The sequence below is a fragment of the Streptomyces sp. NPDC038280 genome, from assembly GCF_055600045.1.
On sequence record NZ_JBVJYZ010000015.1, the window covers coordinates 1 to 176,333 of the forward strand.

The window sequence follows — 176,333 nt, forward strand, 5'->3', positions numbered from 1 at the left end:
ATGGTGAAGGTGAGCGTGTCGATGAGGATGTCCGACTCGCGGATGCCCCAGTTCCCGGTCAGGTCGTCGATGATCCGCTCGGCGATGGCGACCTTGTTCTCGACGGTACGGGCCTGGCCCTCCTCGTCGATGGTCAGCGCGATCAGCGCCGCGCCGTGCTCCTTGGCGAGCGCGGTGACCTTGGCGAAACGCGACTCGGGCCCGTCGCCGTCCTCGTAGTTGACCGAGTTGATGACCGCGCGGCCGCCGAGCTTCTCCAGGCCTGCCTGGATGACGGGCAGCTCGGTGGAGTCGAGCACGATGGGGAGGGTGGAGGCGGTCGCGAACCGGCCCGCCAGCTCCGCCATGTCCGCCACGCCGTCCCGGCCGACATAGTCCACGCACAGGTCGAGCATGTGCGCGCCTTCGCGGATCTGGTCGCGCGCCATCTCCACACAGTCGTCCCAGCGCCCCTCCAGCATCGCCTCCCGGAACTTCTTCGACCCGTTGGCGTTCGTCCGCTCCCCGATCGCCATGTAGGCGGTGTCCTGACGGAAGGGGACCGTCTGGTAGAGCGAGGCGGCGCCGGGCTCGGGGCGCGGGTCGCGGACGGTCGGCGTGAGGTCACGGACCCGCTCGACGACCTGGCGCAGGTGCTCGGGGGTCGTACCGCAGCAGCCGCCGACCAGGGAGAGGCCGTATTCGCGGACGAAGGTCTCCTGGGCGTCGGCCAGCTCGGGCGCGGTCAGGGGGTAGTGCGCGCCGTTCTTGCCGAGCACGGGCAGGCCGGCGTTGGGCATGCAGGACAGCGGGATCCGGGAGTGCCGGGCGAGGTAGCGCAGGTGCTCGCTCATCTCGGCGGGGCCGGTGGCGCAGTTCAGCCCGATCATGTCGATGCCGAGCGGTTCCAGCGCGGTGAGCGCGGCGCCGATCTCCGAGCCGAGCAGCATCGTGCCGGTCGTCTCGACGGTGACGGAGCAGATCAGCGGCAGATCGAGGCCGGCGGCGTCCAGGGCGCGGCGGGCACCGAGGATGGCGGCCTTCGTCTGGAGCAGGTCCTGGGTGGTCTCCACCAGGAGGGCGTCGGCGCCACCGGCGATCATGCCCTCGGCGTTGATCTGGTAGGCGTCGCGCAGGGTGGTGTACGCGGCGTGGCCGAGGGTGGGGAGCTTGGTGCCGGGGCCCATGGAGCCGAGGACCCAGCGCTGCTGTCCGGTGGAGGCGGTGAACTCGTCGGCGACCTCGCGGGCGATCCGGGCGCCGGCCTCGGACAGCTCGAAGTTGCGCTCGGGGATGTCGTACTCGTTGAGCGCGGCGAAGTTCGCGCCGAAGGTGTTGGTCTCGACACAGTCGACGCCGACGGCGAAGTACTCCTGGTGGACCGAGCGGACGATGTCCGGGCGGGTCACGTTCAGGATCTCGTTGCACCCTTCGAGGTTCTGGAAGTCCTCGAGAGTGGGGTCCTGCGCCTGGAGCATGGTGCCCATGGCTCCGTCGGCCACCACCACACGCGTGGCGAGTGCCTCACGGAGGGCTGCGGCTCGGGTCCGGCTGTCAGCGGAAGGGGTAGGCAACGAGGCCATGGATTGTGCTCCCTGGAGTGCGACGGCTGTCGGCTTTGCGTCTTCGGAGGAAGGCGCACGGGGCCAGAGTAACCGCGGGACCGCTGGGGTGGACACGTCGTCCCACGGGCCGGACGGCATGCTGTGGCGGGGCCCGTACGGGGGAGCGCGGTTGCGCGGACTCTTGACGGGCAATTTCAGTGGTGACACAAGTTCGGCATGGACCGATAGTGTTCAGCATTGTCGAACTTCATGATCCACGGATCCAAACGGCAAGGGAGAAGGCCGGGCGATGGCGAAGAACATCCAGTCGCTTGAACGGGCAGCGGCGATGCTGCGGCTGCTCGCGGGTGGCGAGCGCCGGCTCGGCCTGTCCGACATCGCGTCCTCCCTGGGCCTGGCCAAGGGGACGGCCCACGGCATTCTGCGCACGCTCCAGGCCGAGGGGTTCGTGGAGCAGGACGCGGCCTCGGGCCGCTACCAGCTGGGCGCCGAGCTGCTACGGCTGGGCAACAGCTATCTGGACGTCCACGAACTGCGGGCCCGCGCCCTGGTCTGGACGGACGACCTGGCCCGTTCCAGCGGCGAGAGCGTCCACCTGGGCGTCCTCCACCAGCACGGCGTCCTGATCGTCCACCACGTCTTCCGGCCCGACGACAGCCGTCAGGTGCTGGAGGTCGGCGCGATGCAGCCGCTGCACTCGACGGCGCTGGGCAAGGTGCTCTCGGCGTACGACCCGGTGGCACACAGCGAGGTGCTGGAGGTCGAGCGCCGGACGTTCACACCGCGCACGATCACCGGTCTCCCTGACTTCGAGGCCGTCCTGGACATGACCCGCGCGCGCGGCTGGGCCGCGGACGTCGAGGAGACCTGGGAGGGCGTGGCCTCGGTGGCGGCGCCCATCCACGACCGGCGCCGGATGCCGGTGGGCGCGGTCGCCATCACGGGCGCGGTGGAGCGGGTGTGCAACGACGGCGAGCTGCGCTCCGAGCTGGTGGCCGCGGTGCGGGACTGCGCCCGTGCGGTCTCCCGCGACCTGGGCGCCGGCCGCTTCTGACGCTCCGGCTTCGGACGGCCCCGCACGTTTCTGACGGGATTGGTGGCCAGGACCCCACTGGGGCGCCCGGCACCCCCGCCGGGCCCCTTCGGCCTTGCCCCGCCTGGGCGCTCGGCACCCACGCCGGGCTCCCCCGGACTCACTTCGCGCGGGCACCGGCCGTCCGACGCCCTCACCCCTGACCTGGACATATGAGCCTCGGGGCGCTCTCCGCAGCCCGCGCGGGACCCCTCGGTAACGAATCGACTTTCGGCCACAGAACCCTTGACTCCGTGTTAACCGGGGCGCAAAACTGCCGTTCATCGGTCGGCATTGTCGAACACCTACCGGCAATACGCGCTAGAGTGTGGCAACGCCAACGGCCGGGCAACGCCCTCACCTGAGGGCACGGACCACCGGAGGGACCCGGGGTTCGCCTTCCCCTGGACGAAGGACAAAGGAGTCGCGGGTGTCCAGCTCCGACATCTTCATCGGCGAGATCATTGGTACCGCCGTACTCATTCTGCTCGGTGGTGGCGTCGTCGCCGCCGTTGTACTCAAGCGCTCGAAGGCGCAGAACGCCGGCTGGCTCGCCATCACCTTCGGGTGGGGCTTCGCGGTCATGACCGCCGTCTACATGACGGGCACGCTGTCCGGCGCCCACCTCAATCCCGCGGTCACGCTCGGCATCGCGATCAAGGACGGCGACTGGAGCAACGTTCCGGTCTACTTCGCCGGCCAGCTGATCGGCGCCATAGTCGGTGCCGCCCTGGTCTGGGTCGCGTACTACGGACAGTTCCAGGCCCACCTCACGGACCCGGAGATCATCTCCGCGCCTCCGCACGAGGAGGGCATGGTCGACCAGAAGGCCGCCCCCAAGGCCGGCCCCGTACTCGGCGTCTTCTCGACCGGCCCCGAGGTCCGCAATGTCTGGCAGAACCTCGCCACCGAGATCATCGGCACCGTCGTGCTGGTCCTCGCGGTGCTCACCCAGGGTCTGAACGACAGCGGCAAGGGCCTCGGTGTGATCGGCGCCCTGATCACCGCCTTCGTGGTCGTCGGTATCGGCCTCTCGCTGGGCGGCCCGACCGGCTACGCGATCAACCCGGCCCGTGACCTGGGCCCGCGCATCGTGCACGCCCTGCTGCCGCTCCCGAACAAGGGCGGCTCCGACTGGAGCTACGCCTGGATCCCGGTCGTCGGACCGTTGATCGGTGGAGCCCTCGCCGCGGGTATCTACAACATCGCGTTCGCCTGAGCCGTCCTTCTTCCACACTTCCGGGAGCAACCGTGACCGACGCACACACCCCCAGCACCTCCTCCCACGGCACCGGCCCGTTCATCGCCGCGATCGACCAGGGCACGACCTCCAGCCGCTGCATCGTCTTCGACCGCGACGGACGCATCGTCTCCGTCGACCAGAAGGAGCACGAGCAGATCTTCCCGAAGCCGGGCTGGGTCGAGCACGACGCCGCCGAGATCTGGACCAACGTCCAGGAGGTCGTGGCGAGCGCCATCGAGAAGGCCGGCATCACCTCGGCCGACGTCAAGGCGATCGGCATCACCAACCAGCGCGAGACGACGCTGCTCTGGGACAAGAACACCGGTGAGCCCGTCCACAACGCCATCGTCTGGCAGGACACGCGCACCGACGCCCTGTGCAAGGAGCTCGGCCGCAACGTCGGCCAGGACCGCTTCCGCCGCGAGACCGGCCTTCCGCTGGCCTCCTACTTCGCCGGCCCGAAGGTCCGCTGGCTCCTGGACAACGTCGAGGGCCTGCGCGAGCGCGCCGAGCGCGGCGACATCCTCTTCGGGACCATGGACTCCTGGGTCATCTGGAACCTGACGGGCGGTGTGGACGGCGGTCACCACGTCACCGACGTCACCAACGCCTCGCGCACCATGCTGATGAACCTGCACACCATGGAGTGGGACGAGAAGATCCTGGAGTCCATGCAGGTCCCGGCGACCGTGCTGCCGGTGATCCGCTCCTCCGCCGAGGTGTACGGCCACGTCAAGGGCGGCGTCCTGGACGGCGTCCCGGTCGCCTCGGCACTGGGCGACCAGCAGGCCGCGCTCTTCGGGCAGACGTGTTTCGCCGAGGGCGAGGCGAAGTCGACCTACGGCACCGGCACCTTCCTGCTGCTGAACACCGGCGAGAAGGTCATCAACTCCTACAGCGGCCTGATCACCACCGTCGGCTACAAGATCGGCGACCAGGCCCCCGTCTACGCCCTCGAGGGCTCCATCGCCGTCACCGGCTCGCTCGTCCAGTGGATGCGCGACCAGATGGGCCTGATCAACTCCGCCGCCGAGATCGAGACCCTCGCCTCCTCCGTCGAGGACAACGGCGGCGCCTACTTCGTGCCGGCCTTCTCCGGACTGTTCGCCCCGTACTGGCGCTCCGACGCCCGCGGTGTGATCGCCGGCCTGACCCGGTACGTCACCAAGGCGCACATCGCGCGCGCCGTTCTCGAGGCCACCGCCTGGCAGACCCGCGAGATCACCGACGCCATGACCAAGGACTCCGGCGTCGAACTGACCGCGCTCAAGGTCGACGGCGGTATGACCTCCAACAACCTGCTGATGCAGACCCTCTCGGACTTCCTGGACGCGCCGGTGGTGCGCCCCATGGTCGCCGAGACGACCTGCCTCGGCGCCGCATACGCCGCCGGCCTGGCCGTCGGCTTCTGGCCCGACACCGACGCACTGCGCGCCAACTGGCGCAGGGCCGCCGAGTGGACCCCCCGCATGGACGCCGACAAGCGCGACAGCGAGTACAAGAGCTGGCTGAAGGCGGTCGAACGCTCCATGGGCTGGCTCGAAGAAGAGAACTGACGAGGAGTAAGCGACATGACCACCCTGCAGAGCGTCCCCGCCCTCGGGACGCACCCGGCTGCCGGTTCCCTGCCGAGCCGCGCCGAGACTCGGGAGCAGCTTTCCAAGGCGACGTACGACCTCCTGGTGATCGGCGGCGGCATCCTCGGCATCTCCACCGCCTGGCACGCCGCCCAGTCCGGGCTGCGGGTGGCCCTGGTGGACGCCGGTGACTTCGCCGGCGCCACCTCCTCCGCCTCCTCCAAGCTGCTCCACGGCGGTCTGCGCTATCTGCAGACCGGCGCGGTGAAGCTGGTGGCGGAGAACCACTTCGAGCGGCGTGCGGTGTCACGCCAGGTGGCACCGCACCTCGCCAACCCGCTCACCTTCTACCTGCCCGTCTACAAGGGCGGCCCGCATGGCGCCGCCAAGCTGGGCGCGGGCGTCTTCGCCTACTCGGCGCTGTCCGCCTTCGGTGACGGCGTCGGGCACCTGCTGAGCCCCTCCAAGGCCGCGCAGGACGTCCCTGAGCTGCGCACGGACAATCTGAAGGCCGTGGCCGTGTACGGCGACGACCAGATGAACGACTCCCGGATGGCGCTGATGACGGTCCGCGCGGCCGTCGACGCCGGCGCCGTCGTCCTCAACCACGCCGAGGTCACCGGGCTGCGGTTCACCCGCGGCCGGGTCACCGGCGCGGAGCTCAAGGACCGTACGAGCGGTGACGAGTTCGGCGTCAGCGCGCGTCTCGTCCTCAACGCCACCGGCCCGTGGGTCGACCACTTGCGCACGATGGAGGACCCGAACGCGGCTCCGTCCATCCGGCTCTCCAAGGGCGCGCACCTGGTCCTCAAGCGGACCTCCCCGTGGAAGGCCGCCCTGGCCACCCCGATCGACAAGTACCGCATCACCTTCGCCCTCCCCTGGGAGGACATGCTGCTGCTCGGTACGACCGACGAGGAGTACGAGGGCGACCCGGGCGAGGTCGCGGTCACCGAGAAGGACACCGCGCAGATCCTGGACGAGGCCGCGTTCTCCATCCGCGACCAGCAGCTGTCCCGCGATCTGATCACCTACTCCTTCGCTGGTCTGCGGGTGCTGCCGGGCGGTCCCGGCGACACCTCCAAGGCCAAGCGCGAGACGGTCGTCACCGAGGGCCGCGGCGGCATGCTGTCGGTGGCCGGCGGCAAGTGGACGACCTTCCGCCACATCGGCCGCACGGTCATGCGGAAGCTGGAGTCGCTGCCGGGCGGGCCGCTGGGCGAGGACTACGAGCCCGTGTCCGAACTGCCCAAGCGGATGCCGCTGCCCGGCATAGCCAACCCGAACGCGGTCGCGCACCGGCTGCTGGTCGACGGCCCCGCGCCCGGTCCGCGCATGGCCGCCGACACGGCCAAGCACCTGGCCACGCACTACGGTTCGCTCTCCTTCGAGATCGCCCGCATGGCGAACGAGAACCCGGAGCTCGCCGAGCGCGTCCACCCGGACGCGCCGGAGATCTGGGCGCAGGTCGCCTACGCCCGCGACCACGAGTGGGCCGAGACGGCGGACGACGTCCTGCGCCGCCGCACGACGCTGACGATCCGCGGTCTGGCGACGGACGAGATCCGCGCCAAGGTCGAGGGGATGCTCGGCAGGTAGCACGGCACGGGTAAGGGGCGGTCTCCTGGGAGGCCGCCCCTTACTCATGCCATGCGGCCGCCATGGTGCCGGCTCCGCGACGCTCGACCAGATCTCCTGGGCCGGATCGAACTCGTCGTCGGCAAGGGCGCGGAGGCCGCACTTCTCTCTGTTAGGGCTCGACGGGGGAAGGCCAGTGGGACGTGCGGAAGGGGGCTCCGAGCACCCTGTGGGACGAGTGATTCCCCACACCGCGGCGCATCACGGAGCCCGTCGTCCCCGCGTGGGCGGCGGGCTCCGCGATGCGCCGTGTGCGAACCCGTACGGATGGGTAGTCGATCAAGGCCAGGAACCCACCCGCCGGTGCACAGGGGCTGCGGGCCGGGCCCCTGAAAGCCGTAAGGTTGGTCCGTACGGCAGGAACTTCGGAAGGAGGCGCTGGGTGATCGAGCTCGAGGGGGTTCCCGAGCTGATCGACCCGGTCATGGTGGCCGCGTTCGAGGGCTGGAACGACGCCGGCGACGCCGCCTCCACCGCGGTCGCGCACTTGGATCGGGAGTGGAAGGGCGAGGTGTTCGCGGCGCTTGACGCCGAGGACTACTACGACTTCCAGGTCAACCGGCCCACGGTCTGGCTGGACGGCGGAGTACGGAAGATCACCTGGCCGACGACCCGTCTCTCCGTGGTCAGGGTCGGCGGCGAGAAGCCCCGCGATCTGGTCCTGGTGCGCGGCATCGAGCCGTCGATGCGCTGGCGTTCGTTCTGCAACGAGATTCTGGGCTTCGCCCATGAGCTGGGCGTGGAGATGGTGGTGATCCTGGGCGCGCTGCTCGGCGACACCCCGCACACCCGCCCGGTGCCGGTCAGCGGTGTCACTTCCGATCCCGATCTGGCGCGGACCATGGACCTGGAGGAGACGCGCTACGAAGGGCCGACCGGCATCGTCGGCATCCTCCAGGAGGCGTGTACGCACGCGGGGGTCCCGGCGGTGAGCCTGTGGGCGGCGGTGCCCCACTATGTGTCGCAGCCGCCCAACCCCAAGGCCACGCTGGCGCTCCTCAACCGGCTGGAAGACCTGATCGATCTCCGGATCCCGCTGGGCGAACTGCCCGAGGACGCCCGGGCCTGGCAGCTCGGGGTCGACCAACTGGCCTCCGAGGACAGTGAGGTGGCGGAGTACGTCCAGACGCTGGAGGAGGCCCGGGACACCGCGGAGCTTCCGGAGGCGTCGGGGGAGGCCATCGCCCGCGAGTTCGAGCGGTACCTGCGGCGGCGCGACGGCGGGCCCGGGACGGGGCACGCCACCGACATCGGTGACGGTTCGTATCTGCGGGACACTCCCCCCGCGCCCGGCGGGCGCGGTGGGACCCCGACCAGCGGGCGGGCGAAGCCGCCCAAGCCGCCGAAGGCGGGCCCCGAGACGGGGCAGGACGCGGGCCCGGAGGCGGGGCCGGATCAGCCTGACTCAGAGGCCGGGGGCGGGGACGCCCCCGGCTCGTCCGAGGACTGAGCCGAGAAGGACCCACCGGAGCAGGAGCGTGCGGAGGGGGCGGTGCCGAATTCGGCACCGCCCCCCTCGCGTCACACCTGATCGACCGCCACGACGTCGTACTCGACGTCCGGGGCGGGCTCCACGTCGAAGCGGGCGTTGGGCAGATAGATCCGGTCGCCCCAGGCCGCCGCCGTCGTCGGGATCCGGAACCGCTGCGGGTCGGTGATCCGCGCGACGGCGACACCCGCGCTGCCCGACCCGTTCAGCCGCACCACGTCGATCTGGTTGAGCTGCTGCTGCACGATGTAGAGCGTGCGCCCCAGGAGCAGCAGCCCGTCGCCGAAGGGGATCTTGAGCCCGTCGAGGTCGACCGCGCGGGCGGCGCCGTCACGCGGGTCGATCCGCATCAGCGTGCCGCCGTCGGCGACGGTGTTCACGACCAGGAGGGCGCGGCCGTCCGGTGTCCGCTCGATGCCGTTGGCCGTGAAGTCGGGGCCCTGGGTCCAGTCACCGCCGAGCGGGAGGGTCGTCACCTCGCGGGCGGGATCGCCCTTGCGGTCCAGGGCCAGCCGGTAGAGCTGCGGCTGGTACGAGTCGGTGAACCAGGCCGCGTCCGGTGTGAGGACGACGTCGTTCACCATGGTCGTGTCGGCGCCGAGGCCGGAGAAGGTGCGGACGAGCTCCCCCGAGTGGGCGTCGGCGACCCGGATCTCGCGGCTCCAGCCACCGGCGAGGAACAGCCGCCGCTCGGCCCGGTCGATCTTCAGTCCTACGGTGGCGCGACCGTCCCCGAGGCCCTTGCTGACGATCCGGCCCCGGCCGGTGGCCAGACTGGCCCGGTACACGTCCCCGTTGCCCAACGAGCCGAAGTAGGCGTAGGGGCTGTGGCCTATGGCGATGCCCTCCGGCCGGAATCCTGAAGGCAGCAGGAAGCGGGCCGGCCAGGCTCCCCCCGCCCCGGGCCCCGCACCCTGGCCCGTCCCGGCCGCGTGTGCCGTGCCGCCGAGCGGTGCGATGAGCGCCGCGCCGCCGAGGCCCGCGGCGGCTCCGAGGAATCTTCTTCTTGCCAGAGAGCGAGGCATCGATCGTCCTTCCGAACATGTGTCTGTGGTCGCTGATACCTCATCACATGCGGTGCCTCCGCGCATCGTTGATCGAGTACGGCGAGGGGCGCCGGGCGGGCAGGGAAGGGCCCGCCCGGCGCCCGGTTCGGTGTCAGGCGCAGTCGAACCGCGCGGAGGCCCAGTCCGCGTGGTCTCCGCTCTTGGATCCGTTGGTGTCGGTGACCTTCAGCCGGACGTGCCGCGCCCCGGTCACATCGACGTTCACGGGTACGGTCGCCGATGCTCCGGTGAGCTTGGGCGAGGTCCACAGCACCCTGCCGTCCGCCTCCACGGAGAAGGCCACCTCCCCATAGCCGTTGATCTCGTCGTCGATGCCGACGTCGGCGGTGAACGCGGTGCAACGGCCGCCGAGGTAGGCCTCGATGTCGGAATCGGCGTGGGCGCCGACGCCTTTCTCGTAGGTCTTACCGGCGAGGGTGAGGGTACGGCCGTCACTCGCGCCGGACTCGCCGTTGGAGCGGTCGCGTTCCGGCGGGCCCCAGCCGTTCGTCGCCTTCAGCCACACCAGGTCGCTCGCCCACGCGTCGGCGGCCGGCGGCTCGGGCATCACACCGACCGCGAACCGCTGGGCGGCGGTGCGTGCTTCGCCGGCCGAGCGGTAGCGGGCGGTCGCGGTTAGCGTCACCTCTCCCGGCGTGGCGTCCTTGGGCGGGGTCACGGACACCGAGACGCGCTTGGTCGTGCCCGCGGGGACGCGGTCCACCGTGGACGCGGAGACCTGCCAGCCGGCCGGGGCGGTCGGCCGCACCTCGACGCCGGTGGCGTCGCGGGTGCCGGCGGTGACGTCGACGGTGACCGTACCGGGCGCACCCGCGCCCAGCTCCTGCCCGGCGGGCACGGCGACGGTGGCGGCGGCGCCCGCGACGGCGCCGCCGACCGCGCTGGTGTCCTCCAGCTCCAGGTCGAAGGGGCGGTCGGTGCGCAGGGAGGCGGTCTTGACCTTCACCACTCCCCCGCGGTCGTCGCGGTCGTACCACCAGCCTTGGGCCGCCGCTTCGAACGCGGACCGCGAGGTGAGCCTCGGCAGGGCACGGTCGGCGACCGTCACCCTGCTCGGCGCGTCACCGGTGTGCACGGTGAAGTCGTACGGTCGCGTCGTCGGCTTGCCCTGGTAGGAGCCCTTGGCGGCGCCGATGTGCACGGTCACGTCGCCCGCGCCGCGCTGCGGCGCCTCGACGTCGGCGCGCTGGGTGGCGTACTTCCCGGTGCGGTGCTGCCGGGTGACGCCGTCGTCCTCGTACAGCTCGAAGGACGACCGCCCCTGCGGGTAGATGTCCCAGGCGAGCGGCGAGTCGGCGGTCCGGTCGGCGTACGAGCGGATGCCGCCGGGCCACATCGGGACGGTGGCACCGGCGCGGACGAACAGCGGCAGGGTGTCCAGCGGGGCGCTGTAGTCGTCGACGGTGACCGGGCCCTCGTAGGTGCGCCCGCTCCAGTAGTCGATCCACGTTCCCTTGGGGAGGTAGATCCCGTCGCGCTCGGTGGCGTCCTGGTAGACGGGGGCCACCAGGAAGTCCTCGCCGCTGAGGAACTCGTACTTCGCGGCGTCCGTGGCGGCCGTGGGGTCGCCCGGGTATTCGAGGGCCAGCGGCCGGGCCAGGCCCACTCCCGTCGTCGTCGCGCGGTGGGCGTGGGTGTAGATGTACGGCAGCAGTGACTCGTGGAGCTTGAGGTAGTCGCGGTTGACGGAGGTGTACGGCTCGCCGTACCGGAAGGGCTGCTTGTCGTTGGCGGCCCACCCGTCCATCGTCATCGTGACCGGCAGGAACATCTTCCACTGGAGGTCGCGGGTGTAGGTCTTGGCGCTGCCGCCGAAGATGCCGTCGACGTCTCCGGTGGTGTAGGCGAGGCCGGACATGGATGCGCCGGCGTAGGTCGGGATCTGCCAGCGGATGTACTCCCAGGTGCCGGACTGGTCGCCGGACCACTGGACGCCGCAGCGCTGGGCGCCCGACCAGCTCTCGGGGGCCCAGGTGAAGCCGCGGGCGTCGCTGTTGTCCTCGATGCCCTTGTGGGCGTCCTTGCAGCCGTCGAGGGCGAACTTGTAGCCGTCGCCGACCCAGGCGACGTCGAGCTTGGCGACCCGCTGGCCGGCCTTGACCTGCTCGCCGAGCTTGGCGATGCCGTCCTCGGTCCACAGGCCGAGCTGTGTCTTGCGCTGCTGGAGGCCCGTGGCGGTCTCGGCGAGGTTCTCATAGCCGCAGCCGTAGCCGTCGTTGACGAGCATCCAGCCGTTGGGCATGTCGTTCCGGACGTAGCCGTCGGCGACCTCGAGGGCGTCGAGGGTGTGGCGCTCGCCGCGGTTGGCGTTGTGCAGATAGCAGTCGGCGTCGCCGATCTCCAGGCCGTAGACCGGGGGCATGAAGGGCTTGCCGGTCAGCTTGGTGTACTGGCCGATGACGTCCTTGGCGCCGGGTCCCGCGAAGTAGTAGGCGTCGAAGCGCTGTTCCTTGGCGGTGGTGGTGACGGGCTCGCCGAAGACATAGGTATTGGGCGCGTAGGTGTTGCGGTAGACGCCGTATCCCGCCGAAGAGAGGTAGAACGGCACGGAGTTGGGGTGGCCGCCGTCGTTCCAGTTGTAGTCGACGCCGACCTCGACGGTCTTGCCTCGATGGGAGGTGTTGCCGCGGCCGTTCTGCATTCCGGCGCCGTAGAACTGCTCGGCCGCGCCCCGGGCGAGGGTCTGGGTGGTGCGGTCGCCGGTCCAGCTCAGGCCCTTCGCCTCGGCCCAGATCTGGCTTCCGTCGGCACGGTGGAGGGCGAAGCGCAGCGGTGTCTTGTAGGCGCGCAGCGTGACAAGTGACGTGCTGAGTTCATAGCGGTCGCCCTTGTCCTGCCAGCGGGTGGCGGGCGGGCTGCCCTGGGGCAGGACGATGTCGGTGCCGGTGGGGTCGGTGAACTTCCCGTCCGGCGCGAGTTCGATGCGGAAGGTCTCGGTGGAGACGAAGGTGACGCGGGCCTCCGCCTTGCCGGCCGTCAGGCGGTAGACGGGCCCGGCGGCGGTGAAGCCGGTGACGTCGCCGACGGTGGTGGGCGCCGGCTCGGCCCGGTCGCTGCCCTCGGCGCTTGCCGGTCCGGCGAACACCGCCAGGAGACCGAGCAGGGCGGCGGCCACCACAGCTCTCATGCGTATTGGTGATTGCATAGAGCGTATTTAGCGCAGAAACAAGCATCCAGCCAAGGACAAAACGGAACCGCCCTTGGACTTCGACGAGAAGTCCAAGGGCGGCTGCGTGAAAGGGTGTTGCGCGGAGCTGCTTGTTACAGGGCCACACCGAGCAGTGCGTCGACGGTGCGCGAGACGAGTCCCGGCGCGCCCTCGTCCGTACCGCCCTCGACCCGCTGCCGCTCGGCCCAGCGGTCGACGGCCGCGAGGGCGGCCGGCGCGTCGAGGTCGTTCGCGAGCGCCTCGCGAACCTCCTCGACCAGGGCGTCGGCCAACGGACCGTCGGGCCGCGAGACGGCGGCGCGCCAGCGGCCGAGCCGCTCCAGAGCGTCCTCGAGGACCTGGTCGGTCCACTCCCAGTCCGCGCGGTAGTGGTGCGAGAGAAGCGCGAGCCGGATGGCCGCCGGGTCCACGCCGTCACGCCGCAGCGCGGAGACGAAGACCAGGTTGCCCTTGGACTTGGACATCTTCTCGCCGTTCAGGGCGACCATGCCGGCGTGCACATAGGCCTTGGCCATGGGGAACTCGCCGGTCAGCGCCTGGGCGTGCGAGGCGCCCATCTCGTGGTGCGGGAACACCAGGTCGGACCCGCCGCCCTGCACGTCGAAACCCATGCCGAGGTGGTCCAGGGCGATGGCGACGCACTCGATGTGCCAGCCGGGCCGGCCGGGGCCGAGGCTCGCGCCGTCCCAGCTCGGCTCGCCCTCGCGGGCGGCCATCCAGAGCATCGGGTCGAGCGGGTTCTTCTTGCCGGGCCGCTCGGGGTCGCCGCCACGCTCGGCGGAGAGCCGCCGCATCAGCTCGGCGTCGTAGTGCGACACCTCGCCGAAGTGCGGGTCGGCCTCGACGGAGAAGTAGATGTCGCCCTCGAGCTCATAGGCGGCGCCCGCGTCCCGCAGCCGCTCGACGAGCGGCACGATGCCGGGTATCGCCTCGACGGCGCCGATGTAGTGCTGGGGCGGCAGCATCCGCAGAGCGGTCATGTCCTCGCGGAACAGGGACGTCTCGCGCTCGGCGAGCCCGACCCAGTCGATGCCGTCGCGGAGGGCGCGCTCCAGGAGCGGATCGTCCACGTCGGTCACGTTCTGGACGTAGTGAACCTGCCGCTTGTTGTCGAGCCACACGCGCTGCACGAGGTCGAACGCGTTGTAGGTCGCCGCGTGACCCATGTGGGTCGCGTCGTACGGCGTGATGCCGCACACATAGATACGGGCGACGGGACCGGGATCCAGGGTCACGGGACCCCCGGTCGCGGTGTCGTGGATCCGGAGGTCGCGGCCCTTGCCGGGCAGGGCGGGGACCTCAGAAGCGGGCCAGGCATGCATGTCTTGAGCGTAACCGGACGCATGTTCCGGATACGAACCGGATCCGGGATCTTGACCGATTAGGCGCTCTTGCGATGCGGCGGCGTGCGTGCATGGCGGAACGTACCGGGGCAGAGCGGACCGGGGCCCGCTCGCCGGGCGAACCGACCAGGTCAGACCGGGGGCCAGGGGATGGCGGGCCACTGCCCGGACGGCTCCGGGTGGACTCCGGTCGCCCGGAGCCTGCCCACCCGGGCGCGGACCGCGTCGATCTCGGCGGCGGTCAGCAGTTCCGCCAGCCGGGTGGCGAGAGGAGTGCCGGCCGCGAGGTCGGCGTCCAGCCGGTCGAGCACCGCGGACGCCTCGGCCGGCAGCGGTTCGCCCGCCCATCCCCACAGCAGCGTGCGGAGCTTGTCGTCGACGTTGAAGGTGACGCCGTGGTCGATGGCGTACAGCCGCCCGTCGGGGGCAGGCAGCAGATGACCGCCCTTGCGGTCACCGTTGTTGATCACCGCGTCGAGCACCGAGAGGCGGCGCAGCACGGGATCGTCGGCGTGGACCAGGAGCGCGGTGCGGTCCTCGTCGACCTGGGCGAGGCCGACCGCCTTCCAGCCGTCCCCCGGTTCGTCGTCCTCGACCAGGGCGAGCAGCGAGGAGACCGACGAGGGAGCCGTCTCGATCCAGAGCTGGCACATGCCCTCGCCGTAGGGCCCGTCGCGCAGAACGGTCGGCGGTACGAGTCCCCAGCCGGTGGCCTCGGAGAGTTCGTAGGCGGCGACCTCCCGCTGGGCCAGCGTCCCGTCCGGGAAGTCCCACAGCGGCCGCTCGCCCGCCACCGGCTTGTAGACGCAGTGCGCCTCTTCGCCCTCGTACGCGACCGAGCAGTACAGCACCGCGTTGGACGCCTCGCGGACCTGGCCCCGGACGGTCAGCTCGCCCTTGACGAGGAGGTCGAGCACGCTCACGCCCCCCGGCGGTATCCGTTCTGGCGCGGGCATACGTGTCCTTCCGGGTCGAGCGGCAGGCTGCACAGCGGGCACGGCGGGCGGCCGGCGTTGACCACGTCCAGGGCGCGCTTGGCGAAGGCCCTGGCCTGCGCCCCGGTCAGCCGGACCCGGAGCATCGGCGGGCCGTTCTCCTCGTCCTGGAGCAGCCGCTCCTCGGCCTCGGCGAGATCTTCCTCGGAGTCGACGTCGAGCTCGACGAGGGCCTGCGCCTCGACGATCATCCGCTGGTCCTCGCCGTCCCAGGCCAGGGCCATGGTGCCGACGCGGAACTCCTCCTCCACCGGGGCGTCAAGCGGCGCGGTGTCGGAGACCTCGGCGGGGGCGACGGCCGGCACAGGCGCGTTGCCGCCGGTGCGCCGGACGACCTCGTCGAGCAGTTCGTCGATCCGCTCGGCGAGCGCGGCGACCTGGGTCTTCTCCAGGGCGACGCTGGTGACCCGTCCCGCGGCGGAGGCCTGCAGGAAGAACGTACGGCGGCCAGGCAGCCCGACCGTACCGGCCACGAAGCGCTCCGGCGGGTCGTAGAGGAACACCTGACGGGACACGTTCCTGTCTCCCTTGTGAATCGACGGCCGGGATTCGGCGGCTGTCGGGCTAGCGACGGCAATCGGGCCGTGGGGCCCCGGGGTTGTCCCCGTGGCCGTGCGGCGGCCCGTCCACCCTACTGCGCGAAGCGATCACGGTGCGCCCGCACCGCCCCCTACCTCCGCGGCCCCGCTGTCGCCGGCCCCCGCGGTGCCCTCGCCTGCCGTCTCGCGCGGAGCGAGCGCACCGAAATCACCGGTGTCGCCGAGCCGGACCAGGAAGGGCCGCAGCCGGGTGTAGCGGATGGCGGTCACCGAGCACGGGTCCACATGAATCCGCTGGAAGAGGTCGAGATGCATGCCGAGCGCGTCGGCGACGATCGACTTGATGATGTCGCCGTGCGAGCACATCACATACGCCGCGTCCTCGCCGTGCTCGCGGTCGATCCGCTCGTTCCACTCCCGTACGGCCTCGACGGCACGCGCCTGCATGGCCCGCATCGACTCGCCGCCGGGGAAGGCGGCCGCCGAGGCGTGGTGCTGGACGATCTCCATCAGCGGCTCGTCGGAGAGCTCGGCGAGCTTGCGACCGGACCAGTCGCCGTAGTCGCACTCGCCGATCCGGTCCTCCGTGTGGAGCGTCAGCTCCGGGCGGGCGTCGAGCAGGGGCTGCAGGGTCTCCCGGCAGCGCTGGAGGGGGCTGCTGACGGCGGCGGCGAGCGGCACGGAGGCCAGTCGCCCGGGGAGCGCGGCGGCCTGGGCGGCGCCGCGCTCGTCGAGCGCGACCCCGGGGGTCCAGCCCGCGAGGATCCCGGCGGTGTTGGCGGTGGACCGTCCATGACGGACGAGGATCAGCGTGGCCATGCCCGCCAGCCTAGAAGGCCGGGGGCGAACGCGTATGTGCGAGGTGCCCGGGAGCGGGAAGAATACCCGCCGTGATCGTGGACTGCGCCATTTACCGGGACGGAAGCCGCACGGAAGGACCCTCCGATCTGTCGGACGCGCTCGATGAGGCGCGGGCGGCCGGGGACTCCTTCCTGTGGATAGGGCTGCATGAGCCGACGGAGAAGGAGTTCGCGCATGTCTCCGAGGAGTTCGGCCTGCACCCGCTGGCCGTCGAGGACGCGCTGAAGGCCCATCAGCGGCCGAAGATGGAGGTCTACGACGACTCGCTCTTCGTGGTGCTCAAGCCGGTGGTGTACGAGCCGGAGAGCGACCGCGTGACCACGGACGAGCTGATGGTGTTCATGGGCGATTCGTTCGTGGTGACCGTCCGGCACGGGGAGAGCGCGCCGCTGGGGGACGTACGCCGGCGGCTGGAGGCCGCGCCGGATGTCCTGCGGCACGGGCCGACGGCCGTGCTCTACGCGGTGAGCGACGCCGTCGTGGACCACTACACGGAGGTGGCGGCCGAGCTCCAGGTCGACCTGGAGGAGCTGGAGGCGGAGGTCTTCGCACCGAGTGGCGGTAATCCGAAGACGACGGCGGCGAGGATCTACACGGCCAAACGGCAGGTACTGGAGTTCCGCCGGGCGACCGGTCCGCTGATGGGCCCGATGGCACGCCTCGCGGGCGGGACCGTGCCGTTTGTGAACGTCGAGTCGCAGCCCTTCTTCCGGGACGTCGGCGACCATCTGACGCGTGCCAATGAGCAGGTGGAGGGGCTGGACCGGCTGCTGTCGGACGTCCTGTCGGCGCACCTCGCGCAGATGGGGGTGCGGCAGAACGACGACATGCGCAAGATCTCCGCGTGGGCGGCGATGGCCGCGGTGCCGACGATGGTCGCCGGGGTCTACGGCATGAACTTCGACCACATGCCGGAGCTGGGGTGGGGGTGGTCCTATCCGGCGGTGGTGCTGCTGATGGCCGGCGTGGTGTTCGGTCTCTTCCGGCTGTTCAAGCGGCGGGGCTGGCTCTAGGGAGTGTCCTGCGGATCCTGCCGGGCTCAGAACGCCGGGGCGGGCTTGGCCGGCCCGCCGAGCGCGTCGCGCCGCTCGGGCATCCTGAGATCGACCATGCGCCGCCAGCCGCCGGCCCGCTCGAAGGCGTGCATGCCGCGGATTCCCGCGGTGAGCGCGGCCGACTTGGCCTTCGGCCAGCCGAGCAGGGGCCCCATGTGGGCCATGACGGCGAGGCTGACGTCGCGGTAGATCCTGATCTCGGTGAGAGCGCACTCGCGCAGGGTGCGCTGGATGGCGCGGCCGACCCCGGCGTAGGCGAGGCGCAGCAACTCCTCGTGGCAGTAGGACAGATGGTTCGTCTCGTCTTCGCTGATGATCCGGATCGCCTTGCCGACCTCGGGGTGGTCGCCGAAATTTTTCATGAGCATGACCATCTGATCGGCGGCGCGTTGTTCGGTGACGCGGCTGTGCGAGAGGTAGACGAGGATGTCCTCCTCGGTCAGCGGCTCCTCGCGGCGCAGCTTGTCGTGGGCGAGGCCGATGCCGCTCCTCTCGAGCAGCATGGTGTAGTCGGTCTCCGGGGGCACCTCCACCGGCTTCAGACCGCGCTTCTTGAGCAGCGCGTTGAAGATCCGGCCGTGCTTGTCCTCGTCCGCGCCGTGCCGGGTGATCTTGGGCGCGAGGTGCCGCATGCTCTCGGGGACGAGCGCGGCGATCCGCGCGTTCTCCCAGCCCCCCTGGGTCTCGCCGCTGGCGGCGATGGAGCAGAACAGCTGGAACGAGTCGTCGCTGTCGATGATTTCCTGGAACAGGCTTCGGGCCGAGAGCATCACTGCCACCTCCATGCGGGCGTGCGCATGGAACGAGTGAAATCCGGGACGGGGGGCCCGGCAACAGGTGGGCGCGGTGGCTGCGCCAAAAGAATGACTCCGAGGAGCGCGCGCCAGTAACCCCGGGGGGCCGTGACGCGTTGTGCTGCGTGACGGCCGTGGCGGGGAAGACCCCCCGAGCCCCCACCACGGCCGCAGACTTGCTTTCGGCTCTCCCAGCGCGCACCCGGCTCTCCCAGCGCCCACCCGGGTCCGCCACGCGACCCGGGCACCACGGCCGCAGACTTGCCCTCGGCCCCTCGTTGTTACGCCAGGCCCGCCCGCTCCAGGGCTTCGGTGCCGGCGCGGAGGGCCGCGAGGCGCTCCTCGAGGGTGAAGCCCGCCGGGGCGAGCGTCAGAGTCGTGACACCGGCCTCCGCGTACGCGCTCATCCGGTCCGCGATCCGCTCCACGGAACCCAGCAGCGTCGTCTGGTCGATCAGCTGCTGCGGCACGGCGGCGGCGGCTCCCGCCTTGTCCCCCGCGAGGTACTTCTCCTGGATCTCGGCGGCTTCCTTCTCATAGCCCATGCGCTGCGCGAGCTGGTTGTAGAAGTTCTGCTTGCGGCTGCCCATGCCCCCCACATAGAGCGCGGTGTACGGGCGGAACATGTCGGCGAGGCCCGGGATGTCGTCGCCGAGAGCCACCGCCAGCGTCGGATGGACGTCGAAGCCGTCCATCGTCTTCCCGGCCTTCTCGCGGCCCGCTCGGATGTGGCGGATCGCCGTGTCCTCCAGGTGCTCGGCGGAGGGGAAGATCAGCAGGGCACCATCGGCGATCTCGCCCGTCTGCTCCAGGTTCTTGGGGCCGATGGCGGCGATGTAGAGCGGGATGTGCTCCCGCTCCGGGTGCACGGTCAGCTTGATCGGCTTGCCCGGGCCGTCCGGCAGCGGCAGCGTCCAGTGCTCGCCCTCGTAGGAGAGCCGCTCGCGGGACATCGCCTTGCGGACGATCTCGACGTACTCCCGGGTGCGGGCCAGCGGCTTGTCGAACTTCACGCCGTACCAGCCCTCGGAGACCTGCGGCCCGGACACACCGAGGCCCAGCCGGAACCGGCCGCCCGAGAGCGAGTCGAGGGTGGCGGCCGTCATGGCGGTCATCGCCGGCTGGCGGGCCGGAATCTGCATGATCGCCGAGCCGATGTCGATGGACTCCGTCTGCGCGGCGACCCAGGACAGCACCGTGGGGGCGTCGGAGCCGTACGCCTCGGCGGCCCAGCAGACGTCGTAGCCGAGGCGGTCCGCCTCCTGGGCGACCGCGAGGTTGTCGCCGTCCATGCCCGCGCCCCAGTAGCCGAGGTTGATGCCGAGCCGCATAAACGCTCCCTCTTTACTGATCAGTAACGTCCCTGTGGCGGGGACTCTAGCGCGCGGGTGCCGGATTCGTCAGGGGGAGGTTGTCCACAGGCTCTCTCCGCGTGGGGTCTTGGCCAGTAATCTCGCGCCCATGGAGCAGAGGCATCTCGGCCGAACGGGCCTGCGCGTGTCACGGATCGGGCTCGGCACCCTCACCTGGGGCCGGGGTACCGAGGAGCACGACGCCGCCGACCAGTTGAAGGCCTTCTGGGACGCCGGCGGCACGCTGGTGGACACGGCGGACGTGTACGGCGGCGGGGAGGCGGAGTATCTGCTCGGCCGGCTCATGGAGCGGCTCGTCCCCCGGCGCGATCTGGTCGTCGCCACCAAGGCGGGCAGCGTGCCGGACCCGGACCCGGGACGGCGGTTCGACGCCTCGCGCGGGCATCTCCTGGCGGCGCTCGACGCCTCCCTCGCCCGGCTCGGTACCGACTACGTGGACCTGTGGCAGATCCACGCCTTCGACCCGCACACCCCGCTGGAGGAAACGCTTCAGGCACTGGACATCGCGGTGGCCACCGGGCGCGCCCGGTACGCGGGCGTGTCGAACTTCTGCGGATGGCAGCTCGCCAAGGCCGCGACCTGGCAGCTGTCCGCACCGGGGACGCGGACCCGGCTGGCGGCCACACAGATGGAGTACTCGCTGCTCCAGCGCGGCATCGAGCGCGAGGTGCTGCCCGCCGCGCTGGACCTCGGGATAGGGCTGCTGCCGTCCTCACCCCTGGGGCGCGGGGTGCTGACGGGCAAGTACCGCAAGGCGACTCCGGCCGACTCGAGGGGCGCGTCGGAGACGATGGCGCCCTTCGTGGAGCCGTATCTGGACGACGCGGCGAGCAGGATCGTGGACGCGGTGGCGACGGCCGCGGACGGGCTCGCCGCCACTCCTCTGCATGTGGCGCTGGCATGGGTGCGGGACCGACCCGGGGTGACGGCCCCGATCGTGGGCGCGCGCAACGCGCAGCAGCTCGCGGCGGCGTTGTCAGTGGAGAGCCTTAGTCTTCCTGACGAGATCTGCCAGGCGCTCGACGACGTGTCGGCGCCCGTGCACCGCTATCCCGATCAGGACTGGAGCACGCTGTGACTGTGCCTTCCCGGGGAACCGCCCCCGGACCCCCGGCCGAGGACGACGCCGTCGAGACCGGCGAGCCCGGCGTCGACGCGGAGACGGCCGCGGAGGAGGCCGGGTCCCCGGCCGAGGCCGAATCCCGGCCGGGGACCGAGGAGAACGCGGGGACCGAAGCCGACGGCCCGGCGGAGAGCGTCGACGGGGATGCTGCGGAGGCGGCGCAGGAGACGGCTCAGCTGTCCGAGGCCGCGGCCGAGCTGGCCGCCCAGCGGGAGCTGCGGGAGCGGATCGAGCAGCGCAAGGCCGAGAAGGCGGGACCGGTCGAGGCGGGCACCAAGCTGAGCGGCAAGGCCGCCGACCTGCTCGCGGCGGTTCGGGCCGTGGAGAGCGGCGAGAAGTCGGGCAGCGCGTTCTACGACTCCCCGGCACCCGAGCCCCGGCGTCCCGCACCCCCCGCCGTCACCCCGGCGAGGCCCCCGGTCCCCGAGGCGGCGCAGGCGCCGGTCCGCGCCGTCGCTCCCGAGACGTTGGAGTCCGTACGGGGCGTGCTGGCCAGGGGTGGCGCGCCCGAGTCGCTCGCGGCGAAGGTCGCCGGGGTACTGGGCGAGTCGGCCGCGGACGTATTGACCGAGGACCCGTGGCAGCTGCTCTCGGTGCCGGGAGTCCGGCCCGAGCAAGCCGACGGCTTCGCGCGGGCGCTGCTCGGCGACGCCTGCGGCCCCGGTGATCCGCGCCGGGCGACCGCGCTCGTGGGCTGGCTGCTGGAGCGCGCCGCGCTCCAGGGGCACACGGCTCTCGAACTGGCGGCGGTGCGCGCGGCGCTCGCGGAGCGCAAGGTGCCGGACCCGGCGGAAGCCGTGCGGCAGGCCGTCGCCGAGGCCGTGGTGCTGGTGTTCCAGGAGGAGCAGGAGGACCTCGGCGTCGAGGCGCCCGAGGGGGATGCCGACGAAGAGACCGGCGGAGAGACCGGCCGGGAGGCACCGTCGGCGGAGGAGAGCGGCGAAGCCGCGCCGGTGCTGCTGGGCCTCGACCGGTACGCGCTGGCCGAGGAGTCGCTGGCCGACGGGCTCGCCCGGCTCGTCAGGACGGGCCCCTCGGACAGCTGGGACGAGGCGGCGGCCGCCGCGCCCTCGCCGTCGGCGGCCGAGCTGATCCGCGCGTGCGCCGGTCACGGCCTCGTCGCCCACACCGGCGGTGACGCCGCACGCGCCGAGCCGGTCGCGCTGGCCGCCGCCGCGCGCGAGCTGGGCCTGCGAACCGTCGTGGCGACACACAGCGACAACGGGGCACGGAGGCTCGGCGCGGCGGCCGGAGCCGTCACCGTGGCCGCTCTGCTGTCGGGGACCGGCGGACCGGGGCGGGACGCGGAGGGGACCTTCGCACTCGACCTCCTGATCGTCCTGGACGGCCCCCAGCTGGACGTGGAGACGGCCGCGATGCTGGTGGAGTCGCTGCCGGACGGCTGTCGGCTGGTACTCAGCGGCGACCCGGGAGTGCTCGGGTCGGCGGGCGCGGGCCGGGTGTTCGGGGATGTGCTGGCCGCTCGGGTGTGCCCGCAGATCGCCTCGCGGACACCCGATCCGGGCCCGATCGGCGAGTTGGTCTCCGGGGTCGGGATCGGGGAGCTGAACCCGGTCGAGGCGCCGGGCAAGGAGGTCGTGATCGTCCCGGTCAAGGACGCGGGCGAGGCGGTGCACCGCGCGGTGCAGCTGGTCGCCGACTCGGTGCCCCGGGCCTTCGGCATCCCGTCCGAGCAGACCCAGGTCATCACCGTGGGGCACGGCGGCTCGGCCGGAACGCGGGCGCTGAACACCGCGCTCAAGCAACGGCTCAACCCGGGGCCCGGCCGGTTCGGCGGTTTCGACCCGGGCGACCGGGTGGCGTACTCACCCGCGCCCGGTCGCACGCTGGCCGGGACGGTCGTCTCGGCGGACGCCGAGGGCCTGCGGCTCGACTGCGAGGGCGACCCGGTCGTCGTGCCGAAGGAGCGGGTCGAGTCGGCGGTCCGCCACGGCTGGGCGCTGACCGCGCACCAGGCGGCGGGCATGCGCTGGCCGGCGGCGGTCGTGGTGCTGCCGGGCGACGCCGCGCAGGGGCTGAGCCGCGCCTGGGTGTACACCGCCTTCGGACGCGGTGAGCGCCATCTCTCGGTGGTACAGGGCGTGGACCAGGCGCTGCCCCGGGCGGTGGCTGCCGTTGCGTCCCAGGACCGTACGACGCGGCTGCGGCCGCTCCTCGAAGGGCTGCTGAGCGTGGCTGCCGCCGAATAAGAACCGAAACAGGGAGGTGGGGGTACCGATGCCGGTACCCCCACCGAACTCCGGGACGCGGGTCAGACGCCTTCGGTGTCGTCCTCCCCGTGCTCCTCGAGGTCGTCGTCGAACACGGCGCTGACGTCGAAGCGGCAGACGATGCTCTCGGGATCCGCCTGGTCGAACGGCGTGGTCAGCCACTCTCCGGGGTCGGGCAGTTCCTCGGCGGCGGTGACCCACAGGGTGGAGTCGCCCTCTTCGAGACCGAACTCCTTGTGGCGGGAGGCGATTTCGTCCGGTTCGAACTCGCCGAACAGCACACCGAGGGCCGCGTGGACGCTGGCCCCGACCGCGGGCACGTCCTGCGTCCCTTCGTCGTCCGGGTCGAGGTCGGCGATGCGCTGCGCCTGGGCGAGCAGGCGGTGGGGCTCGACCACCGCGTAGTCGCGGCGGATCAGCACGCTGAGGGCGTTCGGTTCCTCGGGGCCCGCGTAGGGCGGCATGGAGTCGTCGGCGCCCGGGATCTCGAAGGGCGTGACCTCGTCGTACCGGTCGTAGAGGCGCTCGTCGTACGCCTCGGCGGCCGCGGCGAGGGCGTTGAACGCGCTGTAGACGGCCGGGTCGTCATCGCCCGTACGGCGTTCCACCGCCTCCAGATGACGGTCCAGTGCGGCTTTGACCGCCTCGGCGGCGGCACGTACCTCGGCAGCGGTGGGCTGCGCAGCATCAGACATGGAACAGACGCTATCCGTACAGGGGCTCTGCCCGCACAATAGATGCGATGCCGGAATACGAATTTGTCGACGTGTACGTGCCGCGCGGTGTCTCCCGCCAGGAGGCGACGCGCCTGCTGACCGACCATGCCGAGTACGGACACTGGGAGTTGGACCGCCTGAGCCTGCACCGGGACGGCAGTCGCAGGGTGCGGCTGCGCCGGCGCATCATCCGCCAGATCCGCGCCACCTGGTGAGACCCCGTCCCCACGATGTGGGACGGAGCACATACGAAGGAGCGGGCCCCGCGACGGCGGGGCCCGCTCCGTGCGCTTGTCGCGCGGACCGCGTTACTGGGCGGACCGGCGGGCGCGGCGGTAGAGCACCGCACCGCCGAGCAGCAGAGCCGCTCCGGCCGGGATCACCGCGGCGAGCGGACCGGAACCGGTCTGCGCGAGCTCCTCGGTGGCGCCGGACGGCGGCGTGACGGTCTGGGGGCCGGGCAGGTTGGGCTCGTTCGGCTCGCCGGGCTTACCCGGGGTGCCGGGGTTGCCGGGCTCACCGGGGTGACCGGGGTTACCCGGCTCTCCCGGGTGGCCCGGATTGCCGGGGTTGCCGGGGTTACCAGGGTTGCCGGGGTTGCCGGGGTTGCCGGGGTTACCCGGGTTGCCGGGGTTACCCGGGTTTCCGGGCTCGCCCGGGTGGCCCGGGCGCTCGACGCCCGACCCGTTGGCGCACTTGTTGCCGATGGAGGGGTTGAGCACCCCGACGACGTCCACGGTGTTGCCGCAGGCGTTCACCGGCGCGTGCACGGGGACCTGCACCGTGTTGCCGGACGCGACCCCACCGGAGTTCGTGGTCTTCCCCGACGCGCTCGAACCGGACGCGCTGTGGCCCGGCTTCTTCGAGACATTGGCGCACTTGTTGCCGATGGAGGGGTTGAGCACCCCGACGACGTTCACGGTGTTGCCGCAGGCGTTCACCGGCGCGTGCACGGGGACCTGGACGGTGTTTCCGGAGGCGATGCCCCCGGAATTCGACGTCTCACCACGGGCGTTCGAATCGGCGTGAGCATATCCGCCGCCGAGGGCGAGTACGCCGCCCGCGGCCGCCACAATGATCAGGCCTTTGCGGGTGACCTGTCGCATAGCTTGTTCCCTGCCTTCTAGGCTTCCGAAATGCCGCCGGGCGGATCACCCGGAGGCGAAATACCCACGGGCCCCGGAGCGCATGGCGTGCACTCCGGGGCCGACCGGGCTCAGACCCTCAAGGGGTTGAGGCCCAACGTCACTTGTTGATGCAGGTGTTGCCGAAGGTGGGGTTCAGCAGCCCGATCACGTTCACTGTGTTGCCGCACACGTTCACCGGCACGTGGATGGGGGCCTGGATGACGTTGCCGGAGAGCAGGCCACCAGAGTTGATGGCGGCACCCTGCGCACCAGAGTCGGCAACGGCCATACCGGCGCTCGCGAGCACCAGACCGCCAGTGGCAGCCGCAGCGGCGACAACCTTCTTGATCATTATTCCTCCTTGTTGGCAATGCGATCCCAGCCGCGGACCGCACCACCTGTAACGAGGGGGAAGTAATCAGGCTACGAGCTTATGAGTTCATTCACCCTTTCCGGTAACGGGCGTACGCACGGCCGAATTTCGGAGCCCTGACGTGGGGCGTTGTCAGGAGGCGTCGATGAAACGGTCGAGTACGCGCGCACCGAACTTCAGCCCGTCCACGGGAACACGCTCGTCCACGCCGTGGAACATTCCGGCGAAGTCCAGCTCCGGCGGCAGCTTGAGCGGTGCGAAGCCGAAGCAGCGGATGCCGAGGTCGTCGAAGGACTTGGCGTCCGTACCGCCGGAGAGCATGTACGGCACGGCCCTGGCGATCGGGTCCTCGGCCCGCAGCGCCAGCTGCATGGCGTCCACGAGGTCGCCGTCGAAGCTGGTCTCCAGGGCCTTGTCGCCGTGCACGTCCTCACGCTTCACTCGCGGTCCGAGGATCCGGTCGAGGTCGGCGAGGAACTCGTCCTCGTAACCGGGCAGGAAGCGGCCGTCGACATGGGCGGTGGCCTGGCCGGGGATGACATTGACCTTGTACCCGGCGCCGAGCATGGTCGGCGCGGCCGAGTTCCGCAGGGTGGCGCCGATCATCTTGGCGATGCCGCCGAGCTTGGCGAGGGTGGCCTCCATGTCCTCCGGGTCGAGCGGAGTGCCCAGCGCGTCGGAGAGCTCGTCGAGGAAGGACCGGACGGTCTTGGTCATCCGCACCGGCCACTGGTGGCGCCCGAGCCGTCCGACGGCCTCGCAGAGCTCGGTGATCGCGTTGTCGTTGTTCGTCATCGAGCCGTGGCCGGCGGTGCCCTCGACGGTGAGGCGCATCCAGTGCATGCCCTTCTGCGCCGTCTCGACGAGATAGAGGCGCAGGTTCTCGTTGACGGTGAAGGAGAAGCCGCCGACCTCGCCGATCGCCTCGGTCACGCCGTCGAAGAGGTCCCGGTGCTTGTCGACCAGGTACCGGGCTCCGTAGGTGCCGCCGGCCTCCTCGTCGGCGAGGAACGCGAGCACGATGTCGCGCGGGGGCTTGCGGCCGCTGCGCATCCGGTCCCGGACGACCGCGAGGGTCATCGCGTCCATGTCCTTCATGTCGACGGCGCCCCGACCCCAGACACAGCCGTCGGCGATCTCGCCGGAGAAGGGGTGGTGGGTCCAGTCCTCGGCGTTGGCCGGAACGACGTCGGTGTGGCCGTGGATGAGGAGGGCCGGCCGGGACGGGTCCTCACCCTCGATCCTGGCGACGGTGGAGGCGCGCCCCTTGTGGGACTCGATGATCTTCGGATCGAGGCCGACCTCGGCCAGCTTCTCGGCGACGTACTCGGCCGCGGCCCGCTCCCCCGGGCCGGAGTGGTCTCCGTAGTTGCTGGTGTCGATGCGGATGAGGTCGCGACAGAGGTCCACGACCTCGTTCTCGGCGGTCTCGCCGTTGCCGCTCCGGGCCGTGTTCGACTCGCTCACGCTGCTTCCTCCCACTGTCACTGCTGGTGGTCCCCCACATCCTCCCGCGCGCCGCCCCGGGACCCAAGAGCGGCCCTGTCCTGACACAGGCCCGTCACACGGGCCCCGGGCGGGCCCCTGGCGGGGGCGAAGGGGAGGTGACCGGGGGGTGATCAGGCACCTCTGAATGTTTGCTATGGTTTTCCACGTCGGAACGGCCGCAGGGCCGCGAGACAGACACCTTGTCCGGGTGGCGGAATGGCAGACGCGCTAGCTTGAGGTGCTAGTGCCCTTTATCGGGCGTGGGGGTTCAAGTCCCCCCTCGGACACCATGCGAAGACCGGTCGGGCCCTCGGGCCCGGCCGGTCTTTCTGTGTTCCCGGGCCCGCTGCGGTGCGTCCGTTCGGCCCACGGCCCGCCCTTCCCCCCTCCCGTTCGATTCCCGTCGACCCGCGCGCCGGTGTGGCAGTGCCGGGTGATCGGGGTACGTACGTACGGTCGTGGCGCGTGGCACAGCGCGTTTCCGCACGAGGAATGAGAGGCAAGGAGGCATGGACGTGGAGAAGTTCTCTCTGGAGGCCGTGGGCCGGGAGCAGCTGAAGGCGGCGCAGGCGGCGGCGTCCGGGCGCAGTGCGACCACCGTGGTGGGCGGCCACGAGCGGATCCTGCGGCAGACGGTCGTCGCGATGACGGCCGGGAGCACGCAGAGCGAGCACGAGACCCCCGCCGGGGAGGCGACGGTGCTGGTGCGGACCGGGCGGATCCGGCTCGACGCCGAGGGACACGTGTGGGAGGGCCGCGACGGGGATCTGCTGGTGGTGCCGGTGTCGGCGCACACGGTGGAGGCGCTGGAGGACTCGGTGTTCCTGCTGACGGTGGCGATGCGCTGACCGGCGGCCGCCGTGGGGCGGCGGATATCGTTCCCGGGTGAGACGCAGAACGCGGACCCCCGAGGCGCCGCTTCCCCAGCGGGCCGGGATCGACCCGGCGCGGCTCCGGCTGCCCGAGGATCCCGGGGGCGCCTGGGCGACGGTCCGTGACCATCTGGTCGAGCGGTTCGCCGGTGCCATCGGCGTGGACCGGGTCGACGCGATGCTGAGCGAGGGCCGCTTCGTCGGTACGGACGGGCCGGTCACGGCCGGGGAGCCGTACCGGCCGGGGATGCGTCTGTGGTTCCACCGCGACTTCCCGCCCGAGGTTCCGGTGCCGTTCGGGATCGGGATCGTGTACCGGGACGAGCGGATCGTCGTCGCCGACAAGCCTCATTTCCTGGCGACGATGCCGCGCGGGCGGCATGTGACCGAGACGGCGCTGGCCCGGCTGCGCCGCGATCTGGGTCTGCAGCGGTTGCAGCCCGCGCACCGTCTCGACCGGCTGACGGCGGGCCTGGTGCTGTTCGTCGTCCGCCCGGAGGACCGGGGGGCGTATCAGACGCTGTTCCGGGACCGGGCGGTGCGCAAGGTGTACGAGGCGGTGGCACCGTACGACCCGGCTCTGGCGCTGCCGGTGACGGTGCGCAGCAGGATCGTGAAGGAGCGCGGGGTCATGGCGGCGCGCGAGGAGCCGGGCGAGCCGAACAGCGAGAGCCGCGTCGAGCTCATCGGGCACGCGGGCGGGCTCGGCCGGTACCGGCTGCTGCCGGCCACCGGCCGCACCCATCAGCTGCGGGTCCATATGAACCGGCTGGGTGTGCCGATCCTGAACGACCCGGTCTATCCGGTGGTGGCCGACGACGGGCCGGAGGACTTCACGCGTCCGCTGCAACTGCTCGCGCGGACACTGGAGTTCGCCGACCCGGTCTCGGGCGAGCCACGGCGGTTCGAGAGCCGGCTGCGGCTCAGTGGCCTCGCTTGATCCATTCCTCCAGGTGAGGCGCTTCGGCACCGATCGTGGTGGTGTCGCCGTGCCCGGTGCGGGCGACGGTGTCCGGGGGCAGGGTGAGCAGCCGGTCCCGGATCGAGTCGATGATCGTCGGGAAGTCGGAGAAGGAGCGGCCCGTGGCGCCGGGGCCGCCCTGGAAGAGCGTGTCCCCGGTGAAGACCGTCCCGAGGTCGGGGGCGTACAGGCAGACCGCGCCGGGCGCGTGGCCCGGGGTGTGGAGCACGGTCAGGTCGGTGCCGGCGATTGTGAGGGTCTGGCCGTCGGCGAGGTCGCCGTCGGGCGAGTGGCCGGGGTGGGTCTGTTTCCACAGCGGCTGGTCGTCGGGGTGCAGCAGGATCCGGGCGCCGGTGGCGGCGGCGAGGGCGGGGGCCGCGTCGATGTGGTCGTTGTGGGCGTGGGTGCAGACGATGGCCCGCAGGGCGCGTCCGCCGAGGGCGGCGAGGATCGCGGGGGCGTCGTGGGCGGCGTCGATGACGATCGCCTCCGCGTCGTCACCGACGATCCAGACGTTGTTGTCGACGTCCCAGGTGCCCCCGTCGAGGCTGAAGGTGCCGGAGGTGACGAGTCGGTCGATGCGGGCGGTCATCAGAACACCACCACCGAGCGCAGGACGTCGCCCTCGTGCATCCGGGCGAAGGCCTTCTCGATGTCGCCGAGCCCGATGGTCTCGGTGACGAACGCGCCGAGGTCGATGCGGCCCTGCTGGTGCAGGTCGATGAGCATCGGGAAGTCGCGGGAGGGCAGGCAGTCGCCGTACCAGGAGGACTTCAGGGAGCCGCCGCGGCCGAAGACGTCGAGGAGGGGCAGTTCGAGCTTCATCTCCGGGGTGGGTACGCCGACGAGGACGACCGTGCCGGCGAGGTCGCGGGCGTAGAAGGCCTGCTGGTAGGTCTCGGGGCGGCCGACGGCCTCGATGACGACATCGGCGCCGAAGCCGCCGGTGAGTGCGCGTACGGCCTCGACGGGGTCGGTGGTGCGGGAGTTCACGGTGTGCGTGGCGCCCATGGCCTTCGCCGTCTCCAGCTTGCGGTCGTCGATGTCGACGGCGATGATCCGGGCCGCGCCCGCGAGCCTGGCGCCGACGACGGCCGCGTCGCCGACCCCGCCGCAGCCGATGACGGCGACCGAGTCGCCGCGGCCGACGTTGCCGGTGTTGAGGGCGGCGCCGATGCCGGCCATGACGCCGCAGCCGAGGAGGCCGGCGACAGCGGGCGCGACGGCGGGGTCGACCTTGGTGCACTGCCCGGAGGCGACCAGCGTCTTCTCGGCGAAGGCGCCGATGCCGAGGGCGGGCGAGAGCTCGGTGCCTCCGAGGAGGGTCATCTTCTGCCGGGCGTTGTGGGTGTCGAAGCAGTACCAGGGCCGGCCGCGCAGACAGGCCCGGCAGCGGCCGCACACCGCACGCCAGTTGAGGATCACGAAGTCGCCCGGGGCGACGTCGGTGACGCCCTCGCCGACCTCTTCGACGATGCCCGCGGCCTCGTGGCCGAGCAGGAAGGGGAAGTCGTCGTTGATGCCTCCCTGCTTGTAGTGCAGATCGGTGTGACAGACCCCGCACGCCTGGATCCCGACCACCGCTTCACCGGGGCCCGGGTCGGGGATGACGATCGTCTCCACCCGCACCGGTTCGTTCCTTCCGGGGGCGACAACTCCCTGGACCTGCTGCGGCATCGCGTCTTCCCTTCCTCGGCAAGCTGTTCGGTACCACTATCACGTGCCATGGCACGCGAAAGGCCCCTGTGGGAGCGATCTCCCGCAGGGGCCTTGCGTGATGCGCCCGGGTCAGTCGTTGTGCGGGGCGGCCGTCCGCGCGACGCGCTTGCGGACCAGGTACCAGCCGGCGACCAGCATGACCGCGATGAGCGGCAGGCAGGCGACGGTGGTGCGGCCGATGCCGCCGTCCATCCACATCAGGACGACCACGGAGGCGAGGAAGCCGAGCGTGACGATCTGCGTGTACGGCGCCCAGGGCAGGTTGTAGCCGGGGCGGGTGACCTTGCCCTCCTTGGAGCGGCGGTAGAACAGCAGCGAGCAGACCATGATCATGGCCCAGGTGCCGAGGATGCCGATGGAGGCGAAGTTGAGAACGAGCTCGAAGGCGTCGCCCGGCATGAGGTAGTTCAGTACGACACCGAGGACACCGAAGCCCGCGGTCAGCAGGATGCCGCCGTAGGGCACGCCGCCCTTGTTCATGACGCCGGTGAACTTGGGCGCGGAGCCGGACAGCGACATGGAGCGCAGGATGCGGCCGGTGGAGTAGAGACCGGAGTTGAGGCTGGAGAGCGCGGCCGTGAGGACGACGAGGTTCATCACGCCGGCGCCGCCCGGGATGCCGAGCTTCTCGAAGACGGTGACGAAGGGGCTCTGGTCGCCGGAGTACGCGGTGTACGGAAGCAGCAGGGCGAGCAGGACGACCGAGCCGACGTAGAACAGGCCGACACGCCACATGATCGAGTTGATCGCCTTCGGCATGATCTTCTCGGGGCTCTCGGTCTCACCGGCGGCGACGCCGCACAGCTCGACGGAGGCGTAGGCGAAGACGACGCCCTGGACCAGGAGCAGCATCGGCATCACGCCGCTGGGGAAGATGCCGCCGTTGTCCGTGATGGTGGCGAGGCCCGGAGTGTGGCCGCCGATCTCGTGCTGGGTGACGACCAGGAAGATGCCGATCAGCATGAAGGCGACGAGTGCGCCGACCTTGATGATCGCGAACCAGAACTCCATCTCGCCGAAGTACTTCACCGAGATGAGGTTGGCGGCGAGGACCACCGCGAGGGCGATCAGGGCCAGGACCCACTGCGGGACGTCGCTGAACATGGCCCAGAAGTGGGCGTAGGTGGCAGCCGCGGTGATGTCGGCGATGGCGGTGGTCGACCAGTTCAGGAAGTACAGCCAGCCCGCCGTGTAGGCGCCCTTCTCGCCCATGAACTCACGGGCGTAGGAGACGAAGGCTCCGGAGGAGGGGCGGTACAGGACCAGCTCGCCGAGGGCGCGCACCACGAAGAAGGCGAAGACTCCGCAGACCGCGTACGCGATGAAGAGGGAGGGTCCGGCGTTCGCCATCCGGCCACCGGCGCCGAGGAAGAGGCCGGTGCCGATGGCGCCGCCGATGGCGATCATGTTGATGTGCCGTGACTTCAGGTCCTTGCGGTACCCGGCGTCACCGGCGTCGATGTGGGGGGACGCTGGGGCCGCCGGTGCGGTGGCGGACAGCGTGTGGTCGGCCGCAGTGAGCGTGCGGTCACTCATGGAGTTGTTCGCCTTCGTGAGGGGATTGCGGTACCCGGCCGTGTCGCCGCGTGATGAGGGGTGGTCATCGCGCGCGGCGGAGGGCCAGCGCACATAGTCACGGGTGAACCGTGATTTTGGCAGTGGCCAATGTCACGTACGGGCAGATCTGAGGTGTTTTTGAGGTTACCGGGTGGTTTACGGCAGGCGTGACCGGGTGCCCGCCGACGCCCGAAGGGCCTTACGGAGCCAGGACGTCGAGCTCGTGGAGCGCGCCGACGGCGATCTGCCGGGTCAGCTCCTCGGCGCGGGCCGCGTCCCGCTCGCGTACGGCTTCGGCGACCTGGACATGGAGGGTCACGGCGGCGGGATCGGGATCCTCGAACATCACCTGGTGGTGCGTACGGCCGGTGAGCACCTCGGCGACCACATCGCCGAGCCGCGCGAACATCTCGTTGCCGGAGGCGTTGAGGACGACCCGGTGGAAGGCGATGTCATGCACGAGGTACGCCTCCAGTTGGCGGCCGCGCGAGGTGGCCACCATGCCGAGCGCGTGCTCGGTGAGCTCGCGGCACTGCTCGGGGGTGGCGTGGACGGCGGCGAGTCCGGCGGCGACCGGCTCGACCGCGGAGCGCAGGACGGTCAGGGAGCGCAGCTGGCGGGGGCGGTCGGCGCCGGCCAGCCGCCAGCGGATGACCTGGGGGTCGTAGACGTTCCACTGCTCGGTGGGCAGGACGGTCACACCGACGCGGCGGCGGGACTCGACCAGGTGCATGGACTCCAGTACGCGCACGACCTCGCGGACCACCGTGCGGGAGACGTCGAAGCGCTGGGCCAGCTCGTCGGTGCGCAGCACGCTGCCCGGCGGGTACTCCCCCGCGGTGATCGCCAGGCCCAGGGTGGCCAGCACGTGCGTATGGAGCCCCTGGGCCGGTGTCGTCATGGGCTCAGCCTATGCGGGAGCTCACTGCGGCCATAAAAAGTATGACTTTATTGTCACAGGCTCTTGAATACGTCGTACCCAATGGGTTTCATATGCGCGACGGAAGTCGAGGTCGAAGAAGACAGCGAGGCACTGCCCCATGAGCACCACCCCTCTTGCCGGCCCTCCGGTCGTCGTCGTGATGGGCGTCGCCGGGACCGGCAAGACCACCATCGGTCCGCTGGTCGCCGAGGCCCTGGGCGTCCCGTACGCCGAGGGCGACGACTTCCACCCGGCGGCCAACGTGGCCAAGATGTCGGCCGGCGTCCCGCTGGACGACGACGACCGGGGCCCCTGGCTCGACGCCATCGGCGCCTGGGCGCACGGGCGTTCCGGGCTCGGCGGCGTGGTGAGCAGCTCCGCGCTGAAGCGGATCTACCGGGACCGGCTGCGCGCGGCCGCCCCCGGCGCGGTCTTCCTCCATCTGACCGGTGACCGGGAGCTGATCGAGCGCCGGATGTCCGAGCGGCGGGGCCATTTCATGCCCGCCGCGCTGCTCGATTCCCAGTTCGCCACCCTGCAACCCCTGCAGGACGACGAGGCCGGCGTCGCCGTCGATGTCTCCGGCACACCTGAAGAAATCACCGAACGGGCCGTCGCCGCGCTGCGCGCGCTCACAAGCTAAGGAATCACCGTGACCAGTCTCAGCGTCGAGACGCTGGCAGCGGACGCGGCCGAGCCGATCACCTCGGCCGGCAACGCGCAGCTGGGCATCGCCGTGCTCGCGGGCATCGCCGTCATCGTCCTGCTCATCACCACGTTCAAGCTGCACGCCTTCCTGGCCCTGACCATCGGGTCGCTGGCGCTGGGCGTCTTCGCCGGGGCGCCGCTCGCGGCGACCCTGGAGTCCTTCACCACCGGTCTCGGCAAGACGGTCGCCAGCGTCGGCGTGCTGATCGCACTCGGCGCGATCCTCGGCAAACTGCTGGCCGACTCCGGTGGCGCGGACGAGATCGTGGACACCATCCTGGCCAGGGCGAGCGGGCGGGCCATGCCCTGGGCGATGGTGCTGATCGCCTCCGTCATCGGGCTGCCGCTCTTCTTCGAGGTCGGCATCGTGCTGCTGATCCCGGTGGTGCTCCTCGTCGCCAAGCGCGGCAACTACTCCTTGATGCGGATCGGCATTCCGGCGCTGGCCGGACTCTCCGTGATGCACGGGCTGATCCCGCCGCACCCCGGCCCGCTCGTCGCCATCGACGCCATCGGCGCCAACCTCGGGGTCACCCTCGCCCTGGGCGTACTGGTCGCCATACCGACGGTGATCATCGCGGGTCCGCTCTTCTCCCGGTACGCCGCACGGTGGGTCGACATCCAGGCACCCGACCGCATGGTGCCGCAGCGCCCCTCCGAGGATCTGGAGCGCCGACCCGGCTTCGCCGCCACCGTCGTCACCGTGCTGCTGCCCGTGGTCCTGATGCTGGTCAAGGCCCTGGTGGACATCGTGGTCGACGACCCGGACCACGGTCTGCAGAAGGTCACCGACGTCATCGGCTCGCCGCTGATCGCGCTGCTCGCGGCCGTCGTGCTCGGCATGTTCACGCTGGGACGGGCCGCGGGCTTCACCAAGGACCGGCTCTCCTCGACCGTCGAGAAGTCCCTCGCCCCGATCGCGGGCGTGCTGCTGATCGTCGGCGCCGGCGGCGGCTTCAAGCAGACGCTGATCGACGCGGGCGTCGGCCAGATGGTCCTCGACTTCTCCAAGAACTGGTCGATCCCCGCGCTGCTCCTCGCCTGGCTGATCGCGGTGGCGATCCGGCTGGCGACCGGCTCGGCGACGGTGGCGACGATCTCGGCGGCCGGTCTGGTGGCGCCGCTCGCCGCCGACATGTCGACCTCGCACGCGGCACTGCTCGTCCTGGCGATCGGTGCCGGTTCGCTCTTCTTCAGCCATGTGAACGACGCCGGGTTCTGGCTGGTGAAGGAGTACTTCGGAATGACCGTCGGCCAGACGATCAAGACCTGGTCGGTGATGGAGACGATCATCTCGGTGGTCGGCATCGTCTTCGTCCTGCTGCTGTCACTCGTCCTGTAGCCATCCGGGGTGCCGGTCGTGGGCCCACTGGCGCTCGACCGATCCGGTGCGCATGCCCCGGCGTGCCTCCGGATCGGCGAGCGCCTTTCCGATGTGCGCGGCGACCACGATGCCGACCGCGAGGGCCAGCCAGTCGTGGACGAAGGTCGCGCCCGTGCGCCACACGAGCGGGGCGAGACCGGTGAACCACATCAGCAGCCCGGTGCCGAGCATCACGAGGACGGCCCCGGCGATCCACCCCGCGTACAGCTTCTGGCCTTTGCTGAACTTGGGCGAGCCGAGCCGGTTCAGCCGGCGCAGATCGGCGCGCAGCACGCGTGAGGCGAGGCCGAGGAGGAGCGGTACGGGCAGGAGCAGCCCGGCCCACCGGTGGACGGTGACCACGGCGGCGCGGCGGCCGACGAGTTCGGCGAGCTGGGGCACGTACAGCGCGGCTGCCGTCACGACGCACAGCAGTGTCAGGGCGGCTGTGGCGGCGTGGACGAGACGCTGCGGGCGGCCGAAACGCTCCACGCGCTCCGGGAGTTCAGACGGTCGGGGTGTCGCTTCGGCCGTTGGACCGGCCGACCCAGGCGTCGACGTCATAACCCCTCTCCTCCCAGTAGCCGGGTCGCACGTCACGTGTGACGGTGATGCCGGAGAGCCATTTCGCCGATTTGTAGAAGTACATCGGGGCGACATAGAGGCGGACGGGTCCGCCGTGTGCGTGGCTGAGCGGCTGGTCCCGCATGCGCAACGCCACCAGGACGTCGGGACGGCGGGCCTGTTCGAGGGTCAGACTCTCGCTGTACGCGCCGTCGAAGCAGGTGAAGCGGACCGCCCCGGCCCCCGGGCGCACTCCTGCCGCGTCGAGCAGGTGCGAGAGCCGTACGCCTTCGAAGGGCGTCCCGGGGACGCGCCAGCCGGTGACGCACTGGACGTCCTGGACCAGCCGCGTGCGGGGCAGCCTCATGAGGTCCGCCAGCGTGTGGTGCGCGGGCCGCTCGACGAGGCCGTCGACGGTGAGGCGGTAGTCGCCCTCCCCCTTGCGGGGTACCGAGGCGGCGACGGAGTAGTACCGGAAGCCACCGCCGTTGGGCAGCAGGCCGGTCAGGCCGGTGGGGTCCTTGCCGGAGGCGGAGCCGAGGAAGGACTCGAGGCCGCGCTGGAGGTACGGGGCGGACACGACGCCGGCGGCGCCCAGTCCGAGCATGGACAGCAGGAGCCGGCGGCCGATGGGCGGGCCTTCGCGGTCCCGGGGGTCGTCCGGGGGCGCGTCACGGGGTGGGGTCACGGGTCGATTCGAACACCGGGGGAGGCGGAGGGCCAGGGGCGGTGGCGCTTCGTCAGAGTTCCGTCATATTCGGCGCACGCCCCGGGGCGTCTGGATGGGACATCCTGCCGGGCCGACGTCCGGGTGGGCGGACTCTCGTCGGTGAGGCGTCCGGTCAGGCGTCCGGTCGGGCGGACGTCTCAGCCGGGCGGACAACCTGGGCGGCCCGCTGCCAGACTGGCACGCATGTCCAGCCATGAAGCCCTGAAGCCCCTTCTGCTCGCCTTCCCGGGGCCGTTGCGCGATCAGCTCGTCGCGGCCGTGCTGTCCGGCGAGAAGGTCTCGACGACCGGTCTGCTCGCCGAGTACGAGATCGAGGACGAGGAACTCCCTCCGGTCGGCGAACGGTCGGCGCTGATCGACTCGGACGGCCGCGAGGTCGCGGTCGTGGAGGTGACCGAGGTGCGCGTGCTGCCGCTCGGCGAGGTCGACCTGGCGCATGCGCTGGACGAGGGCGAGGGATACGCGACGGTCGCCGAGTGGCGTGCGACCCACGAGCGGTTCTGGCACAGCGCGGAGATGCGGGAGGCGCTGGGCGACCCGGAGTTCACGGTCGACGACACGACCCTGGTGGTCGCGGAACGCTTCCGGGTGGTGGAACGGCGCGGGGAGGAGCGGGAAGAGGGGTAGGGGTCACCCGGCTCACACCGTCGCCGCCCCGGCCCACGCCCCGTACCGGAGCCGAAGTGCGGGCCGGGGTGCGGGCAGGGGCCGACGTGCGGGCCGGGCCGAGATGCGTGCAGGGGCCGACGTGCGGGCCGGGGCTAGCCCACCGCCTTCGCCGCCGCGCGGCCGGCCGTGCGGCCGGAGAAGAGGCAGCCGCCGAGGAAGGTGCCCTCCAGGGACCGGTAGCCGTGTACGCCTCCGCCGCCGAAGCCGGCCGCCTCGCCCGCCGCGTACACGCCGGCCAGGGGCGTCCCGTCCGCCGTCAGGACCCGAGAGGACAGGTCGGTCTCCAGGCCTCCGAGCGACTTGCGGGTCAGGATGTTGAGCCGGACGGCGATCAGCGGGCCGGCCTTCGGGTCGAGGATCCGGTGCGGGGTCGCCGTGCGGATCAGCTTGTCGCCGAGGTATCTGCGGGCCCCGTGGATCGCCGTGATCTGGAGGTCCTTGGTGAAGGGGTTGGCGATCTCCCGGTCGCGCGCGACGACCTCGCGGCGCAGTTCCGCCTCGTCGATCAGCGGCTCCCCGGTGAGCGCGTTCATGCCGCGGACGAGCGCGGACAGGTCCTTCTCGACGATGAAGTCGACGCCGTGGTCCATGAACGCCTTGACCGGCCCCGGGACTTCGGCGCGGGCGCGTCCGATGACTCCGCGGACCGATCTGCCCGTCAGGTCGGGGTTCTGCTCGGATCCGGAGAGCGCGAACTCCTTGCCGATGATCCTCTGGTCGAGGACGAACCAGGTGTGGTCGTGGCCGGTGCGCGTGATGTGTTCGAGGGTGCCGAGCGTGTCGAAGCCGGGGAAGAGCGGGACGGGCAGCCGCCTGCCGCGCGCGTCCAGCCAGAGGGACGACGGGCCGGGCAGGATACGGATGCCGTGCCGGGCCCAGATCGGGTTCCAGTTCTCGATGCCCTCGGTGTAATGCCACATGCGGTCGCGGTTGATGTGGTGTGCGCCGGCGCGTTCCGCGATGCCGAGCATCAGGCCGTCGACGTGGGCGGGGACTCCGGAGAGCATCCGCCGGGGCGGTGTGCCGAGCCGCTCGGGCCACTGGGACCGTACGAGGTCGTGGTTGCCGCCGATGCCGCCGGAGGTGACGATCACCGCCTGCGCGCGGTACTCGAAGGCGCCGGCCACCTCCCGGCTGCTGGCGGCGCCGCGGGTCGCCGCGGACGGCTCCAGGATTTCGCCGCTCACCGTGTCGACCACGCCGCCGGTGCGGCTCAGGCCGGTGACCCGGTGGCGGAACCGCAGCCGGACCAGCCCCTTGGCCACTCCCGCGCGGACCCGCCGCTCGAAGGGCTCGACGATGCCGGGCCCGGTCCCCCAGGTGATGTGGAAGCGCGGCACCGAGTTGCCGTGTCCGTTGGCGTCGTACCCGCCGCGCTCGGCCCATCCGACGACGGGGAAGAAGCGCACGCCCTGCGCGTGCAGCCAGGCGCGCTTCTCGCCCGCCGCGAAGTCGACGTACGCCTCCGCCCAGCGCCGCGGCCAGTGGTCCTCGTCGCGGTCGAAGCCGGCGGTGCCGAGCCAGTCCTGGAGCGCCAGGGCGTGGCTGTCCTTGATCCGCATCCGGCGCTGCTCGGGCGAGTCGACGAGGAACAGGCCTCCGAAGGACCAGTGCGCCTGGCCGCCCATGGACTGTTCGGGCTCCTGGTCGAGAAGGATCACGGTGCGTCCGGCATCGACGAGTTCCGCCGCCGCGGCCAGGCCCGCGAGGCCTGCCCCGATCACGATCACATCGGCGTCGTACGCCATGGTCCACGTCCTTCCGGGAGGTGGTCCGATCTTCGATACCCGGCAGTAGCCCGTCAACCGGTTCTGCCTCTCCCCTTTGCTAATGCCGGGCATTAGACTGGTGTTCATGGCGAGGACGTTCGGGGCCGAGACCCGGGAGAAGCTGATCCGTGCGGCGGAGGAGATCTTCGCGGCGCAGGGGGTCGACGGCGCGCAGATGCGGGACATCGTGGCGCTGGCCGGGCAGGCGAACCCTTCCGCTGTGCAATATCACTTCGGCTCGCGCGGCGGTCTTCTCGCCGCCGTGATGGCCGGCCGTCAGGCCCGCACGGAACAGGTGCTGGCTCCGCTGCTCGACGGCGCCGACGATGACGTCCGGGGCCTGCTCACCACGCTCATCACGGCCGAGGCGTCCGAACTGCGCACCGAGCGGGGCCGTTGGTGCCTGCGGATCTCCGCCCAGCTCAGCCACGAGAGCGGGGTGCGCGGCGGAACCCCGCACCCCACCCTCGCCGGAACGGCGTACTGGCGGCTGATCGAACGTCTCGGGGCCCATCTGGTGGGCCCGTTGCCCGAGCCCCTGCGGCTGGAGCGGCTCGATCTGGCGCTCACGATGATCGGGGCCGCGATGGCCGACCGGGCACGGCAGTACCTCGACGGCAGCGAGCCGCTGACCGGTGAGGCCCTCTTCCTCGCCGATCTCGTCGAAACCACCGCGGCGCTGCTCGGGGCGCCGGTTCCCCGCGCCGGCGGCCGCCCGGTCGCCGTTCGCACGAACGGCGTCCGCGGGGGCGACGGCCCGGCGCCCGTCGCCCCCGAACCGGACGGCCCGGGCCGCGACGACGCGTCACCCGACAGCCCGGCATGCGAAGACCACACAGCCCGCCACCACGTGCGAAGGGACCACGCATGAACGACCTCACCGGCAAGACCGTCCTCATCACCGGAGGCGCCCGCGGCCTGGGCGCGGCCGCCGCGCGGCGGGCGGTCGGCGCCGGCGCGCTCGTCGTGATCACCGACGTCCTCGACGAGGACGGAAGGGCCACGGCCGCGGAGCTCGGCGCGAACGCCCGCTTCCTGCACCACGACGTGACGTCGGAGGAGGACTGGCAGCGCGCCGTGGCGTACGCGACCGGCGAGTTCGGCCGCCTCCACGGCCTGGTGAACAACGCCGGCACCGCCGCGGGCTCCCTCCTGGAGACCGAGTCGGTGGAGCACTTCCGCCGCGTCCTCGACATCAACCTCACCGGTGTCTTCATCGGTATGAAGGCCGTGATCCCCGCCATGAGGGAGAACGGCGGCGGCTCGATCGTCAACATCTCCTCCGCGGCCGGCCTGATGGGACTGGCGATGACCGCGGGCTACGGCGCGTCCAAGTGGGGCGTGCGGGGTCTGACGAAGATCGGTGCGGTGGAGCTGGGCACGGCGGGGATCCGGGTCAACTCCGTGCACCCCGGCATGACCTACACGCCGATGACGGCCCCCATCGGTATCCAGCGGGGTGAGGGGAAGTTCCCCGGCGTTCCGATGGCCCGCGTCGGCGAGGCCGAGGAGATCTCCGGCGCCGTGGTCTTCCTGCTCTCCGACGCGGCCTCGTACATGACGGGCGCGGAGCTGGCGGTGGACGGGGGCTGGACCACCGGCCCGACCGTCGACCGCGTCGTGGGCCGCTGATCCGACCGGCCGGTCCGCCCCCGGCCGGTCCGCCCCGACTGATTGCCTCCCCGCTGATCCGCCCCGGCCGGTGATGAGATGGGCTCATGAACCCCGCTGACGAAATTCTGGACGTCGTCGACGAGTACGACGAGGTGATCGGGCAGGCCGCGCGCGGAGAGGTGTACGCGCGCGGCCTGCGCCACCGCTGCGTCTTCATCCAGGCCCGGGACGCCGACGGGCGCGTCTTCGTCCACCGTCGCACCCCGACCAAGCTGGTCTTCCCGTCGCTGTACGACATGTTCGTCGGCGGTGTCGTGGGCGCGGGCGAGACTTACGACGCCGCCGCCCTGCGTGAGGCGGAGGAGGAGCTGGGCGTCACCGGCCTGCCGCGCCCGGTGCCCCTGCTCACGTTCCTCTACGAGTCGCCGGACGGCGAACACAGCTGGTGGTCCGCCGTCTACGAGGTGCGCTGCGAGCTGCCGGTGAACCCGCAGGCCGAGGAGGTCGCCTGGCACGCCTTTCTGCCGGAGTCCGAGCTCGCGCGCCGCCTCACCGAGTGGGAGTGGGTTCCGGACGGCCTCGCGGCGTACGAGCGGCTGCGGGCCCACCGGACGGGGTGAGGGCCAGAGCGCGGCCGGGTCACGACATGCGGCGCGACCGGGTGAGGACCCGTTGCGCGGCCGGGTGGGGACGGAGGCGGGCGGGGGTGCGATCCGCCGGATAAAGTGCACAGGTGAGCGAATTCGTGCAGAGCCTGCGGCTGTGGTTCGCGCCGCAGCGGATCCGGGACGACGGCGAGACGCCCGACTACCGGTTCTCCCTCGCCAATGAGCGCACCTTCCTGGCCTGGATACGCACGGCGCTCGCGCTCGTCGGCGGCGGATTCGCCGTTGACCAGTTCCTGCCGGACCTGCGGTGGGGCGTCCGCGTCGGCCTGGCGCTCGTGCTGCTGGCCGCCGGCGGCCTGTGCGCCCTGCGGGCGGTGAACCACTGGGTGAGGTGCGAGCGGGCGATGCGGCGCGGGCAGGACCTGCCGGTGTCGCGCTTCCCCGTACTGCTCTCGCTGGCCGTCGGCGTCGTCGCCGTGGCCATGGTGGTGGTCGTGATCTTCGGCTGGACCGGGTGAGGGGCGAGCCCGAACCGCGCGATCCGGGACTCCAGCCGGAGCGCACCCGGCTGGCCTGGCGGCGTACGACGCTGTCGTGCACGGTGGCGGCGATCCTGGCGGCGAAGCAGGCGATCCATGGCGGGATCACGCCGGCCGGGGGCGTGGGGGCGGCGCTGTGCGTCCTGGTCTGGCTGGCGTTCCTGCTGGTCGCACACCGGCGTATTGAGGCCCTGGGGGCGAGCAGGCCCGGCGCGCTGACGTTCCGGGGCGCCGTCCTGGCGACGGGATGCACGATCGCGCTGGCGGCGTTCGCCGTGGCCGTGGTGGTCTGACAGCGCTCCGGTCGCGTTCGCCCTGGCCGCCGCGGTCCAGAGCGCGCGGCCGCGTTCGCCCCGGCCGCCGCGGTCCAAAGCGCTCCTGCGCGGGTCAGTCGTCCCAGTCGACGGTGACGACGACCTTGCCGTGCAGCCCGCCGACCGCGTTGGCGCGCTGGGCCTCGGCGGCCTCCTCCAGCGGGAAGGTCTTGGCGATCGGTACGGTCAGGACGCCCTGTTCGGCGAGGTCCGCCAACGCGGCGAGGTCGGCGGCGTCGGGACGCACCCAGCAGTAGAGGCCGCCCAGGGAGAGCACCTGGCCGTCCGAGATGGAGGCGAGCCGCCCCTGCGGCGCGAGCAGCTCGGGTGTGCCCGTGAGGTAGGGGCCGCCAATGGTGTCGAACGCGGCGTCCACACCGCCCGGCGCGAGCGAGCGGACCTGCTCGGCGAGGGTGTCGTCGTAGACGACGGGCTCTCCGCCGAGCGCGCGGACCTGCCGCGGCCCCTCCGCGCGTCCGGGGCGTACGGCGCCGATGACCCTGGCGCCCATGTGCCGGGCGAGCTGCACGGCCATCGCCCCGACGCCGCCGGCCGCCGCGTGCACCAGGACGGTCTCCCCCGGACGCACCGCGAGGGCGCGCAGGACCTGGTAGGCGGTGAGGCCGACGAGCGGCAGGCCGGCGGACTCCTCGAAGGAGAGGTTGCGCGGCTTACGGGCCAGGGTGCGTACGGGCGCGGCCACGTACTCGGCGAAGGTGCCCCGGCACAGGAAGTCCTCGCGTACATAGCCCATGACCTCGTCCCCGACGGCGAACTCGGTGACCGCCGGGAAGGGCCGGACGACCACGCCGGAGACGTCCCAGCCGGGAATGACAGGGAAGACGGCGTCGATCATCCCTTCGAGATGGCCGGCCTGGCACTTCCAGTCGACCGGGTTCACGGCCGCCGCGCGCACCCTCACCAGGACGCTGTCGGGCCCGACTTTCGGCTCGGGGCGCACACCGAGCTCGAGGACCTCGGGACCGCCGTAGCGGCTGTAGCTGATCGCCTTCATGGTCCGACCCTCGGGCGCACCTCGCGCTCCCGCAAGCCGAGCGGGCCGCTCGGACCCTCCCTGGACCGTCCGTCGGACAGGGCACTCGGACAGGTCAGTCGGACGGGTCAGTCGGACAGCGCCGCGAGCGGGGGCAGCATCGGGCGGGGTTCCTCGCCGCTGAGCCACAGGCCCACGAGGAAGGCCGTCGTGGCCTCCAGCAGATCCGCCCGTTCGAGTCCTCCCACGGCGAGCGGAACGCAGCCCATGTCCCGGACCAGAGTGCGCACGCGCTCCAGGGAGACCTCGTCGTCCCCGCACAGGGGGACGGCGAGCGGACCGTCCGCGAAGGCCGGCGGGGTGAGGCGCCAGACGGCGGGCGTGCAGAGGTTGAACGCCTTGACGACATGGGCGCCGGTCGCCTCCGCGAGGACGCGGGCGGCGCCCCGGCCCGGCTCGGTCGTGAGCGTGAAGCCCGGGCCGATCGCGTTCGTACAGTCGATCAGGGTCCGGCCGCTCAGATCCCCGGCCCCGGCGAGGGCGCCGAGCACGGCGCCGTACGGCAGAGCCACCAGCGTCGCGTCGCCGAAGGTGGCCGCGTCGGCCAACGAGCCCGCCCGGGCCCCGATTCGGCGGGCCAGTGCTTCCGTACGAGAGGGCGAGCGGCCGCCGAGGAGAATCTCGTGGCCGGCTCGCGCCCACTGGCCGCCGAGGGCCTCCGCCATGTTCCCGGTGCCGAGAATGCCTATGCGCATGTCCGTTCCCTCACTCGCGTAGCGTGCGGTGTGACCGCGTGCTGTGACGTGACAGGACGCTAGAGGGGGCGGGGGTTACCGAATGGTTCCCAACGGCCCTGGGGAGGGCGGAGTTGTGGACAGGATGCTCGCGGACTGCCGGGCCCGGCTCGGCTTCGACCTGCTGGCCAACACCTGGAATCCGGTGGTCGTCTTCGCGCTGAGCGGCGGCCCCCGGCGCCACGGTGAGCTGCGGACTCTGATCGGCGGCATCAGCGCCAAGGTGCTCACCGAGACGCTCCGGCGGCTCGAGGGGTACGCGCTGGTGGAGCGGCGCGTCGGCCGGGAGTCCCCGCCCCGGGTGGAGTACGGGCTGACCGAGCTCGGGCGCAGTCTCCTGGAGCCGATCGAAGCGCTCGGCCGCTGGTCGGCCGAGTACGGCGAGATGTTCGCCGCCGCGCAGGGGTGGAACTCGGACGAATGCCACATTCAGGACTAGCCTTGAAGTGTCGTTCGATCCCCCATCCCTGCAGAGGCTCGGTCATGACCCTTCTCCACCACGAACACCCCACGCACGAGCACGCGCACGGCCCCACCTGCGGCCACACGGCCGTCGAACACGGCGACCATGTCGACTACGTCCACGACGGGCATGTGCACCGCGAGCACTCCGGGCACTGGGACGAGTGCGAGCCGGGCGAGCACACCGCGCACAGCGGACACGCCCACGAGCACGGCGACGGCTGCGGGCATCCGGCCATCGAGCATGGGGACCATGTCGACTACGTCCACGACGGCCACCGGCACGCGGCTCACGACGGCCATTGGGACGATCACTGACCCTTCCCGGATCCACTCCCCCGGCTTCCGGACCACTTCCCCCGGCGGTTCCTCAACTGGCAGGCTTCCTCCCACCAGTTGACTGTCTCCCCGGGGGAAATCCGTGCCTGCCGACGACCCGTATCCCGTCCTGCTCGCGCCGGGGGTGCACGCATATGTCCAGCCCGACGGCGGCTGGTGTCTCAACAACGCCGGGTTCATCAGCGACGCGGGCAGCACCCTTCTCGTCGACACGGCCGCGACCGAGCGGCGCGCCCGGTTGCTGCGTGACGCGCTCGTGGGCAGCGGAGCCCCGCTGCCCCGGATGATCGTCTCCACCCACCACCACGGTGACCACACGTACGGCAACGCGGTGTTCGCGCCCGAGGCCGTCGTCGTGGGGCACGAGTCCTGCCGCGCCGAGCAGATCGCGGCAGGGCACCAGCTCCATCTCGTATGGCCGCAGACGGACTTCGGGGACATCCGGCTCGTGCCGCCGACGGTGACGTACAGCGAACGGCTCACGTTGCACATCGGCGAGCTGGAGGTGCGGGTACTGCACCCCGGCGTCGCGCACACCACCGGCGATTCGATCGTCCATCTGCCGGAGCACGGGGTCGTGTTCAGCGGCGATCTGATCTTCCACGGCGGTACGCCCTTCCTGCCCATGGGTTCCCTGCGGGGCTCGCTGCGGGCGCTGGAACTGCTGCGGTCGCTGGACGCGGAAACGGTCGTGCCCGGGCACGGCGCCGTCACCGATCCCTCCGCGTACGACGCGACCGAGCGCTATCTGCGGTACGTCGGCGAGCTCGCCGCGGAGGGGCACGCCAAGGGGCTCACCCCGCTCGAGACCGCGCTCGGAGCGGATCTCGGCGAGTTCGGCGCGTGGCGCGAGAGCGAGCGGCTGGTGGCGAATCTGCACCGGGCGTACGCGGAGCTGGACGGGCTGCCGGAAGGCTCGCCGCTGGATCCGGTCATGGTGTTCGGTGACATGGCGCTCATGAATGGCGGAGTGCCGGTGCAATGTCACGCGTGACGCCACCGGCAGAGGTCCGCGGGCGTCACCAGCGCGGGATCGCGGGCGCCACCCACCCGGGATCCGCCGTCCGCATCGCCGCCGCGTCGTCACGCTCCCGCATCGCGCCGTCGTCCTCCAGCCAGCGGCGGTGGAGCGCCGCGAGCCTCTCGCGGTCCAGCTCGACACCGAGCCCGGGCGCGTCCGAGACGGTGAGCCGGCCGTCGCGGAAGACATGCCGGGCGGTGATCACGTCCTCGGTCTGCCACGGGTAGTGGCTGTCGCAGGCGTAGTCGAGGTTGGGGACCGTGGCGGCGACCTGTGTCATGGCGGCGAGGCTGATGCCGAGGTGGGTGTTGGAGTGCATGGAGAGCCCGATCCCGAAGGTGCGGCAGATCGCGGCCAGTTCGCGCGTCCTGTGCAGACCGCCCCAGTAGTGGTGGTCGGAGAGGACCACCCGCACGGCGCCGCGCGTGAACGCCTCGGGGATCTCGGCGAGGGTGGTCACGCACATATTGGTGGCGAGCGGCACGTCCGTGCGGGCCGCGATCTTCGCCATCCGTTCGGTTCCGCTCGCCGGGTCCTCCAGGTACTCGAGGACGCCCTCCAGTTCGCGGGCGACGTACAGCGAGGTCTCGACGGACCAGGCGCCGTTCGGGTCGAGCCGCAGGGGCCGGCCGGGGAAGGCCTCGGCGAGCGCCCGGACGGCGGCGATCTCCCGGTCCGGTTCGAAGACTCCGCCCTTGAGCTTGAAGGAGCCGAAGCCGTACACGCGCGCGAAGCGGCGCGCCTGCTCCACGACGCCCGCCGGGTCGAGAGCGGCTCCCCAGTCGTCCCGTTCGGCCGGCACGCCGGGCGGGTGCTCGGCCCAGCGGTGGAAGAGGTACGCGCTGTACTCCACCGAGTCGCGGACCTTTCCGCCGAGCAACGCGTGGACGGGCAGGCCCAGGGTCTTGCCCAGAGCGTCGAGGCAGGCGACCTCGAAGGCTGAGACGACGGAGAGCCGCAGCTTGTCCGCGGTCTGCACACCGCGGAGTCCGCCCGCCTCGACCCGGACGTCCACGGCCCGTGAGTCGCCGCACACCGTCTCCGCCATGGAGAACAGGGCGTTCACGTCCGTGACCGAGTGCCCGGGCAGCGCCTCGGCGAGCGCCCGGGCGGGCTCCAGATACCTCCCGTCCCCGTAGGTCTCCCCCACGCCCGTGACGCCGCCGCGCGTCACTACTTCCACGATCAGCCTGGGGGTGTAGGGCTGATGGACGCCCTGAGTGTTGAGCAGAGGGGGATCGGAGATGAGGATCGGGGTAAGCCGGACGTCCTCGAGCAGCAGCGCACTGCCGTCAATATTCATACGTGAACCCTATTCATGGATACAACCACAGGGCCAGAGGACGGCTCCCGCTTTCCCGTTCCGCACTGGACGACATACCGACTGGTCGGCATCATTAGCCGGAGTCGTCGTCCCGTCACCCCGGAGGTGCGCACCATGAGCTCAGCCCCGCCGCCAGGCCTCGATCCCGAGCAGTTGCGCGGCCTTCTCGACCGCGAGCGCCCGGGACTGGTGAGCGGACCGCTCAGCGCGCGCCTGATCGAGGGCGGCCGGTCGAACCTCACCTACGTCGTCAGCGACGGCACCGGACAGTGGGTCGTCCGCCGGCCGCCGCTCGGGCACGTCCTGGCGACCGCCCACGACATGAAGCGGGAGCACCGCGTGATCAGCGCGCTGCACCCCACTCCGGTCCCGGTCCCCCGGCCCGTGCTCCTCTGCGAGGACGAGTCGGTGCTCGGTTCGCCGTTCTACGTCATGGAGTTCGTGTCCGGCACTCCGTACCGTACGGCCGAACAGCTCGCCCCGCTCGGTCCGGAGCGCACGCGCGCGGCGGTCCTCGGGCTCGTCGACACCCTGGTCGACCTGCACGCCGTGGACCCGCAGGAGGTCGGCCTCGGTGACTTCGGCCGGCCCGAGGGGTTCCTGGACCGGCAGCTGCGCCGCTGGGGCAAGCAGCTGGCCGCTTCCCGGGGCCGCGAACTCGCCGGCGTCGACGAGCTGCACGCCTCCCTCGGACGCGCGCTGCCCGCTTCCCCCTCGCCGACCGTCATCCATGGCGACTACCGCCTCGACAACGTCCTGATCGGCGAGGACGACAGCATCAAGGCCGTACTCGACTGGGAGATGTCCACGCTCGGCGATCCGCTCACCGATCTGGGGCTGCTGGTGATGTACAGCGCGAAGCTGGAGCTGCCCGACTCCCCGATCAGCACGACGGCCACCGCCGCCGGCCACCCCACGCCCGCCGAGCTGATCGAGCGCTACGCCGCCCGCTCCGGCCGCGACACCTCCGCCCTCTCCTGGTACACGGCCTTCGCCTGGTTCAAGCTCGCCGTGATCCTCGAGGGCATCCACTACCGCTACACCCTCGGCCAGACCGTCGGCGGCGGCTTCGACCGCATCGGCGAACTCGTCCCCGTCTTCATCGAGCACGGCCTCACCACCCTCCAGGAAGGCTGATCCCACCCATGGACTTCGCATTCGACGCGCGCACCGAGGAACTGCGGGCGAAGCTGCTCGCCTTCATGGACGAGTACGTCTACCCGGCCGAGCAGACCGCCCATGAGCAGCGGACCCTGCTCGCCTCCCCGTGGGACACCCCGCAGGTGGTGGAGGACCTCAAGGCCGAGGCCCGCCGCCAGGGCCTGTGGAACCTCTTCCTGCCGGACAGCGAGTACGGGGCGGGGCTCACCAACCTCCAGTACGCGCCGCTCGCCGAGATCACCGGTCGCAGCCCGCAGCTGGCCCCGACCGCGCTGAACTGCGCGGCTCCGGACACCGGCAACATGGAGGTGCTGACCCAGTTCGGCGACGAGGCCCAGCGCAAGCAGTGGCTGGAGCCGCTGCTCGCCGGGGAGATCCGCTCGGCCTTCGCGATGACGGAGCCGGAGGTCGCCTCGTCCGACGCGACGAACATCGAGACCCGGATCACGAGGGACGGCGACGACTACGTCGTCAACGGCCGCAAGTGGTACATCTCCGGGGCCATGAACCCCGACTGCAAGATCTTCATCGTGATGGGCAAGACGGACCCGGACGGTGCGGACATCCGCCGTCAGCAGTCGATGATCCTCGTGCCCCGGGACACCCCCGGCGTCGACGTCCGGCGCGCCATGCAGGTGTACGGCTACGAGGACCACTCCCACGGCGGCCACGCCGAGGTGTTCTTCGACGACGTCCGCGTCCCGGCGTCGAACCTGATCGGCGAGGAGGGCAGCGGCTTCGCGATCGCCCAGGCCCGCCTCGGTCCGGGCCGGATCCACCACTGCATGCGGCTGATCGGCATGGCCGAGCGGGCGATCGAGCTGATGTGCCGCAGGGCCGTGTCCCGTACCGCCTTCGGCAAGCCGATCGCCCAGCAGGGTGTGGTCCAGAACTGGATCGCGGACGCCCGCGTCACCGTCGAGCAGCTGCGGCTGCTGGTCCTGAAGACGGCGTGGCTGATGGACACGGTCGGCAACCGGGGAGCGCACACCGAGATCCAGGCCATCAAGATCGCCACGCCGCGGGCGGTGGTCGACATCCTGGACAAGGCGGTGCAGCTGCACGGCGCCGGCGGGGTGAGCCAGGACTTCCCGCTCGCCGAGCTGTGGGCCTCGGCGCGGACGCTGAAGCTGGCGGACGGGCCGGACGAGGTGCACCAGCGGTCGCTGGCCCGGCGCGAGTTGAAGCAGTATCTGTAGCAGTCCCCGGAAGCCCGGTGCGGGTCAGTACTGCGCGAAGGGGCGGTGGTCGGCGAGCGCCAGCTCCCGTACGAACGCCGTGAAGCGCAGGACCCGCCGGGCCAGGAAGTGGATCAGGGCCGGCCGGTACGAACCGTACGCCGCCGCCCACAGGGTCGGTACGCGGTCCATGCCTCCAGCGTGAACCCGTACCGGCCCGCGGTCCAACCGGGTCCGCGGGCCCGACAGGATCCGGACACGATCTACGGACGCAGGGCCCTCAGCAGCAGGTCCGCGAGCTGGTCGGCGACCTGCTGCGGGGTGAGCGGGCCGTCCGGGCGGTACCAGGTCGACAGGTGGTGGACCGAGCCGAAGTGGTAGTCGACCACCAGGTCGGCGGGGGTGGCCGTGGAGAAGACGCCGCTCCGCTGGCCCTCTTCGATCAGGGCACGGAAGCGCTCGTGGTAATGCCGGCGCTCGGAGCGGACCTGCTTGTTCTTCTCCGGGCTCAGGTGGTGCATGGAGCGGAAGAAGATCGAGGCGTCGTCGAGGTTCTCGATCGTGGTGACCACCACGTCGGCGGCGGCGTCACGCAGCCGCCGCTCGATCGGCGCGTCGGCGTTCGCGAAGGCGTCCAGGCGCTCCTGCTGGAGCCTGAGGACGCGCGAGTACACCTCCTGGAGCAGGTCCTCCTTGGAGCCGAAGTAGTGGTAGAGGGCTCCCTTGGTGACGCCCGCCGCCTCGACGATCTCCTGCACGGAGGTGCGGTCGTAGCCGCGCTCGGCGAAGAGCCGGGTGGCGGCGGCCAGCAGCCTCTGGGGGACGGGGGTACCGCTCCCGTCCGTCGTCCTGGCCATGTGCCGCCGCCTTCCGTGTGGTGAATCGTGTGACGCGTGTGCATTCTCTACGGCCGGGAACGCAGTTCCCGCCTGAGGATCTTCCCACTTGTCGTCTTCGGCAGTTCCGCCAGGATCTCGACCTCGCGCGGGTACTTGTACGCGGCGAGCCGCTCCTCGCAGTACGTGGAGAGTTCGACGGGGTCCAGGGAGGAGCCGGGACGCAGGCTGACGTATGCCTTGACGGTCTCCCCCCGGTACGGGTCGGGGATGCCGACGACGGCCGCCTCGCGGACCGCCGGGTGGGTGTAGAGGACGTCCTCGACCTCGCGGGGCCAGACCTTGAACCCGGAGGCGTTGATCATGTCCTTCTTGCGGTCGACGACATAGAGCCAGCCGTCGGCGTCCATGAAGCCGATGTCGCCGGTGCGCAGTTCGCCGTCGGGGAAGGCATGGGCGGTGGCCTCGGGCAGGCGCCAGTAGCCGGGGACGACCTGGGGGCCGCGGACCGCGATCTCGCCCTGTTCGCCGAACGGCACGTCCTGGCCCAGTTCGTCCACGATCCGGACGATGGTCTCGGGTCCCGGGACGCCGACGGAGAGGGTGCCGGAGCCGGGGTCGACCGGGGCCTCCTTCTCGGGCGGTACGGCGGCACAGGGCGCGGTGCACTCGGTCAGCCCGTAGCCGTTGCGTATGTACGGGCCGAAGGCGGCGCGGAACTTCTCCACCAGGGCGGGCGGCACCGGCGCGCCGCCCGAGGAGATGACCTGGAAGGAGGAGAAGTGGTCCCGGGTGACACCGGGGTGGGCGGCGAGGGCCATGAAGGCAGTGGAGGGGCCGACCGTGTAGGCGGGGCGGTGTTCGGCGAAGGCGTCGAGGACGACGCCCCCCTCGAAGCGGTAGGCGAGGGCGAGGGTGCCCGCGTTGGCGAAGCAGACGGCGAGCTCGCAGACCATGCCCGTGATGTGGAAGAGCGGCGCGAGCGCGAAGTAGCAGGAGCCCTCCGCGATCGGGTGGCCGGTGCGCTGGCGCTCCGCGTTGTAGGTGATCGCTCCGTGCGGGTTCATGGCGCCCTTGGGGGTACCGCTGGTGCCGGAGGTGTAGCTAATCAGCGCGATGTCGTCCCCGGCCGGGTCACGGCCTTCGGGGGCGGTGTGGCCGGCGCGGGCGACGGCCAGCAGGTCGTCGGCGTCGCCGGCCGCGGGCAGCCGCTCGAAGCCGAGGACGCGCGGATCGTCGCGGGACTGGAGGTCGAGCTCGCAGGCGGTGACGGCGAAGCGCACCGAGGGGGCGACCGCGGCCGTCTCCCGCAGATAGCCCTCCCAGGCCCGGTCCGAGCAGATCAGCGCGGTGACCTCGGAGTCCTTCAGCACATGAGCGACTTCGCCGGACTTGTACATGGGATTGAGGGGCACCACGGTGGCGCCGGCCTTCCAGGCTCCGAGGAGCGCGAGGACGAAGTGGGGGCTGTTCTGGAGCATGATCGCCACCCGGTCGCCCCGGCCGACCCCGCGCGCGGCGAGATGCCCGGCGACCGAGTCGGAGAGCGCGTCGGTCTCGGCGTAGGTGAGTCTGCCGTCGAAGTAGGCGAGGGCGGGGTGTCCGGGGGCGCGTGCGGCGGACGCGCGGAAGGCGTGCACGACGGTCGCGGGCGGCGTGAGGGGCGCCTTCTGGGCGTCGCTCAGCTGCGCGAGCCACGGCTTCGCGGCATAGATCGAGGTCACCGGTGCGTCCCTTCCCACTTCTGCTGGAGGTGGTTCATATTGCCCAGCCAGCGTTCGGGGTCGGTTGCCCGGGCCCGGTAGTAGTCGGCGACCTCGGCATGCGGAAGGATCAGGAAGCGGTCGGTCTCGATGCCGTCGAAGAGGGCGTCGGCGACGTCCTCGGGCTCGATGGCGGTGGGGGCGAGGACCAGTTCTCCCGCGGATCCGGCGGCGGTCAGCATGTCCGTACGGACTCCCTGCGGGCAGATCGCGTGGACCTTGACGCCCCGGTGGCGGTAGGTGAGCGAGAGCCATTCGGCGAACGCGTACGCGCCGTGCTTGGAAACGCTGTAGGGGGCGGCGCCGACCATGGTGAGCAGGCCGGCCGCGGAGACGGTGGAGACGAACCGGCCGCTGCCGCGCTCCAGCCAGTCGGGCAGCAGGGCGCGGGCCGCGCGGACGTGGGCCATCACATTGACGTCCCAGGCGGCGGCCCAGACCTCCTCGTCCGCGAAGGCGTCGCCCGGCGAGGCGAGGCCGGCGTTGGCGCAGTAGACGTCGATGGTGCCGTCGAGGGCGTCGCGGGCCTCCTCGACGACGGCCGAGGCGTCGCCGGGGACGGCGGTGGCGCCGATCTCGTCGGCGATGGCCTTGGTACGGCCGGGGTCGATGTCGTTGACGACGACCCGCGCGCCCTCCGCCACGAACCGGCGGGCGAGCGCGGCTCCGATGCCGCCTCCCGCGCCCGTGACCACAACCCCAGCGCCTTGCACCGAACTCATCAAACCCCGCCTCTCCGTCGTGACCGTGCCGACAGACTAACCAGTCGGTATGTAGTCGCGGAAGGGCCCCGGGCGAACCACCGTGCCGGGCTCGTTCCCCGGGGCCCCGGTGCGCGCTAGCGTGCGTGGCCGTGCCAGGCAGGGCGATCAAGGAGGTCCGATGAGTCCGGAGGTATCCCGATGAGCCTGTCCAGACGAGGCCTGCTGGCCGCCGGCGGCGCGGTGGGGGTGGCGGCCGCGGCGGCCGCGCCCGCGTCGGCCCACGGCGGGTCGCGCGGCCGGGTGCGCACCGGTTTCGACCGGCTGGCCGCCGACGGCTATGCCGCGCTGGCCGGACAGCGTGTCGGCGTGGTCACCAATCCGACCGGGATCGCGGTCACCACGGGGGTGCGGCACATCGTCGATGTGATGCACGCCGACGATCGTGTGGACCTGGTGGCGGTGTTCGGCCCCGAGCACGGATTCCGGGGAACGGCCCAGGCGGGCGGGTCGGAGGGGCGGTACGACGACCCGGCGACCGGACTGCCGGTCTACGACACGTACCTGAAGAGCGGGCAGGCCCTCGCGGACGTCTTCACCGCCTCGGGCGTGCAGACGGTCGTCTTCGACATCCAGGACGTGGGCGCGCGCTTCTACACGTACATCTGGACCCTCTACGACTGCATGGTGGCCGCGGCACTGGCCGGGAAGCGTTTCGTGGTCCTCGACCGGCCCAACCCGGTCACCGGGCGGGCGGCGCTGGGGCCGGTGCTGGACCGGGCGTTCGCGACCTTCGTGGGCCGCGAACCGATCGCGCAGGCCCACGGGATGACGGTGACCGAGCTGGCACGCCTGTTCAACGGCGAGTTCCTGGCGAAGCCGGTGGAGCTGGAGACGGTCCGTATGACCGGGTGGCGGCGCGGCGACTTCTACGACGCCACCGGACTGCCCTGGGTGCCGCCGAGCCCCAACATGCCCACGCCGGAGACGGCGCTGGTGTACGCGGGCACCTGTCTCTTCGAGGGGACGAACCTCTCCGAGGGGCGCGGCACGACCCGGCCCTTCGAGCTTCTCGGCGCGGAGGGGATCGACCGTAGCTGGGCGCAGGCCGCGAACGCCCTGGAGCTTCCCGGGGTGCGTTTCCGTGAGGCGTACTTCGCACCGACGTTCTCCAAGTTCCAGGGCAGGACGGTCGGCGGGGTCCAGCTCCATGTGCACGACCGGGAGGCGTTCGATCCGGTACGGACCGGGGTCGCGCTCCTGGTGTCGGCCAAGCGGTCCTGGAGCGGCTTCGCCTGGCGGCCGGACAACTGGATCGACAAGCTGACGGGCTCGGCGCGGGTGCGCACGCTGATCGACGCGGGCGCGGACACGGACGAGGTGGTGGGGGCCTGGACGGCGGACCTGGCTGCCTTCCGGGCCGTCCGGGAGGGGTATTTGGTGTACCACTGACGCGGGGGCTGACCCCTACCGCACAGGGGTGCGGACAGGATGGCCGCATGCCGCCGGCCGACGACATCCTTGGGCACACGCTGGAGCGGGTGTCGCCGCGCGACTACTACCTCGATCTGCGGACAGCTCGCGAGCCCGCACGCGGTTGGCTGGGCGAGTTCCGCCCGACCCGGTCGATCGGCACCGCGTACCCCTGGGAAGGCGACGAGGCACCGATCCGGCTCGCCACCTCCTACGACCTCCTCATCCACTTCCACCGGGTGTCCGCGGCCGGGCTCCTCTAAAGGGTGTTGCAGGTCTGGCCGTCCCTCCGCCGCCGCAGGATGCTGAGCGCACAGCGATCCTCGACGCGGAGGGACGGGCCCATGGCCAACGCGGGTGTGGAGCCGTATCAGGAGATCACCTTCGACAAGGACGGAGACGTCGACGCGGCGCAGCGGGACGCGCTCGGGCGTCTCGGGGTCACGGATCTGGTGATGTTCGCGCACGGGTGGAACAGCTCCCGTTCCGTGGCGACCCGGTTGTACCGGAGCTTCTTCGCCCCGTTCCCGGACGCGATCGGGAACCGGCCCGGGGTGCGGGTCGGGTACGCGGGGGTGGTGTGGCCCTCCATGATGTTCGCCGACGAGCCGGTCCCGGACTTCGAGCACGCCGCGGCGGCGCCGGACGGGGAGAGCGGGCCGGGGCTCGACGAGGCGACCCGGGCGGCGCTGCTCGCGCTGTTCCCCGAACGGGCGGCGGTCGTCGAGCGGCTGGCTGTGCTGCTGGACGAACAGCCCGGGGACGAGGCGGCGTTCGCCGAGTTCGGCGCCCTGCTGCGGGAGTTCGCCGGGACGGAGGCCCCGGGGCTGATCGCGGCGGAGGAGGCGCCGGAATTCCTCCGGGGGGACCCGGTGGAGGTCTGCGACGCGTTCGCGGAGGCGCTGGCGTCGATGGACGGGGGCGGGCAGGAGCTGTTCGGCGGCGGGGCGAGGAGGCTCTGGAAGGGTGCCAAGGAGGCGCTGCGACAGGCCACCTACTACACGATGAAGCGCCGGGCGGGCACGGTCGGGGAGCGGGGGCTCGGGCCGGTCCTCGGGTCGCTGTCGCGCTCGTCCCCCGCCCTGCGGATCCATCTGGTGGGGCACAGCATGGGCGCGCGCCTGATGGCGTTCGCGCTGCGCGGGCTGCCCGACGGCGTACGGAGCGTCAAGTCGCTGACGTTGCTTCAGGGCGCCTTCTCACACTATGCGTTCGCGCCGAGTCTGCCGCACGCCGTCCGGGAGAGCGGGGCGCTGCGGGACATGCAGAGACGGGTCGACGGGCCGGTCGTCGCCTGCTATTCGCGTCATGACTCGGCGCTCGGTGTGATCTATCCGCTGGCGTCCCGGCTGGCCCGGGACTCCTCGACCGTGGTGGGGCTCGACAAGCGGTGGTGGGCGGTGGGCCACGGCGGCATCCAGGCCGTGGCCGGGACGGCGGCGCTGACCCTGGAGGGGGCGCTGCGGGACGGCATCCCGGGAACGGGCTGCGTGAACATCGACGCGGCGTCGGTGGTCCGGCGCGGCGGTCCCCCGGCGGGCGCGCACAGCGACATCTGCCACCCGGAACTGGCCCGGGTGGTCATCGCGGCGGGCCGGATCGGGCGGTGAGGCCCCGGGAGCCGCACGGGACCAAGGCGGCGTCGAGGAGGCTTGATTGAGGGGGCTTGGTCGAGGGGGCGCCGCTGAGGAAATCGGTCAACTTCCCGTGGGCGGGCCCGCCGTGGCCGCCCACGGGCGCGGCACGCTGTCCGAGCCGGTCAGAGCCGTGCGCGGGGCGGGCACCGAGGAGCCGACGGGCGCGAACCTCGCCGTCGCACGCCTCCCGAATCACCACAACAAGCCGTCCTCGGCTCTTATGGGGCCCATCGGATTTTCGATGGAGCCGGATCGGGTAGTCGTACGTCCATTCCTTGACGCCGAAGTACCAGCGACGGAGGTGGCAGTGCGATGGCCGGTTTCCAAAGTCTTGCGAGACAGGTCCGCGATCCGAGGTCCGACCTGGCGCTGCGGAGGTATTCGCTCCGCAAGTGCCTGGAGAGGTTCGCCCCTTATGGGCACCGGGCGACCTGGAACCATCTGTGCGGTCGGCACAGGTTCGACCCGGAGGACAGGGGGCCCGATCCGGCGCGGCTGGTGGCCGCGCTCGACGAGCTGGAAGAGGCACGGAGGATCTGGCTGGCGTACGAGGTGGACTTCGCGAAGCGGCGCAAGCGCGAGAAGCACGACGGTTTGCGGCGCCCCGGGGTCTTCGACGACTGGCACCGGCGCACCTGGGGCGGCCGCGGGATCCTGCGGTGCGACGATCCGGACGTCCATCCGTCGGAGCCCCTCGACGAGGTACTGCGACGGCTGATCGGCGCGCTGGGATCGGGGCCCGGGGATCACTGCCCGGTATGTGCCGGCGACCGGATCGTCTGGCGGCCGGACTTGTCGCAGGAACCGTGGTTCGGCCCGGTCTGCACGGGCTGCGGGGTAGTGGTGCCCCAGCCGGTGCTGTCGTCCCGGGCGCTCGCGGTCGCGAAGCGCGGTCCGCGCGGACGACTGTCCCTGCGCAAGGAGCTGGCCTCCGTGGCATGAGCCGGGGCGTGCGCGGGGGCGACGCGGGGCGGATGCCCGGCGTCGGCGCGCCTCGCCTTGTCAGTGCCTCCTGGCACCATCGGTTCCATGATTCAGGTCTGTCTCAACGGGGGCCGCGGGGCCGCCGATTCAGCCGCCGTGCCCCTGTCTCCGAAGGAGCTGGCCAGGTCGGCCGCGGAGGCGGTCGCCGCCGGCGCCGTGGACGCGCATGTCCATCCGAAGACGCCGTGCGGTGACGACACGCTCTCGCCGCGGGTGGTGGCGGACGTGCTCACGGCGATACGGAGCGCGGTGGACGTGCCCGTCGGGGTGACCACGGGGGCGTGGGCCGAGCCCGATCCGGCGCGTCGTGCGGAGCGCGTCCGCTCCTGGACCGTGCTGCCCGACCACGCGTCGGTCAACTGGCACGAGCCGGGGGCCGAGGAGGTCGCGGCGGCGCTGATTGAGCGCGGGGTCGGCGTGGAGGCGGGCATCTGGTCGGGGACGGACGGGGCCGAGCGCTTTCTGCGCTCGCCCCTCGGGCCCCGGGTGGTACGGGTGCTCGCGGAGGTCACGGACCGGGACGCCGGGACCGCCGAGGCCTCGGCCCGGGCCCTGCTCGCCGCCCTGGGGCCGGCCCACGGGATGCCGGTACTGCTGCACGGCGAGGAGGGTGGCGCCTGGCCGGTGCTGCGGCTGGCCCGGCGTCTCGGCCTGGCCACCCGGGTGGGACTGGAGGACGTCCTGGTCCTCCCGGACGGGCGACGCGCCCTGTCCAACGCCGAGTTGGTGACGGCGGCGCGCGACATTACCAGGCCTTAAATCGATGGCTCCACCCCATTCTCGACCGCACAGTAGGGGCGATGAGACCCGACCGAGGAGCCTGACATGTCGACGCTGCGCGTCACCGCCGAACTGCTGACCATCCACGAGCACCCCAACGCCGACGCGCTCGAACTGGCCCAGGTGGGTCTGTACCGAGCGGTCGTCGCCAAGGGCGCCTATCGCAGTGGCGACGCGGCCGTCTACATCCCCGAGCAGGCCGTCCTTCCCCTGGCCCTGGTCGACGAGCTGGGACTGACCGGGCGGCTGGCGGGCGGGGCGTCCGACCGGGTCAAGGCGGTGCGGCTGCGGGGCGAGTTGTCGCAGGGCATCGTCTGCCGGCCCAAGGCCCTCGCCGATGTCGACCTGCAGCGGGCTGCGGGTGACGGCACCGACTTCGCCGAGCTCCTGGGCATCACGAAGTGGGTACCGCCCATACCGCCGACGATGAGCGGGGAGGTCGAGTCCGCACCCGAGCTGCTGCCCTGGGTGGACATCGAGAACGTGCAGCGCTACCCCGGGATCTTCGAGCCGGGCGAGCCCGTCGTGCTGACGGAGAAGCTGCACGGATCGGCCTGCCTGATGACGTACGTCGCGGACGGCGCGCGGGTGTACGTGTCCTCGAAGGGCTTCGGCTCGAAGGGACTGGCGCTGACCGAGGATCCGCGCAATCTGTACTGGCGGGCGATCCGTGGCCATGGCGTCCCGGAGGTCGCCGCCGCCCTCGCCGAGCGTCTGGGCGCCACCCGGGTCGGCGTCTTCGGCGAGGTGTACGGCGCGGGGGTGCAGGACCTGGCGTACGGCGCCGACGGCCGTCGCGAGACGCTGGGTTACGCCGCCTTCGACGTGTCGGCCGAGATCGACGGCCGGGTCCGCTGGCTGGACTCGGCCGAACTGACGGCGCTGCTGGAGGACGGCGCGCTGCCGCTGGTGCCCCGGTTGTACGCGGGGCCGTACGACATCGCCAAGGTGCTGGAGCTGGCGAGCGGGCGGGAGACCGTGTCCGGGCGCGACCTGCATCTGCGCGAGGGGGTCGTGATACGCCCCGCCACCGAGCGGTACAGCCCGGTGGTGGGCGGCAGGGCGATCGCGAAGGCGGTCAGCCCGGCGTATCTGACCCGCAAGGGCGGCACGGAGTACGAGTAGCCGGCCCGCCGGTGCGGCGCGCCGCCGGCACCGGCCATGGACAGGGGGTCCGCCCACGGGGGTGGCGGGCCCCCGCTCACTTCTTCGCGGCGGGCTTCTCCGGCAGCAGCCGCGATCCGCTCAGGCGCTCGCCGAACACATCGTCCGGGTTGGACAGGACGCAGTTCTCCAGCGAGAGACAGCCGCAGCCGATGCAGTCGGTCAGATGGTCGCGCAGCCGACCGAGCTGTTTGATGCGTTCGTCCAGCTCCGAGCGCCAGGTCTCGGAGAGCTTCGCCCAGTCGTCCCGGGTCGGGGTGCGTTCCTCGGGGAGTGCGGCGAGGGCGTTCCTGATCGTCGCCAGCGGGATGCCGACCCGCTGCGCCGCGCGGACGAACGCGACCCGACGCAGCGCGTCACGGCCGTAGCGGCGCTGATTGCCACTGGTCCGGCGGCTGCTGATCAGCCCCTTGGACTCGTAGAAATGCAGGGCGGACACGGCAGCGCCGCTGCGCGCGGACAGCTGGCCGACCGTGAGCTCGTGGATCTTCTCTGGAATCTGCGGCACTCCTCGAACCCTACTGGGCGCCCGTTGACAGACAGCCCCCCACCCAACATGCTGAGCAAGCGCTTAGACATGAGCGGGGCGCGAGTCGCCCAGGGTGTGCGAGAGGCAGGGAACAGGGACATGGCAGAGCCGAGGATCTTCACCTCCGCCGAGGAGCTGCGCGCCGGAGTCGGCGAGCAGTTGGGCCACAGCGAGTGGCTGGAGATCGACCAGAAGCGGGTCGATCTGTTCGCAGACGCCACCGGCGATCATCAGTGGATCCATGTGGACCCTGAGCGCGCGGCGGGCGGACCGTTCGGGACGACCATCGCGCACGGCTATCTGACGCTCTCGCTGCTGCCGACGCTGGTGCCGCAGATCCTGCGGGTCGAGGGCATGAAGATGGGCCTCAACTACGGCACCAACAAGGTGCGCTTCCCCTCCCCCGTGCCGGTCGGATCGCGGCTGCGCGCCTCCGCCGTGCTCCAGTCGGTCGAGGAGGCGGGCGGCGGCGTCCAGGTGACCGCGCTGGTCACGGTGGAGCGCGAGGGCGGCGACAAGCCGGTGTGCGTCGCCGAGTCGGTCTCCCGTTACTACTTCTGAGACCCGGCCGCCCCCTTCCAGGGCCCGCCCGCTCCAGCGCGGGCGGCTATTTCTGGGCCGCGACCATTCTCAGGACGAGGTCGGCGTAGAACGCGCCGACCTCGTCCGGCGTCCGGCGCCCTTCCACGTTGAACCAGCGCGCCACGTCGATGCAGAGCGAAAGCACGGCGACCGCGGTGCCCGGCACGTTCGGCACGTCGAACTCGCCCGCCGCCACCCCCTCGTTGAGGATGCGCCGGACCACCGCGTCGCTCTTGCGGCGCAGCTCCATGATCTCAATGCGGTGCTCGTCACCGAGGGCGTCGAGTTCGTACTGGACGACCCGCGCGGTGGCGTGGCGTCCGGCGTGCCAGCGGACGAAGGACCGTACGGCGGCGGAGAGCCGGTCGGCCGCGGTCCCGTCACCGTTCGCCGCCCCCTCCAGGATCTCCAGGGCCTTGTCGTGGCCGATCCGGCTGATCCGGTGGAGCAGCTCTTCCTTGGTCTTGTAGTGGATGTAGAGCGCGGCGGGACTCATGCCGGCCCGGCCCGCGATGTCACGGGTGGTGGTGGCGTGGTAGCCGCGCTCTGCGAACGCCTCGACGGCGGCGACCAGCAGCTTCCTGGCCGCCTCGGGGGCCACCTCGCCCCACGGCGCGTCCTCGCCGCCGGTGGTCTCCTCCGCCGCAGTCATCGTTCGCCCCTTCTCAGGTCCATCCTCGGGTCCAGCAGGACGAACACCATACAACGACGGTGAGCAAGCGCTTAGAGCTTCTGGAAGGGATCATGGTCGGCGAGGAGCTTCTCCAGCCGTGCCTGGTCCACCCGGCTGACGATCTGCCCGGCCTCCTGGCGGTCGCGGACGACCTTGGCGAGGGTGAAGGAGGAGGTCGTGAGATAGAGGACCGCGATCGCGAGGAAGGCCCGGACCCAGACGTCGGTCTCCAGATTGAAGATGCCGACGGAGACGGCTCCCAGCGCGAGGGCGAAGGAGGCGACGGCCTGCCCGTAGTAGGCCGCCGTGTTCTGCTGCTTGACCGGTGTGTCACTCATGGGGACAGCATCGGGGCCACCCACCTGCGGCCGTATCCGCCGACATACTCACTCACGTACTCAAGCAGGGTGCTCAGAACGCCGAAACCCCGGTCAGGGCACGGCCGATGATGAGCTTCTGGATCTGGCTGGTGCCTTCATAGAGGGTCATCACCCGTGCGTCGCGCAGCAGCTTGCCGACGGGGTACTCGTCGATGTAGCCGTAACCGCCGAAGACCTGCAGGGCGTTGTTGGCCGAGCGCACGGCGGCCTCGGAGGCGAAGAGCTTCGCCTTGGAGGCGGCGGTGGCGAACTCCGCGCCACGGTCGACGAGATCGGCGACCCGCCAGGTGAGCAGCCGCGCCGCGTCCACGTCGACGGCGATGTCACTGATCAACTCCTGGACCAGCTGGTAGTGGGCGATGGGCCTGCCGAACTGTTCGCGCTCGCCCGCGTAACGGACGGCCGCGTCCAGGGCGGCCCGGGCGATGCCGACACATCCCGCGGCGACCGACATCCTCCCCTTGGCGAGTGCGGACATCGCCAGCGAGAAGCCCTTGCCCTCGGGGCCGATCAGCGCCGACGCGGGGACCCGCACGTCCTCCAGGACCAGTTCGGCGGTGGCCTGGCCACGCAGGCCGAGCTTGCCGTGAATGGTGCGGCGGGTGAGGCCCGGCGTGTCGGTGGGGACGAGGAAAGCGGAGATGCCCTTGTGACCGGGCGTGTCGTTGGTGCGGGCGAAGAGCAGCACGACATCGGCCCAGGTGCCGTTGGTGATGAACATCTTCGAGCCGTTGATCACCCAGTCGCCGCCGTCCCGCAGGGCCCTGGTGGTGAGGTTTCCCGCGTCCGAGCCGGTGCCGGGTTCGGTCAGCCCGAAGCAGCCGATGGCCTCGCCGGCGGTGAGCCGGGGCAGCCAGGCCCGCTTCTGCTCCTCGTCGCCCCAGGTGGCGATGGTCTTGGCGACCAGACCGAGGGAGACGGAGACGATCCCGCGCACCGAGGAGTCACCGCGCCCGAGCTCCTCGGTGACCAGGCAGTACGCGAGATGGTCGCCGCCGGAGCCGCCATACTCCTCGGGAACGGTGAGGCCGAGGAAGCCCAGAGCGCCGAGCTTCTTCACGATCGACTTGTCGACGTTCTCAGCGCGGTCCCACTCCACGACATGGGGGGTGACCTCGCGGGCGACGAAGTCCTCGGCGAGCTGCCGTACGGCGGCCTGCTCCTCGCTCAGCTCCAGGTTCATCGGCCGACACCTCACTCCGGGATCGCTCCGGGATCACTCCCGGACCACTGACGGGACCACTCCGGGTTCGCTTTAATTAGCACTGCTAGTTTCTGCTGCGCAGGCCCTACTATGTGCGCCATGGCCCGACCGCGCAAGCCCCTCCTCAGCAGAGACCGCATCGTCCTGGCGGCAGCCGCGCTCGTGGACTCCGAGGGCCTCGACGCCGTCTCGACGCGTCGGCTCGCCGCGGAACTGGGCGTGAGCGGACCCTCCCTCTACAACCACTTCCGGACGAAGGACGAGATCCTCGAGGCGGTCGCCGACGCCGTCAGCGCACATGTCGATCTGTCGATGTTCGAGGAGGACGACGGGCGGGACTGGCGCACCGCGCTGCACGACTGGGCCATCTCCTACCGGGCCGCCCTCACCGACCACCCCAACATCGTTCCCGTCCTCGCCCGGGGCCCCGGGCGCCGGCCGGCCGGCCTGCGGGTGGCCGACGCGGTGTTCGGCGCGATGGTCCGCGCGGGGTGGCCGGCGGCCCAGGCCACCTACATCGGCGCGCTGATGCGGTACTTCATCACCGGCTCGGCCCTCGGCTCCTTCGCCGAGGGCTTCGTGGACGACGAATCGGCCTACGATCCGGCCGACTATCCGCACCTCGGGCAGGCCCATCTGCTCGCCGACCGCCGCCAGAAGGTCGACGAGGGAGCCTTCGAGACGGGGCTGCGGGCCTTGATCGACGGGCTGGCCGTGCAGTACGAGGCGGCCGCGCGCCGCCGGTAGCACGCTTCGGCCGCGGCCGAACTGTCCGTGCGCCATCCTGGACGGCATGGCATCCAGAGATCTCGCCGCCCTCGCGGCCCTCTTCGCGGACGAGACCCGCGCCGCCTTCTGCCTCGCCCTGCTGGACGGACGGGCCTGGACGGCCGGGGAGCTGGCGCGGCACGCGCGGGTCGCGCCCTCCACGGCCAGCGAACACCTCGGCAAGCTCGTCGCCGGAGGTCTGCTCGCCGAAGAACGGCAGGGCCGGCACCGGTATGTGCGACTGGCCGACGAACGCGTCGCGCACCTCGTGGAGGACCTCGCCGCCCAGGCAGGACCCGCCCGGCAGGACCCGCCGCGGTCGCTGCGGGCCGCGAGCGCCGGCAGCGCGATGGCCCGCGGGCGCACCTGTTACGACCACCTGGCGGGGCGGCTCGGCATCGCGATCACCGAGGCACTGACCGCGCGCGGGCTGCTGCGGCAGGACACCGGCTTCGCGTTGAGCGACCGGGGCGTGGGGTGGTTCGGGGACCTCGGCATCACGCTCGAGACGAAGGGGCGCCGGCCGGTCGCCCGGGGATGCCTCGACTGGACCGAGCGCAAGCCGCATCTGGGCGGGGTCGCCGGGGCGGCGCTGTGCCGGCACGTGCTGGACGCGGGGTGGTGCGTACGGATCGGCTCAGAGCGGGCCGTGAAGGTGACGCCGGACGGGGAGCGGGCCCTCGGTGACCTGCTGGGCATCGAGCCCGCGATATTGCGGTGAGCGCCGAAGCGTCCGGGACGTACGGTCGGGCCATGACGAACCCCTCCCCCTCCGGCCGCCGTTCACAGCGGCTCGCGCTCGCCGCCGCCGGTGTCACCGTCGTCCTGTGGGCCTCGGCCTTCGTGTCGATCCGCAGCGCCGGCGCGGCCTACTCTCCCGGGGCGCTCGCCCTCGGGCGGCTGCTGGCGGGTGCACTCGCCCTCGGAGCCGTTCTGCTGATCCGCCGCGAAGGGCTGCCGCCCCGCGCCGCGTGGCGCGGGATCGCCGTGTCGGGGGTGCTGTGGTTCGGCGTCTACATGGTCGTCCTCAACTGGGGCGAGCAGGAGGTCGACGCGGGGACGGCGGCGATGGTCGTGAACATCGGGCCCGTCCTGATCGCGCTGCTCGGGTCCCGGCTGCTCGGGGAAACCCTGCCGCCCCGGCTGGTCGCCGGAATGGCCGTCTCGTTCGCCGGCGCGGTCGCGGTGGGGCTGTCCATGTCGGGCGCGGGCCACGCCTCGGTGCTCGGGGTGCTGCTCTGCCTGCTCGCGGCCGTCGCCTACGCGGGAGGGGTCGTCGGGCAGAAGCCGGCGCTGGCCCACGCGAGCGCGCTGCAGGTGACGACGTTCGGATGTCTGGTGGGCGCGGTGGTGTGCCTGCCGTTCGCCGGGCAGTTGGCCGACGAGGCGGCCCGCGCGCCGCTGTCGGCGACGCTCAACATGGTGTATCTGGGCGTGTTCCCGACGGCGCTGGCGTTCACGACCTGGGCCTACGCCCTGGCCCGGACGACCGCCGGCCGGATGGGCGCGACGACCTACGCGGTGCCCGCCCTGGTGGTGCTGATGTCCTGGGTCGTGCTGGACGAACTGCCGGGGCTCCTCACGCTCGGCGGCGGCGCGCTCTGCCTGGCGGGCGTGGCGGTCTCCCGCTCCCGGACGCGGACCGTGCGCGCGACCGGGAGCGGGGAGCCGGTCAGCTCCGGGCGGCAGCCCGGGAAGCCAGGATCCTGATGGAGATCAGCGCGATCACCCCGAGACCGATGATGTAGCCGGAGACGGCCATCGACGTGCCGGTCGCCTCCAGGAGCAGCACCATCACGAAGGGCGCCAGGCCGCCGCCGAACACGGCGGCGATCTGGTAGCCGAGGGACGCCCCGGTGTAGCGCATCTCGGCGGTGAACAGTTCGGCGAACAGCGCCGCCTGCGGGCCGTACATGATGCTGAGGAAACAGCTGGTGACGAACGTACCGACGGCCAGCCACAGCAGGGACTTGGTGTCGATCAGCAGGAAGAGCGGGATCGCCCAGAGGACGAGTCCGGCCGCGCCCAGCGCGTAGATCCGCAGCCGTCCGATGCGGTCGGAGAGCGCGGCTGACGCGGGGATCAACACCAGCTGGGTGAGGCTGACACAGAGGGACACGGTGAGGACCGCGCTGCGCTTCATGTCCAGTTCGCGGGTCGCGTAGTCCAGGACGCCGGTGATGATGATGTAGAAGGTGGCGGTGTTGACGGCGAAGGAGCCGCCCGCCAGGAAGACCGTGCCCAGGTGGTGGCGGAGGATCGTCCGCAGCGGGGAGGTGCGCTCGCCCTTCTCCCGCTCGGCCAGGGCTCGTTCCGCCTCGCGGAACTCGGGGGTCTCCTCGACCCGGGTGTGGATGTACCAGGCGAGGCCGAGGACGAGGAAGCCGACGAAGAAGGGCACCCGCCAGCCCCAGGTGGCGAACGCGCTCTCGCTGGTGGTGGCCCCGGCGACCAGGAAGACGGTGTTGGCGGTCACCACACCGATGGGGACGCCGAGTTGGACGAGGCTGCCGTACAGCCCGCGCTTGCCCTCGGGGGCGTACTCGGTGGCCATGAGCATCGCGCCGCCCCACTGGGCGCCGACCGCGAGGCCCTGGACGACGCGGAGCAGTACGAGCAGGACCGGCGCGGCGACGCCGATCGTCTCGTACGTGGGGAGCAGGCCGATTCCGGCGGTGGCGAGGCCCATCAGGGTCAGCGCGAGGACCAGCATCGGCTTGCGGCCGCGCCGGTCGCCGAGGTGACCGGCGATGATCCCGCCGACGGGGCGGGCGAGGAAGCCGACGGCGAAGGTCGCGAAGGCGGCGAGGACCCCCGCCGACGAGCTGCCGGACGGGAAGTAGAGGTCGCCCAGAACGAGGGCGGCGGCGATGCCGAAGACGAAGTAGTCGTACCACTCGACTGCGGAGGCGAGGGCGGCCGCGGTGGCCACCCGTCGGCGGTGCCGGTCGGTGGGGGCGGAGGCGGCGAGAGCGGGAGGGGGTGCCGTGTCCATGGGGTGCACACTCCGATGGGTGCCGGGGGACGAGGGGTTTCGAGGGGGGCGGCTCCGAGATGTGCCGGGAACGTACCGACCAGCCGGTACGTCGGTCAACGGGTTGGGCGGAGGAGTTTTGCGCCCGCTCATGACATGGGGCCGCCGGGACGCGGGCAGCACGAACACCCCGGCCGCGCGCGGCGGCCGGGGTGCTGCGGGTGGCTCTCAGCCGGGAAAGACCCGGTCAGGAGGGACTCGACACTCCCTAGAAGATCACCAGGGCCCGGCCCCCCTTGCCGGCGAGCATGTTGTCGAAGGCTCCGGGGATCCCTTCGAGGGTGATCCGCTCGGTGACGAGGGAGCCGAGGTCGAGGCGTCCGGCCCGGATGTGCTCGGCGAGCACGGGCAGGTCCTCGGCCGGGTTGGAGTTGCCGTAGACGCAGCCGGAGAGCGTGCGGCCCCAGTGGAAGATCTCCAGCGCGTTGAAGGAGACCTGCTGGTCCTTGCCGCCGATACCGACGACCGTGGTCCGGCCGCCGCGCCGGGTGGAGTCCCAGGCCGTACGGATGGTGGCGGCGCGGCCGACGCACTCGACGGCCACGTCGGCGCCCTGACCGCCGGTGAGCTTGCGGATCTCCTTGGCGGTCGTGTCGGAGGCGACGACGTACTCGGTGGCCCCGGCGGACCGGGCGAGAGCTTCCTTCTCGGGCGACACGTCGACCGCGATGACCGGGCCCGCGCCGGCGATACGGGCTGCCTGGAGCGTGGCGAGCCCCACTCCCCCGACGCCGAAGACGACGACCGACTCGCCGGCGCGGACGCGGGCGGAGTGGTGGATCGCGCCGTAACCGGTCAGGACCGCGCAGCCGAGCAGGGCCGCGTCCGTGAGGGGGACACCGTCCGGGACGGGCAGGACGCAGTTGGCCGCGACGACGGTCTCCTCCGCGAACGCGGCGACGTTCAGGCCGGGGTGGAGCTCGGTGCCGTCCTCGGTGACGGCGTAGACGTTGCCCGCGCCGGTCAGGGCGTGGGCGCAGAGCCACACCTCACCTATGGAGCAGTGGTGGCAGGAGCCGCAGGAGGGGGCCCAGTTGAGGACGACGCCGTCACCGGGGGCGACATGCGTGACGCCCTCGCCGACGGAGACGACCGTGCCGGCACCCTCGTGGCCGAGGACGGCGGGGACGGGCACCCGCATGGTGCCGTTGGACAGGGACAGGTCGGAGTGACAGACCCCGGCGGCGGCGAGGCGGACCCTCACCTGGCCGGGGCCGGGCTCCGGGAGTTCGATGCCGGTGATCTCCAGCGGAGATCCGACGGCGGGCAGGACAGCGGCGCGGACCACGGGCGTTGTTCTCCTGGCTCAGAACTGCAGGGACTTGGTCTGGAGGTACTCGGCGAGGCCATGCGGGCCGAGCTCGCGGCCGACGCCGGACTGCTTGTAACCACCGAAGGGCGCGAGCGGGTTGAAGCGGCCGCCGTTGATGTCGACCTGTCCCGCCTCCATCCGGCGGGCGAAGGCGACGGCCTCCTCCGGCTCGCCCCAGACCGCTCCCGCCAGCCCGTACACGGTGCCGTTGGCGATGGCGAGCGCGTCGTCCTCGTCCTCGTACTTCAGGAACGCGACGACCGGGCCGAAGATCTCCTCCTGGGCGATGGTCATCTGCGGGGTGACGTCCGCGAAGACCGTCGGGGAGACGTAGTAGCCCTTGTCGAGCGGGGGTTCGGCGCCGCCCGCGACGATCCGTGCGCCCTCCTCGACGCCCTTCCTGATGTAGCCGCGCACGCGCTCCAGCTGCTTCGCGTTGACCATCGGGCCGATGCGGTCGCCGGGGGTGTACTTCGCGACGGCGTCGGCCGCGAGGGCGACGGCCTCGTCGTACTGATCCTTGTGCACGAGCACCCGGGTCAGCGCGCTGCACCGCTGGCCCGCGTTGGACAGGGCGTTGGCCAGCCCGACCTCCACCGCCTTGGCCAGGTCGGCCGACGGCAGGATGACGTTGGCGGACTTGCCGCCCAGCTCCAGGGCGACGCGCTTGACGGCGGAGCCCGCGAGCGCGCCGATCCGCTTGCCCACGGCCGTCGAGCCGGTGAAGGAGACCAGGTCCACGCCGTCGTGCTCGGCGAGGGCCTGGCCCGCGACCGGTCCGAGTCCCGTCACGAGGTTGAACACCCCGGCGGGCAGACCCGCTTCGTGCACGGCCTCCGCGAAGAGCTGTGCGGTCAGCGGGGTGTCCTCGGCGGGCTTGAGGGCGACCGTGCAGCCGGCCGCGAGGGCGGGCGCCACCTTGGCCACGACCTGGTGCAGCGGGTAGTTCCAGGGCGTGATCGCGCCGACGACCCCGACCGGCTCCATCAGAACGGTGGAGTTGCCCAGCTTCTCCTCGAAGGGGTACGTGGCGGCCATGTCCGCGTACGTGCCGGTGACCACCACCGGAAGCCCGGCGTGCACCTGCTGGGCGAGCTGCTGGGGGGCACCCAGCTCCGCGGTGACCGTCTCGGCGATCTCCTCCTGGCGCCCGGCCAGGACGTCCCGAAGAGCGGCCAGCCTGGCTGCCCGCTCGGCGGGCGGGGTGGCTGCCCAGGCCGGGAAGGCGGCCCGGGCAGCCGATACGGCGTCGTCGACGTCCTCGGCGGAGCCGGCCGGAACATGGGCGATGACCTGCTCGTCCACCGGATTGACCACCGCGATGGTCCCGGTGCCGACGGCGGGACGCCATTCCCCGCCGATGTACATCGCGTCGTGGGCCTTCATCCGCATCTCCTTCTTACCGGCCGGTCGTCGTCGCACCCAAACTAGCGCTGATAGTTTTCTGGCGCCAGGGACCCAAGTGTCGCCTGGCGCTCAGAAGTCCGCCAACGTCGGCTCGTCGAGCCGCGCCACCGACTCCTGCGCGAAGGCCCGCTCGTAGGCGTCGCGGATGCGCTCGATCATCGGATCGCGCAGCCGCGCCTCGGTGGCGGGATACAGCAGGATCAGCTCGTACGAGCGCTCCCGCTCGATGGTGCCGTTCGCGTCCCGCCACTGTCCACGGCCGTCCTGCACAGTCAGACCACTGGGAAAACTGGGCGTTACCTCCTTGTCGACAAAGGCCATGAACTGCCGGTCGGTCACGTCCGGACCGCCGTCGGGCCGCTCGGTGCCGAAGAAGAGCCGGGTCTCCAGATAGGCCTTGCCGCGCACCTTCGCGTTCACGGCGGCGGCGGAGGCGGATCCGGCCGCCTGCTCGTCACCGAGGGTGGCGTACGCGGCGGGGGCACCGGCCACGAGCAGGACGGCGGCTGTGGCGCCTGCGATGCGGGCGCGGCTCCATGTCGGCTTGGCAAGGGTCGGCAGAGGCATGGGGGAGTCCCTTCGGTGGGAGGGGGGTCGGCGCCGATCACTCTGGCAGCCGGTCACCACGAAGGTGTGCGGAAACACCGGTTCCGGCCGAAACCCGCCGCTATCGCCTCCGGCGTCACGCCTGGTCCGGCCGCCGTCTCAGGGAGAGGGAGTGCCACGACCGGCTCGCGCCGTGGACCGGACGTCCGGTTCCGGCCGCTCACCGGCCGGACGTCCCGCGCCCGTGCGCCCCGCCCGTACCCCCAGTCCCGCCGCCATCACCAGCAGCGCCGACAGCATCACGAACGGCGCCGCCGTGCCCGCCGCCCCGGCCAGCAGGCCGGCCGAGGCGGGGGCCGCCACCTGACCGAGACGGTTGCCGGTGAGGCGCAGGGCGAGGGCGGTGGAGCGGGCGTCCGGCGGGGAGGCCTGGACGACCGTCGTCATGGACAGCGGCTGCCCGACGCCGAGGCAGAAGCCGAGCACCACCAGCATCACGGCGAGCGCCCACACGGGCACCGGCAGCGCGATGGCCGCGCACACCAGGCCGGCGAGCAGACAGGTGGTGGTGAGCAGCGCCGTGCGGCCCAGGAGCCGGATCATCGGGGTCATCACCAGCCGGCAGGCGATGGTGGCGGCGGCGCGCAGGCTCAGCAGCAGACCGACGGCGGCCGGGGCGATGCCCCGGTGTTCGCCGATCACCGGCAGATAGGCGGTGAGGATGTCGGTGGCGGAGAGCACGGCGAGGCTGATGAGGATCCCGGCCGGGACCCCTCGCGTACGGAGGATGCGGCGGACGGGGACCGTGGACCGGCCGGAGGCGTGCGTGACCGCGGCGGCCCGGTGCTCGATCGCCCAGAGCGCGGCGAACGAGAACGCGCAGACGCATGCCGAGACGATCAGGGCGCGACCGCTCGTGCGTGCCATGTCACCGCCGATGATGAGTCCCGCGGCCATGGGTCCGATCAGCTGGCCGAGGGATGCGCCGATGGTGAAGTGCCCGAAGTTGCGGTCCTGTTCGGCCGGGGACGACTGGCGGGCGACGATCGACTGCGCGCCGATCACGAAGCAGAGATGGCCGAGGCCCATCACTCCGCTCCAGGCCGCCATCGCGACGAGCGAGCCCGCCGTGCCGCTGAGGGCGCACCCGACCGCGATGAGCAGGACGCCGACGGCCAGGAGTGGGGCGCAGCGGCCGCGGTCCGTCCTGCGCCCGAGCGGGACGGCGGCGAACAGCGGCAGCAGGGCGTACACCCCGGCGATCACGCCGATCGCGCGCTCGTCGGCGCCGAGGGCGAGCGCGCGGTACGAGACGGCCGGACGCGCCATCGACACCGCCCCCTGCGCGAAGCTGAAGGCGATGACGAGGCGCAGAAGCCAGAGACGCTTCATCAGATGATGCCGAAGACGATTCCCGCTCCCAGGACCACGAGCGAGGTGAGCGCTGCCCACTTCACGGTGAACTTGGTGTGGTCGCCGAACTCGACCTTGGCCATGCCGACGAGCACGTACACGGCGGGGACGAGCGGCGACGACATGTGCAGGGCCTGACCGACGAGGGAGGCGCGGGCGATCTCCAGCGGGGAGACGCCGTGGGCGGCGCCCGCTTCAGCGAGGACGGGCAGGACGCCGAAGTAGAAACCGTCGTTGGACATGAAGTAGGTGAGCGGCAGGCTCAGCAGGCCGGTGACCAGGCCCATGTGCGGGCCCATTCCCTCGGGGATCGCGCCGACGAGCCAGTCGGCCATGTGCTTCACCATGCCGGTCCCGGTGAGGACCCCGGTGAAGACGGCGGCGGCGAAGACCATCCCCGCGACGTTGAGGACGTTGTCGGCGTGGGCGGCGACGCGGGCCTTCTGGTCGGCCATCCTCGGGTAGTTGACCGTGAGGGCGAGCGCCGCACCGAGGAGGAACAGCACCGGGATGGGCAGCAGTTCCATAATCATCGAGGCCAGCAGGGCGACGGTGAGCGCGGCGTTGAACCAGTACAGCTTGGGGCGCAGCGTGGGGCGGTTCGGGTCCAGACCCTGGAAGCCGCCCTCGCCCGAGGGGAACGCGGGGGCTTCGGAGGAGCCCGCGGCCGGCTGCGTACCGCCGGTCTCCCGGACCGCCGGGCCCGGGGTCCGGGTGCCGTCGGCCTCCCGGAGCGTCGCGGGGGTCTGCGTGCCGCCGCCGGCCTTCACCAGGACCGTCTCGGTCTCCGGCTCCAGGGCCCCGCCGAGGGTCAGATGGCCGATCCGCTTGCGCTCGCGCCGGCCGAGGACATACGCGAGGACGAAGACGAAGAGCAGTCCGACGCCGAGGGCCGGGATCATCGGGACGAAGATCTCGGAGGCGTCCAGCTTGAGGGCGGTGGCGGCGCGGGCGGTCGGGCCACCCCACGGCAGGGTGTTCATGACGCCGTTGGCCGTGGCGGCGACTCCTGTCATGACGACCAGGCTCATGCCGAGGCGCTTGTACAGGGGGTACATCGCCGAGACGGTGATCATGAAGGTGGTCGAGCCGTCGCCGTCCAGCGAGACGATGGCGGCGAGCACCGCCGTACCGACGACGACGCGCATCGGGTCGGCCTTGCAGAAGCGCAGGATTCCCCGGACGATCGGGTCGAAGAGACCGACATCGATCATCACACCGAAGTAGACGATGGCGAACATCAGCATCGCGGCGGTCGGCGCCAGATTGCCGACGCCTTCGAGGACGTAGTCGCCCAGCTTCGCGCCTTGTCCGACGAAGACACAGAAGAGGGCGGGGATGAGCACGAGCGCCGCGATCGGCGACATCTTCTTCATCATGATCAGAACCAGGAAGGTCGCGATCATGGCGAAGCCGAGGATGGTCAGCATGAGGGACACCTAACGTTCACCCTTGAACTCCCACCGGAGAGCTCCCACCGGTGCGGCGGTTCGGATGACGTTAGGTGCCTGACAAACGCGTTAACAAGATGTTGACGTGTGAGCAATACGAGCAAAACCCCAGGTCATCGCGCTGGCGCCACGTCGACGGGGAATCCGTTGAGCACGGCGGTGCCGGACAGCGGGTCGAGCAGCGAGCCGTCCAGGAGCTGGTTCACGTTGACGCCGGGGCGGGCGGCGGCCACCGAGAGACGGGTGCCGGGCCGGTCGTGTCCCCAGCCGTGCGGCAGGCTCACCACTCCGCTCCGGACGGCGTCGGTGACCTCCACCTCGACCTCCAGCTCTCCCCCGTCGGCCTTGATCCGCGCGGGCCTGCCGTCCTCGAGCCCGAGCCGGGTGGCGTCGTCGGGGTGGACCTGGAGGGTGCAGGTGTTGGAGCCGCCGGTGAGCGCGGGGACGTTGTGCAGCCAGCTGTTGTTGGACCGCAGATGGCGGCGGCCCACGAGGACGAGGGGCGCCGCCGGGCCCTCCAGGGCGCGCCGCAGCCGGGGCAGGTCGGCGGCGATCGGGGCGGGCAGCAGCTCGACCTTTCCACTGCGGGTCTTGAGCACCTGGCCGAGACGCGGCTTGAGCGGCCCGAGGTCGATTCCGTGCGGGCTGGCGATCAGATCGTCGAGGGCGAGGTCGTACGGGCCGAGGCGGAGCATCATGTCGAGGCGCCGCTCAGGGCCGCGCCCGGTCAGGGCGGCGGCGAGCTCCTTGGGGTTCTGGCCGTGGACCGGCGAGTGGGGCTCGGCGACGGCCTTGGCGAGGGCCCGGTGGATGACGAGGTCGTCGACCGCCGACGGATCGGCGCCGTGCATGCCCGCGACGGCGAGGATCAGCCGGGCATGGATCTCGCACTCGTCCATGCGTCCCTCTTCCAGAGGGACGGCGGGCGGGCTGTAGCGGGCCTGGTTGCGTACCGCGAAGGCGTTGAAGGCGAAGTCGAAGTGCGCGGACCGGGAGGGCGGCGGCGGGGGCAGCACGACGTCGGCGTGGCGCGAGGTCTCGTTGAGATAGGGATCGACGCTGACCATGAAGTCGATCCTCTCGGCGAGGGCCCTGTCGAGGCGGAGGCCGTCGGGGGCGGAGAGCACCGGATTGGCCGCGATCGCGATGACCGCGCGGATCCGGCCCTCGCCGTCCGTGTCGATCTCCTCGGCGAGGGCGGACATGGGGAGTTCTCCCTTGGCCTCGGGGTGGCCGGCGACGCGGCTCGTCCAGCGCCCGAGGTCGAATCCCTTGCCGGGGCCCGGCGGGCGGGGAGCCGGGGCGGTGGCGGAGAGCGGGAAGAGAGCGCCGCCGGGACGGTCGAGGTTGCCGGTCAGGACGTTGAGGACATCGACGAGCCAGTTGGCGAGCGTGCCGTACTCGACGGTGCTGCTGCCCATCCGGCCGTACACGGCGGCGGAGGGCGCGGCGGCGAGCTCACGGGCGATCGAGCGGATGTCGTCGGGGTCCATGTCGCAGGCCGGGGCGACCGCTTCGGGAGTGAAGTCCCGTACGGCCTCCCGTACTTCGTCCACACCCACCACCTGACCGGCGAGCGCGCCGAGGTCGGTGAGGTCCTCCTCGAAGAGGACCTGGGCGAGCGCGGCGAGGAGCAGGGCGTCGGCGCCGGGCCGGATGGCCACGTGCCGGTCGGCGAGCCGGGCGGTCCTGGTGCGGCGCGGATCGACGACGGTGAGGGTGCCGCCGCGCTTGCGGAGCGCCCTCAGCTTCCCGGGGAAGTCGGGCGCGGTGCACAGGCTGCCGTTGGACTCCAGCGGGTTGGCGCCGAGCATCAGGAGATGGGCCGTGCGGTCGAGATCCGGTACGGGGATGGCGTGGGCGTCGCCGAACAGCAGCCCGCTGGAGACGTGCTTGGGCATCTGGTCGAGGGTCGACGCGGTGAAGAGGCCGCGGGTGCGCACCATGCTGAGCAGCACGGGCGGGTAGAGGGCGCCGGCCATCGTGTGGACGTTGGGGTTGCCGAGGACGACCCCGACGGTGTTCGGGCCGTGCTCGGCGACGAGCGCCGGGATCCGGGCGGCGATGAGGTCGAACGCCTCGGCCCAGGTCGCCTCCCGCAGCTCGCCGTCCCTGCGGACGAGGGGGGCGGTGAGCCGGTCCGGGTCGGCGTCGACCTCGGCGAAGGAGGCTCCCTTGGGGCAGATGAAGCCTTCGCTGAAGACGTCGTCCCGGTCGCCGCGAGCGCCGGTGACACGGGTGCCGTCGAGGGTGAGGGTCAGTCCGCAGGTGGCTTCACAGAGCGGGCAGATGCGCAGGGCGTCGGACATGGGGCTCCCCTGGGGCGGCGGCGGTGACGCGCGGGCATCACCGAGCATACCGACCAGTAGGGATGGTGGGGAGGGGCGGCGGGGTACGGACTCGGGGCTCGGCTCCGGGCCGGGTCGGGGCTCGGGGTGGGGGCGGGGCCGGGTCGGGGCCGGGGGCGGGGGCTGGGTACGGATTCGAGGCTCGGCTCCGGGCCGGGTCGGGCTCGGGGTGGGGGCCGGTCGAGGGTGGGGTCAGTCGAGGGCGGGGGCGAGATAGGCGTGGAGGAGCTGGCGGGTCTCCGCGATGAGGGCCGGGTCGCCGGAAGGGTGGGCGCGGAAGGCGAGTTGGAGCAGCGCGTCGGTCGCCTCGACCGCCACCAGCACCTTGCGTCGAAGGACCTCGCCGGCGGTACTGCCCAGGTAGGTGGCCAGCAGGCCGCAGAGCCGGTCGACGACCAGACGGTTGGGGTCGTCGTCCTCGCCCTCGTCCGCGGGGAGCACGGGCTCCCCGACGGCTCCGGGGGCGGTCGGGCTGGTCGGGGCGGCGCTCGGGCTCGGGGCCGGCACCCCGAAGTCGACCAGGGCGAAGCCCGCGACCGTGCGCTTCATGGCGATGTACTCGTCCAGTACGGCGTCGATGGCGCCGTACGAATCCAGCGTGGCGACGGCCGCCAGACGCGCCGCGATGCGCTCGGCGTACCTGTCCAGGTTGCGGTGGGCGAGGGCGGCGGCCATGGCGCGCTTGTTGCCGAAGAAGCGGTAGACCGAGCCGATGGGGACCCCGGCCCGGACGGCGACGGCGCGGGTGCTCAGCTGCTCGTAGCCCACCTCGTCGAGCAGTTCGGCGCAGGCGTCGAGGATCCGGGCGAGACGCTCGGCGCTGCGCTGCTGGACGGGGCTGCGGCGCAGCGAACGCGGCACGGCGGCCTGCCGGGGCGCGGCAGGGTGCGGCGGGGCGGGGTCGGGCCGGTTGGGCTGGGGCACGGGGTCCATGATGCCGCTTCCGTCGGGCGGCGAGGATCAGGCGATGAGCAGTCCGATGCCGCCGAGGGTGTACGTGATCATCAGCGCGAACAGCGGGAGTTGCCCTGCGAGCGCCCGGGCGGGAGGAACGAGCCGCAGCGCGCGGTCGTGCGCGGCGACCACACCCATGACATGACCGGCGACCACGGCGGCGATCTGGAGAGCGGCGAGCCCGCCGGGGCTCAGCGGCGGCGCGGGCGCCTCGACGGGCGGGAGGGGACCGGCCGGGAGGGCGTTGTCAGTGGCGAGTGCCACCATGACGGTGCGTGGTCCTTCCGTCACGAAGAGGGTGAAGTAATGCGCGACGAGATAGCCGAGGGCGATCGGCACGAGTGAGTGGGCGAAGGCCTTGAGGGGATGGGTGACCTCGCGGGCCGCCAGGCGGACCGCGCCCGCGCAGAGGCAGTAGAGAGCCGCGACGAGGGCCACGGCGCCGAGCAGGCCGAGGGTGGCGGTCGGGGTGCGGCCGAGAGGTGAGGTCTGAAGGGTGGTGATCCAGGCAGGGGCGTCGGAGAAGCCGTCGTACGCGGTGGAACCGAGCAGGACGCAGAGGGAGGCGACGAGGCCGGGGGCGGCCGGCGTGGCGTCCAAGGAGTGGAAGGGGCTGCGCAGGACGAGGCGGCCGTCGTGTCGGCGGCCGAGGGGAGAGAGGCGGGCAATGAGGGTCGAGTAGACCTCGAAGGCGTCGGCGTGGGCGAACCAGGCCGCGCCGTGGCGGGCGGCGCCGGCGAGATGGACGGCCGCGAAGGCGGCGAAGAAGAGGAGAAGGGTGGTGGGCGACGCGGGGTCGGGGGCGACGAGTTCGATCCAGGTGAAGGCGAGCAGACCGGCGGCGGCCGGCCGGAGTCCCACATGTGGGGACAGGGGGCGGGGGTTCCTCGTCGGGCGGAGGGCGTGGAGCGCCCTCAGGGGGTTCAGCAGGCGCCACACAGGTCCGAGGAGCAGGGAGGCGGGGACGAGACCGACCCAGAGGAGGACGTAGACGGCCCCGGGCGCCGGATTGCGGTCCGCGTCGTCGGGACCCAGCAGGAGCGAGAGGAGCACGAGCAGGGCAGCGGTCAGGCCGAGCAGGCGCAGGGCGGTGCGGGTGGCGGGGGCATCGGCGAAGCGCTGGAGGGAGGCGGGGATCGGGTGGCCCGAGCGGTCGCCGTGGAAGCGGGACTCCGACCAGAGCAGGCCCAGAGCGAGGAAGGAGACGAAGAGCGCGGCGAACGCGCCGGCGAAGGCGTAGAAGAGCGGGACGGGGAGGTCGTGCTGGGCACCGACCCCATGCGCCAGGGGCGTGGGGAAGAGGGACGACGTCGCGGCGGCGGGGGTTGGCCTCGGGGGCATGGGGGCGAGGGCCGCGGGGGCGAGGCCAGGAAGGGGCAGTGCGGGGAGGGACAGGGTGGGGAGGGACAGGGCGGGGACGGACGGGGTGGGGACGGACGGGGTGGGGTGGGACAGGAACACGGCCGGGAGGGCGAGGGCGGTCATCGGACGGCGAGTTGGGTGAGGACGAGGCCGGAGTCGTGGGTCTCCACCTCGAAGAGCCCGGCGCGGTCCACGGTGAGGGTCAGGGTGACGGGGCGTCCGGCGGGCAGTGGCACGGTCTTGTCGTAGCCGTGCACATGGAGGGTGTCGGCGCGGTCGCTGGTCACCCGCAGGGCGACGCGCGCGCCCTTCCTCAACTCGACTCGGCCGACCGGCGGTTGGACATGGCCACCGCTGACACTGATGTCGAGGGTGCGTTCGGGGGCGCCCTCCGGGGCGGGCGGGGAGGGAGCCGGCTCGGGGGCGCGGGTGGGGGCATGGGGGTGACCGGCAGAGCCCGGCCGGCTGGTGAGCCTCGCCGTGGTCTCGACCGGCTTGCCCGCGACGGCCCAGGCCGTGTGGTCGTCGGCGTGGAGGCGCACCGTGAGGACATGGGCACCCGGGGGCACGGCGCTCGCGGGCAGATGGTGCCAGGGGCCGTAGAGGCGGGCGATCTTGCGGCCGTCGAGGAGGAGGTGGGCATGGCCGCGGCCGAGGAGGGCGGCGCCGCCCACGCTTTCGGGGGTGAAACGGAAGCGCTCCACGGCCAGTTGGAGGTTCCACCCGTCCTCCGGGTCGGGCCGGGCGATGAGACGCACGGCAGGGGCGCCCTCGGCCGCTACGTCCCGGAGCCGGTGGCCGGACTCGTCCTTCGCGTCCAGCAGCCTCCCGGCAGCCCCGGTCGCCTGCTCGTGGCCCGTGCCAGGCCGGTGGTGTGTGGTGGGCCGCCCGCCGCAGCCCGCCGCGCCGAGCAGGACGAGCGCGACGGCGAGCGCGCCCACCGTCCGGCGCCCGGCCGCGCCGCGACCGGGCCTCACGCCGCCCCCTCGCCGCCGGCGCCGCCTTCGCTGCCTGCTCTGTCTTCTCCGCCCGCCGCTCGGGAAGCCTCTCCGGAACCACCTGCGGAGACGCCTGCGGAGCCGCCTGCCGAGCCGCTCCGGCCCGCGAGCGCGGCGGCTTCATCGGGGTGGTCCGCCGCGTCCGGTGACCGGTGGACGGGATCCGGCCCGCCTTCGGCCCCCGTGCGCCCGGACGCCGCCACCACCGCCCAGAGGACCCATGCCACCGCGAGCAGCGTCCTCGCCCACGCCGGGCCGAGCGGGATCCAGGGAATCATCAGGACCGCCTTGTCGAAGGCGTCGAGGAGAGTGAGGGCGGCGAGCGTCAGGGTGGCCCACGCGAAGGCGGGGCGCGCGGGCCGCAGGGCCAGGCCGATTCCGGTCCACCAGGCGCCGAGGAGGAGCAGGGCGAGGGCGGGGACGTACCCGGACGACAGGCCGGTGGTCGACCCGGCGACGTCGAGTACGAGACCGAGCGCACCCAGCGCGGTCGCGACGGCCGCGAGCCGGCTGCCGCGCAGACGACGCCACCACAGGGCGCCGCCCACCAGGGCGAGTACCGCAGCGACGGCCAGGGCGAGCTGGGTCTCGACGCGTTCGATGCCCCGGGCGCCGTACCAGTCGCAGCCGGCCGGGAGGCGTCGGGCCTGGACGTTGTAGTCGGCGCAGACGAGGAGTTGGGCGAGCTTGACCGGTTCCCCCGCCAGCCGGTCGGAACCGCCCGAGACCTCGCCGCGCCGGGCGCCGCAGGTGGGCAGGGTCCGGGGCGAGGAGGGGCCGGTGCCGGACTGCCAGCAGTTGCCGCCACCCTGTCCGTCCCACCAGACGTCGGTGCGGTTGGGGCGCGCCGCTCCGGATCTGTCGACGCCGAGGTGGTTTCCGGCGTACCGGTTGTGGTGCGAGGTGTCGGCCTGCTTGGACCAGGCGGACTCACCGCGGATGAAGGCGGGGACGGCGCTCAGGTAGAAGCCGGTGCGCCGGTGCCCGTACACCCAGTTGTTCTCGTAGAGGTTCCAGTTGCCACCGGCGGTGATGATGCCGGTGCCGGGTGGCATGGAGATCTGCGGGCAGACGACGCCCTGTTCGTAGCCGCGCTCGATCGGCGGCTTGGCGCAGGTGCCGTCGGCGACATGGCGGTAGTAGTTCTCGTTGTTGTCGTGGATCAGGTTCCGCTCGAACCGGGCGTGGTTCTGCGGGAGTCCGGGGTGGCCGGGGAAGGCGCTGTCCATGGAGGCGCCGCCCATGTTGTGGTCGAACTCGTTGTCGTGGACGAGGACGGAGTCGCCCGCGGTCCCGGAGTAGCCCACCATGTTGTGGTGGCTGCGACAGCCGGTGATCTCGATGGAGTAGCGGGGGACGTCGTAACCACGGCCGTTGTTGATGTCGGAGGCGCTGCCGGGGTAGATGCCGGAGTCGCCGTTGCCGTACGACTCGCAGTTCTTGTACAGGCCGTGATCACTGGCGAAGGTGAGGAAGCCGTACTCGTCGTTCCACCGGGTGAGCACGTCGTCGATGACGAAGCCGTCCCCGGCCAGCACGTACAGCGAGTTGAAGGTGGTGCGCTGGGCGGTGAAGTTGCGGAAGTAGATGCCGTCGGACTCGTCCGCGCGGATGGCGTTCAGCTTCTGGTACTTGGCGTCGAAGACGACGTCCGTGCGTGCCGCGCCCGTCCCCTCGATCTGGAGGTTCTTCTTGCCGAGGATGGCGACGAGGTTCTGGTTGTGCGGGCAGCGCTTCTGCTGCTCGTAGCTGAGGATCTGGTAGCCGAGTGCGGAGTTGGACGCCTTCAGGCGGGCGCAGGCGCCGGCCGGGGCGGGGAGTGAGGGTTCCTCCTCGTACAGCCCCGGCAGGACGGCGATGGTCATGCCGGGCCGGTCGACGGCGTCGACGGCCTGCTGCAGATGGCGGTGGCCCTCGCGCAGACAGCGGGCGAAGAGGGCGAGGTTGCGGGCGCGCAGGGCGTCCGGGTAGCCGGAGACCCGGCGTTCGAAGGCCGCCCGGTCGGTCTTGCAGACGAGGAGGTCCGGCTCCCCGGTGCGCAGGACCGGGACGCTGCCGGAGCCGTCGGGGAAGGTGACGGGGCGTTCCTCGTGGGCCCGGGCCGCGGGTGCGGCGGCGAGCGCGGCGAGGAGGGCGGCGGCGAGCGCCGGGAGCACGACCTGGATCCAGCGGGTCCACAGACTGCGCGACATGGCGTGAGAGTAGAGCAATGTTCATCTTTTGGAACCCCTCGCGCACGGGATTCGTCCGAGGGACGGTCCGCGTCCCCCGTCACCTCGGTCAAAGGTCCCGTTGACGTGAGCCGCGCGGAATCCTACGGTCATGCATAGGATTCAGTCAGGGTGCAAGGACAGGGCGCGAGGACAGGAGCGGGCGATGAACACCGACCAGGCAGCCACGGACCGGGCAACGGACGACAGAGCGGCGACCGAGCAGGCGAGAAAGACGGCCGAGGCACTGGCGTACCACTCGGGGTTCGGCAATGAGCACAGCTCGGAGGCCGTCCCCGGCGCCCTGCCGCACGGCCGCAACTCTCCGCAGCGCGCACCGCTCGGCCTGTACGCGGAGCAGCTGAGCGGCACGGCCTTCACCGAGCCGCGCGCCCACAACCGCCGCTCCTGGCTGTACCGGATCCGCCCGTCGGCGGCCCATCCGCCGTTCGTACGGATCGACAACGGCGCGGTCCGCAGCGCCCCCTTCACCGAGACGGTCCCCGACCCCAACCGCCTGCGCTGGAACCCGCTGCCCGAGCCCGCGCCCGGCACCGACTTCCTCGCGGGCCTGTGGACCCTCGGCGGCAACGGCGACGTGACGCAGCGCGCGGGCATGGCCGTGCACCTCTACCACGCCAACTCCTCCATGACCCGCCGGGTGTTCAGCGACGCCGACGGCGAGCTGCTGATCGTCCCCGAACACGGCGGCCTGCTGCTCCGCACCGAGCTGGGCATCCTCGCCGCGCGCCCCGGCGAGGTGGCGCTCATTCCGCGCGGTGTCCGCTTCCGCGTCGAGCTGCTCGACGAGAGCGCCCGCGGCTATGTCTGCGAGAACTACGGGCAGCCGTTCCAGCTCCCCGACCTCGGCCCGATCGGCGCCAACGGACTGGCCAACGCCCGCGACTTCCGCGCCCCGGTCGCCGCGTACGAGGACGTCGAGGGCCCGGTGGAGGTGGTCAACAAGTACTGCGGGAACCTCTGGGCCGCGACCTACGACCACTCGCCGCTCGATGTGGTCGCCTGGCACGGCAACCACACCCCCTACGTCTACGACCTGCGCACCTTCAATGTCATCGGCTCGATCAGCTATGACCACCCGGACCCGTCGATCTTCACGGTGCTGACCTCGCCGTCCGACACCCCCGGCCTCGCGGGCGTCGACTTCGTGGTCTTCGCGCCGCGCTGGCTGGTGGGCGAGGACACCTTCCGGCCGCCGTACTTCCACCGCAATGTGATGAGCGAGTACATGGGTCTGATCGAGGGCGCGTACGACGCGAAGACGGCCGGCGAGGGAGGCTTCGTCCCGGGCGGGGGGTCGCTCCACAACATGATGTCCGCGCACGGCCCGGACCGGGAGACGTTCGACCGGGCCAGCGCCGCCGAACTGAAGCCGCAGAAGATCGACGACGGCCTCGCCTTCATGTTCGAGACCCGTTGGCCGGTGACGGCGACCGGGCAGGCGGCGGGCGCCGCCCATCTGCAGAGCGGGTACGACGACGTATGGCAAGGTCTGGAGCGCCACTTCCGGCCGTAGTGACGTAGTACGGACGTACGGAGAAAAGCCGTGACCGCCTTCGCCCCCGACTCGCTGGTCCTGAACCGCAAACTGCCGCTCTGGTATCAGGTCTCGCAGTCGCTGCGCGCCTCGATACTGGGCCGGACGCCCGACGCCTCGCTGCGGCTGCCCACCGAGGAGCAGCTCGCCGCGCACTACGGCGTGAGCGTGCTCACGATGCGCCAGGCCCTCAAGGAGCTGGAGGAGGAGGGCCTGATCAGCAGGCACAGGCGGCGCGGCACGTTCATCGAGCCGGGCGCCCGGCGCAGCGCCCCGCGCCGGCTGCTCGGTTCGATCGACGCGATCGTGGCCCAGCAGTCGGGCGAGGCGACCACGGTGCTCGGCCATGGCACCGAGCGGGTGCCGGGCGAGCTGGCCGAGTACTTTCCGGGGCAGTCGGAGGTGGTCGCGTACCGGCGGCTGCGCTGTGACGGGGAGACCGGCGAGCCCACCAACTGGGCGGAGAACGCGGTGCGCCCGGATGTGGCGGCCGGTCTCGATCCCGCCGATCTGGAGCGCTGGCCCATGACGAAGGTGCTGCGCGACCTGATGGGGGTGCGGATCAGCCGGATCACGGACACGGTGGAGGCGCGGCTCGCGGACCCCGAGACTGCGGCGCTGCTGGAGGTGCCGCTGCTCTCGCCGATCCTGCACTACACGGGTGTGACGTACGACGAGGTGGGGCGGGTCGTGGACGTGGCCCGGATCCGGTACCGGGGCGACCGGTTCTCCTTCACGGTCACGGTGGAGGCCGACTGAGACCGGCCCCTGCCACCGGTCACTAGCATGCCTGCCGTGAGAGAAGACGTGCCCGAGCTGCCGCTGCTCGACGACCTCATGCCCTGGTCCGTGGCGCCGCTGCGGCTGGGGCGGTCGTGGATCCTCGCCCCCGACGTCCGTACCCTGCGGGCCCGCTGGGAGGCTCTCGTACGGGCGGGGAGCGGCGAGCGGGAAGCGCTGTTCCGGCCGACGCGGGCGCGCACACCGCACAGCTCGGTGGCGGCGCTGCCCGGGCAGCCGACGGGGACGGGACGGTTCGCCCGGGAGCCGGGGCCGTTTCCGGAGCCCGTACGCCTGGCCCACGGCCCGTTCGACGAGCAGTGGCTGATCCCGGACCACCGGCTCATCGACGTCGCCCGGCCCGAGGTGTGGCGGGTGGCCGACCGTCATCAGCTCTTCGCCGTGGAGCAGGGGCGTGTGCCCGGGGCGGACGGGCCGGCCCTGCTGGTCTGCGGCGTGCTGCCGGCCGGCCGTCCCGGGCGCATCCGTCCGCTGTACCGGCGCCCGGGAGGCCTCGAGCCGAATCTCGCGCCGGGTCTGCTGGACCTGCTGAGTGAGCGGTACGGCGGCGAGGTCACCGCCGGGCAGTGGTTCGCGTGGGCCGTGGCTGCCGCCCGGCCGTCCGCCTCCGGCTGCGCGGTGCCACTGGCCGCCGACTCCTCCACATGGGAGGAGGGAGTCGAACTGGGGCGGCGGATCACCGACATCCAGCTGCGCGGGGCCCGGGGCGGAGAGCGGCCCCGGCTGCCCGGCGGCCGCCGCCCCTACGTGCGCGCGGCGATCCCCGACCGGCCGGCGGAGATCGCGTACGACCCCGACGAGGAGGCGCTGCTGATCGGCGGGGGCCGGATCTCTCCGGTTCCGGCGGGGGCCTGGGAGTTCCAGGTCGGCGGCGCCGGGGTGCTGCGCACCTGGTTCGACCGGCGCACCGCCCCGCCGGACGGGGGCGGCCTCGAGGCGATCGGCCCGGCCGCGTGGCCCCAGGAGTGGACCTCGGAGCTGCTGGAGCTGATCAGCGTGCTGGCCCTGCTCGCGGAACTGCGGCCGCGCCAGGACGGGTTGACGGATTCCGGCATCACCCGGGAGGAGCTACGGGCCGCGGGCGTGCTGCCGGTTCCGTCGTCGGCCCGCCGCCCGGCCTCCGTCCTCGACCACCACGAAGAGGGCCCCGAGGGTCAGTTCGCGCTGCTCTGACCGGGCTGGAAGGAGTCGATCACCCGCCGCAGGGTGCGTTCGAACACCTCGTCGGCATCGACCGGCCCGGCACCCGCCGCCCCCAGCACGGCCGCCAGCCTCGGGTACGCGGCGCTCGTCACCTGACGCTTGAGATAGGCGGCGCGCACGGCCTGCTCCTGCTCCGGCGACCAGGGCAGCGAGCGGGCGCGCTCGGCGAGGGCGATCTCACCGGAGACGGTGGTCATCACGGTGCCGTTGACGTTCGCGATCAGCTCCAGCTTGGTGCCGCCCGGGAGGTCGAGGCCGTCCAGGCAGCTGAGGCCGTACTCCAGATAGCGCAGGACGTTGGGGCCGAAGGCGTACGCGCCGGACATCAGCCGGATCACCCAGGGATGCCGGTGCAGGATCGCGCGGGTCTGACGGGCGAGGTCGAGCATGTCGGAGCGCCAGTCGCCGCTGGGCCGCTCCGGGAAGACGTATTCGCCGCCGACCTCGTCGACCATCAGCTCGTAGAGGTCCTCCTTGCGCGGCACATAGTTGTAGAGCGACATGGTGCCGCAGCCCAGTTCTGCCGCGAGGCGCCGCATGGAGGCGGCTTCGATGCCGTCGGCGTCCGCGACGCGCACGGCCGCCGCCGCGATGTCAGCCCGGCTGTACGCCGGTTTCGGGCCGCGGCCCGCGCGCTCGGGGCGCGCCCAGATCACTTCCGGTTCGGCCGCTCGGCCCGTCATGGCTCATCACCTCGCCCCCATCCTAGTTACGTACAGCGTACGTAGTGGGTTATGGTCCCCTCATGACAACTACGTACGCTGTACTTAGTGAGGGCCTCCAGAAGCGGTATGGCGAGGTCCACGCCCTGCGGGGGCTCGATCTCGCGGTTCGCGAGGGCACGGTCAGCGGAGTCCTCGGACCGAACGGTGCGGGCAAGACCACCGCCGTCCGCATCCTCACCACCCTCACCGCACCCGACTCGGGCAGCGCACGGGTCGCCGGTCGCGACGTGGTGCGCGACCCGGCGGGGGTGCGCCGCCTCATCGGAGTCACCGGGCAGTACGCCTCCGTCGACGGCGATCTCACCGGCGCCGAGAACCTGCGGCTCTTCGCCAGGCTGCTGCGCGCTCCCCGCGCACGGGCCGATGAACTGCTGGAGCGGTTCGGGCTGAGCGACGCCGCGGGGCGGCCGGCCCGCACCTACTCCGGCGGCATGCGGCGCCGCCTCGATCTGGCCGCGAGCCTTCTCGTACGGCCCGAGGTGCTCTTCCTCGACGAGCCCACCACCGGCCTGGACCCGCACAGCCGCAACGGCATCTGGGACGTCGTGCGCGAACTGGCCGGGGAGGGCACGACCGTCCTGCTCACCACGCAGTACCTGGAGGAGGCCGACCGGCTGGCCGACGAGATCGTGCTCGTCGACGAGGGCCGGGCCGCCCACCGCGGCAGCCCCGCCGAACTCAAGGCGACGCTCGGCAGTTACGCGGAAGTGGTCGTCGCCGCCCCGGGGCTGATGGGCGCCGCCGCGGCCGTCCTCGACCAGCTGACCGGCTCGGCGCCCGTCCTGGACACCGGACGGAACACCGTGGGGGCGGTCACCACCGACCCCACGCTCACGCTCCCCCGCCTCGTCCGCGAGATCGACACCGCCGGCGTGCACATCGTCGACGTGAGCCTGCGTCCGCCGACCCTCGACGAGGTGTTCCTGCGCCTCACCGAACGCAAGGAGCTCGTCCCGTGAGCGCACTCGTCCACGACGGAACCGCGGTCCTCGGCCGTCATCTGCGACGGATCCGGCACGACCCCGCTATGACCGTCATGACGCAGACGATGCCGATCGTCTTCCTGCTCTTCTTCGGCTATGTCTTCGGCGGCGCTCTCGCCATGCCGGGCGACGCGTACCGGGCGTACCTGGTGCCGGGCCTGCTGGTGGCTACGGCCGCGAACGGCGTCATGACCGGGATGTTCACGGCCGCCCAGGACTCCCACCGGGGTGTCATGGACCGTTTCCGTACGATGCCGGTGAGCCGGGCCGCCGTGCCGCTGGGCCAGGCCCTCGCCGATCTGCTCACCAGCGCCGTCGGACTGCTCCCGCTGATGCTCGTCGGTCTCGCGATGGGCTGGCGCGTCGAGGGCGGGCCGCTCGAAGCGCTGGGCGCCTTCGGACTGCTGGTGCTGTTCCGCTTCGCGACCACCTGGGTGGGGATCCTGCTGGGGCTCGCCTCCAGGAGCGAGGAGGCGGCGGGTCAGCTGGGCAGCGCCACCTTCATGCTGCCGCTGCTGTCGAACGCGTACATTCCGACGGACGACATGCCCGGATGGCTGCGCACGGTCGCGGAGTGGAACCCCATTTCGGCGCAGACGACGGCCGTGCGGCACCTGTTCGGGAACGCCGAGGTACCGGCCGGCGCCGCCTGGCCGGTGGCGCACCCGATCGCCGGATCGCTGGTGTGGTCGCTGGCCCTGGTCGCGGTGTGCGCGCCTCTCGCCGTCAGGCGCTACGCGCGCCGGTAGCCCTCTCCCCGGCGAGGGCCGGGGCGGCCCGCCGGCCCGTGGACCGCTCCCGGCAGAATGCGGTATGACCACTCAGCCACTCCCCCTGGACGGCGTCACCGTCGTCGCCGTCGAACAGGCCGTCTCGGCTCCCTTCGCGACGCGCCAGCTCGCCGACCTGGGCGCCCGTGTGATCAAGATCGAGCGTCCGGACGGCGGGGACTTCGCCCGGGGCTACGACACCGCGGCGGGCGGACTCGCCTCGCACTTCGTGTGGTGCAACCGCGGCAAGGAGTCGCTCGCGATCGACCTCAAGGACCCGCGTGGCCTGGCCCTCGTCCGTCAACTCGCGTCCGCGGCAGATGTGTTCGTCCAGAACCTCGCGCAGGGGGCGGCGGCGCGGCTGGGGCTGGACGCGGCCACCCTGTGCGCCGCGCACCCCCGGCTGGTCGCCGTGGACATCTCGGGGTACGGCGCCGGGGGGCCGTACGCGCACAAGCGGGCGTACGACATGCTCGTGCAGTGCGAGTCCGGCCTGGTGTCGGTGACGGGGACCCCGGACCGGCCGGTCAAGGCCGGAATTCCGGCGGCCGACATCGCGGCGGCCATGTACGCCTACTCCGGGGTGCTGGCGGCGCTGCTGCGGCGGGCGACGACGGGACGCGGCGGACCGGTGGAGATCTCCATGCTGGAGTCGCTGGCCGAGTGGATGGGGCATCCGCTGCACCATGTGATGCACGGGGGCGCGACCCCGGCGCGCACGGGGGTCGGACACGCCGTCATCGCGCCGTACGACGCCTATGCGACGGCGGACGGGAGTGAGGTCCTGCTCTCCGTCCAGAACGACCGCGAGTGGCGCCGGCTGGCCGAGCAGGTGCTCGGCCGCCCCGATCTGGCCGACGATCCGGCCTTCGCGACGAACACGGCCCGGGTGGCGCACCGCGAGAGGACGGACGCGGTGGTGGGCGAGGCGCTCGTCGTGCTCCCGGCGGCGGAGGCCATCGCCCGGCTGGAGGCAGCGGGCATCGCCTGCGCCCGGCTCAACACGGTGCCGGACCTGGCGGCCCATCCCCAGTTGGAGTTCCGTGACCGCTGGCGCGAGATCGACTCCCCGGTGGGGCCGTTGCGCGCGATGCTCCCGCCGGTCACTTTTCCGGACGCGCCGCCGCTTCCCATGGGCCCGATCCCGGCGCTGGGCGCCCACACGGACGTCATCCTGCGGGAGCTGGGTGTCGGCGAGGAGGAGGTGGCGCGGCTGCGGGAGCGCGGGGTGGTCGCCTGACGGGCGGGACTCCGGAGCCGCGGGGCGAGACAGGGGCCGTGGTTCACCGCGGACCGCGTCCCGGGTTCACCGTGGACCGGGCGGGACGGCCTGCGCCGGGCTGCGGACCGGAAGGCGCCAAGGGGCGCGAGCGCGCCGTGTGCACAACACCGAGCAGGGAGCGGGGCGGGGAAACCCGCGAAAGGAGCCGCCAGGCGGGGACGCGAGCGGGGCGGGTGCGCATGACGGGCACACGGGCCCCACCTGAGCGGCGGGGGCAGGCACAGGCCCGAAGGCCTGGCCTTGACGGAGCAGGTGCTAGTGGCGGCTGCCGAAGAGCGAGCGCCGCAGCCGTCGCAGCGGCGCGAAGAGCGAGACACGCGCGCTCCTGCTTCCGATGCTTCCGCGTCGGTGCGCGACATCGCGCGACGTCAGTTCACGCATCAGCAGCGTCGCTTCGGCCGCCTCGCGCTGCGGGACGGCAGGGCCGCCGAGCACCGAGAGGTGGCGGTCGAGACGCGAGCTCGTCGCGCTGCTCCCACAGGTGATCGCAGGCACTCGTGGCCTGCTTCGCACCGTTATCTGTTCCATGTCACTCCCCACCCGTACGAGGGCACCCGGCCCGGGCAGGTTAACCCTATCGCTCCGCAGTGACACCCGTGTATCCCGCTCATGGGATTCACCGTACCCGTACGGGGGTTGACGGTCACTCTTCGAATACAGTTGATTCCAGGTCGAGTTGGACAGGTGTCGATCCGTCACCTTCCGTCCGGTACCGGCACCCCCGTGAGGCCTGTGTGATCTCCACCACCAAGATCACGAAGACACGTCGCCCAAAGGGGCGGCACTCACGTCAGGTTGAGCTAGCTTGGAGTGGTTTTCGACCCTGCAGCGGATGGGGGACCTCGCCGTGAGCGAAGTGCCGGGCGACGAGCGTCTGATCGCGGGGCGGTACCGCCTTCTCAGCCCCCTCGGGGAGGGCGGCATGGGGGTGGTGTGGCGGGCCCGGGACGAGGTGCTCGGTCGCGAGGTCGCCGTCAAGGAGGTCCGCGCACCCGCCTGGCTGGACGACACGGACGTTCGACGGCTGTACGCGCGTCTGGAGCGGGAGGCATGGGCCGCGGCGCGCATCTCGAACCGCAATGTCGTCACCGTCTACGACGTGGCGACCGAGGAGGGCCGGCCGTGGATCGTCATGGAACTGATCCGGGGCCTCACCCTCTCCGAGACGCTGGACGCCGAGGGCCCGATGACACCGCAGCGCGCCGCGCGCGTCGGCGCGGACGTCCTCGCCGCGCTGCGCGGCGCCCATGAGGCGGGGGTGCTGCACCGGGACGTGAAACCCGGCAATGTCCTCATCGCCAACGACGGCCGGGTCGTCCTGACGGACTTCGGCATCGCCGTGGTGGAGGGGACCTCCAACCTGACGATGACCGGCGAGCTCGTCGGCTCGCCCGAATTCCTCTCGCCGGAAAGGGCGTTGGGCCGCACTCCCGGCCCGGAGTCGGACCTCTGGTCGCTCGGCGTACTGCTGTACGCGTGCGTGGAGGGGCACTCCCCCTTTCGTCAGGACACCCCGCTCAGCACCCTGCGCGCCGTGGTGGACGAGGAGTTGCCGCCGCCGCGGCGGGCGGGCGCGCTCACCCCGGTGATCGAGGGGCTGCTGCGCAAGGACCCGGCCGAGCGCCTGCCGGCCGAGGAGGCCGAGCGACAGTTGCGGATCATCGGCGCGGGCGGCGCCTTCCGTGCCGCCCCGGGGCAGTCCCGTACGCCGGTGGCGCCCGTCCCGTACGGTCCGCGCGACGAGGCCGGGCGGACCCCGCCGATGCCACTGCCCGGTCCTGGTCGCGGTCCCGGTCACACGGCCGCCACCGGTCCCACGGCAGCCATGGGGTCCACGCGGCCGGAGCGGCCGCGGCGCGCCGTCGCCGTGCTCGCCGTCGGTGTCGCCCTTCTGCTGCTGGCCGTCGGCGCTCTCGTCTACGCGCTGCTGCGGGCCAACGACCGTCTCGGGCCGCCGGGCGGGGGCACCACCACGAGCCGTGGCGGAGGGCCGCCGTCGACCGGGCAGCCGAGTCCCACTCCCACACCCACCCCGACGCCCGGCACCAAGAGCCCGAGCGTCTCGGGCACACCCTCCGGTACCACGCCCCAGCAGACCGTCCGGGTGCGGGTGACGGCGGTGCGCGACAGCTACAGCGGGACGTGTCCGCCGCCCGAGGCCCGGGCTCCCGCCTTCAGGGCGACGATCACGGTCGGCCGGGTGCCGGTCACGGTGGCGTACCGGTGGGCGACCGAGAGCGGCGGGGCGGAGTGGCGGACGCTGCAGTTCCCCTCCGGCGGCCCGAAGGAGAAGCAGGTCGATCACGTCGAGCTGACGCACCGGGAGAACGACACGCGCCGCGACCGGATCCGGCTGGAGGTCCGTACGCCGGTCGAGGCGCGCTCCGACTGGGTCGCCTTCTCACTGACCTGTGAGCGGGAGACCCCGACGGACGGGGCCTCCCCGCCGACCCCGACGGGGTCGGTCACACCGCCGCCCTGAAGGGGGGCAGATAGCCGCCGGACTGGCCGGAGGCGGTGGGGTGGTACGACTCGCCGATGTTGAGCCAGTTCACGCTGTGCAGCCAGGCCGATCCGGAGCAGATCTCGTGCCCGGTGAAGGCCGGGGTGACATCCGCGAACGTGAAGCCGTGGTCCGCCGCGCGCTTGGCGGTCGCGGTGTTGAGGTGGTCGGCGCCGCCGTTGATGGCGACGCGTTCGTTCTCGCTGAGTCCGGCGACGCAGCTGCCGCCGATCTTGTAGAAGCGGGGATAGCCGAGGACGACGACGCGCGCCGACGGAGCCTTGGATCTGATCGCCGAGTACACCGCGTCCAGCTTGCCGGGCAGGGTGGTGTCGACGTAGGCCTTGGCCTGATTCACGCGGTTGATACAGGTGGCTTCGGACTGGAGGACACAGGTCGTCATGACGTCGGCGAAGCCGGCGTCATTGCCGCCGATGGTGATCGAGACGAGGTCCGTGGCGGCGGAGAGGGGGCCGAGCTGACCGGCCGTGACATCACCCGTACGAGCGCCCGAGCAAGCGGTGAACGCGAACGACGAGGGTGAGTTGGCCGAGGCCCACAGGACGGGGAACGCGCGGGTGCTGCGCTTGCAGTCGCCGCTTGCGCTGTCGTAGCTCCCGGCACCGACACCGGAGGAGTAGGAGTCGCCGAGGGCTACGTAGTCGAGCGCGGCGCTCTCCGCGGACTGCGCCGGCCCCGCCCCGGTGAGGGTGAGAACGGCGCCGAGGAGGAGTGACGATGAGAAAGCCGCGATTCGGGACAGTTTCATGGAACCTCCCTTTAGCAGGATCTCTGCCTCAACTGTCGTAGCAGCGCGCATAGCTCACTGGAAGTGTCCATGCCAAGGAGATTCCGCGCAGACCTCCTGACGAGGCGTCATGAGCTCTCGGCGAGGAGATCCGGCATCAGGACCCTTGCGGGCAAACCACCCGCGCGGAGCATCGAGAACGAGCCACGGGGGCGTGGACGGCGGGAGCCGGTCACAGAGGCCCACGCCGGCGCTCGGATCCGCCCGGTGCGCGCCCCGCTCGGCCGAGAACCGTAGCGGAATCAATTCGCGCGCCGACGGGACTGGAGCTCCTCGTCACAAACGGAATTCCGGCGGCTCGAAATCGATAACTCCCCCGTCACTCCCGCCACTCGACCCCACACCTGTTCGGCGGCAACCAATCGATCGAACTCTGCGTCTCCGCTGTCGAAGAAAGGCAATTCGGCAAAAAATGAGACCATCATCCGGGTCTTGCCATACAGTCCCATTCATCAATACCGTCGTACATCTCACCCGCAACGGACCATCATGCAAAGCGGCTCAGGGGAGGGCTTCAGCGTCGCGATGGTTCCGGGGCGGGGCGCGTAGGGGGGTGCCGCGCTCGGTGGACGTACGTGTGCCGAGTCGCGTGCCACGCGGCCAGTCATGCCAGCTCACTCATGCCGCACGGAGGTCGATTCCGTGACGGCCGGGTGAGAACCCCCCTTTCGAACCGGACACATCACCGGACTGCCCGGGGGTCGGGCGGTCCACCGGACGAGAGGGAAACCCGACCATGAGCTCTTTCCTGCGCCCGCCAGCCACGGGCTCACTCGAGAATCATTCCGCCACATCCGAATCCGCCGACAGTCGAATAGCCGCCCAGTACCGCGCCATCACTTCCCATTTGGCGATCACTCCGCCGGTGAGCGTGGTGATTCCCGCGATGAACGAGGCGGAAAATCTTCCGTACGTCTTCAAGACGCTTCCGGACTGGATCCACGAAGTCGTCCTGGTCGACGGAAACTCCACCGACGACACCGTCCGGGTCGCCCGCGAGCTGTGGCCCGACGTGAAGGTCGTCAGGCAGGCCGGCAAGGGCAAGGGCGACGCCCTCATCAGCGGATTCGCCGCCTGCACGGGCGACATCATCGTCATGGTCGACGCCGACGGCTCGGCGGACGGCCAGGAGATCGTCTCCTATGTCTCCGCGCTGGTCGGCGGCGCGGACTTCGCCAAGGGCTCACGCTTCGCCAACGGGGGCGGCACCGACGACATGACGCCGATGCGCAGACTCGGCAACCGGGTCCTGTGCGGGATCGTCAACGCCAAGTTCGGGGCCCGGTACACCGATCTCTGCTACGGCTACAACGCCTTCTGGCGTCGCTGCCTCGACGACATCACCCTCGACTGCACCGGCTTCGAGATCGAGACGCTGATCAACATCCGGGTCGTCAAGGCCGGCCTCAGAGTGCAGGAGGTGCCCAGCCACGAGTACCTGCGCATCCACGGCGTCAGCAACCTCAACGCCGTACGGGACGGCATCCGCGTCCTCAAGGTGATCCTGAAGGAGAAGGGGGTCCGCCGACCGGCGCGCCGCCGCCCGACCTCGCTCTCGGTCAACGTCCCACGGGGTGAGGTCTCTTGAACCACCGCCGGATCTCCGTGGTGATCTGCGCCTACACCGAGGACCGCTGGGACGACATCATCGCGGCGGTCGACTCGGTGCGGCGGCAGTCCCGGCCGCCCCTGGAGACGCTGCTCGTCGTCGATCACAACCAGCCCCTGCTGGAGCGGCTCACCGAGGAGTACGGGAGCGGAACGGTACGCGAGGAGGTGCGGGTGCTCGCCAACGCGGGCCCCCGCGGCCTCTCCGCCGGCCGCAACACGGGTATCGCCGTCGCGCGCGGCGAGATCGTCGCCTTTCTCGACGACGACGCGGTGGCGGAGCGCGACTGGCTGCGGTACTTCGACGAGGGGTTCACCGACCCCCGGGTGATGGCGGTCGGCGGACGGACCGTGCCCGCCTGGGCGTCCGGCCGCAGGCCGGTGTGGTTCCCCGAGGAGTTCGACTGGATCGTCGGCTGCACCTACCGCGGCCTGCCGCCCGGCCGGGTCCGGGTGCGCAACGTCCTCGGGGGCAACGCCTCCTTCCGGCGTACCGCCTTCGACGCCGCGGGCGGCTTCGCCACCGGCATCGGGCGGGACGGCGACAAGCGCCCGCTGGGCTGCGAGGAGACCGAACTCTGCATCCGGCTCGGGACCGCCCTGCCGGACGCGGTGCTCCTCATCGACGACCGCGCCGTCATCCACCACAAGGTCCCCGCCGCGCGGGAGCGGTTCGGGTACTTCCGCGCCCGGGCCTACGCGGAGGGCCTGTCCAAGGCCCTGGTGGCCCGGAGCGTGGGCGCGGCCAAAGGGCTCGAGTCGGAGCGGCGTTACACCACGCGGGTGCTTCCGGTGGGAGTGCTGCGCGGTCTGTACGACGCGGTGCGCGGCCGGCCGGGCGGCGCGGGGCGGGCCGCCGCGATCGTCGCGGGTGTCACGATGGCGGCGGGCGGCTACCTACGGGGGGCGCTGAACGCCCGCACGGGCGGGACGACGTTCTCGTACGGGCGGATCGGTGACCTCGGTGACCGGACAGCTCACGTGACCGGAGAGGTCCGGTGACCGGCCGCGGGGCCGACCGGCGCGTGCCGATCCTGATGTACCACGCGATCGGGAGCCGCCCCGCGAAGGCGGCGTACGGCCTGTCCGTGTCCCCCGAGGACTTCGCCCGGCAGCTGGACCTGCTCGGTGAGCGCGGCTTCACCCCGCTCACCACCGCGCAGCTCGCCGGGGCCTGGCGGTCGGGCGGCCCGCTGCCACGCCGCCCCGTCCTGATCACCTTCGACGACGGCTACGAGGGGGTGCACCGGCACGCGCTGCCGGTGCTCGCCGAGCACGGCTTCGCCGCCACCCTGTTCGTCTCCACGGGGTGGCTGCGCGGCCCCCACGACGAGGGCGGGGCGCTGGACACCATGCTCGACTGGGACCAGGTGCGCGACCTCGCCGCCGCCGGGACCGAGATCGGCGGTCACACCCACACCCATCCGCGGATGGACCAACTCTCCGACGGGAGGCTGGCCTTCGAGGCGACACACTGCAGGGAGATCATCACCGGGGAGCTCGGCGTGGCACCGGACTCCTTCGCCTATCCGTACGGCCATTCCAGCCGGCGCGTACGGCAGGCGGTCCGCGCGGCCGGGTTCGCCCAAGCGCTCGCCGTCGGCAACGCGCTCGCCCGGCGCCGTCAGGGGCCGTACGCCCTGGAGCGGGTGACGGTGCGGCGCACCACCGGGATCGAGGAGTTCGAGCGGCTGATCGAGGGCCGCGCCGTCGTCCGGACGTTCGCCCGTGACCGGGTCCTGACGAAGGGATACGCCGTCGTCCGACGCGCCCGGCGGGCGGCGGCCGTCCTGGCCAGGACACATACGTAGCGCACCACGTCAAAAGACCGTGCGCGGGGAGGCCCTGTGGCAGATCATGGGCGCATGTCTGCCACGCCGCCCGACCCGCCCGACCCGTCCGACCCGTCCGACCCGCGGCACGCCCTGCCGATCCGGCTCACCGTCGACGACAGCGACTCACCGTCCGACGTCGTCGACGCGCTGTTCCTCGGCCGCTTCGCGACGGGCGAGCAGCCGTACTCGCACAGCTCCACCATCGACCGCGTCAAGCCCGGCGCCACGCTGCTGCCGCCGGGCGCCACGGTGTTGCGTTCGGCGAAGGACGACGACCGCAGCGCCGTGCTCGCCGAGGGCGAGGGGTGGACGCTGCTGATCTCGCGGTGGAACCGGGGCGCCGACGTCACGGTCACCGCCGTCCGGTCCGAGCTGGCCGAGAGCGTCCTGAAGCAGGCGACCGACGGCGCGCAGGACGAGCCGGAGCCGCAGCCGTCGAGTGTCTCGATGGGCTTCTGGTACGTTTCGCCGCGGCGGGGCCCGCACCGTACGACACGGCAGATCTCGGCGGGCACCTGGGACGAGGTACGGCCCAACTACACGGCTCCGGTGGCCGAGGCGATGGACCGGCTGATGAAGGTCACTCCGGACGACATCGCCGGGCGGCTGCTCCTGCTGCACGGGCCGCCGGGCACCGGCAAGACGTCCGCGCTGCGGACGCTGGCGCGCTCGTGGCGGGACTGGTGTCAGGTCGACTGCGTCCTGGACCCGGAGCGGCTGTTCAACGACGTCGGCTATCTGATGGACATCGCGATCGGCGAGGACGAGGGCACGGCGAAGGGCCGCTGGCGGCTGCTCCTGCTGGAGGACTGCGACGAACTGATCCGCGGCGAGGCCAAGCACACGGCGGGCCAGGCGCTGTCCCGGCTGCTGAACCTCACCGACGGTCTGCTCGGCCAGGGCCGCAACGTCCTGGTCGGCATCACCACCAACGAGGACCTGGAACGCCTGCACCCGGCGGTGGTCCGCCCCGGCCGGTGCATGGCCCGCATCGAGGTCGGTCCGCTGTCCCGGAAGGAGGCGGTCACCTGGCTCGGCACCGAGGAGGGCGTCGGCCGGGAGGGTTCGACGCTGGCGGAGCTGTACGCGCTGCGCCGGGGCAATCCCCCGGCGTCGATCCCGGACCAGAACAAGGGCGCGGACGCGGGTCTGTACCTGTGAGGGCGGAGGCGTGTCGGCATGCGGACCCGGGCCAGCCCGGCGGCCGGCCCGGGTCGGGCCCGGCGCTGATGTGTCGTCAGTTCCCGTACGCCGCCCTCAGCGCCTCCTCCACCGCCGCTCCCGCCGCCTCCCGCGTCAGGCCCAGGCGGTGGGCCTCCGTCGCGTAGGCCGCCGCGGCCGATGCCGCCCTGCGGACCGCCGCGTCGCCCGCCGCCGCCACGAACGTGCCGTGGCGGCCACGGGTCTCGATCACCCCGTCGCCCTCCAGCGCGCGGTACGCCTTGGCGACCGTGTTGGGGGCCAGGCCCAGTTCCTCGGCGAGGCCCCGCACGGTGGGGAGCTTGTAGCCGACCGGCAGGGCACCGGTCCTGGCCTGCTCGGAGATCTGGGTGCGCAGCTGTTCGTACGGGGCGGTCGTGGAGTCCGTGTCCACGGCGATCTTCAGGGTCACGCACCCGATTCTCCCCCACCGCCCCGCGCGACGCCGGAAAATGGGAGGCGACCGCGTCGGGCCGGCGCGTAGCGTGCGGCCCCATGACTGTGATCGTCCGTGATTTCCGTCCCGGCAACGACGGTGACGCCGAGGCCGTGACGCGGGTCCGGCGCGCCGCGCTCCCCCACCTGGTGACGACGCCCGAGGCCCTCGCCTTCGGTGTCGAGAACGCCAACCCGGCGGCGAAGTACCGCCTGTTGGTCGCCGAGAAGGACGGGGAGATCATCGGGACGGCCCATACCGGGATCGTGTACGACGGTGACGAGCCCGGTCAGTCGTTCGTGAACCCCAACGTCCACCCCGACCATCGCGGCCAGGGCGCGGGCGGGTTGCTGCTGCGTACCGCCGAGGAGCATCTCGCGGCCGTCGGCGCGACGGCCGTGTACGCCTGGGTGCTCGACGACCCCGAGTCGATGGCCTTCGCCCAGAACCGGGGCTTCTCGCCCAGCCGCTCGGCCCTCTTCCTCCGTCTCCGGCTGGCGGACGCCACCCTGCCCGAGCCGCCCGCGCTCCCCGCCGGCGCCGAGCTGCGCACCGCCGCCGACTTCGCCGACGACCCCCGTCCCCTCTTCGAGGCGGACTCTGCGGTGACGGCCGACGAGCCGGGGGACATTCCGGTGACTCTCGACGACTACGAGGACTGGCTGAACCGCGTCTGGAAGGATCCGCTGCTCGACCGGGAGCTGACGACGGTCGCGGTGGCGGAGGGGAAGCTCGTCGCCTTCAGCGCGGCGCTGACGGACGGGCGGTCCCGCTACATGTCCGGCATGACCGGAACCCTGGCCGCGTACCGGGGGCGGGGCTTTGCGAAGATCGCCAAGACCGAGTCGCTGCGGCGTGCCCGCGCGGCCGGCTACACGGAGGCGTTCACCGGCAACGACTCCGCCAACCGGCCCATGTTGTCGGTGAATCAATGGCTGGGCTATGAGCTCTGCGCTACGGAGGTTCGGCATGTCCGCACGATCGGTTGACGTGGTCCTGGTCAAGGCGGGGCGTACGAAGATCCGCTATCCGGCCACCGTGGTCGCCGACGACGGGACCCGGCTCACCGTGCGCGCCCCGTGGGCGGCCGACGGCGTGCGGGACTTCGGGTTCGTGCGGTTCGAGCCGGGCGATGTCTTCATCGAGCACTACTGGCGCGACCGGTGGTACGCGGTGAAGGAGGTCAGGGCCTCCGACGGCGCGTTGAAGGGCTGGTACTGCGACGTCACCCGTCCGGCGGCCGTGGAGGGTGACGAGGTGGTCGTCGAGGACCTCGAGCTCGATCTGTGGGTGTCGGCGGACGGAACCGAGGTGCTGCGGCTCGACGAGGACGAGTTCGCGGCGAGCGGTCTGGCGGACGCCGATCCTCGGGCGGCGGCGCAGGCCCGCCTGGCCCTGGACGAACTCGAACGGCTCGCCCGTGACGGGCTCGCGCCGATGCTGAATCTCTAGCGGCGGGCCGGAGGCCGGGTTTCCGGCAAGGCGTCCGGCCGGATGTCCTGCTGTGGACATCCGGCCGGGCGACCCGCTGTGGGCATCCAGCCGGATCAGCGCCGGCTGCCGCTCTCCTTCAGCGTGATGTCCGCCTTCCGCGCGGCGAGGAACTCGGGCAGCGAAAGGCCCTGGGTACCGGGCTGCAGCTTCAACAGGGTGGCCTCCGCCCGGGCGGCCCCCGGCTGGTAGCCGCCCCCGGTGACAGCGCCGCTGTTGGTCCAGGTGTGCGCCTGGCCGTCGCATACGGCCCGGGTGCCGCCGATGCCGGTGGCCCGGTTCTGCTGGAAGACGCTGCTGCTCACGTACACCGGGCCGGTCCCGCCGTCGTCGAGACACCGGTAGGTGCCGGTGAGGGTGATGGTTCCGTCGGCGGCGACGGTGCCGGTGTTGTCGACGGTGACGTCGTCGACCGGGCCGGCGTGGGCGGCGGGCGCGGCGGCGAGGCCCGCCAGCAGCAGGCTGCTCGCGGTCACGCCGAGGGCGAGACGGGACGGACGTGCGCTCATGGGGGGGTCCCTTCGGGGCGGGGATGACGATGTCCGCCAGGGATACCGGATCGCACCGCCCCGGCATCGAAACCTCACTCGATCGGGGGCGCGTTACACCCGGCCGTTGCCCAGCCGCTTGCGGTAGTGAATACGGTCGTACGGTCCGTCCACTCGCCGCTCGACGATCTCGTAGCCGTACTTCGGGTAGATTTTCTGGTTCTCCCACATCATGGCGTTCGTGTACAACCGGACCTCCGGCAGCCCGAGTTCGTGCGCATACGCGTCCGCGAAGGCGAGGAGGCCGCGGCCGAGACCCGTGCCGTGGGCGTCGGGGTGGACGGCGATCGAGTCCAGGAAGAGATGACCGGGGCGCGGGACGAGCACGACGAGCCCCATGACGGGGTCTCCGATGACGAAGACGTGCCCCGCGGCCACCTCCGCCCCGTGGTCGGCCTCCATCGGGGCGGGGACGACGCCGATCCGCTCGATGTAGGGGTGATAGGCCGCGTCGGTCACGGCCTTGACCCGGGGGACGTCGTCGGGGGACGCAGGACGGATGATCATGCCTTCACGGTACGACGGCGGGTGATCACCCACGGACTTGGTGCGGCTGAGCGCTCCGACGGCCTTCTCCGCGGCCATCCCGCGCTGGACGTACTGCTCGGCGAGGTCCCTGAGCCACGGGGTGAGCGCGTGGTCGTCGTCGACCATGAGGCCGCACCAGTACAGGGTCTGCTCGGCGATCCAGGCGGTGATGCGCCGGGTCCAGACCTCCTGGAAACCGCCCGTGTCGAGCCCCCGACGGGCGCACTCGGCCTCGGCATCGGCCATGCGCTCGGCCGTGACGTACCGGGCGTAGGGCATGCGCGCGCGGAGGACGGAACGGATCTCGGTCCACTCGGGGTACTCGTCGTCGCCGTGGTCGGTCGCCTCCTCCGGCGGCTCGGGCACGGCGAGCGGCCGGGTTGGCAGGCAGGCGTCCAGTACGGCCCGCGCGTAGGCGAGGGTCTCCTCGTCCTCTTCCTCCGAGGTCCAGATGAAGGCGTTGTCCCAGGGGTACGGGTACGCGCGTACGGCCTCGGGGAGGAGCGGCGTCTCACCCGGTGGCCAGTCGACGGGCCACCGCCGCCCGTCGTCCTCGTTCGGCATGAGCCCCCTGGCCGGATCGTGTCGCGGGCCTCCAGAGCCTGTTCCTGAGCGGCCTCTTAGCCTCACCTTAAACGGACCATAAAGATCGCCATCACCCGCCCCCAGCAGGCCGTTTCGGCGCATTCGCGGGCTAGTTTGCTGATCGCCGGGACGGGTCCGAACCGTCGGTGCCGTAGCTCTCGGGGGGCTGCGCCGCCGGATCGGACCGTCCTCGTGCGCCCGTCCACGGGTCCCCCACACGCCCCTGCCGAAGGAGATCGTCACCATGACCGCACGCCGCAAGGCCGCCGCCGTCGTCGCCCTGGGGATCGGGCCGGTCGCGCTCGCCGGGCTGGCCGCGTTTCCGGCCGCCGCGCACGGGTCGATGACGGATCCGGTCAGCCGGGTCTCCGCCTGCTATGCGGAGGGGCCGGAGAGCCCCCGGTCAGCGGCGTGCCAGGCGGCGGTCCGGGCGAGCGGGGCGCAGGCGTTCTACGACTGGAACGCGGTGAACATCGCCAACGCGGCGGGCAAGCACCGGCAGTTGATCCCGGACGGCAAGCTGTGCAGCGCCGGCAACGACAAGTACAGGGGGCTCGATCTGGCGCGCGCCGACTGGCCGTCGAGCCGGTTGAAGTCCGGTAAGCACACCTTCCGTTACAAGGGGACCGCTCCCCACAGGGGCTCCTTCGAGCTGTACGTCACCAAGGACGGCTACGACCCGTCGAAGCCGCTGAAGTGGTCGGACCTGGAGAAGAAGCCGTTCGCCAAGGTGACCGACCCGCGGATGGAGAACGGCGACTACGTCTTCGACGGAACCGTGCCGAGGAAGTCCGGCCGGCACCTGATCTACTCGATCTGGCAGCGCTCCGACTCGCCCGAGGCCTTCTACACCTGCTCCGACGTGGTCTTCGGCAAGGACAACGGCGGTTCGGGGGCGCCGGCTCCGACGGCGTCCGCGCCGAGCGAGCGGGAGATCGAGGACGGCGCGGACAAGTCGTCGGTCGAGCACCACGGCCATGGTGACGACAAGGCCGAGACCGGTGCGAAGGAGACCGCGCCCGCACCCCGGCCGGAGGAGCCGGAGGCCGAGCCGACCCGGGCGAACGCGCCCGAGGCAGCCGGTGCGGGCACGCCGAGCCCGGCCGCGCCCGGCACGGAGAACCTCGCGCAGACCGGTGGTGACAGCGGCACCGCGTATCTCGCCGTCGGCGGCGCCGCGATCCTGGCGCTCGGCGCCGCGCTGCTGTTCGGCACGGCCCGCCGCAAGTCCGTCCCGGTGGGGCGTCACGGCCGCTGACCGGTCGGTCGGACGGAAGGGGCCCATGTCCGGCGGACATGGGCCCCTTCACGCCTCAGCCGACGACCGACGCGCAGGTGGTCGGCGTGGCCCGCCCGGGATCGAGGGCGTTGGCCACCTCGTGGTAGGCGATCCGGTCCAGGATGCCGATGGCCACGTGCTCGGAGAGGTCGAGCGCGCACTTGTCCTGGATGAGGACGTTGTGAACGCCGTCCCCCGTGAGGAACTGGCTGCGGTAGGGGGTGACGACCTCGTCGTACTTCGTCGCGATGACGGTGTACTTCACACCCGGCACGGTGTCGCCGCCCTCGTTCAGCTTGGTGAGGAAGGCGGACCCGGCCACCTGGTCGGCGAGGCCGGGGGTGTTCTCGCTCAGCAGGTCCGCCGCTCCGGGGAAGTACGGCAGGAGCTCGGCGAGTCCGAGCAGGGTGGTGCCGTGGTTGTCGGGTGCGATGCCGATCAGGGCGTTCACCTTCTCCGCCCCGCCGAGGAACTTGAGGTAATGGCGGGGCATCATGCCGCCCTGGGAGTGGCCGACGAGGTCGGCCTTGGCCGCCCCGGTGGCGGCGAGCACCTTGTCGACGAACACGTCGAGCTGCTCGGCGGACTTGTCGATGGGGCCGAGCCCGTGGAAGAAGGGCACGTTCGGCAGCTGGCCGTAGTCGAGGGAGAAGACGCAGTATCCACGGTTGACCAGGTAAGGGGCGAGGGCCAGCCAGTTGTCGATGGAGTTCCCGAACGTCCCGTGGACGAGGACGACCGGGCGCGGATGGGCGGCCGAGGGCTTGCAGGTGTAGTCGTTCCAGCCCCTGCTGGTGGCGGTGGCGGCCTCGGCCGAGGCGGTGGGGGCGGCCTGGGCCGAGGCGGTGGGGGCGACGGTGGCGGCTGCGGCGAGGAGCAGGACGGCGAGTGGTCTGAACGCGCGCTGGGCGCGCTTCTTCCAGGGCAGCATCGGGCGATCTCCTTGCGGCTCAAGGGAAATGGCGACGACTGGGGATGCCTGCGGCCCGGACCACAAGGGGGATGAGTGCTCACGACAACGTACGCACCAGTAACCACAACTGGGAAGTTACGCGCCGGTAAAAACTGAGGGAAAGTACCCGGGGTAAGGGGGAGGCCACTCATCGGCATGTGATAGGGGGCCCGTTCGGGGTACTCCGAGCGGGCGGCTATGCCGCGAGCGAGCCCGGAAGGACCGCCCGGGGCCCGAACCTCGCCCGCGCCCGGTCCGCCACCGCCTCGATCCGACGCGCCTTCTCGTCCGTCGGGTCGAAGGTGAGCTGATGCGCGGCCCGCTCGGCGGGGGTCAGCCCCTCGGCGCGCAGCGCGATCCCCCGCACCCGGGCCCGCTGCAGCCCGAGCGACTCATGGACGGCGTACGCGGTGGCGGTGAGCTCCGCCGAGTGGGCGGTCGGCTCGCGCAGCGTGCGGGTGCGGGTGGTGGTGGAGCGGTCGGCGTACCGGACCGTGAGCGTCAGCGAGCGGCACACCTGCTCCTCGGCCCGCATCCGCGCGCCCAGTTCCCCGGCGAGCGAGAGCAGGGCGCGGCGGTGCCTGTCCTGGTCCAGCTCATCGCGCGGGAAGGCGCGTTCGGCGCTGAGCGACCGGGCGGCGGCGTTCGGGACGACCGGCGTGCGGTCGATGCCACGCGCCCGCTCCCACACGTCCCTCCCGGCGCGTGCGCCGATGAGCCGCTGGAGGACGGCGAGCGGCGCGGCGGCGACCCGGCCGATCGAGTCGAGGCCGTACGAGCAGAGGGTGCGGGCGGTGGCCCGGCCGACGCCGTCCAGCGCGGCGATCGGACGTTCCTCAAGGAAGCCCACGGGATCGTCGACGACGAGGGTGACCCCGGGCCGGGCCTCCCGGGCCGCCATCCGGGCCAGCATCGGGTTGGGGCCGGCCCCGATGACGCAGTCCACTCCGTACAGGGCGAGCGCCCTGACCCGTATCAGCGCCGCCAGGTCGGCGGCGGGCCGGCCGAAGTAGCGCAGGGAGCCGCGCACGTCGGCGAGCGCGGTGTCGGGCGGAACCGCCTCCACCACCGGCGTGAACTCGCCGAGCAGTCCCATGAGCTGGGGCATGAGGACCTCGTGGGCGGGGCCCGGCCGGAACCGTACACAGAGGATCATCCCGCGCTCCCCGGACTCTGGTGCCACAGCTTCCGCCCCGTGGGCACCCCTTCGCCCGCCGGCTGGAGGTCCGCCCAGGGGTTCATCTCGTATCCCGTCGACATCCGGATCCGCCGGCCGCCGTCGCCGCCCTCGGGCGCGCCGGCCACCGGCTCCGCCAGCCGTGCGCCGACCGCCTCCAGCCCTCCTGCGGCGCGCAGTTCCACCAGCTCCGCGAGGTTCCAGGCGGCGGCGCCGACCACACTGAGGCTGCGCGGCCCGCGCCGCTGCACCACTCCCCGGACCAGCAGCAGCCAGGAGTGGAAGACGGTGTGGGCGCACGCCTCGTGGGAGTCGTCGAAGAAGGCGAGGTCGACCAGACCGGTGCCGTCGTCGAGGGTGGTGAAGATGACGCGCTTGCCGGAGCGGATCGGCGGGGTCTGGGTGGCGGCCTTGGCCCCCGCGACCAGCACGGTCTGTCCGTGCTCGGCCTCGCGCAGCCGCTTGGCGGAGACCACGCCGAGCTCTTCGAGGAAGGCGTGGTGGTCGCCCATGAGATGGCGTGAGGCGTCCATGCCGAGGACACCCAGCTCGGCGCTGAGGCGTTCCGCCTCGTCGAGATCGGGCAGCCCGATGGAGGCGGTCTTCCGGCCGCGTGCCAGCGGGAGTTGACCGCCATAGGAGGCCGCTCCCCGCTGGGTGCGGTGGAGCTCGGTGAGGTGCAGCAGCAGATCGCGGCGGTTGGCGCCGAACGCGTCCAACGCGCCCACCTGGGCCAGCCGTTCGGCGACCGGCTTGCGCGGCCTGGCCCGCTCCCAGAAGTCGAGCAGCGAGGAGTACGGCTGCGCGGACTCGATCCGGGCGCTCTCCGCCTCGCTGATGCCATGGACGTCCGCGAGCGCGAGCCGAAGGCCCCACACCCGAGGCGATTCAGACACCAGTTCGATCCGATGGGTGGCGCCCGAGCGGTTCACGTCCAACGGAAGCACCGGCACCCCTCGTCGCCGCGCGTCCGCGAGCAGCAGCCGCTTCGGATACATCCCGGGGTCGTGGGTGAGCAGCCCGGCGTAGAAGGCCGCCGGATGGTGCGCCTTGAGCCACGCCGACTGATAGGTGGGCACGGCGAAGGCCACCGCGTGCGCCTTGCAGAAGCCGTACGACCCGAAGGCCTCGACGATCTCCCAGGTGCGCGCGATCACTTCGTATCCGTAGCCCCGCCGCTCCGCCCGCCGCGCGAACCAGACCTTGATCTTCGCCTGCGATTCGGGGTGCGAGAGACCGCGCCGGGCCTGGTCGGCCTCGTCCCGGCCGCAGCCGGTCATGATGCTCACGATCCGGATGATCTGCTCGTGGAAGACGACCACGCCATAGGTCTCCTTCAGCGCCTCCTCCAGGTCGGGGTGCGGATAGCGGACCGGCGCGCGGCCGTGCCTGGCCTCGATGAACGGCCGCACCATGTCGGCGGCCACCGGCCCCGGCCGGAAGAGCGAGATGTCGACCACCAGGTCGTGGAAGGTCGCGGGCTGGAGACGGCCCACCAGGTCCCGCTGACCCGGCGATTCGATCTGGAAGCACCCCAGCGTCTCGGTGGACTGGATGAGCCGATAGGTCTTCGGGTCGCCCTCCGGAACCGCGTCGATGTCCACCCGCTCCCCCGTCGCCCGCTCGACCTCGGCGACCGCGTGCGCCATCGCGGACTGCATCCGCACCCCCAGGACGTCGAGCTTGAGCAGCCCGAGCTCCTCCACGTCGTCCTTGTCGAACTGCGCCATCGGGAAGGGGGCGCCTCCCCGGCCCCCGGGGCCGAGGGGGACCTCGCCTCTGGTCGGCATCACGGGCGTACGGGTGAGCAGCGAGGCGTCCGAGAGGAGCACCCCGCAGGGGTGCATGGTGATGCCGCGCGGCAGCTTGTCCAGCGCCTCGACCAGCTCCCACATCCGACCGTACTTCCCTCCCTCCCTCCGGAACTCCTCGGCCAGCCCGCGCAGTTCGGGCAGCTCGTCCATGGCCGCGCGGGCGTCCCTGGCCCGGATGTGCGGGAAGGACTTGGCGATCCGGTCGATCTCGGCCGGATCCATGGAGAGGGCGGCGCCCACGTCCCGTACCGCGTGGCGGACCCGATAGGTCTCGGGCATGGCGACGGCGGCGACCCGCTCGGTGCCGAAGCGGTCGATGATCGCGCGGTAGACCTCCAGCCGACGGGCGGACTCCACGTCGATGTCGATGTCGGGCAGGGCGATGCGCCGCTTGGACAGGAAGCGCTCCATCAGCAGCCCGTGCTCGACCGGGTCGGCGTGCGCGATCCCGAGGAGATGGTTCACCAGCGACCCGGCGCCGGAGCCGCGCGCGGCGACCCTGATCCCCATCCCCCGTACGTCGTCGACGACTTGGGCCACCGTCAGGAAGTAGGTGGCGAAACCGTGGTGGGCGATGATGTCGAGTTCGCTCCACATCCGCTCCCAGTACTGCCGTCTGTCCTCGTATCCCCGCAGCACCATGCCCGCGGCGGCCCGGGAGGCCAGTACGCGCTGCGCGGTGCGGTGCGCGGCGCCGACGAGATACGGCTCGGGGAAGTGGGCGGAGCCGATGCCGAGGTCGTCCTCGGGGTCGACGACGCACGCGGCCGCGGTCTCCTCGGTCAGGGAGAGCAGGCGGTGCGCGCCCTCACGCCGGAAGCCGGCCGCCTCGGCGACCCGCTCGGCGGTACGGGCCATCACCTCCGGGTCCTTGAGCCAGCGCTCACCGCTGTCCAGGCCCCTGCGGGGGTCGATGGGGACCAGTCGGCGGGCCGCGTCGAGGACGTCGGCGACCGGGCCCTGGCCGGAGTCGGCATAGCGGACGGCGTTGGTGAGTACGGCCCGTACGCCCTGCTCGGCGGCGAAGCCGAGAGTGCGGGCGGCGTGCCGCAGCGAGCCGGGGCCGGTACCGGTGCGGCCGTGGTGCACGACCTCCAGGCGCAGGTCGTCGCCGTAGACCTCCCGCCAGGGCGCGAGCAGACGGACGGCCCGGTCGGGGCGGCCGGCGGCGAGGGCGCGGCCGACCTCGGAGTCCGGGCCGAGGAGCACGGTCAGCCCTTCGCCGTGGTTGTCGGACCAGGGCAGCAGCGGGGTGGCGGCACCGGCCGCGTGGGCGGCGGTCACCAGGCGGCACAACGCGGTCCAGCCGCGACGGTCGCGGGCGAGGAAGACGGTGCGGGGGGCGGACTCGTCGACGAAGGCGCCGCCGCGCACGGGGGTGCGGCGGCGCTCGGTGGTGCCGCCCTTGGGGCCCGGCGGTCCGCCCACCGCGAGATCCGTTCCGAACAGGGCTCGTACGCCCTCCTCGGAGCAGGCCCGGGCGAACCGGACCGTGCCCGCGAGGGTGTCGCGGTCGGTCAGGGCGAGGGCGTCCATGCCCCGCTCGGCGGCGCGCTCGGCCAGTCGCGACGGGTGCGAGGCCCCGTAGCGCAGGGAGAAGCCCGACGCCGTGTGCAGGTGCGTGAACCCGGGCATCCGCACCTCCTGGATCGATCCGTCTCACCTCCCCCACCACCACCATAGACCAGTTTCGAACGCACGTACGACACGAATGTTCGAACGACTTCTCTTCAGCCATTCGGCCCCTGCCCACCTGCGGGCGCACGGGCCGCCCCGGAGCGTGGGGGCATGAGTTTCGCCGAGGAACTGAAGAGCGCCGTCACCCCGCGAGCAGCCCTGCTCGTCATCGGCGTGCTGGCCCTGCAACTGCTGTTCATCGCGTCCTACGTCGGCGCGCTGCACAACCCGAAGCCCAAGGAGGTCCCCTTCGGTGTGGTCGCGCCGGGCCCCGCGGCGCGGCAGGCGGCGGACCGGCTGGCGAAGCTCCCCGGCGACCCGCTCGACCCGAAGGTGATCACCGACGAGGCAGGCGCCCGGAAGAAGATCATGGACCGCGAGATCGACGGCGCCCTGATCATCGACCCGAGGGGGACCAGGGACACACTGCTCGTCGCATCGGGCGGCGGCACCGTCCTCTCCAGTGCCCTGGAGAGGATCACCACGGTGATCGAGAAGCCCCAGGGCCGGACCGTGCGGACGGTGGACGTGGCCCCCGCGTCCGCGCGGGACTTCGACGGCCTCTCCGCCTTCTATCTGGTCGTCGGATGGTGCGTGGGCGGATATCTCTGCGCCTCGATCCTGGCGATCAGCGCGGGCTCCCGGCCCGCGAACCCCGAGCGTGCGGTCATCCGGCTCGGCGTCATGGCACTCTCCGCCCTGGCGGGCGGCCTCGGTGGCGCGATCATCGTCGGACCGATCCTCGGCGCGCTGCCCGGCAGCGTGGTGGCGCTGTGGGGTCTCGGCGCCCTGGTCGTCTTCGCGGTCGGCGCGGCCACGCTCGCCCTCCAGGCGCTCACCGGCATCGTGGGCATCGGTCTGGCGGTCCTGCTGATCGTGATCGCGGGCAATCCCAGCGCGGGAGGCGCCTTCCCCGCCCCGATGCTGCCGGACTTCTGGCGGGCGATCGGCCCGGCCCTCCCACCGGGGGCGGGGACATGGGCGGCGCGCTCGATCGCCTACTTCAAGGGCAACGCGATGACCGGGCCGATGCTGGTGCTCTCCGCCTGGGCCGTGGTCGGCAGCGTGATCACACTGGTCATGGCGGGGCTGCGGAAGACGAGCGACACCGAGGAGGGAGCCGTGGGGGTGGACCGGAACGGGACGCTGGGAGCCGACCGGGTGTGAGCCCGTCGGGTGGGAGCCGACCGGGTCGCGAGCCCGCCGGGTGCACGGCCGCGTGTCGGCCGGCCGGGTCGCGAGCCCGCAGGGTGGGGCCGGGCGCGGACAGCACGGGGAGCCGGCAGGGGAAACGGCTACCGGGATGCGGGCAGGGGCCGCCCGGCGACGGCCGGGCGGCCCCTGTGTCCGGAAACGGCTCCCGTCAGCCGATCTCCGCCCCGAACGCCGCCAGCGCCTCCGGCACCGGCTGGAAGAAGGTCTCCCCGCCCGACGAGCAGTCGCCGCTGCCGCCCGAGGTCAGACCGATCGCGGTGTCGCCCGCGAAGAGCGAGCCGCCGCTGTCGCCCGGCTCTGCGCAGACCGTGGTCTGGATGAGCCCCTCGACGATCTGGCCGTTGCCGTAGTTCACCGTCGCGTCGAGGCCGGTGACCTCGCCGTCGTGGACCTGGGTGGTGGAGCCGCTGCGGGACACCTTCATCCCGACGGTCGCCTCCCCGGCCCGGGTGATCTCCTGGCTGCTGCCGTTGTAGAGGTCGACCGCGCTCGGGTGCTCGGCGTCCCCGTCGTACTTGACCAGCGCGAAGTCATTGCCGGGGAACTGCGAGTCGACCATCGTGCCGATCGCCGGCCCACCCTGGGACTCGGCCCACTCGCTGCCCGCCTCGCCGCAGTGTCCGGCGGTGATGAAGTGCGGCTGACCGTCCTTGACGACGTTGAAGCCGAGCGAACAGCGCCCGCCGCCGGTGTGGATCGCGTCGCCGCCCGCGAGGAACGGCTTGAACTCCCCCGCCGACTTCTTCAGTACGGCCCGGGAGCCGAGGCCCTTCACGACTCCGGAGAGCTTCGCCCAGGCCTCGCCCTTGACCGTACGGTCGGCCGTGACGATCACCTTGTTGGTCACCGGGTCGACGGCCCAGGACGTACCGGGAATGGTGGCGCGGCTCTTGAGGGTCTGCCGGGCGCCGGTCAGTTCGGCCAGTGAGTGTTCGACGATTCTGGCCTTGCCGCCCGCCTCGCGCACGGCGTCGGCCGCGTCCTCGTCGACCACATTGACGACCAACGCCTGGGAGGAGACGTCGTAGTAGGCCCCGGCCGCGTCGCCGCCGAGGTCGTCGCCGAGCGTCGAGGCAAGGTTTCCGGCCGCTGTCGCCGAGAGCTTCTTCACGCTGAACTGCTGTGGTTCCTCGCTGGCGTTCGCAGTCTGGAAGGTGATTCCCGCGACCACCAGAGCCGCTATGGCTCCGCCGGCCACTGCCGCATGCCTCTTGGGTATGCGTCGGTGCTTCACGATCGACCTCCTGTGGGGGGCCGCGTCGGGGCAAGTGGGGTGCCCTGACACGGAGGATGGAGCCGCCCACTATTCCGAGACCGACGGGTAGCACACAAGGTCGACTTCAGGACGCGCACGCGCCAACTCCGGTGCGCCCCCTGCCCGTCGAGCGCCCCCGATCCCTCCTGGTCGGTTCCGATTGCGAACACCGGGTGCGACCGGCCGATGGTCAGGGGGTAAGGACTAGTCCTGTCTTGAAATCGACGTACGCTTTTCGGTCATCCACCGCACGGCGTGATCCACGGCGTCCCGCAGCGAGACCAGTCTCGCGAAGGCCGCCCCCACCGGGCCCTTCCGCTCCAGCTGCCGGGGAAGCGCACCGCCGATCGCGCCGAAGTCGCTGTCGTCGAGGCACGCGTCGTGGTACTCCACCCACCGCGGTCCCCGCTCCCCGGAGATGACACAGCGATAGGTGCGCGGAGGTGATCCGGTGCGGTATTCGGCGAGGTGGAACGCGGTGCAGGCCTCGAACCCCACATTGATCAGCAGGATCCGCGCGTCGGCCCGCCAGAGCGCGCCCAGAGGCGAGTCCTCGCCGAGATGGCTGTGCAGCGGATGTCCGGCGAGCAGTTCGGCGGCACGGGGGCCGAGCGCCGCGAATGAGGTCTGCGGGTGGGAGCTGCGCACGGCTCCCGGGGCGGTGCGCACCGACTCCGCCAGTCTGCCCATCGCCGGGCAGGGCGTGGTGTCCGGGTCGAAGGCCGGCATCCGCGCCCTGTGGTCCGCTTCCTGCGCGGGTGACAGTCCCTGGACGCTCGTCCGGTACTGCGGTGAGGTGTCGGAGTTCTCCGGGGTGAACGCCGGGACGACCAGGGTGCCCCGGGGGCCGAGCGCCTCCCGCAGCGCCTCCCGCAGAACGTCCGCGTCCAGGCCGGTCCCGCTGAGCGAGGCGTGCGCCAGGAGCACGGCCCCTTCTCGTACGCCTAATCGCCTGAGGTCACCAACAACACCGTCCGCCATGCGGCCAGTTTAGGGCGGGGGAAGGAGGGGGCACGCACACGAACAGCGCCACGATTCGCCGCGAAAAGCGTCACGCTTCTTTGCCACCGGCGGCCGGGAGCGCACCGTTGCGGTGCCCAGCGATACGACTTTACTCTCATGGCACTTTCCATTGGAGGAAGCGAAGGCGAAAGCGCGACCGGGGGGTGCGCATGACCGGGATTCCGGGCCCATTGCAGAGCATGGTCTTCCGTAACGCCGACCTGCCGGTTCTCTTCCACCGCACGGACGAGCTGGCCGTCACGCGTCAGCGTGAGGCGGTGACGAACACCCGCCTGCAACTGCTGCTCCTGGTCCTGGGCGCGGGCCTGGCCACGCTGCCCCAGGGGTGGCGGATCGGGGACTCCTTCCAGCTGCCGAGCGCCTTGAGCGCGTTGGCGTACGCGGGGGTGCTCGTGGTCACCTTCCGCGCCTCCCGCCGCCGGGCCAAGTCGCACTGGCAGCTCAATCGCTCCGCGGCCGAGTTCATCAAGTCCCTGTGCTGGCGGTACGCGGTCCACGGCACCCCCTTCGACGCCGGCTCCCCCGACCCCGACCGGCTGTTCGTGGAGCGGCTGGAAGAGGGGCTTCAGGAGTTGCGGAAGGTGGGCTGGCAGGATCCCCGGGCGTCCGGCGACAGCACCCGCGCGGAGCTGATCACCACGCCCATGCGGCTGCTGCGCGAGAAGCCCTTCCCCGCTCGGAAGGAGACCTACGTCCGGGACCGGCTGATCGAGCAGCGCGCCTGGTACCACCGGCGGACGGTCGTGTCACGGCGGGCCACCGCGCTCTGGTCGGCGACCATCGCGCTCCTCACCGTGCTCGCCCTCTTCTTCGGAGCCGTGCACACCTTCTCGCCCGACGAGTCGTTCGATCCGGCCGGTCTGCTGTCCGCCGCCGCGGCCGCGTGCGTGGCCTGGGGCGAGGCCCGCCGGCATCAGCCGCTGATCGCGGCGCACTCGCTGGTGGAGGAGGACCTCGCGGCGATGCACACGGCGATGGAGACGACGGTCGGCGAGGGACAGTGGGGGTCGGCGGTGTACGAGACCGAGAGGATCGTCTCGCCCCAGCACACCGACTGGCTGGTCCGGCACCGGAGTTGAGGACCAGACGGACCGGTGGTCACGGCTCACCTCCGCGCCTCGCGTCAGACCCGGGCAAACGCCCCGCCCCATGCCTTGCGCGTGGCCCGGCAGGAGGGGCGGCGTCAGCCCCGCTCCACGCCCTCGCGCCAGATGACCGTGACGGGCTTCCCCCGCTCCCGGGCGTAGCGGACGATGTCGCCCGTGCCGCCGTGGCCGCGGGCCGGGCGGCCGTCCCAGACCGCGAGCAGCCGGTCGCAGTGGTCCGCGATGTAGGCGCCGGCGGCGTAGTACGCCTCGTCGGTGGACTTGGGGAACGCCATCCTGATCTCGCGGGTGGCCCGCTCCCGCAGGTCCTGGTAGCGGGCGAGTTCACCGGGGTCGGCGAAGCCGTCCTCGTAGTCGCCACTGGGGATGACCACGGTCAGTTCGGCTCCGCAGTCCAGGGCGAGGTCCGCGAACAGCTGGTCCGCGCCGGCCGCCAGGCTGGAGAGCGCCTCCAGCGAGCCGTCATGGCCGCGGAGCACCGCGCGCAGGGCGGCGCGCACATGCGCGTACGCCTCGTCGGGGATGTCCCTGTGGCCGGTCACTCCGATCCGCTTCATCCGCCCCCGCTCTCCTGTGGCCGACCGCTCTCACATCCTCTCAAATGTGGGCGGTTCGTCCAGCCGCGGAGCCCCTGCCCGAAGTTTTCGGACAGGGGCTCCGCGGCTGCCGGACGCGGTGCGCGTGGCGGTGTGCCGACGGGACGTCTGTCAGTAGACGCTGACGCCGTAGGCGCTCAGGGCCTCCGTGACGGGCTGGAAGAAGGTCGTACCGCCGGAGGAGCAGTTGCCGCTGCCGCCGGAGGTCAGGCCGATCGCCCGGCTGCCGGAGTAGAGCGGACCGCCGCTGTCGCCGGGTTCGGCGCAGACGTTGGTGCGGATCATGCCGTAGACGATGTCGCCGCCGCCGTAGTTCACCGTGGCGTTGAGGCCGGTGACGCTGCCGCTGTGGGTGCCGGTGGTGGAGCCGCGGCGGGTGACCGACATGCCGACGGTGGCGTTGGCGGCGCTGGTGATGTCGACGCTGCCGACCGTGCCCGGGTGGGCGAGGGAGGTGTTGGCGTAGCGCACGAGGCCGTAGTCGTTGCCGGGGAAGCTGGAGCCGACCGTGGGACCGATGCTCGTGGTGCGCGCGGAGTTGGTGTACCAGGGCGGGTTGCCGTCGGTGCAGTGGCCGGCGGTGAGGAAGTAGTACGTGGTGCCGCTGCGGACGTTGAAGCCGAGCGAGCAGCGCCAGCTGGTGGCGTAGATGGCGTCGCCGCCGGCGATGAGCTTGGAGAAGGTGCCCGGGGTGCGCTCGATCTTCAGGGCGCCGGCGTTGGATCCGGCCTTCTGCTTGAGGGCGGCTATCTGCGCGTTGGAGACGCGGGAGTCGACGGTGACGACGACCTTGTTGGTCGCCTTGTCGACGTGCCAGGCGGTACCGGCGATGTCCGCGCCGAGCACGGCGTCACTGGTGGCGGAGAGCTGGGTGGCGCTGAAGGCCTGGTTGGAGTCGGCGTTCGCCGTGGGGACGGCGAGCGCCGCGGCGGCGATCAGGCCGGTCGTGATGGCGACGAGGCGGGTTCGTCTCGCGGTGCCATTGCGGGGGGTGGTGCGCTTGATCCTCACTTCTCGTTCCTCCCGAAGGGAATCCGGGGGCCCGCGGTGGGGTTTCGGGCCCGTGAGGCGCAGCCGGGGGCCCTGGCCTGCCCGGTTTTCGGACAAGGCGTGCCCCTGACAAGCGCTGTTCGGGAGTATTCGGTGCGTCAACTCCGCGCGCAAGGGCGCCTTTCGGCCGCCGACGGCGGCACGGCAGGGGCCCCGGTGGCGGGAAGGTGCCACCGGGGCGATCGAGGTGCCGTGGGCCGGCGTTCGGGGATGGGACGGGTCAGCGGGCGCGCGGGTTCCGTTCGCCTGCCGGGACGCCGGTCGTCAGGGTGTTCCCGGGCGGCGGGAACGGGCAGATGAAGTGGTCGGCGAAGGCGCAGGGCGGCAGCAGCGCGCGGTTGAAGTCGACCGTCACCGAGCCGTCCGCTTGAGGTGCGGCGGGCCGCAGGAACCGGAAGCGGTAGCTTCCCTTTCCGCTGGTCGCATCGGCGAAGACGGCCCAGAGCGAACCGTCGTCCTCGACCGCGACGCGAAGCGTGTGCGGCTCACCGTCGATCTCGAGGGCGATCTCCCCCGCGAGGCCGAGACCGCGCTCGCGGCCGTCGGCGTTCTCGACCCGCACGCTGCGCGTCTGTGCGTACGGACGGAAGGTGCCGGGCAGCGACCAGCGCGGGTCGTACGCGGTCGCCTCGATGCCCTGGAAGTCGCGGCGCGCCTCGGACCGCGGGTCGAAGTCCCGCACCGCCCACAGCCCTTCGCGGCGCAGCACGACCAGACGCCTGCCGTCGGCCGCGACCCGCGACGCGTGGACCGGCCCGTGGTCCGCGGTGAGGCGGACTTCGCCGGTCAGGGGCTCGCCGTCGACGGTGAGGGAGTCCGCGGCACCGGCCGTGAGGACCACCTCGTCGGCGTCTTCGCGCCACCGCCCGGGGACGGCCGGAATTCGACCTTCCGGGTAGTCGGAGAGCCAGTACGTACCGGTGAGGGAGAGCGGGCCGTGCGGTGCGGCGACCGCGGCGGTGCGCTGTTCGTGCCAGTGCTTCCAGTCCTGCTCGGGGTCCGTGCTCATGGTGCTCGACCTTATCCACCCGAGAAGGCGGGCTCAGTGGGGGCGGGGCGGGGGAATCAGCAGTCGCAGCCGCAGTCGCAGCAGTCGCACCCATCCCCGCAGTTCGAACAACAGTCACAGCAATCGCAGCAGTCTCCACAGTCCCCCTGATGACACAGCCCCTCCCGCCGCTCCCTGCTCCACGGGTCCTCGAACGTGCCGCAGCACATCTGGCACGTGCAGGCCAGACCCATCCAGACCGCGCAGCCGGCTATCAGGCCGCGCCTGCGGTTCGGGGGCTCCGGAGGCAGGGGCGCGCCCGGGCCACCCGGGGCGTACGGGCCACCCGGGGCGTACGGATTGCCCGGCAGGGGCTGGTGGGCGCAGGGGGTCGTCGCGAAGGCCCTGTTCACCGACTGCTTCAGCTCGTGCACCAGCAGCACGTGCAGCAGCGTGTCGTCGACGAAGTCCGCGTCCCGCAGCGCCAGCCGGATCCCGTGCCGCGCGTCGTCCGCCAGGCGGCGCGCCTCGCCGAGTGAGGTGCCCGTCGCCGTGAGCGGGTTCCAGGCGCCCGACGCCGCGTCGGCGTCCTTGTCCTCCACCGCGTCGAGGAGATGCGCGAGACGGCCGAAGAGCCGGCCCGCCTCCGCGAGGGGTGCCGCGTTGCCGGGGCGGCCGGCCAGGACGGCGGTGTGCGCGAAGGCCGCCGCCGTCGCCGTCTCGGTCGGCTCGGTGACCGTGAGGACGGGCGTGCCGGGCCCGGCGAGCGCCTCGATGCCGGTCTGCCGGTCGACCGCGTCGACCAGGACCGCCGTGTCGAAGCCGAGCGCCCGTCCGGTTCTGGCCCCGGCCCGGTCCCAGCCGAGGGCGACCCGCCGGGCGGCCGCGGCGGCAGGCCGCCGCGCCAACAGCCCGTCCCCGTCGGCCACGTGGTCCCGTACCTTCGCCGAGGCCAGGACGAGCGACACCGCCGCCGCCAGCCGCGCCCCCTCTCCCCGGGCGACCGGGGCGGTGCGCATCGCGCGCAGCGGGCAGGGCCCCGCGGTGCGCCGGCCGCCGGCCGTGACGCCTGTCTGAGCCTCCGTCAGAACCGAGACGATGAGGCCGTCGTAATTGGTGACGACCCGGGCGAACTGGCCGTGGTCGGCCCGAAGTGCGAGGCACAGCCCGCAGAGATGGGCCATCCACTCCGTCTTCAGGCCCTCGCTGAGCCGATGCGTGCAGGGCCTGACGATTCCGAACATGAGCACTTCCCCCGAGAGTCGATCGCACGTGCGCCGGGCATCGTATCGAGTGGGTCGTTCACCCGTACGTCCCCTCGATCACCCGTCTGGCCCGACCTTCATATTTTCTGTTCCGCGATGCCCCATCAGAGGCTGTACCAAGGAAGAACCTTGACGAATCGCCACATGTTCTGCACCAGTACCGTCACGAATCCCCTGCGCGCCGACTATCCACTTGGCGCGCGATCCGCATCATGGACGACCATAGGGGTGCGGAACCACAAGTGACCGCGCTGAAAGGAGGCGTCCATGGGATCGGTGCGCAAGGCAAGTGCCTGGCTGGGACTCGTCGAGGACAGCGACGAGCGTTACTACGACGACGAGTACGTCGAGGGTGCTGAGAGCGGCGACGCATGGGTGACCGACCCGCGGGTGCGGGTGGCCTCCGAAACGGCGCAGGAGGAGGGCCGCCGGATCGCGACGGTCTCCCCGGACGGCTTCCGGGACGCCCGCAGCATCGGCGAGCTGTTCCGGGACGGCGTCCCGGTCATCGTGAACCTGACGGCGATGGAGCCCTCCGACGCCAAGCGCGTGGTGGACTTCGCGGCCGGTCTCGCCTTCGGTCTGCGCGGGTCGATCGAGCGCGTCGCGACCCGCGTCTTCCTGCTGACCCCCGCGGACACCCAGATCGTCAACGGGGAGTCCGCGGGCCGCGCGACGGACGGCTTCTTCAACCAGAGCTGACGGCAGGCCTCACCGGCGGCGCCTCTCACCGAAAGGCGTCGAGTCCGGTGAGTGCCTTGCCGAGCACGAGCTGGTGCATCTCGACCGTGCCCTCGTAGGTGAGGACCGACTCGAGGTTGGTGGCGTGCCGCATCACCGGATACTCCAGCGAGATTCCATTGGCGCCCAGGATGGTGCGCGAGGTGCGGCAGATCTCGATCGCCTCCCGCACGTTGTTGAGCTTTCCGAAGCTGACCTGCTCGGGGCGGAGCTTCCCGGCGTCGAGCCGCCGCCCGAGGTGATGGGCGAGCAGGATGCCCTTGTGCAGTTCCACTGCCATGTCGGCGAGCTTGGCCTGGGTGAGCTGGAAGCCGCCGATCGGCCTGCCGAACTGCTCCCGGCTCTTGGCGTACTCCAGCGCGGCCTCGAACGACGCGCGCGCCGCGCCCATCGCGCCCCACACGATGCCGTAGCGGGCGTGCGACAGACAGCTGAGCGGGCCCTTGAGACCGGTGACCCCGGGAAGGACCGCGTCGGCCGGCAGCCGCACGTCGTCGAGGACGAGTTCGCTGGTCACCGACGCACGCAGCGACCACTTGTGCTTGATCTCGGGGGCGGAGAAGCCAGGGGCGTCCGTCGGCACGGCGAACCCCCGGACGCCCTGGTCGGTCTGGGCCCAGACGACGGCGACGCCGGCGACCGACCCATTGGTGATCCACATCTTGCGGCCGCTGAGAACCCAGTCGGCGCCGTCCTTCTTCGCGTAGGTCCGCATCCCGGCCGGGTCGGAGCCGTGGTCCGGCTCGGTCAGACCGAAGCAGCCGATGATCTCGCCCGCGGCCATCCCGGGCAGCCAGCGCTGCTTCTGCTCCTCGGAGCCGAACTTCCAGATCGCGTACATGGCGAGCGAGCCCTGTACGGACACGAGCGAGCGGATGCCGGAGTCGGCGGCCTCCAGCTCCAGGCAGGCCAGTCCGTACTGGACGGCGGTGGCGCCCGCGCAGCCGTAGCCGTCGAGGGACATGCCGAGCGCGCCGATCGAGCCGAGTTCGCGGGCCAGTTCACGGATGCCGGGCAGCTCGCCGCGCTCGTACCAGTCGGCGATGTGGGGCAGGACCCGGTCGGCGGCCCAGCCGCGGACGGTGTCGCGGATCGCGAGGTCCTCGGGGTCGAGCAGATCGTCGATGCCGAGGGGGTCGCTGGGGTCGAAGGGCGGGAGCTTCGCGGGTGCGGACATGGCGGGGCCTCCGGCGGCTGACACTCGTAAAACTAGCGTTGGTAGTTACAGCGGCGCTGACGTTACGGCTCAGTGTGCCGTGCGTCCAGACCGGGCCGGCTCCACGACCTCGCGCCTCGCCGGAAGCCTCGCTTCGATGCGCGTGACGGGCTGCGGCGGAACGGCGACGGCAGCCTGGTCGCGTTCGACGGCAGTCTGGTCGCGCGTGTCCGCGGACCGCTCGGGCTCGTCCGCCGGGCACTCCATGATCCGCGGCAGTCGCAGGGCCATCAGCGCGCCGAGGAGCAGCAGACCGGCGCTGACCAGCAGCGTGACGTGAAGGCCGTGGACGAAGGCGTGGCGTGCGGCGGCGTGCAGGGAGGCGCCGGCGGCCCCACCGAGATGGGCCGCCACCTGATAGGCCTCACCCAGCGAGTTGCCGGCCGCGCGGCCCGCCGCGGCCGGGACGCCGGTGATCGACGCGAGGCCGGGGGCGTAGACCGCGTTCATGACGCTGCCGAGCAGCGCGATGCCCATACCTGCACCGAGCTGGTAGGAGGTCTCGCCGATCGCGGCCGCGCCGCCCGCGCTGTCGGCCGGCGCCTCGCTGAGCATCGACTCGTACGCGCCGAAGAGAGTGGTCTGCAGTCCGAAGCCGAGGAGCACGAAGCCGACGGTGAGCAGCAGCGGGCGGTCGTGCTGCCCCATGAGGAGCAGGAGGAGCACGGCGCCCGCCGTGAGCATGAAGCCCCAGCCGACCATGCGACGGGGACCGATGCGGTGCAGGGTGTACGACCCGGTGGCGCCGGCCGCCATGGCGGCGAAGGTCAGCGGCAGCAGCCGCAGACCGGTCGCCAGCGGGCTCAGCCCGAGCACCAGCTGGAGGTACTGCACGGCTATGAGCTCCAGGCCGACCAGCGCCAGCATCGCGAGGACGATGCAGCCCACGGAGGTGGTGAAGGTCGCGCGGGAGAACAGCCGCATGTCGACCAGCGGATGGGTGCGGCTCTTCTGCCGTCGTACGAAGAGGACCAGCAGCGCGGCGCCGACCAGCAGCGGCACGGCGGTCGCCGCGGACAGCAGGGGGTCCATGGCGCCCAGTCGCTTGACTCCGAGGACCACACCGAGGACACCGGCCGCCGCCATCAGCGCGCCCAGGACGTCCCAGGGTCCGTCGGCGGCGCCTTTCGACTCGGGAAGGAGCCAGCGGCCGAGGGGAAGGATCAGCGCCATCAGCGGGATGTTGACCAGGAAGACCGAGCCCCACCAGTAGTGCTGGACGAGGAAGCCGCCCAGGACCGGCCCGGTCGCGGCGCCGACGGCGGCGACGGCCGTCCAGATGCCGATGGCGGTGGCCCGCTCGCGCCGGTCGGGGAAGACGGCACGGAGGAGGGAGAGCGTCGCCGGCATGATCATCGCGCCGCCGACGCCGAGCAGGGCGCGGGCGCCGATCAGTACGCCGGGGTTGGTGGCGAGGGCGGCGACCGCGGAGGCGGCGCCGAAGATCCCGTATCCGAGGAGCAGGACCCTGCGCCGTCCGATCCGGTCGCCGAGGGTGCCGAAGAGGATCAGCAGTGAGGCGCAGACCAGCGGATAGGCGTCCACGATCCACAGCAGCGCGGTGCCGCTGGGACGGAGGTCCTCGGTGACGGACGGCACGGCGACATGGAGCACGGTCGCGTCGAGCGCGACCAGCAGGAGGCTCACGCAGAGGACGAAGAGGACGACCCAGCGGTTGGCACCGCCGCCGGCGGCACGCAGCCGTGCTCCGGCCGTGATCGTCCCGGACATGTACGTACCTCCCAGTGAATCCCTCGCGCTCGGTGGGCGCCGACCGGGGGCGGGACCCTCCGGGGCGGCCCGGCATCGACGGGCGAGTGAGCAGTCAGCGTACGCGAGTTCACCGGGGGGACGCGTGGTCCATCTCTCACCCCGGCGGGCCCGCGAGTGTGGCGTACGCCACTCAGGGCGCCCCGCGCGTCGTCTCGCATCGCGGCGGGAATTCCGTACTCACATCCGTACGGGCCATTTCATCGACGTACAAACACACTTCCGCCAAAGCCTCACGGCGGTAATAGGGCACAAGGTCCCGGGGGTTAGTGGATTGTCCGGGAATAAATCACTCGCTGAGACGGACTCCACATCACATGGTCATCACGAAGAGGCCGGATCGGCCGGGACCGGCACTCACTCGCTGTAACGTCGATTGGGTGCGTACCGACATCTTTGCCCGGCTGGACCGGGAGCCGGAACCGCCGAAGATAGAGATCCCGGGGATGACCCACACGCGTCTCGCCCTCTTCGGCGGGACGTTGGCGTTCTATCTCGCCATCGTCGTCGCCGTGCTCATCTCGTCCTGGCTGGTCATCCTCGACTGGAAGATCATGCTCTTCCGGCCCTACCAGCAGTGGCCGGAGCTGCACGCCTTCCTGGACTACTACGTGGTCCTCGGCCAGCGCGGTCCGACGGCCGTGATGGTGGCGGCCTGGCTCGGCTGGCGTTCCTGGCGTCAGCACACGCTGCGACCTCTGCTCGCCCTGGGCGCGTCGCTGCTGCTGCTGAATGTCACCGTCGGCGCGGTCAAGATCGGCCTCGGCCGGCTCGGCCCCCACTACGCGACGCAGATCGGCTCCGCCGAGCTCTTCGCCGGCGGCGATATATTTCCTTCCGGACATACCGCCAACGCGGTCGTGACCTGGGGAATCCTGGCCTATCTGGCCACCACGCCGCGGGCGAGGCGCTATCTGTCGGCCGTCTCGGCCGTGGTCGCGCTCGGTGTCGGGCTCACCACCGTCTATCTCGGTACGCACTGGCTGAGCGACGTGCTGCTCGGCTGGGCCGCCGGTCTGTTGATCCTGCTGGCACTGCCCTGGTGCGAGCCGGCGATCGGCCGGGCCGAGGCGTTCATCCTCTCGGTACGCGAGCAGCTGCGGGCACGCCGTCGTCTGGTGCCGTCCCTGCCGGTCGCGACCGGTGGGCCGCGGCCCGCGATGTTCCCGCGGCGGGACCTGGCCGAGGAGGGCGAGGAGCCGGTGCGCGAGCCGGTGGGCGCGGCCAGCGGCGGGCGTCCGACCGTCCGCTCGACGGCCCAGTTGGCACCGCCGCTCGGCACGCACCGGGCGCACACGGCCCGCTCGGAGCGCACGCCGGTCACCCCGGTCGGCAGCCGCCGGCCACCGCACTCGCGGCCGGTGACGGGCGGCTGATCCCGGCGGTCCCCTTGTCAGGACCGCGGGGGCGGTACGCACAGACCGGCCCCCGCAGCGCGAAGGCCCCGGCTTCGGCCGGGGCCTTCGGCGTTGTCGGGTCCGGCGTCCCCGGCGCCGTCTCAGCCGAGCCAGCAGCGGGTCACCGTGTCGTCCTCGACCTCGAAGTTGATGCGTTCGGGCATGTACTCCATGGTGATGATCGAACCCGGCGGCAGGGCGCGGACAAGGGCCCAGCCGCGGTCGTGGGCGAGTTCTTCCGCGGCGTGCGCGTCCAGGCCGACGTACGACTCTGGGGCGTCCTCGGGCGGTACGGGAGGGGTCGGAATCGGTGCCATGTTCCTCACCGTAGGCGGCCTCGGACGGTGACGGAAGCGGGGGACGGGCAGTTGTGCCAGCACCCTCACGTACCTCAGCGGTCACACTTGTGTCACAGGCTCTCGACATATGTTCGGCGCGAAGGCGCTGACTCGAAGTGTCGGAAACCGGCCTCTTCGACGGCAATTGGGGGCCCTTCCGGCGGTAACTCGGACACGCGTTCCGGAATTCTGTCCGAGCACCTTGTCCGATGAATTGACGGGCCGTCTTCCATTCCCCTTTCCCTGCCTGCCGCGCCTATCCGTCCGGTAGGCGCTCTGTCGCGTCCGCCCAGGGGCGAGCATCATGTCCCGACGACCGGACGAAGCCCGAGCCGCGCACGCGAAGGGGGCAGCGATGGGGACGGAGACCGCGCACTCACCGATCGGGCCGGCGCCCGTACGCCAGGGAAAAGTGCTCGTGGACTGGCTGACCACCACGGACCACAAGAAGATCGGCCACCTCTACCTGATCACGTCGTTCGGCTTCTTCCTCGTCGCCGGGCTGATGGCGCTGATGATGCGCGCCGAGCTTGCCCGGCCGGGCCTCCAGCTGATGACCAACCAGGAGTTCAACCAGGCGTTCACCCTGCACGGCACGATCATGCTGCTGCTCTTCGCGACGCCGACCTTCGCGGGCTTCGCCAATGAGCTGGTGCCCCTGCAGATCGGCTCGCCCGACGTCGCCTTCCCCCGGCTGAACATGCTCGCCTACTGGCTGTTCCTCTTCGGTGGACTGATCGTGCTCGGTTCGCTGCTCGTGCCCAGTGGCCCGGCGGCCTTCGGCTGGTTCGCGTACGCCCCGCTCACCTCGATGGAACGCTCCCCCGGCATCGGCGCCGACCTGTGGATCATGGGTCTGGCGCTCTCCGGCTTCGGCACGATCCTCGGCTCGGTGAACTTCGTGACCACGATCATCGGGATGCGCGCGCCGGGCATGACCATGTTCCGGATGCCGATCTTCACCTGGAACATCCTCTTCACGTCGATCCTGGTGCTGATCGCGTTCCCGGTGCTGGCCGCCGCGCTGCTGGTGCTGGAGGCGGACCGGCGGTTCGGATCGGTGGTCTTCCAGCCCGAGTCCGGCGGGGCGCTGCTGTGGCAGCACCTGTTCTGGTTCTTCGGCCATCCCGAGGTGTACATCATCGCGCTGCCGTTCTTCGGCATCATCAGCGAGATCATCCCGGTGTTCTCCCGCAAACCGATGTTCGGCTACCTCACGCTGGTCGCCGCGACCATGGCGATCACGGGACTGTCGCTGGTGGTGTGGGCGCACCACATGTTCGCCACCGGGGCGGTGCTGCTGCCCTTCTTCTCCCTGCTGTCGTTCCTGATCGCCGTGCCGACCGGAGTGAAGTTCTTCAACTGGACCGGGACGATGCTCCGGGGCTCGCTGTCCTTCGAGACGCCGATGCTGTGGGCCGTCGGCTTCCTGGTGTCGTTCCTGTTCGGCGGACTGACCGGAGTGATCCTCGCCTCGCCGCCGCTGGACTTCCATGTCACCGACTCGTACTTCGTGGTCGCCCACTTCCACTACGTGGTCTTCGGGACGGTCGTCTTCGCGACGTTCGCCGGCTTCCACTTCTGGTGGCCCAAGTTCACCGGCAAGATGCTCGACGAGCGCCTGGGCAAGATCCACTTCTGGACGCTGTTCACCGGTTTCCACACCACGTTCCTGGTGCAGCACTGGCTGGGCGCGAACGGCATGCCCCGGCGCTACGCGGACTATCTCGCCGCCGACGGCTTCACCCTGCTCAACACCGTCTCCTCCATCGGCGCGTTCCTGCTGGGCCTGTCCACGCTGCCGTTCCTCTACAACGTCTGGAAGACCCACCGGTACGGCACCAGGGTCGCCATGGACGACCCCTGGGGGTACGGACGCTCCCTGGAGTGGGCGACCTCCTGCCCGCCTCCCCGTCACAACTTCCTGACCATGCCCCGCATACGCTCGGAGTCGCCCGCCTTCGATCTGCACCACCCGGAGTACGCGGCGCTCCGGTCGGCGGACGCCCGGGCCGGCGGCGGAGAGTCCGGGCCGACCGGGGTCATTCCCCGAGGGCCCGGGAGAGACGGTCCCGGATCTGCCTGATGTGGTCGTCCAGTGACCGCGGCTCGAGCACCTCGAACGCGAAGCCCATCAGCACCACATGGATGACCAGCACATCAAGGCTCGTTCCGCCGGTGTGCAGCAGACATGTCGACGCGGTCTCGGCCTCCAGCACGCCGTCGGACGGACCCACGGTCCGGGCCGCCTCCTCGATCGGGACATGCAGCCGGATCACCGCCCTTGCCGCGTACGCCGCCGTCGACACGCCCTTGGACACATAGGCGGCCAGATCCTCGGCCGGCGGCTCCCTCGGCGGGAAACGCGGGCCGTGGGGCGGCGTGGGGACGATCCGGTCCGCGCGGAACGTACGCCAGTCCCGGCGGTCCACGTCCCAGGCGACGAGGTACCAGCGGCGTTCCGTGCAGACCAGCCGGTGCGGCTCGGCGGTCCGCCGGGAGGTGGAGCCGTTGTGGTCGCGGTAGTCGAAGCGCAGCCGCTCACCGTCCCGGCAGGCGTTGGCCAGTTCGGTGAGCACGGACGGGTCGAGCGCCTGGGTCTGCGGGGCGCGCAGCATCGGGACGGTGAAGGCGTTCAGTGCGCCGACCCTGCGCCGCAGCCGGGCGGGCAGTACCTGCTCCAGCTTGGCCAGCGCCCGTACGGAGGTCTCGCCGATGCCCTCGATGGCCTGCCCCGCCGCGGTACGCAGGCCGACGGCGACCGCCACGGCCTCCTCGTCGTCGAGGAGCAGCGGCGGCAGCTCGGCCCCCGCCCCGAGCTGGTAGCCGCCGCCCGTGCCGGGACTCGCGTGGACCGGATAGCCGAGTTCGCGGAGCCGGTCGACATCGCGGCGTACGGTACGCGGCGTGACGCCGAGCCGGTCCGCGAGGTCGGCGCCCGACCATTCGCGGTGGGCCTGCAGCAGTGAGAGCAGGCGCAGCAGTCGTGCCGAGGTCTCCAACATGCGGGGATTCTGACAGCCGTTGCGGACAGCTGCTGTCCGCGGGGCGCGGCGAGGTCAGCTCACCCGGACGCAGAGGTCGTTGGCGGAGGTGTAGACGGGAGTGACCGTGCGGTCCCCGACGGCCCGGTCCGGGTAGACGAAGATGGTCCTGCGGTCCCAGATGTCGTCGAGGAGCCGGGCGATCCTGACCGGTTCGGCGTCCCCGGCCGGTCGCAGCCACAGCTCCCACAGCCGCTGCGCCGCCCCGGACGCTCCCGCCCCCGCGCCCCCGGATCGCTCCGACCCGGCGGCCTTCCCGGGCTCTTCGGGTTCTTCGGGCTCATCCGGCTCTTGGGCCAGCGGCGCGTACGGCAGGGTGAAGGTAAACGTTTCCTCGGTTCCGGTCACCGGCACCTGACGGGTCCACTCCCCCAGCCTCGCCTCGGCCACCGCGCCGACTCCGAACGCGGCGCCGTGCAGCCGCCCCTGGACCGTGCAGCCGGCCGACCCGAACGTCAGATCGCCGGCCTCGGCATGGGGTGCGCGCAGCCAGCTGCGGACCGCGAGCCCGCCGTCGGGCGTCGGCTGCGGGATGCGCACCGAGACCGGACCGGTACGGACGTGCTCCCGGGCCATCAGCGCTCGTACGTCGCGGATACCGGGCTCGACGGCCCGGCCGTCGACGTACGCGTCCCAGCGGCCCTCGGCGAGCTCGGTGTCCGCGTCGAGGACGGCACGCACCCGGCCGGTGCCCGCCGGGGTCAGCGGCAGACGGATCTCGTCGGCAAGGCCGGCCGCCCCGCGCGGCCGCAGGACGAGTGCGCCCCCGGCGCCGGGTCCTTCGGCGGCTCCTTCGGCGAAACCGGTGCTCAGCTCGAAGACGACGTTCCCGGCGGCGTCGGCCACGCAGTCGGCGCGCGGCGCACGCGCGCTCGCGCTCTCCACGGCGGTGGTGGAGGTGGTCATGCGCGCTTCCCCTTCCGGAGGACGTCGGCGGCCTTGTAGCGCAGGGCGTAGGCGGTGTCGAGGATGCCGCCGCGCGCGCGGTGGAAGCCGTCGCGGAGTCCGCTGCGGGAGCGGCCGTTGGTGCCCCGCTCGACCAGTTCGGCGAAGAGCGCCTCATGGCGCTCGGCGATCGGGACCGGGTCGAAGCGCTCGGACGCGGCCAGCGCGGCCTGTCCCCTCTTGCGGCGCAGCTCGTCGTCCTCGATCAGCTCCAGCAGTGCCGTGGCCACGGCGTCCGCGTCACCGACGGGCACCAGCCGTCCGTCCACACCGTCCTCGATGATCTCGCCGGGACCGTGCGGGCAGTCGGTGGAGACGACGGCCAGACCGCAGCGCATCGCCTCGACGATGGTCATGCCGAACGACTCCAGGCGGGAGGTGACGGCGGCGATCGAGCCCTTCACCCACTCGGGCTCCAGCGGGTGGGCCGGCCCCATCAGGAAGACGTGATTGTGCAGGCCGCGCTGTTCGACGAGGGCGCGCAGGGCGTTCTTCTCGTTGCCGGTCGCGTCGCCGCTGCCGTAGATCCGCAGCCGCCAGTCGGGGCGGACCTCGACGACCTTGGCGAACGCCTCGACCAGCAGGTCGTACCGCTTGACCTGGGTGAGCCGGCCGGCGGAGACCACCCACTTGGCGCTGGAGTCGGCGGGCGGCAAGGAGGGGACGGGGACGCTGTTGGGCACGGAGTCGATCCGTACGCCGGGAAGCTTCAGCCGGGTGCGGTAGGAGCGGGCGTCGGCTTCGGTGACGGTCGTGATGGCGTCCAGGAGGGCGTAGCGGTGCCCTATCTCACGGCGCAGCCGGTAGCCGTGGCTGTCCAGGGTCAGATGCTCCTGGCCGACGCGCACCGGGCCCCGGCGGACCTGCCGGGCGATGTGGATGTTGAGCCCGGGGCGCGTGCCGACGACGACATCGGCCCGAAGGTTCTTCAGATGGGCGCCGATCCGCGCGTCGGTGAGCCGGCTGTACTGCTTCCAGCGGCCGTCGCCCCGGGGGAAGACCCGTGCGGGGCGCCGGTAGTCGGGATGGTCGCCGTCGTAACCGGGGCTGTTCCTGCGGAGATCGACCAGGTGCTTCATGGTCACTCCGGCCGGTGCGCCGAGGGTCGGCTCCTCGCGGTGCCGGAAGACGGACACTATTTCGACGTCGTGCCGCTGGGCCAGGATCTGGGCGAGGTTGAACGTCGTACGGATCGTTCCCCCGATGCCGTAGGCGTTGTGGAGCAGAAATGAGATGTGCATCGCGCTGCCGCGTCTCCCCCGGTTTTTCATGGTCGTCAGTCAGAAAAGGACTGTACTTGGCTCCTCCCGGTGTATCAGGGCCGGTAGCCGAGCTGAGGAACCGTGGCGCAGTTGGTGGTCATGTCACCGCTCTGGGTGATCCATCCACGGCCGTCCTGCCAGCGGGCGACGGACAGACAGGTGCGCAGGGTGCGTGGCGGTTGGGCCAGTCGGTCGAACCGTACGGGCAGCAGCAAGCCATGAGCCGTGTACGGCGCTTGGCGCTCCAGGAAGCGCTCGACGCACGCGCGCGTGAGGGTGCCGCAGGCTTTGGCGGCGTCCGTGAACCACATGGCGGCTGCCCATCCCTCCAGCTGCCACTGCGAGACCTGGCGGCCTTTCAGAGCCTGCCGGAACTCCCGGACCGCCGGGTGGCCCACGTCCTCGTAGTTGCGACTGGAGCCGGTGACCCAGAGGGTGTTGCGGCAGACGGGTGCCTTGCGGAATTCCTCCGGGACGGCCGACGACCAGTTCTGCACGTTGGTGACCTTGGCCGTGACACGGACACCGACCGTGTCCATCGCCTCGCACAGGCGGGCGTTCCCGTGGGTGTCCAGGGCGTCGAAGACTAGGTCGGCGCCCTGCTCGCGGAGGTCGGCGGCGACGGCACGGAAGTTGGGCAGGGCGAAGTCGACCTGCTCGCTGACGACCCGGTAGCCCTCGGCCCGGAGGCCGTCGGTGACGAGCCGTGCGTAGGCGGCGGACGCGGCCTGGTTGTACGCGACGACCGCGGCCGTGCGGGCGCCGTGTCGCGTCTTGAAGTAACGGTAGACCTCCGTGCCGCCGTAGAGGGTGCCGTTCCAGCCGGGCGCCCTGCCGGTGCGCGGGGCGAGGCTGCCGTAGATCCCGTACAGGTGCGGATAGGTGTCGTAGGCCGGGCCGAGCGGCTGGCCGCCGATGTCGGGCACGCCCGCCCGGGAGACGAGCGGGGCGCCCGCGTAGTCGAGGGCCGTGGTGGCGACGAGGGCGAAGACCTTCCGCTCGTCGACGAGCCGGTGCACGCACTCGTTGTTGCCGACGCCGCTTCCGCCGTCGTCGCAGGTGAGGACCTCCACGCGGCGGCCGCCTATGCCGCCGCGCGCGTTGAGGGCGTCGAAGTAGGCGCGGGCGCCGTCGCGCGGGCCGGTGAAGGCGGCGCCACCGACGGGGCTGGTGGCGCTGGTGATGATGCCGACGCGGATCGGCTCGGCGGAGGCGTTGGCGTTAGGGGAGGTGCTCCGGTGTGCGAAGTCGCTCTCCGGCAGCCGGCTTCCGCACGCGGCGCCGAGGAAGAGCAGCGCCGCCAGGAGAAGTGTCTCAGCAGCCCGGAACGGCCGCATTGCCGCTGATCCGGACCAGGCCGCAGAGTGTCTTCACGGACACCTTCCAGGTGTTGTCCTGGAAGACCGCGGTGCCCTTGGAGTCGGGCAGGGCGGGCGTCCCGCCGACCAGCAGGTCGTAGGTGACGTCGGCGGCGGTGGGCGAGGTGAAGCTGACGGCGGTGACCTTGGCGGAGGTCCTGGCGGCGTTCGGGTCGCTGCCGAAGGCCGTCAGCACGGGCCGCATCCGCTCGCCGTCCTCCAGAACCGCGGTCTTCTCGTCGGTGGACGCCGTCGGGTCGAAGAACGTCTGCCAGGCCTTCTCGATCTGCGCCCGCGCGGCGGTCGCGTCGGCGGGGGCGTCGGCGGCGGGCTGCTCGCTGCTCCGGGTCGCCGAGGGGCTCCGGGACGTCGTGGAACCGTAGCCGTCGTCGTCCGAGCAGGAAGCGAGAGCGGGGGTGAGGGCCAGCACCGCGGCGGCCCCCAGCGCCGCCATACGGGGGCGACCGCCGGGGCCGCCGAGACCCTTGAGTACGCCGTTTCCGCGAAGGCCCATCTGGCTCACCACCGGGTGTACGACCAGGCCGTGCGGCCTGATGCTTCCAGGGTCGGACGCTTTGGGGCATAGTGCAAAAAATCGGATGTTCACCAGCCGGAGCGGGAGGCCATGCGATGCCGACATCCCGACTGCTGTGGTGGGGCGGGCTCGCGGCGGTCGTCTGCGGGGCGGTGCTGTGCGCGGCGGGCTGGTACGGGGTGTCGGGGGAACGGTTGGCCGAGCGTCAGATCCCGTACGTGGCGTCGTGCACGGTACCGGGGGCGGCGCTGCTGGTGGCGGGGGCGGTGCTGTGGGCCGCGGCGTGGGAGGCGGCCGGACGGGCGGCGGGACCGGAGCCTGATGAGGCTTCGGCCGTGGGCGTGGCGGACACCGAGTCGGGGGCCCCGCCGCCCTCCTCGGAGGGGCCGCCGCTGCGCGTCCCGGGCGGCACGCTCGCCCACCGGCCCGACTGCCCGCTGGTGGCGGGCAAACCGGAGGCGGTCCCGGCGGGCGACGAGGCACTCGACCCCTGCCCGGTGTGTGAGCCGTGGCCTCGCTGACGTACGAACTCACCCTGGCGGGCCTCGCGATCGGCAGCGCGGCCGCGCTCACCGGCATCGGACTGGTCGTCACCTACCGCGCCACGGGCGTACTGAACCTGGCGCACGGGGCGATCGCGATGGTGTGCGCCTATGTCCTGCGGCAGTTCACGGTCGAGTGGGGGTGGCCGCTGCCGCTCGCCGCGTGCGTGACGCTGCTGGTGGTGGCGCCCGGTATCGGTCTGCTGCTCGACCGGGCGGTCTTCCGCCCCCTGTCCGTCCTCGGCTCCGACCCCGCCCGGACGCTGGTCGCCTCGATCGGCGTCTTCGTCCTGCTGGTCGGCGCCGCCGCGCTGGTGTGGGGCTCCGGGGCGCGGGACGACGCGCCGGCGCTGCTTTCCGACGACCCGTGGCTCCAGTCGGCGGCGGCGGTGCTGCTGGCCGGCGCGGTGGGGGCGGTGACACGCTGGACCCCTGCAGGCAGGGAGTTGCGAGCGGTGGTCGACGACCGGGCGCTCGCCGAACTGGGCGGGATCCACGCGGACCGGGTGTCGGCGGCGGGGTGGGCGTTCGGGTCGTTCACGGCGGGTCTGACGGGGGTCCTGCTCGCTCCGTACGTACGCCTCGATCCGTACGGTCTGCCGCTCCTGGTCGTCGAGGTGATCGCGGTCGCGGTGGTGGCCCGGATGCGGAGCCTGCCGGTGGCCGTGGTGGCGGCCCTGGTGATCGGCGTCGCGCAGGCGCAGCTGACCCGGCTGCACCCCTCCGGCTGGGCGGGCCCGCTGGTCCAGGCGGTCGGCGCGAACCTGTTCGTCGTCGCCCTGCTGCTCGCGGCTCTGCTGCTGCCGGGCGTGGGGGCGCGGGACGCGTTGCCGCGCGCCTCCACGGCGGGCGCGCGCGTGCCCGGCGGTCTGTGGCTCCTCGTCGGCGTCCTCTTCCTCCTCCCGCTGGGATTCGCGGGCCGGGACCTGCACACGGCGATCCAGGTTCCGGCGCTGGCGGTGATCCTGCTGTCGCTGGTCGTCGTGACGGGGCGGGGCGGACAGGTTTCGCTCGGGCAGGCGGCGTACGCGGGGCTGGGCGCCCTGTTCACGGCGCTGCTCGCGGCCGGCCGCGTCCCGGGGCTGCCGACGATGCCGGAACTGGTGGCCTTGGCGGTGGCGGTGCTCCTGGTCGCGCCGCTGGGGCTGCTCACGGGCTGGCCCGCGATCGGGCGCCGGGGGCTCGCCCTGGCACTGGCCACCCTCGCCGTCGGCGTCGCGGTGAGCCGCTTCGTCTTCGCCCAGCCGTACGCGACGGCGGGCCTCGACCTCGGCCGCCCGGCCGGCTTCACCGACGACCGCTGGTTCTACACCCTCGAACTCGCGCTCCTCGGCTGCGCGTCGTTCGGGGTGGCGGCGCTGCGCCGAGGCCGTACGGGCAGGGCGCTGGCCGCCCTGCGTGACCACGAGGCGGGCGCGTCGGCGGCGGGCGTGCCGGTCCCTTCCCTGAAGCTCCTGGCCTTCGTCACCGGCGCCGCCCTGGCGGCCCTGGGCGGCGGCCTCCTCGGCATGGGCCTGCGCGCCTTCGACCCGGACGCCTTCGACCCGGTCCGCGGCCTCCTCTGGTTCGCCGCGGTCCTCGTCCTCGGCGCGGACAGCCTCCTCTCCCCCTTGGCGGCCGCGGCCCTCCTGATCGGCCTGGACGCGGGCACCCGGGGCGGAGTGGCGGCGGCGACGATCGGCCTGCTGGCGGCCCTGACGGGACGGGTCCCGCCGCTGACGTCGCTGTTGGAGCGAGGGGGCGCCGTCGTTACCACCCCCGCCCCAGCGGTCGCGGCCACCCGGCCCGACGGAACGCGGGCCGCCGCGCGGGACGCCCACACACCTCCCGCCCGAACGCCGACCGCCCCGCCGACGGGGGACAACGCCCAAGACGCACGTCCCGGCTCCGCGCGGGACGCCCACACACCTCCCGCCCGAACGCCGACCGCCCCGCCGACGGGGAACGACGCCCAAGACGCACCCCTCCGCTCCGCGCGGGACGCCGACACTCCTCTGGGCTCGGCCCAGCCGCCGGCCCAGGGGCCTGCGGACGCCGGAAAGCCCGGCCCTCCCGGGCGGGACGGCACCCTTCCCACCCCCACCGGCGCCCGGCGCGCCGCGCCGGCCGCCGCACGGCTCAGCGCCGAGGGGCTTCTGGTGCGGTATTCCGGGTTCCTCGCGCTCGATGGGGTCGGGATGGCGGTGCCGCAGGGCCGGGTCACCGCCGTCGTCGGGGTCAACGGGGCCGGGAAGAGCACCCTCTTCCACTGTCTGGCCGGGACCCTGCGGCCCGGGCAGGGGCGGGTGGTGCTCGACGGGAGGGACATCACCGCGCGGCCCGCGCACGCGCGGACCCGGCTCGGGGTCGCGCGGACCTTCCAGGAGCTGGCCGTGTTCCCTTCGCTGACCGTGGAGGAGAACGTGCGCGTCGGCGCCGAGCAGGGCCGCGTACGGGACCCCGCGACCGGCCGGGAGGCCGTCGAGCAGGCGCTGCGGTTGCTCGGTCTTGACGGGCCCGTGCGGCACCGGCCCGCCGCCGGGCTGGCCACCGGGACGCTGCGACGGGTCGAGCTGGGGCGGGCGCTCGCGGGGCGGCCGCACACGCTGCTGCTGGACGAGCCGGCCGCCGGGCTCGACGCCGTCGAGACGCGGGCGCTGGCACGGGTGCTGCGGGCCCTCGCCGCGGACGGACTCGCCGTCCTCGTCGTCGAGCACGATCTCGATCTCGTCTCCGGGATCGCCGACACGGTCCACGTCATGGAGGCGGGGCGGATCGTGTCATGAGCGTCGAGATCGAACTGCGCGCGGCGCGGGTGCGGTACGGCCCCCTGGAGGCCCTCCACGGCGTCGATCTGCCGGTACCGGCCGGCACGCTGACGGTTCTTCTCGGCCGCAACGGCGCCGGCCGTACGACCACCCTGCGCGCGCTCGCCGGGACCGTCCCCCTCTCCGCCGGTCACGTGCTCTGGCGGGGCGAGGACGTGACCGGTCTGCGGGCCCACTCGCGGGCCCGCCGCGGACTGGGCTTCGTACCGGACCTGCGCGCCGTGCACACCACCCTCGGCGTCGCCGAGAACCTCGAACTCGCCTCGCCCACGCGGGACTTCCGGGTCGCCCTGGAGGCTTATCCGGAGCTGCGGCCCCTGCTCGCCCGCCGGGCCGGCACCCTCTCCGGCGGCGAGCAGCGGATGCTCGCCGTGTCCCGCGCGCTGCTCGCGCCCGCGCGTGTCGTGCTCGTCGACGAGCCCTCGCTCGGCATGTCGGGGGCCGTCACGGCTCGTACGTACCGTCTCCTGGCCGCCCTGACCACCGCCGGCGCCGCTGTCGTCCTCGCCGAGCAGCGGCTGCCCCCCGGGCTCCCCCGGGGGACGCTCGTGCACGAACTGCGGCGGGGCTCCCTCGCGTTCAGCGGGGAGCCCTCCGAACTCAGTTTCCGATGACCAGCATCATGCCCACCTTCAGGAGGTTCGGGTTCGCGCCGACGACGGTCCTGTTCGCCTCGTAGAGCGCCTGCCATCCGCCCTTGATCCCGAACCTGCGGGCGACCTTGCTGAGCGTGTCGCCCGCTTGGACCGTGTGCACCCGGCCCTTGAGCCCGTACTTCTTGGAACACACCGGCCAGGCCCGCCACCCCTGTGTCCGCAGTACCTCCTCCGCGACCTTGATCTGCTGCTGCCGTGTCGCGAGGTCGGCGCGGCGCGCGTACGCGAGACCGCCGTGCTCCTCCCAGGTCGGCTGCCAGAACTGCAGCCCTCCGTAGAAGCCGTTGCCCGTGTTGAGGTTCCACCGTCCGCTGCTCTCGCACTCGGCGACACAGCCCCACGGCCACTGGTCGGCGGCGCACTTCGGTGTACCGGCGTCGGCCCGCGCCTGGGCGGGGACGAGCGCGAGCAGCGCGGCGGCGAGGGCTCCCCATGTCCACAATCGGATCTTCGACATCGGGTCACGCTAGGCACCTCCCCCGCCCTCCCGGGCGGTGCCGCGCGGGAGCGGTCCCGTCACCCACCCGGACGGCGGTCCGATTCCCGTTGGCGTTCGCGCGTGACCCCGGCCACGGATCTCCCGTTGAAGTCTCCATGAGACGAGCCGGGACCCGCCCGCCTCGTGTGCACCGAGTCCGAGGAGTCACCCGTGCCGCGCATGCTCGACGTCAGCGAGGAAGTACGCGCCGAGATCGGCGATGAAGAAGCCGACCGGCTGCTCGCCGGCGAGAACGCCCCGGGCAGCTATGACTGCACCTCCTGCCGCACCCCGGGCGACTCCGAGCAGGAGCGCACCAGCACCGTGCTCTTCGTCGGCGACGAGACCGCGGTACTGGCGTTCGCCCACGCCACCTGCATCCCGTCGCAGGTGGTCCAGGTCGCCGAGGAGCAGCTGCAGGGCGCCGTCCGGTCCATCACCGGAAAGGAATCCGGTCCGGGCGTCCCCGAGCAGGCCGTACTGGGCGTCACCAGCGGTCTCGTCCTGATCCAGGGCGAGCTGTACCCGGCGATCGTCGTCGAACCGACCGCCCCGGTCGTCCGCCCCGGCTCCGGCAGCACCACCGACGAGTTCATGCAGCTCCTCTCCGAGCAGGGCTTCCTGCCCGTGCACGACATGGAGACGCTGCCCTCCCCGCTCCCCGGCTGGTCCGTGCTGGTGGCCATGGGGCAGCTGCACGCCGTGCTCCAGCCGGGTACGGGCGGCGGCGGCAGCGGCCCCGCCTGGTGGCAGGCCCACCAGCCCCTCCAGGTCACCGAGGGCTGGCGCGCGGCGGTCAACAAGTCGAAGTCGGTCCTGGTCTACGCGGCCTCGGTGGGCACGATCGGGCAGCAGCCCCGCGAGGACCTGCTGCGGGAGGCCCTGGAGAAGGCGGCTGCCAACGGTCGGCTCGTCGGCGCCGTGATGCCGCTGGCGGGCACCTGATGGACGACGTACGCGCGGGCATAGGCCCGGCGTACGTCCCCCGGGTGCCGACCGTGGACCGGCCCGGGCGGGCTTCGATTTCCCAGGCCCGCCCGCATCCGAAGGGCGGTGGGTTCGTTGGCACCTACGTGCACGCATACGACCGCTCCCGCCAGCCGTCCCAGAACCAGATCCCCGCGATGCGCCCGGCGCACGAGGCGACCGTCAGCCCTTCCGCGACGCCCATCTACGACGCGCTGTACTCCGAGTACCTCCGCGCGTTCCGGACGCTGCCGGGTGACCGCAGCGGCGAGGAGGACCTGACCTTCCAGGGGTTCGGCACGGGGCTGCACGCCGGCCGTGCGGGCCATGGCGGCACCGGGTACTCCGGGCACGGCGGCGGCGCCCACGCGGCTCCGCGCACCCCCTACCCAGGGGCGTGGCGGCCCTACACGCAGCATCACGTCCCGGCGGCGCTGCCGCCGGCTCCCCGCAGGGGACTGTGAAGACGGCTCACGACAGCGGCCGGCTCGATGACAACGGCTGAGGGCCGGGGCGATTCGCCCCGGCCCTCAGCCGTTGTCCACGCGGGTCACCCCGCCGGTTCACCCGATCGGCTCACCCGGCCGGTCACTTCTTGCGGCCGCGCTTCTCGCGCACCCGTACCGAGATGTGGATCGGAGTGCCCTCGAAGCCGAACTCCTCACGCAGCCGGCGCTCGACGAAGCGGCGGTAGCCGGCCTCCAGGAAGCCGGAGGCGAAAAGGACGAACCGGGGCGGCTTGGTGCCCGCCTGCGTACCGAACAGGATGCGGGGCTGCTTGCCGCCGCGGATCGGGTGCGGGTGCGAGGCCACGATCTCGCCGAGGAAGGCGTTGAGCCGGCCCGTGGGGATACGGGTCTCCCAGCCCTCCAGGGCCGTCTCGATCGCGGGGACCAGCTTCTCCATGTGGCGGCCGGTCAGGGCGGAGACGTTGACCCGGGGGGCCCAGGCGATCTGGGCCAGCTCGGTTTCGATCTCGCGCTCCAGGTAGTAGCGGCGCTCCTCGTCGAGGGTGTCCCACTTGTTGAAGGCGACGACGATGGCACGGCCGGACTCGACCGCCATGGTGACGATGCGCTGGTCCTGGACGCTGATGTTCTCGCTCGCGTCGATCAGGATGACCGCGACCTCCGCCTTCTCGACGGCGGCGGCCGTGCGCAGGGAGGCGTAGTAGTCGGCGCCCTGCTGGAGGTGGACGCGCTTGCGGATACCGGCGGTGTCGACGAACTTCCAGGTGACGCCGCCGAGCTCGATCAGCTCGTCGACCGGGTCGCGGGTGGTGCCCGCCAGCTCGTTGACGACGACCCGCTCCTCGCGCGCCACCTTGTTCAGCAGGGAGGACTTGCCGACGTTCGGGCGGCCGATGAGCGCGATGCGGCGCGGGCCGCCGATGGCGGTGCCGAAGGTCTGCGCGGGGGCCTCGGGCAGCGCCTCGAGGACGGCGTCGAGCATGTCGCCGGTGCCGCGGCCGTGCAGCGAGGAGACCGGGTGCGGCTGGCCGAGGCCGAGCGACCACAGGGCCGTCGCGTCCGCCTCGCCGCTGGGGCCGTCGACCTTGTTGGCGCACAGGACGACGGGCTTGCCGGCGCGGCGCAGGAGCTTGACGACGGCCTCGTCGGTGTCGGTGGCGCCCACGGTCGAGTCGACCACGAAGACGACCGCGTCGGCGGCCTCGATCGCGTACTCCGCCTGGGCGGCGACCGAGGCGTCGATGCCGAGGACGTCCTGCTCCCAGCCGCCGGTGTCGACGACCTTGAAGCGGCGGCCGGCCCACTCGGCCTCGTAGGTCACGCGGTCGCGGGTGACGCCCGGCTTGTCCTCGACGACGGCCTCGCGGCGGCCGATGATGCGGTTCACCAGGGTCGACTTGCCGACATTCGGGCGGCCGACGACGGCAAGGACGGGGAGCGGGCCGTGCCCGGCCTCCTCGATCGCGCCTTCGACCTCCTCGACGTCGAAGCCCTCTTCCGCGGCGAGCTCCATGAACTCCGCGTACTCGGCATCGCCAAGTGCCCCGTGTTCGTGCTGGTCGTTCATGAAGTCCGTTCCTTGATCTTTTCGTGGTCGGTGGGCACGAGGCCCACTACTCAGAGTCTCGCTCAGCGCCCGGTGAGGCGCCTGGCGTTTTCCAGGTGGCCGGTGAGCCGCTCCTGGATCCGTACGGTGGCGTCGTCCAGCGCCGTGCGGGTACGGCGTCCGCTGCCGTCGCCCGCCTCGAAGGGGTCGCCGAAGACGACGTCGACGCGGCTGCGCAGCGGGGGCAGCGCCCGTATCAACCGTCCGGGGCGCTGTGTGCTTCCCAGCACGGCGACCGGGACGATCGGCGCGCCGCTTCGGACGGCGAAGTAGGCGAGGCCCGCCCGCAGGGAGGCGAAGTCGCCCTCGCCGCGGGTGCCCTCGGGGAAGATCCCGAGCACTCCGCCCCCGGCGAGCACGCCGAGCGCGTTGGTGATGGCCGCCCGGTCCGTGCTCGTGCGGTCCACCTTCAGCTGGCCGATCCCTTCCAGGAACGGGCCGAGGGGCCCGACGAAGGCCTCCCGCTTGATGAGGAAGTGCACCGGCCGGGGCGCGGTGCCCATGAGCATCGGGCCGTCGATCATGTGCGAGTGGTTCACGGCGAGGATCACGGGACCGCTCGCCGGGACGCGCCAGGCGCCGAGGACACGCGGCTTCCACAGCCCGTACATCAGCCCGATGCCGATGCCCCGGCCGACCGCCGCACCCTTCTCGGAGGGCAGGGTCACGCGGCGGCCCGCTTCTCCTCGACGAGGGTGACGACACACTCGATGACCTGCTGGAGGGTCAGCTCGGTGGTGTCCACCTCGACGGCGTCGTCGGCCTTGGCGAGCGGGGAGGTCTTGCGGCTGGAGTCGGCCGCGTCCCGCTTGATCAGAGCCTGCTGGGTGGCGGCCACGTCGGAGCCCTTGACCTCGCCGGAGCGGCGGGCGGCGCGGGCCTCGGGCGAGGCGGTCAGGAAGATCTTGAGGTCGGCGTCCGGGAGGACGGTCGTGCCGATGTCCCGGCCCTCGACGACGATGCCCTGCTCGGCGGCCGCGGCGATGGAGCGCTGCAGCTCGGTGATCCGGGCCCGCACCTCGGGGACGGCGCTGACCGCGCTGACCTTGGAGGTGACCTCGTCGGTACGGATGGGGCCGGCGGCGTCGGCGCCGTCGACGGTGATCGTGGGTCGGGCCGGGTCGGTGCCGGAGACGATGTCGGGCTTGCCGGCGGCGTTGGCGACGGCATCCGTGTCATGGACGTCGATCCCGTTGCTCAGCATCCACCAGGTGATCGCGCGGTACTGCGCACCGGTGTCCAGGTAGCTCAGACCCAGCTTGGCGGCGACCGCCTTGGAGGTGCTCGACTTGCCCGTGCCGGAGGGCCCGTCGATGGCGACGATCACGGATTCCACGGTGTGGGACACCTTCCTGATACGCGGGGAGGGCCGGCCGGACTGCCGAGGGCCCCGCACAAGGTTACCGAGTACTGGCGCTTCCCCATGCACCCGTTCGGCGGAGCCCCCCGGCGGGCGGCGGAACGGAGGCCGCCGGGGACCCGTCCGCCACCCGCCGGTGGCCTGGTCAGCCGGTCCGCAGTGCCCAGCCCCGCTCCCGCAGGGCCGCGCTCAGCTGCGGGGCCGCCGCGGGTTCCACCATCAGCTGCACCAGGCCCGCCTGCTGGCCGGTGGCGTGCTCGATGCGGACGTCCTCGATGTTGACGCCGGCCCGGCCGGCGTCCGCGAAGATACGGGCCAGCTCGCCCGGCTGGTCGCTGATCAGGACCGCGACGACCTCGTAGGTGGCCGGCGCGGCGCCGTGCTTGCCCGGGACCCGTTCGCGGCCCGCGTTGCCGCGGCGCAGGACGTCCTCGACGCCCGTGGCCCCCTCCCGGCGCTTCTCCTCGTCGGAGGACTGCAGGGCCCGCAGCGCCTGGACCGTCTCGTCCAGGTCGGCCGCCACCCCGGCCAGCACGTCCGCCACGGGCCCCGGGTTGGCCGCCAGGATGTCGATCCACATCCGGGGGTCCGACGCCGCGATCCGGGTGACGTCGCGGATGCCCTGCCCGCAGAGGCGCACGGCGGTCTCGTCCGCGTCCTCCAGGCGTGCCGCGACCATCGAGGAGATCAGCTGCGGGGTGTGCGAGACGAGGGCGACCGCCCGGTCGTGCGCGTCCGCGTCCATGACGACGGGGACGGCCCGGCACAGCGCGACGAGTTCCAGGGCGAGGTTCAGGACCTCGGTGTCGGTGTCGCGGGTGGGTGTCAGGACCCAGGGACGGCCCTCGAAGAGGTCGGACGTGGCGGCCAGCGGACCGGAGCGCTCCTTGCCGGACATCGGGTGCGTGCCGATGTACGAGCCGAGGTCGAGGCCCAGCTGTTCCAGCTCCCGCTTCGGTCCGCCTTTGACGCTGGCCACGTCGAGGTAGCCGCGCGCGATCCCGCCGCGCATCGCCTCGGCGAGCGCGCCGGCGACGTGCGCCGGCGGTACGGCGACGATGGCCAGGTCGACGCGGCCCTCGGGCGCCTCGTCCGTCCCTGCGCCCAGCGCGGCGGCGGTGCGGGCCCTGGCGGGGTCGTGGTCGACGAGGTGGACGGTGACGCCGCGGCCGGCGAGGGCCAGCGCCGCCGAGGTGCCGATGAGGCCCGTTCCGATGACGACGGCGGTCCTCACTGGGCGATGTCCTTGCGCAGGGCGGCCGCGGCGCCGAGGTAGACGTGCGCGATGCGGGACTTCGGCAGGTCGGACTCGATGTGCGCGAGGAGCCGGACGACGCGGGGCATGGCTCCGTCGATGTCGAGTTCCTGGGCGCAGATCAGGGGCACGTCGACGATGCCCAGCTTGCGCGCGACCGCGGCGGGGAAGTCGCTGTGGAGATCGGGCGTGGCCGTGAACCAGACGCTGATCAGGTCCTCCGCGGTGAGCCCGTTGCGCTCCAGCACGGCGGTGAGCAGTTCGCCGACCTGCTCATGCATGTGTACGGCGTCGTCCCGCTCCAGCTGGACGGCTCCCCGGACCGCTCGTACCGCCACGACGTACTCCTTCACCTGTGCGAGTGCTGCGGCTTCAGCCTAGTCAGCCGGTCGGACACGCACGCGCGGCGACCGCCCTCCGAGACGCGCGCCCGAAACGGCCTGGCGGCGCGGGGCCCGGAGCGTCCACTGCCGGCAGTGCCGTCCGCCGTGAACCCGCGTTCCGTCCGGTACGGAACAGGGTCAATCTCACCCGGACTCGTCCGAGGCGCTACTCGGCCCGAACGCGGCCGCCGGCTCTGCGCTAGAACTGTCGGATGCTGCTTCATGTCGTGCCCCTGGACGAGTGGGCCGCGGACGCCGGGCGTCCGTACGGCCCCGCCTCCCTCTCCTCCGAGGGCTTCGTGCACTGCTCACCGGACGGCACGTCGGCCCTGGCCATCGCCGACGCCCACTACCGGGAGGCTCCCGGGCCGCTGCTCGTACTCGTCATCGACGAGGCGCTGCTGGGATCCGAGGTCCGCTGGGAGGGCTCCGAGGACATGCTCTACCCGCATGTGTACGGGCCGATCGAACGGGACGCCGTGACCGGCGTGCTGGAGGTCCGCCGGGACGCGGACGGCCGGGCGACCGAGCTCGTGCCCTGGGTCTAGGGAGTGTCCTCGTGCCCTTGCCAGGCCCATTAGGGGTGGGGGGCGCCCGTGTCGCGGGGGTGTGGGCGCCGCGCCGCGCCAAGCTGTACGCCATGAATCCTGATGCCACGCCCCGCCGTACCGTTCTGCTGGCCGGTGCGGGTTCCGTCGCCGCCCTGGCCACCGGCTGCGACTCGGGCGACGACGGGGGCGGCAGGACCGCCACCCCCACGCCGCCCGCGACCACCGCCGGGTCGGCGGTTCCGCCCGCGGTGAGCCCGCCCGCCCCGTCCCCGTCGGAACCGTCCCCGGGCGTGTCGCCCCCGGGCGCCGGCGACACGCTCGCCAAGACCTCCGACATCCCGGTGGGCGGCGGCAAGGTCTTCGCCGAACGGAAGGTCGTGGTGACGCAGCCGGAGGCCGGCCAGTTCAAGGCCTTCTCCGCGATCTGCACCCACCAGGGGTGCACGGTCGGCAAGGTGGCCGACGGCACCATCGACTGCCCCTGCCACGGCAGCAGGTACGCCGTCGCCGACGCATCGGTCGTACAGGGGCCGGCGCGCCGGCCCCTGCCGCCCCGGCAGATCACCGTGTCCGGGGACACCATTCGGCTGACCTGACGCCGATGGGGCTGACGTAATCTCACGCCCATGACTCCGGAAGAGCTGGTGCGCGACCACACGATCTACTCCTGTGTCATGGGGTCGCGCGCCTTCGGTCTGGCCACCGACGGCAGTGACACCGACCGCCGCGGGGTGTTCCTCGCGCCGACGCCGCTCTTCTGGCACTTCGAGAAGCCGCCGACCCATGTCGACGGCCCCGCTGAGGAGCAGTTCAGCTGGGAGCTGGAGCGCTTCTGCGAACTGGCCCTGCGCGCCAACCCGAACGTGCTGGAGTGTCTGCACTCCCCCACCGTCGAGCGCGTCGACGACACCGGCCGCGAGCTGCTGGCGCTGCGTGACGCGTTCCTCTCCCGGCAGGCCCACGAGACGTTCGTCCGCTACGCCCTGGGCCAGCGCAAGAAGCTGGACGCGGACGTCCGGCGGCACGGCGCGCCCCGCTGGAAGCACGCCATGCATCTGCTGCGGCTGCTCGTCGCCTGCCGGGATCTGCTGCGCACGGGCGAGCTGGTCATCGAGGTGGGCGAGGACCGCGAGCGGCTGCTCGCGGTCAAGCGCGGCGAGGTGTCGTGGCAGGAGGTCGAGTCCTGGATGGCGCGGCTGGCCGCTGAGGGCGACGAGGCGGCCCTGAGGACACCGCTGCCGCCCGAACCGGACCGGGCGAGGGTGGAGGACTTCCTGACGCGTACGCGCCGCGCCTCAGCCCGCGAGGCGGACTCGTACGACGAAGTCGTGGAGGGCGTCGTGCGCGCCCGGGGCGTCCGCTAGCCCGGACGCGGCCCGCGCCTCGTCGAGGACCCCGTGCAGGGCCTCCACATCGGCCCGCACGGTGTCCTGGTCCACCTCGGCACTCCCGTGCTCGGCCTCGGCCTTGATCTCGACGAGTTCCGGAAGGTACGCGGGAGCGGCCACCTCCCCGACCAGGGTGGGGAGATGGGCGACCACCTCGCCGGAGCGCATGAGATGGATGCCGGTGAGCAGGGCCCGGAAGGTGTAGAGCAGCGGTTTGAGTTCCCCTGTCTTCTCGAAGAGCCGCCACTGGGTCACGGCGAACCCCCGGTAGTGGTGCGCGTGGTGTGCGGTCAGCACACCCGGGACGTACGAGATGAGCTCGGCGTGCGCGTCCGTTGTGTGGACCACCAACGGGGAGAGCAGTTGTTCCAGGACGTAGCCGTTGCGTCGCAGCATCAGCCGTACGAACTTGCGCAGGTCGTGTGTGACCAGATCCATCTCGACGCCGTCCCGGTCCCACATCCGGGACCGGGTCTCCTCCGGCTCGCGGAGTCCTATCAGGCCGGACACCGGCAGCAGATGGACCCCCCGCAGGTCCACGTCCGAGTCGCGGGAGGGAAATCCGTAGAGATGCGCCCCGGAGACGGTGGCGAACAGCAGGGGGTCGGGCTGTTCGGCCACCACGGCGGCCAGGTCGAGGTCGAGCGGTGCGGTCGTCATGGATCAAGCGTCCCAGAGGGCTCCCAGCGTCAGCAGCTCGCTCCGGTACTCGATCCGCTCGGCCCATTCCTTGGGCCATGCCCCCGCCCCCAGGTGCGCCCCGGCGAACGCGCCCGCCAGGCAGGCGATCGAGTCCGAGTCGCCCCGGGTGCAGGCGGCCCGGCGCAGCGCCGTCACCGGCTCCTCGGGGAAGAGGAGGAAACAGAGCAGGGCCGTGGTGAGCGCCTCCTCGGCGATCCAGCCGTCCCCGGTGAGCAGGCAGGGGTCGACCTCGGGGCTCGCCGTGCCGAGCGCCGAGGCGAGGACTTCGAGGGCCGCGAGGCAGTCGTCCCAGCCACGCTCGATGAAGGCGGCGGGCGTCGCGTCGTGGGAGTAGGTCCACAAGTCGCCGAGCCACTTGTGGTGGTAGCGGGAGCGGTTCTCGTAGGCGTAGGAGCGCAGCTGGCCGACGAGTCCCAGCGGCTCGGCGCCCCGCGCGAGCAGGAACACCGCCCGTGCCGTCAGGTCGGAGGCGGCCAGCGCGGTGGGGTGTCCGTGGGTGAGGGCGGACTGCAACTGCGCGGCGCCCGCGCGCTGTTCCTCGCTCAGTCCCGGTACGAGCCCGACGGGGGCGACCCGCATGTTGGCGCCGCAGCCCTTGGAGCCGATCTGGCTCGCCTCCTGCCAGGGCCTGTCGCTGTCGAGCAGGCGGCAGGCGACCATGCAGGTGCGGCCGGGCGCGCGGTTGTTCTCGGGCGAGTGGTACCAGGAGACGAACTCGTCCCGCACCGGGCGGATCAGCCGCAGCGGAGCGAGCACGCCCCGGTCCATCGCGGTCCTTATCCCTCGCGCCAGGGCGAGGGTCATCTGGGTGTCGTCGGTGACGATCGCCGGCTTCGGCAGCCGCATCTCACGCCACGGCCCGCACTTCGCGAGGATCGAGGGGACGTCGTTGAACTCGGTGGGGAAGCCCAGCGCGTCCCCGAGGGCCAGGCCGACGAGCGAACCCGTCGCGGCCTGCTTGGTGATGGTGCGTGCGGCGATCACGTGGCACGTCCTTCCGGTCGCAGGAGTGGGGGGTACAGCGCTGTCGCCGCACCCGCCCGGTAGAGAGCGGCCGGTTTCCCCCGTCCGCCGGTGAGGCGCGGCGGTCCTTCCACGGCCTGGACGAAGCCGGGCGTGGCGAGGACCTTGCGCCGGAAATTGGGGCGGTCGAGTTCGACGCCCCAGACCGTCTCGTACACCTGCCGCAGCTCGCCGAGGGTGAACTCGGGCGGGCAGAAGGCGGTGGCGAGGCACGTGTACTCGAGCTTGGCGCCGACGCGGTCGTGGGCGTCGGCGAGGATCCGGTCGTGGTCGAAGGCGAGCCGCCCCCGCGCGCCGTAAGGCGTCCAGCGGGCACGGGCGGCGTCGCTCCCGCCCCGCGGCTCGGGAAGGTCCGGTACGAGCGCGGTGTACGCGACGGACACCACCCGCATCCTCGGGTCCCGGTCCGGTTCGCTGTAGGTGCCCAGCTGCTCCAGGTGGAGGGAGGCGACGGTGTCCGCGGACAGCCCGGTCTCCTCGGCCAGTTCGCGGCGGGCGGCCTGCCCGGCGGACTCCCGGGGCAGGACGAACCCGCCGGGAAGCGCCCAGGCGCCCTTGTAGGGCTCCTGGCCGCGTTCGACGAGGAGGACGTGCAGCCGCTCCTCGCGGACGGTGAGGACGGCGAGGTCGACGGTGACGGCGAAGGGCTCGAAGGCGTACGGGTCGTAGCCTTCGGGGACCCGTCCCCCCGGGGCGGTCATCGGGTCTCCGGCGGGGTGTCCTCGAGGTCCCAGCCCTCGGCGAGGAGAGCGTCCACGGCGGCGACGGCGGTGGCGAGGCGCTGCTCGTGGGGCCCGGTGAGCAGGACCGTGCGGCGTCCGGTGCGGGTGAGCCGGGCCATGAACCGTGCGGTCATCCAGGGCCGCAGCCGGCCCCCGTCGGGCGTTGCCCCGCCGGCGGCGGGGACGCCCCGGTGGTCGGTGAGCAGCCACAGGTGGCGGGTGCCGCGGGCGGCGACCCGGCGGACGTCGTCGTCGGCCGTGCCCAGGTACCGCTCGTGCCGGATGGTGGTGGTGAAGGCGTCGGTGTCGCAGAAGACCACGGGGGAACCCTCCCGGGCGGCCTCCTCCTCCAGTTCGCTCTGCCGCTGCGCGACGAGGAGGAACTCCTCGGAGGTGAAGGCCACATCCGCCGGGCCCGCGTCCGGGCGCTCGGTCCGCAGAGCGGCCAGCTTCTGTGCGGCGAACGCCCGCCCGTGGTCGGGGACGAGGCGGGTCCGTGTCCAGACGCCGCCGCGTCGCCGGTAGTGCTCGGCGAGCGCCCACGCCATGGTGGTGGTGCCGGTCGATTCGGCGCCGAGCACCACGACCCGCCGGGCGAGCGCGGCCCGCACGGGCGGCTCCAGGAAGTCCCAGCAGCCGACGGGGTCCTTGCGGACGGCCCTGCCCGACACGGGGAAGACCGTGTGCCCCGGGTCGACACGGACCGCCTCGGCGCCGAGGCGGCGGCCGAGCTCCTCCCCGTACGCCTCCGAGGTGAACACGGCGTCGACGGGCTCGGGTACGGCGGCGAGGACGGCCGGCAGCCGGGCCTCCCATCCCTCCGGGGCGTGCGGGTCGACCGGGGCGTCGTCGAGGCCGCCGACGACCTGTACGCCGGGGTGCGCCTCGCGCATCCAGGCGATCCGGTCGTCGAGCGGCAGGGCGGCGGAAAAGCCGCAGACGAGCACGGTGAGCCGCTCGCAGCGGTCGGCGGCGGTCCGTACGAGGTGGTGGTGGCCGGCGTGCGGCGGGGAGAACCTGCCGGGCACGAGCCCGTGCGCGTACCGCTTCATCCCACCACCACCTTTATAGTCACTCTGACTATAAAGCCCCGGCGGGAGCCCCGACAAGCACGAAAAGCCCGCAGCCTGGACGGCTGCGGGCTTTTCGTACGGGTCTGCCGGGAAGTGTCCCGAAGTCCTAGAGACCGACTTCCTTCATCAGCATGCCGACCTCGGTGTTGGTCAGGCGGCGCAGCCAGCCCGACTTCTGGTCGCCGAGGCCGATCGGGCCGAAGGCCGTGCGCACGAGCTTGTCGACCGGGAAGCCCGCCTCGGCGAGCATCCGGCGCACGATGTGCTTGCGGCCCTCGTGCAGCGAGACCTCGACCAGGTAGTTCTTGCCGGTGTTCTCGACGACCCGGAAGTGGTCGGCGCGGGCGTAGCCGTCCTCCAGCGGGATGCCGTTCTTCAGCTGCTTGCCGAGGTCACGCGGGAGCGGGCCCTGGATCGCGGCGAGATAGGTCTTCTTGACGCCGTACTTGGGGTGCGTGAGGCGGTGGGCCAGCTCGCCGTGGTTGGTGAGCAGGATGATGCCCTCCGTCTCCGTGTCCAGCCGGCCGACGTGGAAGAGCCGCGTCTCACGGTTGGTGACGTAGTCGCCGAGGCACTGGCGGCCGTCCGGGTCCTCCATGGTGGAGACCACACCGGCCGGCTTGTTCAGCGCGAAGAAGAGGTACGACTGGGTGGCGACGGTCAGGCCGTCCACCTTGATCTCGTCCTTCTCGGGGTCGACGCGCAGGCCCTGCTCGGTGACGATCTGGCCGTTGACCTCGACGCGGGCCTGCTCGATGAGCTCCTCGCACGCGCGGCGCGAGCCCATGCCGGCCCGGGCGAGGATCTTCTGCAGCCGCTCGCCCTCCTGCTCGGCGCCCGGGAAGGTCTTCGGGGTCTTGACCTCCGGCTTGTTCGCGTACCGCTCCCGGTTGCGCTCCTCGGTACGGGCGTCGTACTCACGGGAGCGCGCGGGCGCGGTACGGCGGCCGCTCTGCTGCGGGGACTGCTTGGGGCCACCCTTCGCGCCGCCGCGGGCTGCGCTGCCGCGCCCCTTCTTCGGCGCCTCGGAGGGGCCGCCCACGTCGTAGCGGCGCTCCTCCGGGCGGGGCTTGCCCGCGCGCTTCTGCCTGTCGTCGCGCCCACCGCCGGCGCCCGGCTTACCGCCGCGCCCGCCGCTGCTGCCGCGGCCGCCGCTGTTGCCACCACGGCTCCCGCCGTTGTTTCCGCTGCTGTTCCTGCCGCTGCTGCTTCGCATCAAAGTTCCGTCTTGTCGTCTGCGTCCTCGGAATCCGGTGCATCCGGATCGAACGACGGGACCCCTTCCTGGGTCTCGGCCTCGATCGCCTCCGCCTCGGGGAGGAAGGGCGCGAGCTCCGGGAGCTCGTCCAGGCCGCGCAGGCCCATCCGCTCCAGAAAGTAGTTCGTCGTCCTGTACAGGATCGCACCTGTTTCGGGTTCCGCGCCCGCCTCCTCGACCAGACCGCGCTGGAGGAGGGTGCGCATGACGCCGTCGCAGTTCACTCCGCGCACCGCCGACACCCGCGAACGGCTGACCGGCTGGCGGTAGGCGACGACCGCGAGAGTCTCCAGGGCGGCCTGGGTGAGCCGCGCCTGCTGGCCGTCGAGCACGAAGCGCTCGACGGCGTCGGCGTGCTCGGGACGGGTGTAGTAGCGCCAGCCGCCGGCGACGAGGCGCAGCTCGAAGCCTCGGCCCTGGAGGGTGTACTCGTCGGCGAGCTCGCGCAGGGCGTCGGCCACCTCCCGTCTCGGCCGCTCCAAAACCTTGGCGAGGTGTTCCTCGGTGGCGGGCTCGTCGACGACCATGAGGACGGCTTCGAGGGCGGGCTTGAGCTCACTCATGCCTTCTCCTCCGGGGTCTCGGGTGCGCGGTCGAATTCATCGGTGACGGTCACGGTCTCCCCGCCGGTCCAGGTGACGGTCAGCTCGCCCAGGGCGTCGTCCTGGTCGAGGGCGACGGCCTTGTCGCGGTAGAGCTCCAGCAGGGCGAGGAAGCGGGCGACGACGGTGAGGGTGTCACCGGCGTCCTCCGCGAGCTCCTGGAAGCTCACGGCCCCGCGCTCCCGCAGCCGCGCGACCACCACGGCGGCCTGCTCCTGGACGCTCACCAGCGGCGCGTGGATGTGGTCCACGTACACCTGCGGCTTGGCCCTCGGCTGCATGGCCTTGACGGCGAGCCGGGCGAATCCCTCGGCGCCGATGCTGATGACGACCTCGGGGAGCAGCTCGGCGTGATGGGGCTCGAGACCGACGGTCCGGGGGTAGCGCCGCCCCTCGGCCTCCCAGCGGTCTCCGAAGATCGCGGCGATCTGCTTGTACGCGCGGTACTGGAGGAGGCGGGCGAAGAGCAGGTCCCGCGCCTCCAGCAGCGCGAGATCGGCCTCGTCCTCCACTTCGGCGGCGGGCAGCAGCCGGGCGGCCTTGAGGTCGAGCAGGGTCGCGGCGACGACGAGGAACTCGGTGGTCTGGTCGAGGTCCCAGTCGGGTCCCATGGCCCGGATGTGGGCCATGAACTCGTCGGTCACCTTGGAGAGGGCGACCTCGGTCACGTCGAGCTTGTGCTTGGAGATGAGCTGCAGGAGCAGATCGAAGGGCCCCTCGAAGTTCACCAGCCGCACGGTGAAGCGCCCGTCGCCGGAGGGCTGCTCCCGCCCTTCGGGAGCGGCCTCCGCGACCGGGACGGGAGGCGACGCGGGCGCTTCCGCCACCACCGGGGGCGCCGCGGCCACGACTGCCGGGGCCGCCGGGTCCGGGGCCACCGGGCCCGTGGATGCCGGGCCCGTGGATGCCGGGCCCGTGGATGCCGGGCCCATGGCCCCCCGGCCAGTGGCCGCCTGGTCCGTGGGTGCGGGTGCCGACAGGTCCGTGCCCGCCTGGGCCGAGCGCCTCTCGGCTGCGGGCGCCTGGGGTGCCGGGCCCCGGGATGCCGGGCCCCACAGACCCGCGGCCACCTGGTTGGGGGCCGCCTGGGCCGACGGGTCCTCGGCTGTGGGCGTCCCGGTGTCGTCTCGCGAGGGGTCCTGGGGCGCGGTGGCCGGTTTCGCGGGCGGGGGTGACGGAGGCGCCGACGGGCCGGCCCCCGGGCCCCGGCCCAGGGTGCGGCGGCGGGAGGCGGGGGCGGAGGGGTCGTCCGTCGGGGGCATCGTGGTCCAGGGAGGAGCGAGGAGCGGCAGGCAGGCCCGCAGGCTACCCTCAGCGTCCGCGCAGGCGCCGTACGAGGATGCTCGCGTCGCCCCGGGACTCCAGGTCCGCGAGGACCACCGCGACCGCCTCACGGACGATCCGGCCGCGGTCGACCGCCAGGCCGTGCTCCCCGCGGAGCACCAGGCGGGCGTGCTCCAGGTCCATCAGCTCCTCGGCGGAGACATAGACCGTGATCTTCTCGTCGTGGCGCTCACGTCCGCTGGGCCGCCGGTTCGCCGCCCGGGCCCGCCGCCGCGCGGCGGCGTCGTCGCCCGAGCGCCGGGGCGCGCGGGGCGCCTCCGCCTCCGGCGTACGGGACCGCGGCTCGGCGTTCTCCGCGTCGGCGGCCGAGTGCTCCTGCGACGACGGGGCGGGCGAGGACGGGGGCGGCGTCTGAGCCGCCTCCGTGTCGCTCTCCCCCGCCGGCGCCGGCACCCGTGGCTCCCCGTTGGCGCCCCGCCGCGGTGACGACGCCTGCAGCCCCATGCCCCCGGTCGTACGGAACAGCTCGTCGGCCCCGGGCAGACTCACTCGGCGTGACACCGGGCGAGCACCTCCCTGGCGAGCTGGCGGTAGGCGGCGGCGCCGACGGAGTTGGAGGCGTAGGTGGTGATGGGCTCACCGGCGACCGTGGTCTCCGGGAAGCGCACGGTCCGCCCGATCACCGTGTGGTAGACGTGGTCGTCGAAGGCCTCGACGACACGCGCCAGGACCTCACGGCTGTGCACGGTCCGCGAGTCGTACATCGTGGCGAGGATGCCGTCGAGCTCCAGGTCGGGGTTGAGCCGCTCCTGGACCTTCTCGATGGTCTCCGTCAGCAGGGCCACGCCGCGCAGCGCGAAGAACTCGCACTCGAGCGGCACGATCACCTTGTGAGCCGCCGTCAGCGCGTTCACGGTCAGCAGACCGAGCGAGGGCTGACAGTCGATCACGATGTAGTCGTAGTCCTGCATCAGCGGCTTCAGGGCCCGCTGGAGCGTCGACTCGCGCGCGACCTCGCTCACCAACTGCACTTCCGCGGCCGAGAGGTCGATATTGCTCGGCAGCAGGTCCATGTTGGGCACGGCGGTCTTGAGCAGCACCTCGTCCGCCGACATGCCCCGCTCCATGAGCAGGTTGTAGACGGTGAGGTCGAGCTCCATCGGGTTCACACCGAGGCCGACGGACAGGGCGCCCTGCGGGTCGAAGTCGACGAGCAGCACCCGCCGGCCGTACTCGGCGAGCGCGGCGCCCAGGTTGATGGTCGACGTCGTCTTGCCGACGCCGCCCTTCTGGTTGCACATGGCGATGATCGTCGCGGGTCCGTGCTCTGCCAGCGGGCCCGGGATCGGGAAGTACGGCAGGGGACGTCCCGTGGGGCCGATCCGCTCGCGGCGCTGGCGGGCAGCGTCGGGTGCGAGGGTGGCCGCGTACTCGGGGTCGGGCTCGTACTCGGCGTCAGGGTCGTAGAAGTGCCCCTCGGGCACCTCGTCGTAGGCGGCGAAGTGGGTGGACTCTCGGCCACTCTCGTTGCCGGCCGTGGCGTTCACGTGTAGGCCGTCCATCATCTTCATCGTGTGGGCTGTCGTCGTGTGCTGGTTGGTCGCGAAGGTTCGGACAGCGACGGAGCCGACAGCCTCGAGCCCGGACTGCCCCGGTGACGGGACCAGGCCCCTCGCTGGGGGCACCTCCCCCACGCCCCCCGGGCGTCGGCGGGGAGTTCCTGGTTGACCACCTCGGGGAGTAAATGTCGACTCATTCACAAGTCGTCTTACCTCCTTGGACATGACCAGGAAACTTATCGATTCGTCAGCGTGGCACCATGCCGACGGTTGGCGACTCTATGGCGTGTCACCGCTCCGCAGCAACACAATCCGCCGGACCCGGCCCGATGTGTCGGCAATGGAACACCGTGATGTCAAGGGTGCACGGCTGTGCATCGCCACGTTTCGGGGGTGTGCGAAACGGTTAAAGGGTTACGTTCGAGGCGAGTTGAACGAGGGTCACAAAGTGTCCGGACACACATGCGGCCGGACCTTGGTCGACAAGGTCCGGCCGGATGCGTGAGGTTGACGGCGCGTATTGACGGAGCGCCGCCCGAGGTCAGCCGAGCAGGCTGCTGAGCTCCAGGTGCTCGAGGCCGTGCGCCTCGGCGACCTCCTTGTAAACCACCTTGCCGTCATGGGTGTTGAGGCCCAGGGCGAGCGCGGAGTCGCGGCGCAGCGCCTCGACCCAGCCGTTGTTCGCCAGCGACACGATGTAGGGCAGCGTGGCGTTGGTCAGCGCGTAGGTGGAGGTGTTCGGGACCGCGCCCGGCATGTTGGCGACGCAGTAGAAGACCGAGTTGTGGACCTGGAAGGTCGGCTCGGCGTGGGTGGTCGGGTGCGAGTCCTCGAAGCAGCCGCCCTGGTCGATCGCGATGTCGACAAGGACACTTCCGGGCTTCATCTTGGCGACGAGCTCGTTGGTGACCAGCTTCGGGGCCTTGGCGCCCGGGATGAGGACGGCGCCGATGACGAGGTCGGCCTCGACGACGGCCTTCTCCAGCTCGTAGGCGTTGGAGACGATCGTCTTCACCTTGGTGCCGAAGATCTTGTCGGCCTCGCGGAGCTTGTTGATGTCGCGGTCGAGCAGGGTGACGTGGAAGCCCATGCCGACGGCGATCTGAGTGGCGTTCCAGCCGGAGACGCCACCGCCGATGACGACGCACTCACCGGCGTGGGTGCCGGGGACGCCGCCGGGGAGCACACCACGGCCGCCGACCGAGCGCATCAGGTGGTAGGCGCCGACCTGCGGGGCCAGGCGGCCCGCGACCTCGGACATCGGGGCGAGCAGCGGCAGCGCACGGTTCGCGGTCTCGACGGTCTCGTACGCGATGGCGGTGGTGCCGGACTCCAGCAGGGCGTCCGTGCACTCGCGGGACGCGGCGAGGTGGAGGTAGGTGAAGAGCGTCTGGTCCTTGCGGAGGCGGTGGTACTCCTCGGCAATGGGCTCCTTGACCTTCAGCAGCAGGTCGGCGGTGGCCCAGACCTCGTCGGCGGTCGGCAGGATCTGCGCGCCGGCGGAGACGAACTCGTCGTCCGTGATCGAGGAGCCGACACCGGCGTTCTGCTCGATGAAGACCTGGTGGCCGTGGCGCACGAGCTCGTGCACACCAGCGGGGGTGATGGCCACCCGGAACTCGTTGTTCTTGACCTCGCGGGGGATGCCGACCTTCATCGTCGATCACGGTCCTTGGCTCAGGGGGATTACTGGGGCAATGCCATACATACCCGGGCGCACTGCGGCACACCGGGGTAGACCGCGAACGGTTGCGGCTCACCCAGTCTAATGAAGGAGTTCCCTCTGTCTAGCCTTGCAAAGCATTAATCTTCGTCGAAAGCACTGCGGATTTCGTAGGCAGAGTCCTCGGTTCCCAGAAGACGTTCGGCCGTGGCGCGGTGCAGCCTGGCGGCGGCCGGGTCCCCGAGCCGGTCGAGGGTGTCGGCCAGCCTGAGCTGCAGCGCGGCCTGGAGCCGTACGTCCTCGGCCCGGCGCGCCCACTCGACGGCCTCCTCGCAGGTACGCAGCGATTCCTCGGGCCGGCCGGCGTACTCCTGGACCCGGGCGGCCTCGCTCAACGCCCGTGCGTAGCCCGGCAGATCGGCGAGCCGCCGGTAGCCGGCGGCAGCCGCTCGCCAGTTCCGCAGCGCCTCGCCGTAGCGCCCCGCGTAGGTGTGCACCGCGCCGAGGCGCCCGTACAGCCGCGCCTGGTCCGCCCGCTCGTCCCGGGCGAGGCGGTGGGAGAGCGCCCGTCCGTACCAGTCGGCGGCCCGCTGCCAGTCCCCCAGCTCCTGGTAGGAACCGCCTACGGATTCCATCGCGCGGCCGATCGCGTACGGGTCGTTCGCCGCCCGTCCGGCGTCCAGCGCCGCCCGGTAGCGGGCCAGGGCGGACTCGGTCCGGCCGGTTCCGGCGTCCAGATCGGCGAGATTCAGCAGGGCGGCGGCCCGCTCGCGGTGCAGTCCGCGCCGCTCGGCGACGCCGAGGACCAGCTGGTGCAGCCCGTACAGCTCGGGGGCCGCGGCCTCGGCGCCCCGGTGTGCGCTCAGGGCCCTGACCAGGGCGGCGATCAGCCGGCGGGCCAGCGTGTCCAGCTCCCCGTCGGCGACGGCCAGCCGGGCGCAGGCCAGCAGCACGGGCTGCCGGGTCCGCAGCCAGTCGGCGGCGGCCCGCGGAGAGGGGAAGCGCAGGGCGCGGGGCAGTCCGGCGAGCTTGCGGCGGGCGGGCGAGCCCTCCGGCTCGGTGACCGCCCGGCAGGACTGGAGGAGCCGCACCGTCCGCTCCAGCATCCGCGCCCGGGCGAGCTGCAGCTCCCCGGGCCGGTCCCGCTCCTCCAGGAGCGCGCGCAGGACGGGGACGAGATGCCCGGGCACCTCGTACTCCCCGTCTTCCCCGGTCCGCAGCAGCCCGGCGGCGGCGAAGTCGTCGAGCGTCGACTGGGCGGCGGAGACGGAGCAGCCGGCCAGCGCGGACGCGGTGTGCGCGTCGGCGAGGCCGAGGGGCGCGAGGGCCAGCAGCCGGAGCAGGCGGCCGGTCGGCCCCGACAGGGACTCGTACACCATGTGGAACGCGCGGGCCAGCGGATCGCCGGGCAGGGCGTGCAATCGCTTGGCCAGATCGGCGACGGACGCCTTGGGGCGCGCGGCCAGCCAGCCACCCGCCAGGACGAGCGCGGCGGGCTGGCCGCCGCAGACCTCGGTCAGCGTCTCGGCGGACTGCGGGTCGACGGTGATCCGTACGGAACCGGTGAACCGTTCGAGGAGTTCGATCGCGGACTTCGTGTCCAGCCCCCCGAGGGTGCAGGGGCGGACGTCGGGGATGCCCGTGAGCGGCCCCCGGGCGACGGCGACGACCAGGCAGTCGGGGTTGTCCGGCAGCAGGGGGTCGACCTGCTCGGCGTCACGGGCGTCGTCGAGGAGCAGCAGCGCGCGGCGGACGGCAAGGGCCTCCCGGACCATCTCGGACAGCTCATCGCCGTCCGCGCCGGCGGGGGCGGGGATCCCGAGCGTGTCCAGGAGGTCCCGGGCGGTCCGCTCGGTGGGGACGCGCTCTCCCCCGGGCTCGGTCAGCCGGGCCCGGAGAACGCCGTCGGGGTAGTCCTCGGCGAGCGAGGCGGCGAGCTCTTCGGCGAGCGCGGTACGGCCGGAGCCGGGGCGTCCGGCGATGAGCAGCACACGCGCACGAGGGGCCTTGCGGCCGGAGATGGTGTCCAGGCCCGCGCGCTGGATGTCGGCGCGCAGGGCTTTCAACTCGCGCTGTCTGCCGAAGAACTGACGGTCCGTGGGTGTCGGTGTCCCGGTCGGCTGCCCACCGGGACCGCGCCGGGCGCGCTCCCGGCCGACGCCGCCCACGCCCACCGCCTGATCCGTCACGGGCCACGCTCCCGTCCACTGCGCACGAGCCGAACCCGTCGGGTCTCCGGACGGGTGATCCCGAGCGTAGTTCAGGCCGGTTCCGGTTCCCGGCGGAGCGCGACCGACGGGTCCCCCGATCGGATCAGCGGATCGTCACACCACGGGTCCGTTGGAGCGGCCCTCGGGGCGGGGAGGGGGCGAAGGGACCCGGGGCACGGACCGGCGCACTGGAACCGCCGGGCCGCGCCCGGGCTCCCGAAACCTCACGACGGGATGAGCCACCGGGACGAGCCACCGCCCCCGGGGCCTACGCCTCGAACGGCCTCGCCGGCCATTCCGCTTCCGCCGGGCGCAGGGTGTCGAGGCCCGGGCCGTTGAGCACGACCGTCAGGGCGAGGGCGCCCACCACCAGGCAGTTGTGGTGGAGCTCGCCCGCCAGCGCGCCCTTCACCAGATCCTCCAGCGGCACCCGCGCCAGCTCCATGTCCGCCTCTTCCTCGGCGACCTCGAAGCGCTCGCCCTCCGCCGCCGAAAGGCCCCGCGCGAGGAAGATCCGTACGGCCTCGTCGCAGCCGCCCGGCGTCGTGTAGACGTCCGTCAGGACGTTCCACTCCTCCGCCTTGACGTGCGCCTCCTCGTACAGCTCCCGCTGCGCCGCGTGCAGCGGGTTCTCACCGGGGACGTCCAGCAGGCCGGCCGGGATCTCCCACAGCTTCTGGCGCACCGGGTGGCGGTACTGGCGCAGGATCAGGACCTGGCCCTCGTCGTCGAGGGCGAGGACGGCCACCGAACCGGGGTGGACCTGGTAGTCGCGGCGTGCGACCGACCCGTCGGGCATGACGACGTCGTCGGCCCGGACACTGGTCTTGTTCCCCCGGAACGGGGTCGCGGTCGCGGTGACCCGCCACTCCTCGGGCGTGTCCTTGATGGTCATGAAGACGTCCTCCCTCGCACAGAAAACCGGGGCACGTGCCTGAAGAAGGCTCGTACCCCGGTCAACCGTATCGCCTGTGCGCTACTTGCCCGTCTTGCGCTCCACGGCCGCCTTCACCAGGCCCGCGAACAGCGGGTGCGGGCGGGTCGGACGCGACCGCAGTTCCGGGTGCGCCTGGGTGGCGACCAGGTAGGGGTGCACCTCGCGCGGGTACTCGACGTACTCGACGAGCTTGTTGTCGGGGGAGGTGCCCGAGAAGACGATGCCCGCCTTCTTCTCCAGCTCCGCGCGGTAGGCGTTGTTCACCTCGTAGCGGTGGCGGTGGCGCTCCTCGACGTAGGGCTGGTCGTCGTAGACCTCACGGACGATCGAGCCCTCGGCGAGCTTCGCCGGGTAGAGGCCGAGACGCATCGTGCCGCCCAGGTCGCCGGCGCCCTCGACGTACGCGAGCTGCTCCTCCATCGTCGAGATGACGGGGTGGGCGGTCGCGGGGTCGAACTCGGTCGAGTTGGCGTCCGGGATCTCGGCCAGGTTCCGCGCGGCCTCGATCACGATGCACTGCAGGCCCAGGCACAGACCCAGCAGCGGGACCTTGTTCTCGCGGGCGTACTGGATGGCGCCGACCTTGCCGCTCACGCCGCGGTCGCCGAAGCCACCGGGGATGAGAATGGCGTCGACGTCACCGAGCTGCTTCTTCGCCCCGGCCGGGGTCTTGCAGTCGTCGGAGGTGACCCACTTGACCTTGACCCGGGCCTTGTTCGCGAAGCCGCCGGCCCGCATCGCCTCGGTGACCGAGAGGTAGGCGTCGGGCAGGTCGATGTACTTGCCGACGAGCGCGACCGTGACCTCGTGGTCGGGGTTGTGGACGCGGTCCAGCAGGTCGTCCCAGGTGGTCCAGTCGACATCGCGGAACGGCAGGTCGAGCTTGCGCACGACGTAGGCGTCCAGGCCCTCGGTGTGCAGCACCTTCGGGATGTCGTAGATCGACTTGGCGTCGATGGCGGCGACCACCGCGGCCTCGTCGACGTCGCACATCAGCGAGATCTTGCGCTTGATGGCGGTCGGGACGTCACGGTCGGCGCGCAGCACGATCGCGTCGGGCTGGATACCGATGTTGCGCAGGGCGGCGACCGAGTGCTGGGTCGGCTTGGTCTTCAGCTCGCCCGACGGGCCGATGTAGGGCAGCAGCGAGATGTGCACGACGAAGACGTTGTCCCGGCCGACCTCGTGGCGGACCTGGCGGACGGTCTCCAGGAACGGCAGCGACTCGATGTCACCGACCGTGCCGCCGACCTCCGTGATGACGACGTCGACGTCGTCGGTGGCCATGCGGCGGATGCGGTGCTTGATCTCGTTGGTGATGTGCGGGATGACCTGGACGGTGTCGCCCAGGTACTCGCCGCGCCGCTCCTTGGCGATGACCTGCGAGTAGACCTGGCCGGTGGTGACGTTGGCCGAGCCGTCGAGGTCGACGTCGAGGAAGCGCTCGTAGTGACCGATGTCCAGGTCCGTCTCGGCGCCGTCGTTGGTGACGAACACCTCGCCGTGCTGGAACGGGTTCATCGTGCCCGGGTCGACGTTCAGGTACGGGTCGAGCTTCTGCATGGTGACGCGAAGACCCCGCGCCTTGAGCAGCGCACCCAGGCTGGAGGCGGTCAGGCCCTTGCCGAGGGAGGACGCGACACCCCCGGTGACGAAGATGTGCTTGGTCGTCGTGGATTTGGGCGGCATCGCCAAGAGGGGGCTCCCGTGGTCGCTGAGTCGAGGTGCGTACCGGCTTCCGCCCAGATTTCGGGGGTGCCGTCGCTGCGGTTTCGGGGCCCCTGGATTTCACAGGGCGACCACCGGTCCACGGGGTACCAGGGTATCAGCGACGGCGGGCGGCTGCTTCCGGCCACGCGCGGCAGTCGTCCGTGCACTTCGGGCGACGACCCCCGGGGGTTCACCCCTTCGCCACCCTTGAGTCAAGCGTTCGGCCGCGCCGTGTTGCCAAGGCGGTCGCGCAGATCATCACCGTGCGTCGTATCCTGCTCGGACACTCGCTGCCGAGCCAGGCCGGCCAACGGCACCACCCCCGCCCACCGGAACAAGAGCTCGTCAACGATCCCTTGACCGCAGAGACTCATGTGAGACACAGAGTCATGTGAGACTCAGTAAGCGCCCCGCGGGGCGGACGTGGCCGTTCGACTGGAGATGCACGTGGCCGGGCGCATCGAGGATTACGCACTCATCGGAGACATGCAGACCGCTGCCCTGGTCTGCCGGGACGGCTCGGCGGACTGGCTGTGCCTGCCCCGCTTCGACTCGCACGCCATCTTCGCCGGGCTTCTCGGCACGGAGGACCACGGCTTCTGGCGGGTGGGGCCCGCGCACGCGGAGGGCACCACCCCACCGGCCGCCGACCGCCGCCGGTATGTCGGCGACTCGCTCATCCTGGAGTCCGAGTGGGACACGCCGCGCGGCACCGTCCGCATCACGGACTTCATGCCGCCGCGTGACGGCGCCCCGCAGCTGATCCGCATCGTGGAAGGCGTGAGCGGGCGCGTCCCGATGCGCTCGGCGCTGCGGATGCGCTTCAGCTACGGCCGTGTGGTGCCGTGGGTGCACAAGGTGGACGGGCGTACGGTCGCCGTCGCCGGGCCCGACTCCGTCTGGCTGGATACCGCCGTCGAAACGCACGGCGAGCACCTGACGACGTACTCCGACTTCACCGTCACCCCCGGCGAGCGGATCGCCTTCACGATCAGCTGGCAGCCCTCCCACCACCAGCCGCCGGCGCTCCCCGACCCCGAGGGCGCGCTCGACGCGACCGCGGACTTCTGGCGGGGGTGGGTCGAGCACTGCACGTACCACGGGCCCTACCGCGAGGCCGTGGTCCGTTCGCTGATCACCCTGAAGGCGCTGACGTACGCGCCGACCGGCGGGATCGTCGCCGCCCCCACCACCTCGCTGCCGGAGGAGATCGGTGGCGTACGGAACTGGGACTACCGCTACACCTGGCTGCGGGACGCCGCGATCACCCTCTCCTCGCTGCTGCGCACCGGCTACCGCGAGGAGGCCAGCGCCTGGCGCGAGTGGCTGCTTCGCGCGGTCGCCGGCGACCCGGAGAACCTGCAGATCATGTACGGCATCGCGGGCGAGCGCGAGCTGGGCGAGGCGGAGCTGGACTGGCTGCCGGGATACGAGAACTCGAGTCCGGTGCGGGTCGGCAACGGCGCCGCGCACCAGCTGCAGCTCGATGTGTACGGCGAGGTCACCGAGGCGCTGCACCTCGGCCATATGACGGGTCTGGCGCGCAACGACTACGCCTCGCTGCTCCAGCTGAAGCTGATCCGCTACCTGGAGAACCACTGGGACCAGCCCGACGAGGGCATCTGGGAGGTGCGCGGGCCGCGCCGGCACTTCGTGCACTCCAAGGTGATGGCCTGGGTCGCCGTCGACCGGACGATCAAGCTGATCGAGTCCGGGGACGCGGACGGCCCGCTGGAGCGCTGGCGGGAGCTGCGGGACGACATCCACCGCGATGTCTGCGAGAAGGGGTACGACAAGGAGCGGAACACCTTCACGCAGTCGTACGGCTCGCAGGAGCTGGACGCCTCGCTGCTGCTGATTCCGCAGATGGGCTTTCTGCCGCCGGACGACAAGCGTGTCATCGGCACGATCGAGGCGATCCAGCGTGAGCTGTCGACCGAGGACGGCTTCGTCCTGCGGTATCCGACGGCCGGCGAGGACGCGGGCGTGGACGGCCTGGAGGGCGACGAGGGCGCGTTCCTCGCGTGCTCGTTCTGGCTCGCGGACGACCTGGCGATGATCGGGCGGGTGGACGAGGCGCGCAGGCTCTTCGAGAAGCTGCTCGGGCTGCGCAACGACCTCGGTCTGCTCGCCGAGGAGTGGGACCCGCGGCTGCAGCGGCAGGTGGGGAACTTCCCGCAGGCCTTCAGTCACGTTCCGCTGATCGACACGGCGCTGCGGCTGACGGCGAGCGGGGCGTACGGCGGCTAGCCGGCGGGGGCCGGGGACCGTTCGACGCGTCGTCGGTCCCCTTCCGGGCTAGTCTGAAATGGTCCTGTCGCCCCTTGGAAGGGGGCACCATGGCTCCCCCCGGCGTGAAGAACAGCGTGAAGAGCACGGCTCTGGACGGCTTCCGCGAGGAACTGTCCGGCGATGTCCTCGTCCCCGGCGATCCGGGCTACGACGAGGCCCGCAAGGTCTTCAACGGCATGATCGACCGGCATCCCGCAGTGATCGCCCAGTGCGGCTCCGAGGAGGACGTGGCCCGGGCGGTCCGCTTCGGGCGTGAGCACGAGCTGGCGATCGCGGTCCGCGGTGGCGGGCACAGCGTGGCGGGTACGGCCCTCGTCGAGGGCGGTCTGGTCGTGGACCTCCGCCGGCTGAATTCGGCGGACGTCGATGCCGAGGTCCGTACGGTGCGTCTCGGCGGCGGCGCCATCATGAGCGACATGGACCGGGCGGCGGAGCCGTACGGCCTGGCGACGACCGGCGGCCGCGCTTCCACCACCGGCGTCGGCGGCTTCACCCTGGGCGGGGGCTCCGGCTGGCTGGAGCGCCTGCACGGGCTCGCCTGCGACAACCTGGTCTCCGTCGACCTCGTCACCGCGGAGGGCGTGTCCGTCCACGCGAGCGGCGACGAGAACCCGGAGCTCTTCTGGGCGCTGCACGGCGGCGGCGGCAACTTCGGGGTGGCCACGGCGATGACGCTGCGGCTGCATCCGCTGCCCTCCTTCGCCATGGCGCTGATCCTCTACCTGCCGGAGCGGGGTCCGGAGGTGGTCCGGACCTACCGCGACCTCCTGGCTTCGGCGCCGGACGAGGCCGGGGGCGGGGCCGTCTACATGACCGCGCCGCCCGAGGAGTTCGTACCGGAGCACCTGGTGGGACAGCTGCTGTGCGGGGCGCTGGTGACCTACGCGGGCACCGAGGCCCAGGTACGCGAGCTGTCCGGGCCCCTGCTGGACATCCCGCACGAGGGCGAGGTGATCGGCGCGCTGCCCTACGCCGACTTCCAGTGCATGCTCGACGATCCGCCCGGGCTGCGGAACTACTGGTCCGCCGAGTATCTCGACGCCCTCCCCGACGAGGCCGTGGACCGATTCTGCGCCCGCGCCCACAGCATGATCGTTCCGTCCGGCAGTCAGCATGTGCTGTTCCCGCTGGGCGGCGCGCTGGCGAGGACGGGGGCCGAGTACCCGATCCCCTGGCGCCAGGCTCCCTGGGCCACCCACCCCTTCGGGATCTGGGACGACCCGGCGGACGACGACCGCGGCAGGAAGTGGGTCCATGACGTCCGCGAGGACGTCGAGCCGTGGTCCACCGGGGCCGTCTACCTCAACTTCACCGGCCAGGAGGGCAGGGAACGGGTCGTCTCCGGCTTCGGCGCCGGCAACTACCGGCGCCTTGCCGCGATCAAGGCCGAGTACGACCCCGACAACGTCTTCCGGCTCAACCACAACATCGAGCCGGCCCCCGAATAGGGCCGTCGGAGCCGAGTCGGCTATCGGAGCGCGGCGATCACCTCCCGCGCGGCCCGCTCGCCCTCGGTGGCGCCGCCCTCCATGAAGCCCTGGAAGTCGTAGCTGCAGTGCTCGCCGCCGATGTGGACGCGGCCCTGCGGGGTGCCCTCGTACCCGGCGTAGCGGTGGAGGTACCCCACCGGCCAGCACGAGTAGGCGCCCAGGGAGTACGGGTTGCGGTGCCAGGCGGACAGCTGGGCCCTGCCGGTGAAGGCCCCGGAGGTGCCGGGGAAGAACGCGTCGATGCCCGCGAGGTACCGCGCGGCGAGGTCGCGTACATACGGGTCCGTCTGGGTGGAGAAGGGCCCGGCCGGCGTGAGCGACCTGGCGAGGTCGCCGCCGCCGTACTGGAGGAGGATGCCGCCGGCCCCAGGCTGGATCTTCGTGGTGTCCCAGGTCTGCTGGACCGTGGTGTCGGTGAAGCAGTCGCCCGCCGACACTCCGGGCCAGGGGCCCGTGCCGCGCCAGGGCCTCGACGAGAACTGCATGTTGAGCTTGGTGCAGTACCCCATACGGGCGTCCCGCAGCAGGTTCGTCATGAGCGGGTCGAATCCGGCTCGGGACAGATCGAGGCCCTGGAGGATGGGCAGCGGGACGCAGAGGATGGTGCGGTCCGCGGTGACGGTCCTGGTGGAACCGCCCTCGGTGAAGGTCAGCGTCTGGGTGCCGTCGGCGTTGGCGCGGACGGCGGTCAGGGACCAGCCCATGCGCAGGGTTCCGGCGGGCAGGGACTGGGCGATCGCGCGTGGGAGTTGGTCGTTGCCGCCGGTGATGTGGTAGCGCTCGTTGGACAGGCCCCAGACGTTGAAGTCGCCGGGATTGGTCTGGTAGCCCATGAGCAGGACCAGGGCGAGCGCGGACTGCTCGGTGGTCTCCGCGCCGTACTCGACGTTGTAGGCGACGTCGATGAACCGGCCGAGCGGGGAGCCGTGTCCGCCGGGGACGCGCGTGTCGATCCATTCGTATATCGACATGTTGTCGAGTGCGGTGCCGGCCGGGGTGGTCTGGTTCCACTTCACCTCACCCGCCTCGGACAGATCGCGGTGGAGGGACTGGTAGACCGCCTTGAAGTCCTCGTCGGCCCGGGTCCGGGAATAGTAGGTGCCCTGGAACCACAGGACTTCCTCGGCTCCGTTCGGTCCGCCGCCGAGGAAGTCCTCGACAGGAAGCCCGAAGCGGCGACAGAGCTCAAGGATCTTCTTGTGGCTGGTGTCGATCAGCTCGCCGCCGATCTCGGAGGTCTGGCCGTTCGACCAGAGGTCGCGCTGGGTCCACATCCTGCCGCCGACACGCGACGGATTGGCTTCGTAGAGCGTGCAGTTCAGACCCGCGTCCTTGAGGGTGAGGGCCGCGGTGAGCCCGGAGATCCCGGCACCGACCACGGCGATCCGGGGTGCGGCGGCGGATTCGGCGGCGCGGGCCGGGGCGGGCCGGACGGCGGCCCCTCCGATCCCGGCGGCGAGACCGAGGGCGGCCGCCCGGGTCAGCAGCTCGCGCCGGGTGGAGCCGCGCACCTCGGCCACGGGCAGGTCCAGGCGCCTGGCGGCGGAGTGTTCGGCGGCGAGTCGTCTCAGGGCGTGCATCAGAGGCGTACGGGACATGGCTGGCTCCTCAGACGGTGGCGGCGGTGGGGGTCTCTTCGCGTTCGGCCGCGTCCTCGAGGACGATCCGGCCGATGATCTCGTAGCGCTCGGGGCGCTTGGCCCGCAGGTAGAAGCCGAGGCCGAGGCCGCCGAAGCACACCGCTCCGACGATCCACGGGATGGCCTTGAAGACGAGCGAGTCGGCTGCCGTGCCTGCCGCCGTGTCCATGTTGATCACCAACAGGACGACGACGGCGATCATGCCGATGCCGCCGAGCAGCGGGGCGGTGAAGGTCCTGAACCAGTGCCGGTCCTCGGGGTGGTTCTTGCGGAAGTAGCCGATGACGGCGAAGGAACAGAGGGTCTGGACGATCAGGATCGCCATCGTGCCGAGGATGGCGAGCAGCGTGTACAGGTGGATGTACGGGTCCTGGCCGGTGACCCAGAAGACACCGACGAGGACGACGGCGATCGCCGACTGGACGTAGGAGGCGATGTACGGGGAGCCGTGCTGGGGGTGGGTGCGTCCGAGCGCGGGATGCAGGAAGCCCTCGCGGCCGATCGCGTACAGATAGCGCGAGGCGCACTGGTGGAACGCCATGCCGCAGGCGAAGGAGCCGGTGAGCAGCAGCCATTGGAAGGCGTCGACGGCCCAGGCGCCGATGAAGGAGCGGGCCGGGTCGAAGAAGAGGTCGAGGGGGCTGGTGGAGCCCGACGCCTTCACCGCGCCGCTCAGGCCGTTGCCCGCGATGGTCATCCAGGAGACGTAGATGTAGAAGAGCCCGACCCCGACGACGGAGATCAGGGTCGCCTTGGGGATCACCCGCTTGGGGTCGCGGGACTCCTCGCCGTACATCGCGGTCGACTCGAAGCCGACCCAGGACCAGAAGGCGAAGAAGAGCCCCAGGCCGGCGGAGCTGCCGGTGAAGGCGTTCACGGGGTTGATCGGCTCGACCGGTATGCCGTCCGGGCCGCCGCCCGCGAGCAGGACGGCGGTGGCCACCGCGAACAGCACCGCGATCTCGGCGATCAGCATCACGCCGAGCGCCTTGGCGGTGAGGTTGATGTCGAAGTACGCGAGGACGGCGGTCACCGCGAGCATTCCCGCCGCGTACACGATCCACGGCAGGTCGACACCGAGCTGGTCGGCGACCGTCGTTTTCGTGAAGTAGGCGAAGACGCCGACGATCGAGGCCTCGAAGACGATGTACGCGAGGACGGCGAGCATCCCCGAGGCCATTCCGGCGATGCGGCCGAGGCCGTGGGAGATGTAGCCGTAGAAGGCGCCCGCGGCGGTGATCCGCTTCGCCATGGCGACATAGCCGACCGAGAAGACGGTCAGGACGACGGTCGCGAAGAGATAGCCGGCGGGCGCGCCGGTGCCGTTGCCGAAGCCGACGGCGATGGGAACGTTGCCGGTCATCGCCGTGATCGGTGCGGCGGTCGCCACGGCCATGAAGACGACGCCGACGAGTCCGACGGAGTTCGCCTTGAGCCGCTGCACCTCTGGGGTGGGGTTCTCTGCCATGGCGCGACACCATCCTCCGGGGTGACGTAGACCACAATCGACAGGCGGTCGCACAAATGCCGGGCGGGGGCGACGAGTTGTCGGGTCAGACGGCCGGAACACCACGCTTGTGACCGTGGGGTGATGTTGCCGGAACATCGACGCGGGTAGCGTCCGGACGTATGGACAATCAGGGCGGGATCACCGTGCAGCGGGCGCTTGAGCTGCCCGGACTGCGCGGCGGACTCCCGGAAGTGGTCGCCGGCGCCGACCGGCTGCACCGCACGGTGCGCTGGGTACACGCCGGCGAGGTGCCCAACATCGCGTCACTGCTCAAGGGCGGCGAGCTGCTGCTGACGACCGGCCTGGGGCTCGGGACCCGCCCCGCCGAGCAGCGGGCCTTCGTCCGGCGGCTCGCGGACCGCGGGATCGCGGCGCTCGTCGTGGAACTCGGCCCGCGGTTCTCCCGGCTGCCGGCGACGATAGTGGACACGGCGCGGGCGGCCGGTCTGCCGCTGGTCCAGCTGCATCGCGAGGTGCCGTTCGTGGCGGTGACCGAGGAGATCCACACCGAGATCGTCAACGGCCACTACGCGCTCCTTCGGCAGGCCGAGGAGGTCCACCGGCAGTGCACGGAGGCGCTGCTCGGCGGCGGAGGAGTCCCCCAGGTCCTGCGGATCCTCGCCGACTTCACCGCGAACCCGGTCTTCCTGGAGACGGCGGACGGCCAGCTGCTCTACGCGGCGGGGACCGAGTCCGGCCCGGCCGCGGCCGACCCGCTCCAGGTGTGGGACGGACTGCGCGGACAGCGGGAGGCGAGGGAGGCCCCGCCGACGGGAGCGGTCCTGGTGGACGTCCCTGGCGGAGGACCGGGGACGGGCGCCGTACGGGCCCGTCTGGTGCTGCTCGCCGTGTCGACGCCGCTGTCCCTCGTCCACCGGATGGCGGCCGAGCGGGCGGCGGGCATCCTCGCGGTGGTCCTGATGCAGGCCCGGCAGGAGGAGGAGCTGGCGGCGCGCGGCCGGGGCGACTTCCTCACCGACCTCGCGGAGGGCCGGATCACGGCTGAGGACGCGCCCGCGCAGGCCCGGGTCCTCGGCTTCAAGCCGGGCGACGGGCCGCTGCTGCCGGTGGTCATGCGGCTGGCCTCGGAACTCTCCCCGTCCGGCAACTGGGCCCTGCTGGCCCGGGCCGTACTGGAAGAGCTGTCGTCGGTGGGCGTACCGGTGCTGCTGGGTGTGCGTCCCGTGGAGGGCCGGGTGCCCCTGCTGCTGGGCCTGCGGTCGGAGTCGGAGCGTACGGCGGTCGCGGACCGGGTCGCCGCGGCGCTGCGGGCGGGCGTGGAGCGGGCCGGCCTGGAACGCGCCGGGGTCCATCCGCCGGTCGTGGTCGTCGGTGTCCCGGGCAGCTGGGCGGCGGCGTCGGCGGGGCTGCGGCACGCGGCCGAGACGGCGACGGCCGCGCAGGGCCTCTCGGACCGTCCCTGGTACGACGCCCGCCGGCTGGACATCGACCTGCTGCTGTGGCGGCTGCGGGACCATCCTGACCTGGCGGCCTTCGTGGACCGGGCGATCGGCCCGCTGCGGGACCACGACCGGTCCTCGCGGCCGCCCCTGCTGCCGACTCTGGAGACCTACTTGGCGCACGCGGGCCGCAAGGCGGAAACGGCCCGCGAGCTCCACCTGAACCGTCAGACGCTGTACAACCGGCTGGGCCGCATCTCCGAACTCCTGGGTACGGACCTGGACGATCCGCAAACGGTCCTGGCGCTGTCGCTGGCGCTGAGGGCGCGGAGGCACACGGTGGCGTAGCGGGAGGGGCCCAGGATCCTGCCGTACGGCCCCGTGGGCGCGGTGCGGGCCAGAGCCCGGCCGTGTGCCCCGTGGGCGCGGAGCACACGGTGGCGGGTACAGCGCGGAGCGGGCCGGGACCTGGCCCTACGCCTCCGTCAGCTCGTCGTACACACTCAGGACCTGCGCGATGGTCTCGTCCTCCGTCGGCCAGGTCGACGCCTGCGCCCGGCCCGCCGCCGACAGTGCCGCGCGCCGGTCCCCGTCGGCCAGCAGCCCGGTCACCGCCTCCGCGAGCGCCTCCATGTCCCCGTACGGCACCAGCTCCGCGGCGTCCCCGACGAGTTCCGGGACTCCGCCGACCGAGGTGGCGACCAGGGGGACGCCGAGGCGCAGGGCCTCCTGGGCCAGGAGGGAGCGGGCCTCCCAACGGGACGGAAGGATCGCGACGTCCGCGGCGGCGAGGAGTTCGGTGATGTCGTCGCGGCGGCCGATCAGCCGGACCGGAAGTGCCTCCGCCTCGATCCGCCGTTGCAGCGCGGCCCGCTCGCGCCCCTCGCCCGCGATGACGAGCAGCGGCTGGGGGTCGAGGTCCCGCCACCGCTGGGCCGCGTCGAGGAGTATGTCGTACCCGCGGTCGGGCACGAGACTGCCGACGGCCATCAGCAGCGGCCGCTCGACGGCGCCCAGTTCGGCGCGCGCCTTGCCGTCGTGCGGGCCGAAGGGGCTTCGGGCGGCCGGGATGGTGATCGGTGCCAGACGGGCGTCGCGGGCGCCCCGGCGGCGGGCCCGGTCGACCAGTTCGGAGGACGTCCCGAGAACAACGGCCGCCGCCCGTACGGTCCTTCGCTCCAGGAGTCGCAGCAGTCCGCCCCGCGCACCGTCGGCGTGGCTACGGGTGTGCCAGGTGACGACGAGGGGGGTGCGTCCGCCGCCGAGGGCGAGACCCGTGCGGACGGCGGCGTGCAGCCCGTGCGCGTGGACCACGTCCGCTCCGGCGCACGCGAGGCGCAGCGCGGCGACGGTCGCGGGGTCGTTGCGGCGCGCGACGGGCACGAAGTGCGCCCCGGCGCCGAGGAAGTCGTAGACGCGGTCGAGTTCGGCCGGGGCGCAGACGGTCACCCGCACTCCCCTGGCCACGAGCCCCGCGGCAAGTGATCTGACGTGTGCGCTGCTGCCCGCGCTGCCGCCGCCCAGCACTTGGACCGTACGCAGCTGTGTCACGCGCCCAAGGATGCCAGTCCGTACGCACGTTCCGGCACCGGTGCGGCGTCGTTCCCGTGTCGGGCGCAGCAACTCCGCGCCCGGGATCACTCACACGGGTGATCCCGGGAGGGGGCGGCGCTGACGGTCGCTGATGACGGCGTCAGCCGTCGGCGCGGTCCGGGCGCGGTCCGGGCGTGCGGCCGGCACGTCGGCAATCCAGGCGTCAGCCGTCCGCGCGGGCCGTCGCCAGCAGTTCCTCCGCGTGCGCCCGGGCCGTCTCCGAGTCCTCCTGGCCGGCCAGCATCCGGGACAGTTCTCGTACTCGGTCCTCGCCCTCCAGGACGGTGACGCCGGAGCGGGTCACCGAGCCGTCGTTGGTCTTCTCGACGAGCAACTGCCGGTCGGCGAAGGCCGCCACCTGCGGAAGGTGGGTGACGACGACGACCTGCGCGGACTTGGCGAGCTTCGCGAGGCGACGTCCGATCTCGACGGCCGCCTTGCCGCCGACACCCGCGTCGACCTCGTCGAAGAGATAGGTCGGGACCGGATCGGTCCCCGCGAAGACGACCTCCACGGCGAGCATCACCCGTGACAGCTCACCGCCGGACGCCCCCTTGGCGATCGGCCGGGGCGGGGCGCCGGGGTGCGGGGCGAGCAGCAGCTCGACCTCGTCGGCGCCGGACGAGGAGTACGCGACGCGGCGGCCGCCCACCTCCACACCGTCCGGGTCCTCGGTCTGCCGGATGTCGAAGGACACGCGCGCGTGGGGCATGGCGAGCGAGGCCAGCTCGGCGGTCACCGCGTCGGCGAACCGCGCGGCCGCCTCCGTACGGGCGTCGGTGAGGGCCTGGGCGAGACCGGACAGCTCCGCCCGCAGCTTGTCGCGCTCGGCGGTCAGCTCGCCGATGCGCTCGTCGTCACCCTCCAGCTCGGTCAACCGGCCGGCGCTCTCCTGCGCCCAGGCGAGGACGGCGTTGATGTCCTCGCCGTACTTGCGGGTCAGCCCGGTCAGGGCGGCGCGCCGCTCCTCGACGGCGGAGAGCCTGCGCGGGTCGGCGTCCAGGTTGTCCGCGTAGCCCGCCAGTTCCCCGGCCACGTCCGAGAGCAGGATGGAGATCTCACCGATCCGGTCGGCGAGCGCGGCGAGCGCGGGGTCGTGCGAGCGGACCGCGTCCAGCGCCCGGCCGGCCCCGGCGACGAGGGTCGTCGCGTCGACGGACTCGGGATCCTCGGGATCGCCCGCGAGCGCGCCGTGGGCGTGGGACGCGGCGGAGGCCAGGGCCTCGGCGTGACCGAGGCGTTCCGCCTCGGCGGCCAGCTCCACGTCCTCGCCGGCGCGCGGCTCGACCGCCTCGATCTCGCCGAGGCCGAAGCGCAGCAGGTCGGCCTCCTGGGCCCGCTCCCGCGCGCGCGTGGTCAGCTCGTCCAGTTCGGTGGTGACGGCGCGCAGTCGCCGGTACGCCTCGGTGTAGGTGGCGAGCGGCGCGGCGACCGCGTCGCCCGCGTACCGGTCGAGCGCGCCCCGCTGCCGGGCCGGCTTGAGCAACCCCTGCTGGTCGGTCTGTCCGTGGACGGCGACGAGGTCGTCGGCGAGTTCGGCGAGCAGCCCGACGGGCACGGAACGCCCGCCGAGGTGCGCCCGGGAACGCCCTTCGGCCGAGATCGTCCGGCTGACGAGCAGCGCGCCGTCGTCGAGCTCGGCGCCCGCCTCCTCGGCCCGTACCGCCGCGGACGCGCCGGCGGGCACGCTGATGCGCCCTTCGACTACGGCGGACGCCGCACCGATCCGCACCAGGGCGGGGTCGGCGCGACCGCCCAGCAGCAGCCCAAGGCTGGTGACGACCATGGTCTTGCCCGCGCCCGTCTCGCCGGTCACCGCGGTGAAACCGGGCGACAGCTCGATGACCGCGTCGTCGATGACTCCGAGCGACCGTATCCGCATCTCCTCCAACACGGACAAGACCTTACGAGGTCAGAGGGCCGGTGTGCGACGGGCCCTGCCCGGTGTCGGCGAAGGCGCAGGTCGCGGCGGACCGCTGTCACCCGCCGGAGTGGGGAGGTCACCGCGAGGGACACCGCGGCGGGGAGAGGCGAGACCCGACGGCCGGAGCGGGAAGTCCCCTCTTCCGGCCGCTGGCCCGGCGCCCCGGCCATGGAGACCGACCAGGGCGCGTCGCCCGTCCTGGTCCACTCCGGTGGGCGCTCCCCCGTACGTCCCCCGGGCCCGGCCCCACGGGCAAAGCGGCGTCTCCGAACCGCTCGGACTGCTCGCCCCGGCCTGCCGGTCCCGCGGCGACGCGGCCGACGGTCGTGGCGCTCGGACCGAACGACCGGTGCACGCGGTGACACGCCACCGTGCCAAGGCGGTCGTGAAGGGCGCTCGGACCGAACGCGTCGCGACCACACGGCGGCGCTGAGGTCGTGGACGGCGGACGTGCCGACGGGGCGGCAGGGCGGCAGGGCGGCAGGGCGGCAGGCAGGGCGTAGGGCCGTAACGCCCCCGACCGTGCCCGCGCCCCGCCCGGCTAGTGCGGCGCCCCGCGCCAGCCGGACACCGGCAGGGCGAACTTGGCGACCAGACGGTCCGTGAACGACGCGTGGTGCAGTCGCGCCAGGCGGACGGGCACCGCGCCCCGGCGTACCTCCACGCGGGCTCCCGCGGGCAGTTCGACGGTCCGCCGACCGTCGCACCACAGCACCCCGTGCGGGGTGTGCGGCTCCACCTCGACCGCGAGGACCGAGTCCGGCGTGGTGACCAGTGGCTTGGCGAACAGCGCGTGCGCGCCGATCGGCACCATCAGCAGCGCCTCCACCTCCGGCCAGATCACCGGGCCGCCCGCCGAGAAGGCGTACGCGGTCGAGCCGGTCGGCGTCGCGCAGATCACGCCGTCGCAGCCGAAGCCGGTCACCGGGCGCCCGTCGATCGCGAGGACCACCTCGAGCATCCGCTCCGGGGAGACCTTCTGCACGGCGGCCTCGTTGAGGGCCCAGTCGGAGTGCAGCACATCGCCGTTCTGGTACACGGCGACGTCGAGGGTCATCCGCTCCTCGACCTCGTAGGCGCGTGTCACGACCCGGTCCACGACCTTGTCGAGGTCGTCGCGCTCGGCCTCGGCGAGGAAGCCGACCCGGCCCAGATTGACGCCGAGCATGGGCACTCCGGACGCCCGGGCGAACTCGGCGCCGCGCAGCAGGGTCCCGTCGCCGCCCAGCACGATCAGCAGCTCACACCCCACGAGGACGTCGGAGCAGGCCTCGGGCACGGTCTCCACGGCCGACGGCAGCGGAAGATCGGCCGCCTCCGCCGCGAGGACACGGACGCCGATGCCGCTGCGGAGCAGTCCCTGGACCACGAGTTCCGCGCTGCGCACGGCCGCCGGACGGCCCGTGTGCGCGACCAGGAAGACCGTACGCGGTGCTTCGGACGGTTCTACTGGCGTTGCTGCTGTCGTTGAGCTCAACGAGGTCCCTCCGCCACGGCGCGGTCGACATCCGCCGGATCGAGCGCGGGCGCCCCGGCCCGCAGCCACAGAAAGTACTCGACATTGCCGGAAGGGCCCGGCAGCGGGCTTGCGGTGACGCCCAGCACACCGAGACCCAGCTCGCCGGCCTGCCGTGCCACGTTCCTCACGGCGTCGGCGCGCAGCTCGGTGCTCCGGACGACTCCGCCCGTACCGAGCCGTTCCTTGCCCACCTCGAACTGCGGCTTCACCATCAGCACCAGATCGGCGTCGGGGGCCGTGCAGCGCACCAGCGCGGGCAGCACGAGGCCGAGCGGGATGAAGGACAGATCACCGACGACGAGGTCGACCGGCTCCCCGTCGATGAGGTCGAGCGTCAACTCGCGTACGTTCGTGCGGTCCTTGACGGTGACCCTGTCATCACTCTGGAGCGACCAGGCGAGCTGTCCGTAGCCGACGTCCACGGCGACGACGTGCGCGGCGCCCGCCCTCAGCAGGACGTCGGTGAAGCCGCCGGTGGACGCGCCGGCGTCGAGCGCCCGCCTGCCCTCCACCTTCAGCCCGCGCGGCACGAAGGCGGCGAAGGCCCCGGCGAGCTTGTGGCCGCCCCGGGAGACGTAGTCCGGGTCACTGTCGTCCTGGGTGACGACAATGGCCGCGGCGGTCTCCACCTGGGTGGCGGGCTTGGTGGCGGTGGCTTTGCCGACCGTCACCCGCCCCGCCGCGATCAGCTGGCTCGCGTGCTCACGCGAGCGGGCGAGCTTGCGACGTACCAGCTCGGCGTCGAGGCGGCGGCGTGCCACTCCTGCCACGTTCGGTTCAGCTCCTGTTGTCGTACGGCTCGGGGCGGCCCGCCGGCCGCGCGTCGAGCGCGGTCAGCGCGTCCCGCAGTCCCCGGTGTACATCCTCGTACACCTGAAGGTGTCCGTCCGCAGGGAGGTGGTCCGCGTCGGCGAGACGCTCCAGGCAGGCGTCGACACCGGGGTTCCCGGTGGGGGCTCGCTCCACGCCGAGGGGCGCGGGGGCGGCGGGGTCGTACGCCTCCGGGGCGGCTTCTTGGGCGGCCTCGGGCGCGTCGGGCGCTTCGCTCATGCCCAGACGCTACCGCGAAGCACTGGGGTACGGTCGGTCTCGATGGCCACGATGGAGGAGTGCCGCGGCGCACTCGACAAGCTTTCGGACACGCTGGCGCGCGCGAACGGCGAGGTGCGCGGCGCTGTCGCGCTCGACCGCACCCTGAGCTGCCACATCACCGACCTGGACACCACCTTCACGGGGCGGCTGCGCGACGGCCGGATCGAGGGCGTGGAGGCGGTGGACGGCCCGCCGCCCACCCGGGCCCAGATCCGGCTGGCGATGACCGGTGACGACCTGGTGGCGCTGGTAAACGGCGAGCTGAACTTCGCGCGGACGTGGGCCTCGGGCCGACTCCGGCTGGAGGCCGGATTCCGCGATCTGCTGCGCCTGCGCTCGCTGCTCTAGCTGGACTCCCCCGCCGGGGCGGCGGCGCCGGCCCTGGCGCGAGCCTTGCGCCCTGCCGGGACGACGAGCGGGGTCCCGGTCTCGGGGTCCTCGATGACCTGGCAGCGCAGCCCGAAGACCCGTTCGACCAGTTCGGCGGTGACCACCTCGGACGGCGGGCCCTCGGCGACGACCTTCCCGTCCCGGACGGCGATGAGGTGCGTGGCGTACCGCGCGGCGTGGTTCAGATCGTGCAGGACGGCGACGAGCGTGCGGCCCTGCGTCTCGTGGAGCTCGGCGCACAGGTCCAGTACGTCGATCTGGTGCTGGATGTCGAGGAAGGTCGTCGGCTCGTCGAGCAGCAGCAACGGGGTCTGCTGAGCGAGGGCCATGGCGATCCAGACGCGCTGGCGCTGGCCGCCGGACAGCTCGTCGACGTACCGCTCCGCCAGCTCGGCGACGCCGGTCGCGGCCATCGACTCCTGGACGATCCGCTCGTCCTCGGGGGACCACTGGCGCAGCAGGCCCTGGTGCGGGTAGCGCCCGCGGGAGACGAGGTCGGCGACGGTGATCCCGTCCGGCGCGATGGACGACTGCGGAAGCAGCCCCAGCGTCCGGGCGACCTGTTTGGCGGGCATGCGGTGGATGGCCTGACCGTCGAGGAGCACCTGCCCCAGGGAGGGCTTCAGCATCCGGGACAGCGCGCGCAGCAGGGTCGACTTGCCGCAGGCGTTCGGTCCGACGATCACGGTGAAGGAGTGGTCGGGGATCTCGACGGAGAGGTCACGGGCGATGACCCGCTGGTCGTAGGCGAGGGTGACCGACTCCGCGCTGAGGCGCTGGCGCTGCATGGACGTACTCCTGGGGTTCTTCTCGGTCGTGGACGCGTCGGTCATATCCGGCCCGCCTTGCGTTCGGTGACCAGCAGCCACAGCAGGTAGCAGCCGCCGACGACCCCGGTGACGACCCCGACCGGGAGCTGGCGCTCGCCGAACGCGTTGGTGGCGGTCCAGTCGGCGACGAGCAGCAGGGCGGAGCCCATGAGGGCGGAGGCGCCGAGGTTGGGGCCGGGTGAGCGGGTGAGCCGGCGGGCCAGCTGGGGGGCGCTCAGCGAGACGAAGACGATGGGGCCCGCGGCGGCGGTGGCGACGGAGACGAGCAGGACGGCGCAGGTCATCAGGACGACCCGGGTCCGCTCGACCCGTACTCCGAGCGCGTACGCCGCGTCGTCGCCCATCTCCAGCATCCGCAGCGGCCGTCCGAGACCCAGCATCAGCGGGAGCAACACCGCGCACACACCGAGCAGCGGCCAGAACTGGGCCCAGTCGCGGCCGTCGAGCGAGCCGGTCATCCACAGCACCGCACGGGTGGCGTCGACCAGCTTCGCTTTGGTGAGCAGATAGTGGATCACCGCGGTGAGCATGGCGGCGATCCCGATGCCGACGAGGACGAGCCGGTAGCCGTGCACGCCGCGCTTCCACGCGAGCAGATAGACCCCGACGCCTGTGACCATGCCGCCGACGACCGCGCCGCCCGCCACCGCGGTGGCGCTGCCCTGGAAGAGGACGATCACCGAGAGCGCGCCGACGGTGGCGCCCTGGCCGAAGCCGATGACGTCCGGGCTGCCCAACGGGTTGCGGGAGATCGACTGGAAGGCGGCGCCGCCGATGCCGAGGGCCGCGCCGACCAGGATGGCGACGAGGACCCGGGGCAGACGGAGGTCCTGGACGATGAACTCCTGGGCGACGGTGCCGTTGCCGAGGAGGGTGGCGACGACGTCGCCGGGCGCGATGGGAAAGTCGCCGCTGCCGATGAGGACGACGCCTGCCGCGAGGGTCACCCCGGCCAGCAGAAGCATGGCGAGGGCGGCCCGGGGCTCGACCCGTACGGAGAGCCCGCCGGGTGTGCGTATCGCCTTCACCGTACGGGTGGTGGGCACGGTCACAGCTGGGCCATCCTCTTGCGGCGTACGAGATGGATGAAGACGGGTCCGCCGAGGAGCGCGGTGACGATGCCGACCTGGAGCTCGGAGGGACGGGTGACCACCCGCCCGATGACGTCGGAGCCGAGCAGCAGGACGGGCGCGAGCACGGCCGCGTACGGCAGGATCCAGCGCATGTCCGGTCCGGTGAGGGCGCGGACGAGGTACGGCACCATCAGGCCGACGAAGACGATCGGCCCGCAGGCGGCGGTGGCGGCCCCGCACAGCAGGGTGACGGCCAGCATGGCGAGGACCCGGGTGCGGTTGAGGTTGGCCCCGAGCGCCCTGGCGGTGTCGTCGCCCAGCTCCATCGCGTTGAGCGGCCGGGCGATCAGCAGCGTGAGCACGATGCCGGCCAGGATGAACGGCGCGACCCTACGGACCGTCTCCATGTCGGCGACGGCCAGCGAACCGACGGTCCAGAAGCGGATCCGGTCGAGGGCCGCCGAGTCCAGCAGCTGCACGGCGTTGACATAGCCGTAGAGCGCGGCGGTGGAGGCGGTACCGGCGAGCGCCAGGCGTACGGGTGTCGAGCCGCGGCTGCCGCCGAGCAGATAGACGACCACGGAGACGACGGCCGCGCCGAGGAACGCGAACCACACATAGCCGCTGATCGAGGTGACACCGAAGAAGGAGATCGCGGTCACGACGGCGGCGGACGCGCCGGCGTTCACGCCCAACAGGCCCGGCTCGGCGAGCGGGTTGCGGGTCAGTCCCTGCATCACTGCCCCGGAGAGCCCGAGCGCGGTGCCGACGAGCAGCCCCAGCAGCGTTCTGGGCACCCGGACGTCCTCGACGATGACGTCGTTGCCGACCCCGGTGTTGTGGAACAGGCCGTGCCACACATCGGCGAGCGGCACCTCTTTGGCGCCGACCATGATGCTCGCGACACAGACCAGCAGCAGGACACCGAGGGCGACCAGCAGCCCGAGCGCGCGTACGGAGTTGCGCCGGGGGGGCTGGGCAGCGGCTATCGGCTCCGCGCTCGTTCGGGGAGGACTGTCGACCAACACGAGGTTAGGTTAGCCTAGCCTGCCATCACCTTCGAGCTCAGAGGCACGGAACCCGGACGTACGCCCCGCCCTGTCCGGCGGCCCGTACGCCGCCGGTCCCCTCCCCGCGGTCGCTCGGCGCCGCCACGGAGGGAGGACACAGACACTCACCACCCCAGCCGGGCCAGCGCCTTCCCGGCGTCGAGCGCGCACGAGCCCTCGCCCGCGCGCGTCCACGCCGCCGCGCACAGCGCCCGCAGACCGTCGAGCGCCTCACCGTCCCCCTCCGGCTCCTCCAGGACAAGCACCTCGCCCCGGGCCGACGCGGTCCAGCCCCCGCACGTGAAACCCCCGTCGGCCTCGGAGACTTCCGGTTGACCGGTCAACAAGCCGCGCAGATCCGCGTCCACATACGTCGGCCGGTGCTCCGGCACCGCCGCGAGCAGCTGCGCGGCATCCGTCACCCCGGTCAGGACGAGCAGCGAGTCCACACCCCCGTTGAACGCGCCCTCGATGTCCGTGTCCAGCCGGTCCCCGACCACCAGCGGCCGCCGCGCCCCGGTCCGCAGCACGGTCTCCCGGTGCATCGGCGGCAGCGGCTTGCCCGCCACCTGCGGCTCCGCGCCCGTGGCGATGCGGACGACCTCCACGGCCGCGCCATTGCCCGGCGCGATGCCCCGCGCACTCGGAATCGTCAGATCCGTATTGGACGCGAACCACGGCACCCCGCGGGCGATCGCGTAGCAGGCCTCCGCGAACCGCCCCCACGGCAGCTCCGGCCCGCCGTACCCCTGCACCACCGCCACCGGGTCGTCGTCCGCCGACTCCACCGGCTCGAGCCCGCGCTCCCGCAGCGCGACCCGCAGCCCCTCACCGCCGATCACCAACACCCGTGATCCCGTGGGGACCTGGTCGGCGATCAACCGTGCCACGGCCTGCGCCGACGTGATCACGTCGCCGGCCTCGGCCGGGACGCCCAGCTCGGTCAGATGCGCGGCCACGGCGTCCGGCGTCCGCAGCGCGTTGTTGGTCACGTACGCGAGATGCATCCCGCCGGCCCGAGCGGCACCCAGCGCCTCCACCGCGTACCGGATCGCCTCACCGCCCGCGTACACCACGCCGTCGAGGTCGAGCAGCGCCGTGTCGTACGCCTCGCTCAGCGCGGCCGCACTCCCACGCGGCCGGTCGTTCGGCCGATTTTTTCCCTGCTGCCCCATAGATCCCTGCTCCTCGTTCGCTGCCACTCCCCCGATCATCGCGCATGCCGCCACCCCACATACGATGACGAAATGAACACCTCAGGTCCCGAGGCCAACGACGGTCTGCACCTGCTCCCGTTCCGCGGACTGCGGTACGTCCCCGAGCGGGTCGGCAGCCTCGCCGCCGTGACCTCACCGCCGTACGACGTCGTCGTCCGGCCGGACGGCCTGAACCATCTGGAATCGGCCGACCCGCACAACATCGTCCGGCTGATCCTGCCGCAGGCCGACACCGCGGGAGAACGCCACCGGCAGGCCGCGCAGACCCTGGAACGCTGGCTGTCCGACGGTGTTCTGGCCCCGGACCCCGAACCGGCCCTGTACGTCTACGAGCAGCGAAGCGGCGACATCCTCCAGCGCGGGATCATCGGCGCCCTGGAGCTGTCCAGCCCCGCCGAGGGCGTCGTCCTCCCCCACGAGGACGTCATGCCACACGTCGTCGAAGACCGCGCCGCCCTGATGCGCACGACCGCGGCCAACCTGGAGCCGCTGCTCCTGACCTACCGGGGCAACGGCAGCGCGACCGGGGCGACGGCCGTCATCGAACGCGCCATCCACCGAACCCCGCTGCTCTCCACCACCACCGAGGACGGCTTCAGCCACCGGCTGTGGTCGCTCACCGACCCGGCCGATCTCGCCGCCGTCTCCGCCGACCTGACACAGCATCAGGCCCTGATCGCGGACGGCCATCACCGCTGCGCGGCCTATCTGCGGCTGCGCGACGAGCACGCCGGGACGCCCGGCCCGTGGAACTACGGCCTGGTCCTCCTCATCGACACGGCCCGCTACCCCCTGCGCGTCCGCGCCATCCACCGCCTGCTCAACCGTCTCCCGCTCGCCGACGCACTCGCGGCCCTCGGCGACGACTTCCGCGTCCGCCCGGTCGAGGGACCGCTCCCGCGGGCCCTGGAGGTCCTGGGCACCGCGGCCGGCGAAGGCAACGCCTTCCTGCTCGCCGGCGACGGCGGCTTCCACCTGGTCGACCGCCCGGACCAGGACCTGCTCGCCCGTACGATCCGCACCGACCGGCCCGAGGCCTGGCGCACCCTGGACGCCACGGTCCTGCACTCCACGCTGCTCGACCACATATGGGGCATCCCCGACGCCCCCGAGGCCGTCACCTACATCCACGACACGGAGGCCGCGGTCGAACTGGCCGAACGCCGGGGCGGCACGGCGGTGCTGATGCATCCGGTACGGGAAGAGGTCGTCCGGGACCTCGCCCGCCAGGGCGTCACCATGCCGCGCAAGTCCACGTCCTTCGGGCCGAAGCCGGCGACGGGCCTCGTCCTGCGCAGCCTGCTGCTCGACTGACGGGCCCGGGTCACCGGCAACAAGAACGGGCGGCACCCCGAGAGGTGCCGCCCGTTCTTGTGCGACATCAGGCCTTGTCGTCGCCCTCGACGTCCTCGACCACGTCGTGCTCGACCGCGGCGTGCTCGACGGAGTCGTTCCTGACCACGGTGTCGGCTTCGGTGTCGTCCGACTCCTCGGCCTCCTCCGGCTCCTGCGTGAACTCCGCCTCGTCGGCTTCGTCGACGGCGTCGACGAACTCGACCCCGTCCATCTCGGCCAGCCGGTCGGAGGCGTCGGTGGCCCCGTCCTTGTCGGCCTCCAGCGCCTTGGCGAACCACTCGCGCGCCTCGTCCTCACGGCCCGCCGCGAGCAGCGCGTCGGCGTACGCGTAGCGCAGCCGCGCGGTCCACGGCTGAACCGAGCTGGAGGCAAGCTCGGGGCTCTGCAGGGTCACGATGGCGGCGTCGAGCTGCCCCATGTCCCGGCGCGCACCGGCGGCGACGAGCCGCATCTCGACCTGCCCGGCCTTGTCCAGCTTCTGCACCTCGGGCTCACCGGCCATCGCCATCGCCCGCTCCGGCCGGCCCATGCCGCGCTCGCAGTCGGCCATGACGGGCCACAGCTCCACGCTGCCGGTCATCCGCTTGGCGGCGCGGAACTCGGCCAGCGCCTCCGAGTACTTCTGCGTCGCGTACGCGGCGAAGCCGGCGGCCTCCCGTACGGCGGCGACACGCGAAGCGAGCCGCAGGGCGACGCGCGAGTACGCGTACGCCTGCTCCGGGTCCTCGTCGATGAGCTTGGCGACCATCACCAGGTTCCTGGCGACGTCCTCGGCCAGGGTCTTCGGCAGGCTCATGAGCTCCTGGCGCACGTCCTGGTCGATCTCGTCCCCGGTGACGTCCTGGGGGATCGGCAGGCGCTTGATGGGCTCGCGGTCACGGTCACGATCGTCGCGACGGCCATAGCCGCCACGGTCATCGCGGCCGCGGTCGTCACGGCCGCGGAAACCACCGCGGTCGTCGCGCCGGTCGTCGCGGCGGCCGTAGCCACCACGACCGCGGTCGTCGTCACGACGCGGACCACGGTCATCACGGCGGTCGTCACGACGGGGACCACGGTCGTCGTCACGACGGAAGGCCGGACGCTCGTCACGCCGGTCGTCGCGGCGGAACGGCGGGCGCTCGTCGCGACGCTCGAAGCCACCACGGCCCCGGTCGTCGTCGCGACGCGGACCGCGGTCATCACGGCGGTCGTCACGACGGGGACCACGGTCGTCGTCACGACGGAAGGCCGGACGCTCATCACGACGCTCAAAGCCACCGCTCGGACGGCCATAGCCGCCACCACGGTTGTCATCACGACGCGGACCACGGTCATCACGCCGGTCGTCACGGCGCGGGCCACGGTCGTCGTCACGACGGAAGGGCGGACGCTCATCACGACGCTCGAAGCCACCGCTGGGACGGCCATAGCCGCCACCACGGTTGTCATCACGACGCGGACCACGGTCATCACGCCGGTCGTCACGACGGAAGCCACCACCGGCGGACGGACCACGGTTGTCGTCGCGGCGGAAGCCGCCCTCGCGACGGGGGCCGCGGTCGTCGTCCCGACGGGGGCCGCGGTCGTCACGACGGTCGGGGCCACCACTGGGGCGCCCGTAGCCGCCACCACCACGGTTGTCGTCACGACGGTCGTCGCGCCGGAAGGCCGGACGGTCATCACGACGGTCGTCGCGCCGGAAGCCACCTCCACGGTTGTCGTCACGGCGGCCGTAGCCGCCACCACCGCCGGAGGAACCGCGGTTGTCATCGCGGCGGAAGCCACCGCCGCCACCGCCACCACGGTTGTCATCGCGACGCGGGCCACGGTCATCGCGACGGTCAGGGCCACCACTGGGGCGCCCGTAGCCGCCACCACCACGGTTGTCGTCACGACGGAAACCGCCACCGGAGGAACCACGGTTGTCGTCACGGCGGAAGCCACCGCCGCCACCGGCCGAAGAGCCACGGTTGTCATCGCGCCGGCCGTAGCCGCCCCGGCCGCGGTCGTCGTCCCGACGCGGGCCGCGGTCGTCACGACGGTCGCCGCGGTTGTCATCCCGACGGAAGGCCGGCCGGTCATCACGACGCGGCCCACGGAAGCCGCCACGGTCCCGGTCATCACGACGCGGCTCGCGCTCCGGACGATCGTCGGAGGAGTTGGGGGACATGGGGAAGGCTCCTGTCTTTGGGTACCGCTGTCATTCTCGCGCAGTCGGCGATCCGACGCGCTTCGGGAAATACAAAGCAAAAAACAAAAGGACCCTTGGTCCCAGCGTGAACGCTGGGACCAAGGGTCCTGAAAGATTGTTCGGCGGCGTCCTACTCTCCCACAGGGTCCCCCCTGCAGTACCATCGGCGCTGAAAGGCTTAGCTTCCGGGTTCGGAATGTAACCG

At 71.9% G+C, this 176,333-nt stretch carries 161 protein-coding genes, 1 tRNA gene, 1 rRNA gene and 2 pseudogenes; 67 read left to right on the plus strand and 98 right to left on the minus strand.

Features of this window, described 5'->3' with window-relative positions; genetic code table 11:
- Window positions 1-1,562: homocysteine S-methyltransferase family protein (locus ACZ7J0_RS25750; RefSeq protein ID WP_470891143.1), on the minus strand; the 1,562-nt coding region annotated here is incomplete at its 3' end.
- Window positions 1,563-1,833: 271 nt separating this feature from the next.
- On the opposite strand from ACZ7J0_RS25750, the gene ACZ7J0_RS25755 reads away from it, so the two are divergent.
- From ACZ7J0_RS25755 to ACZ7J0_RS25775, 5 genes are all read left to right on the plus strand, one after another.
- A complete protein-coding gene (locus tag ACZ7J0_RS25755) occupies window positions 1,834-2,598 on the plus strand; it encodes an IclR family transcriptional regulator (RefSeq protein WP_470891145.1) in 765 nt (254 codons plus the stop codon).
- 448 nt (window positions 2,599-3,046) lie between these two features.
- A complete protein-coding gene (locus ACZ7J0_RS25760; RefSeq protein WP_470891147.1) occupies window positions 3,047-3,835 on the plus strand; it encodes an MIP/aquaporin family protein in 789 nt (262 codons plus the stop codon).
- A 32-nt stretch (window positions 3,836-3,867) separates the two neighbouring features.
- Window positions 3,868-5,415, plus strand: a complete 1,548-nt coding sequence (gene glpK / locus ACZ7J0_RS25765; protein ID WP_470891148.1) for a glycerol kinase GlpK — start codon at window positions 3,868-3,870, stop codon at window positions 5,413-5,415.
- 15 nt (window positions 5,416-5,430) lie between these two features.
- A complete protein-coding gene (locus ACZ7J0_RS25770; protein ID WP_470891150.1) occupies window positions 5,431-7,035 on the plus strand; it encodes a glycerol-3-phosphate dehydrogenase/oxidase in 1,605 nt (534 codons plus the stop codon).
- 421 nt (window positions 7,036-7,456) lie between these two features.
- Window positions 7,457-8,524, plus strand: a complete 1,068-nt coding sequence (locus ACZ7J0_RS25775) for a PAC2 family protein (protein WP_470891152.1) — start codon at window positions 7,457-7,459, stop codon at window positions 8,522-8,524.
- Between the two features lie 71 nt (window positions 8,525-8,595).
- On the opposite strand, the gene ACZ7J0_RS25780 is transcribed toward ACZ7J0_RS25775, so the two are convergent.
- The 6 genes from ACZ7J0_RS25780 to ACZ7J0_RS25805 all read right to left on the minus strand — a co-directional run bounded on the left by ACZ7J0_RS25780 (window position 8,596) and on the right by ACZ7J0_RS25805 (window position 16,495).
- On the minus strand, window positions 8,596-9,588 hold the full coding sequence (locus ACZ7J0_RS25780) for an SMP-30/gluconolactonase/LRE family protein (RefSeq protein ID WP_470891154.1): 993 nt from the start codon (window positions 9,586-9,588) through the stop codon (window positions 8,596-8,598).
- A 133-nt stretch (window positions 9,589-9,721) separates the two neighbouring features.
- Window positions 9,722-12,775 (minus strand): NPCBM/NEW2 domain-containing protein, encoded by a 3,054-nt coding sequence (locus ACZ7J0_RS25785; RefSeq protein WP_470891156.1) that lies wholly within the window; start codon window positions 12,773-12,775, stop codon window positions 9,722-9,724.
- Window positions 12,776-12,891: 116 nt separating this feature from the next.
- Window positions 12,892-14,121, minus strand: coding sequence for a cysteine--1-D-myo-inosityl 2-amino-2-deoxy-alpha-D-glucopyranoside ligase (mshC, locus tag ACZ7J0_RS25790; protein ID WP_470891158.1), 1,230 nt, complete (start codon window positions 14,119-14,121; stop codon window positions 12,892-12,894).
- A 152-nt stretch (window positions 14,122-14,273) separates the two neighbouring features.
- A complete protein-coding gene (locus ACZ7J0_RS25795) occupies window positions 14,274-15,098 on the minus strand; it encodes an SCO1664 family protein (protein ID WP_470891160.1) in 825 nt (274 codons plus the stop codon).
- On the minus strand, window positions 15,062-15,652 hold the full coding sequence (locus tag ACZ7J0_RS25800) for a DUF3090 domain-containing protein (protein ID WP_470891162.1): 591 nt from the start codon (window positions 15,650-15,652) through the stop codon (window positions 15,062-15,064). The genes ACZ7J0_RS25795 and ACZ7J0_RS25800 overlap by 37 nt, the downstream gene beginning before the upstream one ends.
- A 132-nt stretch (window positions 15,653-15,784) precedes the next feature.
- Window positions 15,785-16,495, minus strand: coding sequence for a histidine phosphatase family protein (locus tag ACZ7J0_RS25805; protein WP_470891164.1), 711 nt, complete (start codon window positions 16,493-16,495; stop codon window positions 15,785-15,787).
- 62 nt (window positions 16,496-16,557) lie between these two features.
- Here ACZ7J0_RS25805 and corA point away from each other — a divergent pair, with 62 nt between their 5' ends.
- Window positions 16,558-17,550 carry a magnesium/cobalt transporter CorA gene (gene corA, locus ACZ7J0_RS25810; protein WP_470891406.1) on the plus strand — a complete coding sequence of 331 codons (993 nt, stop codon included), beginning with the start codon at window positions 16,558-16,560 and terminating at the stop codon, window positions 17,548-17,550.
- Between the two features lie 26 nt (window positions 17,551-17,576).
- Here corA and ACZ7J0_RS25815 read toward each other — a convergent pair whose 3' ends face one another.
- Both ACZ7J0_RS25815 and ACZ7J0_RS25820 read right to left on the minus strand, forming a co-directional pair.
- The gene (locus ACZ7J0_RS25815) at window positions 17,577-18,362 is read right to left on the minus strand and encodes a ferritin-like domain-containing protein (protein ID WP_470891166.1); all 786 of its coding nucleotides are present in this window, start codon (window positions 18,360-18,362) and stop codon (window positions 17,577-17,579) included.
- Between the two features lie 305 nt (window positions 18,363-18,667).
- A complete protein-coding gene (locus tag ACZ7J0_RS25820; protein WP_470891168.1) occupies window positions 18,668-19,717 on the minus strand; it encodes an LLM class F420-dependent oxidoreductase in 1,050 nt (349 codons plus the stop codon).
- Window positions 19,718-19,847: 130 nt separating this feature from the next.
- On the opposite strand from ACZ7J0_RS25820, the gene ACZ7J0_RS25825 reads away from it, so the two are divergent.
- Complete coding sequence (locus ACZ7J0_RS25825; protein ID WP_470891170.1) at window positions 19,848-20,837, plus strand: aldo/keto reductase; 990 nt, start codon at window positions 19,848-19,850, stop codon at window positions 20,835-20,837.
- Entirely contained in the window at window positions 20,834-23,092 is a 2,259-nt protein-coding gene (locus ACZ7J0_RS25830) for a helix-hairpin-helix domain-containing protein (protein ID WP_470891172.1), read from the plus strand. Before ACZ7J0_RS25825 ends, ACZ7J0_RS25830 begins: the two co-directional genes overlap by 4 nt.
- A 62-nt stretch (window positions 23,093-23,154) precedes the next feature.
- Here ACZ7J0_RS25830 and ACZ7J0_RS25835 read toward each other — a convergent pair whose 3' ends face one another.
- Entirely contained in the window at window positions 23,155-23,808 is a 654-nt protein-coding gene (locus ACZ7J0_RS25835; protein ID WP_470891174.1) for a hypothetical protein, read from the minus strand.
- 47 nt (window positions 23,809-23,855) lie between these two features.
- On the opposite strand from ACZ7J0_RS25835, the gene ACZ7J0_RS25840 reads away from it, so the two are divergent.
- Window positions 23,856-24,044, plus strand: coding sequence for a DUF5703 family protein (locus tag ACZ7J0_RS25840; protein WP_470891176.1), 189 nt, complete (start codon window positions 23,856-23,858; stop codon window positions 24,042-24,044).
- A 93-nt stretch (window positions 24,045-24,137) separates the two neighbouring features.
- On the opposite strand, the gene ACZ7J0_RS25845 is transcribed toward ACZ7J0_RS25840, so the two are convergent.
- From ACZ7J0_RS25845 to ACZ7J0_RS25855, 3 genes are all read right to left on the minus strand, one after another.
- Window positions 24,138-24,935 carry a chaplin gene (locus tag ACZ7J0_RS25845; protein WP_470891177.1) on the minus strand — a complete coding sequence of 266 codons (798 nt, stop codon included), beginning with the start codon at window positions 24,933-24,935 and terminating at the stop codon, window positions 24,138-24,140.
- A gap of 139 nt (window positions 24,936-25,074) precedes the next feature.
- A complete protein-coding gene (locus ACZ7J0_RS25850; protein WP_470891179.1) occupies window positions 25,075-25,308 on the minus strand; it encodes a chaplin in 234 nt (77 codons plus the stop codon).
- Window positions 25,309-25,461: 153 nt separating this feature from the next.
- Complete coding sequence (locus tag ACZ7J0_RS25855; RefSeq protein WP_470891181.1) at window positions 25,462-26,796, minus strand: M20/M25/M40 family metallo-hydrolase; 1,335 nt, start codon at window positions 26,794-26,796, stop codon at window positions 25,462-25,464.
- Window positions 26,797-27,019: 223 nt separating this feature from the next.
- On the opposite strand from ACZ7J0_RS25855, the gene ACZ7J0_RS25860 reads away from it, so the two are divergent.
- The 3 genes from ACZ7J0_RS25860 (at window position 27,020) to ACZ7J0_RS25870 (ending at window position 28,629) form a co-directional block, all read left to right on the plus strand.
- Window positions 27,020-27,107 (plus strand) — tRNA-Leu (locus tag ACZ7J0_RS25860).
- 219 nt (window positions 27,108-27,326) lie between these two features.
- Window positions 27,327-27,665, plus strand: a complete 339-nt coding sequence (locus ACZ7J0_RS25865; RefSeq protein WP_470891182.1) for a cupin domain-containing protein — start codon at window positions 27,327-27,329, stop codon at window positions 27,663-27,665.
- 37 nt (window positions 27,666-27,702) lie between these two features.
- Entirely contained in the window at window positions 27,703-28,629 is a 927-nt protein-coding gene (locus ACZ7J0_RS25870; RefSeq protein WP_470891184.1) for an RluA family pseudouridine synthase, read from the plus strand.
- Here ACZ7J0_RS25870 and ACZ7J0_RS25875 read toward each other — a convergent pair.
- From ACZ7J0_RS25875 to ACZ7J0_RS25890, 4 genes are all read right to left on the minus strand, one after another.
- Window positions 28,613-29,242, minus strand: coding sequence for an MBL fold metallo-hydrolase (locus ACZ7J0_RS25875; RefSeq protein WP_470891186.1), 630 nt, complete (start codon window positions 29,240-29,242; stop codon window positions 28,613-28,615). The genes ACZ7J0_RS25870 and ACZ7J0_RS25875 overlap by 17 nt on opposite strands.
- Complete coding sequence (locus tag ACZ7J0_RS25880; protein ID WP_470891188.1) at window positions 29,242-30,327, minus strand: S-(hydroxymethyl)mycothiol dehydrogenase; 1,086 nt, start codon at window positions 30,325-30,327, stop codon at window positions 29,242-29,244. Before ACZ7J0_RS25880 ends, ACZ7J0_RS25875 begins: the two co-directional genes overlap by 1 nt.
- A gap of 111 nt (window positions 30,328-30,438) precedes the next feature.
- The gene (locus tag ACZ7J0_RS25885) at window positions 30,439-31,905 is read right to left on the minus strand and encodes an amino acid permease (protein ID WP_470891190.1); all 1,467 of its coding nucleotides are present in this window, start codon (window positions 31,903-31,905) and stop codon (window positions 30,439-30,441) included.
- Window positions 31,906-32,125: 220 nt separating this feature from the next.
- Window positions 32,126-32,827, minus strand: a complete 702-nt coding sequence (locus ACZ7J0_RS25890; protein WP_470891192.1) for a FadR/GntR family transcriptional regulator — start codon at window positions 32,825-32,827, stop codon at window positions 32,126-32,128.
- 139 nt (window positions 32,828-32,966) lie between these two features.
- Here ACZ7J0_RS25890 and ACZ7J0_RS25895 point away from each other — a divergent pair, with 139 nt between their 5' ends.
- A complete protein-coding gene (locus tag ACZ7J0_RS25895) occupies window positions 32,967-33,491 on the plus strand; it encodes a gluconokinase (protein WP_470891193.1) in 525 nt (174 codons plus the stop codon).
- Window positions 33,492-33,500: 9 nt separating this feature from the next.
- On the plus strand, window positions 33,501-34,898 hold the full coding sequence (locus tag ACZ7J0_RS25900) for a GntP family permease (protein ID WP_470891194.1): 1,398 nt from the start codon (window positions 33,501-33,503) through the stop codon (window positions 34,896-34,898).
- Here the strand turns inward: ACZ7J0_RS25900 and ACZ7J0_RS25905 are convergent.
- Together ACZ7J0_RS25905 and ACZ7J0_RS25910 are read right to left on the minus strand one after the other, a co-directional pair.
- Window positions 34,884-35,483, minus strand: coding sequence for a cytochrome b/b6 domain-containing protein (locus ACZ7J0_RS25905; RefSeq protein ID WP_470891195.1), 600 nt, complete (start codon window positions 35,481-35,483; stop codon window positions 34,884-34,886). The genes ACZ7J0_RS25900 and ACZ7J0_RS25905 overlap by 15 nt on opposite strands.
- Entirely contained in the window at window positions 35,425-36,171 is a 747-nt protein-coding gene (locus tag ACZ7J0_RS25910) for a molybdopterin-dependent oxidoreductase (protein ID WP_470891196.1), read from the minus strand. Before ACZ7J0_RS25910 ends, ACZ7J0_RS25905 begins: the two co-directional genes overlap by 59 nt.
- Window positions 36,172-36,396: 225 nt before the next feature.
- Between ACZ7J0_RS25910 and ACZ7J0_RS25915 the strand changes: the two genes are divergently transcribed.
- A complete protein-coding gene (locus ACZ7J0_RS25915; protein ID WP_470891197.1) occupies window positions 36,397-36,840 on the plus strand; it encodes an ASCH domain-containing protein in 444 nt (147 codons plus the stop codon).
- A gap of 134 nt (window positions 36,841-36,974) precedes the next feature.
- Here the strand turns inward: ACZ7J0_RS25915 and ACZ7J0_RS25920 are convergent, their stop codons facing one another.
- A complete protein-coding gene (locus tag ACZ7J0_RS25920) occupies window positions 36,975-38,630 on the minus strand; it encodes an FAD-binding dehydrogenase (protein WP_470891198.1) in 1,656 nt (551 codons plus the stop codon).
- A 106-nt stretch (window positions 38,631-38,736) separates the two neighbouring features.
- Here ACZ7J0_RS25920 and ACZ7J0_RS25925 point away from each other — a divergent pair.
- From ACZ7J0_RS25925 to ACZ7J0_RS25945, 5 genes and pseudogenes are all read left to right on the plus strand, one after another.
- A pseudogene (locus ACZ7J0_RS25925) lies at window positions 38,737-39,360 on the plus strand (TetR/AcrR family transcriptional regulator); the annotation flags it as partial.
- Between the two features lie 158 nt (window positions 39,361-39,518).
- On the plus strand, window positions 39,519-40,283 hold the full coding sequence (locus ACZ7J0_RS25930; RefSeq protein WP_470891199.1) for a glucose 1-dehydrogenase: 765 nt from the start codon (window positions 39,519-39,521) through the stop codon (window positions 40,281-40,283).
- An 86-nt stretch (window positions 40,284-40,369) separates the two neighbouring features.
- Window positions 40,370-40,885, plus strand: a complete 516-nt coding sequence (locus tag ACZ7J0_RS25935) for an NUDIX domain-containing protein (RefSeq protein ID WP_470891200.1) — start codon at window positions 40,370-40,372, stop codon at window positions 40,883-40,885.
- A 113-nt stretch (window positions 40,886-40,998) separates the two neighbouring features.
- Complete coding sequence (locus ACZ7J0_RS25940) at window positions 40,999-41,391, plus strand: YidH family protein (protein ID WP_468709512.1); 393 nt, start codon at window positions 40,999-41,001, stop codon at window positions 41,389-41,391.
- On the plus strand, window positions 41,388-41,705 hold the full coding sequence (locus ACZ7J0_RS25945) for a DUF202 domain-containing protein (protein ID WP_470891202.1): 318 nt from the start codon (window positions 41,388-41,390) through the stop codon (window positions 41,703-41,705). Before ACZ7J0_RS25940 ends, ACZ7J0_RS25945 begins: the two co-directional genes overlap by 4 nt.
- 94 nt (window positions 41,706-41,799) lie before the next feature.
- On the opposite strand, the gene ACZ7J0_RS25950 is transcribed toward ACZ7J0_RS25945, so the two are convergent.
- Together ACZ7J0_RS25950 and ACZ7J0_RS25955 are read right to left on the minus strand one after the other, a co-directional pair.
- Window positions 41,800-42,741, minus strand: coding sequence for an NADP-dependent oxidoreductase (locus ACZ7J0_RS25950; RefSeq protein WP_470891204.1), 942 nt, complete (start codon window positions 42,739-42,741; stop codon window positions 41,800-41,802).
- Window positions 42,742-42,848: 107 nt separating this feature from the next.
- Complete coding sequence (locus ACZ7J0_RS25955; RefSeq protein ID WP_470891206.1) at window positions 42,849-43,475, minus strand: NADPH-dependent F420 reductase; 627 nt, start codon at window positions 43,473-43,475, stop codon at window positions 42,849-42,851.
- A gap of 124 nt (window positions 43,476-43,599) precedes the next feature.
- Here ACZ7J0_RS25955 and ACZ7J0_RS25960 point away from each other — a divergent pair, with 124 nt between their 5' ends.
- From ACZ7J0_RS25960 to ACZ7J0_RS25970, 3 genes are all read left to right on the plus strand, one after another.
- Complete coding sequence (locus ACZ7J0_RS25960) at window positions 43,600-43,953, plus strand: winged helix-turn-helix transcriptional regulator (protein WP_470891408.1); 354 nt, start codon at window positions 43,600-43,602, stop codon at window positions 43,951-43,953.
- A gap of 44 nt (window positions 43,954-43,997) precedes the next feature.
- Window positions 43,998-44,294 (plus strand): hypothetical protein, encoded by a 297-nt coding sequence (locus tag ACZ7J0_RS25965; protein WP_470891208.1) that lies wholly within the window; start codon window positions 43,998-44,000, stop codon window positions 44,292-44,294.
- A gap of 103 nt (window positions 44,295-44,397) precedes the next feature.
- Window positions 44,398-45,309 (plus strand): MBL fold metallo-hydrolase, encoded by a 912-nt coding sequence (locus ACZ7J0_RS25970; RefSeq protein ID WP_470891210.1) that lies wholly within the window; start codon window positions 44,398-44,400, stop codon window positions 45,307-45,309.
- Between the two features lie 25 nt (window positions 45,310-45,334).
- Here ACZ7J0_RS25970 and ACZ7J0_RS25975 read toward each other — a convergent pair whose 3' ends face one another.
- Window positions 45,335-46,639, minus strand: coding sequence for a glucarate dehydratase family protein (locus ACZ7J0_RS25975; RefSeq protein ID WP_470891211.1), 1,305 nt, complete (start codon window positions 46,637-46,639; stop codon window positions 45,335-45,337).
- Between the two features lie 135 nt (window positions 46,640-46,774).
- Between ACZ7J0_RS25975 and ACZ7J0_RS25980 the strand changes: the two genes are divergently transcribed.
- Together ACZ7J0_RS25980 and ACZ7J0_RS25985 are read left to right on the plus strand one after the other, a co-directional pair.
- Window positions 46,775-47,797, plus strand: a complete 1,023-nt coding sequence (locus ACZ7J0_RS25980; RefSeq protein ID WP_470891213.1) for a phosphotransferase family protein — start codon at window positions 46,775-46,777, stop codon at window positions 47,795-47,797.
- 8 nt (window positions 47,798-47,805) lie between these two features.
- Window positions 47,806-49,020, plus strand: coding sequence for an acyl-CoA dehydrogenase (locus ACZ7J0_RS25985; RefSeq protein ID WP_470891215.1), 1,215 nt, complete (start codon window positions 47,806-47,808; stop codon window positions 49,018-49,020).
- Window positions 49,021-49,044: 24 nt separating this feature from the next.
- Here ACZ7J0_RS25985 and ACZ7J0_RS25990 read toward each other — a convergent pair whose 3' ends face one another.
- The 4 genes from ACZ7J0_RS25990 to ACZ7J0_RS26005 all read right to left on the minus strand — a co-directional run bounded on the left by ACZ7J0_RS25990 (window position 49,045) and on the right by ACZ7J0_RS26005 (window position 52,320).
- Complete coding sequence (locus ACZ7J0_RS25990) at window positions 49,045-49,191, minus strand: hypothetical protein (protein WP_470891216.1); 147 nt, start codon at window positions 49,189-49,191, stop codon at window positions 49,045-49,047.
- A 71-nt stretch (window positions 49,192-49,262) separates the two neighbouring features.
- Window positions 49,263-49,856, minus strand: coding sequence for a TetR/AcrR family transcriptional regulator (locus ACZ7J0_RS25995; RefSeq protein ID WP_470891218.1), 594 nt, complete (start codon window positions 49,854-49,856; stop codon window positions 49,263-49,265).
- A 47-nt stretch (window positions 49,857-49,903) separates the two neighbouring features.
- Window positions 49,904-51,559, minus strand: a complete 1,656-nt coding sequence (locus tag ACZ7J0_RS26000; RefSeq protein ID WP_470891220.1) for a class I adenylate-forming enzyme family protein — start codon at window positions 51,557-51,559, stop codon at window positions 49,904-49,906.
- Window positions 51,556-52,320 carry an SDR family oxidoreductase gene (locus ACZ7J0_RS26005; RefSeq protein WP_470891221.1) on the minus strand — a complete coding sequence of 255 codons (765 nt, stop codon included), beginning with the start codon at window positions 52,318-52,320 and terminating at the stop codon, window positions 51,556-51,558. The genes ACZ7J0_RS26000 and ACZ7J0_RS26005 overlap by 4 nt, the downstream gene beginning before the upstream one ends.
- Before the next feature lie 180 nt (window positions 52,321-52,500).
- Between ACZ7J0_RS26005 and ACZ7J0_RS26010 the strand changes: the two genes are divergently transcribed.
- The 6 genes from ACZ7J0_RS26010 to ACZ7J0_RS26035 all read left to right on the plus strand — a co-directional run bounded on the left by ACZ7J0_RS26010 (window position 52,501) and on the right by ACZ7J0_RS26035 (window position 58,298).
- Window positions 52,501-53,751 (plus strand): exo-beta-N-acetylmuramidase NamZ family protein, encoded by a 1,251-nt coding sequence (locus ACZ7J0_RS26010; protein ID WP_470891223.1) that lies wholly within the window; start codon window positions 52,501-52,503, stop codon window positions 53,749-53,751.
- A 47-nt stretch (window positions 53,752-53,798) separates the two neighbouring features.
- Window positions 53,799-54,035, plus strand: a complete 237-nt coding sequence (locus ACZ7J0_RS26015) for an erythromycin esterase family protein (protein WP_470891225.1) — start codon at window positions 53,799-53,801, stop codon at window positions 54,033-54,035.
- A gap of 81 nt (window positions 54,036-54,116) precedes the next feature.
- Window positions 54,117-55,382 carry an alpha/beta fold hydrolase gene (locus tag ACZ7J0_RS26020; protein WP_470891227.1) on the plus strand — a complete coding sequence of 422 codons (1,266 nt, stop codon included), beginning with the start codon at window positions 54,117-54,119 and terminating at the stop codon, window positions 55,380-55,382.
- A 339-nt stretch (window positions 55,383-55,721) separates the two neighbouring features.
- Entirely contained in the window at window positions 55,722-56,351 is a 630-nt protein-coding gene (locus ACZ7J0_RS26025) for a hypothetical protein (protein WP_470891229.1), read from the plus strand.
- Window positions 56,352-56,438: 87 nt separating this feature from the next.
- On the plus strand, window positions 56,439-57,152 hold the full coding sequence (locus ACZ7J0_RS26030; RefSeq protein WP_470891230.1) for a 3-keto-5-aminohexanoate cleavage protein: 714 nt from the start codon (window positions 56,439-56,441) through the stop codon (window positions 57,150-57,152).
- Between the two features lie 66 nt (window positions 57,153-57,218).
- On the plus strand, window positions 57,219-58,298 hold the full coding sequence (locus ACZ7J0_RS26035) for an RNA ligase (ATP) (protein WP_470891232.1): 1,080 nt from the start codon (window positions 57,219-57,221) through the stop codon (window positions 58,296-58,298).
- Window positions 58,299-58,374: 76 nt separating this feature from the next.
- Here the strand turns inward: ACZ7J0_RS26035 and soxR are convergent, their stop codons facing one another.
- On the minus strand, window positions 58,375-58,845 hold the full coding sequence (gene soxR / locus ACZ7J0_RS26040) for a redox-sensitive transcriptional activator SoxR (RefSeq protein WP_470891233.1): 471 nt from the start codon (window positions 58,843-58,845) through the stop codon (window positions 58,375-58,377).
- Window positions 58,846-58,965: 120 nt separating this feature from the next.
- On the opposite strand from soxR, the gene ACZ7J0_RS26045 reads away from it, so the two are divergent.
- Entirely contained in the window at window positions 58,966-59,427 is a 462-nt protein-coding gene (locus tag ACZ7J0_RS26045; RefSeq protein ID WP_470891235.1) for a MaoC family dehydratase, read from the plus strand.
- A gap of 46 nt (window positions 59,428-59,473) precedes the next feature.
- Here the strand turns inward: ACZ7J0_RS26045 and ACZ7J0_RS26050 are convergent, their stop codons facing one another.
- The 3 genes from ACZ7J0_RS26050 to ACZ7J0_RS26060 form a co-directional block, all read right to left on the minus strand.
- A complete protein-coding gene (locus ACZ7J0_RS26050; protein ID WP_470891236.1) occupies window positions 59,474-60,100 on the minus strand; it encodes a TetR/AcrR family transcriptional regulator in 627 nt (208 codons plus the stop codon).
- A gap of 71 nt (window positions 60,101-60,171) precedes the next feature.
- Window positions 60,172-60,459 carry a YiaA/YiaB family inner membrane protein gene (locus ACZ7J0_RS26055; protein ID WP_470891238.1) on the minus strand — a complete coding sequence of 96 codons (288 nt, stop codon included), beginning with the start codon at window positions 60,457-60,459 and terminating at the stop codon, window positions 60,172-60,174.
- A 73-nt stretch (window positions 60,460-60,532) separates the two neighbouring features.
- Window positions 60,533-61,684 (minus strand): acyl-CoA dehydrogenase family protein, encoded by a 1,152-nt coding sequence (locus tag ACZ7J0_RS26060; protein ID WP_470891240.1) that lies wholly within the window; start codon window positions 61,682-61,684, stop codon window positions 60,533-60,535.
- 120 nt (window positions 61,685-61,804) lie between these two features.
- Between ACZ7J0_RS26060 and ACZ7J0_RS26065 the strand changes: the two genes are divergently transcribed.
- Genes ACZ7J0_RS26065 through ACZ7J0_RS26075 form a run of 3 tightly spaced genes read left to right on the plus strand, consistent with a single transcriptional unit; the run spans window position 61,805 to window position 64,183 of the window.
- Window positions 61,805-62,452: a TetR/AcrR family transcriptional regulator gene (locus tag ACZ7J0_RS26065; RefSeq protein ID WP_470891241.1), complete on the plus strand. Its 648-nt coding sequence runs from the start codon at window positions 61,805-61,807 to the stop codon at window positions 62,450-62,452.
- A 46-nt stretch (window positions 62,453-62,498) separates the two neighbouring features.
- Window positions 62,499-63,194: an ArsR/SmtB family transcription factor gene (locus tag ACZ7J0_RS26070; RefSeq protein WP_470891243.1), complete on the plus strand. Its 696-nt coding sequence runs from the start codon at window positions 62,499-62,501 to the stop codon at window positions 63,192-63,194.
- 32 nt (window positions 63,195-63,226) lie between these two features.
- Entirely contained in the window at window positions 63,227-64,183 is a 957-nt protein-coding gene (locus ACZ7J0_RS26075; protein ID WP_470891245.1) for a DMT family transporter, read from the plus strand.
- Here the strand turns inward: ACZ7J0_RS26075 and ACZ7J0_RS26080 are convergent.
- The 11 genes from ACZ7J0_RS26080 to ACZ7J0_RS26130 all read right to left on the minus strand — a co-directional run bounded on the left by ACZ7J0_RS26080 (window position 64,146) and on the right by ACZ7J0_RS26130 (window position 79,490).
- Complete coding sequence (locus tag ACZ7J0_RS26080; protein WP_470891246.1) at window positions 64,146-65,468, minus strand: MFS transporter; 1,323 nt, start codon at window positions 65,466-65,468, stop codon at window positions 64,146-64,148. The two genes, ACZ7J0_RS26075 and ACZ7J0_RS26080, sit on opposite strands and share 38 nt — an antisense overlap.
- Before the next feature lie 247 nt (window positions 65,469-65,715).
- The gene (locus ACZ7J0_RS26085; RefSeq protein WP_470891248.1) at window positions 65,716-66,795 is read right to left on the minus strand and encodes a Zn-dependent alcohol dehydrogenase; all 1,080 of its coding nucleotides are present in this window, start codon (window positions 66,793-66,795) and stop codon (window positions 65,716-65,718) included.
- Between the two features lie 18 nt (window positions 66,796-66,813).
- Window positions 66,814-68,205 carry an aldehyde dehydrogenase family protein gene (locus ACZ7J0_RS26090; protein ID WP_470891250.1) on the minus strand — a complete coding sequence of 464 codons (1,392 nt, stop codon included), beginning with the start codon at window positions 68,203-68,205 and terminating at the stop codon, window positions 66,814-66,816.
- 90 nt (window positions 68,206-68,295) lie between these two features.
- A complete protein-coding gene (locus ACZ7J0_RS26095) occupies window positions 68,296-68,793 on the minus strand; it encodes a DUF3574 domain-containing protein (protein ID WP_470891252.1) in 498 nt (165 codons plus the stop codon).
- 138 nt (window positions 68,794-68,931) lie between these two features.
- The gene (locus ACZ7J0_RS26100; RefSeq protein WP_470891254.1) at window positions 68,932-70,164 is read right to left on the minus strand and encodes an MFS transporter; all 1,233 of its coding nucleotides are present in this window, start codon (window positions 70,162-70,164) and stop codon (window positions 68,932-68,934) included.
- Entirely contained in the window at window positions 70,164-71,615 is a 1,452-nt protein-coding gene (locus ACZ7J0_RS26105) for a CitMHS family transporter (RefSeq protein ID WP_470891256.1), read from the minus strand. Before ACZ7J0_RS26105 ends, ACZ7J0_RS26100 begins: the two co-directional genes overlap by 1 nt.
- A gap of 134 nt (window positions 71,616-71,749) precedes the next feature.
- Entirely contained in the window at window positions 71,750-73,945 is a 2,196-nt protein-coding gene (locus ACZ7J0_RS26110) for a molybdopterin oxidoreductase family protein (protein WP_470891258.1), read from the minus strand.
- Window positions 73,946-74,176: 231 nt separating this feature from the next.
- Complete coding sequence (locus ACZ7J0_RS26115; protein ID WP_470891260.1) at window positions 74,177-74,917, minus strand: TetR/AcrR family transcriptional regulator; 741 nt, start codon at window positions 74,915-74,917, stop codon at window positions 74,177-74,179.
- Between the two features lie 27 nt (window positions 74,918-74,944).
- A complete protein-coding gene (locus ACZ7J0_RS26120) occupies window positions 74,945-76,279 on the minus strand; it encodes a hypothetical protein (RefSeq protein WP_470891410.1) in 1,335 nt (444 codons plus the stop codon).
- Window positions 76,280-76,419: 140 nt separating this feature from the next.
- Window positions 76,420-77,277 (minus strand): hypothetical protein, encoded by an 858-nt coding sequence (locus ACZ7J0_RS26125; RefSeq protein ID WP_470891261.1) that lies wholly within the window; start codon window positions 77,275-77,277, stop codon window positions 76,420-76,422.
- Window positions 77,274-79,490 carry a right-handed parallel beta-helix repeat-containing protein gene (locus ACZ7J0_RS26130; protein ID WP_470891263.1) on the minus strand — a complete coding sequence of 739 codons (2,217 nt, stop codon included), beginning with the start codon at window positions 79,488-79,490 and terminating at the stop codon, window positions 77,274-77,276. The genes ACZ7J0_RS26125 and ACZ7J0_RS26130 overlap by 4 nt, the downstream gene beginning before the upstream one ends.
- A 184-nt stretch (window positions 79,491-79,674) precedes the next feature.
- Here ACZ7J0_RS26130 and hmgA point away from each other — a divergent pair, with 184 nt between their 5' ends.
- Genes hmgA through ACZ7J0_RS26145 form a run of 3 tightly spaced genes read left to right on the plus strand, consistent with a single transcriptional unit; the run spans window position 79,675 to window position 83,040 of the window.
- Window positions 79,675-81,045 carry a homogentisate 1,2-dioxygenase gene (gene hmgA, locus ACZ7J0_RS26135; protein WP_470891265.1) on the plus strand — a complete coding sequence of 457 codons (1,371 nt, stop codon included), beginning with the start codon at window positions 79,675-79,677 and terminating at the stop codon, window positions 81,043-81,045.
- Between the two features lie 30 nt (window positions 81,046-81,075).
- Window positions 81,076-81,825 carry a GntR family transcriptional regulator gene (locus ACZ7J0_RS26140; protein WP_470891267.1) on the plus strand — a complete coding sequence of 250 codons (750 nt, stop codon included), beginning with the start codon at window positions 81,076-81,078 and terminating at the stop codon, window positions 81,823-81,825.
- A 27-nt stretch (window positions 81,826-81,852) separates the two neighbouring features.
- On the plus strand, window positions 81,853-83,040 hold the full coding sequence (locus ACZ7J0_RS26145) for a type ISP restriction/modification enzyme (protein WP_470891269.1): 1,188 nt from the start codon (window positions 81,853-81,855) through the stop codon (window positions 83,038-83,040).
- On the opposite strand, the gene ACZ7J0_RS26150 is transcribed toward ACZ7J0_RS26145, so the two are convergent.
- Window positions 83,022-83,753, minus strand: a complete 732-nt coding sequence (locus tag ACZ7J0_RS26150) for a TetR/AcrR family transcriptional regulator (protein ID WP_470891271.1) — start codon at window positions 83,751-83,753, stop codon at window positions 83,022-83,024. The genes ACZ7J0_RS26145 and ACZ7J0_RS26150 overlap by 19 nt on opposite strands.
- Window positions 83,754-83,815: 62 nt before the next feature.
- On the opposite strand from ACZ7J0_RS26150, the gene ACZ7J0_RS26155 reads away from it, so the two are divergent.
- The 3 genes from ACZ7J0_RS26155 (at window position 83,816) to ACZ7J0_RS26165 (ending at window position 86,788) form a co-directional block, all read left to right on the plus strand.
- Window positions 83,816-84,754 carry an ATP-binding cassette domain-containing protein gene (locus ACZ7J0_RS26155; RefSeq protein ID WP_470891273.1) on the plus strand — a complete coding sequence of 313 codons (939 nt, stop codon included), beginning with the start codon at window positions 83,816-83,818 and terminating at the stop codon, window positions 84,752-84,754.
- A complete protein-coding gene (locus ACZ7J0_RS26160; RefSeq protein WP_470891275.1) occupies window positions 84,751-85,527 on the plus strand; it encodes an ABC transporter permease in 777 nt (258 codons plus the stop codon). The genes ACZ7J0_RS26155 and ACZ7J0_RS26160 overlap by 4 nt, the downstream gene beginning before the upstream one ends.
- Before the next feature lie 64 nt (window positions 85,528-85,591).
- Window positions 85,592-86,788, plus strand: coding sequence for a CaiB/BaiF CoA transferase family protein (locus tag ACZ7J0_RS26165; protein WP_470891277.1), 1,197 nt, complete (start codon window positions 85,592-85,594; stop codon window positions 86,786-86,788).
- Window positions 86,789-87,085: 297 nt separating this feature from the next.
- Here the strand turns inward: ACZ7J0_RS26165 and ACZ7J0_RS26170 are convergent, their stop codons facing one another.
- Window positions 87,086-87,358 (minus strand): hypothetical protein, encoded by a 273-nt coding sequence (locus tag ACZ7J0_RS26170; protein WP_468709586.1) that lies wholly within the window; start codon window positions 87,356-87,358, stop codon window positions 87,086-87,088.
- Window positions 87,359-87,662: 304 nt separating this feature from the next.
- Between ACZ7J0_RS26170 and ACZ7J0_RS26175 the strand changes: the two genes are divergently transcribed.
- Window positions 87,663-89,312, plus strand: a complete 1,650-nt coding sequence (locus ACZ7J0_RS26175; RefSeq protein ID WP_470891279.1) for a serine/threonine-protein kinase — start codon at window positions 87,663-87,665, stop codon at window positions 89,310-89,312.
- Here the strand turns inward: ACZ7J0_RS26175 and ACZ7J0_RS26180 are convergent.
- Window positions 89,296-90,102, minus strand: coding sequence for an SGNH/GDSL hydrolase family protein (locus ACZ7J0_RS26180; RefSeq protein WP_470891281.1), 807 nt, complete (start codon window positions 90,100-90,102; stop codon window positions 89,296-89,298). The genes ACZ7J0_RS26175 and ACZ7J0_RS26180 overlap by 17 nt on opposite strands.
- 775 nt (window positions 90,103-90,877) lie before the next feature.
- Between ACZ7J0_RS26180 and ACZ7J0_RS26185 the strand changes: the two genes are divergently transcribed.
- The 4 genes from ACZ7J0_RS26185 to ACZ7J0_RS26200 are packed head-to-tail and all read left to right on the plus strand — an operon-like array spanning window position 90,878 to window position 94,745.
- Window positions 90,878-91,729, plus strand: a complete 852-nt coding sequence (locus ACZ7J0_RS26185) for a glycosyltransferase family 2 protein (RefSeq protein WP_470891283.1) — start codon at window positions 90,878-90,880, stop codon at window positions 91,727-91,729.
- The gene (locus ACZ7J0_RS26190; protein WP_470891284.1) at window positions 91,726-92,751 is read left to right on the plus strand and encodes a glycosyltransferase family 2 protein; all 1,026 of its coding nucleotides are present in this window, start codon (window positions 91,726-91,728) and stop codon (window positions 92,749-92,751) included. Before ACZ7J0_RS26185 ends, ACZ7J0_RS26190 begins: the two co-directional genes overlap by 4 nt.
- A 35-nt stretch (window positions 92,752-92,786) precedes the next feature.
- The gene (locus ACZ7J0_RS26195; RefSeq protein WP_470891412.1) at window positions 92,787-93,560 is read left to right on the plus strand and encodes a polysaccharide deacetylase family protein; all 774 of its coding nucleotides are present in this window, start codon (window positions 92,787-92,789) and stop codon (window positions 93,558-93,560) included.
- 54 nt (window positions 93,561-93,614) lie between these two features.
- The gene (locus ACZ7J0_RS26200; protein WP_470891286.1) at window positions 93,615-94,745 is read left to right on the plus strand and encodes a DUF5925 domain-containing protein; all 1,131 of its coding nucleotides are present in this window, start codon (window positions 93,615-93,617) and stop codon (window positions 94,743-94,745) included.
- A gap of 76 nt (window positions 94,746-94,821) precedes the next feature.
- On the opposite strand, the gene ACZ7J0_RS26205 is transcribed toward ACZ7J0_RS26200, so the two are convergent.
- Window positions 94,822-95,196 carry a GntR family transcriptional regulator gene (locus ACZ7J0_RS26205; protein ID WP_470891288.1) on the minus strand — a complete coding sequence of 125 codons (375 nt, stop codon included), beginning with the start codon at window positions 95,194-95,196 and terminating at the stop codon, window positions 94,822-94,824.
- Window positions 95,197-95,279: 83 nt separating this feature from the next.
- On the opposite strand from ACZ7J0_RS26205, the gene ACZ7J0_RS26210 reads away from it, so the two are divergent.
- Window positions 95,280-96,209, plus strand: a complete 930-nt coding sequence (locus ACZ7J0_RS26210) for a GNAT family N-acetyltransferase (protein ID WP_470891290.1) — start codon at window positions 95,280-95,282, stop codon at window positions 96,207-96,209.
- Entirely contained in the window at window positions 96,190-96,672 is a 483-nt protein-coding gene (locus ACZ7J0_RS26215; RefSeq protein ID WP_470891292.1) for a ribonuclease FAU-1 family protein, read from the plus strand. Before ACZ7J0_RS26210 ends, ACZ7J0_RS26215 begins: the two co-directional genes overlap by 20 nt.
- A 95-nt stretch (window positions 96,673-96,767) precedes the next feature.
- Here ACZ7J0_RS26215 and ACZ7J0_RS26220 read toward each other — a convergent pair whose 3' ends face one another.
- Together ACZ7J0_RS26220 and ACZ7J0_RS26225 are read right to left on the minus strand one after the other, a co-directional pair.
- Complete coding sequence (locus ACZ7J0_RS26220) at window positions 96,768-97,220, minus strand: DUF6299 family protein (protein ID WP_470891294.1); 453 nt, start codon at window positions 97,218-97,220, stop codon at window positions 96,768-96,770.
- Between the two features lie 93 nt (window positions 97,221-97,313).
- Window positions 97,314-97,766 (minus strand): GNAT family N-acetyltransferase, encoded by a 453-nt coding sequence (locus ACZ7J0_RS26225; protein WP_470891414.1) that lies wholly within the window; start codon window positions 97,764-97,766, stop codon window positions 97,314-97,316.
- A gap of 850 nt (window positions 97,767-98,616) precedes the next feature.
- Between ACZ7J0_RS26225 and ACZ7J0_RS26230 the strand changes: the two genes are divergently transcribed.
- A complete protein-coding gene (locus ACZ7J0_RS26230) occupies window positions 98,617-99,630 on the plus strand; it encodes a lytic polysaccharide monooxygenase auxiliary activity family 9 protein (protein WP_470891295.1) in 1,014 nt (337 codons plus the stop codon).
- A 55-nt stretch (window positions 99,631-99,685) separates the two neighbouring features.
- On the opposite strand, the gene ACZ7J0_RS26235 is transcribed toward ACZ7J0_RS26230, so the two are convergent.
- The 3 genes from ACZ7J0_RS26235 to ACZ7J0_RS26245 form a co-directional block, all read right to left on the minus strand.
- Window positions 99,686-100,582 (minus strand): esterase/lipase family protein, encoded by an 897-nt coding sequence (locus ACZ7J0_RS26235; protein WP_470891297.1) that lies wholly within the window; start codon window positions 100,580-100,582, stop codon window positions 99,686-99,688.
- A 217-nt stretch (window positions 100,583-100,799) separates the two neighbouring features.
- Complete coding sequence (locus ACZ7J0_RS26240) at window positions 100,800-101,759, minus strand: DNA polymerase Y family protein (RefSeq protein ID WP_470891299.1); 960 nt, start codon at window positions 101,757-101,759, stop codon at window positions 100,800-100,802.
- On the minus strand, window positions 101,756-105,229 hold the full coding sequence (locus ACZ7J0_RS26245) for a DNA polymerase III subunit alpha (protein WP_470891301.1): 3,474 nt from the start codon (window positions 105,227-105,229) through the stop codon (window positions 101,756-101,758). The genes ACZ7J0_RS26240 and ACZ7J0_RS26245 overlap by 4 nt, the downstream gene beginning before the upstream one ends.
- A 153-nt stretch (window positions 105,230-105,382) precedes the next feature.
- On the opposite strand from ACZ7J0_RS26245, the gene ACZ7J0_RS26250 reads away from it, so the two are divergent.
- Entirely contained in the window at window positions 105,383-106,438 is a 1,056-nt protein-coding gene (locus tag ACZ7J0_RS26250) for an ABC transporter permease (RefSeq protein ID WP_470891303.1), read from the plus strand.
- A 196-nt stretch (window positions 106,439-106,634) separates the two neighbouring features.
- On the opposite strand, the gene ACZ7J0_RS26255 is transcribed toward ACZ7J0_RS26250, so the two are convergent.
- Both ACZ7J0_RS26255 and ACZ7J0_RS26260 read right to left on the minus strand, forming a co-directional pair.
- Window positions 106,635-107,720, minus strand: a complete 1,086-nt coding sequence (locus ACZ7J0_RS26255; RefSeq protein ID WP_470891305.1) for a S1 family peptidase — start codon at window positions 107,718-107,720, stop codon at window positions 106,635-106,637.
- 225 nt (window positions 107,721-107,945) lie between these two features.
- Entirely contained in the window at window positions 107,946-108,668 is a 723-nt protein-coding gene (locus tag ACZ7J0_RS26260; protein WP_470891306.1) for an AAC(3) family N-acetyltransferase, read from the minus strand.
- Between the two features lie 275 nt (window positions 108,669-108,943).
- On the opposite strand from ACZ7J0_RS26260, the gene ACZ7J0_RS26265 reads away from it, so the two are divergent.
- Window positions 108,944-109,843: a DUF4231 domain-containing protein gene (locus ACZ7J0_RS26265; protein WP_470891416.1), complete on the plus strand. Its 900-nt coding sequence runs from the start codon at window positions 108,944-108,946 to the stop codon at window positions 109,841-109,843.
- 104 nt (window positions 109,844-109,947) lie between these two features.
- Here ACZ7J0_RS26265 and ACZ7J0_RS26270 read toward each other — a convergent pair whose 3' ends face one another.
- From ACZ7J0_RS26270 to ACZ7J0_RS26285, 4 genes are all read right to left on the minus strand, one after another.
- Window positions 109,948-110,427 carry a hypothetical protein gene (locus tag ACZ7J0_RS26270; protein ID WP_470891308.1) on the minus strand — a complete coding sequence of 160 codons (480 nt, stop codon included), beginning with the start codon at window positions 110,425-110,427 and terminating at the stop codon, window positions 109,948-109,950.
- A gap of 150 nt (window positions 110,428-110,577) precedes the next feature.
- On the minus strand, window positions 110,578-111,477 hold the full coding sequence (locus tag ACZ7J0_RS26275) for a S1 family peptidase (RefSeq protein WP_470891310.1): 900 nt from the start codon (window positions 111,475-111,477) through the stop codon (window positions 110,578-110,580).
- A gap of 259 nt (window positions 111,478-111,736) precedes the next feature.
- The gene (locus tag ACZ7J0_RS26280; protein ID WP_470891312.1) at window positions 111,737-112,525 is read right to left on the minus strand and encodes a DUF1684 domain-containing protein; all 789 of its coding nucleotides are present in this window, start codon (window positions 112,523-112,525) and stop codon (window positions 111,737-111,739) included.
- 56 nt (window positions 112,526-112,581) lie between these two features.
- Window positions 112,582-113,748: a DUF5685 family protein gene (locus ACZ7J0_RS26285; protein WP_470891314.1), complete on the minus strand. Its 1,167-nt coding sequence runs from the start codon at window positions 113,746-113,748 to the stop codon at window positions 112,582-112,584.
- Between the two features lie 288 nt (window positions 113,749-114,036).
- Between ACZ7J0_RS26285 and ACZ7J0_RS26290 the strand changes: the two genes are divergently transcribed.
- Window positions 114,037-114,471, plus strand: a complete 435-nt coding sequence (locus ACZ7J0_RS26290; RefSeq protein WP_470891316.1) for a cell division protein SepF — start codon at window positions 114,037-114,039, stop codon at window positions 114,469-114,471.
- Window positions 114,472-114,496: 25 nt separating this feature from the next.
- Here ACZ7J0_RS26290 and ACZ7J0_RS26295 read toward each other — a convergent pair whose 3' ends face one another.
- Window positions 114,497-115,687 carry an acyl-CoA dehydrogenase family protein gene (locus tag ACZ7J0_RS26295; protein ID WP_470891317.1) on the minus strand — a complete coding sequence of 397 codons (1,191 nt, stop codon included), beginning with the start codon at window positions 115,685-115,687 and terminating at the stop codon, window positions 114,497-114,499.
- Between the two features lie 69 nt (window positions 115,688-115,756).
- Window positions 115,757-117,457, minus strand: a complete 1,701-nt coding sequence (locus ACZ7J0_RS26300) for an MFS transporter (RefSeq protein ID WP_470891319.1) — start codon at window positions 117,455-117,457, stop codon at window positions 115,757-115,759.
- 419 nt (window positions 117,458-117,876) lie between these two features.
- Between ACZ7J0_RS26300 and ACZ7J0_RS26305 the strand changes: the two genes are divergently transcribed.
- A complete protein-coding gene (locus ACZ7J0_RS26305) occupies window positions 117,877-118,872 on the plus strand; it encodes a phosphatase PAP2 family protein (RefSeq protein WP_469123062.1) in 996 nt (331 codons plus the stop codon).
- Window positions 118,873-118,994: 122 nt separating this feature from the next.
- Here the strand turns inward: ACZ7J0_RS26305 and ACZ7J0_RS26310 are convergent, their stop codons facing one another.
- Window positions 118,995-119,210 (minus strand): I78 family peptidase inhibitor, encoded by a 216-nt coding sequence (locus ACZ7J0_RS26310; RefSeq protein WP_468709637.1) that lies wholly within the window; start codon window positions 119,208-119,210, stop codon window positions 118,995-118,997.
- Window positions 119,211-119,586: 376 nt separating this feature from the next.
- On the opposite strand from ACZ7J0_RS26310, the gene ctaD reads away from it, so the two are divergent.
- Window positions 119,587-121,317, plus strand: coding sequence for an aa3-type cytochrome oxidase subunit I (gene ctaD, locus ACZ7J0_RS26315; protein WP_470891322.1), 1,731 nt, complete (start codon window positions 119,587-119,589; stop codon window positions 121,315-121,317).
- Here ctaD and ACZ7J0_RS26320 read toward each other — a convergent pair.
- From ACZ7J0_RS26320 to ACZ7J0_RS26340, 5 genes are all read right to left on the minus strand, one after another.
- Window positions 121,274-122,236 (minus strand): helix-turn-helix transcriptional regulator, encoded by a 963-nt coding sequence (locus ACZ7J0_RS26320; protein WP_470891324.1) that lies wholly within the window; start codon window positions 122,234-122,236, stop codon window positions 121,274-121,276. The two genes, ctaD and ACZ7J0_RS26320, sit on opposite strands and share 44 nt — an antisense overlap.
- 54 nt (window positions 122,237-122,290) lie before the next feature.
- Complete coding sequence (locus ACZ7J0_RS26325; RefSeq protein WP_470891326.1) at window positions 122,291-123,181, minus strand: hypothetical protein; 891 nt, start codon at window positions 123,179-123,181, stop codon at window positions 122,291-122,293.
- Window positions 123,178-124,461 carry a glycosyltransferase family 4 protein gene (locus ACZ7J0_RS26330; RefSeq protein ID WP_470891328.1) on the minus strand — a complete coding sequence of 428 codons (1,284 nt, stop codon included), beginning with the start codon at window positions 124,459-124,461 and terminating at the stop codon, window positions 123,178-123,180. The genes ACZ7J0_RS26325 and ACZ7J0_RS26330 overlap by 4 nt, the downstream gene beginning before the upstream one ends.
- Window positions 124,462-124,535: 74 nt before the next feature.
- Complete coding sequence (locus ACZ7J0_RS26335; RefSeq protein WP_470891330.1) at window positions 124,536-125,819, minus strand: ABC transporter substrate-binding protein; 1,284 nt, start codon at window positions 125,817-125,819, stop codon at window positions 124,536-124,538.
- Complete coding sequence (locus ACZ7J0_RS26340; RefSeq protein WP_470891332.1) at window positions 125,797-126,354, minus strand: MTB12 C-terminal domain-containing protein; 558 nt, start codon at window positions 126,352-126,354, stop codon at window positions 125,797-125,799. Before ACZ7J0_RS26340 ends, ACZ7J0_RS26335 begins: the two co-directional genes overlap by 23 nt.
- A 116-nt stretch (window positions 126,355-126,470) precedes the next feature.
- On the opposite strand from ACZ7J0_RS26340, the gene ACZ7J0_RS26345 reads away from it, so the two are divergent.
- Genes ACZ7J0_RS26345 through ACZ7J0_RS26355 form a run of 3 tightly spaced genes read left to right on the plus strand, consistent with a single transcriptional unit; the run spans window position 126,471 to window position 130,338 of the window.
- Window positions 126,471-126,896 (plus strand): hypothetical protein, encoded by a 426-nt coding sequence (locus tag ACZ7J0_RS26345; protein WP_470891334.1) that lies wholly within the window; start codon window positions 126,471-126,473, stop codon window positions 126,894-126,896.
- On the plus strand, window positions 126,884-129,682 hold the full coding sequence (locus ACZ7J0_RS26350) for an ABC transporter permease subunit (RefSeq protein WP_470891336.1): 2,799 nt from the start codon (window positions 126,884-126,886) through the stop codon (window positions 129,680-129,682). The genes ACZ7J0_RS26345 and ACZ7J0_RS26350 overlap by 13 nt, the downstream gene beginning before the upstream one ends.
- A complete protein-coding gene (locus ACZ7J0_RS26355) occupies window positions 129,679-130,338 on the plus strand; it encodes an ATP-binding cassette domain-containing protein (RefSeq protein WP_470891338.1) in 660 nt (219 codons plus the stop codon). The genes ACZ7J0_RS26350 and ACZ7J0_RS26355 overlap by 4 nt, the downstream gene beginning before the upstream one ends.
- Here the strand turns inward: ACZ7J0_RS26355 and ACZ7J0_RS26360 are convergent.
- Window positions 130,325-130,837 (minus strand): LysM peptidoglycan-binding domain-containing protein, encoded by a 513-nt coding sequence (locus ACZ7J0_RS26360; protein WP_470891340.1) that lies wholly within the window; start codon window positions 130,835-130,837, stop codon window positions 130,325-130,327. The genes ACZ7J0_RS26355 and ACZ7J0_RS26360 overlap by 14 nt on opposite strands.
- Before the next feature lie 192 nt (window positions 130,838-131,029).
- On the opposite strand from ACZ7J0_RS26360, the gene ACZ7J0_RS26365 reads away from it, so the two are divergent.
- On the plus strand, window positions 131,030-131,803 hold the full coding sequence (locus ACZ7J0_RS26365) for a hypothetical protein (protein ID WP_470891342.1): 774 nt from the start codon (window positions 131,030-131,032) through the stop codon (window positions 131,801-131,803).
- Window positions 131,803-132,288 carry a hypothetical protein gene (locus ACZ7J0_RS26370; RefSeq protein WP_470891344.1) on the plus strand — a complete coding sequence of 162 codons (486 nt, stop codon included), beginning with the start codon at window positions 131,803-131,805 and terminating at the stop codon, window positions 132,286-132,288. The genes ACZ7J0_RS26365 and ACZ7J0_RS26370 overlap by 1 nt, the downstream gene beginning before the upstream one ends.
- Window positions 132,289-132,412: 124 nt before the next feature.
- Here ACZ7J0_RS26370 and der read toward each other — a convergent pair whose 3' ends face one another.
- From der to aroH, 5 genes are all read right to left on the minus strand, one after another.
- Window positions 132,413-133,861 (minus strand): ribosome biogenesis GTPase Der, encoded by a 1,449-nt coding sequence (gene der, locus ACZ7J0_RS26375; RefSeq protein WP_470891345.1) that lies wholly within the window; start codon window positions 133,859-133,861, stop codon window positions 132,413-132,415.
- 62 nt (window positions 133,862-133,923) lie between these two features.
- Window positions 133,924-134,607 carry a lysophospholipid acyltransferase family protein gene (locus tag ACZ7J0_RS26380; protein ID WP_470891347.1) on the minus strand — a complete coding sequence of 228 codons (684 nt, stop codon included), beginning with the start codon at window positions 134,605-134,607 and terminating at the stop codon, window positions 133,924-133,926.
- Window positions 134,565-135,248 carry a (d)CMP kinase gene (gene cmk / locus ACZ7J0_RS26385; RefSeq protein WP_470891349.1) on the minus strand — a complete coding sequence of 228 codons (684 nt, stop codon included), beginning with the start codon at window positions 135,246-135,248 and terminating at the stop codon, window positions 134,565-134,567. The genes ACZ7J0_RS26380 and cmk overlap by 43 nt, the downstream gene beginning before the upstream one ends.
- Window positions 135,249-135,405: 157 nt before the next feature.
- On the minus strand, window positions 135,406-136,494 hold the full coding sequence (locus tag ACZ7J0_RS26390) for a prephenate dehydrogenase (protein WP_470891351.1): 1,089 nt from the start codon (window positions 136,492-136,494) through the stop codon (window positions 135,406-135,408).
- Window positions 136,491-136,853, minus strand: coding sequence for a chorismate mutase (gene aroH, locus ACZ7J0_RS26395; RefSeq protein WP_468709664.1), 363 nt, complete (start codon window positions 136,851-136,853; stop codon window positions 136,491-136,493). The genes ACZ7J0_RS26390 and aroH overlap by 4 nt, the downstream gene beginning before the upstream one ends.
- A 257-nt stretch (window positions 136,854-137,110) precedes the next feature.
- Between aroH and ACZ7J0_RS26400 the strand changes: the two genes are divergently transcribed.
- From ACZ7J0_RS26400 to ACZ7J0_RS26410, 3 genes are all read left to right on the plus strand, one after another.
- Complete coding sequence (locus tag ACZ7J0_RS26400; protein ID WP_470891353.1) at window positions 137,111-137,446, plus strand: DUF952 domain-containing protein; 336 nt, start codon at window positions 137,111-137,113, stop codon at window positions 137,444-137,446.
- Window positions 137,447-137,538: 92 nt separating this feature from the next.
- Window positions 137,539-138,045 (plus strand): Rieske (2Fe-2S) protein, encoded by a 507-nt coding sequence (locus ACZ7J0_RS26405; RefSeq protein ID WP_470891355.1) that lies wholly within the window; start codon window positions 137,539-137,541, stop codon window positions 138,043-138,045.
- Between the two features lie 30 nt (window positions 138,046-138,075).
- Window positions 138,076-138,813, plus strand: a complete 738-nt coding sequence (locus ACZ7J0_RS26410; RefSeq protein ID WP_470891357.1) for a nucleotidyltransferase domain-containing protein — start codon at window positions 138,076-138,078, stop codon at window positions 138,811-138,813.
- On the opposite strand, the gene ACZ7J0_RS26415 is transcribed toward ACZ7J0_RS26410, so the two are convergent.
- From ACZ7J0_RS26415 to ACZ7J0_RS26475, 13 genes are all read right to left on the minus strand, one after another.
- The gene (locus tag ACZ7J0_RS26415; RefSeq protein ID WP_470891359.1) at window positions 138,745-139,497 is read right to left on the minus strand and encodes a nucleotidyltransferase domain-containing protein; all 753 of its coding nucleotides are present in this window, start codon (window positions 139,495-139,497) and stop codon (window positions 138,745-138,747) included. The two genes, ACZ7J0_RS26410 and ACZ7J0_RS26415, sit on opposite strands and share 69 nt — an antisense overlap.
- Before the next feature lie 3 nt (window positions 139,498-139,500).
- The gene (locus ACZ7J0_RS26420; protein ID WP_470891361.1) at window positions 139,501-140,523 is read right to left on the minus strand and encodes an ADP-ribosylglycohydrolase family protein; all 1,023 of its coding nucleotides are present in this window, start codon (window positions 140,521-140,523) and stop codon (window positions 139,501-139,503) included.
- Window positions 140,520-141,263 carry an NUDIX hydrolase gene (locus ACZ7J0_RS26425; protein WP_470891363.1) on the minus strand — a complete coding sequence of 248 codons (744 nt, stop codon included), beginning with the start codon at window positions 141,261-141,263 and terminating at the stop codon, window positions 140,520-140,522. The genes ACZ7J0_RS26420 and ACZ7J0_RS26425 overlap by 4 nt, the downstream gene beginning before the upstream one ends.
- Window positions 141,260-142,336 (minus strand): AAA family ATPase, encoded by a 1,077-nt coding sequence (locus ACZ7J0_RS26430; protein ID WP_470891365.1) that lies wholly within the window; start codon window positions 142,334-142,336, stop codon window positions 141,260-141,262. Before ACZ7J0_RS26430 ends, ACZ7J0_RS26425 begins: the two co-directional genes overlap by 4 nt.
- Before the next feature lie 127 nt (window positions 142,337-142,463).
- Window positions 142,464-143,573 carry a pseudouridine synthase gene (locus ACZ7J0_RS26435; protein WP_470891367.1) on the minus strand — a complete coding sequence of 370 codons (1,110 nt, stop codon included), beginning with the start codon at window positions 143,571-143,573 and terminating at the stop codon, window positions 142,464-142,466.
- Window positions 143,573-144,178 (minus strand): SMC-Scp complex subunit ScpB, encoded by a 606-nt coding sequence (gene scpB / locus ACZ7J0_RS26440; protein WP_468709679.1) that lies wholly within the window; start codon window positions 144,176-144,178, stop codon window positions 143,573-143,575. Before scpB ends, ACZ7J0_RS26435 begins: the two co-directional genes overlap by 1 nt.
- Window positions 144,175-145,479, minus strand: a complete 1,305-nt coding sequence (locus tag ACZ7J0_RS26445) for a segregation and condensation protein A (RefSeq protein ID WP_470891370.1) — start codon at window positions 145,477-145,479, stop codon at window positions 144,175-144,177. Before ACZ7J0_RS26445 ends, scpB begins: the two co-directional genes overlap by 4 nt.
- 49 nt (window positions 145,480-145,528) lie before the next feature.
- Window positions 145,529-146,062, minus strand: a complete 534-nt coding sequence (locus ACZ7J0_RS26450) for a hypothetical protein (RefSeq protein ID WP_470891372.1) — start codon at window positions 146,060-146,062, stop codon at window positions 145,529-145,531.
- Window positions 146,047-147,072, minus strand: coding sequence for a ParA family protein (locus ACZ7J0_RS26455; RefSeq protein ID WP_468709684.1), 1,026 nt, complete (start codon window positions 147,070-147,072; stop codon window positions 146,047-146,049). The genes ACZ7J0_RS26450 and ACZ7J0_RS26455 overlap by 16 nt, the downstream gene beginning before the upstream one ends.
- Before the next feature lie 529 nt (window positions 147,073-147,601).
- The gene (ald, locus tag ACZ7J0_RS26460; protein ID WP_468709687.1) at window positions 147,602-148,717 is read right to left on the minus strand and encodes an alanine dehydrogenase; all 1,116 of its coding nucleotides are present in this window, start codon (window positions 148,715-148,717) and stop codon (window positions 147,602-147,604) included.
- 146 nt (window positions 148,718-148,863) lie between these two features.
- Entirely contained in the window at window positions 148,864-150,912 is a 2,049-nt protein-coding gene (locus ACZ7J0_RS26465) for a tetratricopeptide repeat protein (protein ID WP_470891375.1), read from the minus strand.
- 289 nt (window positions 150,913-151,201) lie between these two features.
- Window positions 151,202-151,828, minus strand: a complete 627-nt coding sequence (locus ACZ7J0_RS26470) for an NUDIX domain-containing protein (RefSeq protein WP_470891377.1) — start codon at window positions 151,826-151,828, stop codon at window positions 151,202-151,204.
- Window positions 151,829-151,909: 81 nt separating this feature from the next.
- Window positions 151,910-153,559 (minus strand): CTP synthase, encoded by a 1,650-nt coding sequence (locus tag ACZ7J0_RS26475; protein ID WP_470891379.1) that lies wholly within the window; start codon window positions 153,557-153,559, stop codon window positions 151,910-151,912.
- A gap of 468 nt (window positions 153,560-154,027) precedes the next feature.
- On the opposite strand from ACZ7J0_RS26475, the gene ACZ7J0_RS26480 reads away from it, so the two are divergent.
- Both ACZ7J0_RS26480 and ACZ7J0_RS26485 read left to right on the plus strand, forming a co-directional pair.
- The gene (locus tag ACZ7J0_RS26480) at window positions 154,028-155,830 is read left to right on the plus strand and encodes a glycoside hydrolase family 15 protein (RefSeq protein ID WP_470891418.1); all 1,803 of its coding nucleotides are present in this window, start codon (window positions 154,028-154,030) and stop codon (window positions 155,828-155,830) included.
- Between the two features lie 89 nt (window positions 155,831-155,919).
- A complete protein-coding gene (locus ACZ7J0_RS26485) occupies window positions 155,920-157,320 on the plus strand; it encodes an FAD-binding oxidoreductase (RefSeq protein ID WP_470891381.1) in 1,401 nt (466 codons plus the stop codon).
- A gap of 20 nt (window positions 157,321-157,340) precedes the next feature.
- On the opposite strand, the gene ACZ7J0_RS26490 is transcribed toward ACZ7J0_RS26485, so the two are convergent.
- Window positions 157,341-158,960 carry a flavin monoamine oxidase family protein gene (locus ACZ7J0_RS26490; RefSeq protein ID WP_470891383.1) on the minus strand — a complete coding sequence of 540 codons (1,620 nt, stop codon included), beginning with the start codon at window positions 158,958-158,960 and terminating at the stop codon, window positions 157,341-157,343.
- Between the two features lie 10 nt (window positions 158,961-158,970).
- Window positions 158,971-160,470 carry an APC family permease gene (locus tag ACZ7J0_RS26495; protein ID WP_470891385.1) on the minus strand — a complete coding sequence of 500 codons (1,500 nt, stop codon included), beginning with the start codon at window positions 160,468-160,470 and terminating at the stop codon, window positions 158,971-158,973.
- A 161-nt stretch (window positions 160,471-160,631) separates the two neighbouring features.
- Here ACZ7J0_RS26495 and ACZ7J0_RS26500 point away from each other — a divergent pair, with 161 nt between their 5' ends.
- Window positions 160,632-162,260: a PucR family transcriptional regulator gene (locus ACZ7J0_RS26500; protein WP_470891387.1), complete on the plus strand. Its 1,629-nt coding sequence runs from the start codon at window positions 160,632-160,634 to the stop codon at window positions 162,258-162,260.
- Between the two features lie 126 nt (window positions 162,261-162,386).
- Here ACZ7J0_RS26500 and ACZ7J0_RS26505 read toward each other — a convergent pair whose 3' ends face one another.
- From ACZ7J0_RS26505 to ACZ7J0_RS26525, 5 genes are all read right to left on the minus strand, one after another.
- Window positions 162,387-163,463 (minus strand): glycosyltransferase family 4 protein, encoded by a 1,077-nt coding sequence (locus ACZ7J0_RS26505; protein ID WP_470891389.1) that lies wholly within the window; start codon window positions 163,461-163,463, stop codon window positions 162,387-162,389.
- A gap of 205 nt (window positions 163,464-163,668) precedes the next feature.
- The gene (recN, locus tag ACZ7J0_RS26510; RefSeq protein ID WP_470891420.1) at window positions 163,669-165,387 is read right to left on the minus strand and encodes a DNA repair protein RecN; all 1,719 of its coding nucleotides are present in this window, start codon (window positions 165,385-165,387) and stop codon (window positions 163,669-163,671) included.
- 583 nt (window positions 165,388-165,970) lie between these two features.
- Entirely contained in the window at window positions 165,971-166,906 is a 936-nt protein-coding gene (locus tag ACZ7J0_RS26515) for an NAD kinase (RefSeq protein ID WP_470891391.1), read from the minus strand.
- Window positions 166,903-167,718 carry a TlyA family RNA methyltransferase gene (locus tag ACZ7J0_RS26520; RefSeq protein ID WP_470891393.1) on the minus strand — a complete coding sequence of 272 codons (816 nt, stop codon included), beginning with the start codon at window positions 167,716-167,718 and terminating at the stop codon, window positions 166,903-166,905. Before ACZ7J0_RS26520 ends, ACZ7J0_RS26515 begins: the two co-directional genes overlap by 4 nt.
- Before the next feature lie 7 nt (window positions 167,719-167,725).
- Entirely contained in the window at window positions 167,726-167,998 is a 273-nt protein-coding gene (locus tag ACZ7J0_RS26525) for a hypothetical protein (RefSeq protein ID WP_470891395.1), read from the minus strand.
- 42 nt (window positions 167,999-168,040) lie between these two features.
- Between ACZ7J0_RS26525 and ACZ7J0_RS26530 the strand changes: the two genes are divergently transcribed.
- Window positions 168,041-168,388, plus strand: coding sequence for an SCP2 sterol-binding domain-containing protein (locus ACZ7J0_RS26530; protein ID WP_470891397.1), 348 nt, complete (start codon window positions 168,041-168,043; stop codon window positions 168,386-168,388).
- Here the strand turns inward: ACZ7J0_RS26530 and ACZ7J0_RS26535 are convergent.
- The 4 genes from ACZ7J0_RS26535 to ACZ7J0_RS26550 form a co-directional block, all read right to left on the minus strand.
- Window positions 168,385-169,263, minus strand: a complete 879-nt coding sequence (locus tag ACZ7J0_RS26535; RefSeq protein ID WP_470891399.1) for an ABC transporter ATP-binding protein — start codon at window positions 169,261-169,263, stop codon at window positions 168,385-168,387. The genes ACZ7J0_RS26530 and ACZ7J0_RS26535 overlap by 4 nt on opposite strands.
- Window positions 169,260-170,312 (minus strand): FecCD family ABC transporter permease, encoded by a 1,053-nt coding sequence (locus ACZ7J0_RS26540; protein WP_470891401.1) that lies wholly within the window; start codon window positions 170,310-170,312, stop codon window positions 169,260-169,262. Before ACZ7J0_RS26540 ends, ACZ7J0_RS26535 begins: the two co-directional genes overlap by 4 nt.
- Window positions 170,309-171,358, minus strand: coding sequence for a FecCD family ABC transporter permease (locus ACZ7J0_RS26545; protein ID WP_470891422.1), 1,050 nt, complete (start codon window positions 171,356-171,358; stop codon window positions 170,309-170,311). The genes ACZ7J0_RS26540 and ACZ7J0_RS26545 overlap by 4 nt, the downstream gene beginning before the upstream one ends.
- Before the next feature lie 149 nt (window positions 171,359-171,507).
- Window positions 171,508-172,557 (minus strand): HAD-IIA family hydrolase, encoded by a 1,050-nt coding sequence (locus ACZ7J0_RS26550; protein ID WP_470891402.1) that lies wholly within the window; start codon window positions 172,555-172,557, stop codon window positions 171,508-171,510.
- A 72-nt stretch (window positions 172,558-172,629) separates the two neighbouring features.
- Here ACZ7J0_RS26550 and ACZ7J0_RS26555 point away from each other — a divergent pair, with 72 nt between their 5' ends.
- Entirely contained in the window at window positions 172,630-173,913 is a 1,284-nt protein-coding gene (locus ACZ7J0_RS26555; protein ID WP_470891404.1) for a DUF1015 domain-containing protein, read from the plus strand.
- Window positions 173,914-173,980: 67 nt separating this feature from the next.
- Here ACZ7J0_RS26555 and ACZ7J0_RS26560 read toward each other — a convergent pair whose 3' ends face one another.
- The 3 genes and pseudogenes from ACZ7J0_RS26560 to rrf all read right to left on the minus strand — a co-directional run.
- The gene (locus tag ACZ7J0_RS26560) at window positions 173,981-174,751 is read right to left on the minus strand and encodes a tetratricopeptide repeat protein (protein WP_470891424.1); all 771 of its coding nucleotides are present in this window, start codon (window positions 174,749-174,751) and stop codon (window positions 173,981-173,983) included.
- 168 nt (window positions 174,752-174,919) lie between these two features.
- Window positions 174,920-175,714: pseudogene (locus ACZ7J0_RS26565) on the minus strand (tetratricopeptide repeat protein); the annotation flags it as partial.
- A gap of 531 nt (window positions 175,715-176,245) precedes the next feature.
- Window positions 176,246-176,333: ribosomal RNA gene (gene rrf / locus ACZ7J0_RS26570) — 5S ribosomal RNA — on the minus strand; the annotation flags it as partial.

Excerpts from the sequence above, each read along its gene's own strand:
- ACZ7J0_RS25755 (WP_470891145.1), top strand. The coding sequence starts at position 1,834 with ATGGCGAAGAACATCCAGTCGCTTGAACGGGCAGCGGCGATGCTGCGG.
- ACZ7J0_RS25770 (WP_470891150.1), top strand. The coding sequence starts at position 5,431 with ATGACCACCCTGCAGAGCGTCCCCGCCCTCGGGACGCACCCGGCTGCC.
- ACZ7J0_RS25780 (WP_470891154.1), bottom strand. The coding sequence starts at position 9,588 with ATGCCTCGCTCTCTGGCAAGAAGAAGATTCCTCGGAGCCGCCGCGGGC.
- ACZ7J0_RS25785 (WP_470891156.1), bottom strand. The coding sequence starts at position 12,775 with ATGCAATCACCAATACGCATGAGAGCTGTGGTGGCCGCCGCCCTGCTC.
- mshC (WP_470891158.1), bottom strand. The coding sequence starts at position 14,121 with ATGCATGCCTGGCCCGCTTCTGAGGTCCCCGCCCTGCCCGGCAAGGGC.
- ACZ7J0_RS25795 (WP_470891160.1), bottom strand. The coding sequence starts at position 15,098 with ATGCCCGCGCCAGAACGGATACCGCCGGGGGGCGTGAGCGTGCTCGAC.
- ACZ7J0_RS25805 (WP_470891164.1), bottom strand. The coding sequence starts at position 16,495 with ATGGCCACGCTGATCCTCGTCCGTCATGGACGGTCCACCGCCAACACC.
- ACZ7J0_RS25815 (WP_470891166.1), bottom strand. The coding sequence starts at position 18,362 with ATGCTCTCGGCCCGAAGCCTGTTCCAGGAAATCATCGACAGCGACGAC.
- ACZ7J0_RS25820 (WP_470891168.1), bottom strand. The coding sequence starts at position 19,717 with ATGCGGCTCGGCATCAACCTCGGCTACTGGGGCGCGGGCATGGACGGC.
- ACZ7J0_RS25825 (WP_470891170.1), top strand. The coding sequence starts at position 19,848 with ATGGAGCAGAGGCATCTCGGCCGAACGGGCCTGCGCGTGTCACGGATC.
- ACZ7J0_RS25835 (WP_470891174.1), bottom strand. The coding sequence starts at position 23,808 with ATGTCTGATGCTGCGCAGCCCACCGCTGCCGAGGTACGTGCCGCCGCC.
- ACZ7J0_RS25840 (WP_470891176.1), top strand. The coding sequence starts at position 23,856 with ATGCCGGAATACGAATTTGTCGACGTGTACGTGCCGCGCGGTGTCTCC.
- ACZ7J0_RS25845 (WP_470891177.1), bottom strand. The coding sequence starts at position 24,935 with ATGCGACAGGTCACCCGCAAAGGCCTGATCATTGTGGCGGCCGCGGGC.
- ACZ7J0_RS25850 (WP_470891179.1), bottom strand. The coding sequence starts at position 25,308 with ATGATCAAGAAGGTTGTCGCCGCTGCGGCTGCCACTGGCGGTCTGGTG.
- ACZ7J0_RS25865 (WP_470891182.1), top strand. The coding sequence starts at position 27,327 with ATGGACGTGGAGAAGTTCTCTCTGGAGGCCGTGGGCCGGGAGCAGCTG.
- ACZ7J0_RS25875 (WP_470891186.1), bottom strand. The coding sequence starts at position 29,242 with ATGACCGCCCGCATCGACCGACTCGTCACCTCCGGCACCTTCAGCCTC.
- ACZ7J0_RS25880 (WP_470891188.1), bottom strand. The coding sequence starts at position 30,327 with ATGCCGCAGCAGGTCCAGGGAGTTGTCGCCCCCGGAAGGAACGAACCG.
- ACZ7J0_RS25885 (WP_470891190.1), bottom strand. The coding sequence starts at position 31,905 with ATGAGTGACCGCACGCTCACTGCGGCCGACCACACGCTGTCCGCCACC.
- ACZ7J0_RS25890 (WP_470891192.1), bottom strand. The coding sequence starts at position 32,827 with ATGACGACACCGGCCCAGGGGCTCCATACGCACGTGCTGGCCACCCTG.
- ACZ7J0_RS25895 (WP_470891193.1), top strand. The coding sequence starts at position 32,967 with ATGAGCACCACCCCTCTTGCCGGCCCTCCGGTCGTCGTCGTGATGGGC.
- ACZ7J0_RS25905 (WP_470891195.1), bottom strand. The coding sequence starts at position 35,483 with ATGACGTCGACGCCTGGGTCGGCCGGTCCAACGGCCGAAGCGACACCC.
- ACZ7J0_RS25915 (WP_470891197.1), top strand. The coding sequence starts at position 36,397 with ATGTCCAGCCATGAAGCCCTGAAGCCCCTTCTGCTCGCCTTCCCGGGG.
- ACZ7J0_RS25920 (WP_470891198.1), bottom strand. The coding sequence starts at position 38,630 with ATGGCGTACGACGCCGATGTGATCGTGATCGGGGCAGGCCTCGCGGGC.
- ACZ7J0_RS25930 (WP_470891199.1), top strand. The coding sequence starts at position 39,519 with ATGAACGACCTCACCGGCAAGACCGTCCTCATCACCGGAGGCGCCCGC.
- ACZ7J0_RS25935 (WP_470891200.1), top strand. The coding sequence starts at position 40,370 with ATGAACCCCGCTGACGAAATTCTGGACGTCGTCGACGAGTACGACGAG.
- ACZ7J0_RS25950 (WP_470891204.1), bottom strand. The coding sequence starts at position 42,741 with ATGAAGGCGATCAGCTACAGCCGCTACGGCGGTCCCGAGGTCCTCGAG.
- ACZ7J0_RS25955 (WP_470891206.1), bottom strand. The coding sequence starts at position 43,475 with ATGCGCATAGGCATTCTCGGCACCGGGAACATGGCGGAGGCCCTCGGC.
- ACZ7J0_RS25960 (WP_470891408.1), top strand. The coding sequence starts at position 43,600 with ATGCTCGCGGACTGCCGGGCCCGGCTCGGCTTCGACCTGCTGGCCAAC.
- ACZ7J0_RS25965 (WP_470891208.1), top strand. The coding sequence starts at position 43,998 with ATGACCCTTCTCCACCACGAACACCCCACGCACGAGCACGCGCACGGC.
- ACZ7J0_RS25975 (WP_470891211.1), bottom strand. The coding sequence starts at position 46,639 with ATGAATATTGACGGCAGTGCGCTGCTGCTCGAGGACGTCCGGCTTACC.
- ACZ7J0_RS25980 (WP_470891213.1), top strand. The coding sequence starts at position 46,775 with ATGAGCTCAGCCCCGCCGCCAGGCCTCGATCCCGAGCAGTTGCGCGGC.
- ACZ7J0_RS25985 (WP_470891215.1), top strand. The coding sequence starts at position 47,806 with ATGGACTTCGCATTCGACGCGCGCACCGAGGAACTGCGGGCGAAGCTG.
- ACZ7J0_RS25990 (WP_470891216.1), bottom strand. The coding sequence starts at position 49,191 with ATGGACCGCGTACCGACCCTGTGGGCGGCGGCGTACGGTTCGTACCGG.
- ACZ7J0_RS25995 (WP_470891218.1), bottom strand. The coding sequence starts at position 49,856 with ATGGCCAGGACGACGGACGGGAGCGGTACCCCCGTCCCCCAGAGGCTG.
- ACZ7J0_RS26005 (WP_470891221.1), bottom strand. The coding sequence starts at position 52,320 with ATGAGTTCGGTGCAAGGCGCTGGGGTTGTGGTCACGGGCGCGGGAGGC.
- ACZ7J0_RS26010 (WP_470891223.1), top strand. The coding sequence starts at position 52,501 with ATGAGCCTGTCCAGACGAGGCCTGCTGGCCGCCGGCGGCGCGGTGGGG.
- ACZ7J0_RS26015 (WP_470891225.1), top strand. The coding sequence starts at position 53,799 with ATGCCGCCGGCCGACGACATCCTTGGGCACACGCTGGAGCGGGTGTCG.
- ACZ7J0_RS26020 (WP_470891227.1), top strand. The coding sequence starts at position 54,117 with ATGGCCAACGCGGGTGTGGAGCCGTATCAGGAGATCACCTTCGACAAG.
- ACZ7J0_RS26025 (WP_470891229.1), top strand. The coding sequence starts at position 55,722 with ATGGCCGGTTTCCAAAGTCTTGCGAGACAGGTCCGCGATCCGAGGTCC.
- ACZ7J0_RS26030 (WP_470891230.1), top strand. The coding sequence starts at position 56,439 with ATGATTCAGGTCTGTCTCAACGGGGGCCGCGGGGCCGCCGATTCAGCC.
- ACZ7J0_RS26035 (WP_470891232.1), top strand. The coding sequence starts at position 57,219 with ATGTCGACGCTGCGCGTCACCGCCGAACTGCTGACCATCCACGAGCAC.
- ACZ7J0_RS26045 (WP_470891235.1), top strand. The coding sequence starts at position 58,966 with ATGGCAGAGCCGAGGATCTTCACCTCCGCCGAGGAGCTGCGCGCCGGA.
- ACZ7J0_RS26050 (WP_470891236.1), bottom strand. The coding sequence starts at position 60,100 with ATGACTGCGGCGGAGGAGACCACCGGCGGCGAGGACGCGCCGTGGGGC.
- ACZ7J0_RS26055 (WP_470891238.1), bottom strand. The coding sequence starts at position 60,459 with ATGAGTGACACACCGGTCAAGCAGCAGAACACGGCGGCCTACTACGGG.
- ACZ7J0_RS26060 (WP_470891240.1), bottom strand. The coding sequence starts at position 61,684 with ATGAACCTGGAGCTGAGCGAGGAGCAGGCCGCCGTACGGCAGCTCGCC.
- ACZ7J0_RS26065 (WP_470891241.1), top strand. The coding sequence starts at position 61,805 with ATGGCCCGACCGCGCAAGCCCCTCCTCAGCAGAGACCGCATCGTCCTG.
- ACZ7J0_RS26070 (WP_470891243.1), top strand. The coding sequence starts at position 62,499 with ATGGCATCCAGAGATCTCGCCGCCCTCGCGGCCCTCTTCGCGGACGAG.
- ACZ7J0_RS26075 (WP_470891245.1), top strand. The coding sequence starts at position 63,227 with ATGACGAACCCCTCCCCCTCCGGCCGCCGTTCACAGCGGCTCGCGCTC.
- ACZ7J0_RS26080 (WP_470891246.1), bottom strand. The coding sequence starts at position 65,468 with ATGGACACGGCACCCCCTCCCGCTCTCGCCGCCTCCGCCCCCACCGAC.
- ACZ7J0_RS26090 (WP_470891250.1), bottom strand. The coding sequence starts at position 68,205 with ATGAAGGCCCACGACGCGATGTACATCGGCGGGGAATGGCGTCCCGCC.
- ACZ7J0_RS26095 (WP_470891252.1), bottom strand. The coding sequence starts at position 68,793 with ATGCCTCTGCCGACCCTTGCCAAGCCGACATGGAGCCGCGCCCGCATC.
- ACZ7J0_RS26100 (WP_470891254.1), bottom strand. The coding sequence starts at position 70,164 with ATGAAGCGTCTCTGGCTTCTGCGCCTCGTCATCGCCTTCAGCTTCGCG.
- ACZ7J0_RS26105 (WP_470891256.1), bottom strand. The coding sequence starts at position 71,615 with ATGCTGACCATCCTCGGCTTCGCCATGATCGCGACCTTCCTGGTTCTG.
- ACZ7J0_RS26110 (WP_470891258.1), bottom strand. The coding sequence starts at position 73,945 with ATGTCCGACGCCCTGCGCATCTGCCCGCTCTGTGAAGCCACCTGCGGA.
- ACZ7J0_RS26115 (WP_470891260.1), bottom strand. The coding sequence starts at position 74,917 with ATGGACCCCGTGCCCCAGCCCAACCGGCCCGACCCCGCCCCGCCGCAC.
- ACZ7J0_RS26120 (WP_470891410.1), bottom strand. The coding sequence starts at position 76,279 with ATGCCCCCGAGGCCAACCCCCGCCGCCGCGACGTCGTCCCTCTTCCCC.
- ACZ7J0_RS26130 (WP_470891263.1), bottom strand. The coding sequence starts at position 79,490 with ATGTCGCGCAGTCTGTGGACCCGCTGGATCCAGGTCGTGCTCCCGGCG.
- hmgA (WP_470891265.1), top strand. The coding sequence starts at position 79,675 with ATGAACACCGACCAGGCAGCCACGGACCGGGCAACGGACGACAGAGCG.
- ACZ7J0_RS26145 (WP_470891269.1), top strand. The coding sequence starts at position 81,853 with ATGCCTGCCGTGAGAGAAGACGTGCCCGAGCTGCCGCTGCTCGACGAC.
- ACZ7J0_RS26150 (WP_470891271.1), bottom strand. The coding sequence starts at position 83,753 with ATGACGGGCCGAGCGGCCGAACCGGAAGTGATCTGGGCGCGCCCCGAG.
- ACZ7J0_RS26155 (WP_470891273.1), top strand. The coding sequence starts at position 83,816 with ATGACAACTACGTACGCTGTACTTAGTGAGGGCCTCCAGAAGCGGTAT.
- ACZ7J0_RS26165 (WP_470891277.1), top strand. The coding sequence starts at position 85,592 with ATGACCACTCAGCCACTCCCCCTGGACGGCGTCACCGTCGTCGCCGTC.
- ACZ7J0_RS26170 (WP_468709586.1), bottom strand. The coding sequence starts at position 87,358 with ATGGAACAGATAACGGTGCGAAGCAGGCCACGAGTGCCTGCGATCACC.
- ACZ7J0_RS26175 (WP_470891279.1), top strand. The coding sequence starts at position 87,663 with ATGGGGGACCTCGCCGTGAGCGAAGTGCCGGGCGACGAGCGTCTGATC.
- ACZ7J0_RS26180 (WP_470891281.1), bottom strand. The coding sequence starts at position 90,102 with ATGAAACTGTCCCGAATCGCGGCTTTCTCATCGTCACTCCTCCTCGGC.
- ACZ7J0_RS26185 (WP_470891283.1), top strand. The coding sequence starts at position 90,878 with ATGAGCTCTTTCCTGCGCCCGCCAGCCACGGGCTCACTCGAGAATCAT.
- ACZ7J0_RS26195 (WP_470891412.1), top strand. The coding sequence starts at position 92,787 with ATGTACCACGCGATCGGGAGCCGCCCCGCGAAGGCGGCGTACGGCCTG.
- ACZ7J0_RS26200 (WP_470891286.1), top strand. The coding sequence starts at position 93,615 with ATGTCTGCCACGCCGCCCGACCCGCCCGACCCGTCCGACCCGTCCGAC.
- ACZ7J0_RS26210 (WP_470891290.1), top strand. The coding sequence starts at position 95,280 with ATGACTGTGATCGTCCGTGATTTCCGTCCCGGCAACGACGGTGACGCC.
- ACZ7J0_RS26215 (WP_470891292.1), top strand. The coding sequence starts at position 96,190 with ATGTCCGCACGATCGGTTGACGTGGTCCTGGTCAAGGCGGGGCGTACG.
- ACZ7J0_RS26220 (WP_470891294.1), bottom strand. The coding sequence starts at position 97,220 with ATGAGCGCACGTCCGTCCCGTCTCGCCCTCGGCGTGACCGCGAGCAGC.
- ACZ7J0_RS26225 (WP_470891414.1), bottom strand. The coding sequence starts at position 97,766 with ATGATCATCCGTCCTGCGTCCCCCGACGACGTCCCCCGGGTCAAGGCC.
- ACZ7J0_RS26230 (WP_470891295.1), top strand. The coding sequence starts at position 98,617 with ATGACCGCACGCCGCAAGGCCGCCGCCGTCGTCGCCCTGGGGATCGGG.
- ACZ7J0_RS26235 (WP_470891297.1), bottom strand. The coding sequence starts at position 100,582 with ATGCTGCCCTGGAAGAAGCGCGCCCAGCGCGCGTTCAGACCACTCGCC.
- ACZ7J0_RS26240 (WP_470891299.1), bottom strand. The coding sequence starts at position 101,759 with ATGATCCTCTGTGTACGGTTCCGGCCGGGCCCCGCCCACGAGGTCCTC.
- ACZ7J0_RS26245 (WP_470891301.1), bottom strand. The coding sequence starts at position 105,229 with ATGCCCGGGTTCACGCACCTGCACACGGCGTCGGGCTTCTCCCTGCGC.
- ACZ7J0_RS26250 (WP_470891303.1), top strand. The coding sequence starts at position 105,383 with ATGAGTTTCGCCGAGGAACTGAAGAGCGCCGTCACCCCGCGAGCAGCC.
- ACZ7J0_RS26265 (WP_470891416.1), top strand. The coding sequence starts at position 108,944 with ATGGTCTTCCGTAACGCCGACCTGCCGGTTCTCTTCCACCGCACGGAC.
- ACZ7J0_RS26270 (WP_470891308.1), bottom strand. The coding sequence starts at position 110,427 with ATGAAGCGGATCGGAGTGACCGGCCACAGGGACATCCCCGACGAGGCG.
- ACZ7J0_RS26280 (WP_470891312.1), bottom strand. The coding sequence starts at position 112,525 with ATGAGCACGGACCCCGAGCAGGACTGGAAGCACTGGCACGAACAGCGC.
- ACZ7J0_RS26285 (WP_470891314.1), bottom strand. The coding sequence starts at position 113,748 with ATGTTCGGAATCGTCAGGCCCTGCACGCATCGGCTCAGCGAGGGCCTG.
- ACZ7J0_RS26290 (WP_470891316.1), top strand. The coding sequence starts at position 114,037 with ATGGGATCGGTGCGCAAGGCAAGTGCCTGGCTGGGACTCGTCGAGGAC.
- ACZ7J0_RS26295 (WP_470891317.1), bottom strand. The coding sequence starts at position 115,687 with ATGTCCGCACCCGCGAAGCTCCCGCCCTTCGACCCCAGCGACCCCCTC.
- ACZ7J0_RS26300 (WP_470891319.1), bottom strand. The coding sequence starts at position 117,457 with ATGTCCGGGACGATCACGGCCGGAGCACGGCTGCGTGCCGCCGGCGGC.
- ACZ7J0_RS26310 (WP_468709637.1), bottom strand. The coding sequence starts at position 119,210 with ATGGCACCGATTCCGACCCCTCCCGTACCGCCCGAGGACGCCCCAGAG.
- ctaD (WP_470891322.1), top strand. The coding sequence starts at position 119,587 with ATGGGGACGGAGACCGCGCACTCACCGATCGGGCCGGCGCCCGTACGC.
- ACZ7J0_RS26320 (WP_470891324.1), bottom strand. The coding sequence starts at position 122,236 with ATGTTGGAGACCTCGGCACGACTGCTGCGCCTGCTCTCACTGCTGCAG.
- ACZ7J0_RS26325 (WP_470891326.1), bottom strand. The coding sequence starts at position 123,181 with ATGACCACCTCCACCACCGCCGTGGAGAGCGCGAGCGCGCGTGCGCCG.
- ACZ7J0_RS26330 (WP_470891328.1), bottom strand. The coding sequence starts at position 124,461 with ATGCACATCTCATTTCTGCTCCACAACGCCTACGGCATCGGGGGAACG.
- ACZ7J0_RS26335 (WP_470891330.1), bottom strand. The coding sequence starts at position 125,819 with ATGCGGCCGTTCCGGGCTGCTGAGACACTTCTCCTGGCGGCGCTGCTC.
- ACZ7J0_RS26340 (WP_470891332.1), bottom strand. The coding sequence starts at position 126,354 with ATGGGCCTTCGCGGAAACGGCGTACTCAAGGGTCTCGGCGGCCCCGGC.
- ACZ7J0_RS26345 (WP_470891334.1), top strand. The coding sequence starts at position 126,471 with ATGCCGACATCCCGACTGCTGTGGTGGGGCGGGCTCGCGGCGGTCGTC.
- ACZ7J0_RS26355 (WP_470891338.1), top strand. The coding sequence starts at position 129,679 with ATGAGCGTCGAGATCGAACTGCGCGCGGCGCGGGTGCGGTACGGCCCC.
- ACZ7J0_RS26360 (WP_470891340.1), bottom strand. The coding sequence starts at position 130,837 with ATGTCGAAGATCCGATTGTGGACATGGGGAGCCCTCGCCGCCGCGCTG.
- ACZ7J0_RS26370 (WP_470891344.1), top strand. The coding sequence starts at position 131,803 with ATGGACGACGTACGCGCGGGCATAGGCCCGGCGTACGTCCCCCGGGTG.
- der (WP_470891345.1), bottom strand. The coding sequence starts at position 133,861 with ATGAACGACCAGCACGAACACGGGGCACTTGGCGATGCCGAGTACGCG.
- ACZ7J0_RS26400 (WP_470891353.1), top strand. The coding sequence starts at position 137,111 with ATGCTGCTTCATGTCGTGCCCCTGGACGAGTGGGCCGCGGACGCCGGG.
- ACZ7J0_RS26405 (WP_470891355.1), top strand. The coding sequence starts at position 137,539 with ATGAATCCTGATGCCACGCCCCGCCGTACCGTTCTGCTGGCCGGTGCG.
- ACZ7J0_RS26410 (WP_470891357.1), top strand. The coding sequence starts at position 138,076 with ATGACTCCGGAAGAGCTGGTGCGCGACCACACGATCTACTCCTGTGTC.
- ACZ7J0_RS26415 (WP_470891359.1), bottom strand. The coding sequence starts at position 139,497 with ATGACGACCGCACCGCTCGACCTCGACCTGGCCGCCGTGGTGGCCGAA.
- ACZ7J0_RS26425 (WP_470891363.1), bottom strand. The coding sequence starts at position 141,263 with ATGACCGCCCCGGGGGGACGGGTCCCCGAAGGCTACGACCCGTACGCC.
- ACZ7J0_RS26430 (WP_470891365.1), bottom strand. The coding sequence starts at position 142,336 with ATGAAGCGGTACGCGCACGGGCTCGTGCCCGGCAGGTTCTCCCCGCCG.
- ACZ7J0_RS26435 (WP_470891367.1), bottom strand. The coding sequence starts at position 143,573 with ATGCGAAGCAGCAGCGGCAGGAACAGCAGCGGAAACAACGGCGGGAGC.
- scpB (WP_468709679.1), bottom strand. The coding sequence starts at position 144,178 with ATGAGTGAGCTCAAGCCCGCCCTCGAAGCCGTCCTCATGGTCGTCGAC.
- ACZ7J0_RS26445 (WP_470891370.1), bottom strand. The coding sequence starts at position 145,479 with ATGCCCCCGACGGACGACCCCTCCGCCCCCGCCTCCCGCCGCCGCACC.
- ACZ7J0_RS26455 (WP_468709684.1), bottom strand. The coding sequence starts at position 147,072 with ATGAAGATGATGGACGGCCTACACGTGAACGCCACGGCCGGCAACGAG.
- ald (WP_468709687.1), bottom strand. The coding sequence starts at position 148,717 with ATGAAGGTCGGCATCCCCCGCGAGGTCAAGAACAACGAGTTCCGGGTG.
- ACZ7J0_RS26470 (WP_470891377.1), bottom strand. The coding sequence starts at position 151,828 with ATGACCATCAAGGACACGCCCGAGGAGTGGCGGGTCACCGCGACCGCG.
- ACZ7J0_RS26475 (WP_470891379.1), bottom strand. The coding sequence starts at position 153,559 with ATGCCGCCCAAATCCACGACGACCAAGCACATCTTCGTCACCGGGGGT.
- ACZ7J0_RS26485 (WP_470891381.1), top strand. The coding sequence starts at position 155,920 with ATGGCTCCCCCCGGCGTGAAGAACAGCGTGAAGAGCACGGCTCTGGAC.
- ACZ7J0_RS26490 (WP_470891383.1), bottom strand. The coding sequence starts at position 158,960 with ATGTCCCGTACGCCTCTGATGCACGCCCTGAGACGACTCGCCGCCGAA.
- ACZ7J0_RS26495 (WP_470891385.1), bottom strand. The coding sequence starts at position 160,470 with ATGGCAGAGAACCCCACCCCAGAGGTGCAGCGGCTCAAGGCGAACTCC.
- ACZ7J0_RS26500 (WP_470891387.1), top strand. The coding sequence starts at position 160,632 with ATGGACAATCAGGGCGGGATCACCGTGCAGCGGGCGCTTGAGCTGCCC.
- recN (WP_470891420.1), bottom strand. The coding sequence starts at position 165,387 with ATGCGGATACGGTCGCTCGGAGTCATCGACGACGCGGTCATCGAGCTG.
- ACZ7J0_RS26525 (WP_470891395.1), bottom strand. The coding sequence starts at position 167,998 with ATGAGCGAAGCGCCCGACGCGCCCGAGGCCGCCCAAGAAGCCGCCCCG.
- ACZ7J0_RS26530 (WP_470891397.1), top strand. The coding sequence starts at position 168,041 with ATGGCCACGATGGAGGAGTGCCGCGGCGCACTCGACAAGCTTTCGGAC.
- ACZ7J0_RS26535 (WP_470891399.1), bottom strand. The coding sequence starts at position 169,263 with ATGACCGACGCGTCCACGACCGAGAAGAACCCCAGGAGTACGTCCATG.
- ACZ7J0_RS26550 (WP_470891402.1), bottom strand. The coding sequence starts at position 172,557 with ATGGGGCAGCAGGGAAAAAATCGGCCGAACGACCGGCCGCGTGGGAGT.
- ACZ7J0_RS26555 (WP_470891404.1), top strand. The coding sequence starts at position 172,630 with ATGAACACCTCAGGTCCCGAGGCCAACGACGGTCTGCACCTGCTCCCG.
- ACZ7J0_RS26560 (WP_470891424.1), bottom strand. The coding sequence starts at position 174,751 with ATGAGCCTGCCGAAGACCCTGGCCGAGGACGTCGCCAGGAACCTGGTG.